The organism is Erythrobacter neustonensis, from assembly GCF_001663175.1.
Lineage (GTDB): Bacteria > Pseudomonadota > Alphaproteobacteria > Sphingomonadales > Sphingomonadaceae > Erythrobacter > Erythrobacter neustonensis.
This window is the reverse complement of record NZ_CP016033.1, coordinates 678,878-905,426: the sequence shown is the minus strand read 5'-3', so window position 1 is coordinate 905,426 and position 226,549 is coordinate 678,878. Positions and strand designations below refer to the sequence as shown.

Annotated in this window: 206 protein-coding genes, 2 tRNA genes and 1 pseudogene (2 of these 209 cut by a window edge); 121 read left to right on the top strand and 88 right to left on the bottom strand. The window is 65.1% G+C overall.

Annotated features, from left to right (window positions below; all coding sequences use genetic code 11):
* The 3 genes in view from fabI to A9D12_RS04240 are tightly spaced (at most 18 nt apart) and all read right to left on the bottom strand, a layout consistent with a single transcriptional unit that may run on beyond the window.
* A protein-coding gene (fabI, locus tag A9D12_RS04250; protein ID WP_068350100.1) for an enoyl-ACP reductase FabI crosses the window boundary here: on the bottom strand, positions 1-306 show its 5' portion. 501 nt of this gene lie to the left of the window's left edge; only the first 306 of its 807 coding nucleotides appear in the window; the start codon lies at positions 304-306; its stop codon lies beyond the left edge, outside the window.
* Positions 303-1,193 (bottom strand): YihY/virulence factor BrkB family protein, encoded by an 891-nt coding sequence (locus A9D12_RS04245; RefSeq protein ID WP_068350097.1) that lies wholly within the window; start codon positions 1,191-1,193, stop codon positions 303-305. Before A9D12_RS04245 ends, fabI begins: the two co-directional genes overlap by 4 nt.
* An 18-nt stretch (positions 1,194-1,211) precedes the next feature.
* Positions 1,212-2,207 (bottom strand): DnaJ C-terminal domain-containing protein, encoded by a 996-nt coding sequence (locus A9D12_RS04240; protein ID WP_068350094.1) that lies wholly within the window; start codon positions 2,205-2,207, stop codon positions 1,212-1,214.
* A gap of 143 nt (positions 2,208-2,350) precedes the next feature.
* Here A9D12_RS04240 and pdxH point away from each other — a divergent pair, with 143 nt between their 5' ends.
* Together pdxH and A9D12_RS04230 are read left to right on the top strand one after the other, a co-directional pair.
* On the top strand, positions 2,351-3,019 hold the full coding sequence (pdxH, locus tag A9D12_RS04235; RefSeq protein WP_068350093.1) for a pyridoxamine 5'-phosphate oxidase: 669 nt from the start codon (positions 2,351-2,353) through the stop codon (positions 3,017-3,019).
* Between the two features lie 10 nt (positions 3,020-3,029).
* Positions 3,030-3,845, top strand: a complete 816-nt coding sequence (locus tag A9D12_RS04230; protein ID WP_068350092.1) for a PhzF family phenazine biosynthesis protein — start codon at positions 3,030-3,032, stop codon at positions 3,843-3,845.
* 99 nt (positions 3,846-3,944) lie between these two features.
* On the opposite strand, the gene A9D12_RS04225 is transcribed toward A9D12_RS04230, so the two are convergent.
* Positions 3,945-5,090, bottom strand: coding sequence for a serine hydrolase domain-containing protein (locus tag A9D12_RS04225; RefSeq protein ID WP_068350090.1), 1,146 nt, complete (start codon positions 5,088-5,090; stop codon positions 3,945-3,947).
* A 35-nt stretch (positions 5,091-5,125) separates the two neighbouring features.
* On the opposite strand from A9D12_RS04225, the gene A9D12_RS04220 reads away from it, so the two are divergent.
* Positions 5,126-5,491, top strand: coding sequence for a hypothetical protein (locus A9D12_RS04220; RefSeq protein ID WP_068350089.1), 366 nt, complete (start codon positions 5,126-5,128; stop codon positions 5,489-5,491).
* A 137-nt stretch (positions 5,492-5,628) separates the two neighbouring features.
* Here A9D12_RS04220 and mnmA read toward each other — a convergent pair whose 3' ends face one another.
* Positions 5,629-6,813: a tRNA 2-thiouridine(34) synthase MnmA gene (gene mnmA / locus A9D12_RS04215; protein ID WP_068350087.1), complete on the bottom strand. Its 1,185-nt coding sequence runs from the start codon at positions 6,811-6,813 to the stop codon at positions 5,629-5,631.
* A 44-nt stretch (positions 6,814-6,857) separates the two neighbouring features.
* Here mnmA and A9D12_RS04210 point away from each other — a divergent pair, with 44 nt between their 5' ends.
* From A9D12_RS04210 to A9D12_RS04185, 6 genes are all read left to right on the top strand, one after another.
* Positions 6,858-7,358, top strand: a complete 501-nt coding sequence (locus tag A9D12_RS04210) for a hypothetical protein (protein ID WP_197489877.1) — start codon at positions 6,858-6,860, stop codon at positions 7,356-7,358.
* The gene (sciP, locus tag A9D12_RS04205) at positions 7,358-7,657 is read left to right on the top strand and encodes a CtrA inhibitor SciP (RefSeq protein ID WP_068350083.1); all 300 of its coding nucleotides are present in this window, start codon (positions 7,358-7,360) and stop codon (positions 7,655-7,657) included. The genes A9D12_RS04210 and sciP overlap by 1 nt, the downstream gene beginning before the upstream one ends.
* A gap of 121 nt (positions 7,658-7,778) precedes the next feature.
* Positions 7,779-8,045 (top strand): GlsB/YeaQ/YmgE family stress response membrane protein, encoded by a 267-nt coding sequence (locus tag A9D12_RS04200; RefSeq protein ID WP_068350078.1) that lies wholly within the window; start codon positions 7,779-7,781, stop codon positions 8,043-8,045.
* Positions 8,046-8,245: 200 nt separating this feature from the next.
* Entirely contained in the window at positions 8,246-9,436 is a 1,191-nt protein-coding gene (locus tag A9D12_RS04195; protein WP_068350076.1) for an efflux RND transporter periplasmic adaptor subunit, read from the top strand.
* Positions 9,437-9,514: 78 nt separating this feature from the next.
* Complete coding sequence (locus A9D12_RS04190) at positions 9,515-12,994, top strand: efflux RND transporter permease subunit (RefSeq protein ID WP_068350074.1); 3,480 nt, start codon at positions 9,515-9,517, stop codon at positions 12,992-12,994.
* A 48-nt stretch (positions 12,995-13,042) separates the two neighbouring features.
* The gene (locus tag A9D12_RS04185) at positions 13,043-14,335 is read left to right on the top strand and encodes a DUF445 domain-containing protein (RefSeq protein WP_082925388.1); all 1,293 of its coding nucleotides are present in this window, start codon (positions 13,043-13,045) and stop codon (positions 14,333-14,335) included.
* A gap of 46 nt (positions 14,336-14,381) precedes the next feature.
* Here the strand turns inward: A9D12_RS04185 and A9D12_RS04180 are convergent, their stop codons facing one another.
* From A9D12_RS04180 to A9D12_RS04170, 3 genes are all read right to left on the bottom strand, one after another.
* Entirely contained in the window at positions 14,382-15,257 is an 876-nt protein-coding gene (locus A9D12_RS04180; protein ID WP_082925387.1) for a TonB family protein, read from the bottom strand.
* A 75-nt stretch (positions 15,258-15,332) separates the two neighbouring features.
* Complete coding sequence (locus A9D12_RS04175) at positions 15,333-16,262, bottom strand: electron transfer flavoprotein subunit alpha/FixB family protein (protein WP_068350070.1); 930 nt, start codon at positions 16,260-16,262, stop codon at positions 15,333-15,335.
* A 30-nt stretch (positions 16,263-16,292) separates the two neighbouring features.
* Positions 16,293-17,039: an electron transfer flavoprotein subunit beta/FixA family protein gene (locus A9D12_RS04170; RefSeq protein ID WP_068350068.1), complete on the bottom strand. Its 747-nt coding sequence runs from the start codon at positions 17,037-17,039 to the stop codon at positions 16,293-16,295.
* A 217-nt stretch (positions 17,040-17,256) separates the two neighbouring features.
* Here A9D12_RS04170 and A9D12_RS04165 point away from each other — a divergent pair, with 217 nt between their 5' ends.
* Entirely contained in the window at positions 17,257-18,126 is an 870-nt protein-coding gene (locus A9D12_RS04165) for a DUF6265 family protein (RefSeq protein WP_068350063.1), read from the top strand.
* A gap of 66 nt (positions 18,127-18,192) precedes the next feature.
* Here A9D12_RS04165 and sucC read toward each other — a convergent pair whose 3' ends face one another.
* The gene (gene sucC, locus A9D12_RS04160) at positions 18,193-19,392 is read right to left on the bottom strand and encodes an ADP-forming succinate--CoA ligase subunit beta (RefSeq protein ID WP_068350061.1); all 1,200 of its coding nucleotides are present in this window, start codon (positions 19,390-19,392) and stop codon (positions 18,193-18,195) included.
* Between the two features lie 114 nt (positions 19,393-19,506).
* Here sucC and A9D12_RS04155 point away from each other — a divergent pair, with 114 nt between their 5' ends.
* The gene (locus A9D12_RS04155; RefSeq protein ID WP_068350060.1) at positions 19,507-20,283 is read left to right on the top strand and encodes a 3'(2'),5'-bisphosphate nucleotidase CysQ; all 777 of its coding nucleotides are present in this window, start codon (positions 19,507-19,509) and stop codon (positions 20,281-20,283) included.
* A 57-nt stretch (positions 20,284-20,340) separates the two neighbouring features.
* Here A9D12_RS04155 and A9D12_RS04150 read toward each other — a convergent pair whose 3' ends face one another.
* Positions 20,341-21,039 (bottom strand): YiaD family glycine zipper/OmpA-like lipoprotein, encoded by a 699-nt coding sequence (locus A9D12_RS04150; protein ID WP_068350059.1) that lies wholly within the window; start codon positions 21,037-21,039, stop codon positions 20,341-20,343.
* Positions 21,040-21,231: 192 nt separating this feature from the next.
* On the opposite strand from A9D12_RS04150, the gene A9D12_RS04145 reads away from it, so the two are divergent.
* Positions 21,232-22,533, top strand: coding sequence for a hemolysin family protein (locus A9D12_RS04145; RefSeq protein WP_068350058.1), 1,302 nt, complete (start codon positions 21,232-21,234; stop codon positions 22,531-22,533).
* 220 nt (positions 22,534-22,753) lie between these two features.
* Here A9D12_RS04145 and A9D12_RS04140 read toward each other — a convergent pair whose 3' ends face one another.
* Genes A9D12_RS04140 through gpmA form a run of 8 tightly spaced genes read right to left on the bottom strand, consistent with a single transcriptional unit; the run spans position 22,754 to position 30,369 of the window.
* A complete protein-coding gene (locus A9D12_RS04140) occupies positions 22,754-23,173 on the bottom strand; it encodes a DUF3035 domain-containing protein (RefSeq protein WP_068350057.1) in 420 nt (139 codons plus the stop codon).
* Entirely contained in the window at positions 23,166-23,702 is a 537-nt protein-coding gene (gene lspA, locus A9D12_RS04135) for a signal peptidase II (RefSeq protein ID WP_068350055.1), read from the bottom strand. The genes A9D12_RS04140 and lspA overlap by 8 nt, the downstream gene beginning before the upstream one ends.
* On the bottom strand, positions 23,699-26,638 hold the full coding sequence (ileS, locus tag A9D12_RS04130; protein ID WP_068350053.1) for an isoleucine--tRNA ligase: 2,940 nt from the start codon (positions 26,636-26,638) through the stop codon (positions 23,699-23,701). Before ileS ends, lspA begins: the two co-directional genes overlap by 4 nt.
* Before the next feature lie 45 nt (positions 26,639-26,683).
* Positions 26,684-27,616 (bottom strand): bifunctional riboflavin kinase/FAD synthetase, encoded by a 933-nt coding sequence (locus A9D12_RS04125; protein WP_068350051.1) that lies wholly within the window; start codon positions 27,614-27,616, stop codon positions 26,684-26,686.
* Positions 27,616-28,116: a dihydrofolate reductase gene (locus A9D12_RS04120; RefSeq protein ID WP_068350050.1), complete on the bottom strand. Its 501-nt coding sequence runs from the start codon at positions 28,114-28,116 to the stop codon at positions 27,616-27,618. The genes A9D12_RS04125 and A9D12_RS04120 overlap by 1 nt, the downstream gene beginning before the upstream one ends.
* On the bottom strand, positions 28,113-29,180 hold the full coding sequence (locus A9D12_RS04115) for a 5-(carboxyamino)imidazole ribonucleotide synthase (protein ID WP_068350049.1): 1,068 nt from the start codon (positions 29,178-29,180) through the stop codon (positions 28,113-28,115). Before A9D12_RS04115 ends, A9D12_RS04120 begins: the two co-directional genes overlap by 4 nt.
* Entirely contained in the window at positions 29,180-29,683 is a 504-nt protein-coding gene (gene purE, locus A9D12_RS04110) for a 5-(carboxyamino)imidazole ribonucleotide mutase (RefSeq protein WP_068350048.1), read from the bottom strand. Before purE ends, A9D12_RS04115 begins: the two co-directional genes overlap by 1 nt.
* Positions 29,683-30,369 (bottom strand): 2,3-diphosphoglycerate-dependent phosphoglycerate mutase, encoded by a 687-nt coding sequence (gpmA, locus tag A9D12_RS04105; protein ID WP_068350047.1) that lies wholly within the window; start codon positions 30,367-30,369, stop codon positions 29,683-29,685. The genes purE and gpmA overlap by 1 nt, the downstream gene beginning before the upstream one ends.
* A 304-nt stretch (positions 30,370-30,673) precedes the next feature.
* Between gpmA and A9D12_RS04100 the strand changes: the two genes are divergently transcribed.
* The 15 genes from A9D12_RS04100 to A9D12_RS04030 all read left to right on the top strand — a co-directional run bounded on the left by A9D12_RS04100 (position 30,674) and on the right by A9D12_RS04030 (position 46,056).
* Positions 30,674-30,748, top strand: a tRNA-Thr gene (locus A9D12_RS04100).
* 105 nt (positions 30,749-30,853) lie between these two features.
* Positions 30,854-31,291, top strand: a complete 438-nt coding sequence (locus A9D12_RS04095) for a helix-turn-helix domain-containing protein (protein WP_156522795.1) — start codon at positions 30,854-30,856, stop codon at positions 31,289-31,291.
* 379 nt (positions 31,292-31,670) lie between these two features.
* Complete coding sequence (locus A9D12_RS04090) at positions 31,671-32,435, top strand: SDR family NAD(P)-dependent oxidoreductase (RefSeq protein ID WP_068350045.1); 765 nt, start codon at positions 31,671-31,673, stop codon at positions 32,433-32,435.
* A 25-nt stretch (positions 32,436-32,460) separates the two neighbouring features.
* A complete protein-coding gene (locus A9D12_RS04085) occupies positions 32,461-33,441 on the top strand; it encodes a thiamine pyrophosphate-dependent dehydrogenase E1 component subunit alpha (protein WP_068350043.1) in 981 nt (326 codons plus the stop codon).
* Positions 33,441-34,427: an alpha-ketoacid dehydrogenase subunit beta gene (locus A9D12_RS04080; protein ID WP_068350041.1), complete on the top strand. Its 987-nt coding sequence runs from the start codon at positions 33,441-33,443 to the stop codon at positions 34,425-34,427. The genes A9D12_RS04085 and A9D12_RS04080 overlap by 1 nt, the downstream gene beginning before the upstream one ends.
* A complete protein-coding gene (locus tag A9D12_RS04075) occupies positions 34,427-34,663 on the top strand; it encodes a biotin/lipoyl-containing protein (protein WP_068350036.1) in 237 nt (78 codons plus the stop codon). The genes A9D12_RS04080 and A9D12_RS04075 overlap by 1 nt, the downstream gene beginning before the upstream one ends.
* A 4-nt stretch (positions 34,664-34,667) precedes the next feature.
* Positions 34,668-35,054 carry a nuclear transport factor 2 family protein gene (locus A9D12_RS04070; protein WP_068350034.1) on the top strand — a complete coding sequence of 129 codons (387 nt, stop codon included), beginning with the start codon at positions 34,668-34,670 and terminating at the stop codon, positions 35,052-35,054.
* A 108-nt stretch (positions 35,055-35,162) separates the two neighbouring features.
* Positions 35,163-36,146, top strand: coding sequence for an NAD-dependent epimerase/dehydratase family protein (locus A9D12_RS04065; protein ID WP_068350032.1), 984 nt, complete (start codon positions 35,163-35,165; stop codon positions 36,144-36,146).
* An 8-nt stretch (positions 36,147-36,154) separates the two neighbouring features.
* Positions 36,155-36,988 carry a sugar phosphate isomerase/epimerase family protein gene (locus A9D12_RS04060; RefSeq protein ID WP_231889690.1) on the top strand — a complete coding sequence of 278 codons (834 nt, stop codon included), beginning with the start codon at positions 36,155-36,157 and terminating at the stop codon, positions 36,986-36,988.
* Entirely contained in the window at positions 36,981-38,015 is a 1,035-nt protein-coding gene (locus A9D12_RS04055) for a hypothetical protein (RefSeq protein ID WP_156522794.1), read from the top strand. The genes A9D12_RS04060 and A9D12_RS04055 overlap by 8 nt, the downstream gene beginning before the upstream one ends.
* On the top strand, positions 38,015-39,172 hold the full coding sequence (locus tag A9D12_RS04050; protein ID WP_068350024.1) for an FAD-dependent oxidoreductase: 1,158 nt from the start codon (positions 38,015-38,017) through the stop codon (positions 39,170-39,172). The genes A9D12_RS04055 and A9D12_RS04050 overlap by 1 nt, the downstream gene beginning before the upstream one ends.
* A complete protein-coding gene (locus A9D12_RS04045; protein ID WP_156522793.1) occupies positions 39,165-41,240 on the top strand; it encodes a hypothetical protein in 2,076 nt (691 codons plus the stop codon). The genes A9D12_RS04050 and A9D12_RS04045 overlap by 8 nt, the downstream gene beginning before the upstream one ends.
* Positions 41,237-41,623 carry a GtrA family protein gene (locus A9D12_RS04040; RefSeq protein WP_068350017.1) on the top strand — a complete coding sequence of 129 codons (387 nt, stop codon included), beginning with the start codon at positions 41,237-41,239 and terminating at the stop codon, positions 41,621-41,623. Before A9D12_RS04045 ends, A9D12_RS04040 begins: the two co-directional genes overlap by 4 nt.
* On the top strand, positions 41,620-43,962 hold the full coding sequence (locus A9D12_RS14850; RefSeq protein ID WP_068350015.1) for a glycosyltransferase family 2 protein: 2,343 nt from the start codon (positions 41,620-41,622) through the stop codon (positions 43,960-43,962). Before A9D12_RS04040 ends, A9D12_RS14850 begins: the two co-directional genes overlap by 4 nt.
* A gap of 108 nt (positions 43,963-44,070) precedes the next feature.
* The gene (locus A9D12_RS04030; protein ID WP_068350013.1) at positions 44,071-46,056 is read left to right on the top strand and encodes a putative bifunctional diguanylate cyclase/phosphodiesterase; all 1,986 of its coding nucleotides are present in this window, start codon (positions 44,071-44,073) and stop codon (positions 46,054-46,056) included.
* A 52-nt stretch (positions 46,057-46,108) separates the two neighbouring features.
* Here A9D12_RS04030 and A9D12_RS04025 read toward each other — a convergent pair whose 3' ends face one another.
* Positions 46,109-48,394, bottom strand: a complete 2,286-nt coding sequence (locus A9D12_RS04025) for a DUF305 domain-containing protein (protein WP_068350011.1) — start codon at positions 48,392-48,394, stop codon at positions 46,109-46,111.
* A 274-nt stretch (positions 48,395-48,668) separates the two neighbouring features.
* Between A9D12_RS04025 and A9D12_RS04020 the strand changes: the two genes are divergently transcribed.
* Positions 48,669-49,697 (top strand): serine hydrolase, encoded by a 1,029-nt coding sequence (locus A9D12_RS04020; RefSeq protein WP_068350009.1) that lies wholly within the window; start codon positions 48,669-48,671, stop codon positions 49,695-49,697.
* Between the two features lie 110 nt (positions 49,698-49,807).
* On the opposite strand, the gene A9D12_RS04015 is transcribed toward A9D12_RS04020, so the two are convergent.
* Positions 49,808-50,095, bottom strand: coding sequence for a hypothetical protein (locus A9D12_RS04015; protein WP_068350007.1), 288 nt, complete (start codon positions 50,093-50,095; stop codon positions 49,808-49,810).
* Between the two features lie 226 nt (positions 50,096-50,321).
* On the opposite strand from A9D12_RS04015, the gene polA reads away from it, so the two are divergent.
* Positions 50,322-53,174, top strand: a complete 2,853-nt coding sequence (polA, locus tag A9D12_RS04010; RefSeq protein WP_068350005.1) for a DNA polymerase I — start codon at positions 50,322-50,324, stop codon at positions 53,172-53,174.
* A 110-nt stretch (positions 53,175-53,284) separates the two neighbouring features.
* Here the strand turns inward: polA and A9D12_RS04005 are convergent, their stop codons facing one another.
* Positions 53,285-55,591, bottom strand: a complete 2,307-nt coding sequence (locus A9D12_RS04005) for a CDC48 family AAA ATPase (protein WP_068350003.1) — start codon at positions 55,589-55,591, stop codon at positions 53,285-53,287.
* A gap of 486 nt (positions 55,592-56,077) precedes the next feature.
* Between A9D12_RS04005 and A9D12_RS04000 the strand changes: the two genes are divergently transcribed.
* The 6 genes from A9D12_RS04000 (at position 56,078) to A9D12_RS03975 (ending at position 61,514) form a co-directional block, all read left to right on the top strand.
* Positions 56,078-56,800, top strand: a complete 723-nt coding sequence (locus tag A9D12_RS04000) for a CoA transferase subunit A (RefSeq protein ID WP_068350001.1) — start codon at positions 56,078-56,080, stop codon at positions 56,798-56,800.
* Positions 56,800-57,804, top strand: coding sequence for a hypothetical protein (locus A9D12_RS14845; protein WP_068349999.1), 1,005 nt, complete (start codon positions 56,800-56,802; stop codon positions 57,802-57,804). The genes A9D12_RS04000 and A9D12_RS14845 overlap by 1 nt, the downstream gene beginning before the upstream one ends.
* A 9-nt stretch (positions 57,805-57,813) precedes the next feature.
* Positions 57,814-58,755 (top strand): 5'-nucleotidase, lipoprotein e(P4) family, encoded by a 942-nt coding sequence (locus A9D12_RS03990; RefSeq protein WP_068349998.1) that lies wholly within the window; start codon positions 57,814-57,816, stop codon positions 58,753-58,755.
* 72 nt (positions 58,756-58,827) lie between these two features.
* Positions 58,828-59,481: a CoA transferase subunit B gene (locus tag A9D12_RS03985; RefSeq protein WP_068353610.1), complete on the top strand. Its 654-nt coding sequence runs from the start codon at positions 58,828-58,830 to the stop codon at positions 59,479-59,481.
* On the top strand, positions 59,478-60,359 hold the full coding sequence (locus A9D12_RS03980) for an alpha/beta hydrolase (RefSeq protein WP_068349997.1): 882 nt from the start codon (positions 59,478-59,480) through the stop codon (positions 60,357-60,359). Before A9D12_RS03985 ends, A9D12_RS03980 begins: the two co-directional genes overlap by 4 nt.
* Positions 60,360-60,362: 3 nt before the next feature.
* Positions 60,363-61,514, top strand: coding sequence for a CaiB/BaiF CoA transferase family protein (locus A9D12_RS03975; protein ID WP_068349996.1), 1,152 nt, complete (start codon positions 60,363-60,365; stop codon positions 61,512-61,514).
* Positions 61,515-61,683: 169 nt separating this feature from the next.
* Here the strand turns inward: A9D12_RS03975 and metK are convergent, their stop codons facing one another.
* The 6 genes from metK to hisS all read right to left on the bottom strand — a co-directional run bounded on the left by metK (position 61,684) and on the right by hisS (position 68,961).
* Positions 61,684-62,895, bottom strand: a complete 1,212-nt coding sequence (gene metK, locus A9D12_RS03970) for a methionine adenosyltransferase (protein WP_068349995.1) — start codon at positions 62,893-62,895, stop codon at positions 61,684-61,686.
* 98 nt (positions 62,896-62,993) lie between these two features.
* Entirely contained in the window at positions 62,994-64,616 is a 1,623-nt protein-coding gene (gene lnt, locus A9D12_RS03965; RefSeq protein ID WP_068349993.1) for an apolipoprotein N-acyltransferase, read from the bottom strand.
* A 5-nt stretch (positions 64,617-64,621) separates the two neighbouring features.
* Positions 64,622-65,452, bottom strand: a complete 831-nt coding sequence (locus A9D12_RS14425) for a DUF4167 domain-containing protein (RefSeq protein ID WP_082925385.1) — start codon at positions 65,450-65,452, stop codon at positions 64,622-64,624.
* Positions 65,453-65,724: 272 nt separating this feature from the next.
* Complete coding sequence (gene prmC, locus A9D12_RS03955; RefSeq protein WP_068349991.1) at positions 65,725-66,546, bottom strand: peptide chain release factor N(5)-glutamine methyltransferase; 822 nt, start codon at positions 66,544-66,546, stop codon at positions 65,725-65,727.
* Positions 66,543-67,610: a peptide chain release factor 1 gene (prfA, locus tag A9D12_RS03950; protein WP_068349984.1), complete on the bottom strand. Its 1,068-nt coding sequence runs from the start codon at positions 67,608-67,610 to the stop codon at positions 66,543-66,545. The genes prmC and prfA overlap by 4 nt, the downstream gene beginning before the upstream one ends.
* A 115-nt stretch (positions 67,611-67,725) precedes the next feature.
* Complete coding sequence (gene hisS / locus A9D12_RS03945; RefSeq protein WP_068349982.1) at positions 67,726-68,961, bottom strand: histidine--tRNA ligase; 1,236 nt, start codon at positions 68,959-68,961, stop codon at positions 67,726-67,728.
* A gap of 104 nt (positions 68,962-69,065) precedes the next feature.
* On the opposite strand from hisS, the gene ppa reads away from it, so the two are divergent.
* Complete coding sequence (ppa, locus tag A9D12_RS03940; protein ID WP_068349980.1) at positions 69,066-69,599, top strand: inorganic diphosphatase; 534 nt, start codon at positions 69,066-69,068, stop codon at positions 69,597-69,599.
* 308 nt (positions 69,600-69,907) lie between these two features.
* Here ppa and A9D12_RS03935 read toward each other — a convergent pair whose 3' ends face one another.
* Positions 69,908-70,285, bottom strand: a complete 378-nt coding sequence (locus tag A9D12_RS03935; RefSeq protein ID WP_068349978.1) for a hypothetical protein — start codon at positions 70,283-70,285, stop codon at positions 69,908-69,910.
* Positions 70,286-70,535: 250 nt separating this feature from the next.
* Here A9D12_RS03935 and lptB point away from each other — a divergent pair, with 250 nt between their 5' ends.
* The 6 genes from lptB (at position 70,536) to trmB (ending at position 75,526) form a co-directional block, all read left to right on the top strand.
* The gene (gene lptB, locus A9D12_RS03930) at positions 70,536-71,315 is read left to right on the top strand and encodes an LPS export ABC transporter ATP-binding protein (RefSeq protein ID WP_068349976.1); all 780 of its coding nucleotides are present in this window, start codon (positions 70,536-70,538) and stop codon (positions 71,313-71,315) included.
* Positions 71,316-71,489: 174 nt separating this feature from the next.
* Positions 71,490-72,986: an RNA polymerase factor sigma-54 gene (gene rpoN, locus A9D12_RS03925; RefSeq protein ID WP_068349974.1), complete on the top strand. Its 1,497-nt coding sequence runs from the start codon at positions 71,490-71,492 to the stop codon at positions 72,984-72,986.
* 313 nt (positions 72,987-73,299) lie between these two features.
* Positions 73,300-73,995, top strand: a complete 696-nt coding sequence (gene ctrA, locus A9D12_RS03920; RefSeq protein WP_054119309.1) for a response regulator transcription factor CtrA — start codon at positions 73,300-73,302, stop codon at positions 73,993-73,995.
* A gap of 294 nt (positions 73,996-74,289) precedes the next feature.
* Positions 74,290-74,427 carry a hypervirulence associated TUDOR domain-containing protein gene (locus tag A9D12_RS03915; RefSeq protein ID WP_082925384.1) on the top strand — a complete coding sequence of 46 codons (138 nt, stop codon included), beginning with the start codon at positions 74,290-74,292 and terminating at the stop codon, positions 74,425-74,427.
* A gap of 3 nt (positions 74,428-74,430) precedes the next feature.
* Entirely contained in the window at positions 74,431-74,754 is a 324-nt protein-coding gene (locus A9D12_RS03910; RefSeq protein WP_197489876.1) for a hypothetical protein, read from the top strand.
* A 70-nt stretch (positions 74,755-74,824) separates the two neighbouring features.
* A complete protein-coding gene (gene trmB, locus A9D12_RS03905) occupies positions 74,825-75,526 on the top strand; it encodes a tRNA (guanine(46)-N(7))-methyltransferase TrmB (RefSeq protein WP_068349972.1) in 702 nt (233 codons plus the stop codon).
* A gap of 196 nt (positions 75,527-75,722) precedes the next feature.
* Here the strand turns inward: trmB and A9D12_RS03900 are convergent, their stop codons facing one another.
* Entirely contained in the window at positions 75,723-78,002 is a 2,280-nt protein-coding gene (locus tag A9D12_RS03900; protein ID WP_068349970.1) for an NADP-dependent malic enzyme, read from the bottom strand.
* Between the two features lie 150 nt (positions 78,003-78,152).
* Between A9D12_RS03900 and mutS the strand changes: the two genes are divergently transcribed.
* Together mutS and A9D12_RS03890 are read left to right on the top strand one after the other, a co-directional pair.
* Positions 78,153-80,804, top strand: a complete 2,652-nt coding sequence (mutS, locus tag A9D12_RS03895; RefSeq protein ID WP_472311256.1) for a DNA mismatch repair protein MutS — start codon at positions 78,153-78,155, stop codon at positions 80,802-80,804.
* A gap of 40 nt (positions 80,805-80,844) precedes the next feature.
* Positions 80,845-81,150: a hypothetical protein gene (locus A9D12_RS03890; RefSeq protein ID WP_197489875.1), complete on the top strand. Its 306-nt coding sequence runs from the start codon at positions 80,845-80,847 to the stop codon at positions 81,148-81,150.
* A 41-nt stretch (positions 81,151-81,191) separates the two neighbouring features.
* Here the strand turns inward: A9D12_RS03890 and A9D12_RS14840 are convergent, their stop codons facing one another.
* The 5 genes from A9D12_RS14840 to gluQRS form a co-directional block, all read right to left on the bottom strand.
* Positions 81,192-81,638: a hypothetical protein gene (locus tag A9D12_RS14840; RefSeq protein WP_068349966.1), complete on the bottom strand. Its 447-nt coding sequence runs from the start codon at positions 81,636-81,638 to the stop codon at positions 81,192-81,194.
* An 86-nt stretch (positions 81,639-81,724) separates the two neighbouring features.
* The gene (locus A9D12_RS03880; RefSeq protein WP_068349964.1) at positions 81,725-82,594 is read right to left on the bottom strand and encodes a 3-hydroxyacyl-CoA dehydrogenase NAD-binding domain-containing protein; all 870 of its coding nucleotides are present in this window, start codon (positions 82,592-82,594) and stop codon (positions 81,725-81,727) included.
* A 78-nt stretch (positions 82,595-82,672) separates the two neighbouring features.
* Positions 82,673-83,239: a cob(I)yrinic acid a,c-diamide adenosyltransferase gene (locus A9D12_RS03875; protein WP_068349962.1), complete on the bottom strand. Its 567-nt coding sequence runs from the start codon at positions 83,237-83,239 to the stop codon at positions 82,673-82,675.
* A gap of 13 nt (positions 83,240-83,252) precedes the next feature.
* The gene (locus A9D12_RS03870; protein WP_068349960.1) at positions 83,253-83,483 is read right to left on the bottom strand and encodes an HIG1 domain-containing protein; all 231 of its coding nucleotides are present in this window, start codon (positions 83,481-83,483) and stop codon (positions 83,253-83,255) included.
* A gap of 5 nt (positions 83,484-83,488) precedes the next feature.
* Positions 83,489-84,331 (bottom strand): tRNA glutamyl-Q(34) synthetase GluQRS, encoded by an 843-nt coding sequence (gene gluQRS / locus A9D12_RS03865; protein ID WP_068353600.1) that lies wholly within the window; start codon positions 84,329-84,331, stop codon positions 83,489-83,491.
* 142 nt (positions 84,332-84,473) lie between these two features.
* On the opposite strand from gluQRS, the gene A9D12_RS03860 reads away from it, so the two are divergent.
* The 17 genes from A9D12_RS03860 to A9D12_RS03780 all read left to right on the top strand — a co-directional run bounded on the left by A9D12_RS03860 (position 84,474) and on the right by A9D12_RS03780 (position 102,983).
* Positions 84,474-85,082, top strand: a complete 609-nt coding sequence (locus A9D12_RS03860) for an HNH endonuclease (RefSeq protein ID WP_068349958.1) — start codon at positions 84,474-84,476, stop codon at positions 85,080-85,082.
* 270 nt (positions 85,083-85,352) lie between these two features.
* Positions 85,353-88,379 (top strand): TonB-dependent receptor plug domain-containing protein, encoded by a 3,027-nt coding sequence (locus A9D12_RS03855; protein ID WP_068353597.1) that lies wholly within the window; start codon positions 85,353-85,355, stop codon positions 88,377-88,379.
* 172 nt (positions 88,380-88,551) lie between these two features.
* Positions 88,552-89,487, top strand: coding sequence for a ribose-phosphate pyrophosphokinase (locus A9D12_RS03850; RefSeq protein WP_068349956.1), 936 nt, complete (start codon positions 88,552-88,554; stop codon positions 89,485-89,487).
* The gene (locus A9D12_RS03845) at positions 89,487-89,834 is read left to right on the top strand and encodes a ribose-phosphate pyrophosphokinase (RefSeq protein ID WP_068349952.1); all 348 of its coding nucleotides are present in this window, start codon (positions 89,487-89,489) and stop codon (positions 89,832-89,834) included. Before A9D12_RS03850 ends, A9D12_RS03845 begins: the two co-directional genes overlap by 1 nt.
* Positions 89,831-90,601, top strand: a complete 771-nt coding sequence (gene hisN / locus A9D12_RS03840; protein WP_068349951.1) for a histidinol-phosphatase — start codon at positions 89,831-89,833, stop codon at positions 90,599-90,601. The genes A9D12_RS03845 and hisN overlap by 4 nt, the downstream gene beginning before the upstream one ends.
* A 150-nt stretch (positions 90,602-90,751) precedes the next feature.
* On the top strand, positions 90,752-91,336 hold the full coding sequence (locus A9D12_RS03835) for an outer membrane beta-barrel protein (RefSeq protein WP_068349950.1): 585 nt from the start codon (positions 90,752-90,754) through the stop codon (positions 91,334-91,336).
* Positions 91,337-91,658: 322 nt separating this feature from the next.
* Positions 91,659-92,435, top strand: coding sequence for an SDR family NAD(P)-dependent oxidoreductase (locus tag A9D12_RS03830; RefSeq protein WP_068349947.1), 777 nt, complete (start codon positions 91,659-91,661; stop codon positions 92,433-92,435).
* A 140-nt stretch (positions 92,436-92,575) separates the two neighbouring features.
* Complete coding sequence (gene rpmI / locus A9D12_RS03825) at positions 92,576-92,779, top strand: 50S ribosomal protein L35 (protein ID WP_068353594.1); 204 nt, start codon at positions 92,576-92,578, stop codon at positions 92,777-92,779.
* Between the two features lie 50 nt (positions 92,780-92,829).
* Positions 92,830-93,189 (top strand): 50S ribosomal protein L20, encoded by a 360-nt coding sequence (gene rplT, locus A9D12_RS03820; protein WP_066531814.1) that lies wholly within the window; start codon positions 92,830-92,832, stop codon positions 93,187-93,189.
* A gap of 173 nt (positions 93,190-93,362) precedes the next feature.
* The gene (locus A9D12_RS03815) at positions 93,363-94,298 is read left to right on the top strand and encodes a helix-turn-helix domain-containing protein (RefSeq protein WP_068349946.1); all 936 of its coding nucleotides are present in this window, start codon (positions 93,363-93,365) and stop codon (positions 94,296-94,298) included.
* A gap of 121 nt (positions 94,299-94,419) precedes the next feature.
* A complete protein-coding gene (pheS, locus tag A9D12_RS03810) occupies positions 94,420-95,520 on the top strand; it encodes a phenylalanine--tRNA ligase subunit alpha (protein WP_068349945.1) in 1,101 nt (366 codons plus the stop codon).
* Positions 95,517-97,904, top strand: coding sequence for a phenylalanine--tRNA ligase subunit beta (gene pheT / locus A9D12_RS03805; RefSeq protein ID WP_068349939.1), 2,388 nt, complete (start codon positions 95,517-95,519; stop codon positions 97,902-97,904). The genes pheS and pheT overlap by 4 nt, the downstream gene beginning before the upstream one ends.
* Positions 97,904-98,647, top strand: coding sequence for an SDR family NAD(P)-dependent oxidoreductase (locus A9D12_RS03800; protein ID WP_197489874.1), 744 nt, complete (start codon positions 97,904-97,906; stop codon positions 98,645-98,647). The genes pheT and A9D12_RS03800 overlap by 1 nt, the downstream gene beginning before the upstream one ends.
* Positions 98,647-100,164: a peptide chain release factor 3 gene (locus tag A9D12_RS03795; RefSeq protein WP_068349935.1), complete on the top strand. Its 1,518-nt coding sequence runs from the start codon at positions 98,647-98,649 to the stop codon at positions 100,162-100,164. The genes A9D12_RS03800 and A9D12_RS03795 overlap by 1 nt, the downstream gene beginning before the upstream one ends.
* 53 nt (positions 100,165-100,217) lie before the next feature.
* Entirely contained in the window at positions 100,218-101,087 is an 870-nt protein-coding gene (locus tag A9D12_RS03790) for an alpha/beta fold hydrolase (protein WP_068349933.1), read from the top strand.
* Between the two features lie 230 nt (positions 101,088-101,317).
* Positions 101,318-101,656 carry a P-II family nitrogen regulator gene (locus A9D12_RS03785; RefSeq protein WP_068349932.1) on the top strand — a complete coding sequence of 113 codons (339 nt, stop codon included), beginning with the start codon at positions 101,318-101,320 and terminating at the stop codon, positions 101,654-101,656.
* Positions 101,657-101,669: 13 nt separating this feature from the next.
* Complete coding sequence (locus A9D12_RS03780; protein WP_068349931.1) at positions 101,670-102,983, top strand: ammonium transporter; 1,314 nt, start codon at positions 101,670-101,672, stop codon at positions 102,981-102,983.
* A 388-nt stretch (positions 102,984-103,371) separates the two neighbouring features.
* Here the strand turns inward: A9D12_RS03780 and A9D12_RS03775 are convergent, their stop codons facing one another.
* The 4 genes from A9D12_RS03775 to A9D12_RS03760 are packed head-to-tail and all read right to left on the bottom strand — an operon-like array spanning position 103,372 to position 106,787.
* Complete coding sequence (locus A9D12_RS03775; RefSeq protein WP_068349930.1) at positions 103,372-104,955, bottom strand: GMC family oxidoreductase; 1,584 nt, start codon at positions 104,953-104,955, stop codon at positions 103,372-103,374.
* A gap of 22 nt (positions 104,956-104,977) precedes the next feature.
* The gene (locus tag A9D12_RS03770; RefSeq protein WP_068349929.1) at positions 104,978-105,937 is read right to left on the bottom strand and encodes a sterol desaturase family protein; all 960 of its coding nucleotides are present in this window, start codon (positions 105,935-105,937) and stop codon (positions 104,978-104,980) included.
* Positions 105,930-106,343 carry a hypothetical protein gene (locus A9D12_RS03765; protein WP_068349924.1) on the bottom strand — a complete coding sequence of 138 codons (414 nt, stop codon included), beginning with the start codon at positions 106,341-106,343 and terminating at the stop codon, positions 105,930-105,932. The genes A9D12_RS03770 and A9D12_RS03765 overlap by 8 nt, the downstream gene beginning before the upstream one ends.
* Before the next feature lie 12 nt (positions 106,344-106,355).
* Entirely contained in the window at positions 106,356-106,787 is a 432-nt protein-coding gene (locus A9D12_RS03760; protein WP_068349922.1) for a protein tyrosine phosphatase family protein, read from the bottom strand.
* A gap of 262 nt (positions 106,788-107,049) precedes the next feature.
* Here A9D12_RS03760 and A9D12_RS15120 point away from each other — a divergent pair, with 262 nt between their 5' ends.
* From A9D12_RS15120 to A9D12_RS03725, 7 genes are all read left to right on the top strand, one after another.
* On the top strand, positions 107,050-107,820 hold the full coding sequence (locus tag A9D12_RS15120; RefSeq protein ID WP_068349920.1) for a cold-shock protein: 771 nt from the start codon (positions 107,050-107,052) through the stop codon (positions 107,818-107,820).
* Positions 107,821-107,959: 139 nt separating this feature from the next.
* Positions 107,960-109,159, top strand: a complete 1,200-nt coding sequence (locus A9D12_RS03750) for an aspartate aminotransferase family protein (protein WP_068349919.1) — start codon at positions 107,960-107,962, stop codon at positions 109,157-109,159.
* A complete protein-coding gene (argF, locus tag A9D12_RS03745) occupies positions 109,156-110,106 on the top strand; it encodes an ornithine carbamoyltransferase (protein WP_068349917.1) in 951 nt (316 codons plus the stop codon). The genes A9D12_RS03750 and argF overlap by 4 nt, the downstream gene beginning before the upstream one ends.
* A 43-nt stretch (positions 110,107-110,149) precedes the next feature.
* Positions 110,150-111,049, top strand: coding sequence for an Hsp33 family molecular chaperone HslO (hslO, locus tag A9D12_RS03740; RefSeq protein ID WP_068349915.1), 900 nt, complete (start codon positions 110,150-110,152; stop codon positions 111,047-111,049).
* Between the two features lie 84 nt (positions 111,050-111,133).
* On the top strand, positions 111,134-111,556 hold the full coding sequence (locus tag A9D12_RS03735) for a hypothetical protein (protein WP_068349913.1): 423 nt from the start codon (positions 111,134-111,136) through the stop codon (positions 111,554-111,556).
* 44 nt (positions 111,557-111,600) lie between these two features.
* Positions 111,601-112,293, top strand: coding sequence for a 7-cyano-7-deazaguanine synthase QueC (gene queC, locus A9D12_RS03730; protein ID WP_068349911.1), 693 nt, complete (start codon positions 111,601-111,603; stop codon positions 112,291-112,293).
* Positions 112,294-112,341: 48 nt separating this feature from the next.
* Positions 112,342-113,898 carry a spinster family MFS transporter gene (locus A9D12_RS03725; protein WP_068353591.1) on the top strand — a complete coding sequence of 519 codons (1,557 nt, stop codon included), beginning with the start codon at positions 112,342-112,344 and terminating at the stop codon, positions 113,896-113,898.
* 261 nt (positions 113,899-114,159) lie between these two features.
* Here A9D12_RS03725 and A9D12_RS03720 read toward each other — a convergent pair whose 3' ends face one another.
* The 7 genes from A9D12_RS03720 to A9D12_RS03695 form a co-directional block, all read right to left on the bottom strand.
* On the bottom strand, positions 114,160-115,302 hold the full coding sequence (locus A9D12_RS03720; protein WP_068349909.1) for an OmpA family protein: 1,143 nt from the start codon (positions 115,300-115,302) through the stop codon (positions 114,160-114,162).
* 173 nt (positions 115,303-115,475) lie between these two features.
* Positions 115,476-115,829 carry a DUF2793 domain-containing protein gene (locus A9D12_RS15185; protein WP_418251578.1) on the bottom strand — a complete coding sequence of 118 codons (354 nt, stop codon included), beginning with the start codon at positions 115,827-115,829 and terminating at the stop codon, positions 115,476-115,478.
* On the bottom strand, positions 115,762-116,337 hold the full coding sequence (locus A9D12_RS14835) for a terminase large subunit domain-containing protein (protein WP_068349907.1): 576 nt from the start codon (positions 116,335-116,337) through the stop codon (positions 115,762-115,764). The genes A9D12_RS15185 and A9D12_RS14835 overlap by 68 nt, the downstream gene beginning before the upstream one ends.
* A complete protein-coding gene (locus A9D12_RS03710; protein ID WP_068349905.1) occupies positions 116,334-116,789 on the bottom strand; it encodes a hypothetical protein in 456 nt (151 codons plus the stop codon). Before A9D12_RS03710 ends, A9D12_RS14835 begins: the two co-directional genes overlap by 4 nt.
* A 184-nt stretch (positions 116,790-116,973) precedes the next feature.
* Positions 116,974-118,206, bottom strand: coding sequence for a serine palmitoyltransferase (gene spt / locus A9D12_RS03705; protein WP_068349903.1), 1,233 nt, complete (start codon positions 118,204-118,206; stop codon positions 116,974-116,976).
* Positions 118,207-118,208: 2 nt separating this feature from the next.
* A complete protein-coding gene (locus tag A9D12_RS03700; RefSeq protein WP_068349897.1) occupies positions 118,209-118,451 on the bottom strand; it encodes an acyl carrier protein in 243 nt (80 codons plus the stop codon).
* 116 nt (positions 118,452-118,567) lie between these two features.
* Complete coding sequence (locus A9D12_RS03695) at positions 118,568-118,930, bottom strand: response regulator (RefSeq protein WP_068349895.1); 363 nt, start codon at positions 118,928-118,930, stop codon at positions 118,568-118,570.
* Positions 118,931-119,051: 121 nt separating this feature from the next.
* On the opposite strand from A9D12_RS03695, the gene A9D12_RS03690 reads away from it, so the two are divergent.
* Genes A9D12_RS03690 through A9D12_RS03670 form a run of 5 tightly spaced genes read left to right on the top strand, consistent with a single transcriptional unit; the run spans position 119,052 to position 122,206 of the window.
* The gene (locus A9D12_RS03690; RefSeq protein ID WP_068349893.1) at positions 119,052-119,261 is read left to right on the top strand and encodes a DUF3572 family protein; all 210 of its coding nucleotides are present in this window, start codon (positions 119,052-119,054) and stop codon (positions 119,259-119,261) included.
* Complete coding sequence (locus A9D12_RS03685; protein ID WP_068349892.1) at positions 119,258-119,878, top strand: HAD family hydrolase; 621 nt, start codon at positions 119,258-119,260, stop codon at positions 119,876-119,878. Before A9D12_RS03690 ends, A9D12_RS03685 begins: the two co-directional genes overlap by 4 nt.
* 2 nt (positions 119,879-119,880) lie before the next feature.
* Positions 119,881-120,336: a RidA family protein gene (locus A9D12_RS03680; RefSeq protein WP_197489909.1), complete on the top strand. Its 456-nt coding sequence runs from the start codon at positions 119,881-119,883 to the stop codon at positions 120,334-120,336.
* Complete coding sequence (locus A9D12_RS03675) at positions 120,333-121,061, top strand: glycerophosphodiester phosphodiesterase family protein (RefSeq protein ID WP_068349890.1); 729 nt, start codon at positions 120,333-120,335, stop codon at positions 121,059-121,061. Before A9D12_RS03680 ends, A9D12_RS03675 begins: the two co-directional genes overlap by 4 nt.
* A complete protein-coding gene (locus A9D12_RS03670) occupies positions 121,058-122,206 on the top strand; it encodes a GNAT family N-acetyltransferase (RefSeq protein ID WP_068349889.1) in 1,149 nt (382 codons plus the stop codon). Before A9D12_RS03675 ends, A9D12_RS03670 begins: the two co-directional genes overlap by 4 nt.
* Here A9D12_RS03670 and A9D12_RS03665 read toward each other — a convergent pair.
* Positions 122,203-122,523, bottom strand: coding sequence for an SEL1-like repeat protein (locus A9D12_RS03665; RefSeq protein WP_068349886.1), 321 nt, complete (start codon positions 122,521-122,523; stop codon positions 122,203-122,205). The genes A9D12_RS03670 and A9D12_RS03665 overlap by 4 nt on opposite strands.
* A gap of 275 nt (positions 122,524-122,798) precedes the next feature.
* Between A9D12_RS03665 and dksA the strand changes: the two genes are divergently transcribed.
* The 6 genes from dksA to kynU all read left to right on the top strand — a co-directional run bounded on the left by dksA (position 122,799) and on the right by kynU (position 127,857).
* Positions 122,799-123,257 carry an RNA polymerase-binding protein DksA gene (gene dksA / locus A9D12_RS03660; RefSeq protein WP_068349885.1) on the top strand — a complete coding sequence of 153 codons (459 nt, stop codon included), beginning with the start codon at positions 122,799-122,801 and terminating at the stop codon, positions 123,255-123,257.
* Positions 123,258-123,442: 185 nt separating this feature from the next.
* Positions 123,443-123,820 carry a PilZ domain-containing protein gene (locus A9D12_RS03655; RefSeq protein ID WP_068349884.1) on the top strand — a complete coding sequence of 126 codons (378 nt, stop codon included), beginning with the start codon at positions 123,443-123,445 and terminating at the stop codon, positions 123,818-123,820.
* Between the two features lie 90 nt (positions 123,821-123,910).
* On the top strand, positions 123,911-125,380 hold the full coding sequence (locus A9D12_RS03650; RefSeq protein ID WP_068349883.1) for an ABC transporter substrate-binding protein: 1,470 nt from the start codon (positions 123,911-123,913) through the stop codon (positions 125,378-125,380).
* 18 nt (positions 125,381-125,398) lie between these two features.
* The gene (locus A9D12_RS03645) at positions 125,399-125,809 is read left to right on the top strand and encodes a DUF4112 domain-containing protein (RefSeq protein ID WP_068353588.1); all 411 of its coding nucleotides are present in this window, start codon (positions 125,399-125,401) and stop codon (positions 125,807-125,809) included.
* 36 nt (positions 125,810-125,845) lie between these two features.
* The gene (locus tag A9D12_RS03640; protein WP_068349882.1) at positions 125,846-126,637 is read left to right on the top strand and encodes a tryptophan 2,3-dioxygenase; all 792 of its coding nucleotides are present in this window, start codon (positions 125,846-125,848) and stop codon (positions 126,635-126,637) included.
* Positions 126,634-127,857: a kynureninase gene (gene kynU, locus A9D12_RS03635; RefSeq protein WP_068349881.1), complete on the top strand. Its 1,224-nt coding sequence runs from the start codon at positions 126,634-126,636 to the stop codon at positions 127,855-127,857. The genes A9D12_RS03640 and kynU overlap by 4 nt, the downstream gene beginning before the upstream one ends.
* 120 nt (positions 127,858-127,977) lie before the next feature.
* Here kynU and A9D12_RS03630 read toward each other — a convergent pair whose 3' ends face one another.
* From A9D12_RS03630 to A9D12_RS03575, 12 genes are all read right to left on the bottom strand, one after another.
* Positions 127,978-128,877 carry an SDR family oxidoreductase gene (locus A9D12_RS03630; RefSeq protein ID WP_068349880.1) on the bottom strand — a complete coding sequence of 300 codons (900 nt, stop codon included), beginning with the start codon at positions 128,875-128,877 and terminating at the stop codon, positions 127,978-127,980.
* Between the two features lie 10 nt (positions 128,878-128,887).
* The gene (locus A9D12_RS03625; RefSeq protein ID WP_068349874.1) at positions 128,888-130,096 is read right to left on the bottom strand and encodes an acyl-CoA dehydrogenase family protein; all 1,209 of its coding nucleotides are present in this window, start codon (positions 130,094-130,096) and stop codon (positions 128,888-128,890) included.
* Positions 130,097-130,111: 15 nt separating this feature from the next.
* A complete protein-coding gene (locus tag A9D12_RS03620; protein WP_068349873.1) occupies positions 130,112-130,879 on the bottom strand; it encodes a ThuA domain-containing protein in 768 nt (255 codons plus the stop codon).
* Between the two features lies 1 nt (position 130,880).
* Positions 130,881-131,651: an SDR family NAD(P)-dependent oxidoreductase gene (locus A9D12_RS03615; RefSeq protein ID WP_068349872.1), complete on the bottom strand. Its 771-nt coding sequence runs from the start codon at positions 131,649-131,651 to the stop codon at positions 130,881-130,883.
* The gene (locus A9D12_RS03610; RefSeq protein ID WP_068349871.1) at positions 131,648-132,805 is read right to left on the bottom strand and encodes a thiolase family protein; all 1,158 of its coding nucleotides are present in this window, start codon (positions 132,803-132,805) and stop codon (positions 131,648-131,650) included. Before A9D12_RS03610 ends, A9D12_RS03615 begins: the two co-directional genes overlap by 4 nt.
* Positions 132,802-133,227 carry a Zn-ribbon domain-containing OB-fold protein gene (locus tag A9D12_RS03605; protein WP_068349869.1) on the bottom strand — a complete coding sequence of 142 codons (426 nt, stop codon included), beginning with the start codon at positions 133,225-133,227 and terminating at the stop codon, positions 132,802-132,804. The genes A9D12_RS03610 and A9D12_RS03605 overlap by 4 nt, the downstream gene beginning before the upstream one ends.
* A gap of 23 nt (positions 133,228-133,250) precedes the next feature.
* Positions 133,251-134,333: an acyl-CoA dehydrogenase family protein gene (locus A9D12_RS03600; protein ID WP_068349867.1), complete on the bottom strand. Its 1,083-nt coding sequence runs from the start codon at positions 134,331-134,333 to the stop codon at positions 133,251-133,253.
* A gap of 1 nt (position 134,334) precedes the next feature.
* Entirely contained in the window at positions 134,335-135,576 is a 1,242-nt protein-coding gene (locus A9D12_RS03595; protein WP_068349865.1) for a cytochrome P450, read from the bottom strand.
* Positions 135,577-135,676: 100 nt separating this feature from the next.
* A complete protein-coding gene (locus tag A9D12_RS03590) occupies positions 135,677-136,066 on the bottom strand; it encodes a limonene-1,2-epoxide hydrolase family protein (RefSeq protein WP_068349863.1) in 390 nt (129 codons plus the stop codon).
* Positions 136,063-136,827 (bottom strand): ThuA domain-containing protein, encoded by a 765-nt coding sequence (locus tag A9D12_RS03585; protein ID WP_068349861.1) that lies wholly within the window; start codon positions 136,825-136,827, stop codon positions 136,063-136,065. Before A9D12_RS03585 ends, A9D12_RS03590 begins: the two co-directional genes overlap by 4 nt.
* The gene (locus A9D12_RS03580; protein ID WP_068349859.1) at positions 136,827-137,837 is read right to left on the bottom strand and encodes an NADP-dependent oxidoreductase; all 1,011 of its coding nucleotides are present in this window, start codon (positions 137,835-137,837) and stop codon (positions 136,827-136,829) included. The genes A9D12_RS03585 and A9D12_RS03580 overlap by 1 nt, the downstream gene beginning before the upstream one ends.
* Positions 137,838-137,862: 25 nt before the next feature.
* Complete coding sequence (locus A9D12_RS03575) at positions 137,863-140,001, bottom strand: molybdopterin-containing oxidoreductase family protein (protein ID WP_082925378.1); 2,139 nt, start codon at positions 139,999-140,001, stop codon at positions 137,863-137,865.
* Positions 140,002-140,124: 123 nt separating this feature from the next.
* Here A9D12_RS03575 and A9D12_RS03570 point away from each other — a divergent pair, with 123 nt between their 5' ends.
* Positions 140,125-141,129, top strand: a complete 1,005-nt coding sequence (locus A9D12_RS03570; protein WP_068349851.1) for an NADP-dependent oxidoreductase — start codon at positions 140,125-140,127, stop codon at positions 141,127-141,129.
* Between the two features lie 47 nt (positions 141,130-141,176).
* On the opposite strand, the gene A9D12_RS03565 is transcribed toward A9D12_RS03570, so the two are convergent.
* Both A9D12_RS03565 and A9D12_RS03560 read right to left on the bottom strand, forming a co-directional pair.
* Positions 141,177-141,518 carry a putative quinol monooxygenase gene (locus tag A9D12_RS03565; protein ID WP_068349850.1) on the bottom strand — a complete coding sequence of 114 codons (342 nt, stop codon included), beginning with the start codon at positions 141,516-141,518 and terminating at the stop codon, positions 141,177-141,179.
* A gap of 5 nt (positions 141,519-141,523) precedes the next feature.
* Positions 141,524-141,934, bottom strand: coding sequence for a nuclear transport factor 2 family protein (locus A9D12_RS03560; RefSeq protein ID WP_068349848.1), 411 nt, complete (start codon positions 141,932-141,934; stop codon positions 141,524-141,526).
* A 124-nt stretch (positions 141,935-142,058) separates the two neighbouring features.
* Here A9D12_RS03560 and A9D12_RS03555 point away from each other — a divergent pair, with 124 nt between their 5' ends.
* Positions 142,059-142,868: an SDR family NAD(P)-dependent oxidoreductase gene (locus A9D12_RS03555; protein WP_068349846.1), complete on the top strand. Its 810-nt coding sequence runs from the start codon at positions 142,059-142,061 to the stop codon at positions 142,866-142,868.
* 162 nt (positions 142,869-143,030) lie between these two features.
* Here the strand turns inward: A9D12_RS03555 and A9D12_RS03550 are convergent, their stop codons facing one another.
* The 4 genes from A9D12_RS03550 to A9D12_RS03535 form a co-directional block, all read right to left on the bottom strand.
* On the bottom strand, positions 143,031-143,819 hold the full coding sequence (locus A9D12_RS03550; RefSeq protein WP_068349843.1) for an SDR family NAD(P)-dependent oxidoreductase: 789 nt from the start codon (positions 143,817-143,819) through the stop codon (positions 143,031-143,033).
* A gap of 111 nt (positions 143,820-143,930) precedes the next feature.
* Complete coding sequence (locus A9D12_RS03545) at positions 143,931-145,523, bottom strand: fatty acid--CoA ligase (protein WP_068349841.1); 1,593 nt, start codon at positions 145,521-145,523, stop codon at positions 143,931-143,933.
* Between the two features lie 46 nt (positions 145,524-145,569).
* Positions 145,570-146,130 (bottom strand): nuclear transport factor 2 family protein, encoded by a 561-nt coding sequence (locus A9D12_RS03540; RefSeq protein WP_068349839.1) that lies wholly within the window; start codon positions 146,128-146,130, stop codon positions 145,570-145,572.
* Entirely contained in the window at positions 146,127-147,128 is a 1,002-nt protein-coding gene (locus tag A9D12_RS03535) for an NADP-dependent oxidoreductase (protein ID WP_068353582.1), read from the bottom strand. The genes A9D12_RS03540 and A9D12_RS03535 overlap by 4 nt, the downstream gene beginning before the upstream one ends.
* 146 nt (positions 147,129-147,274) lie before the next feature.
* On the opposite strand from A9D12_RS03535, the gene A9D12_RS03530 reads away from it, so the two are divergent.
* Positions 147,275-148,222 carry an SDR family oxidoreductase gene (locus tag A9D12_RS03530; protein ID WP_068349837.1) on the top strand — a complete coding sequence of 316 codons (948 nt, stop codon included), beginning with the start codon at positions 147,275-147,277 and terminating at the stop codon, positions 148,220-148,222.
* Positions 148,223-148,241: 19 nt separating this feature from the next.
* Here A9D12_RS03530 and A9D12_RS03525 read toward each other — a convergent pair whose 3' ends face one another.
* From A9D12_RS03525 to A9D12_RS14620, 3 genes are all read right to left on the bottom strand, one after another.
* Positions 148,242-148,718, bottom strand: coding sequence for a hypothetical protein (locus A9D12_RS03525; protein ID WP_068349835.1), 477 nt, complete (start codon positions 148,716-148,718; stop codon positions 148,242-148,244).
* Positions 148,708-149,529: a hypothetical protein gene (locus A9D12_RS03520; protein ID WP_068349832.1), complete on the bottom strand. Its 822-nt coding sequence runs from the start codon at positions 149,527-149,529 to the stop codon at positions 148,708-148,710. Before A9D12_RS03520 ends, A9D12_RS03525 begins: the two co-directional genes overlap by 11 nt.
* Before the next feature lie 64 nt (positions 149,530-149,593).
* Entirely contained in the window at positions 149,594-149,764 is a 171-nt protein-coding gene (locus A9D12_RS14620; protein ID WP_156522791.1) for a hypothetical protein, read from the bottom strand.
* A 93-nt stretch (positions 149,765-149,857) separates the two neighbouring features.
* On the opposite strand from A9D12_RS14620, the gene A9D12_RS03515 reads away from it, so the two are divergent.
* Positions 149,858-150,712: a sterol desaturase family protein gene (locus tag A9D12_RS03515; RefSeq protein ID WP_068349830.1), complete on the top strand. Its 855-nt coding sequence runs from the start codon at positions 149,858-149,860 to the stop codon at positions 150,710-150,712.
* Positions 150,713-150,730: 18 nt separating this feature from the next.
* On the opposite strand, the gene A9D12_RS03510 is transcribed toward A9D12_RS03515, so the two are convergent.
* The 3 genes from A9D12_RS03510 to A9D12_RS15085 form a co-directional block, all read right to left on the bottom strand.
* A complete protein-coding gene (locus A9D12_RS03510) occupies positions 150,731-151,960 on the bottom strand; it encodes an aromatic ring-hydroxylating oxygenase subunit alpha (protein ID WP_197489872.1) in 1,230 nt (409 codons plus the stop codon).
* Positions 151,961-152,094: 134 nt separating this feature from the next.
* Positions 152,095-154,512 (bottom strand): TonB-dependent receptor, encoded by a 2,418-nt coding sequence (locus tag A9D12_RS03505; protein WP_068349826.1) that lies wholly within the window; start codon positions 154,510-154,512, stop codon positions 152,095-152,097.
* Between the two features lie 242 nt (positions 154,513-154,754).
* A complete protein-coding gene (locus A9D12_RS15085; RefSeq protein WP_257737049.1) occupies positions 154,755-154,886 on the bottom strand; it encodes a hypothetical protein in 132 nt (43 codons plus the stop codon).
* Between the two features lie 135 nt (positions 154,887-155,021).
* Here A9D12_RS15085 and A9D12_RS03500 point away from each other — a divergent pair, with 135 nt between their 5' ends.
* Positions 155,022-155,801, top strand: coding sequence for an SDR family NAD(P)-dependent oxidoreductase (locus A9D12_RS03500; protein ID WP_068349824.1), 780 nt, complete (start codon positions 155,022-155,024; stop codon positions 155,799-155,801).
* Positions 155,782-157,080, top strand: coding sequence for a spinster family MFS transporter (locus A9D12_RS03495; protein WP_068349822.1), 1,299 nt, complete (start codon positions 155,782-155,784; stop codon positions 157,078-157,080). The genes A9D12_RS03500 and A9D12_RS03495 overlap by 20 nt, the downstream gene beginning before the upstream one ends.
* A gap of 69 nt (positions 157,081-157,149) precedes the next feature.
* On the opposite strand, the gene A9D12_RS14615 is transcribed toward A9D12_RS03495, so the two are convergent.
* Positions 157,150-157,584 (bottom strand): hypothetical protein, encoded by a 435-nt coding sequence (locus A9D12_RS14615; RefSeq protein WP_197489871.1) that lies wholly within the window; start codon positions 157,582-157,584, stop codon positions 157,150-157,152.
* A 100-nt stretch (positions 157,585-157,684) separates the two neighbouring features.
* Entirely contained in the window at positions 157,685-158,332 is a 648-nt protein-coding gene (locus tag A9D12_RS14410; protein ID WP_068349820.1) for a glutathione S-transferase family protein, read from the bottom strand.
* A gap of 132 nt (positions 158,333-158,464) precedes the next feature.
* On the opposite strand from A9D12_RS14410, the gene A9D12_RS14610 reads away from it, so the two are divergent.
* Together A9D12_RS14610 and A9D12_RS03480 are read left to right on the top strand one after the other, a co-directional pair.
* A complete protein-coding gene (locus A9D12_RS14610) occupies positions 158,465-158,971 on the top strand; it encodes a PH domain-containing protein (protein WP_068349818.1) in 507 nt (168 codons plus the stop codon).
* The gene (locus A9D12_RS03480; RefSeq protein WP_068349816.1) at positions 158,968-160,533 is read left to right on the top strand and encodes a PH domain-containing protein; all 1,566 of its coding nucleotides are present in this window, start codon (positions 158,968-158,970) and stop codon (positions 160,531-160,533) included. The genes A9D12_RS14610 and A9D12_RS03480 overlap by 4 nt, the downstream gene beginning before the upstream one ends.
* On the opposite strand, the gene A9D12_RS03475 is transcribed toward A9D12_RS03480, so the two are convergent.
* Positions 160,479-160,796: a GNAT family N-acetyltransferase gene (locus A9D12_RS03475; protein WP_068349814.1), complete on the bottom strand. Its 318-nt coding sequence runs from the start codon at positions 160,794-160,796 to the stop codon at positions 160,479-160,481. The two genes, A9D12_RS03480 and A9D12_RS03475, sit on opposite strands and share 55 nt — an antisense overlap.
* A 53-nt stretch (positions 160,797-160,849) precedes the next feature.
* Here A9D12_RS03475 and A9D12_RS03470 point away from each other — a divergent pair, with 53 nt between their 5' ends.
* Positions 160,850-161,869 carry a threonine aldolase family protein gene (locus A9D12_RS03470; RefSeq protein WP_068349812.1) on the top strand — a complete coding sequence of 340 codons (1,020 nt, stop codon included), beginning with the start codon at positions 160,850-160,852 and terminating at the stop codon, positions 161,867-161,869.
* Positions 161,866-162,813, top strand: a complete 948-nt coding sequence (locus A9D12_RS03465; RefSeq protein WP_231889689.1) for a DMT family transporter — start codon at positions 161,866-161,868, stop codon at positions 162,811-162,813. Before A9D12_RS03470 ends, A9D12_RS03465 begins: the two co-directional genes overlap by 4 nt.
* On the opposite strand, the gene A9D12_RS03460 is transcribed toward A9D12_RS03465, so the two are convergent.
* On the bottom strand, positions 162,814-163,605 hold the full coding sequence (locus tag A9D12_RS03460; RefSeq protein ID WP_068349807.1) for a Rossmann-fold NAD(P)-binding domain-containing protein: 792 nt from the start codon (positions 163,603-163,605) through the stop codon (positions 162,814-162,816).
* Positions 163,606-163,657: 52 nt separating this feature from the next.
* Between A9D12_RS03460 and pepN the strand changes: the two genes are divergently transcribed.
* From pepN to A9D12_RS03395, 13 genes are all read left to right on the top strand, one after another.
* Complete coding sequence (gene pepN / locus A9D12_RS03455; protein WP_068349805.1) at positions 163,658-166,318, top strand: aminopeptidase N; 2,661 nt, start codon at positions 163,658-163,660, stop codon at positions 166,316-166,318.
* A gap of 7 nt (positions 166,319-166,325) precedes the next feature.
* Positions 166,326-167,075: a peptidoglycan editing factor PgeF gene (pgeF, locus tag A9D12_RS03450; RefSeq protein WP_231889688.1), complete on the top strand. Its 750-nt coding sequence runs from the start codon at positions 166,326-166,328 to the stop codon at positions 167,073-167,075.
* Between the two features lie 229 nt (positions 167,076-167,304).
* Entirely contained in the window at positions 167,305-167,868 is a 564-nt protein-coding gene (gene petA, locus A9D12_RS03445) for a ubiquinol-cytochrome c reductase iron-sulfur subunit (RefSeq protein WP_068349803.1), read from the top strand.
* 65 nt (positions 167,869-167,933) lie between these two features.
* Positions 167,934-169,295, top strand: coding sequence for a cytochrome b (locus A9D12_RS03440; protein ID WP_068349800.1), 1,362 nt, complete (start codon positions 167,934-167,936; stop codon positions 169,293-169,295).
* Between the two features lie 54 nt (positions 169,296-169,349).
* A complete protein-coding gene (locus tag A9D12_RS03435; protein WP_068349798.1) occupies positions 169,350-170,204 on the top strand; it encodes a cytochrome c1 in 855 nt (284 codons plus the stop codon).
* A gap of 99 nt (positions 170,205-170,303) precedes the next feature.
* Positions 170,304-170,852, top strand: a complete 549-nt coding sequence (locus tag A9D12_RS03430) for an adenine phosphoribosyltransferase (protein WP_068349796.1) — start codon at positions 170,304-170,306, stop codon at positions 170,850-170,852.
* Between the two features lie 305 nt (positions 170,853-171,157).
* Positions 171,158-173,983 (top strand): monovalent cation/H+ antiporter subunit A, encoded by a 2,826-nt coding sequence (locus tag A9D12_RS03425; RefSeq protein ID WP_231889687.1) that lies wholly within the window; start codon positions 171,158-171,160, stop codon positions 173,981-173,983.
* Complete coding sequence (locus A9D12_RS03420) at positions 173,980-174,369, top strand: Na+/H+ antiporter subunit C (protein WP_068349792.1); 390 nt, start codon at positions 173,980-173,982, stop codon at positions 174,367-174,369. The genes A9D12_RS03425 and A9D12_RS03420 overlap by 4 nt, the downstream gene beginning before the upstream one ends.
* On the top strand, positions 174,366-175,886 hold the full coding sequence (locus A9D12_RS03415) for a monovalent cation/H+ antiporter subunit D (protein ID WP_068349790.1): 1,521 nt from the start codon (positions 174,366-174,368) through the stop codon (positions 175,884-175,886). Before A9D12_RS03420 ends, A9D12_RS03415 begins: the two co-directional genes overlap by 4 nt.
* Positions 175,883-176,371 carry a Na+/H+ antiporter subunit E gene (locus A9D12_RS03410; RefSeq protein WP_068349788.1) on the top strand — a complete coding sequence of 163 codons (489 nt, stop codon included), beginning with the start codon at positions 175,883-175,885 and terminating at the stop codon, positions 176,369-176,371. The genes A9D12_RS03415 and A9D12_RS03410 overlap by 4 nt, the downstream gene beginning before the upstream one ends.
* On the top strand, positions 176,368-176,649 hold the full coding sequence (locus tag A9D12_RS03405; RefSeq protein WP_082925374.1) for a K+/H+ antiporter subunit F: 282 nt from the start codon (positions 176,368-176,370) through the stop codon (positions 176,647-176,649). The genes A9D12_RS03410 and A9D12_RS03405 overlap by 4 nt, the downstream gene beginning before the upstream one ends.
* On the top strand, positions 176,646-177,068 hold the full coding sequence (locus A9D12_RS03400) for a Na+/H+ antiporter subunit G (protein ID WP_068349786.1): 423 nt from the start codon (positions 176,646-176,648) through the stop codon (positions 177,066-177,068). The genes A9D12_RS03405 and A9D12_RS03400 overlap by 4 nt, the downstream gene beginning before the upstream one ends.
* 54 nt (positions 177,069-177,122) lie before the next feature.
* A complete protein-coding gene (locus tag A9D12_RS03395) occupies positions 177,123-180,158 on the top strand; it encodes a TonB-dependent receptor (RefSeq protein ID WP_082925373.1) in 3,036 nt (1,011 codons plus the stop codon).
* A 53-nt stretch (positions 180,159-180,211) separates the two neighbouring features.
* On the opposite strand, the gene A9D12_RS03390 is transcribed toward A9D12_RS03395, so the two are convergent.
* The 6 genes from A9D12_RS03390 to A9D12_RS03365 all read right to left on the bottom strand — a co-directional run bounded on the left by A9D12_RS03390 (position 180,212) and on the right by A9D12_RS03365 (position 185,084).
* Positions 180,212-180,784: a hemerythrin domain-containing protein gene (locus A9D12_RS03390; RefSeq protein ID WP_156522787.1), complete on the bottom strand. Its 573-nt coding sequence runs from the start codon at positions 180,782-180,784 to the stop codon at positions 180,212-180,214.
* A gap of 90 nt (positions 180,785-180,874) precedes the next feature.
* Complete coding sequence (locus A9D12_RS03385; RefSeq protein ID WP_068349784.1) at positions 180,875-181,123, bottom strand: hypothetical protein; 249 nt, start codon at positions 181,121-181,123, stop codon at positions 180,875-180,877.
* Positions 181,124-181,196: 73 nt separating this feature from the next.
* Positions 181,197-182,252 (bottom strand): sensor histidine kinase, encoded by a 1,056-nt coding sequence (locus A9D12_RS03380; RefSeq protein ID WP_068349782.1) that lies wholly within the window; start codon positions 182,250-182,252, stop codon positions 181,197-181,199.
* A complete protein-coding gene (locus tag A9D12_RS03375) occupies positions 182,249-182,695 on the bottom strand; it encodes a response regulator (RefSeq protein ID WP_068349780.1) in 447 nt (148 codons plus the stop codon). Before A9D12_RS03375 ends, A9D12_RS03380 begins: the two co-directional genes overlap by 4 nt.
* 19 nt (positions 182,696-182,714) lie before the next feature.
* Positions 182,715-184,220 (bottom strand): sensor histidine kinase, encoded by a 1,506-nt coding sequence (locus tag A9D12_RS03370; RefSeq protein WP_082925371.1) that lies wholly within the window; start codon positions 184,218-184,220, stop codon positions 182,715-182,717.
* 84 nt (positions 184,221-184,304) lie between these two features.
* A complete protein-coding gene (locus tag A9D12_RS03365; protein ID WP_068349778.1) occupies positions 184,305-185,084 on the bottom strand; it encodes a response regulator in 780 nt (259 codons plus the stop codon).
* A gap of 180 nt (positions 185,085-185,264) precedes the next feature.
* On the opposite strand from A9D12_RS03365, the gene A9D12_RS14605 reads away from it, so the two are divergent.
* Positions 185,265-185,441 (top strand): NepR family anti-sigma factor, encoded by a 177-nt coding sequence (locus A9D12_RS14605; RefSeq protein WP_156522786.1) that lies wholly within the window; start codon positions 185,265-185,267, stop codon positions 185,439-185,441.
* Complete coding sequence (locus tag A9D12_RS03360) at positions 185,441-185,989, top strand: sigma-70 family RNA polymerase sigma factor (protein ID WP_068353566.1); 549 nt, start codon at positions 185,441-185,443, stop codon at positions 185,987-185,989. Before A9D12_RS14605 ends, A9D12_RS03360 begins: the two co-directional genes overlap by 1 nt.
* A 239-nt stretch (positions 185,990-186,228) precedes the next feature.
* On the opposite strand, the gene A9D12_RS03355 is transcribed toward A9D12_RS03360, so the two are convergent.
* Positions 186,229-186,498: a GlsB/YeaQ/YmgE family stress response membrane protein gene (locus A9D12_RS03355; protein ID WP_068349776.1), complete on the bottom strand. Its 270-nt coding sequence runs from the start codon at positions 186,496-186,498 to the stop codon at positions 186,229-186,231.
* Positions 186,499-186,886: 388 nt separating this feature from the next.
* Between A9D12_RS03355 and A9D12_RS03350 the strand changes: the two genes are divergently transcribed.
* Positions 186,887-187,504, top strand: a complete 618-nt coding sequence (locus tag A9D12_RS03350) for a response regulator (RefSeq protein WP_068349774.1) — start codon at positions 186,887-186,889, stop codon at positions 187,502-187,504.
* Here A9D12_RS03350 and A9D12_RS03345 read toward each other — a convergent pair.
* Positions 187,490-189,817, bottom strand: coding sequence for a sensor histidine kinase (locus tag A9D12_RS03345; RefSeq protein ID WP_197489870.1), 2,328 nt, complete (start codon positions 189,815-189,817; stop codon positions 187,490-187,492). The genes A9D12_RS03350 and A9D12_RS03345 overlap by 15 nt on opposite strands.
* A 277-nt stretch (positions 189,818-190,094) precedes the next feature.
* Here A9D12_RS03345 and A9D12_RS03340 point away from each other — a divergent pair, with 277 nt between their 5' ends.
* Complete coding sequence (locus tag A9D12_RS03340) at positions 190,095-195,959, top strand: autotransporter domain-containing protein (protein ID WP_068349771.1); 5,865 nt, start codon at positions 190,095-190,097, stop codon at positions 195,957-195,959.
* Positions 195,960-196,336: 377 nt separating this feature from the next.
* On the opposite strand, the gene A9D12_RS03335 is transcribed toward A9D12_RS03340, so the two are convergent.
* A complete protein-coding gene (locus A9D12_RS03335; RefSeq protein WP_068353563.1) occupies positions 196,337-197,857 on the bottom strand; it encodes an ABC1 kinase family protein in 1,521 nt (506 codons plus the stop codon).
* A gap of 125 nt (positions 197,858-197,982) precedes the next feature.
* Positions 197,983-199,101 (bottom strand): YihY/virulence factor BrkB family protein, encoded by a 1,119-nt coding sequence (locus A9D12_RS03330; RefSeq protein WP_231889686.1) that lies wholly within the window; start codon positions 199,099-199,101, stop codon positions 197,983-197,985.
* A 109-nt stretch (positions 199,102-199,210) separates the two neighbouring features.
* On the opposite strand from A9D12_RS03330, the gene A9D12_RS03325 reads away from it, so the two are divergent.
* The 9 genes and pseudogenes from A9D12_RS03325 (at position 199,211) to A9D12_RS14595 (ending at position 215,290) form a co-directional block, all read left to right on the top strand.
* On the top strand, positions 199,211-201,445 hold the full coding sequence (locus A9D12_RS03325; RefSeq protein ID WP_231889685.1) for an autotransporter assembly complex protein TamA: 2,235 nt from the start codon (positions 199,211-199,213) through the stop codon (positions 201,443-201,445).
* Positions 201,445-205,692, top strand: coding sequence for a translocation/assembly module TamB domain-containing protein (locus A9D12_RS03320; protein WP_082925369.1), 4,248 nt, complete (start codon positions 201,445-201,447; stop codon positions 205,690-205,692). The genes A9D12_RS03325 and A9D12_RS03320 overlap by 1 nt, the downstream gene beginning before the upstream one ends.
* Complete coding sequence (locus tag A9D12_RS14600; RefSeq protein ID WP_156522785.1) at positions 205,692-205,892, top strand: hypothetical protein; 201 nt, start codon at positions 205,692-205,694, stop codon at positions 205,890-205,892. The genes A9D12_RS03320 and A9D12_RS14600 overlap by 1 nt, the downstream gene beginning before the upstream one ends.
* Positions 205,893-206,070: 178 nt before the next feature.
* Positions 206,071-207,354 (top strand): sensor histidine kinase, encoded by a 1,284-nt coding sequence (locus tag A9D12_RS03315; RefSeq protein WP_082925368.1) that lies wholly within the window; start codon positions 206,071-206,073, stop codon positions 207,352-207,354.
* 52 nt (positions 207,355-207,406) lie between these two features.
* Positions 207,407-208,002 (top strand): annotated as a pseudogene (locus A9D12_RS03310) (STAS domain-containing protein); the annotation flags it as partial.
* A gap of 344 nt (positions 208,003-208,346) precedes the next feature.
* Positions 208,347-209,759 (top strand): PQQ-dependent sugar dehydrogenase family protein, encoded by a 1,413-nt coding sequence (locus tag A9D12_RS03305; RefSeq protein WP_068349767.1) that lies wholly within the window; start codon positions 208,347-208,349, stop codon positions 209,757-209,759.
* Positions 209,760-210,970: 1,211 nt separating this feature from the next.
* Positions 210,971-213,508, top strand: coding sequence for a sensor histidine kinase (locus A9D12_RS14405; protein WP_082925367.1), 2,538 nt, complete (start codon positions 210,971-210,973; stop codon positions 213,506-213,508).
* Positions 213,505-214,608 carry a hypothetical protein gene (locus A9D12_RS03290; protein ID WP_156522784.1) on the top strand — a complete coding sequence of 368 codons (1,104 nt, stop codon included), beginning with the start codon at positions 213,505-213,507 and terminating at the stop codon, positions 214,606-214,608. Before A9D12_RS14405 ends, A9D12_RS03290 begins: the two co-directional genes overlap by 4 nt.
* A 7-nt stretch (positions 214,609-214,615) precedes the next feature.
* On the top strand, positions 214,616-215,290 hold the full coding sequence (locus A9D12_RS14595; RefSeq protein WP_156522783.1) for a hypothetical protein: 675 nt from the start codon (positions 214,616-214,618) through the stop codon (positions 215,288-215,290).
* Here A9D12_RS14595 and A9D12_RS03285 read toward each other — a convergent pair.
* The 4 genes from A9D12_RS03285 to panC all read right to left on the bottom strand — a co-directional run bounded on the left by A9D12_RS03285 (position 215,250) and on the right by panC (position 219,995).
* Positions 215,250-217,004, bottom strand: a complete 1,755-nt coding sequence (locus tag A9D12_RS03285; RefSeq protein ID WP_082925366.1) for an HsdM family class I SAM-dependent methyltransferase — start codon at positions 217,002-217,004, stop codon at positions 215,250-215,252. The two genes, A9D12_RS14595 and A9D12_RS03285, sit on opposite strands and share 41 nt — an antisense overlap.
* A 554-nt stretch (positions 217,005-217,558) precedes the next feature.
* Positions 217,559-218,788 (bottom strand): tyrosine-type recombinase/integrase, encoded by a 1,230-nt coding sequence (locus A9D12_RS03280; RefSeq protein ID WP_068349757.1) that lies wholly within the window; start codon positions 218,786-218,788, stop codon positions 217,559-217,561.
* A gap of 201 nt (positions 218,789-218,989) precedes the next feature.
* A tRNA-Gly gene (locus tag A9D12_RS03275) sits at positions 218,990-219,063 on the bottom strand.
* Positions 219,064-219,134: 71 nt separating this feature from the next.
* Positions 219,135-219,995 carry a pantoate--beta-alanine ligase gene (gene panC / locus A9D12_RS03270; RefSeq protein WP_068349755.1) on the bottom strand — a complete coding sequence of 287 codons (861 nt, stop codon included), beginning with the start codon at positions 219,993-219,995 and terminating at the stop codon, positions 219,135-219,137.
* Between the two features lie 118 nt (positions 219,996-220,113).
* Here panC and A9D12_RS03265 point away from each other — a divergent pair, with 118 nt between their 5' ends.
* The 6 genes in view from A9D12_RS03265 to A9D12_RS03240 are tightly spaced (at most 59 nt apart) and all read left to right on the top strand, a layout consistent with a single transcriptional unit that may run on beyond the window.
* Complete coding sequence (locus A9D12_RS03265; RefSeq protein ID WP_068349752.1) at positions 220,114-220,968, top strand: division plane positioning ATPase MipZ; 855 nt, start codon at positions 220,114-220,116, stop codon at positions 220,966-220,968.
* Positions 220,968-221,270, top strand: a complete 303-nt coding sequence (locus tag A9D12_RS03260) for a J domain-containing protein (RefSeq protein ID WP_068349750.1) — start codon at positions 220,968-220,970, stop codon at positions 221,268-221,270. The genes A9D12_RS03265 and A9D12_RS03260 overlap by 1 nt, the downstream gene beginning before the upstream one ends.
* A 51-nt stretch (positions 221,271-221,321) precedes the next feature.
* Positions 221,322-222,749 carry a phosphoglucomutase/phosphomannomutase PgmG gene (gene pgmG, locus A9D12_RS03255; protein ID WP_068353551.1) on the top strand — a complete coding sequence of 476 codons (1,428 nt, stop codon included), beginning with the start codon at positions 221,322-221,324 and terminating at the stop codon, positions 222,747-222,749.
* A 59-nt stretch (positions 222,750-222,808) separates the two neighbouring features.
* Positions 222,809-224,521 carry an Hsp70 family protein gene (locus A9D12_RS03250; protein ID WP_068353548.1) on the top strand — a complete coding sequence of 571 codons (1,713 nt, stop codon included), beginning with the start codon at positions 222,809-222,811 and terminating at the stop codon, positions 224,519-224,521.
* Between the two features lie 10 nt (positions 224,522-224,531).
* Positions 224,532-226,217 (top strand): hypothetical protein, encoded by a 1,686-nt coding sequence (locus A9D12_RS03245; protein ID WP_068349748.1) that lies wholly within the window; start codon positions 224,532-224,534, stop codon positions 226,215-226,217.
* Between the two features lie 46 nt (positions 226,218-226,263).
* Positions 226,264-226,549, top strand: the 5' end (the start) of a protein-coding gene (locus tag A9D12_RS03240; RefSeq protein WP_418251571.1) for a ligase-associated DNA damage response DEXH box helicase. 2,183 nt of this gene lie beyond the right edge of the window; 286 of the gene's 2,469 nt are visible here — the first part of the coding sequence; it begins with the start codon at positions 226,264-226,266; its stop codon lies beyond the right edge, outside the window.

Genomic DNA, 226,549 nt, shown 5'->3' with positions numbered 1-226,549 from the left:
GCGCAGTTCGTTCTTGTCCGAATAGCCGATCGCGTGGACCACGAAATCGATCGTGTCCCAGCGTTCCTTCAGCGCAGCAAAGGCCGCATCGAGCGAATCCATGCTCGACACGTCGCATTCGAAAGTGAAATCGCTGCCCAGTTCGGCGGCGAGCGGAATCACCCGCTTGGCCAGCGCGTCGCCCTGATAGGAGAAGGCCAGCTGCGCGCCGTGTTCGGCCAGCTTCTTGGCGATGCCCCACGCCAGCGACTTGTCGTTGGCAAGGCCCATGATGAGGCCGCGCTTGCCTGCCATCAGTCCGTTCATTCCGTCGTCTCCTTGGCGGCGGGTTCGGGCGTGGGGGTGCGCCCCTCGACCGCCAGTGCCGCATTCAATTCCGCGCCGATAACGAGGCCCAGCCCGACAAGCCAGAAAAACAGCAGCGTCACCATGCTGCCCGCCAGACTGCCATAGGTCAGATCATAGGCAAAGGCGCTGCGCAGCACCACGGGCAGCGCGGCGGACACCGCGAGCCACCACAGCGTGGTGAACAGTGCGCCGGGCCATTTGGGCCACTGCCGCCCGCGATAGGATTTGGGCGTCAGCGTGACGAACAAAATCCACAGCGAGGCCGCAAGGCCGATCCCCGGCACGATCCGCGACAGGCGCAGCGCGCCGATCAGCGTGGCGAATTCGGGCACCGTGGTCTGAATGATCTCCTGCGCGCCGCCGATCATCACCTGCGCGAACAGCGACAGCATCAGCAGCACCACCGCCCCCAGAATCAGCCCGATCGAAATCAGCCGCTTCTTGAAAAAGCTGCTGCCCGACTTGGTGTCGTAGGCACGGCGCAGGATATCGCGGATCGTCTCGATCAGGCTCGACACGGTCCACAGCGCCACCAGCCCGCCCAGCCACAACAGCCAGCCCGAGCGTGCGGCGATGACCGTTTCGGCGACGGGAACGATCGTGGTCGCGACCGAGGATGGCATGGCGCGCGCGACGTTGAAGATCAGCGCCTCGGCATTCTCGCGCCCGCCGATCAGATCGAACAGCGCCGCGCCCAGGATGAAGAACGGGAAGATCGCCAGCATCGACAGATAGGCAAGGTTGCCCGCGTGGATGAACCCGTCGTTGAAGGTATCGATCAGCACCTTGCGCGTCACCGGCCATGTGCGGGCGGGGAGACGCGCGAGGGAGAAGGGCAGGGCCATGATCGTGTTCGCCCGGCGCTAGAGGCCGAACTTCTCCCGCGGGCGCGCAGTATCGACCCACCCGTCGAGCCGCTGTTCCAGCGCCGCCAGATCGGCGGGCAACTGGATTTCGATCGTCACCAGCTGGTCGCCGCGTTCGGGCGCGCCGCCGGTGGTCTTGCCGTTCTTCTTCGTCCAGCCCTTGCCTGCCAGCCGCATCACCGTGCCGCTGGAGGTGCCGGGCTTCACCGTCAGCATCACCGCGCCATCGGCCGTGGGGCATTTGACCTTCGCGCCGCGCACCGCCTCGTCGAGCGTGACGGGCAGGTCCATGCGGATATTGTCGCCCTCCCGCCGGAAGAAGGGGTGCGTGCCGACTTCGACCATCACGATCCCGTCACCATTGCCGCCGGTGCCGGGGTGGCCCTTGTCCTTGAGGCGCATTATCGTGCCATCCTCGACACCGGCGGGCAGTTTGAGGTTGATCGCCTTGCCATCGGCCAGCGTGATCCGCTGATCGCGTCCGGTAGCCGCATCGACGAAAGGCACTGCGAGCCGGTACTGGATATCCGCGCCGCGCCGGGGCGGGGGCGGCGGAGGCTGGCGGCCGAAACCGCGCCGCGCGCCGGCCTGCGCCTGCGCCTTGCGCCCGCCGAACAGCCCTTCGAACAGATCGCCCAGATCGACATCGTCGCCGCCGAAGCCGCCGAAATCGCCCGGCCCTGCGCCGCCCGGGCCGCCCGGCCCCGCGCCATAGGTGCCGCCGCGCCCGTAACCGGGGCGCGCGCCCATGCCCGCAAAGGGATTGGCCGGATTGCCTTCGCCATCGATCTCGCCGCGGTCGAACTGCGCGCGCTTGTTCTTGTCGCTCAGCAGATCATAGGCGCGGGTCGCATCGGAGAATTTCTCCGCCGCCTTGGGATTGTCCTTGTTGCGGTCCGGATGCAGCTCCTTGGCGAGCTTGCGATAGGCGCTCTTGATGTCCGCGTCGGACGCGGTGCGGGGTATTCCGAGAATGACGTAAGGATCGCGCATGGTGAGTTAGCTAGGTGAGACAGCGGCCCTGTGCAAGCGTGCGGCCCGTGCCGAGCGAAATCGCGTGTTCATCACATGCGCCTTTCGCCGGCAGTGCTGCGTAACTATGGCACCGCAATCACCGCCGTTTCGAGGAAGCGCCCATGTCCGATACCACCCCGCTCGACGATGCCCAGCTTGCCGACAGCGTGCTGCCCGCCGGCGCCGATCCCTTTGCCCTGTTCGAGGAATGGTTCGCCGCTGCGCAGGTGGGCGAGTTGAACGATCCCAACGCGATGGCGCTGGCCACGGCCTCGGCGGATGGTGCGCCCTCGGTGCGGATGGTGCTTTTGAAGGGGCACGGCGCGGGCGAGAATCCCGAAGGCATGGGGGGCGGGGGCTTTACCTTCTTCACCAATGCGGAAAGCCGCAAGGGCGAGCAGATCCGCGCCAACATGCAGGCCGCCTTGCTGTTCCACTGGAAGAGCCTGCGCCGCCAGATCCGCATCGAAGGCCCGCTGGTCGAAGTCAGCCCCGCGCGCGCCGATGCCTATTTCCACTCGCGCCCCTACAAGAGCCAGGTCGGCAGCGCGGCGAGCGACCAGTCGCGCCCACTGGCACAGCGGCAGGAGTATCTCGACCGGGTGCAGCAAGTCTGGGCCGCACACGAGGGCGAAGGCCAGGTGCCGCGCCCCGCGCACTGGACCGGTTTCACGCTTTCCCCCCGCCGGATCGAATTCTGGATCGACCGCGACAACCGGCTGCACGACCGGCGCGAATTCGTCCGCGATGGGGCGGATGGCGAGTGGGCCGACACGCTCCTTTACCCTTGAGGCACGGACGATGACGCAGAAAATTCCATATTGGCACGTCGATGCCTTCAGCGATCGGCCTTTCGGCGGCAATCAGGCAGCGGTGATGGTGCTGGACGAATGGTTGCCTGACGATGTGCTGGTGAAGATCGGCGGGGAGAACAACTTCGCCGAAACCGCCTTCGTGGTGCGCGATGCGAGCGGTGCGGCCGACTGGGAGCTGCGCTGGTGCACCCCGACCTACGAGATCGCGCTGTGCGGCCATGCCACGCTGGCAAGCGGGCACGTGCTGCTGACCTGCGATGCCGAAGGGCAGGCGATGGACCGGGTGACGTTCCGCACCCGGCAATCGGGGATCCTCGAAGTGGTGCGCGACGGCGCGGGCTATGAACTCGCGCTCCCCGCGATTCCGTGTGCGCCCGATACTGCCGCGCGGCAGGCGGAGGCGATTGCCTTGCTGGGCGCAGCGCCGTTCGAAGTCGCGCGGTCGGAGCTTGGTTACAACATCTACCTGTTCGAAAACGCGGCCGCGGTGCGCGCGCTTGCGCCCGATATCCGCGGGCTCGAGCGGCTGGGCAGCGACCAGTTCATCTGCACCGCGCCGGGCGATGCAACCGATATCGTCAGCCGCGTCTTCGTGCCCGGCGGCGGGGTGGACGAGGATTCGGTCACCGGCTCGGCGCACGCCGCGCTCACCCCGTTCTGGGCGCAGAAGCTGGGCCGCACGCAGTTCACCGCGCATCAGGCGAGCACGCGCGGCGGCGATCTGACGCTGCGGCTGGCAGGCGACCGCGCATGGCTCGGCGGCCCCTGCGTCACCGTGGTCGAGGGTGCGTTCTATCTCTGATCGGTCGCGCAGCGACCGCAAGCCCGAACGGGCGCCCGCAGCGGGCGCAGCTATGCTGTGCGTCTAGCGAGGACCGCGCGCCGGATGGCGTGCGGAAACCTAAGACTCCGGGTAAAGCTCCAGGACGTCCGCCGCCTGTTGCAGCATCGGCGGGCGTTCGGCAGCGTCCGAATGGCCGAGACGCACCAGAGTCACGCGCTGGCGGGGCGAGACGAGCACATATTGGCCCATGTGGCCGATCAGGCTGAAAACGCTTTCGGGCGCGCGGTCGGGGAACAGCGGGTGTTCGCCTGCCGGCGCGCCGGGGACCGGGCGGTTGAGCCAGATCTGGAACCCGTAATGCGGGCTGCGCGGCGAGGGCGTCACCATCGCTTCGACCCAGCGTTGCGGCACCAGTTGCTCGCCGCCGGGCGCGGCGCCCTTGCGGCGCAGGAATTCGCCAAGCTTGGCCCAGTCGCGCGCGGTGGCATGCATCAGGCTGCCGCCGATCAGCGTGCCGCTGGCATCGAATTCGGGCACCATGCTGGTCATGCCGAGCGGGGCGAACAGCCGCTGCTGGAGGTAATCGGCCACCGCCTTGCGTCGCGCCTCGGGCTTGGTGCTGGTGGTCAGCGCGCGCGTGGCAATATCGGCGAGGATCACGCTGGTGTTGCTCGAATATTCGAACTGCTTGCCCGGCTCCGCTTCGAGCGGCTGTTCCTCGGCCCACTTGGCCATGTTGTCGCGCCCGTCGAGGAACAGCATCCTGACCTCGCTCGATTCGTAGGGCGGATCGCCCGCCTCGGTGTGGCGGAGGCCGCTGCGCATCTGGAGCAGGTGGCGCAACGTGATCTCGCTGCGCGGATCGCCCTGGCGCTGCCACAGCGGGACGGGGGCGGGCGCGTCCAATGCGAGGAGCCCGTCTGACACCAGCATCCCGATCAGCACGCCGGTAACGGTCTTGGCCATCGACCAACTGACGAAGCGCGTGTCCTTGTCGTAGCCCGGCCCGTAACGTTCGGCGGCAAGCTTGCCGTTCGCCATCACCACCACCGCGCGCGTATCGCCTAGGCCGGGCGCGGTGAACAGGTCGTCGATCGCGCGGGCAAGCTGGTCCTTCGGCGCGCCCGCATCCTTCGTCACCGCGGCCTTGGCGGCATCGGACAAGGGCGCTTCGGCAGGGGCGGCGGCGCCGCAGGCGGCAAGTGCCAGCAGGGCTGGCGCGAGGCCGAGCGCGCGGTTAAGGGCAGCTTTGTGGAGGGTCATCGCGCTCTCATTCCCCGAAGCATGAAGGCTTGGCAATGGCGAAATCATCCGCACCCGCGCGCGGCGCGGCGCAAACCCGCAAGGGCGCGCGCTGGGGCCTGTGGCTCATCGCGATCCTTGCCGCAGCGGTCGCAATTGCCGCCTATGCCTACCGCGAACCGATCCGCGGATATGGCGCAATTGCCGCGGCCTATTCGGCGCGGGTGGGGTGCTCGTGCCGCTATGTCGCGGGGCGCGATCTGAAGGATTGCAAGCGCGACAAGGTTGCCGGGATGGAGCTGGTGACGATGGTCGAGGACGAAGAGACCCGCAGCGTCACCGCGCGTTTCCCGCTGGTGGCCAAGGCGACAGCGACCTACCGCGAAGGCTATGGCTGCGTGCTGGAGCCGTGGGAGGGTTGAGGTGCGGCTCCGACTCGATGTTTCTACTTCGTAGAGCTTCGCTTCCACGTGAAACATTCGGGTAAGGGGAGGGCGAGCCGGGTCTGGAGGGGGTCTGCTAGGGGGCAAGCCCTCGGCAAACCCCGCGCACATCGCTGCTAACCGGCGACCTTCTCGGTTGCGCCGATCCACCCGCCGCCGACCACGCGGTCGCCTGCATAGATCACCGCTGCCTGTCCCGGCGCGACGCCATATTCGGGCGCGGCGAAACGGATCGTCACCGCCGCGCCGTCGCCCAGCGTGCCTTCGAGTGTCACGGGCACGGGCTTGGCCAGACTGCGAACCTTGGCGGTTAGCGGGCCATCGGGAAGTGGGCCGATCCGGTTTGTTTCGGTCACTTGTGCCGCGCTCACCCCCAGCATCCGCTTCGGGCCGACGCGCACTTCGCGGCTCGGCGCGTCGAGGCCGATGACGTAGAGCGGTTCGGGCTGCCCGCCGATGTCGAGGCCCTTGCGCTGACCCACGGTGAAATGGACGATCCCCTTGTGCGAACCCAGCACCGCGCCGGTCGCGGCATGGACAATGTTGCCGGGCGCGGCGCCTTCGGGGCGGACCTTGGTGACAATCCCGGCGTAATTGCCATCGGGGACAAAGCAGATGTCCTGCGAATCGGGCTTCGCGGCGTTGCGCAGGCCCGCGGCCTCGGCGAGTTCGCGCACCTGCGGCTTGGGCATCCCGCCCAGCGGGAAGCGCAGATAGGCAAGCTGATCGTCGGTGGTGCCGTAAAGGAAATAGGACTGGTCGCGCGCGGGGTCGAAGGCGCGATGCAGTTCGGCACCGTGGTTCGCGATCACGCGGCGGACATAATGCCCCGTGGCAAGGCAATCCGCGCCCAACTCGCGCGCCATCCGGAACAGGTCGGTGAATTTCGGGCCCATGTTGCAGCGGATGCAGGGCACCGGGGTGCGCCCGGCGAGATATTCGTCGGCGAATTGTTCGACCACGTCCTCGCGGAACGCGCTTTCGTGGTCGAAGACATAATGCGCGATCCCCAGCCGGTCGGCCACGGCGCGCGCATCGCGGATATCGTCGCCCGCGCAGCACGCGCCCTTGCGCCCCGTCGCGGCGCCATAATCGTAAAGCTGGAGCGTGATCCCGATCACTTCGGCGCCGCTGGCATGGGCGAGCGCGGCGACCACCGAACTGTCGACCCCGCCGCTCATCGCGACCACGATCCGGCAATCGGCCGCGGCACGCGGCAGATCGAACAGCGCGGCGGCGGCTTCGCGGTCAAGGGGCAGGGCGGCGGACGCGCCGGCGGCAAGGGTGGCAGGGGTTTCCATGGGATGCCAGCGCATATAGCGATGCCGCCGCCCGCGCGCCAGTGGTGCGCGGGCAGCGCCAAAATCGCCTGCTCCCGTCCCTAACCCGAGGTAAAAGGGGGATTTACCGGATTTTGACATGCGTGCGCCTATCAGGGCGAATGATGTTCGAAAAAGCCAAACCCCAGCCGGCGCATTTCACCGCCTCCGCCCGCGATCCGGGGGGCGTCACGGCCCCGGCGCGATTCGCCGCCCGGCGCGGCGGCGATGCGCTGCGTGCGCTCGAATGGAGTGAGCTGACCGCAAGGCTCAACGCCGCGCGCGATCTGCGCGCCCTGCTGCGCAGCGATTCGCAGGCACCGATCGAAGCGGCCGCAGCAAGCTTCGGCGATGCCGCGGCAAGCTATTTTGCGCTCCTAGATCATGACGAACCCGATTTTAACCTCGATGCCTTAGGGCAATGGAAAGGTCCGAAGGTGCATGACAAGGCCAGTGATGCAAACCGCCGGGACACGATGCGACAGACCCCTTCCGATGCGCCCCGCCGCGCTGCGAGAGACAAGTGATGATTGAGAATCAGGATATCCGCCCCGCACAGGTAATCGGCCCGCTCGGCGAGCCGCTGACGCTTGCCGACCTGCCTTCTCCCCAGACCAAGCGCTGGGTGGTGCGGCGCAAGGCCGAGGTGGTGGCCGCGGTGAATGGCGGGCTGCTGACGCTCGACGAGGCGCTGGCGCGTTATGGCCTCACGCTCGAGGAATTCGCCTCGTGGCAGCGCGCGGTCGACCGTTCGGGGATGCATGGCCTGCGCGTCACCAAGATCCAGCATTACCGCGATCTCTACGAGCGCCAGCTGAAATACTGATCCCGCTGCCGCTGCGGCCGCCCGGCGAACAGGGTTGCCTTGCAGCGAACCCCTGTGCCAGTCTCGTGGCTGCGCCCGATGCCACCTGCATCCGGGCGCTTAGCAAAGGGGATCACAGATCATGGGATGGATTGTTGCACTGATCGTCGGCGGGATCGCCGGCTGGCTGGCGAGCAAGGTGATGCGGCGCGATGCGTCGATGGGGATCATTCTCAACATCGTGGTCGGCTGTGTCGGCTCGGTCATCGGCAATGCGATTGCCGGGCCATTGTTCGGCGTGCGCGGCAGCGTGCAGCAGTTTTCGCTGACCGGGATGCTGATCGCGCTCTTGGGCGCGGTGGTGCTGCTCGGCATCTTCAATCTCGTCCAGCGCGGCCGCGTGCGGTGACCGGCTTTCCGGCCGATTGCGGCCGGATTGCGCCTTTCCCTTTCCTGCCTTTCGTCTAGGCCGGAAGTCACCCGTCGATGCGCCGATTGCGGGCTTGGCCTCGCCGATCTATCAGGCGTTGCAATTGGTGACTTATGTAGATAATACACTCTGGGGGCGGCGCGTGCAGTGCGCGGGGCGTCCCCAGTGAGGGAACGGCGATGAATTACGAGACGACGATCAGGTCCGAAGCTGGCGACGAAATCGCGCCCGAGGTTTCGGGGGCGCGCCCGCTGGCGGCGCCCGCGATCCCGCGCTGGCTGATCATCGGCGGGCTTTCCGTGTTCGGCCTGCTGCTCGCGATCGCGGCATGGTTCGTGTTCGTCGGCAAGGAGCCCGCGCCGGTCGCCGACGACAATTCGCAGGCGCCCTCGGTCACGGTGGTGACGCCCGGCCGCACGATGGTCGCGGGCGAATTCGAAGCGCCGGGCACGCTCGCCGCGCGCCGTCCGATGCCCGTGGGCGTGGTCGGCGAAGGCGGGCAGGTGATCAGCGTCACCGTCGATGCGGGCGACTGGGTTTCGCAAGGTCAGGTGCTCGCGGTGATCGACCGCAGCGTTCAGGTCCGTCAGGCCGAGGCGCAGGCCGCGCAGATCGATGTCGCGCGCGCCGATGCCAATCTGGCGCAGGCCAATCTCGACCGTGCCCTCCAACTGGTCGCGCGCGGGTTCGTGTCCAAGGCCGATGTCGACCGTCTGACCGCGACCCGCGATGCCGCGGTCGCGCGCGTCAAGGTGGCGCAGGCGCAGCTGGGCGAACAGCGCGCGCGCAACCAGCGGCTCAACATCCTCGCGCCCGCCTCGGGCTATGTCCTCGCCCGCGCGGTGGAACCCGGGCAGACCGTGGGCGCAGGCAGCCCCGCATTGTTCACGATCGCCAGCGGCGGCGAGATGGAAATGCTCGCGCAGCTTTCCGAAGAACAGCTGTCCAAGCTGTCGGTCGGCACCGCAGCGACGATCACCCCGACCGGCTCCGAACAGAGCTTCAGCGGCCAGATCTGGCAGATCGCTCCGGTGATCGACCAGACCACCCGGCAGGGCACCGCACGCATCGCGCTGAGCTTCGCGCCCGAACTGCGCCCCGGCGGCTTTGCCACCGCGCGGATCAACAGCGGCAGCTTCAGCGCGACCGTGCTCCCCGAAAGCGCGGTGCTGGCCGATACCCAGGGCAGCTTCGTCTATGTCGTGGGCAAGGACAACAAGGCCACGCGCCGTGCGGTGAAAACCGGCGCGGTCACCGAACAGGGATTGGCGATCACCGAAGGGCTGAACGGCACCGAACGGGTGGTGCTGCGCGCCGGCGGGTTCCTGAATCCGGGTGAAACCGTCAACCCGCAGCCGCTCAAGAAGTAACGCATTCCCCCTGCCGCAGCCCTCACAAGGGGCGCAACCGGCAGGGCCGCCGCAAGGGCGAACCACAGGCAGGACAATATGGCACTACGCGACATCTCGGCCTGGTCGATCCGCAATCCGGTGATCCCTCTGGTGTTCTTCACCGGACTGCTGTTTGCCGGGATCATCAGCTTCATGCGGATGGATGTGACCAACAACCCGGATGTCGATTTCCCCGCGGTAATGGTCAATATCGCGCAGCCCGGCGCCTCCCCGACCGAGATCGAGAACCAGATCACCCAGCGCGTTGAAAGCGCGCTGCGTTCGATCGCGGGGGTCAATTCGCTGCAATCGACCGCGCGCGAAGGCAGTTCGATGACCTTCGTCGAATTCGAGATCGGCACCGATCTGATCGAAGCGGTGAACGAGGTCGAGACCGCGATCGCATCGGTGCGCGGCAGCTTGCCCGACGGTATTCTCGAACCGCAGGTCGGCAAGGTCAACGTCGTTGGCGAGCCGATCGGCTATGTCGGGGTCGAAGCCAACGACATGACGCTCGAACAGCTCAGCTGGTTCGTCGACGATGTGGTCGCCAAGCGGCTGCTCAAGATCCCCGGCATGGCCGAGGTCGAGCGGATCGGCGGGGTCGACCGGCAGATCGAGGTGATCCTCGATCCGGCGCGGATGCAGTCCTTCGGGGTCACCGCCTCGCAGATCAACGCCGCGCTGCGGCAGAACAATCTCGATGCCGCAGGCGGTGTTGCCGAGGTTGGCGGCACCCGCCAGTCGCTGCGCGTGCTGGGCAATTCGGACACCGCGTTCCAGCTGTCGCAGACGCAGGTGCAGCTTGGCGGCGGGCGCACCGTGCGCCTGGCCGACATCGCGCAGGTGCGCGACGGCTATTCCGAACGTTCCTCGATCAGCGAAGTCGGCGGCAAGGAGGTCGTCAACTTCCTGATGAACCGCGCGCGCGGCGCGTCGGACCTTACGGTCTATGACGCCGCGCTCGAGGAGATGGACAAGATCGAGGCCGAGAACGAGGGCGTCAAGTTCATCAAGTTCTCGACCAGCACGACCTACACCCGCGGCCAGTACAAGTCCTCGATGTGGGCGCTGGTCGAAGGCGCGGTGCTCGCGGTGATCGTGGTGTTCATCTTCCTGCGCGACTGGCGTGCGACCTTCATTTCGGCGGTCGCGATCCCGCTGTCGGCGATCCCGACCTTCTGGTTCATGGATCTGCTTGGGTTCAACCTCAATTTCCTCTCGCTGCTCGCATTGGCGCTGGTGGCGGGCGTGCTGGTCGACGATGCGATCGTGGAGATCGAGAACATCGTGCGGCACATGCGGATGGGCAAGACCGCCTATCAGGCATCGATCGACGCCGCCGACGAGATCGGCCTGCCCGTGGTGGCGACCAGTTTCTGCATCGTTGCGGTGTTTCTGCCGGTCGGCCTGATGCCGGGCGTGTCGGGTCAGTTCTTCCAGAACTTCGGGATCACCGTGGTGGTCGCGGTGCTGATGAGCCTTGCGGTCGCGCGCATGCTGACCCCGCTGATGGCGGCCTATTTCCTCAAGTCGCACGGCGCCGCCGAACACGGCGAAGGCCGCGCGATCGACGCCTATATGCGCGTGCTCGCCTGGACGCTCGACACCGGCAAGATGGCGGTGCGCCGTGCGGGCCTCACCGGCCCGCGCCGCCGCGCGCTTTATGTGCCGATGCTGCTGCTGGTGGTGATCGCGCTGCTGATGGTGCCCGCGCTCACCATGTTCGAACTGGCGAACGGTTCCGTGACCGGCGCGTGGAAGGGGCTGCTCGGCCTCGGCATCGACAAGCAGATCGCCGCTGCGGTTTCGTCTGATACCAACACCGCGATCTACAAGATCGTCGCCAAGGTGTTCGAAGTGGCGATCGTGCTGTTCGTTTCGGTTGCGGCCTTCGCTGCGGGCTATTTCGCTTTCAAGGCGATCGAGGCGCCCGCGGGCGGTGACAGCCGCTTTGCGCAGAACACCCGCTGGCTGACCGCGCGGTTCTACGATCACCGCATCTGGATGCTGGGCGCAGGCTGGCTGTCGCTGCTGGTGACGATCCTGCTGTTCGGCCAGATCCCCGGCCAGTTCCAGCCGACCATCGACGACGAAAACAGCCGGGTCGAGATCGAGATGGTCCCCGGCACCACGCTCGACGAAACCAAGCGCGTGGTCAACGCGGTCGCCGCGCGGCTGCGTCAGGAACCCGAGGTCGAACGGCTGCTCGAACGCATCCGGCAGGGCGAAACCTCGTCGGTGTTCATCAAGCTGCGCGCCGACCGAGCCCGCAGCTCGGTCGATTTCGAGCGCGAGCTTGCGCCTGAACTTGCGCGCATCCCCGATGCCCGCGTGCGGTTCCAGTCGCAATCGGGCGGGTTCGGTTCGGGCCGCGACATGACCGTGATGCTCGCCGGCTCCGATCCGGTGCTGCTCGACCAGACCGCCGCGCGGCTGGTGGAGGAGATGAAGGGCCTCAGATCGCTCGTCGCCCCGCGGATCAGCGCCGACCTCAACCGGCCGGAAATCATCATCACCCCGCGCGGTCAGATCGCCGCCGAACTGGGGATCACCACCGCCGCCTTGTCGCAGACGATCCGGATCGCGACCCTGGGCGAGATCGAGCAGAACGCCGCGCGCTTCTCGCTGTCGGATCGCCAGATCCCGATCGTGGTCCGCCTGTCGGAGGAATCGCGCACCGATTTCACCACGATCGAAAACCTGCCCGTGCCGCTGCCCAACGGTGGTTCGGTGCCGCTGAGCCGCGTCGCCGACATCAGCTTCGGTTCGGGCCCGACCGCGATCCAGCGCTACAACCAGAACCGCCGCGTGCTGGTGGGCGCCGATCTGGCCGCCGGCGTCCTGAAGGGCGAGGCGCAGGCGCAGATCGATGCGCTGCCCGTGCTGCAGGACCTGCCCGTGGGCGTGATCCGCGACGTGGTGGGCGAAGAGGAATGGCAGGCCGAACTGGTGCAGAACCTGATCATCGCGGTGATCGCGGGCGTGCTGCTGGTGTTCGCGGTGCTCGTGCTGCTCTACAAGCGGTTGATGAGCCCGCTGGTCAACATGACGTCGCTGGCGCTCGCGCCGCTGGGCGGCGTGCTGCTGATCTGGCTGCTGGGCCAGCCCAACTCGATGCCGGTCTATATCGGGATCCTGCTGCTCTTGGGCATCGTCTCGAAGAACTCGATCCTGCTGATCGATTTCGCGATCGAGGAGATGAACAAGGGTGTGGGCAAGCGCGCCGCGATCCTCGATGCCGGGCACAAGCGTGCACAGCCGATCGTGATGACCACCGTGGCGATGACCGCAGGCATGGTGCCCGTCGCGCTGTCGCTTTCGGGTGACGGGGCGTGGCGTCAGCCGATGGGGATCGTGGTGATCGGCGGGCTGGTCGTCTCGACGCTGCTCACGCTGCTGATCGTGCCCGCGGGCTTCAGTCTTGCCGATGGCCTGGAAAAGCGCGTCGGCCCGTGGCTGCGTTCGCGGATGCTGACCTATCAGCCGGGCGACGACACGCGCGGGATCGTGGCGGCCCCGCACCCTGCCGAATGAACGCAAAAGGGGTGACGCCGGGCTACGCGGCGGGCTAAGGCATTGAACATGGCCACGCCCCCCTTGCGCCCGCTCACTCTTGGCGGACAGCCGCTGACCATCGACCGCGCGCGGCGGATGCGCTGGACCGCGACCGGCATGCTGGCAGCCATGGCGGCGATCTTCGTTGCCACGCTGGGGCTTGCGGCGGACGGGCACCCCGCGTGGGGCTATGTCCACGCCTTTGCCGAAGCCGCGATGGTGGGGGGCCTTGCCGACTGGTTCGCGGTGACCGCGTTGTTCCGCCATCCGCTCGGCCTGCCGATCCCGCACACCGCGATCATCCCCGAAAACAAGGACCGCATCGCCGATACGATGGCGGTGTTCCTGCGCGAGAATTTCCTGACCCCCGCGGTGGTCGCACGGCGGATGGCGGCGATGAACATCGCCAAGGCGGCAGGCGAATTTCTCGCCGCCTCGCCGGAGCGTGGCGGGGTGGACGACCGTTCGCGGATCACCGGAGGCGCGGCCGAACTGCTCGCCGAAGTGCTCGAATCGCTCGACCCCGACCGGCTCGGCAACCAGGTCCGTTCGGGGCTGGCGGGCCAACTCGCCAAGCTCGACATCGCGCCGCTTGCGGGCCGCATGATCGAGACGACGATGGCCGACAAGCGCCACCAGCCGCTGATCGATGGCTTCGTGCGCTGGGCGGGTCTGACGATCGAGGACAACGAGGATACGCTGCGCGAAATCATCTCGCAGCGCGTCGCGGGCGTGCTGCGCTGGACCGGGATCGACAAGACGATCTCGTCGAGCGTGCTCGACGGGCTGTATAAATTGCTGGCGGAGGTGCTGGTGAACCCGCAGCACCCCTTGCGCGGCAAGATCGAGGAAGGGCTGTCCAAGCTCGGCCAGGACCTGCAGCACGATCCCGAAACCCGCGCCAAGGTCGAGGAGATGAAGCGCGAGCTGATCGCCAACCCGGCGGTGGCGGTGTGGTGGACCGGGGTGTGGGAACGCATCCGCCGCTCGCTGATTGCCCGCGCGCGCGATCCGGAAAGCGGGATGGGCGAGGAAATGCGCAGCATGCTCGCCGAACTGGGCACCGCGCTGCAATCAGACGCGCGGCTTCAGCACCAGATCAACCGCTTCGCGCGCCGGACGATGGTGGGCGTGGCGACCCGCTATGGCGACCAGATCGTGCGGCTGGTGTCCGAGACGGTCAAACGCTGGGACGCGCGCACCATCACCGACCGCGTCGAAGGCGCGGTGGGCCGCGACCTCCAGTTCATCCGCATCAACGGCACGCTGGTGGGCGGGCTCGTCGGGATGGCGCTGCATTTCCTGACCGTGGTGCTCTAGCGCGCGCGAATCGTGCATTCGGGATGCGGGCTGAGGACGACTATTCTCAATTGCTTCGGTAGGTGACCCGCGTGCCCCAGAAGCCGTAGCGCGGCTGGCCATCCGTCCCGATTGCCGGCTCGAACTCCGCCGCGCGAAGGAAGCCGAAGCAGGCGGCATCGTCGAACACCGCAGGCCGGTCCGAGGCCGCGATCTGGCAAGTGGTCACGCGGCCCTTGTCGTCGATGGTGAGTTGCACCGCAACCGTGCCATCGTCACCGTTCAACAATTCGCGCTGGGGGAAGCGCTCCTGAAGGAATCGGGCGAACTCGCGGACGTTCTTGGGACGTGGTCCTTGCGTGATCTGTGCCAGACCTGCTTCGTCGAGTTTAAGGCTCTTGACGAGGTCAACAACACAGGTCCGCATCGCATTGAGCGGCGACCGCATCTCTCCGATCTCAAGTGTGACTGGCGCGCGCAGACCTTTGGAGAGGGACAGCGTCTGAATTGCCTTCTCGCGCTCGGACCCGATTTCGCTGACGACGGGCGGCGATTTGGGGTCGGGGCGGGTTGCGGGCGCAAGATGAATGCCGTGCATCATGATGAAGGGTGTCATCCCCTCCTTGCGGACACTCGAAAGAAAGGAGCGTTCGGATGGTGCTTCATCGGGGCCAAAAGCAATCCGCATCTCGGCCCCAACGGTCTTGCCGAAGGGTGCGCCGGTCAGGATGATGTTGAAAAAGGGGCCGGTTCCCGACTGGTCGATCTGCAACTCCACCGCGTCCGGGCCGCTACCGAACTTGCGCGCCAGCGAGCATGTGCCTTCGCCGTAATCAATTCGCCATGGACCTGCCGGTGCCAGCCGCAGCGGTTCTGCTGCAACAGCCGGAAAGGCAGGAAGGACGGCCAGCATGATGGCTGGAGCAAGAAACAAGCGACCCATGAGAAAAACCCCCGATAAGCCGAAGCTTACCGGGGATTCTTTGTATTTCAAAGCTTTTTATAAGGCTTTACCGCCTTACAGCGCGTTGGTCAGTTCCGGCACCGCGGTGAAGATGTCCGCGACCAGGCCGATATCGGCGACCTGGAAGATCGGCGCGTCCTCGTCCTTGTTGATCGCGATGATCACCTTGGAATCCTTCATGCCGGCAAGGTGCTGGATCGCGCCCGAGATGCCGATCGCGAAATAGACTTCCGGGGCGACGATCTTGCCCGTCTGGCCGACCTGGTAGTCGTTGGGGACATAGCCCGCATCGACCGCCGCGCGGCTTGCACCGATCGCTGCGCCGAGCTTGTCGGCGAGCGGGGTGATGACGCTCTCGAAAGTTTCGGCATCCTTGAGCGCGCGGCCACCCGAAACGATGACCTTGGCGCTGGTGAGTTCGGGACGCTCGCTCTTGGCGATTTCGGCGCTGACGAAGCTCGAGGTGCCGGCATCGCCTGCGCCGCTGACGGCTTCGATCGTGCCGCTGCCGCCTTCGGTCGCGGCCTTTTCGAACGCGGTGCCGCGCACGGTGATGACGAGCTTCTCATCGCTCGATTCGACCGTGGCGATCGCGTTGCCGGCGTAGATCGGGCGGGTGAAGGTCTTGGGGCCTTCGACCGACAGGATTTCCGAAACCTGCATCACGTCGAGGTGTGCGGCAACGCGCGGGGCGACGTTCTTGCCCTGCGTGGTGGCAGCCGCGAGAAACGCGTCGTGGTGGCCCATCAGCTCGGCTGCGAGCGGGGCGACGTTTTCGGCCAGGCCATTGGCGTAAGCCGCATCGTCCGCGACGTGGACCTTGCCCACGCCGGCGATCTTCGCGGCCGCTTCGGCAACGCCGCCGCAGTTGTGGCCGGCGATGAGCAGGTGGACTTCGCCCAGCTTCGCTGCAGCCGTGACGACCGCGAGGGTCGCGTCGGCTACCTTGGTGTTGTCATGTTCGACGAGAACCAGAGTCTTCATCTCGTATGTTCCTTATATCCGGGGGCGGGCTCAAGCGATGCCGAGCGCCTTGACCTTCTCGACCAGCGCGGCGACGTCGGCGACCTTTTCGCCCGCCTTACGGACCGGGGGTTCGGCGACCTTGAGCGTCTTAAGACGCGGGGCCAGATCGACGCCGTAATCGGCAGCGGTCTTGGTGGCGAGCGGCTTCTGCTTGGCCTTCATGATGTTGGGCAGCGAGGCATAGCGCGGCTCGTTCAGACGCAGGTCGGTGGTGACGATCGCGGGCATGGTGAGCTTCACGGTCTGCAAGCCGCCATCGACTTCGCGCTTCACGATCACCGCGTCGCCTTCGACTTCGACGGTGTTGGCAAAGGTGCCCTGCGGACGGCCCATGAGGGCTGCAAGCATCTGGCCGGTCTGGTTCGAATCGTCCGAAATCGACTGCTTGCCGAGGATGACGAGGCCGGGGGCTTCTTCGTCGGCGATCGCCTTCAGGATCTTGGCAACCGCCAGCGGTTCGACCTCTTCGTCGGTTTCGATCAGGATCGCCCGGTCCGCGCCCATCGCGAGCGCGGTGCGCAGCGTTTCGGCGGCCTTGGCCGGACCGACGGAAACCGCGACGATCTCGGTGGCGGCACCCTTTTCCTTCAACCGGATCGCTTCTTCGACCGCGATTTCGTCGAACGGGTTCATGCTCATCTTGACGTTGGCAAGGTCAACGCCCGTGCCATCGGCCTTGACCCGCGGCTTGACGTTGTAATCGATCACCCGCTTGACGGGGACGAGGATCTTCATGGGGCTTGTCCTTCCTCTCAAAGAATCACGTGACGCATGGCAAAGCGCCTTGGCCGCCCGCCTAGCTTGCGTTTACGTAAACGTCAAGCAACCGACGTGCGCCGCGATTGTCGTTTCCCCTTGCTTTGCTCCATGCGCAGGTCAAGCCTTCAATTCGCGAGTGCTTTGCCGGTCCTTTCGGGCAAAGATACGCAGCACAACGTGGAGGGATGCGGCGATGATGGCACAGGCAGGGATCGCGGCGCTGGCATTGATGGCGGCAACGCCTCTGGCAGCGCAGGAAACGCAAGTCGCCGGGGCGGGGTCCAGCGCGCCGCCCGCCGAAATTCACGCGCTCGCCTGGCTCGAAGGCCAGTGGCGGGGCGAGGGTATCGATGGCGCGCCAGCAACCGAAAGCTGGCTTGCACCGGCGGGCGATACCATGGTCGGCACCTTCGTGCAGGAAAAGGCCGGGGGCGGTATCCTTTTCACCGAGCATATGCAGATCATGGAAGAGGGCGGGAGCCTCGTTCTGAAGCTCAAGCATTTCAATCCCGACCTCACCGGCTGGGAGGAGAAGGACGGGATGGTCACCTTCCGCCTGCTGTCGCTGGACCATTGCCTTGCCCGGTTCAGCGGGCTGACCATCCGCTGCGACGGGCCGGACAAGCTGGTGGTTGCGGTGCAGATGAAAAGCGATGCGGCAGAGCCTGAAGAACTGCTGTTCCGCTTCGACCGGGCGGAGCGGCCTTCGGGCATGATCGCCTGTGATGGCACCACCCTCGAATTGAATGCGTGCATGGCGGGCATCCGCGAGCGCGCCGGCGCGCGCAAGGCCCGATATCTAGCCGCCGCCCTTGCCCGCAACGCCGACCGGCCCGAGCTGGTTGCCCTGATCCGCAAAAGCGATGCGGCCTTCGACGCCTATCGCGAGACGGCGTGCGAGGCGGTCTATACCGATTACGAGGGCGGCACGATCCGCACGGTTCAGGCGCTGGGCTGCGAGATCGCGCTGATCGACGAACGTACGCGGACGATCTGGCAGCAGTGGCTGACCTATATGGACACCACTCCGCCCGATCTGCCCGCTCCGGGCCGCTCGCGCTGACGGCAACGAAAAACCCCCGCCGGCGCGAACCGGCGGGGGCTTTGCAAGCGTCGGCTGGAAGGAGGCTTACGCCGCCTTCTTCACTTCAGCGACGATCTTTTGCGCAGCGTCACCCAGATTGTCGGCGCTGACGATCGCGAGGCCCGAATTGTTCAGGATCGCCTTGCCCTCGGCCACATTGGTGCCTTCGAGACGCACGACCAGCGGAACCTGCAGGTTCACGTCCTTGGCCGCCTGCACGATCCCGTTGGCGATCACGTCGCACTTCATGATCCCGCCGAAGATGTTGACGAGGATGCCCTCGACCGCGGGGTCCTTGAGGATGATCTTGAAGGCCGCGGTGACCTTCTCGGTGGTGGCGCCGCCGCCCACGTCGAGGAAGTTGGCGGGGAAGGCGCCGTTGAGCTTGATGATGTCCATCGTCGCCATCGCGAGGCCCGCGCCGTTCACCATGCAGCCGATGTTCCCATCGAGCTTGATGTAGGCAAGGTCGTATTCCGATGCCTCGACTTCGGCGGGGTCTTCCTCGGTCTCGTCGCGCAGGGCTTCGATGTCCTTGTGACGATAGAGCGCATTGCCGTCGAAGCTCATCTTGGCGTCGAGCACCAAAAGCTTGCCGTCTTCGCTTTCGACCAACGGGTTGATTTCGAGCATCTCGCAATCGGTGGCGAGGAAGGCGTCATACAGCTGCTTGGCGAGCTTCTGCGCCTGCTTGTTGAGGTCGCCGGTCAGCTTCAGCGCGAAGGCCACCGCGCGGCCGTGGTGCGGCTGGAAGCCCTGCGCGGGATCGACGCTGAAGGTGGTGATCAGCTCGGGGGTGTCGTGCGCGACGGTTTCGATGTCCATCCCGCCCTCGGTCGAGACGACGAAAGCGACGCGGCCGGTGGCACGGTCGACCAGCAGCGAGAGGTAGTATTCCTTGGCGATGTCGACGCCGTCGGTGATGTAGAGGCGGTTGACCTGCTTGCCCGCATCACCCGTCTGGATCGTGACCAGCGTGTTGCCGAGCATTTCTTCGGCGTGGTCTTTCACTTCATCAAGGCTCTTGGCGAGGCGCACGCCGCCCTTGGCATCGGCGCCCAGTTCCTTGAACTTGCCCTTGCCGCGGCCGCCCGCGTGGATCTGGGCCTTCACGACATAAAGAGGCCCGGGCAGCTTCTTGGCGGCTTCCACCGCTTCTTCGACGCTCAAGGCGGCGTGACCGGCGGGCACGGCGATCCCGTGCTGGGCCAGCAGTTCCTTGGCCTGATATTCGTGAACGTTCATGGCTTATCGATCCCTTCAATGCATTCTCTGGGGAGAGGTTCGTCCACGCGGGGCCTAAGCACGGATCGCCCCTCTTGAAAAGTGTCCTGTGCAGGGGCAACACGGCGGCCTCTCATGATTGACAGGCATCATCTTCAGGACATCGTCCGCGAGGCGGGCAGGATCGCGCATTCCCGCTGGCCCGGCGCGGGCCATGCGTTGCAAAGCTGGGACAAGACGCCCGGCAACCCGGTAAGCGAGGCCGATCTCGAGGTCGACCGCTTCCTGAAGCGCGAGTTGGGGCGGTTGCTGCCGTCGGCTGGCTGGCTTTCGGAAGAAACCGCCGACGACAAGGCGCGCACGAAAAGCGGGCTGATCTGGCTGGTCGATCCGATCGACGGCACGCGCGATTTCGTGCGCGGGCGCAGCGGTTGGGCGGTGTCGGTCGCGCTGGTGAGTTCGGGCAGGCCGCTGATCGGGATGCTTTCGGCGCCTGCGCGGGGCGAGGAATGGGTCGCGGTCGCGGGACAAGGCGCAACGCTCAATAACGTGCCGATCCGGGCAAGCACCCGCGCCCAATTTTCCGGCGCACGCGTCCCGACGGTCGCGTTGATGAAGGAAGACAGCGATCTGGTCGCGGTCGAGCAGCCCAATTCGATCGCGCTCAGGATCGCGATGGTCGCCGATGACCGCGCCGATCTGGTCGCGACATTGCGCTGGGGGTTCGAATGGGACATCGCGGCAGCGACACTGATCGCGCGCGAGGCCGGGGCCGAGGTGACCGATGCCTTCGGCCGTCCGCTTGCCTACAACAAGCACGACCCGCGCGATTTCGGCGTGCTGGTGTGCTCGCCCGCGATCCATGCGGCCGCGGTCGAGCGGCTCGCCGCGCGCGCGGCCTCGCTGCGCTGAAACGCAAAACGGGCCGCCCGCAAGGGGCAGCCCGTCCTGTTTTTATCGAATGCGAAATCAGCTGCCGGCGCGGGCGCGGTTCACGTCATCCTGGCTGACCGGGATGATCTTGATTTCAACGCGGCGGTTCAGCGGCTCGTTGACGTTGTCACCGGTCTTGACGCGCAGATAGTCGTACTGCTCGCCATAGCCGCGGGTCGCCATGCGCGAACGGGCCACGCCGCGCGATGCGAGGTAATCGGCAACCGCCTGGGCGCGGCGCTGCGACAGCGCATCGTTGGTGGCGTTCGAACCGGTGGTGTCGGTGAAGCCGTACACGTCGATCAGCGTGTTGGGGTAACGGATCAGGGTTTCGGCAACGCTGTTGAGCGTGGTCTGGAAGCCCGGGTTGATCGAAGCCGAACCGCTGGCGAAGGTCACGCCGTCGGGCAGACGCACGAGGATCGCTTCCTGATCGCCGACCTGCTCGACATCGACGCCGCTGCCGGCGGTCTGTTCGCGCAGTTCCTTGATCTGGTCGTCATACTGCTTGCCGATCACGGCGCCCGCCGAACCGCCGATGCCTGCGCCGATGATGCGGCCGGTGTTGCCACCGATCGCGCCGCCGAGCAGGTAGCCCAGCGTGCCGCCGAGGCCGGTGCCGATCGCGGTGCGCGAGATCTTCTGCTCGCCGGTGTTCGGGTCGGTAACGCAAGCCGTGGTGCCCAGCAGTGCCAGAACCGCGGTGCCCGAGAGCAGAATACGCGAAATCGTCATGGTTATTCCCTTCCTACAATGCCAACCCATGCCATCGTGTCCGGGGGGACGCGGGATACGGGCGCTAATCCTGCTGGCATGAGGCCGGAGGGCTTCATTCCAGATAGCCCCCAAAGTCTGCGCACATTGAAGATGTTCCATCGTCCTGTATGTTTGGATGGCAAGCGCCTGCGATTATGCTAGCGCGATCGGGTGACACCCTTTCCCTGGACCGATCTCGCCATCATCGTGGTGCTCGTCGTTATCAACGGCGTCTTCGCCATGTCCGAACTCGCCATCGTCTCGGCCAAGACCAGCGCGCTCGAAGCCAAGGCGGAGGCCGGCTCGTCGGCGGCACGCATCGCAATCGCGCTGGCGGCCGAACCGGGCAAGTTCCTGTCGACCGTGCAGATCGGCATCACGCTGATCGGGATCATCAACGGCGCCTATTCGGGCGCGAGCCTTGGCGGCCCGGTGGGCGAACGGCTGATGATGCTGGGGGTGCCGGGCGAATATGCCGACACTGCCGGGTTTGCTGTGGTGATCGCCTTCACCACCTATCTCAGCCTGATCATCGGCGAACTGGTGCCCAAGCAGCTGGCGTTGCAGATCGCGGTGCCGGTGTCGCTGGTGATGGCGCGGCCGATGGCTCTCATGGCCAGGGCCGCCGCGCCGCTGGTGTGGCTGCTCGATTCAAGCTCGGCCGCGATCATCCGCCTGTTCGGCATCCGCAACGGCGACGATGGCTCGGTCACCGCCGAAGAATTGCAGATGATCTTTGCCGAGGCGACGCGTTCGGGCGTGATCGAGGACGAGCAGCGCCAGCTTCTGACCGGCGTGGTGCGCCTTGCCGAACGGCCCGTGCGCGAAATGATGACCCCGCGCACCGAAGTCGACTGGATCGGCGCCGATGCGCAGGCCGCCGATATTCACGAGGCGATCGAACGCAGCTCGCATTCGCTGCTGCCGGTCGCTGAGGGCACGCCCGATACGATCATCGGTGCGGTCAAGGTGCGCGATGTGCTCGCCGCGATGGTCGCGGGCCGTCCGGTGGCGATCCGCGACATGATGCGCCGGGTCGAGGTGGTGCCTGACCAGCTCGACGCGATGGACGCGCTGCGCGTGCTGCAATCGGCCGAGGTCGCGATGGCGGTGGTCCACGACGAATACGGCCATTTCGAAGGGATCGTCACCCCGGTCGACCTGCTCACTGCGATCGTCGGCAATTTTGCCAGCGATTCGGACGATGGCGATCTGCCCAGCGTGGTCGAGCGCGAGGACGGCTCGCTCTTGGTGTCGGGATCGCTGTCCGCCGATGCGCTCGCCGACCGGCTTGGGCTCGATTACGGCGAGGACCGCGAATTCGGCACCGCGGCGGGTTATGTGCTGTCGGTGATCAAGAAGCTGCCGCAGGAAGGCGAGCATTTCCACGATCAGGGTTGGCGTTTCGAGGTGGTGGACATGGATGGCCGCCGCATCGACAAGCTGCTGGTCAGCCGCGCGCGCGAGGACTGAGTTTTTTGCATTGCCCTCAGGCGCCGGGCGGCGGACCTCCGTCCGCCTTGGCTTTCCTCGCATAAGCTCGGGCGCGCGTTCGCGCTTGCGACACCTCCGGTGTCGGATCTTATCACACCAATCGGCGGCATCGCCGCCGCAAGGCCGAACGGCCGCCCGCAGCGACGCGGCCTTCAGGCCGCATGAGCGAGGATTTCGCACGCCGGATGGCGTGCGGAACTCAAGACGTCGGGATCACCGTGCTGGCTGACTGGCCGTCGCCTTCGGGGGCGGCGATGATGTCGCGCGTGGTGCGGCCCTTGGCGACCGTCGCGGTGGCGGTGTCGCCGACCTGGCTGCGGATGCTGGGATCGGCGCGGCCCGCGCGGTCGATCACGCTGGCTTCGACGCGGCTGCGCGGAGCGGGGCCGCCGAACAGGGCGTCGAGCGCCTGCTCCGACGCGGTGCCATCGGCCGGACGCGGCGCGCCCGGCGCGGGCGGGGTCAGCGTGAAATCGGGCGGCACCACCAGCGGCGCCTGACGCTGCACCGCGAATTCATCGGGACGCGCGCGGTTGAAGATACCGGCATCGCCGCTGCCGCAGGCAGTCAGCACAACCGACGCGCCGGCCAGCAGGATGAGGGGGGCAGTCTTACGCATCTTGAGCTTCTCCGCGGGGCATGTCCCCGGATTGGGTGTCGTCCTTGTCGCGCACCAGCAGGCTGCGGGCAAGGATAATGAGAACGCCGAACGTGATCGCGGCATCGGCGATGTTAAAGATCATGAACGGGCGGAAGGTGCCGATGTGCAGATCGGCAAAGTCGATGACATAGCCAAGCTCGAACCGGTCGCGGATATTGCCCAGCGCCCCGCCGAGGATCAGCGCAAGGCCGGCAATGTCGCCAAGCTTCTTCTCGCGCATCAGCCACACCAGCACCACCAGCGCGATCCCCGCGGTCAGCGCGACCAGCGCCCAGCGGGTTTCCATGCTGTTGGCCTGGAACATCCCCAGGGAAACGCCGCGGTTCTCGGTATAGGTGAAGTCGAAGAACGGCAGCAGATCGATATGGCCCACGCGCCGCAGATCGAGCGGGCCGACGATATACCACTTCGACACCTGGTCGATCAGGGCGACGACCGCGGCGATCGCCAGACCGATCACGCGGTTGCGGGTGAACAGGCCGCTCATGCGCCGACCACCGCTTCGCAGCGGCCGCACAGGTCGCCGTCCTCTGCCACATCGGGCAGATGGCGCCAGCAGCGGCCGCATTTGTGGTGTTGGGTCTTGGCGACGATCACGTCGTCGCCCTGCCCGCGGGTGACTGTCGCGGTGATGAACAGTTCGGCAAGAGCCGCGTCGCTGACGCCTTCGGGGACCATGCTGGCAGGCACCACGATGTCGGCTTCGAGGCTGGAACGGATCGTCTTGTCGCGCCGCAGCGGCTCGATCGCCTCGTTGACCGCATCGCGCAGGGTGCGAAGCTGCTCCCACTTGGCAGGCTCGACCACCACGCCCGGAACGCTCGGCCATTCGAGCAGGTGGACCGAGCCATGCTGACCGTTTTCATCCGCTTGCGCATCTTCGGGATAGCGCGCCATCCACACCTCTTCGGCGGTGAACACCAGCACCGGCGCGGCATAGCGCACGAGCGCGTGGAACAAGAGGTCGAGCACGGTGCGATAGGCGTTGCGCGTGGTCGAATCCGGCCCGTCGCAATAGAGGCTGTCCTTGCGGATATCGAAGAAGAACGCCGACAGGTCCTCGTTGCAGAAGTCGACCAGCAAGCGGGTGTATGTGTTGAAGTCGTAAGCCTCCGCCGCCGCCTTCAGCTTTGCGTCCAGATCGGCAAGCAGCGACAGAACGTAAACTTCCAGTTCGGGCAGTTCGCCCGCATCGCCCATGTCGCCCACGAACCCGTCGAGCGCGCCGAGCAGGTAGCGGAAGGTGTTGCGCAGCTTGCGATACTGGTCGCCGACGCCCTTGAGGATCTCGTCGCCGATGCGGTGATCTTCGGTGAAGTCGACCGAAAGCGCCCACAGCCGGACGATATCCGCGCCGTAGGTTTCCATCACCTTCAAGGGATCGACCGTGTTGCCGAGGCTCTTGGACATCTTCTTGCCCTTGGCATCCATCGTGAAGCCGTGGGTCAAAACCTGATCGTAGGGCGCGCGGCCGCGGGTCGCAGTTGATTGCAGCAGCGAGGACTGGAACCAGCCGCGGTGCTGGTCGCTGCCTTCAAGATAGAGGTTGGCGGGCCATTGGAGGTCCGGCCAGCGCCCCGAATCGAGCACGAAGGCGTGGGTGCAGCCGCTATCGAACCACACGTCGAGAATGTCGGTGACCATCTCGAAATCGGCGGGATCGTGATCCGGCCCGAGGAAGGCGGCCTTGTTGGCGCTGTTCCACGCGTCCATCCCTTCCGCGTTCACCGCGGCGACGATACGGGCGTTGACCTCGGGGTCTTGCAGATAGGTGCCGTCGGGCCGCACGAACAGTGTGATCGGCACGCCCCACGCGCGCTGGCGGCTGAGCACCCAGTCGGGCCGTCCTTCGACCATCGCGCCGATGCGGTTGCGGCCCTTTTCGGGGATGAACTGGACGCGGGCGATTTCCTCCACCGCGCGCTCCCGCAGGGTGGGTGAGGCGCACAGCGTCTCGTCGGCCGGATCGATCGCGCCGCCTTCGGCCTCCCACGCCTTTTCGGCTGGGGTCTTGGCGGGCAGATTGGTCAGCGGCTGATCCATCGGCACGAACCACTGCGCGGTGGCGCGGAAGATCACCTTGGCCTTGGAGCGCCACGAATGCGGGTAGGAATGCGCGTAGTCGGCGCTCGCGGCGAGCAATGCGCCCGCTTCGCGCAGGTCCGAGCAGATCGGGCCATCGGGCGCGTTGAACTTGGGGTTGATGACGCTCATGCGCCGCTCATCGGCAGCGCCGAGCCAGCCCCAGTCGTCGCGGTAGCGCCCGTCGTCCATCACCGCGAAAACGGGGTTGATCCCGTTCGCCTTGCACAGCTCGAAGTCGTCCTCGCCATGATCGGGCGCCATGTGGACGAGCCCGGTGCCGCTATCGGTGGTGACGAAATCGCCGGGCAGCAGCGGGCGCGGGGCCGCGTAGAACCCGCCGAGGTGGTGCATCGGGTGGCGGGCGAGGGTGCCGGCGAGTTCTGCGCCCTTGAAGGTCGTGATCCTCGGAAGTTCGGCTCCGGGCCGGTGGATACGAGCAAGCAATGCATCGACCAGCGAAGCGGCCACGACCAGCTTCGCGCCATTCAGCGCGATTGGATCGTTGGGCGTGTACACGTCCACAAGTGCGTATTCGATGTCCGGCCCATAGGCCAAAGCCTGGTTCACCGGGATCGTCCACGGCGTCGTCGTCCAGATCACCGCGTGAGCGCCGACCAGTTCGGGGATCGGGCTCTCGACGATCTCGAAGGCCACGTCGATCTGGGTCGAGGTGATGTCCTCGTATTCGACCTCAGCCTCGGCCAGCGCGGTCTGTTCGACCGGGGACCACATCACCGGCTTCGAGCCGCGGTAGAGGTTCCCCGCCTCGGCCAGCTTGAGCAGTTCGGCGACGATCACCGCCTCGCTCTCCTTCTGCATGGTGAGGTAGGGGTGGTCCCAATCGCCCATGATGCCGAGGCGCTTCAGCTGCCCGCGCTGCGTATCGACCCACTTCTGCGCATAGGCGCGGCACTCGTCGCGGAACGCCTTGACCGCCGCCTCGTCGCGGCCTGCACCGGTGAGGACGGGCTTGGCCTTCTTCTCCTTGCGGTAAGCTTCCTCGACCTTCCATTCGATGGGCAGGCCGTGGCAGTCCCAGCCGGGCACGTAAGGCGCATCGCGGCCCAAGAGGTTCTGGGTGCGGCAGACCATGTCCTTGAGGATGTGGTTCAGCGCATGGCCCACGTGGATGTCGCCATTGGCATAGGGCGGGCCATCGTGGAGGATGAACTTCTCGCGCCCCCGGCGCGCATCGCGCAACCCGCGATACAGCCCGATCTGTTCCCAGCGCGCGGCAATGCCCGGCTCCTTTGCGGGAAGGCCGGCCTTCATCGGGAAATCGGTCTTCGGCAGGAAGACGGTGTCCCTGTAATCGCGCTTGGTGCTGTCGTCGGTCATATCGCGCGCGGCCTTAGCGGTTCGCGGGGCCGGTGCAAAGGCTCGTCATTGCGCGGACAAAAGCCGCCGTGCCTCCGCGCAATCCCTGTCCATCTGTTCGATCAGCGCATCGAGCGAATCGAATTTTGCCTCGCCGCGCAGGAAGTGGTGGAAGGCGACTTCGATCTCCTGCCCGTAAAGGTCGCCCTTGAAGTCGAAGAAGTAGGGTTCGAGCAGTTCCTTGGGCGGTTCGAACTGCGGGCGGATGCCGATATTGGCCGCGCCTTGCAGCACCTCGCCGGTCGCCAGAATGCGGCCCGTGACGGCGTAGATGCCGTATTTGGGGCGCAGGTAATTCTCGACGCCGAGATTGGCGGTGGGGTAACCGATCGTGCGCCCGCGCTTGTCGCCGTGTTCGACGATGCCGCGGATCGCGAAGGGGCGGGTGAGCAGGCGCGCAGCCTCCTGCGGGTCGCCCTCGCGCAAGGCTGCGCGGATGCGGCTGGAGGAGACAACCTCGCCATTTTCGCTGACCGCGTCGACCACCCGCGATTCGAGGCCCAGTTCGCCGCCGAGCGAGCGCAGCATATCGACATTGCCGCGCGCGCCCTTGCCGAAGGTGAAATCGCCCCCCGTCACCACCCCGTGCGCGCCGAAACGGTCGATCAGGATCTGCGCGATGAAATCTTCCGCGCTGGTGCCTGCAAGCTCGGCATCGAAGTGGAACACCAGCATCGCGGTCGCACTGGCGGCTAGATAGAGTTCCTGCCTTTGTTCGAGCGTGGTTAGCTTGAAGGGGGCGACATCGGGCTTGAAGAAGGTCACCGGATGCGGATCGAAGGTGGCGATGATCGAAGGGCGGCCTTCGGCGTGCGCCCAGGCGATCGCCTCGCCCGCCACGGCCTGATGACCCAGATGGAACCCGTCGAAATTGCCGAGCGCGATGATCGCACCCCGCAGCGCCTCGGGCATGGGTTCGCGGTGATCGAGCCAGCGCATCAGCGGCTTTCCGGACGATAGGTGATGAAGGAGAAAGCGGGCGTGTCGCCGTCGGCCGCGTGATCCTCGCGCGCGGTCTCGTGCCATTCGGGGCCCAATGGCGGCATGAAGGTGTCGCCTTCGTAATCGGCGTGGATCTGCGTGAGTTCGACTCGGTCCGCGAGCGGGAGGAACACCTCGAACACCGCCGCGCCGCCGATGATCGCGATGGTTCCGCTGTCGTTGCCTTGGGCCGCAAGCGTGAGTGCGTCATCGAGGCTCGCGGCAGTTTCGGCCCCTGCCGCTGCCCATCCGGCATCGCGGGTCAGCACGATATGGCGGCGGCCGGGCAGCAGGCCGGGCAGGCTCTCGAAGGTCTTGCGGCCCATGATCATCGGCAGGCCAAGCGTCAGCGCCTTGAAATGTTTGAGATCAGCGGGAAGCCGCCACGGCAGATCGCCGTCGAGCCCGATCGCGCCATTGGCGGCGCGGGCATAGATCAGCATGATCTCGCGACTCATCCCAGTGCGTGTCCGACGCGGGTGACATGGCCCATCTTGCGTCCCTCGCGCGCTTCGGCCTTGCCGTAGAGGTGGAGGTGCGGCTCTCCCGGTTCGGCAAGCATCGCGTGGGCCCGCAGGCCATCCTCGCCGACAATGTTGCGCATCTCGATGCTGGCAAAGCGGGTCGCGGTGCCGCCCAGGGGCAGGCCGCACACCGCGCGGATGTGGTTTTCGAACTGGCTGGTGGCCGCGCCCTCGATCGTCCAGTGGCCCGAATTGTGCACCCGCGGGGCCATCTCGTTGAACACCGGCCCGTCCTTCGTGGCGAAGAATTCGAGCGTCAGCACCCCGACATAGCCGAGCGCATCGGCGACCTTGCCCGCAAGCGCCCGCGCCTGCGCGACCTGGGCTTCGACGAGCGCGCCCGCGGGCAGCACCGACAGCGCAAGCATCCCGCCTTCATGGAAATTCGCGGTCGAATCCCAGAATTTGATCGTGCCGTCCGCGCCGCGCACGAGGATCACCGAAAATTCGGTCTCGTAGGTGACGAAGCCTTCGTAGATGCAGGTGACCCCGGGAAAGGCGAGCGCGCCGGCCTCGAGCGCGGAGCGCACGCGCCACTGGCCCTTGCCGTCGTACCCGTCGCGCGCGGTCTTGAGGATGCCGGGGGTGCCGATCGCAGCAATCGCCGCGGCAAAGCTTTCGGCGCTGGTGACCGCAGCGTAGGGGGCGGGCGTTCCGCCGAGATCGGCGGCGAAGGCTTTTTCGCTCAGCCGATCCTGCGCCACTTCGAGCGCCTTGGCCGGGCAGGCGACCAGCCCTTCGGGCAAAGCGGCCACCGTGCTGACAGGGACGTTCTCGAATTCCCACGTCACCACGTCGCAGGCATCGGCGAAGCGGGCGCGCGCCGCGGCATCGTCCCATTCGGCGGTGATGAAATCGCTGCACGCATCGGCGGCGACATTGTCGCCTTCGGGCGCATAGCCGATCACGCGGTAGCCGAGCTGCAGCGCGGCAATGGCCATCATCCGGCCCAGCTGTCCGCCGCCCAGAATGCCGATGGTTGAGCCCGGGCTAAGCATCAGTGTTCCGGTTCTTCGGAGGGCGCCTCGGCCACCGCAGCGCTCTTTTCCGCGCGCCAGTCCTGCAAACGCTCCGACAATGCCTCGTCGGAGAGCGCGAGGATCGAGGCGGCAAGCAGCCCTGCGTTCTTCGCCCCCGCTTCGCCGATGGCGAGCGTGCCGACCGGAATCCCGCCCGGCATCTGCACGATCGAGAGCAGGCTATCCATGCCCGACAAAGCCTTCGACTGCACCGGCACCCCCAGCACGGGCAGATGGGTCATGCTGGCGATCATGCCGGGCAAGTGCGCGGCGCCGCCGGCCCCGGCAATGATGACGCTGAAGCCTTCGCCTTCCGCGCCCTTGGCAAAGGCGACCATCCGGTCGGGCGTGCGGTGGGCGGAGGTGATGCGCGCCTCGAACGGCACTTCGAGTTCGCTCAGCACCTCGGCGGCGCATTTCATGGTCGGCCAGTCGGACTGACTGCCCATCACGATCGCAACCTTGCCCCCGGTCTCTTCCATCACGCGTCCTTCAGATAGTAGCGCTCGCGCGGCTGCATCGTCTCGTCGAAGTCGTAGATGATCGGCTGGCCGGTGGGAATTTCCAGATCGGTGATGTCCGCATCCGAAATCGCCGAAAGGTGTTTGGCCAGCGCGCGCAAGCTGTTGCCGTGCGCGGCGATGATGACGGTCTCGCCCCGGGCGAGCACGGGCAGGATCGTGCTTTCCCAATAGGGCAGCACGCGCTCGATCGTCAGTTTGAGGCTTTCGGTGTTGGGGATCGCGATCCCGGCATAGCGCGGGTCGCTCGCCAGATCATATTCGCTCGCCGCTTCGAGTTCGGGCGGGGGAATATCGAAGCTGCGGCGCCAGATCTTGACCTGATCGTCGCCGTGCTTGGCCGCGGTTTCGGCCTTGTCGAGCCCGGTCAGCCCGCCATAGTGCCGCTCGTTCAGGCGCCAGTCCTTGACCTCGGGGATCCACAACCGGCCCGCCGCTTCGAGCGCGAGATGCAGCGTGCGGATCGCGCGGGTCTGGAGCGAGGTGAAGGCAAAGGTGGGCAGCACCGCCTTTTCGCGCAGCAGATGCCCCGCTGCGACCGCTTCAGCGACGCCTTTTTCGGTGAGATCGACATCCCACCAGCCGGTGAAGCGGTTTTCGAGGTTCCACTGGCTCTGGCCGTGGCGGACGAGAATGAGCTTGGGCATTTTGTCTCCGGGGTTCCGGTGGGATCGGTGAGCAACCAGCAAGAGCGCGCGGCGTTAGCTCTCAGGCGGACAATTGGGAAGAGGCTGCGCGCTATCCGATTCGTCATTGAGTTGCGCCGCGGCACGGCTTTGCGCCTTCCTACGCCGCAGGTTTTCGCGAAGCTTGGCTGCGAGCCGCTCCTCCCTTGTTATTTTCTTGCGAGCATCGTCATTCATGCGAAACGCCTTGCAGATATAGCATCCCCCCATCAAGCCCTGCTTGACATAACCGCAGCGCGCGACAATAGGGCGCGCCTGATCCGGCGCTGCTGTAGCTCAGTGGTAGAGCGCACCCTTGGTAAGGGTGAGGTCGGGAGTTCAATCCTCCCCAGCAGCACCAGAACACCGCGCCGCTTTCGCCAGCGGCGCAATTGCCTCCCAAATCGATGTATTTTGGCACCCGCGCGGCATGGCCTTGCGCCAAACCGTTTGCTATGCGGGACGCATGGGAAGCGCGGCCACCCGCTATATTGCGTCATTCATCGTCGAAGTGTTCAGCGATTTTCTGCGCTTTTCGGTCCATCAGAACGATCTGACCGTCGAAGAGGTCGCGATCATCTGTCTGGTTGCCGCCGAATCCACGCGCGAGGTGCGCAAAAATCCCTTTGCGACGCGCAATTTTGGCAGCGAGGACGATGTCCTGCCCAATGATGTTCGGCCCAGCGTGCCGCTGAAATACATCCACACCAGCCTCGGCATGAGCCGCGAGACAACCCGCCGGAAGGTGTCCGCACTGGTCGAGCGCGGTTTCCTCAGGCGGTCGGGCGCGGGCGTTATGTTTCCCGCACAGGACGGCGATAGCGATCAGACGCGCGAAATCCGGTTGTTTCTGGCGCGAAAGGTGGACGTGCTCGCCGAATATCTCGCGCGGCTCCCCGATTGACAGCGCGGGCTGCGGCACGGCGCGCTTGCCCAAAATGGGCAGATCGCATTGCAGTTTTGGCCGTGACAAACGATTGCGGCCATGAGGATGCCTGGCCCCTTTCGGATCGCATGATAATAAAAAGATTGGGGCAGACGGAGCGCTACGGATAGCCGCCTTGATGCGGCAGTCCTGAAGCGATCGAGGCGGTAAGACACAACACATAACGCTGCGCGGCGGCCAGGCATCCACCACACCCGATCCGGTCAGCGGTTGCTGGCGCGGCGCGGAACGCCAGCCGGCGGCCTTCGTGACGCAACCCCGTCAAAATTGACGATACGCCGCATGCCTCGCGTGGGCTATTCCCGTCGCCGACAATGGCTGGCCGGGGAGAGGCGCTGTGGATCTGGGATTGAAGGGCAAGAAGGTCATCATGAACGGCGGGGCCCACGGGCTCGGGCTGGAATCATTGAAGCTGTTTGCGGCCGAGGGCGCGGATGTCGCCTTTTTCTCCCGCAAGGAAGACAGGATCGCCGCCGCTGTCGCCGAGATCGATGCTGCCGGGCCGGGCAAGGTGTTTGCCGAGGTGTTCGATATGGCGTCCGGCGCCGAGGCTTATCAGGCGTGGCTGGAGAAGGCGGCGCAGGAACTGGGCGGCTGCGATATCTTCGTCCACACCGCCAGCGCCTCGGGCACCGGCGGGGCGGGCGACTGGCAAGCCTGTCTCGACATGGACATCAAGGGCGCGGCCTACGCGGTCGAAACGCTGACGCCTTACCTCGAAGCCTCTGGCACCGGATCGATCGTGATGCTGTCGAGCACCGCGGCGCTCGAAACCTTCATCGCGCCCAATCCCTTCAACGCCTTGAAGGCCGCGCTGATCACCTACGCCTCGCAGCTCTCCCAGGCCTATGCGGCGAAGGGCATCCGCGTGAACACCGTCAGCCCCGGCGCGGTCTATTACAAGGGCGGCAATTGGGAAGTGATCGAGGAGCACATGAAGGAGCTTTTCGATGCCACTCTCGCCAGGATGCCTACGGGCCGTTTCGGCGAACCGGTCGAGGTCGCGAAAGCCATCGTCTTCGTCGCGAGCCCGGCGGTGCCCTACATGACCGGCGCAAACATCGTCGTCGACGGCGGCTTCACCCAGCGCGTCCAGTTCTGATTCTCATCCGAAAGGGCTCAAACACATGGCTGAGATCGCCAAAGAGATTGGGCGCGACACGCTGCTCGACATCTACACCCGCACGATGAAGGTGAACCGCACCGACGAGAAGTTCCGCGAGCTGCTGATGGGCGGCAAGGTCGCGGTGATGTATTACTGCGTGCGCGGGCAGGAGCTGGTCTCGGCCGCAGCGATGGCGGCGCTGAAACAGGACGATTACGTCGTCTGCACCTATCGCGGGCAGGGCGAGCAGACCGCCAAGGGCATCCCGATGGAGAAGTGGTGGGGCGAATGCCTCGGCAAGGCGACCGGCACCTGCAAGGGCAAGGGCGGCACGATGCACATCACCGATCCCGAGACCGGGATCATGGTGACGACCGGCGTGGTGGGCAGCGGCCTTCCGATCGCCAACGGTCTTGCGATAGCGAGCCAGAACAACGGCGACGGGCGCGTGACCCTCGTGAGCTTCGGCGACGGCGCGGCCAATATTGGCGGCTTCCACGAAGCGATGAACATGGCCCAGCTCTACAAGTTGCCGGTGATCTTCCTGTGCCAGAACAACCGCTATGGCGAGCACACGGCCTATGCCGACCACACCGACAGCCCCAATATCGCGAGCCGCGCGGCGGGCTACGGGATGAAGGGCGTGACGGTCGACGGCAATGATGTTCATCAGATCTACCCTGCAATGGTCGAAGCCGTCGCGCGGGCACGGGCGGGCGAGGGGCCGACTCTGGTGGAAGCCATGTGCTACCGCATGATGGGCCACTTCTTCGGCGCCGACTTCAGCTACATGCCAGCGGAGCACATCGCCGAAATGAAGGCCGAAGACCCGCTGCCCAAGCTCAGGAAGGTGATGCGGGAGCACCAGTTCACCGAGGAAGAATTGGACAAAATCGTCGCCGACATCGACGCCCAGATCGACGCGGCCGTCCAGCACGCGCTCGCCGCACCGCTGCCGGACACCGACGAAATCTATCGTGACGTGCTGGAGGAGACCGCCTGATGGCCCAGATCACCATGACTCAGGCGCTCAACCTCGCGATCGACGAGGCGATGGCCGACGATCCGGGCGTGTTCTGCCTTGGCGAGGATGTGTCCGCCAAGCAGGGGGGCGGGGTATTCAAGGTCACCTCGGGCCTCACCGAAAAATATGGCGAACACCGCATCCGCGCGACGCCGATCTCGGAAACCGCGATCATCGGTGCGGCGGTCGGTGCGGCGCTCGCGGGCCAGCGCCCGATTGCCGAGATCATGCTGATGAACTTCGTCGGCGTGTGCATGGACCAGATCGTCAACCACGCCGCCAAGCTGCGCTTCATGAGCGGCGGGCAGACCCCGTGCCCGATGGTGATCCGCACCACCACCGGCGTCGGTGTCGGCTTCGGCGGGCAGCATTCGGATATGCTCGAAGCCTGGTTCGCGCATGTTGCGGGCATCCATGTCGTCACCCCGTCCAACCCCGCCGACGCGCGCGGGCTGATGCGGGCGAGCATCGACGCCAATGACCCGGTGATCTTCATCGAGAACATCCTGTGCTATGGTCTCAAGGCCGAAGACCCCGGCCCGGGTTACCGCGTGCCATTGGGCAAGGCGGCGATCGCGCGGGAGGGCAGCGATATCTCGATCATCACCTATGGCCGCACCGTTTTGGACGCGCTGGCCGTGGCGGATGATCTCGCCAAGGAAGGCATCAGCGTCGAGGTGATCGACCTTCGCACCATCGCGCCTTACGACGAGGCGACCGTGCTCGCATCAGTCCGCAAGACCGGCCGCGCGCTCACCCTGCACGAAGCCGTGCGCCCCTTCGGCACCGGCGCGGAAATCGCCGCCAATATCCAGGAAAAGTGCTGGGACAGCCTCAAGGGACCGGTGCGGCGCATCGGAGGGACGTTCTCGGCGGTGCCCTTTGCGAGCCACTTGGAGCAGGCCTGGATCCCGCAGAAGTCGGATATCGTCGCCCAGATCAAAGCGAGCGTAGGAAAGCCCTGATGGCCAGCGAAATCCGTATCCCCAAGCTCGGCATGAGCGCGGTCGAAATGACTCTCGTCGAATGGATGTTCGGCGATGGTGAGCGTGTCGAGAAAGGCGACATCATCTACACCGTCGAAACCGACAAGAGCACCACCGAGATCGAAGCCCAGGCCAGCGGGATCATCCGTCCCACGGGCGAGGAAGGCGCGGTCTACAAGGTCGGCGACCTGATCGGCACCATCGACGAAGGCTAATTGGATGGCGACTCCGCGCGAACTTCTGGCACGTGTCTACGCCACCGCCGGCGCGCGTGACTGGGCGGCGGTGGAGGCGCTGATCCATCCCGATTTCGTGCTTTACGAGGCGAACTCGCTCCCCTTTGCGGGCGAGTGGCGCGGCAGGGACGCGCTGCAACGCTGCGCCGCAGCGATGTATGGCACCTGGGCCGACACGAATCTCGAAATCCTCGATTGCACCGGGGGCGAAACGCACGCGGTGATGGTGATCCGCCTCACCATGCACCCGAAGGACGGCAGCGAGCCCTTCACCCAGACGATCTGCGAAGCAGGCACCTTCGAGAACGGATTGCTGCGCACCTTGCGCATCCACTATTTCGACGCCGCCGAGATCGCCGCCCGCGCGTGACGCCGGGTGGTTAACCCAATCTAGAGCACTATTAATTATCGCAGCCGGGTGCAGGCCGCAGGTGGCCTGCTTTGTGCGGACACGAAAGCAACCCCGGCGAACCACCCGATGACCCTTGCTGACCTCTCGCGCGGCCCTGTCGGGCTGATCGGCCATACCGGCTTCGTGGGCGGCGCGCTGCTGCGTCAGGCGCGGTTCGATGCCTGTTTCAACAGCGGCAATATCGGCAATATCGAGGGCGCGTCTTTCGCCACGCTGGTGTGCGCGGCGGCACCTGGCTCGATGATCGAAGCCAACCGCGCGCCCGAACGCGATGCAGCGGCGATCGAGGCGCTGATCGCGCGGCTGGACACGGTCCGGGCGGAGCGATTCGTCCTGATGTCCTCGATTGCGGTGCTCGCCGATTTCGCCGGCGGCGACGATGAGGCGACGCATGCCTACCAGCAGGAGCTTGCCTATGGCCGCCATCGCCGGATGCTCGAAGCCTTTGTCGAAGCGCGGTTCCCCGGCAGCCTGATCGTCCGCCTGCCCGCATTGTTCGGGGCGGGTTTGCGCAAGAATTTCCTGTTCGATCTCTTGAACCCCGTGCCCGCGATGCTGACCGCTTCGCGGCGCGACGATGTGGCTGCCATGCTCGGCGGCGATCTGGCGGCGTGGCTGGACGAGCTTTACGTGTCCGATCCCGCGACCGGGCTGCTCAAACTCGACCGCGAGGCGCTGAATGCCGATCCGCGTCGGCCTGCGCTGGAAGCGGCCCTCGATGCGGTGGGCGCGAGCGCGGTCCAGTTCCACCACCGCGAGACGACCTACCAGTATTACGACACCGACCGGCTGTGGCAGGATGTCGGCATCGCGGTCGAAGCGCGGCTCACCCATCTCCACCTCGCGCCCGAGCCCTTGCGCGCTGCCGATATTCACATGCGGTTGACGGGCCGCCCGATGCCCGAGACTGCGGCGCGCCTCCACCGCGAGGATATGCGAACCGCCCATGCGGGGCTGTGGGGCGCTGAGGGCGCTTACCAGTTCAGCGCCGCGGACACGCTGGAAAGCCTCGCCCGCTTCTGCACCGGGCAGCGCGAGCGCACCGCATGACGCCCGCGATGTCGAATATCGCGTGGTCGCCGGACGAGCGGCGCGAAGCCTATGCGATCCTTGCCGAAGCGGGCTTTGGCGGCCTCGAAATCGCGCCGGGGCTGTTCTTCCATGCGGCCGATGACCCGTTCGCCCCGTCCGAACCCGTTGCCGCCGCCGCTCTGGGCGAAATCGCCAATGCCGGGCTGACGCTGGTTTCGATGCAATCGCTGCTGTTCGGGGTCAGCGGCGCCGCGCTGTTCGAGGGTGAGGCGCCGCGCGCCGCGTTGGAGGCCGGGATGCACCGCGCGATCCGGCTGGCGGGGCGCTTTAACATCCCAAACCTCGTGTTCGGCTCCCCGCTGCAACGCTGCGTGCCCGAAGGCATGGCAATGGCGCGCGCGCTGGACGAGGCTGCCGAGGTGTTCCGCCGTCTTGGCGATGCCGCCATGGCGGCAGGCACGCGAATCGCGATCGAAGCCAATCCGGCGGCCTATGGCACCAATTTCCTCAACACGCTGGACGAGGCGCTGGCCTTCGTCACCGCGGTGGGTCACCCCGCGATTGTGCCCCATCTCGACGTGGGAGCGATGCACATGAACGGCGATTTCGCCGAATTGCCCGCGCGCCTGCCCGCGCTTGCCCCGCACCTTGCTCATGTCCACGTCAGCGAACCCGGCCTGGCCCCTGCGCCCGCCGATCCGGCGCGGCTTGTCCCCGTGCTTAAGGGGCTTGCCGGTGCGCGATACACGCGCGCGGTCTCGATCGAGATGAAGCGCGCGCCCGATGGCCTTGCCGCAGTGCGCCGCGCCGTCAATGGCCTGCGCGCGGCGGTCGATGCGACGGAGGCCGCCGATGCGTGAACCCGACGCCGGCGCATTTCGCAAACCGCGCGAGGACGTGGTTGTCTCGGTCTGCTTTTCCGAACTTTCGGCAAGCCCCGCCGCCTTCGCGCAGCTTCGCGATATCGCCGCGCGGCTCGACACCGCCTACCGCTTTCGCGAGATCATCCTCGTCGTCGACGAGGCGGACCGCGCCGCCTTCCTCGATGTGGTGCGCGATGTGCCCAACACGCGGCTGTTCGTGGTGCGCGCCGGGTCCGAATATTACGACCGCCGGGTGATCGCAGCCGAAGAATCGATCGGCGATCTGGTGGTGCTGGGCCATCCGGGCGAAGTCGCCGCGCTCGACATCATCGCCTTCCTGGACCGCGCCGAAAGCGACAATGCCGTCACGATGGCGTTCCGGCCCGAACGCGCGCCGGTCAAGCGCTTGCTGGCCTGGCCGTTCATCGCGCTGGGAAAGCTTGCCGGCTTCAATGTCGATCCGGCCGAATGGCAATCGATCGCGGTGCCGCGCACGTTGCTCAACCTGATGCTGGCGCATGACGAACCGCGTCTGGCGCTGCGTTTCCCGCCGCGCGATCCGCGTCTGCCGCGCCAGTGGTTTCGCACGCAGGCCAGCGTCGCCAACCGCACCGCCTTCATGGGGCTCGGCCGCCGGTTCGGATTGCTGCAAACCTTGCTGGTCTATCTGACCCCGCTGATCCTGTCGGTGGTGGCGGTATCCTCGGCGCTGCTGATGCTGGTGGGGCTGGCCTATGCCGGCTGGATCATCGGCGCTGCGCTGTTGGTCGAACGCCTCGCGCCCGGCTGGTTGACGACCAATGCGATGCTTGCGGTCAGCGCGACCTTCATGGGCATTTCGACGCTTGGGCTGAGCCTTGGGCTGCAACACGTGCTCAAGCAGCAGCGGCGATTGAAACATGCGGCGGTGCCCGAGGAGGTGAACCGCATCGACCTGTTCCAGCAGGTCGCCTTCGATCTCAACGTGGTGCTCGAAAGCGAGGCGCCGCTCCCCGCACCCCTGGCCCAGCCGCCGGAGCGGTGATGTCGGCAGGCGCGAACACCGATTACGATTACATCGTCATCGGCGGCGGCTTTTACGGCTGCTGCCTTGCGCTGTTCCTGCGTTCGATTTCGGCGCGGGTGTTGCTGGTCGAAGCCGGCCCGGTGCTGATGGACCGCGCCTCGCGGGTCAATCAGGCACGGGTGCATACCGGTTTTCACTATCCGCGCAGCGCGGCGACGGCGGTGAAATCGATGCTGCTTCACCGCCGCTTCCTCGCCGATTTTCCCGAAGCCGTGGTGGGCGATTTCCAGATGCTTTACGCCATCGCGCGGCGGCGTTCGAAGGTGACGGCAAAGAAATTCCACCGCATGTTCCGCGATATGGGCGCGCCGATCGAACTGGCGGGGGCGGGCCACCGCGTGCTGTTCGATGCCGACCGGATCGAGGAGGTTTTCGCCTGTCGGGAGGTTGCTTTCGATCACCGCATCCTCGGCCGGTTGGTGGGCGAGCGGTTGACGGCGGCGGGCATCGACGTGCGCCTATCCACCGCAGTTACTGGGCTGGCCGACCATCGCAGCGGCGTCGTCGCAAGGCTTTCGGATGGCAGCGATGTCAGCGCGGGCTATGCCTTCAACATCACCTATTCGCAGATCAATGCACTGCTGGCGAAAGCCGACCTGCCGCCCGCGCGGCTCAAACACGAAATCGCCGAGCTTGCGTTGATCACGCCGCCGCCCGAGCTTGAACGCCTCGGCGTCACGGTTATGGACGGGCCGTTCTTTTCGGCGATGCCTTATCCTGCCGAAAAGCTCTATTCGCTGACCCACGTGCGCTACACCCCGCATGACAGCTGGGCCGACAATCCCGCGGCGCGCGATCCCTACGCGCATTTGGCCGCCTACCAGCGCGAAAGCCGCTATGCTTTCATGCGCCGCGACGCGCAGCTTTATCTGCCCTGCCTTGCGGGGGCGGAATATCGCCGTTCGATCTACGAGGTGAAGACCGTCCTCATCAAGAACGAGGGCGATGACGGGCGGCCGATCCTCTACCACCGCAGCCCCGAGGCAAGCCGGGTGATCTCGGTGCTGGGCGGAAAGATCGACAATATCTACGACCTGTTCGAAGCGGTAAGGGGGAGCGGTGGCGCGTTCGGCGCGCTCGATACCGGCCATGTGTTCGGACGCGTGCATGCCTAGGGCGGTGCGGATCGGCGGCGGGTGGCGCCGGTTTGCCGTGCTTGCGGCGGTGTTTGCGGTGCTTGCGACCTTGCGCGGAGCATGGCTGCTGCACGCGCACAGCCTCAATTCGATCGACGGTGCCTTGCAGACGTGGTTCGCCGCCGATCACCTTGCGCGCGGCGAAGCGCTGGGCAGTGCGTTTCAGTCCTATCTCGGGATCACGATGGTGCTGGCGCTGCTGCCGATCTTCGCCGCTGGAGGCAAGACGCTGTTCGCCTCGACGCTGGGTGCCTATGTGCTGGTGCTGCTGGCAGCTTTCGCGTGCTGTTATGCGTGCGTCTGGCTGATCCGCCCGATTGCGCCGCGCGCGCGGTGGCAAGCAGCCTTGGTGCTGTTGGCGGTGTTCTATTACGCCGGGCCACTGGTGGGGCAAGCGAGCGGGATTGCTTGGCCCGCAACGCTCGACCCCGGCGTTTCGCTGCGGCCGCTGCGCGGCGCGCTCCCGTTCTTCGTGCTGCCGTTCTACGTCGTGCTGGTACGGCGCGTGCGGCGCCGTGGCCGCGCACTGGCCGGTTTTCCCCTGGGGTTGGTCGCCGGAGCGGGGCTGCTGTGGTCGAACGATGCAGGCATTCCGCTGGTGATCGCGATGACACTCGCCTTGGCGCTGGCGCTGTGGCCGAAGCGCGCGCTGCTTGCGAAAACGCTGGCGGCATTCGGGCTTGGCGTCATGCTGTCGGCGGGTGCGATCCTGCTGGCGGTGACGCATGGCCGGCCGGGGCCGTGGCTTGCCTACAATTTCCGCGATGTGGCAGGCGACCAGTTCTGGTTCTTCGCGCCGTGGGACCGCACCACGCGGATCCTTGGCCCTGCCGATCTGCACCATATTCTCACCCACGCCGATCCGCTCTCTGCGCTTGCGTTGGTGCTGCTCGCGGTCTGCGTTGCCTTTGTCGCGGTGCAATGCCTGCGCGGAAAAGTATCTCCGGTGCGGGGAGGCTCCTTTGTGCTGCTGGGCGCAGGCCTGCTTGGCACCGCCGTGCTGCCGCAGATCGGCGGCCATGTGGGGGCGGAATATAATGGCATCGTCTTTGTTCTGGGGATGTGCGCGCCTTTGATCGTCGCGCCTGCGCGGCTGTGGCGGCAGGCAGGCAGGCCCGCGCGGCTGATCGGGCCGGGCGCGCTCATGGTGCTGGCAGGGCTGGCGGCTGTGGCGATGACGGGGGCGGAGACGGCACGCCTTGTCCGCTCACCCGAATGGTCGGCGCGCACTGTCTACGACCCCGCGCTCGGCTTCCATGTGACGCCCGATTATGCCGCAGACCTTGCCGCGATGCGCAGGCTGGCGGCAGCGTGGGATGCGGCGGGCGTGCCGCAAAACCGCCGCCTGCTGTCGGTCTATACCTCGCCGCTCGATATTGCGGCGGGCACGCGCAGCCCCGCCGATGTCGGTTCGCTGATCCATGCGCTCGGGCCTGCAAAGCGCGCGGCCTTCACTGCGCTGGTCGCGCGCCGCGCGGTCGATGCGGTCACCACGATCGCGCCCGATTACAGCGGCTGGGAAGGATGGCTCACCCGCGCCGACTGGCCGTTCTTCCGCGCGCTGCGCGCCAATTACACCCCGATCGCGCGCAACGACCAGCAGGTGCTGTGGGTGCGCAGCGCTGCGGCTTCCCCCGCCGAGGCGCCTGCCACCTGCCGCGTCACCGGACGCGCAGCGGGCCGTCTGACGCTCGCAATCAGCGCCGCTTCCGAAGGCCCCGCCACGGTCCGCGTCACCCGGCAGCCGCCCTTTGCCACGGGGCGCGCAGCGATGCTGACGGTGGTGGAAGATTCGCCCGACACTGCGCCATCGGACCAGGGCCGCTGGGCCGGTTTCCCGCGTTACGGCATCGCCAATGCACCCGCGCTCGAGCTCCTCGCGCCCGTTGCCCTTGGCCGCGTCACCACATTGACCCTTGAGACACTGGGCGGTTCGGCCATCGGGGATGCGACCTGCACCGCCACTGTCGGGGCCGCCATCGACCTTGTTACCCTGCCGGCGCTCCCCGACGGGATCGCCCGCCACCTCGTGAGGCGCGCGCCATGAGCCAGCTGATCCGCTTCCTTTTGGTAACGGTGCTGGGCGTGATCCTCGACCTTGCCATCGCCTTTGCGCTGCACGCCTATGCCGGGCTGCCGCTGTGGCTGGCGGCGGCGAGCGGTTTTGCCATCGCAGCGGGGGCGAACTATGTGATCCATCAGACCTGGAGCTTCCGCTCCGGTCCGCTCTCGATGAAGCGCGCGGCGCTCTATGCCGGGGTTGCGCTGGTGACGCTGGCGGTGCGGGTGGGGATCGTCGCGCTGCTTGAACGCGCGCTGCCCGCCGCATGGCCGCTGGCGATCCTTGTCGCGGGCGCGGGGGGATCGTTCTGCGTCAACTTTGTGCTCTCCAAATGGGTGGTCTTCGCGCCCGGGGAGGAGCGGGCATGACCGTGCCGCCCCCGCCGATCCTCGACGATGCCGCGTGGGAGGTGCCCGCGCACGAGGTCGCGCTCCACGGCCCGCGCCGCCACGCCCACGCGCTCGTCATCCCGGTCATCAACGAAGGCGAGCGCATCCGCGGCCAGCTGCGGCGGATCAAGGCGGCAAACCTCCCGGTCGACGTGGTGATCGCCGACGGCGGATCGACCGACGGATCGCTCGATGCCGATTTCATGGCCGAGGTCGGGGTGAGGGCGGTGCTGACCAAGACCGGCCCCGGCAAGCTCTCCGCGCAGCTGCGTATGGCCTATGCCTGGTGCCTTCGCGAAGGCTACGCCGGGATCGTCACGATCGACGGCAACGGCAAGGACGGGGTCGAAGCAGTGGCGGCGATGGTCGCCAAGCTCGACGAAGGCTGCGACTATGTTCAGGGCTCGCGCTACCTTCCCGGCGGCGCGGCGGAAAACACGCCCCTGGAACGCACGATCGCCAACCGCGTGGTGCATGCCCCGATGTTGAGCTTGGCCGGGCGGCACTGGTTCACCGACACCACCAACGGCTTTCGCGCCTATTCCGCAGCGTATCTGACGCATCCCGGCGTGCAGCCGTTCCGCGAAGTGTTCTCGGTCTATAACCTGCTGTTCTATCTCACGTCACGCGCAGGCCAGCTGGGATTGAAGGTCGCGCATATCCCGGTCGAGCGGCGCTATCCCGATGATGGCAAGGTGCCCACCAAGATCGGTGGGCTGGCGTCAAAGCTGGCGTTGCTTAAGGAAACCTTCGTAGCGGCGACCGGCGGCTACACCCCCGATGCCGCCGTGCCGCGCGCCGGTTGGCTGGCACCGGTGGCAGTCCTGTTCGCGCTGCTCGGCGCGCTGTCGTTCAAGGCGATCGCCGCACCGCCTTTTTCACCCGATTCCTGGGCATTGTGGGAGCTGGCACAAACCGTTGGCGGCGATTTCTACCGCTTCACGCACTGGCGCAGCTATGCCAGCGAATTGCCTTGGTCGGCGAGCTTTCCGCCGCTGACCCCGATGCTCATCGCAGGGCTGGACGCGCTAACGGGCACGGGGCCGCGCACCGGGTTCTATCTCGCTTTTGCCGCTTTCGCCGGGTTCGCGCTGGTATCGGAGGCGATCGCGCGGCGGGTGACAGGGGCTGCATGGCTCGGCCTTGGCGCGGCGCTGGTGCTGCTTACCGGCCCCAACATGCTGCCGATCGAGATGCAGGCGGGGCGCACCATCCCGCTGCAATTGCTGCTCTATGCGCTGGTGCTGCGGGGGCTGTTGCAGGCGCGCGCGATCACCCTCAGCCAAGCGGGGCTGATCGGGTTACTGACGGGCCTTGCCGTGCTGAACCGCTTCGACGCGCTGCTCCTGCCGCTGCCGGTGGCGATCATGGTGGGGTGGTTGACCCGCTCACCCGCAAAGGCGCTGGCGGCTCTCGCGGCGGCGCTGGTCGCAGTCTCGCCGTGGGTCGCCTATTCGCTTATCCATTTCGGCACGCTGTTTGCGACCGACAATGCGGGGATCGCGACCGCAATCGATGCCCGCGCCTATGTCACCGACTGGTGGCCGACCCCGCAGCCGAGCCTTGCCGACGATCCGCTGGCATGGGCGGGCAAGGTGGCGGCGAACCTCGGGCGAGTGGCCTATCTGGCGGCGGCGCTGGCGGCGAGCCCCCTCGGCCTTGCGGCGGCGGCGTTCCTGGCCTTGCCCGCGATGCTCGCATGGCTGTGCCGCGCCGAACGCCGCCCGGCCGGACACCTTGGCGTCCTGGCAGGCTTCGCCGTGCTGATGGCCCTGATGCTGACCCCGCAGGTGCTCACCGGCTATCTCGAAGCGCGCTATTTCAGCGCCGCTTTATGGGCGGCGCTGATGGCAACAGGGTGCTGGGCGCTGTTGCAGAGCGATGCGCTCGCACAGCGGCGGGCGTTTGCCTGGGGCGCGGGCGTGCTCGCCGTGCTGGCAGCGGCGCTGCTGGCGCTAACTGCACCCGGGACCGGCGATCCCGCGGCCTTCGATCGCCCGCGCGAGATCGCGACGCTCCAATCCTGCCTTGCGGCATCGCCCAAGGCGCGCGTGCTGGTGATCGGGAACGATCTGCTGGCCGCGCGCGCCGGAGCGCAAGGCGGGATCGCGGCGATGATGGCCCCGCGCAATATCGTGCAAGGCAAGCTCGATCCCGGCGGCGTGCGCGCCTTTGCCGCGCGGTTCGCGGTCACGCACATCCTTGCCGCCGACCGCAGATTGGCCGGACCGGTGCTGCACAGCCTTGATGCCGTCCGCGTTCCGACCTGCCCCCTGCCGCTCTACCGTCCGCGCCGCGCCGCGCTTTCCCGTTCCTGAGCGAGCGCCTGCGTGATTTTGCCTATCGCTGCCAGAGTGGTTCTTCGCAGACGCCGCCGTAAGGCAAAGGGCGATCACCGTTTCTCAGGTCGGTTTACCAGGCAGGCCATGCGCAATTTCTTCGACCTTTTCGATCTCGACACCAGCGATCCCGAACTGACCCGGGCGCAATTCCATACCTTTCAGCGCCTGATCCCGCTGCTCTATGTCATTCTGGTCTGCAACACCGTGGCGATCATGGTGATCGCCTTCGATCCGGGACAGCTCGCCAAGACGCTTGTCAGCCCCGCCGCGATTTCGGCGATCGCGCTGACCCGCGCGGTGTGGTGGCGGCGGCAGGGCGATGCCGAACAGTTCGACGACGCGCAGATCGCGGCCTATCTGCGGCGCACCTGCCAGCTCGCAGTGCTTATGACGCTGGCTTTCAACGCCTGGGTGATCTGGGTGTTTCAGGATGCCGGCGCCTATGCGCGCAGCAATCTCACCTTCTTTCTGGCGCTGAGCCAGGTCAGCACGGTGTTCTGCCTGATGACGCTGCGGGCGGCCGCGATGCGGGTGGCGGTGGTCAGCACGGTGTCGTTCGCGCTGTATTTTTCATGGGTCGAGAATTTCCAGCTCCTGCCGCAATCGCTGGTATTGTGCTGCGTGTGCGTCGGGATGGCGGTGGTGACGCACAGTTTCAATCGCTCCTTTTCCGAGGTGGTCGGTTCGCGCCGCAAGCTCCACATCCGCCAGCAGGAGACCGAACGGCTGAGCGAGGAGAACCGCCGCATCGCTTTTACCGATCCGCTCACCGGGCTGCACAACCGCCGCGAATTGCTCGCCCGGCTCGACCGGCTCGACCAGCGCGAGGTGCCGCAGCGCGGCAGCCTTGCGATCGTGTTCATCGATCTCGACGGGTTCAAGCAGGTCAATGACGAGCATGGCCATCAGGCGGGCGACGAGCTGATCCGCACCGTGTGCCACCGCCTGCGCGAGCAATGCCCCGAGGGGGCGATCCTCGCGCGCGTGGGCGGAGATGAATTCACGGTGCTGATCGAAACCGATGGCAGCGGCGAATCGGCGAGCGCGGTCGCGGTAAAATTGGCGCTGCGATTGCTCGAACAGATGGCCCTGCCGGTCCTGTTCGATCGCCACGTGCTCCAGATCAGCGGTTCGATCGGGATTGCCACCAACAGCGACGAGAACGTGCACCCGCGCGAATTGCTGCGGCGCGCGGACATCGCGATGTATCACGCCAAGACCGAGGGCAAGGCGCAGATCGCGATCTATACCGAGGACCTCGACGAGGGCCGGTTGCGGCGGCTCGAAATCGAGGGCCAGATCGGTTCGGGCCTCGGCGCGGAAGAGTTCGATGTGGTGTATCAGCCGATCATCGATGCGGTTAGCGGCGCGATCGTTTCAGCCGAAGCGCTGCTGCGCTGGCCGCGCCGCGCGCAAGGGGCGCTGTCACCCGACGAATTCATCGAGGTGGCCGAGGCGACCGGGCAGATCCATCCGCTCGGGCTTTACGTGCTTGAACGCGCGTGCCGCGAAATCCGCCCGCTGGGCGAGCTGTGTCTCAGCGTCAATGTCTCGCCCGCGCAGTTTCGCCATCCGGGGTTTGAACGGCAGGTGCTGTCGATCCTTGAACGCACCGGTTTCCCTGCACACCGCTTGCAGCTCGAGATGACGGAAAGCTATCTGCTGGCCAATCCCGGCCTTGCGATCAAGGCGACCGAGGCGCTGAAATCAGCGGGCATCGCGCTGGCGCTCGACGATTTCGGCACCGGGTTCACCAGTATCCACTATCTCAAATCCTACGGCTTCACGCATATCAAGATCGACAAGTCGCTTTTGACCGGGCTGGAGGCCGGCAACAAGGCGGCGATGCTGGTCGAAGGGGCTATCACGCTGGCCAACGCGCTCGACATGTTCGTGATTGCCGAAGGGGTCGAACGCGAGGCGCAGGCCGAGGTACTGCGCGCGATCGGGTGCCATGAAATGCAGGGCTACCTGTTCAGCAAGCCCGTGCCGCTGGCCGAATTCATGGCCTTGCAGCAGCGCATGAAGCGGCAGGCCGCCCGCGCCGCAGGGCTGCGCTCAGCACGCTGAGCGGCCCTGCCGGATACGGGCGCGGTAGCCACCGCTTCCGCAAGGATCCGGCCTATTTGCGGCTTGCCCGGGCCGCGTCGATCACGCCCTTGTCCCACGTGACGCGGGTCTGGGTCTGCGGATTGAACCGGTCGTTTTCATAGGTCGCGGCCTTGGCGGCGGCGATTTCGGCTTCGGTCAGATGCTCGCTCGGCTTCAGCGCAAACACATCGATCCCGCGGGTGATTTCGGTGCCATAGATGTGGCCCTTGTACCAATAGGTCGACCAGTAACCGCCCAGCACCATCTGCTTGGCATCGATCGGCCCGCGATCGAAATAGGCGATCTCCTTGGGGTTGGCGCTGTCGGTGAAGTCCATCACCGAAAGCCCGCCCTGATACCAGGCCTGCGCGAACAGGTCGCGGCCCGGCACCGGGATGATCGAGCCGTTGTGCGCGACGCAGTTTTCCATGTCCGATTGCGGCGCGGGCATCTTGTAATGGCTGCGGAAGACGAGCTTGCCGTCCTTGATGTCGTAAACCGCGTTGGCGCCCCAGGTCTTGGGGTCCGATGCCTTGCAGCGCGGCCGACTGCCGCCGCCCCATTCGTCGGTGAAGATCACCTTGGTGCCGTCATTGTTGAAGGTTGCCGAATGCCAATAGGCAAAGCCCGTATCGGTCGCGACGTCGAGCCGCTTGGGATTGAGCGGATCGGCAATGTCGAACAGGATGCCGTTGCCCGAACACGCGCCCGCTGCCAGCTTTAGCGCTGGGAAGACCGTGATGTCGTGGCATTGATCCGTGCGCGAGGTGTCCTGCGTGCCGTCACCGTGATCGCCGCCCTTCCAAAGGCCGGCGATCTCGCCGGTCTTTTCGTCGGCAAAGACGCGCGGCGATTTGACGATGCGCGATTTCGACGGATCGGCGAGCGGGATCTCGATCACGTCGATCGAGAACAATGCGGTGCGGCTGTCGCCCGGCGTACTGCCGACGCAGCCGGCCAGTTCCTTGCCATCGCGGATGCCCGCCGTGCCCGAATTGTAGACAATCAGGCGCTTGTCATCGGCGCTGACGATCGAATGCGTGTGGCTGCCGCGGCAGGTCTGCACCGCGCCGACCTGACGCGGGGCGGACAGATCGGAGATGTCGAACACACGCAATCCGCGGAAGCGGTCTTCGTTGACCTTGCCCGGCGCGCCTTCGAGGCCGCAGTCGATCCGGCCACGGGTCTGCTCGACGCTCATCACGAGGATGTTGCCCACCACCGAGACATCGCCTTGTCCGCCGGGGCACACGACCGAGCTTTTGAGCGTAGGCACGCCGTCCGCGCTCAGCTGGTAGATGTTGAACCCGTGATAGGAGCCGGCGACCATCACATCGCCGAAGAATGCCATATCGGTGTTGGCAAAATCGAGCAGCGGCGAGCGTTCGGCATATTCGGTGAGGGTATCCTCCTCCTCGCGCGGGGGCGTGGCAGCACCCGCAGTCGTAGCCGCAGCCGCAGGCGCAGCCGATACAGCCTCGGCAGGCTTTGCCGCCTCGGCCTTGTCGCTTGCATCCTTCCTTGGCGCGACAGGCGGGCGCAGATCGGCAGGGTTGGCGGGGTTGAAGAAGCCCGCGGGCTTGCGCAGCGAGGCCACCTTGACCAGCCCCATGATCGCTTCGCCCGCATTGTCGAAGCCTGCGGCAAGGCCAACGCGCGGATCGGCCGACAGCGTGGCGAGCAGCTTGTCCATCCGGCCGATTTCGGTCTTCTGTTCGCTTTCGACATCGCTGACGAACTGGAACATCACCGGATCGGTCGCGGTGCCTTCCTCGTCGAGCAGGGTTTCGACCATGTCGAGCGCGCCGTCGTGATGCGCGATCATCAGCGTCAGGAACTGGCGATCGAACTCGGTGCCCTTGGCCGCGGCCAGCGCTGCCAGCGCCTCAGGCGATGCCATGCCCTTCATCATGTGGTGCATGTGCTCGGCATGCCCCTTCATCATCGGATCGGCGACGGGCTCGCCGCGTTCTTTCAGCCAGCTCTCCATGAAGGCGATCTCGTCGGCCTGGCTCGATTCGATCCGGCCCGCGATGGTCTTCAGCTCTTCGGTGTTGGTGCGGTCCTTGACCAGCTTTGCCATGTCCACCGCCTGTTGGTGGTGGACGATCATGCCCTGCATGAACGTGACATCTGCCGGGGTGTAGCTGGCCTGGGCAAGCCGCGTCGCCTGTTCGGCAGACAGCGTGCCCGAAGCCTGACCGGGTGCGCCCGGCTTGACGATCGGCACGCTCTGCGCGAGCGCGATGCCCGAACCTGAAAGCAGCAGCGCGGCAATGCCGGCGCGCAGGGCGCTGGCGGTGGCAATGTCGGTCATGGTTGGTGGTCCCCTCGGAGCGATAATTGGCCCGCAGAGTGCCTTGGCCGGAAATCCAGTCAAGTGGCGTAGGCGCGCCCTGCACCCTCAATCGACGAACCTGCGACACAGCCCCATCAGACGCATGGGAGGAGGGCGCCCGCAAGCACAGCAAGCCTTGGCGTGTTCCATGCTCTGTTCGTCGCATGCGGCAAAACGGGGGCTTGCCGCGACAAAGGAAGCGGGCGTAGGTTGCGTTAAGCCCCCGGAAACCCTGTCGGAGTAGCCTTAGCGCATGGCAACCCCCCGCTTTATCGCCGCCGTCATCGGCCTTGCCGCTTCCTTCGCTGCGATGGCGCAGCCTGCCGCGGCGCAGGCCGAATTGCAGGCCACTTTCGACACCACCTTCGGCACCCAGTTGCGCAACCCGCAAAGCTTCGATGCGGTCTATGCCTCGTCGTTCGAACAGCGCATCGCCCAGCTTGCCAATCCGGCGCTGGGACGAATCGGAGTGGCCGCGATCGATCTTGCCACCGGCGAAGAGGTGATGGTGCTGGGCGACCAGCTGTTCCCGATGGCTTCGACCAGCAAGGTCGCGGTGGCCGCGACGTTCCTCGAAATGGTCGAGAAGGGCCGCTTTTCGCTGAGTTCGGAGTTCCCGCTGTTGCTGCCCGTGGCGTCGGCGAAGTATTCCTCGGCCAAGGCGCCGGTGCGGGCCGGGCAGTATCTGCCCGCGATCGATCTGATCGAGATGATGATCACCCGCTCGTCGAACCCCGCCACCGATGCGCTGCTTGCCGCGGTCGGCGGACCCGGCGTGGTCAACGACTGGATCCGGCGGCAGGGGATCAGCAATTTCTCGATCAACCGTGACATCGCGACGCTGGTGCGCGACGATGGTCAGCACAATCCGGCAACCTTCATCGACCCGCGCGATGCCGCCACCCCGCGCACGATGGCGAAGCTTCTGGCGGGGATTTACGGCGGGCAATATCTGTCCGACGACAGCCGCCGGGTGTTGCTCGGCGCGATGAGCCGCACGGTCACGGGCAAGCGCCGCATTCCGGCGCACATCCCGCTCGACGCGCGGGTCAGCCACAAGACCGGATCGCTCAACAACACGTCGAGCGATATCGGCCTGATCGAATGCCCCGACGGGCGCGTGATCGCGGTCGCAATCTACGTCACCGGGCAAGGCACCAAGGCCGCGCGCGAAGAGCGGATCGCCGCAATCGCCCGTGCGCTTTACGATGGCTTTGCCGCCAAGGCGCAGGCCAATCCCACGCGCAACTGGGCCAATGCGCCCTATCCGACCGGGGGCTGAAGCGCAGCTTCGCGGTTGACGCGCGACACGAAAAAGGGCGGCGCCTCGCGGCACCGCCCTTTTCGTTTGCCGCCCGCCCGCGTTGCCGCGGGCGGGCCAGGCACTACTGATTATTCAGCAGCAGCTTCGGCTTCGTTGGCAACCTGCTCAGCTTCGGCGCCGACTTCGTCAGCGGTCTGCTCTGCGGTTGCAGCAGCGCCGTCAGCAGCGCGCTCGACGTTGTTGGCGGTTTCGTCAGCAGCGTCTTCGATCGCGGCGCCAGCGGCGTCGACGTTGGTTTCGGCGTCGGCAGCCATCGCGTCAACGGCTTCGCCGGTTTCGGTTTCGGTCTTTTCGCTGCAAGCGGCGAGGCCGAGAGCCGAGGTGGCGATGGCGGCGGCGAGGATGATCTTGCGCATGAAAGAATTCCTTTGTCCTGCAGTTGTCACGCGGCCCGATGGGAACGCGCGGACCGGTGGTTCGTTGTCCGGTTCGAAAAGCGAAATAGGGCGACTTTGACACGGTTACAAGCGAAATAAGGCGCTGCGCCCAAATTCTGCCGCATTTTCGCCACAATTGGGTCTGCACCCGGATGGTCCCGCCAAATCGCTACCCGCGCGCACAACTGCCTGCTAGCAGACTGGCATGGCCGAAAAGCAGCATCTCTATCTCGTCGACGGGTCGTCCTACATCTTCCGGGCGTATCACCGTCTGCCGCCCCTGACCAATCCCGAAGGCACCCCGGTGGGCGCAGTCTATGGCTATACCACGATGCTGTGGAAGCTCGCCGCCGATCTCGATGCCGCCGACGGGCCGACCCATCTTGCGGTGATCCTCGATGCCGGATCGATCAGTTTCCGCAACGACCTTTACGAGCATTACAAGGCCAACCGGCCTGAGCCGCCCGAGGATCTCGTCCCGCAATTTCCGCTGATCCGCGATGCCACGCGCGCTTTCAGCCTGCCCTGCATCGAAGTCCCCGGGCTCGAGGCCGACGATCTGATCGCGACCTACGCCCGCCGCGCGCAGGAGCGCGGGTGGGATGTCACGATCGTCAGTTCCGACAAGGATCTGATGCAGCTGATCGGCGAGGTCGACACCGCGAACGGGCCTGCCCGAATCGACATGCTCGACACGATGAAGAACCAGCGCATCTGGCTCGAAGAGGTCGAGGAAAAGTTCGGCGTGCGCCCCGAACTGGTGGGCGATGTGCTCGCGCTGATGGGCGATGCGGTCGACAATGTGCCAGGCATTTATGGCATCGGCCCCAAGACCGCGAGCAAGCTGATCGCCGAACACGGCTCGCTTGCCGCCGCGCTCGACGCGGCTGAGGGCATGAAGGCCAGCAAGCTCAAGGAGCGGCTGATAGAAGGGCGCGGCGATGCCGAATTGTCGCGTGTGCTGGTGACCCTGAAGGAGGATTGCGACCTACCCCAGCCGCTCGACGAGATGGCGCTTGGCCCGGTGCCGCCCGAACCGCTGGCGGCGTTCCTCGAAAAGCACGGCTTTACCTCTCTGCTGCGGCGGCTCGATGCCGGCGCGGGCAGCCCGTCGCGCACGACCGATCTCAATCCGCCCAAGCCGAGCACGGCCGGAACTGCTGCAACGGTATCGGGCGAAGGCAACCGCCAGCCGCTGCCGGACATGCCGGGCGTCGACCATTCCACCTACGAGACGGTGCAAACGCTCGAACGGCTCGAAGCATGGGTTGCGCGTGCGCGCGCCGCACAGGCCGTCGCGGTCGATACCGAAACCAGCGCACTGGATGCGATGCGCGCCGATCTCGTCGGGGTGAGCCTTGCGCTCGGCCCCAATGATGCCTGCTACATCCCGCTCGCCCATGGCGGGTCGGACATGTTTGCCGAGCGGCCCGAGCAGGTGCCGCTGAAGGAAGCGATCGCCGCGTTGAAGCCGCTGCTCGAGGATGCAGCGGTGCTCAAGATCTTCCAGAACGGCAAATACGATCTCAATGTGCTCGCCCGTCACGGGATCATGGTCGCGCCGATCGACGATACGATGGTGATCAGCTTCGCGCTCGATGCGGGGCGCGGCGAGGAAGGCGTGGGCGGCGGCCACGGGATGGACGAGCTCTGCCAGCGCCACCTTGGCCACACCCCGATCCCGTTCAAGGAACTGTGCGGCACGGGCAAGAAGGCGATCGGGTTCGGCGAAGTGCCGCTCGACCGCGCGACCGCCTATGCCGCCGAAGATGCCGATGTCACCTGGCGGCTTCACGCGCTGCTCAAACCGCGACTGGCGGCAGAAGGCGGCACGCGGATTTATGAACGGGTCGAACGCCCGCTAATCCCGGTGGTCGCCGCGATGGAACGCGAGGGCATCCGGGTGGATCGCAAGCGGCTGGCCAAACTCTCGGAAGAATTCTCGCACGAAATCGCCCGGCTCGAAGGCGAAATTCACACCGTCGCGGGGCAGGAATTCACCGTCGGCAGCCCCAAGCAATTGGGCGACATCCTGTTCGACAAGCTTGGCTACAAGGGCGGCAAGAGGGGCAAGAGCGGGCAGTATTCGACCGATGTCTCGGTGCTCGAAAAGCTGAGCGCGGAAGGCGCGCCGATCGCGCGGCTGGTGCTCGACTGGCGGCAGCTCGCCAAGCTGAAATCGACCTATACCGATGCGCTGCAGGCCGCGATCAACCCCGATACCGGGCGCGTCCACACCAGTTACAGCCTTGTCGGCGCGCAGACCGGGCGGCTGTCTTCGACCGATCCGAACCTCCAGAACATCCCGATCCGCACCAGCATCGGCCGCCAGATCCGCGAGGCTTTCGTGCCCGAACCGGGCAACGTGCTGCTCGCGGCGGACTATTCGCAGATCGAACTGCGGCTAGCGGCGCACATGGCCGATGTGCCCGCGTTGAAGGAAGCCTTCGCCGCGGGCGAGGACATCCATGCGCGCACCGCGCAGGAGATGTTCGGCGAAGTGACCCGCGACACCCGCGCGCGCGCCAAGACGATCAATTTCGCGATCCTCTACGGCATCAGCCGCTGGGGCCTTGCCGGCCGGCTCGAGGTCGAGCCGGACGAGGCGCAGGCGATGATCGACACCTATTTCCAGCGGTTCCCGGGCATCCAGCGCTATATCCACGAAACCTTGGAGAGCGTCCGGGCCAAGGGCTATTCGGAGACGCTGTTCGGTCGCAAGACATGGTTCCCGCGGATCAATTCCAAGAACCAGGCCGAACGGCAAGGCTCCGAACGCGCGGCGATCAACGCGCCGATCCAAGGCACCAGCGCCGACATCATCAAGCGGGCGATGGTGCGGATGCTGCCGGCGCTGGCCGAGGCGGGACTGGATGATGTGCGGATGCTGCTGCAGGTGCACGACGAACTGGTGTTCGAAATGCCCGAAGCGCGCGTCGAGGCCGCGACCCCGATCATCCGGCAGGTGATGGCCGATGCCGCGCTGCCATCGGTTCACCTGTCGGTGCCGCTGGGGGTCGAGATCGGGTCGGGGCAAAGCTGGGACGCGGCGCACTGACTGCGGATGACAAAGGGGGCAAAAGGGGTGTTTGACCCCGTCTTGCCCCCTTTCAGACCCCGCTTCCTATGCCTGTAAGGCAGTCGGGCGGCGATGTTTCACGTGAAACATCAGTCGTGCTTTTTCTCGCGCGTCGGGGTCAGCATGTCGGGTGACAGGAACCCGATCGGCTGCACCGCGGCCGCGCGCTTCTTGAGCTCGCCGCGCATCTTGAGATATTCGCTTTCCATCTCGGGCGTGACCGTGGCGCGCGAATCCTTGAGCGCGGCGTCGAAATCGCGCCGCTCGACTGCGGTCACCTCGCCGCCGACACGGCGCAGCGCGGCAAGACCGGCCCGGCGCACCACATCTTCCAGATCGGCGCCGGTGAACCGCTCGGTCTCGGCCGCGATTCCATCGAGATCGACATCCTCGGCCAGCGGCATCTTCTCGGTGTGGATGCCGAGGATATGCGCGCGGCCCGCCTTGTCGGGGGTGCCGACATAGACCAGCTCGTCGAAACGGCCCGGACGCAGCAAGGCGGGGTCGACCAGCGTCGGGCGGTTGGTCGCGCCGATCACGACGACCGATTGCAGCTCTTCCAGCCCGTCCATTTCGGCAAGGATCGTGTTGACCACACGGCCCGTGACCTGCGGCTCGCCCTGACCCGAGCCGCGCGCGGGCACCAGGCTGTCGATCTCGTCGATGAACACCACGCAAGGCGCGACCGCGCGGGCGCGGGCGAACAGCTTGGCGATCTGCTGTTCGCTTTCGCCATACCATTTGGACAGCAGATCGGACGACTTGATCGAGATGAAGTTCGCCTCGGCCTCCTTTGCCACAGCCTTGGCGAGCAGCGTCTTGCCGGTGCCCGGGGGGCCATAAAGCAGGAAGCCCTTGGCCGGGCGGATGCCCAGCCGGCGGAAGGCATCGGGGTTTTTCAGCGGCAGCTCGATCCCCTCCTTCAGCTTGTCGATGGCCTCGCCCGCGCCGCCGATGTCGTCCCATGCGACATTGGGCACCTGCACCATCACTTCGCGCATCGCCGATGGCTGGACGCGCTTCAGTGCCGACAGGAAATCGTCGCGGGTGACGCAGAGGTCTTCGAGCACTTCGGGCGGGATCGTGCGTTCGTCGAGGTCGAGCCGCGGCATGATCCGCCGCACCGCCTCGATCGCGGCCTCGCGGGCCAGCGCGGCGATATCCGCGCCGACGAAGCCGTGCGTCACGCGCGCGAGTTCATCGAGGTCGACCTCGCCTTCGAGCGGCATCCCGCGGGTGTGGATGCCGAGGATTTCGCGCCGGCCGCGCTGGTCGGGGACGCCGATCACGATCTCGCGGTCGAACCGGCCCGGACGGCGCAGCGCCTCGTCGATCGCATCGGGCCGGTTGGTGGCCGCGATGACGACGAGATTGGCGCGCTTTTCCAGCCCGTCCATCAGCGTCAGCAGCTGCGCGACGAGGCGCTTTTCGGCTTCGCCCGGCACCTGCGTGCGCTTGGGTGCGATCGAATCGATCTCGTCGATGAAAATGATCGCAGGCGAAGCCCGGGTCGCCTCCTCGAACACCTCGCGCAGCCGCTTTTCCGATTCGCCATAGCCCGAGCCCATGATTTCGGGCCCGTTGATGATGAAGAATTCGGCGTCGCTTTCGCTCGCCACCGCCTGCGCAAGGCGGGTCTTGCCGGTGCCCGGCGGGCCGTGGAGCAGCACGCCCTTGGGCGGTTCGACGCCAAGGCGGATGAACAGTTCGGGGTAGCGCAGCGGCAGTTCGACCATTTCGCGCAAGGCCCGGATGGTGTCCTCCATCCCGCCAACGTCGTCATAGTTGACCACCGCACGGCCATCGCGCGGGTCTTCGAATTCGGCGCGCAGCTCGACTTCGGTGTTCTCGTCGATATGGACGAGGCCCTTGGGGCTGGTCGAGGCGACCGTAAGGCGGATCTGGGTGAGCGCATAGGCCGGCGCGCGCAGCAATTGGCGCACGTCGGCGGGCATGTTCTGCACCGGCTGCTGGCCGGTGGTCGCAACCAGATCGCCGGCAACCAGCGGGCGGCCGAAGAAATTGCGCTTCAACGCCTGTGTCGGGCCTTGGAGGCGCATTTCGCGCTGCGCAGGGGCGAACACCACGCGGGTCGCGGGACGCGATTCGCCGCGCGCGATCTCGACATGCTCGCCCGAACCGCCTTGCGCATTGGCGCGCTGCAGGCCGTCCAGCCGGACCACGTCGAGCGCGTCGTCTTCGGGGTAGGCCGCCATCGCGATCGCCGCAGTAACTCGCTTGCCGCGAACCTCGACGATATCGCCTTCAGTGATACCCAGCTTCTGAAAGGCCGAGCGCGGCATGCGCGCGATCCCGGCGCCCGATTCTTCCTGCCGCGCGGGCGCGACCTGAAGCCTGACGGTGCGGGTGGGGGTGGCGGTTTCGGCGTCTGCCATCGATTGTTCCTGTCTGCCTCGGTTCGGCTGTCTAGCTAGGAACGGGTGCAGGCGAATACAATCGGCGCGCGTCGCCCGATGCGGGCAGCTGGCAGCTGCGAGCGCGCAAGAAAAAAGCCCGGCACCAAGTGCCGGGCTTGAAAAGTTTGGGAGAGGATGCCTGAAAAGGCATGCTCTAAATGCACCACACAGGGCCGTTGTGCAAGTGCGAAAAAGGGCTTTTTGATGCAAAGGATGCAACTCATTGCACAAACAGCGCAATTCTGTGCGCAAACTTGCAAATTTCTGCCCAATTTACGGGCATATGCCTAGTTGTTGCGCAAAAATCGGGCGAGCGGTAATTTTGCATCGCAACATGAAAGTTGATTCGGATTTGCCGCTGCGGCGAGGGTGACAGATCGGTCCGAATTTCCTAATCACGGGGCCAGCGGTTTCGGCTTTCGAAACCAGACCTTGCGCCACACCACAAGAGGCAAAGAACCGCCCATGACCAAGCTTTTCACCGATGCTCCCGCCGCGCTCGCCGGGGTTCTCAGGGACGACATGGTGATCGCCGCCGGTGGATTCGGCCTGTGCGGACTGCCCGAGCGCCTGCTGGACGCGATTCGTGACAGCGGTGTGAAGGGGCTGACCTTCGCCAGCAACAACGCCGGGATCGACAACGAGGGCATCGGCAAGCTGCTGCGCACCCGGCAGGTGAAGAAGATGATCTCGTCCTATGTCGGCGAGAACAAGGAATTTGAGCGCCAGTATCTGAGCGGCGAGCTCGAGGTCGAGTTCTGCCCGCAAGGCACGCTGGCCGAACGGATGCGGGCAGGGGGCGCAGGCATCCCCGGCTTCTACACCCGCACCGGAGTCGGCACCGAAGTGGCCAAGGGCAAGGAGCACAAGGATTTCGTCGGCCGCGACGGAGAGATGCAGACCTATATCCTCGAACACGGGATCTTCGCCGACTTGGCGATCGTCAAGGCGTGGAAAGCGGACGAGACGGGCAACCTGATCTTCCGCAAGACCGCGCGCAACTTCAACCTGCCTGCCGCGACCTGTGGCAAGGTGTGCGTTGCGGAGGTCGAGGAAGTGGTGCCCGCAGGCAGCCTCGATCCCGACCAGATCCACCTTGCCGGGGTGTTTGTTAATCGGATCGTCCTCGGGGCGCCCTATGACAAGAAGATCGAGTTCCTGACGGTTCGGGAGAAGGAGACCGCGTAATGAACAAGGCACTGGCTGTGTTGCCACTGGTGATGCTGGCGGGCACGTCGCTTTCGGGCTGTGTGGCCGCAGCGATTCCGGCGCTCGCGGGCTCGGCGATCCTCGGCAAGAACGTGGTCGAAGGCGAGGGAGAGGCCGCGCCCGCCGCGCCCGCCGCCAGTGACGCGGGGGCCGCGCCAATGCCGGTTCCTTCGCCCGCGACGCCTGCGCCCATGCCTGCCGCGGCACCGGCACCGGCACCAGCGCCCGTTGCCATGCCAACGCCTGTGCCCACTCCTGCTCCGTTGCCAGCGGCAACAGCTGCGCCCGCACCCGCACCCGCACCCGCACCCGCACCCGCACCCGCGCCCGCGGCTGCTGTGCCTGCACGCACTTCCTCGTTGCCATCTGCACCGACTACGCCTGCAGCTGCGTTCCCCGATCCTGCCAACCCGCTTGCCGCCGATCAGGCCGGTTTTGCGCGCTTTGTGCGTTACACGCAGGAAGCCGCGCGGCAGGCTGCGGGCGGGGCGGAGCTTCCTTCCGCCGTGCTTGCCGATCCGATCGCGGTCGATGGCAAGCGCCGGACCTGCGCCGTGGGCGAACAGCTGGTGGTTGCGATCGATCTCGATCCGGCAGGCGGCGTGTTTGCCCCGCCGGCAGTGCCGCCGCGTCTGCCCGGGCTTGCGATCGGGCTTGCGCTGCTGCGGCAGGAAGGCGTCGAGATCGCCTGGCTGTCCGACCTCACCACCACCCAGTCGGGCGCGGTGCGCACCGCGCTCGAACAATCGGGGCTCGACCCGCGCGGGCAGGACATCATCTCGCTCCGCCGCGACGAAGCCGACCTGAAGGACCAGCGCCGCGCGAGCCTTGCCGCGATCACCTGCATCATCGCGATGGCCGGAGACGAGCGCGCCGATTTCGACGCGCGCGTGCGCTATCTGCGCAACCCCGAAGCCGGGGCCGAGCTCGAACCGCTGATCGGCAACGGCTGGTTCCTGACACCCCCGCTGCTTGGACAATAGACCCCCCTTATGACGAAGACCCCGATCCTCACCGCAACGCTGGCGAGCGCACTGCTCGCCGGTTGTGCGGCAACCCCTGCGCCCACCCCTGTGCCTTCCATCGTCGCTGCCGCACCGACGCCCGCTCCGACAACGACACTGCCGGGCGATCAGGCCGCGCCCGATTCGATGCGCTGGCTGTATGGCTCGGGCGAGGCGGCGGGGGCCTCGATCCAGGCCTACCGGATGCTCGCCGATTACGCGGTCGCACGCGCCAGGACCGCGCCTGCCACGTCGGTGCTGCTCGGCCTGCCGGGCGCGGCGGGCGGGATCGGCGCGGTGTCGTGCCGCAACGCCGATGGCAGCCGCAAACCGCTCGCGGTGGTGTTCGACGCGGACGAGACCGTGATCCTCAACAGCGGGTTCGAATATTGGCAGGCGCGCAACGGCAATGCCTATGACGCCAAGGTGTGGGAGCGCTGGGAGCAGCAGGGCGCGATGCTGGCGGTGCCCGTTCCGGGCGCAGTGACAGGGCTGCGCCGGCTGCGCGAGGCGGGGATCACGCCCGTGTTCAACACCAACCGCGCCGCCGCGACCGCAGCGGGCACCGTGGCCGCGCTCGCCAAGGCGGGCTTGGGCGATGCGGTGCATGGCGAAACCCTGTTCCTGCGCGGCGACGATGCGAGCGGATCGGCCAAGGACGGCCGCCGCGCGATGATCGCCGCACGCTACTGCGTAATTGCGCAGGCCGGCGACAATCTTGGCGATTTCGCCGATGCGCTCAACGCGCCTGCGCTCACCGTCCAGCAGCGCCGCACGCTCGCCGCGCGCGGCGATCTGGCGGCATTGTGGGGCGATGGCTGGTTCGTTCTGCCCAACCCGGTTTACGGCCATGCGATCCGCGGCACGATCGACGATGTCTTCCCGGAAGGCGAACGCTGGGCCCCCGACACACCCGCCGGCGGTCAATAGCTTCGCCTTTTCCGCTTTCCCGCGCCCGCCCGCCCGGCCCGGCGCAGCCCCTTGTTTCAGGAGTTCTCCCGCATGACCACGCTTCCCACCGGCTGGACCCGCGACCAGATGGCCGCCCGCGCCGCGCGCGAATTGAAGGACGGCTATTACGTCAACCTCGGGATCGGCATCCCCACGCTGGTCGCCAACCACATCCCCGAAGGCATGATGGTGACGTTGCAAAGCGAGAACGGGATGCTGGGGATCGGTCCCTTCCCTTACGAGGACGAGGTCGATGCCGACCTGATCAACGCGGGCAAGCAGACGATCAGCGAGCTGCCGCACTCGGCCTATTTCGACAGCGCCACAAGCTTTGCGATGATCCGCGGCGGGCATATCGACCTGACCGTGCTGGGCGCGATGGAAGTGGCCGAGAACGGCGACATCGCCAACTGGATGATCCCGGGCAAGATGATCAAGGGAATGGGCGGCGCGATGGATCTGGTCGCGGGCGTGAAGAAGATCATCGTCGTGATGGACCACACCGCCAAGGACGGGACGCCGAAGTTCATCCCCGAATGCACGTTGCCACTGACCGGCGCGGGCGTGGTCGACATGGTGATCACCAATCTTGCGGTGTTCCAGCGCGCGGGCAAGGGTGAGCCCTTCCGCCTGATCGAGACCGCGCCCGGCGTGACCGAGGCCGATATCGCCGCGACCACCACCGCACATTACCTCACCGCATGAAACGCGCGCTGAGCATCGGCGGGCTTGGCCTGCTGGCCGCGGTGGGCGGGTTCCTCGCTTTCACCTCGCCGCCGCGGCTGCTCGCCTATTACGACCGGGTGACCGGCGGAACCACGGGCGCGGTGCAAGTGGCCGAAGGTGTCGCTTTCGGCAGCCATTCGCAGAAACTCGATGTGTGGGTGCCCGAAACGCGCGGGCGCGACCTGCCCGTGGTGGTGTTCTGGTATGGCGGCGGCTGGGCCAAGGGCGATCGCACCTCCTATGCCTTTGCCGGGCGCGCGCTGGCGCGGGCGGGCTTTGTCGTGGTGGTGCCCGACTATCGCAAGGTACCGGATATTCGCTTCCCCGCCTTCGTGGACGACGGGGTCGAAGCGCTGGCGTGGACGCGCGACAATGTGCGCCAGTTTGGCGGCGATCCGGGCAAGGTCGCGGTGATGGGCCATTCGGCGGGCGCCTATCAGGCGGTGATGCTCGCATTGGATGCCGAGCGGCTGGAAGCAGGCGGGATCGCACCCGATTTCATCAAGGCGGGTGTGGGCCTGTCGGGGCCATACGATTTCTATCCCTTCGACAGTCCGCGATCGATTGCCGCGTTCAGCCAATGGGAGAGGCCTGCCGAAACGCAGCCGATCACCTTTGCGCGCGCGGATGCCCCGCCGCTGCTGCTGGTCACGTCGGATGGCGACGAAACCGTGCGCCCGCGCAATGCCGACAATCTGGGGGCAAAGCTCAAGGCGCTGGGCGCGGATGCAGAGGTGAAGAATTACGGCGCGCTCGATCACGAAGAGGTGGTGATGGCGCTGTCGGTGCCGTTCCGCAACAAGGGCCCGGTGCTGGCGGACAGTGTCGCCTTCCTCAAAGCAAGGCTGGGAGAATAGGCCATGTGGCTCGATCATCCGCGCAACCCGCAGGCGCCGCTGGCGGGCCTCAAGGTGGTGGAACTGGCGCGCGTGCTCGCGGGGCCGTTCTGCGGGCAGATCCTCGCCGATCTGGGCGCGGATGTGATCAAGGTCGAAAGCCCAGAAGGCGATGGCACGCGGCTGTGGGGCCCGCCATGGGTCGAGCGCACCGATGCCGAAGGCCGCGTCCACCGCGAGGCGGCCTATTACCACGCCTGCAACCGCGGCAAACGCTCGATCATTGCCGATTTTTCGGATGCGGACGATCTGGCGCGGGTGCGTGCGCTGTGCGAACGCGCCGATGTGCTGATCGAGAATTTCAAGACCGGCACGCTCGCCAAGTTCGGGCTCGACCATGCCAGTCTGTCCGAAGCCAATCCGGGCCTCGTCTACTGCTCGATCACCGGGTTCGGCCAGACGGGCCCGCGCGCGCACGAGGCGGGATATGACTTCGTGGTGCAGGGGATGAGCGGGTTCATGTCGCTGACCGGTGAGCCTTCGGGCCATCCGGTCAAGATGGGCATCTCGATCAGCGATCTTGCCACCGGCGTCTGGGCCGCCAACGGCGTGCAGGCCGCGCTGTTGATGCGCGCGCGCACCGGGCGCGGGCAGCAGGTCGATATGAGCCTGCTCGATTGTTCGGTCGGGCTGCTGGCCAATCAGGCGAGCTATTTCTTCACCACCGGCGAAAACCCGCCGCGGATGGGCAATGCCCATGCACAGGTCGCGCCTTACGGGGTGTTCGCGGTCGATGATGGCCATGTGATCCTTGCGCCTGCCAATGACGGGCTGTTTGCCCGGTTGATGGCGGTGCTGGGGCTCGAGCATCTCACCACCGACCCGCGCTTTGCCGCCAATGGCGATCGCACCGCGAATGCGGCGGCGCTCGATGCGGAGATCGCGGCAGCGTGTGCTTCATGGAGCAAGCAGGGGCTGCTCGATGCCTGCCACGCGGCGGGGGTTCCGGCGGGGCCGATCAACCGGCTGGACGAGGTGTTTGCCGATCCGCAGGTCGCCGCGCGCGGAATGCGGATCGAGCTTGGCGGGATGGCCGGGGTGCGCAGCCCCTTCACGTTCTCGGATGCCGAACTGGCGTTCGATCGCCCCTCACCGATCCACGGCGAACACGGCTGATCGCTGCGCGCCGCCGCGATGTTTCACGTGAAACATCGATACAGGGCGGGGTCTGGAAGGGGTCTGATGCGGGTCTGGAAGGGGTCTGACCGGCGCTCGCAGCGCGCAAAAACGCTTTGGACGACCCATAAGAAAACGGCGCGCCCGTCAAAGGCGCGCCGTTCTTTTATCAGGCCAGAGCAGCCTTCAGATCATCGACCAGATCGAGGCGTTCCCAAGGGAAGAAGTCGCCATCCGCGGTGCGGCCGAAGTGACCATAGGCCGCGGTCGGCTGATAGATCGGCTTGTTGAGACCAAGGTGCGTGCGGATCGAGCGCGGGGTCAGACCACCGAGCTTGGCGATGCCGAGGATCGCCTGCTCGATCTTGTCGTCGCCGACAGTGCCGGTTTCATGCGTGTCGACATAGAGCGAGAGCGGCTTCGACACGCCGATCGCATAGGCGATCTGGATGGTGCAGCGCGTGGCAAGGCCGGCAGCGACCACGTTCTTGGCGAGGTAGCGGGTGATGTAGGCTGCGCTGCGGTCGACCTTGGTCGGGTCTTTGCCGCTGAACGCGCCGCCGCCGTGCGGGGCTGCGCCGCCATAGGTGTCGACGATGATCTTGCGGCCGGTCAGGCCGGCATCGCCATCGGGGCCGCCGATTTCGAAGCTACCCGTGGGATTAATGAAGTATTCGGTTTCGGAGAGCAGGTTGGCCGGGATCACATCGGCGATCACGCCCTTCACGTATGCTTCGAGTTCGGCCTGACGGACAGGATCGTTCTCGTCATAGCCCGCCTTGTGCTGGGTCGAAACGACCACCGCGGTTGCCGCGACCGGAACCGAGCCTTCGTAACGCAGCGTGACCTGGCTTTTCGCATCGGGTTCGAGGAACGGCGCCGCGCCCGAGTGGCGGTCGGCGGCCATGCGCTCGAGGATCTTGTGGCTGTAATAGAGCGTGGCGGGCATCAGGCCGGGGGTCTCGTCGGTGGCGTAACCGAACATGATGCCCTGGTCGCCCGCGCCCTCGTCCTTGTTCTCGCCCGCATCGACGCCCTGCGCGATGTGTGCGGACTGGGCGTGGAGGTTGTTTTCGAAACGGAAGCTTTCCCAGTGGAAGCCGTCCTGTTCGTAACCGATCCGCTTGACCGTGTTGCGCACGGTCTTCTCGATCTCGTCCTTGGCGCCTTCGGCCCATGCGCCGTTCTCGAACACGCCCTTGCAGCGGATTTCGCCCGCCAGCACGACCAGCTGCGTCGTGGTCAGCGTTTCGCAGGCGATGCGCGCCTCGGGGTCCTTCGACAGGAACAGGTCGACGATCGCGTCCGAAATCTGGTCAGCGACCTTGTCGGGATGGCCTTCGGAGACGCTTTCCGAGGTGAACAGATAATTGTGACGCATGATGTCCCTCAGGGGCTGGAATGAGCGGTCGGCGGCGGGGTAGGGCACCTTATAGAGATATAAGGAAACCTTTATGTCCCGCTTTTGTCCGCTCCGCCCTAGCCGCGCGCGCGGGCTTTCGCAAGCACTCTCGGCAAGCCCAGACCCAGCATCAGAAGCGCCGCGGCCCATGCCAGCGTGAGCGCGTGGCCCCACTGACCGAACAGCGTCGGCGCACGCGCGGCGGGCACCACGCCTTCGAGCCGTGCGGCCTTGCCCATCCCGATCGACGCGCGCACCACGCCGCCGGCATCGATCACCGCGCTGATCCCGGTGGTGGTCGAGCGCAGCACCGGCAGCCCTTCCTCGATCGCGCGCATCCGCGCCTGCGCCAGATGCTGCGGCGGGCCCCAGGTGCCGAACCAGCCGTCGTTCGATGGATTGAAGATATAGTCGGGGCGATTCGCGCGGTCGGCGACGTGGCCCGAGAACACGATCTCGTAACAGATCATCACCCCCGCCTTGCCATGCACCCCCAGGTCGAGCGTGCGCGGGCCGGGGCCGGGGAGGTAGTCGATGCTGCCCGCCACCAGCCGCGACAGGCCGAGCGGTTCGAGAATCCCGCGCATCGGCAGATATTCGCCGTAAGGCACCAGATGCGCCTTGTCGTAACCGCCCACGATCTTGCCCGCGCCATCGATCGCCATCACCGAATTGCGCGCGCTGACCGCGCCCGCGCGCCCGCTGGGCATGGTGCCGATGTCGAGATTGACCACCCCGGTCAGCAGCGTCGATTGCGCGCCGATCACGCGCCCGATCCGCCGCCGCGCCAGCAGCGGATCGCCGCCCGCGGTCATCTGGACATAGTAGCGTGTCGGATAGCCTTCCTCGAGATAGTCGGGAACGCCGCTTTCGGGCCACAGCACGATCCGCGATTCGCCGCGCGCAGGGATGGTGAGCCGGGTGAGGCGCGCGAACTGCTCCTCGAATTTCGAAGGGTCGTTGATTTCGGATTGCGGGATATGCGGTTGGACGAGGGTGTAGCGGACGCCGCCAACCGGCAGCGTGCCGACAAAGCCGGGCAAGTGCATTGCCAGACCAAGCGTCAAGGTTCCCGCTCCCGCGATAACCCAGCGCCGGCCGTTGAGCGACCAGCATAGCAGCGCGCCAAGCAGCACCATCAGGCCCGACAAGGCGTAGGTTCCGAGCCACGGCAGCACCATCGCCAGTCCCGGCGTGCTCCACGTCCCCAGCAGCATCAGGCCCAGAGGCGGCCACGGGTAGCCGGTGAACACCCAGCCGCGCAGCCACTCGGTGATGATCCATGCGCCTGCCAGCACCAGCCCGAAGGCCCACAGCGGGCGCTTCTTCGCCAGCAGGTGCGCCGCCAGCGCCGCCAGCATCGGGTAGACCGCAAGGTAGATGCACAGGAGCGGCACCGCGAGCCAGCCGAGAAACTCGGGCATCGCGGCCTGGTGCGTGAAGGCGGTGGCGATCCAGTTGTTCGCGAGCGTCAGATGCGCCCAGCCGAACAGCCAGCCGCGCGCCATCGCCTGCCGCCAGTTATCGGCGGAATAGAGCAGCCAGACAAAGCCCGCCAACGCGGCAAGGCCCAGCGGCCACAGGTGCAGCGGCGGATAGGCACAGGCCGCGATCAGGCCCAGCGCCAGCGCGGTCAGCGCGGGAAAGCGCTGCACCAGCGCCTGCGCCGAGGCTGCGCCTGCCGCCAACCGCTGTTGCACGACGCTTACTCGACGGTTTCGAGCGTGCCGGTATCGCCGCCAGCATCGTCACCGCGGATCGAGGGCGGCAGGATCGAACTGTCGATCCCGCGCGCCTCGCCATCCTCTGCCGACTTGCGCGGACGGCGGGTGCGGGCGGGCTTTTCGCTGCGCTCGGCGCTGACGGCACGTTCGGCCCGCTCGGCACGGGGCGCGCGCTCGCTGCGTTCCGGGCGGTCGGCCTGCTCGGCACGCTCCACGCGTTCGGGGCGTTCGGCCCGGTCGGCACGTGCGGGGCGTTCGGCGCGCTTGTCGCCGCGTTCGCCATCAGCGCGATTGTCGCGCGGTTTGCGCTGCTGCTGGCGGCGCGGGCCGCGATCGCGTCCCTGATCGTCGCCGCGCGCTTCGGATGCGCGATCTTCGCCGAGGAAGCTTTCGCCTTCCTGCCCCGGTTCGCCTTCGGTCACATCGGTGCGCGGTTCGGCGGCGGGCTGTTCATAGGGCGAACGGGTGGGGGTGTCGCTGCGCCGGCCGAAGTCGAAATCGTCCTCGAAATCTTCCGCGTTTTCGCGTTCGTCGTTGCGCCGCTGGCCGCCATTGTTGCCGCCGCGCTGCTCGTCCTGCCGCGCCTTGTTGTCGGCGATCACGCGGAAATAGTGATCGGCGAACTGGAGGTAATACTCCATCTGCACGCGGTCGCCGTGATGCTGGGCGTCCTGCGCCAGCTTCTTGTACTTGTCGAGCATCTGCGGGGCATTGCCGCGCGCCCGGCTGTCGATCCGGTTGAGTTGAGCGCCATTGCCGCCCTGTTGGCGATTGCCGCGACCGCGACGCCGGTTATTGCGATTAGTATTCAAGGAAGTTGTTCCTTATCAGTGACCCGGCGCCGGATCAGTCCGTGCGCGGTCAGCAGACCCCTTGCCCCAGCGTCACGTCAGGCATGATCGCTTCGGATCATGCAGCATGCCGCGTGCTCCGCGCTGCGAGCGACCGGGGGCGAGCCCTGACGGCCGTTTCAGCTTAAGTTGAGGAGCGTGACCCAGCGGTTTGCGCCCTTCGCAATCCATCCGGTCTTCGTGTGACGTAGCGATGCGAAATGGGTTTGCCAAGCCTTTGCGATGCTTTTCTCTTAACCGAGGATCAAAGCGCGCGGCCGGCCGGCCAGATCGCGGCGCAGCTGCACGGTAAACCCCGCCTCTGCCGCGAGCGTTCCCACCGCCTCGGCCTGGCCCGCGCCGATTTCGACAATCGCGGCTGCGCCTGCGTTCATCAGGGCGCGCAATTGCGGGATGAGGACGCGGTAATCGTCGAGCCCCTCGGGTCCGGCGAACAGCGCGGATGCGGGCTCGAAATCGCGCACTTGGGCGTCCAGATCGGCGTCATCCTCGACATAGGGCGGGTTGCACAGGATGAGGTCGAAGGTGCCCAGATCGTCGGCCCAGCCGGGCGCGTGCCAGTCGCCTTCGCGGATCTCTGCCCGCGCGCCCGCCAGTGCTGCCGCGTTGACGCGCGCGGCATCGACCGCAGCCCGCGAGGCGTCGATGCCGATCCCGCTTGCGCCCGGAAGTGCGGCCAGCACCGCAAGCAGCAGCGCCCCCGATCCGGTGCCAAGGTCGAGCACGCGCGCCGCATCGGGGCAGGTTTGAAGCGCAGCTTCGACCAGCGTCTCGCTGTCGCCGCGCGGGATCAGCGTGGCGGGGGTGACGCGCAGGGTGAGGCCGTAGAACTCCGCCTCGCCGGTGATGTAGGCGACCGGTTCATGCCCTGCACGCCGCGCGACCAGTGCAGCGAAGCCCTCAGGCGCAGGGTCGCGCATCGCTTTCAGCAGCATGTCCGAGCGCGAGACGCCCAGCGCGTGCGCCATCAGCAATTCGGCATCGAGGCGGGCGGTGTCGCTCGCGCGCGCAAGGGCCTCGGCCGCGGCGCGGATCGCTTCGCCGACGGTGGTCACTCCGCCAGCGCCGCCAGCCGCTTGCCCTCGTCCTCGGCGATCAGCGCATCGATCATCTCGGCAAGGCCCGGCCCGGCGAGCACTTCTTCCAGCTTGTGCAGCGTCAGCCCGATGCGGTGATCGGTGACGCGCCCTTGCGGGAAATTGTAGGTGCGAATGCGCTCGGAGCGGTCGCCAGAACCGACCATCGCGCGGCGCGCCTCGGCCTCCGCGCCCTGGGTGGCCTCGCGCTGCGCGTCATACAGGCGCGTGCGCAGCACCTGCATCGCCTTTTCCTTGTTCTTGTGCTGGCTGCGCCCGTCCTGACAGGTCACCACGGTGCCGGTGGGCAGGTGGGTGATGCGCACCGCCGAATCGGTGGTGTTGACGTGCTGACCGCCTGCGCCGCTCGCGCGGTAGACGTCGATCTTGAGGTCCTTGTCCTCGATCTGGATATCGACCGCATCGGGTTCGGCCAGCACCGCCACGGTCGCCGCCGAGGTGTGGATGCGCCCGCCACTCTCGGTCACGGGCACGCGCTGGACGCGGTGGACGCCGCTTTCGAACTTGAGCTTGGCGAAGACGCCGATGCCGGTGACGTTGGCGATCACTTCCTTGAAGCCGCCGATATCGGAAGCCGCGATGCTGACGGCTTCGACCTTCCAGCCCTGCTCGGCGGCGTATTTCTCGTACATACGGTAGAGATCGGCGGCGAACAGCGCGGCCTCGTCGCCTCCCGTGCCGGCGCGGATTTCGAGCATCGCGGGCTTGGCATCGGCGCTGTCGCGCGGCAGCAGCGCGATTGCGAGCCGGCGTTCGAGATCGGGGAGGGTGGCCTTGAGGCTGGCGAGCTCCTCCTCGGCCATCGCTTTCATCTCGGGATCGGCGAGCATTTCGGCGAGCCCCGCCATCTCTTCGCGCGCGGATTTCACTTCGGCGGCGATCTTGGCGACGGGTTCGAGTTCCGCATAGTCGCGGGAGGCGCGCACGAAAGCCTCGCCCTCGAGCGTTCCGCTCGCCATGCGCGCTTCCAGCTCCGCAAAGCGGTGCGCGATCTGGTCGAGGCGTTCGGGCGGGATTTGCATTTCTGGTTTCTCTTACTCGTCATGCTGAACTTGTTTCAGCATCCATTTTGCCGTTTCGAGCCGCGGTGCGAGCGGTGCGATGGACCCTGAAACAAGTTCAGGGTGACGAGGCAGGCTAACGATAGGCGCCGAGCACGCTCAAAACACCCGCTTCGGGATTGTCGGTGGTAATGCCGTTACCCATCGCTGGCCTCAGTGAGAGGATGACCACGGCCCCGCGCTTTACTGCCTTGTCGTAACGCTTGCGCGGCGATCCCGAGGCGACCAACTCAGCCGTAAAGCCTGCCCTGCGAACGTTGCCGATGAGGGCGATTGCTTCCCCGACACGCCCATCGTCCTCGACCACAATGACGAGGTCCGCAGGCTTCTCCTCCCGCGCCCCCACCAGCATCGCCAGCCGCTCGATCCCCGCCGCCCAGCCGACCGCAGGCGTGGCTGCGCCGCCGAGGCTTTCCATCAACCCGTCATAACGCCCGCCGCCCAGCACCGTGCTCTGGCTGCCCAATGCCGCCGCCGAGGCGCTGCCCTCGTCGGGAATGAACTCGAACGCGGTGTGGCGGTAGTAATCGAGGCCCCGCACGAGGCTTTCCGCCCGCACCCACTTCACCCCCGCAGCATCCAAGCCGCTGGTGACGGCCGCGAAAAAGGCGCGCGCCTCCTCCGACAGGAACGCGTCGATCTTGGGCGCATCGGCGAGGAAGGGCTTGTCGCGCGGGTCCTTCGAATCGAGGATCCGCAGCGGGTTCTTCTCCAGCCGCTCCTGCGATTCTTCCGAAAGCTGGTCCTTCACCGCCCGGAAATACTCGATCAAGGCCGCCCGCCACGCCTCGCGGCTTTCCGCATCGCCCAGCGTGTTCAGGTGCAGGGTCACATCGTTGATGCCAAGCTCGCGCAAAAGCTGATTCGCCATCGCCAGCAGCTCGACATCCGCCTGCGGTTCGCCTGCGCCGATCACCTCGGCGTCGATCTGGTGGAACTGGCGGTAGCGGCCCTTTTGCGGGCGTTCGTAACGGAACAGCGGGCCGTGCGTGGCCACTTTCAGCGGCGCATATTGCTGCCAGCCGTTGGCGAGAAACGCGCGCGCGATCCCGGCGGTGAATTCGGGGCGCAAGGTGAGCGATTCGCCGCCGCGATCGTCGAAGGAATACATCTCCTTCGACACGACATCGGTGGTCTCGCCCAAGGAACGCGCGAACACCTCGGTCTTCTCGAACACCGGCATTTCCAGCCGGCGGAAGCGGTAAATGCGGCGGACGCGCTCGAAGGTTTCGACCACGAAGGCGAAGGCTTCCGCCTCGGCGCCGAAGATGTCCTGGGTGCCGCGGATGGCCTGGGGTGTCTTTTTGCTCATAGCGCCGCGCGATTAGGCTCACGCGGGGTCTTTCGCAATCCTGCGCCACGCATTAAGGGCGCGCGGCAAGACCTCTTGCAAAGCACACAACAAAGAGAACAGTCATGCGCATCGACAAGATCCCCACCGGCGTGAACCCCCCCGACAACCTCAATGTCATCATCGAGGTGCCGACCGGCGGCGAACCGGTGAAGTACGAATTCGACAAGGAAAGCGGCGCATTGTTCGTCGACCGCATCCTCCACACGCCGATGCGCTATCCGGCGAACTACGGCTTCGTGCCGCACACGCTGAGCCCCGATGGCGACCCGCTCGATGCGCTGGTGATCTCGCGTTCGCCCTTCATCCCGGGCTGCGTGGTGCGCGCGCGGCCGATCGGCGTGCTCAACCTCGAAGACGAGCAGGGCGGCGATGAAAAGCTTGTCTGCGTTCCGGTGAACGAGACCTTCCCCTATTACGCCGACGTGCTGGAAACCAGCGATCTGCCGAGCATCATCTTCCAGCAGATCGAGCACTTCTTCACCCACTACAAGGATCTGGAAGCCGAAAAGTGGGTGCGCGTGGGCAAGTGGGGCAACGCCGCCGAAGCCCGCCAGATCACCGTCGAGGCGATCGAGCGTTACAACGCGGCAAAATAGGCGCTTCTGGCGGATTGATCCTCAGTGCTGTTCCCGTGGCTGGTGCCACGGGGCACCTGCGGCTCGCGCCGTGCGCTCGCGTCCCTGCGGGCCGAACGGCCGCCTGCATTGGCGGCATGTATTGGCAGTCCGCATTGACGGAATGCGCCAGGATCGGTCGCGACAGCGACCGCAAGCCCATCACGTTGATGTTCGCGCGAGTTCGGCCCGCCAGCGGCGGTCCGCAAGGCCGAACGGCCGCCCGCAGGTGCCCGAAGCGTAGCGGAGGAGCAGCGCCGAGGACGCAGCCGCGGAGGCGGCTGCGCGACCTAGAAAACGCTCAGCAGCATCTTGAAGATCAGCGTCAGCCCGAACGGCAGGCCGATCGCGAGCAGCCACAGCGCGGTCACGTCGCGGCGGAAGGGGCCGGCATAGTCGGGGTCGGCAGCCTCGGCATCGGATAACACCGCCCAGCGTTTCTCGAACCAGCGGCACACCGGGATGATGCCTGCGACCAGAACGATCAGCGCCAGATAGGGCAACGCCGAGGACGTGCCTTCGGACAGCGCCTTGATCGTCACGAAAATCTGCAGGCCGGTATAGACGAGCAGGCCATAGGCGACATGGTCGCTCATCGCCTTGCGCCAGTCGCGCGCCTGTCTGGCTGGCAGTGCGCGGCCCGTTGCGCGTAGTCCGGATTTGTCCATCTCGCCCGCTCCCACAATTTATATCGTTGCGGGGCAGTATCGCCCAATCGTCACACAGTTGCAATAAGCCGCGCGGCGGCGTGCTTTTGTTGCGCTGGATGCAAGAGATCTGGCGCAAATGCTTCGAATACGGCGCATCCTTGCGCGCGCGGATGGCCCATGCGGCTTGCACAAACGCCTAAGCAAAAATCCTGCCAATTGCGCGTCGCAGCTTACATGACTGCGCAAGGCTGCTACACACATACCCCTGATGGACAGCACGACCCTTCCCGATCCGGCCGCCGACGCCGCCATGATCCAGCCCACCGGCAGCGGGCTCGAAGTGATCTCGATCGCCAAGAGCTATGACAAGCGCGCGGTGCTGACCGACATTTCGCTCAATGTCGCCAAGGGCGAGGTGCTCGGCCTGCTCGGCCCCAACGGCGCGGGCAAGACCACGTGCTTCTATTCGATCATGGGGCTGGTGAAGCCCGATTCGGGCCGCATCCTGATGGACGGCGAGGATGTGACCAAGCTGCCGATGTATCGCCGTGCGATCCTCGGCCTTGGCTATCTGCCGCAGGAAACCAGTATTTTCCGCGGGATGACGGTCGAACAGAACATCGCCAGCGTGCTCGAACTGGTCGAACCCGACAAGACCACGCGCGCCGCCGAACTGGAGCGGCTGCTCGACGAATTCGGGCTGACGCGGCTGCGCACCAGCCCCGCGATGGCACTGTCGGGGGGTGAACGCCGCCGCTGTGAGATCGCCCGCGCGCTGGCGGCAAAGCCTTCGATCATGCTGCTCGACGAACCCTTTGCCGGGATCGATCCGCTTTCGATCAGCGATATCCGCGATCTGGTGAAGGATCTGAAGCAGCGCGGCATCGGCGTGCTGATCACCGATCACAACGTGCGCGAAACGCTCGACATCGTCGACCGCGCCTGCATCATCTATGGCGGGCAGGTGCTGTTCGCCGGAAGCCCGCAGGAGCTGGTCGCGGACGAAAACGTGCGCCGGCTCTATCTGGGCGAGAGCTTCACGCTGTGATTTTCCGGTGGGAGGTGATGTGACGATCTTTTGCAGGCCTTGGTCCACCGGGAACCAGGCCAGCCCGCTCCCCCGCCCTTCCGCCCTTGGGCATATGATCCCGGGTGGAAGGGCGGGGGAGCGGGCTGGCGGGGCGCGCAGCATTTTTCGAAGCGAAATGCGGATCGACGCATAATGGCATTAGGCCCGCGCCTTGATCTGAGGCAGTCGCAATCGCTGGTGATGACGCCGCAATTGCAGCAGGCGATCAAGCTGCTGGCGGCCTCCAACCTCGAAATCGAAACCTTCATCGCCGAGGCGCTGGAGGCCAATCCCTTGCTCGACACCGGCGGGCCGGCCGATCCGGGCGAGCCCGAGCCGATTGCCCTTGCCGCCCCTGCGGGCGAGGATGCGCCTGCCGATCAGCTGATGCTGGCGGGCGGGGGCGAGGGCGATGCGCCGCTCGATCTGGCTTCGGTCGACCGCGATTTCGATACCGGCGACGGCGCGGGGCCGGGGCTGCGCGATGCCGAATGGGGCGCGGCCGGCGCGCCGGGCACCGACCTTGCCGACCTGCCCGACTGGGAGCAGCTGCGCGCCGCCGAGGTCACGTTGTGCGAGCATCTCGAAGCGCAGGTCGGGCTCAAAACCCGCGATCCGCAGGTCAGCGCGGTCGCCCGCCGTCTGATCGGACTGCTCGACGACGCGGGTTACCTCACCACGCCGCTCGGCGAAGTTGCCGGCGATCTGGGGGTCGGCAGCGACCTGGTGGAGGCGGCGCTGGCGCTTGTGCAATCGCTCGATCCGACCGGGGTAGGCGCGCGCGATCTAGCCGAGTGCATCGCGCTTCAGGCGCGCGAGGCGGACCGCTACGATCCGTGCATGGCGATGCTGATCGCCAATCTCGATCTGGTGGCGCGCGGCGAGGTCGCGCGGCTCAAACGTCTGTGCCGGGTCGACGACGAGGATTTCGCCGACATGCTGCGCGAATTGCGCAGCTACGATCCGCGACCCGGTCTCGCCTTTGCTGCCTGCGATACGAGTTCGGTGATCCCCGACATCATCATCACCGCCAATGCCGCGGGCGGGTGGGACATCGCGTTGAACGAGGACACGCTGCCGCGCTTGATCGTCAACCGCGGCTACTATGTCGAACTCAACGCGGGCGCGACCAGCCGCGAATCGCAAGGCTGGCTGAAGGAAAAGCTGGCGGACGCGCATTGGCTGATCCGCGCATTGGACCAGCGGCAGAAGACGATCCTCAAGACCGCAGCCGAAATCGTGAAGCAGCAGGACGGGTTCTTCCGCCGCGGGGTAGCCGAACTGCGCCCGCTGACCTTGCGCGAGGTGGCCGAGAAGATCGAAATGCATGAAAGCACGGTCAGCCGCGTCACCAGCAACAAGTATCTCGCCTGCGCACGGGGCACGTTCGAACTGAAGTATTTCTTCACCAGCGGGGTCGCCTCGGCCGATGGCGAGGGCGCATCATCGGCTGCGATCAAGGCGCGGATCAAGGCGCTGATCGATGCCGAGACGGTAAAGGCGATCCTGTCCGATCAACAGCTTGCCGACATGCTGCAAAAGGAAGGTTTCGATCTGGCGCGGCGCACGGTCGCCAAATATCGCGAGGCGATCGGGCTGGGGTCGAGCGCGGAGCGCCGGCGCGCCAAGAAGATGGCCGGGGTGCGCTGAGGCGGGTCTTCGGCGCTGCTGGCCGCACAGTCTTTACCATTGCCGCACACCAAAATTGCGCCCCGCGGCTTTCGGGCGCGCCGGCGCAGACCACGCAATTATCCCTAGGTGTCCGGCGACAGGTAAACCTTTATCCCTCGCTAGGTATTGGCCGGCTGCGAGTGTGACTCGAAAGTCTCACATCAAAAAGTTAACGACCTAAACTTCTTATTAACCTTTTTTGGTGAGAAGTTGCGTGGTTAACAGGTCTCAACCTCTCCTAAGCAGGGGTTACCATGGGGCCGAAGCACCAGGGCAAGGACAGGGGATTAAGATGCGTGTTCTGCTGATCGAAGACGAACCGACCACCGCCAAGGCGATCGAGCTGATGCTCACCACCGAAGGCTTCAATGTCTATTCGACCGACCTTGGCGAGGAAGGCCTCGATCTGGGCAAGCTGTATGATTACGACATCATCCTGCTCGACCTGAACCTGCCCGACATGCATGGCTACGACGTGCTCAAGAAACTGCGCGTCGCCAAGGTGCAGACCCCGGTGCTGATCCTTTCGGGCATTTCGGAAATGGATTCGAAGATCCGCTCCTTCGGCTTCGGCGCCGACGATTACGTCACCAAGCCGTTCCACCGCGAAGAACTGGTCGCCCGCATCTATGCCGTGGTGCGCCGTTCGAAGGGCCATTCGCAGTCGGTCATCCGCACCGGCAAGCTCGCGGTGAACCTCGATGCCAAGACCGTCGAAGTGGACGGCAGCCGCGTGCATCTCACCGGCAAGGAATATGCGATGCTGGAACTGCTCAGCTTGCGCAAGGGCACCACGCTGACCAAGGAAATGTTCCTCAACCACCTCTACGGCGGGATGGACGAGCCCGAACTCAAGATCATCGACGTGTTCATCTGCAAACTGCGCAAGAAGCTGAGCCTCGCGTGCGGCGGCGAAAATTACATCGAGACGGTCTGGGGCCGCGGCTATGTGCTGCGCGACGACGAAACGGTGGTCGAAGCGGCGTAATCTGTTTTCCGCTCGCCCCTCCGGGCGAGCGTCCTCGGCGCCGTTTCAAGCCCTGCGGGCTTGAGCGCCTGCGGGGCGGCCGCGTGGCCTTGCGACCCTGTGGGCCGGAGCAATTCCATCTGCCTTGAAAACGGCTCGTGTCTTCTGGCGCGGGCCGTTTGCGTGTGGAACATCAGATGCGGCTGCGATCTTGCCTGTCTTCAATCGTGAAGAAGGACACAAGGCGATGGCAGACAATCTGAAGGCAGCGACACGGTAAGCTGGTCGAGCCACGGCGGCACCGCGCATGGCAAGGTGGTCAAGAAGCTGACCGAGGAAACCTCGATCAAGGGCCACAAGGTCGCCGCGTCCAAGGACGAGCCGCAATATCTGGTCGAAACCGACGACGGCAAGCAGGCCGCGCACAAGCCCACCGCACTCAAGAAAGCCTGATCGGTGGCGCAACAGACCTTCACCCCGACCCAGCGCATGGCCTCGGCCGCGCGCCACGGCTTGCGGCTGCACGAGAAATTCGGGCGCGGCGGCACCGAAGTCGGCGTTGCCCGGGCGCACCAGCTCGCCAACCGCGATCCGGTCAGCGAAAAGGACGTGAAGGCGATGGCGAGCTATTTCGCGCGCCATGCGGTCGACAAGGATGGCGCCGCGCATAGCTGGGGTTCGGACAAGGACCCCAGCGCAGGCTATATCGCTTGGCTCTTGTGGGGCGGCGAGCCCGGCAAGACCTGGGCCGAGGCCAAGGCCAAAAAGCTCGAAGCCTGAGGCCAGCCCGCCGCGCTTTCATGCAAAGGAAAGCTGGAGCGCGCGTGCGGATTTGCTAAGGGCCTGCCCCATGACGGCATTCAAGGAAGGCGACCCCACCACCATCTCGCGGCTTTACGGCCGCTCCGTGGGGAAGAAACTGCGCACCTATCAGCAGGGGTTGGTCGACAACCTGCTGCCCAAGATCGCCGTGCCCGCCGAAGGGCCGGTGACATCCGAGGTGTTGTTCGGCGACCAGCGCCCGCTGCATTTCGAGATCGGTTTCGGCGGGGGCGAGCATCTGGCCTACCGCGCCGACCTCCTCCCCGATCACGGGTTCATCGGAGCCGAACCCTTCGTCAACGGCGTGGCGCAGGCGCTGACGCATGTGGCCGACCAGCGGCTGGCCAATATCCGCATCCATCACGGCGACGCGCTGGAGGTGCTCACGCGGGTGCCCGATGACGGGCTGACCATGCTCTACCTGCTCCACCCCGATCCCTGGCCCAAGGCGCGCCATGCCAAGCGGCGGATGATGAACGACGGGCCGGTGCGGATGTTCGCCGACAAGCTCAAACCCGGCGGCGAATTCCGGTTCGGCACCGATCACGCGGTCTATCTGCGCCACGCACTGATGGTGATGCAGCGGCACACCGATGTGTTCGAATGGGTGGTGGAAAAGCCGTCCGACTGGCAGGTGCGCCCCTCCGGCTGGCCCGAGACGCGCTACGAACACAAGGCCCGCACCGTTTATGGGCACGAGGTCTGGTATTTCCGCTTTCGGCGGAAGTAGGCGCACTCGCCCTTAGGGTCCGGCGCGGCGATGTTTCACGTGAAACATTGCCGCCGGGCCTGCGCGAAAGGCCGGTAAAGCCGGGCAGGAGGGGGTCTGGAAGGGGTCTGGCGGGGGCAAAGAGCCCCCGGCATCGCCCCCAACCGCGCCTGCCGCCGCGCCAACCTAGTGCAAGATCAAAGCGGCAGCGGCCCTTTTATCCCACCACGCCCGCACCCGCGAGCACAGCAAGGGTGAGCACGTCGGGCGCGCTTGCCGTCATCGGCACGATCTGCACCGGCTTTTCGATCCCGATCAGCATCGGCCCGATCGTCGCGTTGCTGCCCAGTTCGCGCAGCAGCTTGGCCGACAGGTTGGCCGATTGCAGCCCGGGCATGATCAGCACGTTGGCGGGGCCCGACAGGCGGCTGAAGGGATAGAGCGCCATCACCTTGGGATTGAGCGCGGCGTCGGGTGCCATTTCGCCTTCATATTCGAAGCCCGGATCCTCGCGGTCGAGGATCGCCACCGCCTCGCGGATGCTGGCGAGCCACTGGCCCGAAGGATTGCCGAAGGTCGAATAGGAGAGGAAGGCGACCCGCGGTTCGTGGCCCATGCGCCGCGCGACCGCAGCGGTTTCGCGGGCGATATGCGCCAGTTCCTGCGCATTGGGCCGTTCGTTGATCGTGGTGTCGGCAAGGAAGGTAGTGTGGTTCTTGCCGATCATCATGTGGATGCCGAACGGCAGCGCGCCTTCCTTGGGATCGAGCACGAGGTTCACCTCGCGCACGGTCTGGGCAAAGGTACGGGTCATGCCGGTGATGATCCCGTCGCCGTGCCCGAGCGCCACCAGCAACGAGGCGAAGACATTGCGATCCTGGTTGACCATGCGGCGCACGTCGCGTTCGGTATAACCGCGGCGCTGGAGGCGCTTGTAGAGGAAATCGACCATCGCGGGCACGTGCTCGCTGTCGGCCGAGTTCTGGATTTCGAAGCTGCCCGGATCGCCCACCGACAGTTGGTGCAGCTTGTCGAGCACCGCCTTGGTGCGCCCGACGAGGATCGGGATGCCATAGCCGAAATCGCGGAACTGGATCGCGGCGCGCAGCACCACTTCTTCTTCAGCCTCGGCAAAGACCATCCGCTTCGGGTTCGCCTTGGCGATTTCATAGACGCCCGACAGCACCGAGGTGGTGGGGTTCAAACGGCTGCGCAGCATCACGCGGTAGGCGTCGAAATCCTCGATCCGCGCGCGCGCGACGCCCGAATCCATCGCCGCCTTGGCCACGGCGGAGGAGACAACCTCGATCAGCCGCGGATCGAAGGGGGCAGGGATGATGTAATCGGTGCCGAACTTGTGGTTCTTGCCATAAGCGAGCGCGACTTCCTCGGGCACCTGCTGGCGTGCGAGTTCGGCGATGGCTTCGGCGGCGGCGACCTTCATTTCCTCGTTGATCGTGGTCGCCTGCACATCGAGCGCGCCGCGGAAGATGAAGGGGAAGCCCAGCACGTTGTTGACCTGATTGGGAAAATCGCTGCGCCCGGTGGCGATGATCGCATCGGGGCGCACGGCTTTCGCTTCGTCGGGCATGATTTCGGGGACGGGGTTGGCCATCGCGAAGATGATCGGGCGGTCGGCCATCTTGCGCACCCATTCGGGCTTCAGCGCGCCGGCAGCCGACAGGCCGAGGAAGATATCCGCCCCCACCAGCGCCTCTTCGAGGCTGGTGGCCGAGGTGGCGACGGCATGCGCGCTCTTCCACTGGTCCATGTCGTGGCGGCCGGGGGTGATCGGGCCCGAACGGTCGCACATGATCACATTGTCATGGCGCACGCCCATCGCCTTGATCAGCGCGGTGCAGGCGATGGCGGCGGCGCCCGCGCCGTTGACCACCACCTTCACGTCGCGGATATCGCGGCCCGTCAGGTGGCATGCGTTGAGCAGGCCCGCCGCGGTGATGATCGCGGTGCCGTGCTGGTCATCGTGCATCACCGGGATCTTCATGCGTTCCCGCAGCGCGGCTTCGATGATGAAGCATTCGGGCGCCTTGATATCCTCAAGGTTGATCCCGCCGAAGGTCGGCTCCATCAGCGCGACCGCGTTGATGAAGGCTTCGGGGTCTTCGGTCGCAAGTTCGATGTCGATCGAATCGACGTCGGCAAAGCGTTTGAACAGCACCGCCTTGCCTTCCATCACCGGCTTTGCCGCGAGCGCGCCGAGATTGCCGAGACCGAGGATCGCGGTGCCGTTGGAAATCACCGCGACGAGGTTCGCCTTGGCGGTGTAACGCGCGGCGAGCGAGGGGTCGGCGGCGATCGCTTCGACCGGAACGGCCACACCCGGCGAATAGGCCAGCGAAAGGTCGCGCTGCGAGGTCATCGGCTTGGTGGCGACGATCTCGAGTTTACCGGGGCGGATCGTTTCGTGGTAGAACAGCGCCTCACGCGCGGTGAAGCCGCCCTTATTCTCTTCCGGCGTGATGGTTCCGTCGGACATCGTGTCGATCCCTTGTGCAATCCCTAACGTCAATGGCCCATGCGCTTAGCGAGGCTGGCGCGCGGGCGATAGGCGGAAATGCAAGCGACTTCGGGGAAAGCCCTTGCGGGGCCATTTCCCAATCGTGGCGCGCGGCGCTAGGCGGGGCGCATGGCCGCGCTTCCCGAATCCAAACCGACCCCGATGATGGCGCAATACCTCGCCTTGCGCGAAGAGGCGGGCGATGCGCTGTTGTTTTACCGGATGGGCGATTTCTTCGAGCTGTTCTTCGAGGATGCGCGCACCGCTGCGGCCGTGCTCGACATCGCGCTGACCACGCGGGGCGAACATGGCGGCGCGCCGATCCCGATGTGCGGGGTGCCGGTGCATTCGGCCGAAGGGTACCTGGCCCGGCTGATCAAGGCAGGCTGCCGGGTGGCGATCGCCGAACAGGTCGAAACTCCGGGCGAGGCCAAGGAACGCGCCAAGCGCGAAGGCACCCCATCGTCGAAGGCGCTGGTGGGCCGCGCGATCGTGCGTCTGGTCACGGCGGGCACGCTGACCGAGGAGGCGCTGCTCGAACCGCGCCGCGCGAACATGCTCGCCGCGCTTGCCGAACTGCGCGGGGCGATCGGGGTGGCCGCGGTCGATGTGTCGACCGGCGCGATGGTGCTCGAAGAATGCACGCCCGAAAATCTGGGCGCGGTGCTCGCGCGGCTGGCGCCAAGCGAAGTGGTGGTGCCCGAGGACTGGGCGCCAAAGGATCTCGGCGTCCCCGAAGACGCGATCCTGCGCCCGCGCACCGGCTTTGCCAGCGATGCAGGCGTGGCACGGCTTTGCGCGGTGCATGGGGTGGCGACGCTCGACGCGTTCGGCACATTCACCCGTGCGATGCTGGGCGCGGCGGGCGGGTTGATCGCCTATCTCGACCATGTCGGGCGCGGCAGCCTGCCGCTGCTGCTGCCGCCTGTCGCGCGCAGCAGCGCGGGCACGATGGCGATGGATGCGGCGACGCGCGGCAGTCTCGAAATTCTCGAATCGGCGCAGGGCGGGCGTGCGGGCAGCCTGATCGGCGCGGTCGATCGCTGCGTCACGGGAGCGGGATCGCGGTTGCTCGCCGAGGATCTGTCCGCGCCCTTGCTCGATACCGCGATGATCGAGGCGCGGCTGGCGCTGGTGCAGTTCTGGCGCGACCGCCCGATCGAGCGGGCGAGCCTGCGCGATGCCTTGCGCAGCATCCCCGATCTGGGCCGTGCGCTTGGCCGGGTGGTGGCGGGCCGGGGGAGCCCGCGCGATCTCGGGCAATTGCGCGACGGCCTCACCGAGGCGGCGCGGCTCCACCACTGGCTCGCGGGCGCGCCCGATGCGCCGGCGTTGCTCGTCGACGTGGTCGGCAAGCTCACCGGACATGGCGCGCTGACCGACGGACTGGCGCGCGCGCTGGTGCCGTCGCCGCCGACCGAGCGCGGCAGCGGCGGGTTTATCGCCGATGGCTATGATGCGTCGCTCGACGAATTGCGCGGCGCCTCGGGCGATGCGCGCCGCGCAATTGCCGCGATGGAGGCGCGCTACCGCGAGGAAACGGGCATCAACAGTCTCAAGATCCGGCACAACGGCGTGCTGGGCTATTTCATCGAGGTCAGTGCGCGCCACGCCGACCGGCTGATGGCAGCGGATAGCGGCTTTACCCACCGCCAGACGATGAAGGACGCGGTGCGGTTCAATTCGCTCACCCTTCACGCCGAAGCGACGCGGATCGCCGAGGCGGGCGGCCACGCGCTGGCCTGCGAGGAAGCGCATTTCGAAACGCTGGTCGCCGCCGTGGTCGATGCGCGCGAGATAATCGCGCAGACCGCCGCGGCGCTCGCCCGGCTCGATGTGGGGGCAGGCAACGCCGAACGCGCGGGCGAGGCCGACTGGTGCCGTCCGCAGGTGCTGGACGAGGCCTGCCTCGAAATAACCGCAGGCCGCCATCCGGTGGTCGAGGCCGCGCTGGCGCGCACCGGCGAACGATTCGTGGCGAACGACTGCGCGCTCGCCCCCGACAACCGGTTGTGGCTGATCGGCGGGCCGAACATGGGCGGCAAATCGACCTTCCTGCGCCAGAACGCGCTGATCGTGCTGCTCGCGCAAGCCGGGTGCTTCGTCCCGGCAAGCACGGCGCGGATCGGGCTGGTCGACCGCTTGTTCAGCCGCGTCGGCGCTGCCGACAACCTCGCACGGGGCCGCTCGACCTTCATGGTCGAAATGGTCGAAACCGCGGCGATCCTCGCGCAGGCGACGCCGCGCAGTTTCGTGATCCTCGACGAGGTCGGGCGCGGGACATCGACCTATGACGGGCTCGCGCTCGCCTGGGCGGTGGCCGAGGCGGTGCATTCCCAGATCGCCTGCCGCTGCCTGTTCGCCACGCACTACCACGAACTCGCCCGGCTGGCCGAAACCTGCGAGGCGCTTTCGCTGCACCATGTCCGCGCGCGCGAATGGCAGGGCGATCTGGTGTTGCTGCACGAGCTGGCGAAGGGGCCGGCGGACCGTTCCTATGGCCTCGCAGTCGCGCGGCTGGCCGGGGTGCCCGCCAATGTCGTCGCGCGAGCCAAGGCGGTGCTGACCAAGCTCGAAGCCACGCGCGAGGCGACCGGGGGGATTGCCGCAGGACTTGGCGATCTGCCGCTGTTCGCCAATCTGCGCGATCCCGAACCGACGCCGCCCGCCGGCCCCGAACACCAGCTGGCCGAGGCGTTGAAAGCCGCCGATCTCGATGCGCTGACCCCGCGCGAGGCGCTCGACCTGTTATACGAATGGAAGCGCGCGCTGCCGCGCTGATGGCGCGCAGGCTCAACCAAGGCTTAACCCGTCGCCTGCTATGGCCATGGCCATGTACAAGGCGGTGTTCCAGAACAGCAAGATCGCGTTGATATTCGCAGCGATGACGCTTTTCAGCGCGGTGTCGATGGTCGGCACCTCGGACGATGGCGGCCTGCTGACAAAGATCGCCAGCCTGTCGTCGTCAAAGGATGGCGATGCCGCAATCGCAGCACCCGGCGAGGGCCAAGCGACCGCCGCCAAGCCTTCGATTTTCGGGACATACGTTGCCGGCGACAACGGCGCGACCGCCGCGGCTCATGCGCCTGATGCGTTGCGGGTGGATGAGCCGGTCCACCTGAAATAGGCGCGGCGGCGGGCATTGCTGCCGCGCCGCCACGGGATTGCTCAATCCTCTTCGTCGTCGGGCAAGGCCGAACGCACGATATCGTCCTCATCGTTCATTTCGGCTTCTTCCATCAGCCCGGCGTCATCGAGCAGATCGGCCTGTTCGACCATTTCCGCGCCATCGGCGGTGACCCAGTCGTCGCGGCTGGTATCGGCGGTGTCGGTGCCGTAGGTGCCTTCCTCGTCGTCATGGTTGGGCTCGCCCGCAAAGGCCGACATGTCGATCGTGCCGTCGCCTTCCATTCGGCGCATCTCGTCGACCAGATCAGGCGTGCTGTCGGGGGCGACATCATAGCCGCCCGCGTCGGGCTTGGTGCTTTCGAGCGGGCTCGACGTGCGGCTGTCCTCGCGGCGCGCCTCGTCGGCGACATCCTGCGCCTGCGTGCCGACGGGATCCTGTTCGCTGTCGTGATCTTCGGGGGCCTGATCGTAATCGCGTGCAGACATGGAAATTCTCCTTCTCCCCGCCAAAGCGCGGGAAGCGGGAAAATGTTGCAGGCGGGTGCGACCAAATGCGCTGGCTTTGCGCCCGATCAGCGCGTGGGGACCGGAACCTCGCCCGAATAGTCGTAGAACCCGCGGCCCGTCTTGCGGCCCAGCCAGCCGGCCTCGACATATTTCACCAGCAAGGGCGCGGCGCGGTACTTGCTGTCCCGCGTGGTCGTGTAAAGCACGTTGATGATGTCGAGGCAGGTATCGAGCCCGACGAAATCAGCGAGTTGCAGCGGCCCCATCGGGTGATTGAGGCCGAGGCGGCAACCCTTGTCGATGTCCTCGATCCCCGCGGTCGACTGGCCGAGCACGAAGACCGCTTCGTTGATCATCGGCAAGAGGATGCGGTTGACGACGAAGCCGGGTTCGTCCTGGCTCAGCACCACTTCCTTGCCCAGACCGCGCGCGAAAGCGGTGATGCGGTCGGTGGTGTCCTGCGCGGTGGCAAGGCCGGGGATCACTTCAATCAGGCCCATGACGGGCACGGGGTTGAAGAAGTGCAGCCCGATGAAACGCGCAGGATCGGGCGAATGGTTCGCCATCCGCGTGATCGGGATCGACGAGGTATTCGATGCCAGAACCGCTGCGGAATTCAATACCTTGCCCGCCTGGTCGAAGATCGCGTTCTTGATCTCCTCGCGCTCGGTCGCGGCCTCGATTATGAGGTCGGCATCGGCGAAGGGGGCGTAGTCTGCGACCGTGGTGATCCGTGCGAGCAGGGCTTCGGCCTCGGCCGCTTCGATCTTGCCGCGGCCCATCAGCTTTGCCAGCGCCTTTTCGATGGCAAGCTTGCCCGCTTCGGCGCGGGGCAGGTCGACATCGGTGAGCATCACCTGCATGCCATTGGCGGCAATGGTCTGAGCGATGCCGGTGCCCATCTGTCCGGCGCCGATGACAGCGATGTTGCGCATGAGGTCTGTGTCCTTCGCAAGTGCAGCAAAGGCGCTGCCCTAGCGAGGTTCGCGGGGGCTGACCAGCACACTAATTGACTAGCGGCTTGCCCCCGGCACCCATTTCACGTCCGCCCGGCCATTGTCGTTCACGACCCTGGCAAGCACGAACAGATAGTCCGACAGACGATTGATATAGGCAAGCGCTTGGGGATTGACCGCATCCTGCGCCGCCAAGGCCACCATGCCGCGCTCCGCCGACCGCGTGGTGGCGCGGGCGATGTGCAGGCGCGCGGCCAGTTCGCTGCCGCCCGGCAGGATGAAGCTGGTCAGCGGCGCGAGCTTTTCATTGAGCGCGTCGATCCGCTGTTCCAGCCATTCGACCTGCGCGGGCACGATGCGCAGCACCATTTCGGACGGGGCGAAATCGTCTCCCGGCGTGGCAAGATCCGCGCCAAGGTCGAAGAGATCGTTCTGGATGCGGGTGATTTCAGCCCCCGGTGCGCCCGTCATCTTGACTGCCGCCAGCCCGATCGCGCTGTTCGCTTCGTCCACCGTGCCGATCGCATGGATGCGCGCCGAATGTTTGGGGCAGCGCGATCCGTCGACGAGCCCCGTCGTCCCGTCATCCCCGGTGCGGGTGTAGATCTTGTTGAGCTTGACCATCAGGCAGAAGCGATCAGCGCGTCACCGCCAGCAGGATCGCGACCACCGCGATCGCGAGGCCCTGATACTTGATGCGCGCATACATCGCCTTGTTCTGGGCAAGCTGCATGTCGGTCGCGGTCGATCCCTCGCCGGTTTCAAGGTCGATCTTGGTCGTCTTCAGGAAGGCGACGATACCCTTGATCAGCGAATAGGCGGTGAGGCCCATCAGGATCAGCAGCACGGGGATAAGGATGTAGCTCATGGTGTCTAAATGGACGCGGCGGCGTCAGGTTCCAAGTGGCAAAGTTGCACCCTGAGTTGCTGCGCAAGCACGCGCCCATCCTCACCGGCCTCGCGCCGCGCGGCGAGCGATGGCGAGCCGCGGCGCTTGGCGAGTTTCTGGCCGTCGTCTGCCAGCAGCAGCGGGTGATGGTGCCAGCGCGGCACGGGCAGGCCGAGCAGCGCCTGGAGCGTGCGGTGGACGTGGCTTGCCCCAAACAGATCGGCCCCGCGCGTCACCAGCGTCACCCCGTCCGCCGCATCGTCGAGCGTAACCGCAAGGTGATAGCTGGCGGGCAGATCCTTGCGGACCAGCACGATATCGCCAAGCAGCGACATGTCCGCGGCCTGCGGCCCGGCCAGCGCGTCCTCCCACACCAGCGGCCCGGTCTGCGCGAGCGCCTTTTCGGCATCGAGCCGCCATGCAGCGGGTCGCGCCGGATCGGCCCCGCGGTGCTTGCAGGTGCCGGGATAGATCAGCCCGTCGCTGCCTTCGCGCGCGCCGGCGGCTTCGATTTCGCTGCGGGTGCAGGTGCACGGGTAGATCAGCCCGCGCGCCTTCAGCGTCTCGGCCGCGGCGGCATAGCTGGCGAGGCGGGTGGACTGGGCGGGGACGTCCTCCCATTCCAGCCCCAGCCACGCCAGATCGGCGCGAAATTCGTCGGCCAGTTCGGGGCGCGAGCGCGGCCCGTCGATATCCTCGATGCGGAGCAGGAACCGCCCGCCGCCTGGCCGCGCCAGATCATGCGCCGCGATTGCCGACAGCGCGTGGCCCAGATGCAGGTGGCCGTTGGGGCTGGGGGCAAAGCGGGTAACGTGCGGACAATCCATCGCCAGGCCCATGCCACACGACACAATCTTGCGCCATCCACAGGATTTCCACAGCGCGTCATTGTGGATAGCCGCGCCGTAACAGGTTTGACTCTTGCGCGTGGCACGGCAGGATGGAGCAAATCAGGGAGGAACGCCAACAGTGTTCAATGCCGAACTGATCGAGAAAGCGGCGCGCTTTCGCGGGGTCGACGAAGACCCGACGCGCAACCTGTCGGCCTGCCCCGCGCTGGTGCTGAATGCCGATTACACGCCGCTGTCCTATTACCCGCTCAGCCTGTGGCCGTGGCAGACCGCGATCAAGGCGGTGTTCCTCGACCGGGTGGATATCGTCGCCAGCTACGAGCGCGAGGTCCATTCGCCCAGCTTCGACATGAAAATCCCGAGCGTGATCGCGCTCAGGCAATATGTGAAGCAGAGCGAATTTCCTGCCTTCACACGCTTCAACCTGTTCCTGCGCGATCGTTTCCAGTGCCAGTATTGTGGCAGCCACGAGCAGCTGACCTTCGACCACGTCACCCCGCGCCGGCTGGGCGGGCGCACCACGTGGGAGAACATCATCACCGCTTGCGCGCCGTGCAACATGAAGAAGGGCGGGCGCACCCCGAAGCAGGCGGGAATGGCGCTGCACCATCCCCCGATCCGCCCGACCAGCTGGCAATTGCAGCAGGCGGGCAAGCTGTTTCCGCCCGGCTATCTGCACGAAACCTGGCGCGACTGGCTCTATTGGGATGTCGAGCTTGAGGCGTAAGGCGCGCGCGATTTTCGCTTCGCCCCGCTAACCCCTCGCCCTGTCTCGGCAGATTGGCAACACTGCGCGCACAATCATCGCAAGCTCACCGCCGCTGCGGCGGAATGTAATTTATGTTCTGGAAGCGCGCGCGCTTTGCCGGAAATCGGGCCGTCCGCGCTGGCTGATCCTATCCGATCGCAGACGCTGCGTGCAGGACGGTTGCGGCTTTGGCCGCGCTGACCTGCCGACCGACGACAGAGCAGAATGACACAGGAACTCCGATACATCATGACCATGCACTCCAAGGGACTGCGCCGCGTGCGCTTCATCATCGGCGCAGGCACACTGGCGCTGGCTGCGGGCATGCCCTCGCTCGCGCAGGCGCAGGACGCCGATGTCGTCACCGAGGACAATGCCGATGACGCAGCCGATGATGCGGGCCAGGCGATCGTCGTCACCGGCACGCGCATCCAGCGCCCCGAAGCCGCCACCGCTACCCCGGTGGTCGCGATCACCGCGGAAAACATCGTCCAGTCGGGGATCACCAACGTCACCGAACTGCTCGCGCAGAACCCGGCGCTGTTCGGCTCGGAAACCAATTTCAACGCTGCCGGATCGCAGGCACGCACCGGGGCAGCAGGCGTCAACCTGCTGAACCTGCGCAACCTCGGCTCGAACCGCACGCTGGTGCTGGTCAACGGCCGCCGCCACGTCGCGGGCGTTTCGGGTGAGGCCGCGGTCGACATCAACACCATTCCCACCGGCCTGATCGAGCGCGTCGACGTGCTGACCGGCGGCGTGTCGTCGGTTTACGGCGCGGACGGCGTTTCGGGCGTGGTCAACTTCATCATGCGCCGCGATTTCGAAGGGATCGACATCCGCGCGCAGAACGGCATCTCCGATTTCGGCGATGCGCCCAGCAACTTCGTCTCGGCCACCATCGGCAAGAACTTCGCCGACGACCGCGGCAACATTGCGCTGTCGTATGAATTCCGCCGCGATGGCCGCGTCGGCTTCGGCGATCGTCCGTTCGGCCGCCCTTCGGCAGAGCGGCTGGTGCGCAATCCCAACGACATTCCCGATGATCCGAACGTGCCGGACAACATCTTCCTCGATTTCCTCGGCTATTCGGACAGCTCGCCCGGCGGCGCGCTGATCATCGACGACAGCTTTGCCGCGGTCTTCAACGGCAATGGCACCGTCTTCGATCCGGGCACCTTCCTGCCGCAGTCGGGCTTCTTGGCACGCGGCGGGGACAACACCTCGATCAACGACTATCAGGGCGATCTTCAGGCGGGCACCAAGCACCACTCGTTCAACGCCTTCCTGTCGTTCGACCTGACGCCCGACGTGCGCCTGTTCGCCGAAGGCAAATACGTGAAGACCAAGAACTTCACGATCGCGCAGCCGAGCTTCGATTTCTCGACCTTCATTTCCGAAGACAACCCCTTCATTCCCGACAGCGTGCGCGCGGCCGGGCTGGGGACCTTCGGCGGCCTGCTGTTCAACCGCGACAACTTCGATTTCGGCACCCGCAACGAGAATTTCGAGCGTGATCTTTATCGCACCGTGATCGGCGCGGACGGATCGCTGGGCGAACGCGCCAAGTTCGAAGTGAGCTATGTCTATGGCCGCAACGACACGAGCTATGTGTCGACCAACCAGCGGATCGAAGACCGTTACTTCGCCGCGCTCGACGTGGTCGATGTCGGCCAGTTCCGGACCGGCACGCCCAACGGCGTATTCGATTGCCGCGTCAATGTGGATGGCGGCGCGATCGTCGATGCCGGAACGGGCAACTACGGCCAAGCCCCGCAGACCTTCACCCCGGGGCAGTGCGTTCCGCTCAACATCTTCGGTGAAGGCGCGCCCAGCCAGGCTGCGCTCGACTTCATCCTGACCGATACGCGCAACGATTACCGGATCGAACAGCACGTCGCCAACGCCTTCGTGACGGGCGATTTCGGCGGGCTGTTCACGCTGCCCGGCGGCGCGGTGAATTATGCCTTCGGCGCGGAATATCGCAAGGAAAGCAGCAATTTCCGCCCCGATCCGATCTCGACGCAGGTGACCGATTTCGATGCCGGCACCGGCGTGCTCGCCGATCTGGCGCTGCTTGCCAACGAACGCGGCAGCTTCGACGTGTGGGAAGCCTTCGGCGAAATCAACGTGCCGCTGTTGTCGGATCGTCCGTTCTTCGAAGTGCTCGAATTCACCGTCGCAGGCCGGATTTCGGACTATTCGACCGTGGGCACCACCGAAGCCTGGTCGGTCAACGGTCAGTGGGCGCCGATCCGCGACGTCCGCTTCCGCGGCGGCTATTCGGAATCGGTGCGCGCGCCGAACATCACCGAGCTGTTCGCCCCGCGCAGCGGCACCTTCTCCTTCATCAGCGATCCGTGCGGCCCGGAAAACCTTAACCAAGGTACCGAGTTCCGGGCGGCCAACTGCCGTGCGCTGATCGAAGGCTTGGGCGTCGATTTCGACAGCTTCGACCCCGCCAGCGACATCAACGCCAGCGCCAGCCGTGAAGGCGTGTTCTCGGGCAACCGCAACCTCACCGAAGAAAAGGCGACAACCTGGACCGCGGGCGTGGTGCTGCAGCCCAGCTTCGTGCGCGGGCTGACGATCACCGCCGACTGGTACGACATCCGTCTGACCGACGCGGTGCGCACCGCATCGCTCAACGAAACCGCGCAGTTCTGCGTTGATTCGGCGAGCCTCGACAACGTGTTCTGCGATGCGATCACGCGGTCGGCCGACACCGGCTTTGTCAGCAACTACCTGCTCACGCCCGAAAACGTCGCCTTCATCGAAACCGCGGGCGCGGACGTGACGGTGAATTACGCCTTCACCCCGGGTGACGGCGGGCTGGGCCGGTTCAACCTGCGCGGCACGGTCGGCTATCTCGACAAGCTGCGGGTGCTGCCCGCCAATGGCGGGATCGTCGATAACGATCAGGGCGAAGTGGGCGCACCGGAATGGGTCGGCACTGCCGATATCACCTGGACGCTGGGCAACGTCACGCTGAACTACGGCCTCCAGTATGTGGGCGAGCAGCTCCGCTTCGAACGCGACCAGATCGCCGGCGATCCCGATATCGCCGCGCCCGAGTTCCTGACGATCGGCGACCGCTTCACCCACGACCTGCGCGCCGAGTTCCGCACCGACAACGAAGTCGCGGCGTTCTTCGTCGGGGTCAACAACGTCACCAATGAACTGCCCGCACGCGGGCTGTCGAATGCGCCTGTGAGCTGGCTGGGACGTTACTTCTTTGCCGGCTTCCGGGTGAACACTGACAGCCTCGGCTTCTGATCGGTTCAGACGCGAGCATGACAGGGCGCGGCGCCGGGACATCCCCGGCGCCGCGCCTTTGCTTTTGTGGGCGCGGCGGCGCGTGCCTGACGAGAACGCGCCGCTGGTGCGTTGCAATTCCATGACGCATCGCTAGGCGGGCTTTGTCTGCGCCACTGGGGATTCGCATCCGATGAAGATCATGTCCGGCAATTCGAACCTGCCGCTCGCCCGCGCGATTGCGGCCTATCTCGAAATCCCGTTGACCGATGCGAGCGTGCGCCGCTTCTCGGACGAGGAGGTGTTCGTCGAAATCCACGAGAACGTGCGCGGCGAAGACGTGTTCGTCGTCCAGCCGACCAACTTCCCGGCGAACGACAACCTGATGGAACTCTTGATCTGCATCGATGCGCTGCGCCGCGCTTCGGCCAAGCGGATCACCGCGGTGGTGCCCTATTTCGGCTATGCCCGGCAGGACCGCAAACCCGGACCCCGGACGCCGATCTCGGCCAAGCTGGTGGCGAACCTCATCACCGAAGCCGGCGCCGACCGGATGCTGGCGGTGGATCTGCACGCCGGGCAGATCCAGGGCTTCTTCGATATCCCGACCGACAACCTCTATGCCGCCCCCGTGATGGCCGCCGATATCCAGGCGCGTTATGGCGACCAGCAGTTGATGGTGGTCTCGCCCGACGTCGGCGGCGTGGTGCGCGCGCGCGCGCTGGCCAAGCGCCTCGACAATGCGCCGCTGGCGATCGTCGACAAGCGCCGTGACCGGCCGGGCGAATCCGAAGTCATGAACATCATCGGCGATGTTTCCGGGCGGCACTGCATCCTGATCGACGACATCGTCGATTCGGGCGGCACGCTGTGCAACGCGGCCGAGGCGCTGCTGGAGGGCGGGGCCAAGTCGGTCGCGGCCTATATCACTCACGGCGTCCTTTCGGGCGGGGCGGTGGCGCGGATCAACGGCTCGGCGCTGAAGGAGTTGGTGATCACCGATTCGATCCGCCCCACCGAAGCGACCGAACAGTCCGACCGCATCCGCGTGCTCCCCATCGCGCCGCTGGTGGGCGAAGCGATCCGGCGGATTGCGGACGAAAGCTCGGTCAGCTCGCTGTTCGATTGATGTTCGATCCCGGCGAAGTTCGGGACATCCTGATCGGCTCCGCCAGGCAGCGCATGCCGCTGACCTACTCTGCCTTGCTTGCCGTCCTTGGCCATGCCTTCACGCGCCCGCTGATGCGGCAATTGTGCAAGGTGCTCGACCGGATCGACGAGGATGGGCGCGCCGCTGGCGAGCCGGGTCTTGCGGTGCTGGTGGTGCGCCAATCGGACGGGCTCCCCGGACAGGGCTGGTTCGCCGCGCGCAGCACGGTTCACGACGATCTGCCGCCGGATTGGGAGGGACCGCAGGCGCGGGCCTACACCGAGGCTCGACAGGCGGAAGCCTTCGACTATTGGAAGACAGCATGACCGAACATGATCTCGCCCTTGCGCTGCGCCTTGCCGATGTGGCGGGCGCTGCGATCCGCCCGCTGTTCCGGGGGACATGGTCCGAAGAGAAGAAATCCGACCGCAGCTTCGTCACCGAAGCCGACCGCGCCGCCGAAGCCGCGATGCGCAAGCTGATCGAGGCCGAGTTCCCGCGCGACGGGATCATCGGCGAAGAATACGGCACCCGCAACGAAGGCGCAGGCCGCCAATGGGTGCTCGACCCGATCGACGGCACCACCAGTTTCATCGCCGGCCGCCCGATCTTCGGCACGTTGATCGCCTTGTTGCAGGATGGCTGGCCGGTGCTGGGCATCATCGACCAGCCGATCAGCGGGGAACGCTGGGTGGGCGCGATCGGCCAGCCGACGCTGTTCAACGGCAAGCCCGCCACCGCGCGGCCGCTCAAGGAATTATCGGACGCGGTGCTCGCCACCACCAGCCCGCACCTGTTCTCCAACGAGGAGGCCGACGCCTTCATGTCTGTCGCCAAGCAGGTCGCCGAAAAGAAGATCGTGTTCGGCGGGGACTGCTACAATTACGGCCTCGTCGCGAGCGGCCATGTCGATGTCGTGATCGAGGCAGGGCTTAAGCTTTACGATTACGCCGCGCTGGTGCCCGTGGTCGAAGGCGCAGGGGGAATGATGGCCGACTGGCAGGGCAATCCGCTCGACGCCGGGAGCGACGGCACCGTGATCGCGCTGGGCGATCCCGCGCGCCTCGAAGACGTGCTCGACGCGATGGGTTAGGGCAGCGCAGCAACACTCCTCGCGGCGTTGCAGAAGCGCAACAATTGCATTTGAAACAACTGCCCGCACTAGCGAAATATTGATCCAGATTGGCATTTCGATAGACAGTCGCTGTCCAATTCGGACAGGTTCGCAATCGAAAAGGCTTTCATGAACAAGATCATCCTTGCCGGCGCGCTCGCCGCAATCTCGGCCAGCCCGGCATTTGCGCAGGACGCAACCTCGACCGCCCGCGACGGTTTCCGCATCGAAGCGCGTGCGACCTACGAAACCCCGACCGTCAGCTCGATCGAAGAAGACGACGATGTCTACAAGATCGGCAGCGCGATGGCATTCGGCGGCGAAGCCGGTTTTGACCTCGCGGTCGGCGAACGCGTCGTCGTCGGCCCCTATGCCCAGTACGAATTCTCGACCATCGAATCCTGCGATTCGGGTGCCTGCCTGAGCGCCGACGGCTATCTCGAAGCCGGTCTGCACATCGGCTATGCGGTCGGCACCAGCGGCCAGCTCTACGGCAAGGTCGGCTATGCCGAGCAGGGCTTCGAAGTCGATGTCGCCACCGGCGGCGATTTCAAGGACACCGGCAAGGGCGTCGCCTTCGCGCTGGGTTACGAGCACAGCTTCGGCCCCAACTTCTACGGCCGCGTCGAAGGTGGCTATGCCGACCTTGGCGAAGTGTTCACGATCAACACGCAGCGCCGCCACTTCGGCATCGCGCTCGGCACGCGCTTCTAAGCCCGTTCGCCTGATGATCGAGGGGCGGTTCCGGTTTGCCGGGGCCGCCCTTTTTCGTGATCCCCGGCAGGTGCGGCGGCATTGCACCGAATGTCGGGCGCGCCTTGCCGAATTTTTTGCCTTTCCTTCGCTCGCCGCCTAAGCGCACTTGGTGCCCTACGAGGAGGCCGACGCGTTCATGTCAGTCGCTGAACAGTTTGCCGAAAAGAAGTTCGTGCTCGGCTAGGACTGTTACAATTTCGTCGCGCGCGGCCATGCCGATGGCCTGAACGGGGCGGGGCTGTAAGATGTCCGCGACGCAATGGGCTGAGGAAGGGACACCATGAACGACAAGGCCATCGCCATTACCGGCGCTGCACAGGGCATCGGTCGTGCGATTGCGCTGCATTTTGCGGGCATCGGCTGGCGGGTCGCCGCGCTCGATCGCGATGGCGACGCCTTGGCAGAGCTTGCGGCGCTCGCCCCGGCCGACCGGCTGCTGACCTGCGAATGCGACGTCGGCAACGAGCTTGCGGTGAAGAACGCCTTTGGCGAAATCGCGGACTGGCTGGGCGATCGGCCGCTGGCCTGCCTCGTCAACAATGCCGGGCTGGCCGATCCCTATTGCGGTCCGATCGAGGATCTGGCGCTGGCCGATTGGCAGGCCTGGATCGATGCCAGCCTGACCGCCGCGTTCCTGTGTTCGCGCGCTGCGGTGCCGCTGCTGCGCGCCGGGCACGATGCGACGGGCGAGGCGGGCAGCATCATCAACATCTCATCCACCCGCGCCGCGATGAGCGAGCCCGACACCTTTGGCTACACTGCCGCCAAGGGCGGGGTCGATGCGCTGACCCACGCGCTGGCGGTGTCGCTCGGCCCCGCGATCCGGGTCAACGCCATCCGGCCCGGCTGGATCGAAACGCGAGATTGGCAAAAGCAGAGCGCGCGCGAGCCGGTGAAGCATCGCCCCAAGGACAAGGCGCAGCACCCCGCCGGACGCGTGGGGCGCCCGCAGGATATCGCCCGGGCGGTCGAATACTTGTGCGATGCCGGCTTCGTCACCGGCCAGCACCTCACCATCGATGGCGGGATGAGTGTGAAGATGATCTACGCCCATTAAGCGCCGGTCTTCGTCTCACCCCTTGCCTTTCGCCCGCCGCGCGCCTATTCGCGCGCACTTCACCGACACGAATCAATCAGCCGGCCTGGCGACAAGGGCTGCCATGGCCGGTTCCGACGTGTCTCACTCAGGAGATGAAAATGCCCAAGCTGAAGACCAAGAGCGGTGTGAAAAAGCGCTTCAAGTTCACCGCCACCGGCAAGGTCAAGCACGGCGTCGCTGGCAAGCGTCACCGTTTGATGAGCCACAACGCGAAGTATATCCGCACCAACCGCGGCACCTCGGTCCTGTCGGCGAACGATACGCCGACGATCAAGAAGTGGGCGCCCTACGGGCTGGACTGATGCGCGCCGGGCCACGGCCCATCGCACTCTCAAGATAAGGATATACTGATATGGCACGCGTCAAAAGGGGTGTTACCACCCGCGCCAAGCACAAGCGGATTCTGGACCAGGCCAAGGGCTATCGCGGTCGCCGCAAGAACACCATCCGCATCGCCCGTCAGGCGGTCGAAAAGGCAGGCCAGTACGCCTACCGCGACCGCAAGGTGAAGAAGCGGACCTTCCGCGCGCTCTGGATCCAGCGCATCAACGCTGCGGTTCGCATGGAAGGCCTGACCTATTCGCAGTTCATGCATGGCATCAAGCTGGCCGGGATCGAACTCGACCGCAAGGCGATGGCCGATCTCGCGATGAACGAAGGCGGCGCTTTCAAGGCCGTGATCGCTCAGGCGAAAGCGGCTTTGCCCGCCTAAAGCGGGTGGGGGCTGCGCTTCCGGCGTAAGCGATCGCTCCCGCGCGCGGCGCGGTGCAGCACAACAAAACGGGGCGGGCTTCCGGATGCGGAAAGCCCGCCTCTTTTGCATGTCGGTTGTAGAAATCCGTCACAATGCTTGCAAAAAACGCAGCATTTTGTTTAACTGATGACATGGGGGAAGCAGGCAAGACAGGAGGGAGCACAGCGCAAGGCGCCGAAGGCGCGCCGCGCGTGCATGCCGCCTTTTACGAACCGCCCGAGGAATTCGCGGGCTGCTTCACCAGCTTCTATCACCTCACGCTCGATCTGCCCGATGGTGCAGCGCCCGTCACCGATTACCTCCAGCCCGAATGGGGCAACATCCGTTTCTTCTGCGGCTCTCCGCCGGAGGCGCAGATCGGTGTGAATGCGGTGCGCGGCGCGCCATTCGTCGGCACCGGGCCAAGTTCGCTGCCGTGCCGTTTTTCGCTGGGGACGGTAAGGATGTGGGGCGTGGGCTTCATGCCGCTGGGCTGGGCGCGGTTTTTCGCCGCCGATGCCTCCAGCGTTGCCAACATCATCTGCGATGGCGCGGCCCATCACGCCTTTGCCCATTTCGCCGGGATGACCGAGGCGCTGTGTGATCCTCATTCCACGGTCGAGGAACAGCACACTGCCCTGATCGCGATGCTGACGGCGATGATGCGCCCCTGCCGCGACGAGGCGCGGATCGCGCGCATCCATGCCGCGCTGGTGGGCGGGCAGCACACCTCGGTCAACACGCTTGCGGATGAATGCGCGCTCAGCGTACGCACGCTCGAACGGCTGTGTGCGCGCTATTTCGGGTTTTCGCCGAAGCTGCTGATGCGGCGGCAGCGGTTCATGCGCAGTCTGACATCCTACATGCTTGACCGCCGCGCGCGCTGGACCGAGGCGATGGACGCCGATTACCACGATCAGGCGCAATTCACGCGCGAGTTCCGCGAGTTCATGACGATGAGCCCGAGCGAATATGCCGCGCGCGATCATCCGATCCTCACCTCCTTCATGGAGGCGCGCGCGCGGGTGTGGGGCAGCCCTGCGCAAACGCTCGACCCGCCCGGGGGCGCGGCGCCGCAGCCGCATTGAGGCGCGCCGCCCGGCCGGAACTGCGACCGGCAGCGGGCCCGGCGCACAGCCGCTTTGCAATTTGTCCGATTTGACGCTAGCGGGCGGCGGCGAAATCCCGCTGTCAGAGCAAGCCAAATCCATGACCGACATCACTTCCCAGACCGCAGCCGCGCTGGCCGCGATTGCCGCGGCGACCAGCCTCGATGCGCTTGAAGCCCAGCGGCTCGAAACGCTCGGCAAGAAAGGCTGGGTGAGCCTTGCCCTTAAGACGCTGGGCGGCATGACGCCCGACGAACGCACCGCGGCTGCGCCCGCGATCCAGTCCGCGCGCGCGAGCATTGCCGAGGCGCTGGATGCGAAGAAGACCGCGCTCGAAGCCGCTGCCTTGGAAGAACAGCTGGCGCGCGAAACGATCGATCTGACGCTGCCCGCCGCGGCAGCGCCCAAAGGTTCGGTCCACCCTGTCAGCCAGGTGATGGACGAGCTCGCCGAAATCTTCGCCGATCTGGGCTTCGCGGTCGCAACTGGCCCGGAGATTGAGGACGACTGGCACAATTTCACCGCGCTCAACATGGATGAAACCCACCCGGCGCGCGCGATGCACGACACGTTCTACTTTCCGGACAAGTCCCCTGAAGGCCGCGAAATACTCCTGCGCACGCACACCTCGCCGGTCCAGATCCGCTCTATGCTGGCGCAGGGTGCGCCGATCCGGATCATTGCGCCGGGCCGGGTCTATCGCTCGGACAGCGATGCCACGCACACCCCGATGTTCCATCAGGTCGAAGGGCTGGTGATCGACCGCGATATTCACCTCGGCCACCTCAAGTGGACGCTGGAAACCTTCTTCAAGGCCTTCTTCGAGCGCGAGGACATCGTGCTCAGATTACGTCCCAGCTACTTCCCCTTCACCGAACCCAGCGTGGAGGTCGACGTGGGCTATTCCACCGAAGGGGGCCGCCGCGTGGTTGGCGGTCACGGCGATGCGCCGGGCCATGCGTGGATGGAAATCGGCGGCAGCGGGATGGTGAATGCCCGCGTGCTCGAATTCGCGGGCGTCGATCCCGCCGAGTATCAGGGCTTTGCCTTCGGCCTCGGGATCGACCGGATCGCGATGCTCAAATACGGGATGAACGATTTGCGTGCCTTCTTCGACGGCGACCCGCGCTGGCTGGCGCATTACGGCTTCTCGCCCTTCGACCAACCGACCCTTTCCGCCGGTGTGGGAGCACGCGCATGAAGTTCTCGCTGACCTGGCTCAAGGATTACCTTGAAACCGACGCCACCGTCGCGGAAATCTGCGACGCATTGAACGCCATCGGGCTTGAGGTCGAAGGCGTGGAAGATCCGGCCGAGAAGCTCGAAGGGTTCCGCATCGCCCACGTGCTGACCGCCGCGCGCCATCCTGACGCGGACAAGCTGCAGGTGCTCACCGTCGACACCGGCGACGGCACGCCGTTGCAGGTCGTCTGCGGCGCGCCCAATGCGCGTGCAGGGATGAAGGGCGTGCTGGGCCTGCCCGGCGCGACCGTGCCCGCCAACGGCATGGTGCTGAAGAAGAGCGCGATCCGGGGTGTCGAGAGCAACGGCATGATGTGCTCGACCCGCGAGCTTGAACTGGGCGAGGATCACGACGGCATCATCGAACTGCCCGATGACGCACCGGTGGGCACGGCCTTTGCCGATTACCACGGCAGCGATCCGGTGATCGAGGTTGCCGTCACGCCCAACCGCCCCGATTGCATGGGCGTCTATGGCATCGCGCGCGATCTGGCGGCCAAGGGGCTGGGGACGCTGAAGCCCATTGCCATGCCTGCCTTCACGTCCCAAGGCGCGTGCCCGGTCGAAATCCGCACCGACGATGCCGAGGGCTGTCCCGCCTTCTATGGCCGTGTAATCAAGGGCGTGACCAACGGCGCCTCGCCCGACTGGCTGCAGGCGCGCCTCAAGAGCGCAGGCCAGCGCCCGATCTCGCTGCTGGTCGATCTCACCAATTACCTGATGCTTGGCTACGGGCGTCCGGCGCACGCCTATGACCTTGCCAAGCTTTCGGGCGCCGTGGTGGCGCGCCGCGCGCAGGACGGCGAAGAGGTGCTGGCGCTCAACGAGAAGACCTACACGCTCGATTCCGAGATGATGGTGATCGCGGATGACAACGGCGTGCACGACATCGCCGGGATCATGGGCGGCGAACATTCGGGCGTGACCGAGGCGACCACCGACGTGCTGCTCGAAATCGCCTATTTCGATCCGGCGCGCATCGGTGCCACCGGGCGCAAGCTGGGCCTGTCCTCGGATGCCCGCACCCGCTTCGAGCGCGGGGTCGATCCCGAATTTCTGGCAGATGGCCTCGATCTGCTCACCGGGCTGATCGTCGAACTGGCAGGCGGCGCTCCCAGCGAAGTCATCCACGCCGGTTCGCCGCCCAGCACTGCCAAGATCGTCGCCTTCGACCCCGGCCTCACGCGCCGTCTGGGTGGGGTCGACGTGCCCGAGGACGAGCAGAAGCGCATCCTCGAAAGCCTCGGCTTTTCCGTGGGCGCGGACTGGCAGGTGACTTGCCCGCTGCGCCGCCATGATATCGAAGGCCCCGCCGATCTGGTCGAGGAAGTCGTCCGCATCCGCGGGCTCGACAAGGTCGAAAGCGTCGCGCTTCCCCGTGCCGAGGGCGTGGCCCGCCCCACCGCCACGCCGCAGCAGAAGCTTGAGCGGACCTTGCGCCGCGCGGCTGCCGCAAGCGGATTGAACGAAGCGATCACCTGGAGCTTCCTGCCCGAATGGGCGGCGGATCATTTTGCCAACGGCGATGACGCGCCATGGGTGCTCGCCAACCCGATCAGCGAAGACCTGAAGGCGATGCGCCCCTCGCTGCTGCCCGGCCTGCTGATGGCGGCCAAGCGCAGCGCCGATCGCGGCGCGGCCTCCGCGCGCCTGTTCGAAATCGGGCGGCGCTATTTCCGCGGGCGCGATGGCCTGAGCGACGAAAAGCCGACGCTGGGCATCGTGCTGGCGGGCGAAAAGACGCAGCGCGGATGGCAGGGCGGCAAGGCCGCCATGTTCGATGCCTATGATGCCAAGGCGCTCGCGCTCCAGCTGCTCGAAGCCGCGGGCGCGCCGGTGGCGAACCTGATGGTGATGGGAGAGGCCGGCGCGCAGTTCCATCCCGGCCAGTCGGCAACGCTGCGGCTTGGCCCCAAGGTGGTGCTGGCACGCTTCGGGATGGTGCACCCTGCGACCCTGAAGGCGTTCGATGCCGACGGGCCGATCGCGGCGGTCGAACTGTTCCTCGACGCGATCCCGCCCAAGAAGAACGCCGCCTTTGCGCGTCCGGGCTTTACCCCGCCGGCCTTGCAGGCGGTGACCCGCGACTTTGCCTTCCTCGTTCCCGCGTCACTGGCAGCGGGCGATCTGGTGCGCGCAGTGCAGGGCGCGGACAAGGCGAACATCACCGGCGTGCGCGTGTTCGATGTGTTTGCCGGGCAGGGCGTGCCCGAAGGCCGCAAGTCCATCGCGGTCGAGGTTACCCTCCAGCCGGGCGAGGCGAGCTTCAAGGACGCCGATCTCAAGGCGATTTCGGAAAAGGTCGTCGCTGCGGCGGCCAAGCTGGGAGGGGAGCTGCGCTGATGAAGACCGCCTTTGTCACCGGTGCCACGGCCGGCATCGGCCTTGCCACCGTGCGCCGCCTCGTCGCCGACGGCTGGCGCTGCGTCGCCACCGGACGGCGGCAGGAGCGGCTCGACGCACTGGTCGCCGAATTGGGCGCGGACAAGGTTCAGGCGCTGTGCTTCGACGTGCGCGACACGGCGGCGATGGACGCGGCGCTGGCGAGCCTGCCCGAAGCGTTCCGCGATATCGATCTGCTGGTGAACAACGCGGGCCTCGCACAGGGGCTTTCGGCGGCGCAGAATGCCAATCTCGATGATTGGCAGACGATGATCGACACCAACGTCACCGCAATGGTGGTGCTGACGCGCAAGCTTCTGCCCGGGCTGATCGAACGCAAGGGCGCAATCATCGCGATCGGTTCGGTCGCGGGGAGCTACATCTATCCGGGCGGCAACGTCTATGCCGGGTCCAAGGCTTTCGTGAACCACTTCACGCTTGCGCTGCGCGCCGACCTCCACGGCACCGGCGTGCGCGTTACCAGCATCGAGCCCGGCATGGTCGAGACCGAATTCACTCTGGTGCGCACCGGCAGCCAGGACGCCTCGGACAAGCTTTATGCCGGCGTCAATCCGATGACGGGTGAGGATATCGCCGACACCATCGGCTGGATCGCCGCACTGCCGCCGCATCTCAACATCAACCGGATCGAACTGATGCCGGTCAACCAGGACTTCGCGGGCTTCCGCGTCGCACGCGATTAATGTCCAACCGCCGCACCTTCGCGATCATCTCGCACCCTGACGCAGGGAAAACCACACTGACCGAAAAGCTGCTGCTGCAAGGCGGCGCAATCCACTTGGCCGGCGAGGTCAAGGCGCGCGGCGCGGCGCGGCGGGCGCGGTCGGACTGGATGAAGATCGAGCAGCAGCGCGGGATCTCGGTCACGTCGAGCGTGATGACCTTCCAGAAGGACGGGATCGTCTTCAACCTGCTCGACACGCCGGGGCACGAGGACTTCTCGGAGGATACCTATCGCACGCTGACGGCCGTCGACAGCGCTGTCATGGTGATCGACGCAGCCAAGGGCATCGAGCCGCAGACCCGCAAGCTGTTCGAGGTGTGCCGCCTGCGTAGCGTGCCGATCATCACTTTCGTCAACAAGGTCGACCGCGAGGGCCGCGATCCCTTCGAGACGCTCGACGAGGTGGCCGACATGCTCGCGCTCGACGTGTCCCCGCAGATGTGGCCGATCGGGATGGGCGGCGAGTTCGAGGGCATCCTCGATTTCGCCACCGACACCGTCGCGCGCCCCGACGGGCCGAGCCGCGAATATCTGGGCACGCGCGATACCGCCGCGATCCCGCAGCGGTTCATGGACGAAATCGAGCTGGCGCGTGGCGGCTATCCCGAGTTCGACATCGAAGCCTTCCGCCACGGCGACCTGACGCCGGTCTATTTCGGATCGGCGCTGAAGAATTTCGGCGTGACTGAGTTGATCGACGCGATTGCCCGCTTCGCCCCCCCGCCGCGGCCCCAGCCGGCGGGCGAGGAAGAAATCAGCCCCGAACGCGACGAGGTGACCGGCTTCATCTTCAAGGTGCAGGCCAACATGGACCCCAACCACCGCGACCGCATCGCCTTCATGCGGCAGGTCTCGGGCACCTTCAAACGTGGCATGAAGCTGACGCCGAGCGGCCTCGGCAAGCCGATCGCGGTGCATTCGCCGATCCTGTTCTTCGCGCAGGACCGCGAACTGGCCGATACGGCGGAAGCGGGCGACATCATCGGCATTCCCAACCACGGCACGCTGCGGGTGGGCGACACGCTGAGCGAGCGCAACCAGGTGCGCTTCACCGGCCTTCCCAACTTCGCGCCGGAAATTCTGCGCCGTGTGCAGTTGAAAGACCCGACCAAGACCAAGCAATTGCGCAAGGCCTTGGACGACCTTTCGGAAGAGGGCGTGATCCAGGTCTTCTACCCCGAGATCGGTTCGGCGCATATCGTCGGCGTGGTCGGGCAGTTGCAGCTCGAAGTGCTAATCAGCCGGCTTGAGGCCGAATACAAGGTCGAAGCCGGGCTCGAACCCTCGCCCTTCGCCACCGCGCGCTGGATCAAGGGGGATGCGAAGGCGCTCGACGATTTTGCCGGGTTCAACCGCCCCAATCTCGCGCGTGACCGGGATGGCGATTATGTCTTCATGGCCAAGAGCCCGTGGGACGTCAGCTATCAGGTCGAAAAGAACCCCGAGCTGACCTTCTCGGCGACGAAAGAGCGATAAGGGGGGAAACGCTGGTCTTGCAGGCCAGCCGGCTTCGCGGCATGGAATCGTCCATGCACACCGCCGGCCCGACCTCGCAGACCTTCATCTCTCAGCGCCTTCGCCTGAACTATCTCGATTGGGGTGGCCGGGGTAAGCCGCCGCTGGTGCTGGTGCACGGGGGCCGCGACCACGCCCGTTCGTGGGACTGGACGGCAGAGGCTTTGCGCGAGGATTACCATGTCATCGCGATGGATCACCGCGGGCATGGCGACAGCGACTGGGTGTCGGACGGGGTCTATTCGGCGGGCGACATGGTCTATGATCTGGCGCAGCTGATCCACCAGCTCGGCGTCGGCCCGGTGCGGATGGTGGCCCATTCGATGGGCGGCAACGTTGCGCTGCGTTATGCCGGCGCCTTCCCCGACATGGTGACCAAGCTGGTCGCGATTGAAGGGCTGGGCCCGTCGCCCAAGACACGCGCCGAACAGCGCAGCAAACCCTATCCCGAACGCCTCGCCGAATGGATCGAGAAAAAGCGCAAGGCCGCCGGACGCAGCCCGCGCAAGTATGACAGCATCGAAGCCGCGCTGGCGCGGATGATCGAGGAAAACGCCTATCTCACGCAGGAGCAGGCGCGGCATCTGACGGTGCACGGCGTCAACCGCAACGAGGACGGCACCTATAGCTGGAAGTTCGATCCGCACCTCAACGTCTGGCCGGTCGAGGATATCGGCGACGAGTTCATCGAGCAGCTGTGGGGCGCAATCACCTGCCCGACGCTGCTGCTCTATGGCGCGGATTCCTGGGCATCGAACCCGGAGAAGGACGGCCGCATCGCGCATTTCCGGACCGCGGAGGTGATCGAGTTCGAAAAGGCGGGTCACTGGCTCCACCACGACCAGTTCGACCGCTTCATCGCGACGTTGCGCGCTTTTCTGTAAAGCTGCGCCGGCTCAGGTCGCGCTATTCTGTCGCATGAGAGATCTTGCGCTCAGCTTGTCGCAAAAATTGCCCAATCATTAATCACGCGCCTGTATTTTAGGCAATGTTGATCGGCGGCGGCCTGAGTTCGCGCCGCTCGCTACCCGTAGCTCACCGATCGCTGCGAATTGGCACGCTTGTTGCTGTGTCCGGGTTGGCCGGAAAAAATCCGGTGCAACAGGGGCCACAGATGAAGTTCATCATCGCCATCATCAAACCGTTCAAGCTCGACACCGTGCGCGAGGCGCTCAGCGGTATCGGCATTGCCGGGATGACCGTCACCGAGGTCAAGGGGTTCGGCCGCCAGAAGGGCCAGACCGAAATCTACCGCGGCGCGGAATATTCCACCAACATGCTTCCCAAGGTGAAGCTCGAGATCGCGGCCAGCGACGCGGTTGCGGCCCAAGTGGTCGAAACCATTCAGGCGACCGCCAACACGGGCGCGATCGGCGACGGGAAGATCTTCGTCCTCGAACTCGCATCCGCCACCCGCATCCGCACCGGCGAGTCCGGCGAAACCGCGCTGTAAGGGGGATTTTTCGATGAAGCGCATTCTTTCCAATCTTGCGGGCGCGGCGATCGCGGCTGCGCTGCTTGCCGCGCCGGCCCATGCCGCCGCTGCTGCCCCTGCGGTTCCCAACCCGGGCAATAATGGTTTCATGATGACCGCCACCGTGCTGGTCCTGCTGATGATCCTGCCGGGTCTCGCGCTGTTCTACGGCGGCCTGACACGATCGAAGAACATGCTTTCGACCATGACCCAGATCGGCGCGGCAGCGGCGCTGGCGATGCTGGTGTGGGTGATGTGGGGTTATGGCCTCGCTTTCGGGCCCGAGGGCAACCAGTGGATCAGCTGGGGCAAGTTCTTCCTTGCCGGCGTGACCCCGGATTCGACCGCGGCGACCTTCACCGACGAAGTGATCAGCGAATATATCTTCATCAGCTTCCAGATGACCTTCGCCGCGATCACCGCCGCGCTGGTACTGGGTTCGGTGGTGGAGCGCATGAAGTTCTCCGCCACGATGGTTTTCACGCTGGTCTGGCTGACGATCGTCTATTTTCCGATTGCCCACATGGTGTGGGAAGCGCGCGGCTACTTCTTCGCGATGGGCGCGCTCGATTTTGCGGGCGGCACCGTGGTGCACATCAACGCCGGTGTGTCGGCGCTGGTCGCCGCGATCATCCTTGGCAAGCGGCGCGGCTACCCGCACGAGCCCATGCCGCCGCACAGCCTGACGCTGACGATGGTCGGCACGGGCCTGCTGTGGGTGGGCTGGTTCGGGTTCAACGCCGGCTCCGCGCTCGAAGCCAACGGTTCGGCCGCACTGGCGATGATCAACACCTTCGTCGCCACGGCTTCGGGCGCACTGTTCTGGATGCTGATCGAGCGGGCGATGGGCCACAAGGCATCGGCGCTGGGCTTCTGCTCGGGTGTGATCGCCGGTCTGGTCGCGGTCACCCCGGCTGCGGGCAATTCGGGCCCGTTCGGTGCGATCGTTCTCGGCGCGGTGGCCTCGGTGGTGTGCTATGTCTTCGTCGCCAAGGTGAAGCCCAAGCTCGGCTATGACGACGCGCTCGACGCTTTCGGCATCCACGGGGTGGGCGGCATCGTCGGCGCGATCGGAACCGCGGTGGTCTATGCGCCGGCGCTCGGCGGCCCGGGCGGGGACGACTACGACATGGTCAGCCAGCTTGGCGTCCAGCTCTATGCCTCGGCCTTTACCATCGTGCTTGCCGCCGCCGGCACCGCGATCGCCGTATTCATCGCCAAGGCTGTCACCGGCCTGCGGGTCGACGAGGAAAGCGAAGTCAACGGCCTCGACATCTCCGAACACGGCGAGCGGGCTTACAACTAGCCCCTCTCCACCAAGCTTGGCGGGGGGAGGGCCTCTCTCTCCCTCTCTCTCCACTCCCCCCGCCTCACCTTGTTCCTCCTGCGAACGAACAAACTGATGACGGCCGGAGCAGCGCAAGCGCTCCGGCCCTTTTTTGTTCTCGTTTGGCCTCAAACGGCGGCGCGCGCATCCGCGCGCTTGTCTTTCCTCCAGGCCGGCCCTGCGGGCCACCCCTCCGGGCGCGCGTTCGCGCTTGCGGCCCGTCCTGCGGCGGGCCGGGTCAGCGCCAATGGTGAAGGAGGTTGCTTTTTCGGGCGCGAAGCGACCGCAAGGCCGGACGGCCGCCGCGCCTAATGGCGCGAAAGCCAGACGGGCCGGATGGCCCGCGCCCGGTGCTTGAGGGCGTCAACTATTCACGCGCCATCACGAAGTCCGCACACCGTTCGCCGATCATGATGCTCGGCGCATTGGTATTGCCGCTGACCAGTTTGGGCATGACGCTCGCATCGGCAACCCACAAGCCGTCGATCCCGTTGAGGCGCAGCGTCGGATCGACCACGGCGTCGGCGTCGCTCCCCATCCGGCAGGTGCCGACCGGGTGATAGACCGTGTCCGCGCGGCTGCGGATCATCGCATCGAGCGCGGCATCATCGTCGAGGTTGACCGGGTGGCGGTCGCGCGGACCGAAGGCCTGCATCGGCGGCGTATCGACGATCCGATGCGACAGGCGCACGCCGGCGCGCAAGACCGCGATGTCGCGCTCGTCATCAAGGAAGTTGGGGTCGATCACCGGCGCTGCGGCGGCATCGGCCGAACCCAGCCGCACCGTCCCGCGGCTTTCGGGACGCAGCACGCAGGCGTGGATTGAAAAGCCGTGCCCCTTCACTTTCTCGCGCCCGTGATCTTCGAGCACCGCGGGAACGAAGTGCCACTGCACATCGGGGGCGGGGCTATCGGGCATCACGGTCCAGAAACCGCCCGCTTCGGCATAGGGGGTGGTCATCACCCCGCTGCGCTTGCGGCGATGTTCGAGCACCGCGGCGGCCATGCGCAGCGTGCCCTTGAGGCTGCTGCCGATCGGCACATCGCTCCGCGTTTCCCAGCCCGAAACATAGTCGATGTGGTCCTGAAGATTGGCCCCCACCGCGGGGCGATCCAGCACCACGTCGATCCCGTGCGACTTGAGATGGTCAGCCGGGCCGATGCCCGAAAGCATCAATATCTGAGGCGAGTTGAAGGCGCCCGCGCTTAGCACCACGCCGCGCCGGGCCAGCAGGGTCTCGGACTTGCCGCCGCGCCGGACTTGCACCCCGGTAACGCGCTTCCCTTCGATCACCAGCTTTTCGACCAGCGTATCGGTGCGGACCGTGAAATTGCCGCTGCCGCGCACGGGTTCGACATAGGCGCGCGCCGCAGACCAGCGTTCGCCCTTGTGCTGGGTGACCTGGTAGATGCCGAAGCCATCCTGCCGCGCGCCATTGAAATCGGCATTGGTGCGCAGTTGCAGCGCGGCGGCCGCATCGACAAAGGCGTGGCTTGTGGGATTGGCGTGCTTCTGGTCCTCGACGAACAAGGGCCCGCCCGCGCCGTGGAAATCGTCGCCCCCGCGTTCGTTCGCTTCGGCACGCCGGAAGTAGGGCAGCACATCGTCATAAGCCCAGCCGGTGCAGCCTTGCGCAGCCCAGTTGTCGTAATCCAAGCGGTTGCCGCGGATATAGATCATCGCGTTGATGGCAGACGACCCGCCAAGCCCGCGTCCGCGCGGCTGGTATCCGATGCGCCCGTTCAGGCCCTTTTGCGGTACCGTTTCGTAGCGGTAATTCGACTTTTCGGGAATGAAGGGCATGAAGCCCGGCGTCTTGACCCAGACGTTGTCGTTGGTGCCGCCCGCTTCGAGCAGGCACACGCGGCGCGTGCCGTCCACTGCGAGGCGTCCGGCCACCGCGCTGCCAGCGCTGCCACCGCCGATGACGATGTAGTCGAAGCTTTCCATGTTCTCTCCCTTTGGCGGGAGATTAGGCAGCTTCCTGCTCGCCGGCAATCGGGTTTCGATCCGCTACCGAAGTTGCGAGTGGTGCAACAGTGCCGACCCGCGCCTGCCACTTCGCCCGGATCATGTCGCTCGTCTCGCGGCTGCCATCGTGGCTCCAGCCGGGTTCGCGCAGCAGATAGGACAGCTTGTGTTTCCAGGGGGCGCGCCAGATGTCGGTCAGCATCCCGATCCACTCGTGGAACACCGCCCACAGGAGGTTGAAGCTGCCCAATTGCTTGACGATCCCGTAGCGGATCTTCTCGTCATCGACTTCCGGCGTGAAGGTGCCGAACAGCTTGTCCCAGACGATGAATACGCCCGCGTAGTTCGTGTCGAGATAGCGCGGGTTGGTCGCGTGGTGGACGCGGTGGTGACTGGGCGTGTTCATCACCGCTTCGAACCATCGGGGCATCCGGCGAATCGCCTCGGTGTGAATCCAGAACTGATAGATCAGGTTGAGCCCGCCGCAGATCGCGATCATCGCGGGGTGAAAGCCGAGCAGCACCAATGGCACGGCGAAGAGAAAGCCGAAGGTCAGCGCCCCTGTCCACGACTGCCGCAGCGCGGTCGACAGATTGTAGTGCTGCGATGAGTGGTGGTTCACATGGCTCGCCCACATCCAGCGGATGCGGTGACCGGCGCGGTGAACCCAGTAATATTTGAGATCGTCGAGCACGAAGCACACCGGCCAGGCCCACCACACCGCCCACCATTGCGGGCCGAAATCGAAGATGCGATAATCATAGGCCTTGATGAACAACGTGAGCGCGAACCCGCCGAGCAGCGCGCCAGCCACGGTCGAGCCGAGGCCGAACGCGAGACTGACGAGCGTGTCGCGCGGCTCGTAGGCTTCGGGCGCGCGCAGCTTGGCCCAGATCATCTCGGCCAGCACTGCCACCACGAACAGCGGAACGGCGTATTGGGTGGGGTTGAAATCAGGCATCCGCCCGCGTCTTTACCCGATTGACTGCCTCGACCCAAGTCTCGGGCGCGGGGATATCGAGAAAGACGACGCCAAAACGCCGCTCGCCGCTGTCGATCCGCAGCGCGCGGTGGCCAGGATCCTGCCAGACACCGGCAGTGGCCTGCGGACCGAGCACGCGTCCGGCAAAGCGGTTGCCATGCCGCTTGATCACCATGATCCGCCCTTGCGCATCGCGCGTGATCGCGGCCTTCCCGTCAAACGCGCTCTCAACCGGATCGAAACCGTCTAGCGTCTCGCCCGCGGCGCGGCGCACCGCCTCCTCGCTGTCGAGCGCTGCCGATCCGCCAAGCTTCATCCACCACGCCAGCCCCGCGAGCGCGAGGATCGCGACAAGCGAGCCCGCCGTCTGCACCAGAAGCTCCACGCCGATGATGCCTCAGCGCTGGCTGAGCATGTCGACCATCGCGCGCACCGGGCCGATATCGTAGCCGGCCTGCGCGGCGCTGCGGGCGATGGTATCGGGGCTTTCGCCCTGCTTGGCGCTGGCGAGCGCCCACAGCAGCGTGGACCGCGTGCCCGATCGGCAATAGGCGAGAATCGGGCCCTCGGCCTGCTCCATCGCAGCGATCATCGCGTCGACCTGCGGCTCGCTGAACCCCGAATGGCCGACCGGGATCGCCAGATAATTGATGCCCGCCGCCGCGCTTGCGGCTTCGATGGCATCGCCTTGCGGTGCCGAGGGTTCCTCGCCATCGGGGCGATTGTTGACGATCAGGCCCACGCCGAGCGCGCGCGCCGCTTCGATGTCTGCAAGTTCAAGTTGTTGACTTACATAGATATTGTCGTTCAGCCGACGAAAATCGCTCATGGGGATGCCTGTCATTGTGCAAGGAGTGCGGCAATCTTCATGCCGAATGCCAGGCACCGGCACAAGCATGGCCGATCATGGTGCGCCACGGGGGCCGCCGAATGGTTCGGTAAATTCGTTCGCAAAGCAATCTTTTGTGCGCTATACATGATCCCACGTGCGCACCGGCCCACAAGCTCGGCGCGTCTGTGTCCGGTGCGGCTCACTGTCCACACACCGGCATCCTGGAAGGCGGGCAGTGAGGCAAGGTACGTACTGATCTATGGGTTACGATAGGGGACGCCGGCGCGGCCGCGACAAGCGCGACGGTTTCGGCGAAGACAATTTCGATCCGTTTGGTGGCGGCAACGATGGTTACTCGCCCCCGCGCGACTTCGGCGGTGATCGCTTCGGCGGCGGCGGCGATCGCTTTGGCGGCGGCGGTGGCGGTGATCGCTATGGCGGTGGCGGCGGTGCTCCGCGCGGCGGTGGCGGCTTCGGCGGCGGCCCGCGTGGTCCGGGTGGCCCCGGCGGCGGTGGCGGCGGTGGTTTCACCCGCATGCCCGCCCAGATCGTGGGCACCGGCAAGGGCACCGTGAAGTTCTTTAACAGCCAGAAGGGTTTCGGCTTCATCCAGCAGGATGGCGGCGGTGAAGATGTGTTCGTGCACATCAGCGCGGTCGAACGTGCGGGCCTCGAAGGCCTCGCCGAAGGGCAGGAACTGCAATACAACCTCGTGGACCGCGGCGGCAAGGTGTCGGCGCAGGATCTGCAGGTTGTCGGCGATGTCATCGCTGTTGCGGCCAAGCCCGCTGCTCCGCAGCGCGAGCTCACCGGCGAACGCGCCAAGGGCACGGTCAAGTTCTTCAACGCGATGAAGGGCTTCGGCTTCCTCGTCCGCGATGATGGCCAGCCCGATGCCTTCGTGCACATCAGCGCGGTCGAGCGTTCGGGCCTGTCGGCGCTGAACGAAGGCGAGCGTTACGAATTCGATCTCGAAGTCGATCGACGCGGAAAGCATTCCGCCGTCAATCTGGCACCGATCGAAGGCTGATCCAGCCGCTCCGGCTCCCCGCAAGTTTGACCACGGGCAGCCGGAAGATTACACGGTAAAGCGGATGGCGGCTCTGGTTCAGAGCCGCCATTTGCGTTTCCATCCCCTTCAGATTTCTCAATTTCAGGAAGTGATGCCCATGTCGATTACTCCGCTCATGCCCGTTTACCCGCGCTGCGGCGTGAGGCCGGTGCGCGGTGAGCACTGCCATCTGATCGGCGAGGACGGCACGCGCTATCTCGATTTTGCCAGTGGGATCGCGGTGAACCTGCTCGGCCATTCGCACGAAGGGCTGATCGGGGCGATCCAGAAGCAGGCGGCGACGCTGATGCACGTCTCGAACCTGTATGGCAGTCCGCAAGGCGAAGAGCTGGCCCAGTGGCTGGTCGACAAGACCTTCGGCGACACGGTGTTCTTCACCAATTCGGGCGCCGAAGCGGTCGAATGCGCGATCAAGACCGCGCGCGCGTTCCATCAGAACGCGGGCGATGCGGGCGACAAGGGCCGGTTCGAGATCATCACCTTCCACAACGCCTTCCACGGCCGCACGATGGCGACGATCAGCGCGTCGAATCAGGAAAAGATGCACCACGGCTTCTCGCCGCTGCTCGCCGGGTTCAAGTATGCGCCGTTTGACGATCTCGAGGCCGCAAAGGCGCTGATCGGACCGCAGACCGCGGGCATTCTGGTCGAGCCGATCCAGGGCGAAGGCGGCATTCGCCCTGCCTCGCAGGAATTCATGGCGGGCCTGCGCGCGCTCTGCGACGAGCATGGTCTGATGCTGATCCTCGACGAGGTGCAGTGCGGCGTCGCGCGCACGGGCAAGCTTTACGCTTACGAGCACTACGGCATCACGCCCGATATTCTGGCAACCGCCAAGGGCATCGGAGGCGGTTTCCCGCTCGGCGCATGCATCGCGACCGAACATGCAGCGCGGGGCATGACCTTCGGCACGCACGGATCGACCTATGGCGGCAATCCGCTGGCGATGGCGGCGGGGATGGCCGTGATGCAAGCGGTCGCCAACGACGACTTCCTTGGAGAGGTGGCGGACAAGGGCGAGCGCCTGCGCGCGCGGCTCGAGCAGTTCATCGGCAATTATCCCGAACTGTTCGAACTGGTGCGGGGCAAGGGCCTGATGCTCGGCATCAAGATGAAGATGGAGAGCCGGCCGTTTTACGTCCACCTGCGCGACAACCACCAGCTTCTGACGGTGGCTGCGGGCGACAACACGATCCGCATCATCCCGCCGCTGGTGATCGGGGATGCCGAAATGGACGAATTCTTCGACAAGCTGTCCGCCGGCGCGGCCAGCTTCAAGGTGCCCGAGGCAGCATGACGGCAGGATCGGGTGCGACCCGCCATTTCCTCAATCTCGGTGATGCCGGGGGGGATGGGATTGCGGCGATGATCAATGACGCGATCGGCCGCAAGGCCGCGCGTCAGGGCCTGCCCAAGGGTGCACCCGATCCCGATGCGCCGCTTCAAGGCCGCGTGCTGGCGCTGGTGTTCGAGAAGAACTCCACCCGCACGCGGGTCAGTTTCGACATCGCGATGCGCCAGCTTGGCGGCACGGTGCTGCTGCTCGATTCGTCATCGAGCCAGCTGGGTCGGGGGGAAAGCATCGCGGATACCGCGCGCGTGCTCAGCCGGATGGTCGATGGCATCATGCTGCGCACCGACGACCACGCCAAGATCGAGGAGATGGCCGCGCATGCGGCGGTGCCCGTCATCAACGGCCTTACCGACATGTCGCATCCGTGCCAGATCGTCGCCGATCTGCTGACCGTGATCGAACACGGCAAGGCGCTTCCGGGGCTGGAAGTCGCCTGGTTCGGGGATGGCAACAACGTGCTCCACTCGATCCTCGAGGCGGCCGGCCTGATGAAGTTCAACGTGCGCGTTGCAACGCCGGCGGGTTATGAACCCGATCCGGCCTTCGTCGCTCTGGCCCGCGCTGGCGGAGCGCGCATCACGCTGACGCAGGACGCGCAGATCGCTTCGCGCGATGCCGATGTGATCGTCACCGACACGTGGATTTCGATGGGGCAGGCTCATGCCGAGGCCAAGCTTGCGGCGATGGCTCCCTATCAGGTCGATGCCGCACTGATGGAACTGGCCAGGCCCGAAGCCATTTTCCTTCACTGCCTGCCCGCGCACGTCGGTGAGGAGGTCGCCGAAGACGTGTTCGAGGGCCCGCAATCGGTGGTTTTCGATGAAGCGGAAAACCGCATCCATGCGCAGAAATCGGTGCTCTTGTGGGCTTTCGGGATGTTGAGCGACTGACAGGGGGTTTCGCGGCGCGCCATGCATACCCATATGGCGCGCCATGATTGACACCAACGCTCCCGCCGAAACCTTTTCCGATACCCTGCTGGGGTTCACCCTGCCTGTGCGCAACGCCCGCGGCCGCATCGTCCGGATGGAGGGCGTGCTCGAAGAGGTGCTATCGGCGCACAATTATCCCGCGCCGATCACGCATCTTCTGGGGGAGGCACTGGTGCTGGGCACGCTGATGGGCGGCTTGCTCAAGGGGGAGGCCGCGCAGATGACGCTGCAGGCCCAGACCCAAGGCGGCATCGTCAGCCTGCTGGTGTGCGATTATCGTGCGGGCGCGGTACGGGGCTATGCCGATTTTGACGTCGAGCGGCTGGCCACGCTTGGCGCCAATCCTTCGCTGACGGCGCTGTTTGGTGAAGGCTATCTTGCGATCACCTTTGAAACCGAGGGCAAGCAGCGTTACCAGGGCATTGTCCCGCTCGAAGGTGAGAGCCTGTCAGAGGCCTGCGAAAGCTATTTCACCCAGTCGGAACAGATTCCAACGCTGATCCGCGTGGCCAGCCGCGCGGGCAAGAACGGGCGGATGGCTGCCGGCCTGCTGGTTCAACACCTTCCCGATGGCGAGGAAGGGCGCGAGCGGCTGCATGCCCGGCTCGACCACCCCGATTGGGAGCATGTCGAGGTGCTGTCCGGCACGATCAGCCATGACGAACTGCTTGATCCTGCGCTTTCGCTCGAAGCAATCATCTGGCGGCTGTTTCATGAGGAAAGTGAAGTGCGTGTCCAGCGAGGCGCGACGCTCTCGCGCGGGTGCCGCTGCACCGCTGCGCATTACGAATCGGTGATTGCCCGCTTCCCGGCGGCCGAGCAAGACGAGATGCGCGGCGCCGACGGGATTATCGCGGTCGACTGTGCGTTCTGTTCGAAGCGATTTGCACTCGATCTTTGATGCCCGGCGAAAATTCGTCGCCAGACATGCAACAAACACCAAAACATTCAATTTTCAGCAGATGAAATCTGCCTCAGGACAATCATGACGTATCGCCCCGATATCTCTCCACGCCGTGCAGCCTTTGCCGGGCTTGCTGTGATCGGCGCAATGCTGGGTATGTCAGCGCCGGTGATCGCACAAGGTAGCGGGCTTGCGATGCTGGGAACCCTGAACAAGGGGGAATGGACCATCAAGCAACGCGGCGTCCGGCCTGATCGCAAGATCTGCGTGCGATCGGGCGCCGAACTGATCCAACTGGCTCACCGGACGAGTGGGTGCAGCCGTTTCGTGGTCGAGGATGGTGTCTCGCGCGTGACGGTTCAGTATACTTGCCCCGCCAACGGCTATGGGCGAACGAGCATCAGGCGCGAAACGGGTGCGCTCGTTCAGATCGAAAGTCAGGGCATTCAAGCCGGAAAGCCGTTCGAGCTGATCGCAGAGGCGCGTCGCACGGGATCGTGCTGATCGGGGCCGATTGCGTTTGCCGGTCCGCATGATAGTGCGGCTCTATGTTGGATCGAGAAAATGGGAAGCCGCTGGCAGTTGTTCTGCTGTCGGGCGGGCTGGATTCCATGGTGACGGCAGCGCTTGCACAAGAGGCCGGTTTTGCCGTCCACGCGCTGACGGTTGATTATGGCCAGCGACACAAGCTGGAACTGCAATCAGCGGCAGCTATCGTGGAGCGGCTTGGGCTGGCGGCGCATACGCAAATCGCGCTCGATCTGCGTGCGTTTGGGGGATCGGCGCTGACGGACAGCATCGACGTGCCCAAGGGCGGGGTGGGCCAGGATATCCCGGTGACCTATGTGCCCGCACGCAACCTCGTATTTCTCGCACTGACCACGGCATGCGCCGAGGCTGCAGGCGCGCGTGATGTCTTCATCGGTGTCAACGCGCTCGATTATTCGGGCTACCCTGACTGCCGGCCGGAATTCATCGCGAGTTTCTCCGAAACGGCCCGATTGGGAACCAAGGCGGGCGTGGAGGGCGCTCCGTTCAGGGTGCACACACCGCTACAACATCTCACCAAAGCCGACATCGCGCGCGAATCCGCACGATTGGGCCTTGATCCGGCGTGGAGCTGGTCGTGTTACGACCCCACACCCGAGGGTCTTGCCTGCGGCCTGTGCGATTCATGCCGTTTGCGCAAAAAGGGTTTTGCCGAGGCCGGTATTGTCGATAGCACCCGGTATAACGCCTGACCGCCTGCACCGCGGTCAATTGCAAACAGACGGGTTAGGGGATTGATTTTGGTTGAGGAAGTCACCGCGGCGCAGGATCGCAGCGAACAGCCTGCGTCCGCGTACAGCTGGTACGTGCTTGGCGTCCTGGTTGTGGTTTATATCCTCAACTTCATCGATCGCCAGATCCTCTCGATACTGGCAGTCGACATCAAGCGGGATCTGTCTCTGACCGATGGCCAGTTGGGTTTTCTGGGGGGAGCGGCCTTTGCGGTGTTTTATGCGCTGTTCGGCGTGCCGCTGGGACGATTGGCGGATCGCTGGCACCGCGTGCGCCTGTTGACCATTGGGCTAGTGCTATGGTCGACGATGACAGCCCTGTCGGGCTTTGCCCGGAACTTTTTTTCTCTATCTCTGGCGCGGATGGGCGTGGGCGTAGGCGAGGCTACCGCAAGCCCGACCGCCTATTCGCTGATTTCCGATTATTTCCCGTCGAGGCAGCGCGCCACCGCGCTCGCGATCTATTCCTCCGGCCTTTATATCGGCGGCGGTATCTCGCTGTTCATCGGTGCGAAGATCTCGCAGGTTTGGGATGCAGCCTATCCGGGTGGCGGTCTTGGTGGTCTGGTCGGATGGCAGGCTGCATTTCTTGCGGTCGGCATCCCCGGGGTGCTGCTTGCGGCGTGGGTGGCGTCCTTGCGCGAACCAACGCGCCCGAGCGAGATGGCGCTGGATAGCCGTCATCCGCTGATCGACTTCTTCGTCGATCTTTCAATGCTGCTTCCGCCCTTCACGCTGTTACATGCAATGCGGCGGGGTGCTGCAGCACTCATCATCAACCTGCTGGTTGCTGCCGCGATGGTGGCGCTGGCAGTCGTCATGATCGGTCTGACCGGAAATCTGCCGCAGTGGTCTGCGATGGCCTTCGGCTACTATGCGGTCTTTTCATGGGCATCGACGCTTCGGCGGCATGATCCCGCGACGTTTAAATTGATATGGGGCACCCCTGCCTTCGTCTGCACCGCGCTCGGATACGGGCTCGTGTCGCTGGGAGCTTACGCCCTAGCCTTCTGGTCAGCTCCCTATGCGGAAACCGTTCTAGGCTTGCCAAAGGCAGAACTGGCCTTTGTCCTCGGTGGAAGCGGCGCCGTGTCTGGCTTTCTTGGTGTCATTCTCGGCGGTCGAATGTCGGACCGGCTGCGCAGCCGGAACCCTTCGGGCCGTATTCTTGTGGTGATGTTCGGCATTCTCGCGCCAGTCATTCCGATCTGGATCGGCTTCACCACGTCCAATCCGACACTGTTCTACATCATGAATTTCTTGGCCGGGATGTTTGCTGCGACCGCATTGGGAGCCGCGGCAGCGACGACGCAGGACCTCGTGTTGCCACGGATGAGAGGCACTGCGACGGCCTCTTTCTTCCTCGCTACGACGCTCGTCGGTCTCGCGATTGGCCCTTATATGGTTGGCCAGATATCCGAGCTCAGCGGGAGCATGCGGATCGGGGTGCTCTCATTGATCGCGGTTGCGCCAATTTCATTCGCGCTGCTGGTCTATGCCTACCGTACCCTGCCACAGGCAGAAGCAACCATGACCGAGCGCGCCGAGGCCGCTGCACGGAACTGACGCAGGCCTTTCCCGGCCATGCAGGCAGGAATGCCGATCTGATCATATGAAGAGCGCGATGTCGCGCTGCAGGAGGCTGCGTGTTGCGCGCTTTCGGGTCAGATCGTCATGGTGACGTAAAACGCCCCGGCGCTGTTGGGTAAGGTCGACAGGATATTACCCTGCAGGTTCAACTTCCGGCCCAGCAAAAGATAGTCACGCAAAGAAAAAGGGGCCGGATCGCTCCGGCCCCTCGATCTCGTGGTCTAGAAGGACGCGAGCTTACATGCCCGAACCCGGACCGTAGGTCACTTCCACGCGGCGGTTCTGCGCTTCGCGCACACCGTCAGCGGTCGGAACCCGCGGCTGAGTTTCACCGAAAGCCTGGCTCGTGATACGACCGGTGGGGATGCCACGGCCGGTCAGGTAGGTGCGAACGGCGGTGTTACGACGCTCTGCAAGGCCTTCGTTGTAAGTGGTGCTGCCCGCACGGTCGGTGTGACCTGCCAGCATGACGCTTGCCGTACCGCAGTTGCTGTAAGCAGTGACCGCGCTGTTGAGGATGCCAGCGGCTTCCGACGTGATGTCCGACTTGTCGAAGTCGAAGAACACGATGTACGGGCCGGTGTTGCAAGCAACCCGCGGCGGCGGCGGCGGGGGCGGCGGGGGCGGCGGGGGCGGCGGCGGGGGCGGCGGTGCCACTTCCGGCACAACCACGGGTTCCACACCGCCGAAGTTGTAGGTGAACGAACCCAGCAGCGAGTGCGTGCGGAGCGAGGTGCTCAGCGTGCGGCCCAGCGGATCCACCAGATCGACATCGGGAGCGTTGAAGAAGCGGTACTTCAGGCCGACATCCAGCGAGCGGCTGAGCGGTGCGCGAACACCCGCCAGAATCTGCCAGGCAAAGCCCGTGTCCGAGTCGTTCCAGACGCCGGGGCCGTTCTCGTTGACGCGGCCGTCCATATCGATGCGGGCAACGCCGACACCGCCGCCGACGAAGCCCTGCAGGCCATCGTCATCGCCGAAATCGACAAGACCATTCAGCATGAAGCTCAGTGCGTTGACTTCGCCAATCGCTTCACGGGTGTCGCCAGTGAAGGTGTTGAAACCACCCGGAGCAGTGCTGCTCGGATTGAGGACGAGACCCTGCGTGCCCGCCTGGACATCGCTGAGATCCGCAGCGCGGTAGCTGGCTTCAGCTTCGAGGCGGAAGCCACCGAAGTCGTGACCGACGGTAGCACCGAAGTCGTAACCGGTGTCGTAGTTGGCCTTGGCGTTGTCAGCCACGCCGTTGACGTCGAGGTCCTGATCTTCGACGATCATCACGCCGCCATCACCCTGGATATACCACTGGCCATCGCGGGCCATGGCGGGTGTGGTCAGCGCGGTCGAAGCCATCGCCATTCCAATGACGAGTTTGCGCATTTCGGAAATTCCCCTTTTTATTGGACTTGAGGCACCCTTTGTCTCTATCTTTTCGCCCACCACGAGGCAAGCCATCAATGGCTCCGAGGTGTTGCAAGAATGTCGCGATACGGGGGTCGCGATCAAAAATTCAACCGGAAAAGCCGCGCAAATCCGCCGATCCGCTATCGCGTCTATGGCGTGCCCAGCAGCCCTGCATTCCGCAACGCTTCGATCACGGCATTGATCGCCGCGCGCGCCTGAACGTCGACCACCGTTCCCCCAGCGGCCAACGCCGGCGCTGGCGCCACTTGCCACTGATTGCGGAAAACGACTGAACGTCCGATCGTGCGATCGAACAGAGCGAGACCTTCTGATGGCATGACAAAATGCCAACCGCCATTGATGCGGATCGCGATTGCGCCTTCCTTTCCAACCCATGCACCGCTTGCCGGGCTCGTTACCCGGTAGCACGCGCCGTCAGGTGCCGCCGCGGGAGGCGTTGCCTGCGACGCGGTAATGGCCCGCGCATGTAGCGCGTCCAGCACACTCAAGGCTTGATTGACGAAAAATTCCTTCTGCGCCTGACCTGCGACAATGGCTGTGCTGCGGGCCGCGCAGCGTTTCGGGTTCGGCGGCCGAGAACAGCTGTGCCTGCGCCCCGCTGGCAAAGCGGAGCCGGTGCAGCGACGGCTCGTAAATCGGTTTGTTTCCGGGGCGGCAGACCGCCAACAATCCGCTTTCGCCCTCGACCATCACCGCGCGTGCTTCCGCGAGAGACGAGGAAATCAGCGCGATCCGGGCGTCGGGGTGATTTTCGGCGATCATCCTGACCCATTCGGCGCCCGCCCGCGTCTTGCCGAACCCGCGCCCGGCCATGATCATCCAGATGCGCCAGTCACCCGGCGGCGGCAATTGCTCGCGCCGCGCCGCATATTCCCACACATAATCGAAGCTGTTGCGCTCGGCTTGATCGAGCTTCTTGACCAGTGTGCGGCGCAGTTTCTCGCCGGCCGGGGTGTGGTCGGCAATCAGGTATTCGTAGCTGCCGCTCATTCGCGTTTGCTTTCGGCCGCGGCTTTTTGGCGCGCGATGCGCCGGCGGATATCCTCGATCTTGCGGTCGATCGATGCGCGCACTTCGGCCGGGCTGACATCGCGCACCTGATTGTTGCCGCGCGCTGAACTATCGCGCTGGGCGGCAAGCAGGCGGATCACGTTGGCAAAGTCGAACTTGTCACCGTTGGACGTGATGAGGTCCCTTTCGCGCAGACGGCGGATCACTTCCATTTCGAGATTGAGGTAGCCGTCATTGATCGCCGCCTGCCAGGCGCGGGCGAATTCGGGTTCGTCGCGTCGGGCCTGATAGGCGCGCTCGATACCGACATTTGCAGCCGCCGCGGCGCGGGCGACGTTCGATGTGGCCGACAGCGTTTCGAGAAACAATTTGCGCCAGTGTCGGCCGGGGCAAGCGCGGGGGGAACGGCGAGGCAGTGCGGGGTCGACCATGCAAACCACTCCTGACCGGAAACGGAAAAGGGCGGCTCTCCGTGCTGGAGGGCCGCCCTGTGGCGAATCGCAATTTTTCGATGCTGTCTGTTTCTAACCAGAGAGCGTCACGATGTCAAGATAAATAACCGATCTGGTTAAATGGCCTGTGGTGTCCGCTGTTACCGCGCGTTTAGCAGCCAAATTAGATGATCCCGATCGCCGTGCCGGCACGCTCGAACATGCCGAGGATGGTTTGCACCTGCTCGGCCGAATGTTCGGCGCACAGCGAGCAGCGCAGCAAGGTCATGCCCGCAGGCGTTGCGGGGGGGCGCGCGAGATTAACGTAGAGGCCTTCCTTCAAAAGCGCCTCCCACATCATTGCGCCCTTCTCGAGATCGGGCATGATGACCGCGATGATCGCGCTCTGCGGAGTTTCCGTGCCGAGCTTGAATCCTAGATCGATCAGGCCCTGGTGCAGCGTCCGGCTGTTTTCCCACAGATGCGTGCGCTTGTTGCCGCCATGCATCAGCTTGCGGATCGATACTGCGCTGCTCGCCATCACTGACGGCGGAAGCGCGGCGGTGAAGACATAGGGCCGGCACACCAGCCGCAGCACTTCGAACTTGGGGTGGTTGGAAACGCAGAAACCGCCCACCGTGCCGACGCTCTTGGAGAAGGTGCCGATGATGAAATCGACATCTGCAAGCACGCCCTGCTCCTCGGCGACGCCGCGGCCATGCTCGCCGATAAAGCCCATCGAGTGCGCTTCGTCGACCAGCACCATCGCGCCGTTTTCCTTGGCGATGCGGACCATTTCCCTGAGCGGGGCGACGTCGCCCATCATCGAATAGACGCCTTCGAGCACCACCAGCTTGCCCGCGCCTTCGGGCACGCGCTTGAGCCGCTTTTCGAGCGCTTCGATGTCATTGTGCTTGAACGGCACGACCTCGGCATTGCCCATCGCGCAGCCATCCCAGATCGAGGCGTGGCTGTCGATGTCGAGGATGATGTAATCGCCCTTGCCCGCGAGCGTCGAGATGATCCCGAGGTTGGCCTGATAGCCGGTCGAGAACACCATCGCGTGATCCATGTCGTAGAATTCGCGCAAGGCGGCCTCAACATCGCGGTGATCGCGGAAGGTGCCGTTGAGCACCCGGCTGCCGGTCGTGCCCGCGCCGAAATCCTCCATCGCCTGCTTGCCTGCGGCGATGACATCCTCGTCGAAGGTCATGCCCATGTAATTGTAGGTGCCGAGCAGGATCGTGTCGCGCCCGTTGCAGATCGCGCGGGTGGGCGAAAGCACCTGTTCCATGACGAGGTTGAACGGATCCTCAACTCCGGCGGACAACAACTGTTCGCGGGTCTGGATGATCGGGTCGAACTTCGCCAGCAGATCGACTGCCTCTGCGGCGGTTTCGGTCGTGGTGCTTGCCATTCTCAGCTATCCTGCAGCTTGTGAACCGCCGCCACGAGCTGGCCCCAGTTCTCGATTTCGGCCTGCTGGTTCATCGAGATGATGATGTCGAACTCGTCCTCGATCGCGGCGACGAAATCCATCACGGTCAGGCTGTCGAATTCCAGATCGCCCGCAAAGGTGGTCGCATCCTCGATGGCGATGCCCTTCTTGTTGAACGGCTCGACGAGGGTGCGGATCGCGGTGTCGACTTCGGCGGGGGTCATGGCGTGGCTTTCATTGCGTCGGTGGTCGCGTGGCATGTGCCACGGATATACGTCTGCAAAACGGCGGATGATGCAGCTTGTCAAGTTTTCGCCGCTGCCCGCGATGCCAAGCAGGATCAGACCAGCGCTTTCACCGCATTCATGAAGGGGCCGATCGAGACGGGTTTGGACAGGTATCCTTCGGCCCCGGCAGCGCGAATCCGCTCCTCGTCGCCCTTGGCTGCAAACGCTGTGACTGCGAGCACCGGGATTGCCGACAGGCGCCGGTCGCGCTTGGCCGCTTCGATCAGATCGACCCCGGAAACCCCGCCAAGCTGGATATCCATGATGATGAGATCGGGCGAGGTATCGCGGGCCGTTTGCAGCACCTTGTCGCCATCGGCCACCGGCTCGACCTCGAACCCGTTGGCGCGCAGCACATCGCAGAACAATTTGCGATTGAGGTCATTGTCCTCGACAACCAAGATCCGCTTTGTCACTGCACGCCCCGCATAACGACAGCCTTACGACTAACCCCGCGTAAAGGATACCGCAATTCCGCATCAGCCCCCATCCCCGTCCGTCAATTCGCAAACGCTCGCGCTGGCGGCGCTCGGCTGGGTGCTGGAATGCGAGGACCGCGCCGCGCGCTACCTTGAATTGACCGGGCTCGATCCCGATTCTCTGCGCAGCGGGCTGGGTGATCCGATTGTGCTGGCTTCGGGCATCGAGTTTCTCGCCAATTACGAACCCGATCTGATCCGCGCGGCCGAAGCGCTGGCCGTCACGCCCGAGGAACTGATCGCCGCCAAGGATTTTCTGCAAGCATGACCCGGCCCCTCATCATCTCCGATTGCGACGAAGTGCTGCTGCACATGGTCGCGCCTTTCAAGGACTGGCTGGGGGCGAGCCGGGGGGTCGATTTCCATCTGGAGGGGCATAATTTCGCCGAAGCCCTGCGCTGGCAGGAAAGCGGCGAATTGCTCGCGCCGCCCGATATCTGGCGGATGCTGCGCGAATTCTTCGACACCGAGATGGATTCGCAGGCCCCCATCGCCGGCGCGGTCGAAGGCATCAACACGCTGGCCGAAAAGGCCGATGTGGTGATCCTCACCAATCTCACCGATCATCACCGCGACGCGCGCGCGCAGCAGCTGGCCAAGGTCGGGATCAATGCGCGGGTGTTTACCAATCAGGGGCCCAAGGGCCCGGCGCTGAAGGCGATCATCGACGAATATGCGCCCTCCCGCGCGCTGTTCATCGACGATCTGGCGCAGCACCACGCCAGCGTTGCCGAAATCACCCCTCAGGTTACACGCCTGCACCTGTGCGGCGAACCGATGATCGCCCATGCCATTGATTGTGCGCACCAGGCAGGCCATGCCGAGGCCCGGATCGATCGGTGGGACGAAGCCCTGCCGTGGCTGCTTGAACGACTGGAGAATTGATGATGACCGTTGCCGCCCGTCTTGCCGAACTCGGCATCCAGCTTCCCAAGGCCGCTGCGCCCGTCGCCAGCTATGTGCCGGTGGTGGTCGAGGGCGGTTTTGCCCATGTCTCGGGCCAGCTGCCCTTCGTCGATGGTCAGGTGGTCAAGGGCCGGCTGGGCGACGATGTCGATGTCGCGGGCGGACAGGATGCGGCGCGCGCCTGCGGGCTGATGATCATCGCGCAGCTCGAAGCGGCCGGCCTGCTCGAACGCGTCGGGCGGATCGTCAAGCTGGGCGCCTTCATCAACTGCACCGCCGATTTCACCGACCAGCCCGAGGTTGCCAATGGCGCATCCGATCTGATGGAGCAGGTGTTCGGCGATGCCGGCAAGCATGCACGTGCCGCCGTGGGCGTGCCCGCGCTGCCGCGCGGCGCGGCGGTCGAAGTCGACGCGATCGTCGCGCTGAAGGCATGACCGCTCGCGGCGCGCCCGACTGGCTGACGCGGTGGGAATATGCCCATCGCGGCCTGCACGGGCCGGGCGTGCCGGAAAACTCTCTGGCAGCAGCCAGAGGCGCTATTGCGGCGGGCATGGGGATCGAATGCGATATCCAGCGCAGCCGCGACGATCACCCGATGGTCTTCCACGACTGGGAGCTTTCGCGGCTAACGGGCGAGGGCGGGCTGACCGCGCAGTTTCCTGCCGACGCGATCGAGGCATTGCGTCTGCTCGGCACCGATCAGCGGCCTGTCGGGTTATCGGCGTTTCTTGCCGAAGTTGCTGGCCAAGTGCCGTTGCTGATCGAGATAAAGTCGATGCCCGGCTATGATGTCGAGCGGAGCTGCGCGGCCGTAGCATGGCAACTCGATAGCTACGAAGGTGCGGCTGCGGCGATGAGCTTCGACCCCCGCGTGCCGGAATGGTTCGCGCACAATGCCCCCAATGTGCCGCGTGGGCTGGTGGGAACCGATACGCTCGAGAACGGATTTCAGGGCGTGTGGCGCAATCCCGAGGCGTTGGCACAGGCAGAGGCGGATTTTCTCGCCATCGATGTGCGCGATCTTGCCCGGCCGGAAGCTGCCGCATGGCGCGCGGGCGGACGGCCCTTGCTGACATGGACGGTGCGCTCGCCCGAAACCCGCGCGCTGGGTCTTGCCCATGCCGATGCGCTGATTGCCGAAGGGGGCGGGCTGGCGTGACCGGCGGCGCGAAGGCCAGCGACCTTACCGTCCGGATCGCGTCTTCGGTGTCCGCGTTCGATGCTGCCGAATGGAATGCGCTCGGCGGGGCGGACAATCCTTTCGTCTCCTACGAATTCCTGACCGCGATGGAGGATTCGGGCAGCGTCGGCCCGGGCACCGGCTGGGAACCGGCACCGATTGCGATCACCGACGATGCCGCGCGCCTGCTTGCGGCGATGCCGGCCTATGCAAAAGGGCACAGCCAGGGCGAATATGTGTTCGACCACGCCTGGGCCGATGCCTGGCACCGCGCCGGCGGGCGCTATTATCCCAAGCTCCAGATTGCGGCACCTTTCACGCCCGCCACCGGCCCGCGACTGCTGTTGTCCGATGACAGCCTTGCCGCGCATCTGCTCAAAGGGGCCGAGGCGGTGTGTCTGCAAAACGCGCTGTCGAGCGCGCATGCGACTTTCATCGACCCTCAGCAAATCGCCTTGTTCGAAGAGGCGGGCTGGGCCTTGCGCTCCGACATCCAGTTCCACTGGATCAATCGCGGTTACGCCGCTTTCGACGATTTCCTCGCCGCGCTGTCCTCGCGCAAGCGCAAGGATCTGCGCAAGGAGCGCGCCGCGGCGGTCGAAGGCCTGACCATCCGCCATCTCACGGGCAGCGAGATCGGCGAAGAGCACTGGGACGCGTTCTGGGTGTTCTATCAGGACACCGGGGCGCGCAAATGGGGCAGTCCCTATCTGACGCGCGAGGCTTTCACCCTGCTGGGCGAAAGGATGGGCGACAGGATCGTGCTGATCCTCGCCTATGATGGAAGCGAGCCGATTGCAGGCGCGCTGAATTTCGTCGGCAAGGATGCCTTGTATGGCCGCTATTGGGGCTGCACACGCGACGTGCGCTTCCTCCATTTCGAGTTGTGCTACTATCAGGCGATCGACATCGCGATCACCCGCGGCCTCGCGCGGGTCGAGGCCGGTGCGCAAGGCGGGCACAAGCTGGCGCGCGGGTATGAACCGGTGCAGACCTGGTCCGCGCACTGGATCGCCGACCCGGGCTTTCGCGCGGCGGTCGAAGACTTTCTCGAACGCGAGCGCGAGGGCGTGGCGAGCGATCGGCTCTATCTGGGCGGTCGCACGCCCTTCAGGAAAGCCTAGGCTGCGCGCAGGCGCCCTTCGGCAAGCCACTGGCGCGCACGGCGCTGGGCTTCGGCAATCTCGCGTGCGGTCATTTCGTCCGAGACATCGGCGCGGCAGGACGCGGCATCCTCATGCCCACGGGCAGCGGCGATGTTGAACCACATGTGCGCTTCGATCAGATCGCAGGGTGCGCCGTTGCTTCCGGCAGAAAAGGCCACTCCAAGGTCATAGCAGGCCCCCGCGTCACCCCGTGCAGCCTCGGCCAGCCAAGTGCCAAGCAGGCCTTCCTGCGATGTTTCACGTGAAACACTGCCTCCGATCGCGATGATGGTCATTGTCGAATTTCCCCGTTTCACCGGATCGCCCCCATGCGATCCTTCCGGCGGCAAGGAGTGCGGCATTTATGGTCAAGAATTGGTTAACGCGGTTAGCGGCTTGGCAAACCGGCGTGATTCGGCGCGCCACCGCGCCAAACCGCTTGTGCGCCCTCGGGGCTGTGCCTATAGGCGGCGCACTGCACATCGCTTGCTGGGACCAGGTGAGCCAATGAAAAAATTCAGGGCGTCAGGACGCGACGGTCTTCCCAGCTTTCACGGGATGAGAGAGCTTGATGCCAACCACCGGGTCTGACGATATCGACATCCTCGAAAAGGCCAAGCGCCTGCTCGCTCCCGACTATGTGCCGGGTGACGACGAGGAATACATGAACGAGCGCCAGCAGGCCTATTTCCGGATGTTGCTGATCGAATGGAAACGCTCGATCCACTCGGCCGCCGGACAGACGCTGCAATCCTTGCAGGATGGGCCGATGCGCGAAGCCGATCTCACCGACCGCGCATCGAGCGAAACCGACTGGGGCATCGAACTGCGCACCCGCGACCGGCAACGCAAGCTGGTCTCCAAGATCGATGCGGCGCTGCGGCGGATCGATTCGGGCGAATACGGCTATTGCGAGGTCACCGGCGATCCGATCGGGCTGCGACGCCTGATTGCCCGCCCGGTCGCCACGATGACGGTCGAAGCACAGGAAGCGCACGAACGCCGCGAAAAGGTATCGCGCGACGATTGATCGCAGCACTGTCGACATGACCTGTGCCGCGCTGGGACGGCGCGCAACGCGGCACGGCTGCGCAGGGTGGATTTTACGATACGTTAACTGCAATTGCGGCACCACCGATGCACACCCGAACCACGGCGCTCGCGCAGTGACGGGGTGTGCGCAAGAGAACATTCGGCTAGGAGGCGACCCTCAAGATGACGGGAGTTGAGACACGCAGTGTCACACGCGACAGCCTGTTTTTGCTGGCCGATATTCGTGTCGAACACAGCGCCGAGCCGCACCGCGTGCGCGTGCGCAACCTGTCGGACGGCGGGATGATGGGCGAGGGCCAGTTGCGCGTCCAGCGCGGTCACCGCGTCTCGGTCGAATTGCGCCACATCGGGGTCGTCGGCGGAACCGTGGCGTGGGTGCAGGACAACCGCTTCGGCGTCGCCTTCGACGAGGAAATCGATTCGCAGGCGGCGCGCCGACCGGTGCAGGGCGCTGAAGATCAGATTGCCATCGTTGCCAAGCCGTCGTGGGCACACCGTGCACCGCCGCCGCCCGAGCGGGGCACGCTGCGCAAGATCTGATCCATCGGGTTCAGCCGCGCAGTGGCCGCAGGTGCCAGCGCGGATTGCGCAAGCTGACCTGACTGTTCGAAGCTGCTAGGCTGGCGCGTAATGCGATTCTGGCTGTCCCTGTGTGCACTTGCACTGTCTGCCTCCTGCAGCCCCACGGGCGGCGGAGGCCCACTCGAAGTCGCGATCATCGGTGAGCCCGACAGCCTGTTCCAGCAGGGTGTGCGCCTGTCGCCCGCAGCCCAGCACATCCGCGCCGCCACCCACGAAGGGCTGGTCGCGCTTGATCAGGGTGGGCAAGTGGTTCCCGCGATCGCCGAACGCTGGATCATCACCGATGACGGCTTGAGTTATATCTTCCGCCTGCGCGACAGCACATGGCCCGGGGGCGAGGAGATTGCAGCAGAGGATATTCGCGCCCAGTTGCGCAGCGCGATCGCGCGGCTGCGCGGCACCTCGCTCGGGCTCGATCTCGGCAAGGTGCGCGAAATCCGGGCGATGACCGGGCGGGTGATCGAGATCCGGCTGACCGCGCCGATGCCCGATTTCCTGCGGCTGATGGCGCAGCCCGAACTGGGCTTTGCGCGCTCCGGCAGCGGCGCAGGCCCGATGGCATTGTCGCGCGACGAGGAGACCGGGCGCGCCCGGCTGACCGCGCTCCCGCCCGAAAGCCGCGGCTTGCCTGCGCGCGAGGACTGGGAAGCCATGGCGCGCCCTGTCGAAGTTCGCGGGCTGGCCGCAGGCGCTGCGGTGCAGGCTTTTTCGCGCGGCGATGTCGATCTGGTGATCGGCGGCACGATCGTCGATTTCCCGCAAGCCGAAGCAGGCCCGCTGTCGCGCGGAACGATCCAGGTCGACCCGACGATCGGCCTGCTTGGCCTCAGCGTCCGCCGCGAAACGGGTTTCATGGCCGATCCCGCGCGGCGCGAGGCCCTGTCGATGGCGATCGACCGAACCGCGCTGATCCAGGCGTTCGGGCTTGGCGGCTGGCGGCAGGCAACCTGGATCGTTCCCCCCGATGCCTATGGCGCCGCGCCATACGGACCCGATCGCTGGAACGGCGCGTCGATCCTTGACCGACGCGAGGTCGCTGCGGCGCGGGTCGCCGCGTGGACTTCCGCAGCGCCCGGGCGCGAAGCGGTGGTGCGCGTCGCCTTGCCGGACGGGCCGGGCAGCGATCTGCTGCTGCGCCAGCTGTCCGAGGCATGGCGCAGCATCGGCGTCACCACCCGCCGCGCCGCACCGGGCGAGGCGGCCGATCTGGCACTGCGCGATACGCTCGCCCGGTTCACCTCGCCACGCTGGTATCTCAACCAGTTCAACTGCGCGGTCGCGAACGGGATCTGCGCGCCGGAAGCCGATGCGATCGTCCGCCAGTCGCTTGGCGAAAAGGACATGGGCCGCCGCGACGTGTTGCTTGCGGAAGCGCATTCTGCGCTGGTCGAGCGCGAGGTTTACATTCCGCTGGGCGTTCCGATCCGCTGGTCGCTGGTGCGCGCATCGATCCGCAATTACCTGCCCAACCCGTGGGCCTTTCACCCCTTGTACCCGCTTTCGCAGCCCACCACATAGAGGGCTATGGACAAGCCCATGCCCCGCCGCCCGCAACCGATCGGCTTTGCATTTCCCACCGGCACCGATGCCGCATCGGTACGCGCCCGCGTGGTTGCGATGGAGCGGCTGCTCGAACGCAGTTTCACCGTGCCGGGGATCGGCACCCCCGTCGGGCTCGATGCGCTGGTCGGGTTGGTCCCGGTGCTGGGCGATGTCGTGACCGCAGCAATGGGCGCCTATATCGTGTGGGAGGCCAGGAACCTTGGCCTGCCCAAGTGGAAGCTTGCGCGGATGGGGGCCAACGTCCTGTTCGACACCGCGATCGGGGCGATCCCGCTGATCGGCGATGCGGCGGACATCATGTTCCGATCGAACAGCAAGAACCTCAGGATCCTGCTGCGCCACCTCGACAAGCACCATCCCCACACCCGCGTGATCGAGGGCTAGTTTCCTCGGGCAGTGCGGCGCGCTAGGGATGGCGGCATGAACGCCGAAGTCACCTATGCCAGCTATCTCGATCTGGACCGAATTCTCGCAGCCCAGCACCCTGCCTCCGATGCGCATGACGAACTGCTGTTCATCATCGTCCATCAGGCGAGCGAGCTGTGGCTGAAGCTGTGCCTGCACGAACTTGCCGCCGCGCGCGATTGTATCGAGACCGACAACCTGCGCCCCGCTTTCAAGATGCTCGCGCGGGTGGCGCGCGCGCAGGCGCAGCTGATCCAGAGCTGGGATGTGCTTTCCACCATGACCCCGCACGATTACTCCGCGATCCGTCCGCATCTGGGGGGATCGTCCGGGTTCCAGTCCGCGCAATACCGGATGATGGAATTCATGCTCGGCGGGCGCGATGGCAAGCATGTGCGGCTGCATCGCAGCAATGCCGACTGGGCAGGCCGGCTGGAGGCCGAAACGCAGCGCGCGAGCCTTTACGATGCGGCGATCCACCTGCTTGCCCGGCGCGGTTTCGCGATCGATCAAGCGGTGCTGGCACGCGATCCGGCCATGCCCTATGCGCCCGATGCCAGCGTCGAGGCCGCATGGGCCGCGATCTACCGCGACCCCCAGGCACACTGGGACCTGTATGAACTTGCCGAAAAGCTGGTCGATCTCGAATACCATTTCCAGCGCTGGCGTTTCGGCCATCTGAAAACGGTCGAACGGATCATCGGCTTCAAGCGTGGCACCGGCGGTACGCCCGGCGTCCCTTATCTCGAAGGCGTCTTGAAGCAGGCCTTCTTCCCCGAACTGCTCAGCGTCAGGACCGCGATATGACCCCCGACACCCGCGCCCGAGAATTCGACGCCGCCGATCCGTTGGGCCATTTCCGCGCGCGGTTTCGCCTGCCCGAAGGGGTGATCTACCTCGACGGCAATTCGCTGGGCGCGCTGCCCAAGGCGACGCCGGGCACGCTGGCGCGCGTGGTGGAAAGCGAATGGGGCGACGGGCTGATCCGGTCATGGAACGATGCCAACTGGTTCGACATGGCCGCGCGCGTGGGCGCCAAGATCGCGCCGCTGATCGGTGCCCGCCCGAACGAAGTTATCGCCTGCGATTCGACCAGCGTGAACCTGTTCAAGCTGATCGCCGCCGCTCTGGCGATGCGACCGGGGCGGAAGGCGGTGTTGTCCGAACCCGGCAATTTCCCGACCGATCTCTACATGATCGCAGGGTTGGAAGCGCAAGGGTTGGCCCAGCGCCGGCTGGCCCCGCGCGAGCAACTGGCCGCGGCGCTGGACGGGGATGTCGCGCTGCTGATGCTCACCCACGCGCATTACAAGACCGGCGCGTTGCACGACATGGCTGCGCTGACCCGCGCGGCGCATGATGCGGGGGCGCTGGTGCTGTGGGATCTGTCGCATTCGACCGGAGCCTTGCCGGTCGACCTCGATGCAGTGGGCGCCGATTTCGCGGTCGGGTGCGGTTACAAATACCTGTGCGGCGGGCCGGGCGCGCCCGCGTTTGCCTTCGTCGCCGAGCAGCATCAGGCGGAGTTGCAGCAACCGCTGACCGGCTGGTTTGGCCATGCCGCGCCCTTTGCCTTCTCGGACGATTATGCCGGCGCTGCGGGGATCGAACGTCTGCAATGCGGCACCCCGCCGGTGCTCGGGCTGGCGGCGCTGGAAGTGGGTGTCGACCTGATCGCGGAGATCGGGGTCGACCGGCTTTACGCCAAGTCGCAGGCATTGTCCGAGTTCTTCCTCGAAAGCCTGATGGCGCATGATGTGGCGCTCGATCTGGTCAGCCCGCCGCGCGCCGCCGATCGGGGGAGCCAGCTGTCGTTCCGCCACCCGCAAGCCTATGCGATCTGCCAGGCGCTGATCGCACGCGGCGTGATCGGCGATTTCCGTGCGCCCGATGTGCTGCGGCTGGGATTTGCGCCCGCCTATCTGAGCTTTGCCGACATGGCCGCCGCCGCGCGCCATATCGCCGAAGTGTTGGCTTCGGGCGAATGGCAGCGCGAAGAGTTCAACCAGCGCGCCGCGGTGACCTGACGGCTTTCGGCCCGCAGGGCCGCGAGCGCACGCGCGCGAGCCGCAGGCGCCCCGTACCCCGGACTTGATCCGGGGGAAGGGAACAGCGCCGAGGAAGAAGGCGCGGAGGCGCCTTCCCAATCAAACAGTGCGCTCGGCCTTGTCCTTGTCGTTGGTGCCCTTGATCATGCTGCGCATCTGGTCCCACTCGGCATCGCCGAGACCCTGCAGCATTCCGTAGAACGTCCCGCCATTGGCCTGAAAGCCTGCGCCGTCGATCGCGATGGTCTGGCCATTCACATATTCCGCGCCCGGCCCCATCAGGAACACCGCAAGGTTGGCGAGTTCGTGCATCTCGCCCGCGCGGCCCATCGGGTTCATGCTGTTGCCCGAATTGCCGCCCGCGCCGCCCGGATGCAGCCGCGCGTTCATGCCCTTGGTCGGGAAGAGGCCCGGCGCGATGGCGTTGAACCTCAGGCCATAGCGGCCCCATTCGGTCGCAAGGCTCTGGGTCATGGCGTTGATCGCGGTCTTGCTCATCGCGGAAGGCACCACGAAGGCGCTGCCCGACCATACCCAGGTGGTGAGGATCGAGAGGAAACTGGCGCGTCTCTTCTCCGCGATCAGCCGCTTGCCGATGTCCAGCGTGACATAGAAGGTGCCGCGCATAACGATATCGGCGATCGCATTGAAGCCATTGACCGACAGGTCCTCGGTGCGGCTGATGAAGTTGCCCGCGGCGTTGTTGACCACGCCGGTGAGAGCGCCGCCATCGGCCCAGATCGCGTCCACCATCGCGTGGATCGCGTCCGGATCGCGGATGTCGCAGGCCATTCCGACGATCTTTCCGCCGTGAAGGGCAGTCAGTTCCGCCGCCGTCTCGTCGAGCTTCCCCTGCCGCCGCCCGCAGATATAGACGGTCGCGCCCAGTTTCAGAAAGGCTTCGGCCATCTCGCGCCCAAGGCCCGTGCCGCCGCCGGTGACGAGAATGCGCTCGCCCGCCATCAAGCCATCGCGGAACATCAGCTTCGATACGTCCATGGCAGTCCTCTCAGAGACCGAGCACGGTCTTGGCGATGATGTTCTTCTGCACTTCGTCCGATCCGCCGAAGATCGTCTGCGCGCGGTTGTTGAGATAGCGGCCCATCGCGGTCTGGGCATATTCGCTGCCCACCGGTTCGGGGGCCTCATTGCCGTAAAGCGGGCGTTCCAGCGGCAGTTGCAGCGCATCATTGCCCAGCAGTTCGAGCCGCAGCACATCGACCTTCTGCCCGATATTCGATCCGAGCAGCTTGACCAGCGAGGTCTGCGGGCCTGGCGCCTTGCCCTTGGCAAGTTCGGCGAGAATGCGCAGTTCGGTCACCTCCAGCGCCTCGGCTTCCAGCCGGACGCGAGCGAGCCGGTCGCGGAAACGCGGGTCGTGCGCCATTGCGCCGTTGACGCCCGATGGCTGGGTCTGCGCAAGGTTTTCGAGCCGCTCGATCGATTGCAGCAGTCGCGGCGCATAGCACGATCCGCCGCGCTCGTTTTCGAGCAGGAACTTGGCGATGCTCCAGCCTTGGCCTTCCTCGCCGATGCGGTTTTCCTGTCCGGTGCGCGCGTCGGTGAAGAACACCGCATTGACCTCGTGATCGCCCGACATTGAATGGATCGGGGTCACGCTGATCCCCGGCTGGTCCATCGGCACCAAGAGGAAGCTGATCCCCGCCTGCTTCTTCACGCTGGCATCGGTGCGCACCAGCGCGAAGATCCAGTCGGCGTGGTGCGCGTGGGTGGTCCAGATCTTCGATCCGTTGATGACGTACTCGTCACCCTCCAGCCGCGCGGAGGTCTTGAGGCTGGCAAGGTCCGAGCCCGATCCGGGTTCCGAATAGCCCTGGCACCAGTAATCCTCGCCCGACAGGATGCGCGGCAGGAAGCGCGCCTTTTGTTCGGGCGTGCCGAATGCGCAGATCACCGGGCCGACAAGGCGCAGGCCCAGGATCGCAAGCGAGGGCGCCCCGGCGAGCGCGCATTCCTTTTCGAAGATGAACTTCTGCGTCGGGCTCCAGCCGGTGCCGCCATCTTCTTTCGGCCAGTGCGGCGCAACCCAGCCTTGCTTGTAGAGGATGCGGTGCCATTCCATTCCGATGTCGGGTTCGACGAAGACGCCGGGCGTGCGGCGTGCCCCGTCACGCAGCCGTTCGGGAAGGTGATCCTTCAGAAAGGCGCGCACTTCCTCGCGGAAGGCGATGTCTTCGGGGCCAAAGTCCATATCCATTGCGTCGGATCCCAATCAGTTCCCGTCCCTCGTCTCGTCTCTTTGGGCCCAGCGGATCGTGCGCCGCAGCAGGTCATAATAGACGTCGTAGTTCCAGGCGCACATTTCCTTGTGCGGGTAGAAATCGGCCATCCCCGGCAGGTCGTGATGCCCCCGGCAATGCCCGAGCGCATTGTATACGATCTGCCCTGCGCCAAGGTCCCTCGTATAAAGGATAGGAACGCTGGTCATGTCCCACTGGCTTTGCGTGAACCCGGTCGCCTCGCCTTGGAAGGTGGTCTGCATCAGCGTTTCGATCGGCGCAGTGGTCTTGGACAGGTAGAGCTCGTCGACCACCTCGAAATCCGTGATCCCGCGGGTGAGTTCGTGGTCCTTGTTGACCACCTCGACCGGGAATTTGCCGATCGGCGGGTGGGCGACAAATTGCGTGCCGAGCATCTCCATCACATCGGGCCGCTCGTCGGGCGCGTCGACCAGGCCTTCGGCGGTGAAGACGAGGATCGAGTTGGTGCCGTGGAGCGCCATCCACTTGCCGCCTTTCTCCAGCCACGCCTTGAGCTGCTTGGCCTGCTCCGGGGTCGGCATCAGGTCGCAGGTGTAGGTGATGAGGAAACGGCACTGGTCGAGCCGCTCCAGCCCCGAGTAATCCGCCGCCACCGTGGTGCGGATATGCGGATGCTCGGCCATTAGCTTGAGGATTTCGAGCCGGGCGTAGTCGATATCGTGATACTTGCCCGCGGCGATGAAATGCGCGTCGATCCGGGTGGCGGGTTGCTCTGCCATGTCAGCTCCTGATGCTCCCGCCGCCGTCGACGGTCAAATCGCAGCCGGTGGTGAAACTCGCCTCGTCGGAGGCGAGGAAGACCACCGCGCGGGCGACTTCCTCGGGCTCGCCGATGCGGTTCATCGGGTGGGTGGCGGCGAAGTTTGTCTCGATGTTTTCGGGCGTGTCGGCGCCGGAGAACTTGTAGCGGTTGTACATCGGCGTGCGGATCGCGCCGGGGTGGACCATGTTGACGCGGATCGGCAGGCCCCGCTCAGCAAGGTCCAGCGCTACCGATTGCGTGAGGCCCCGGAGGCCGGTCTTGGAGGCGCTGTAAGCCGCAACGAAGCTTGCCGGGCGCAGCGCGATCATCGAGCCGATGTTGACGATGGCGCAGTGCTCGCCGCTTGCCGCCATCGCGGGGATGCCTGTGCGCATGCCGTAGAACGGGCCATTGAGGTTGATGCCGATGGTGCGTTCCCACACGTCGAGCGCGCCTTCGGGCACGTTGCCGGGTTCTGAAATCCCGGCGATGTTGCACAGCACCGTGAGCTTGCCGAAGCGCGCAAGCGTGGCGGCGACGGCGGCCTCCCACTGCGCAAGGTCGCGCACATCCAGCGGTGTCGCCGCCGCGCGCTCTCCCAGTTCGGCAGCGATGCCTTCCGCCTTTTCCAGCTGCACATCGCCCAGCATCACGCTGCCGCCCTCGGCCACGATCAGCCGCGCGACCGCTTCCCCGATCCCTTCCGCCCCGCCCGAGACGAGCGCGACCTTGCCCTGCATCCGCATCATCGTTCGCGCTCCAGAATGGCGACGCCCGACAGGCCCGGTGCGCCATAGACGTGGGAGTAGCCGAAGCGGGGCCTGCCCGGCACCTGTCGCTCGCCTGCACGGCCGCGCAGCTGGGTGACGTTCTCATAGACTTGCCGCAGCCCCGAGGCGCCGATCGGCTCCCCGCAGGCAAGGCACCCGCCATCGGTGTTGACGGGCAGCTTGCCCCCGCCGATCTCGGTCCAGCCATTGGCGAGCCATTCTTCCTGCTCGCCGTCCTTGCAGAAGCCGTTTTCGGCCATGTGCATGATCTCCGCGCCGCTTTCGGTGTCCTGCAATTGTGCGACCGAGATGTCTTCCGGCCCTACGCCCGCCTTCTCGAAGGCAGCTTGGCTGGCGAGCACGGTGGGCTTGCCGCCTTCCGCGATGCTGATTCCGGCCTGAAACACCTCGAAGGAATTGGGCGGGCGCGTCTTCACGGAAACGGCGCGGATCTTGACCCCGTCCGCGCCCAGCTCCTTCATCTTCTTTTCGGACGCGAGGATCAGCGCCACCGCACCCTCCGCCGGCGAGCAGAACATGTATTTGGTCAGCGGATCGTTGATCATGGGCGCGTTCATGATCGTGTCGAGATCGACCGGGCTGCGCCGCCATGCGTGGGGGGTGATCGTGCCGTTGCGGAAGGCCTTTTCGGCGACCCGGCCCAGCGTCGTGCGGCTGATGCCGTGCAATTGCATGTAACGCTGAATTTTCAGCGCAAAGAACTGCGTGGTCAGCATCATGCCGGTCTGGCCGTACCATTCGGGCAGGCCGTAGTCCGAAGGCTTGGCATTGAACGCGCCCCTCGGGTGCTTGTCAAAGCCGACCGCCAGCGCGAGGTCATACATCCCGCTCGCGATTGCCTGCTGCGAGGCGGCGAGCGCGCTGCCGCCCGTGGCGCAGCCATTGGCGACATTGGTGAAAGGCAGGCTGGTCAGCCCCAGTTCGTTGACCATGATGTCCGCATTGCCCGCCGCTGCCGAGCCGCCATAGGCGCATTCGATGTCGGGCCATTCGAGGCCTGCATCCTTGAGCGCCTCGCGCACGGCATAGACACCCTGTTCGCGGCCCGAGCGGCTGTCGGTGCGTCCGAAGGGATGGATGCCGGCGCCGATGATGTAGACATTCTCGCTCATGCGACGCGACTTTCTGCTGCGGCGACGGGACGGAAGGCGAAAGTGTCGTACCGCGCGTTGAACGGCACGATGCAGAATTCGAGCGCCATGCCGAGGTGGAGATCTTCCAATCGGGCATCGACGATCCGGCTTTCGACGATCACTTCGCCGGGCAGTTCGACATAGCCGATAAGGAAGGGCTGGAAGTCCGGGGGGCCTTCCCCGGGGCCGGAGCCGGGGCCTTCATAGGGTTCCTTTGGCAGGAAGCCTTGGCTGGTCCACGACCATAGCGTGCCGCGGCGCGAGAGCTTGTAGGGTTCCACGCTTTCCGCCGCGTCGCCCACCGGCATCGGAAAGACGATCTGGCCCGAAGGGAGCCTGCCGCCGATCAGATGCGGCGTTGTCCCGTCGCTCCACAGGTCGGGGTCGATCTTTTCGCGCATAGTTTCGTCCCCTCTGGCCCGCGTCACGCCGCGAGCGCATATTCCGCAAGCACGGTGTCGACGTCGCCGAACAGCCGTTGAAGCACCAGCACGCGTTTCAGCGCATGACCGATCGCAAGTTCATCGGTGATTCCCATTCCGCCGTGCATCTGCACCGCCTCGCGCGCGACGATATCGACATTGTCGCCGATAAACGCCTTGGCGCCTGCCGCCGCGCGCTGCCAGCGCACCGGATCGGCGCGATCGGTCAATGCTGCGCGGTAAAGCATTGATTTTGATTGCTCTAGCTGCGCGTAGCAATCGACCAGACGGTGCTGCAATGCCTGAAAACTGCCGATCGCCACACCGAACTGTTCGCGCTCTTTCACATAGGTCAGCGTATCGTCGAGCAGGCGCTGGCCAAGACCGACCATTTCGGCCACCGCATAAAGCCGCAGGTCGGCGATGATCCCGTCGAGCGCGGCGGCATCGAGCGAAAGCCGTGCGCTTGCCGGCGTGCGGGTGAGCCTGATTTCGCCAGCGATACTGCCGTCGGCGAGGCGATAGGCGCGCACCTCCAGCCCCGGCGCATCCTTGGCCACGAGAAAGCAGGCCGTCTCCCCATCCAGATCCGCGGTGACGATGAACAGGTCGGCGATCAGCGCGCCCATCACGAACGTCTTTTCGCCGGTGAGCGTGAGGCCGTCGCCGGCAACGTCCGCTTTCATCCCCTTGGCCTTGAGGCTGTAACGCTGGGCGCGCTCCGCCCATGCGAAGGTTGCGAGCGTGTTGCCCGCCAGCACGGACGCCAGCGCATCGCCCGCATCGCCGCGTTCGAGCAGCAGCGCAGGCAGGATGCCATGTTCCAGCAGCGGATCGGGCGCGTTGGCCTTGCCGATCGCCTCGCATACCAGCGCCAGATCGACTGCCGAGCCGCCCATCCCGCCCGCATCCTCGCTCGCGGCAAGCGCGATCAGGCCCATTTCGGCGAGGCTGTGCCAGCGCGCCCGGTCATAGCCGGTGGGCGAAAGGCGCAAACGGCGCCGGGCTTCGACATCGACCGGCGCGGCGAACCGCTCGACCGAGGTGACGAACATCTGTTGTTCTTCGGAAAGATCGAAATTCATATCAGGCCTTACGCGTAAAGGTGATCGGCAGATGGGTCACGCCGCGCAGCAGGATGTTGGGCAGGATGCGGATCGCGCTGTCATCGGTCACGGCAATGTCATCGAGCCGTTCCAGCAATTCGTCGAAGGCGACCAGCATTTCCTTGCGGCTGAGCATGTTGCCCACGCACATGTGCGGCCCCTTGCCGAAGGCGAGATGGGTGCGCGCGTTGGCGCGTTCGATGTCGAAGCGGTCGGGATCGGGGAATTTCGACGGATCGCGATTGGCCGCAGCATAGCGCAGCTGCACCACGCTGCCCGCCGGAATCGCCATTCCGCCAAGCTCGGTGTCCTGCTTGACGATGCGCCACATGCCTGCGGTCGGCGTTTCATAGCGCAGCGCCTCCTCGACGAGGTTCACGATCACCTTGGGATCGCGTCCGCCCGTCGCTGCTCTTGCCTTGGCCATCTGGTCGGGATTGCGGATCAGCTGCAACAGGCCCCCGGCAAGCGTCGAGGTGGTGGTCTCGTTTCCCGCGACCATGAACTGCTGCATCAGCGACATGATCTCCGCATCCTCGAGCGGCGTTTCGCCCTCGACCCGCGCTTCGACGAGATCGGTGAGCAGGTCATTGCCGCCATGCGCGCGGCGATCGTCGATCAGGCCCTTGATGTAGTGCTGGAACTCGACAAGGCTGCGCGCGCATTCCTTCTTGCGCTCGTGATCGACCATCTGGCTGAACCGGTCGACCGCCGCATCCGACCAGCGCTTGACGCGCCCCGGATCGTCATCGAGCCCGATCTGTCCCGCGATCATCGCCACGGGCAGCGGCACCCCGAATTCCTCGACGAATTCGCACGACCCCCGGTCGGCGAAGCCCTCGATCAACGCGATCGATTTGGCGCGCATCTCGGCTTCGATCGCGTTCACGCGCGGGGCGGAGAAGGCGAGGTTCACCAGCTTGCGGTTGCGGGTGTGAACAGGGGCATCGGCGGTGAGCAGCGTCGCAAGATCGGGCCAGCCTTCGGCAAGGATCGCCTGGATGTCCGCGTCCGCCTCGCGGCCCATGAGCGCGGTAAAATCGTTCGAGAAGATTTCCGGTCTGGCCGCCGCTTCGCTGCACAGGTCATAGGCATAGACGACCCAGGTGTTCATTTCTTCGAGATGCTCGATCCTGATTCCGGCATCGTGCACCGCGCGATAGTAATCGAACGGGTCGACCAGCGTTTCGGGCGCAAAGACATTGCCTTCGGGCTTGTTCATGCAAGGCGGCTCCAGACCCATCTCGATTTCATGCGGCAAGCCTAACCAAAGCGCCGCGGATGATGCGATGCGCGTTTGTGTTAGGGTTGCGCGCGGCGCATCATGCGCCCCCGTTGGGGGACGCGAATTCGCGCTGGAATTCGGCGCTGTCGAAATAGTCGCGCCAGCCGGTGATGCGGCCGTCTGCACCAATGTCGAAGGTGCCCATCACGCGGATCGCCGCGGTGCGCCCATCTTTGAACTGGAAGATATCGGTCCGCTCGGTCAGCACGGTATTGCCGCTCGCCGCGATCGCGTGGGTCTGCCAGTCGCAGCGGGCGATATCGCGCATGAAGCCTTCGACCACCGCGCGCATTTGCGCGGTGCCGACGACCGGATCCATCGGGATATTGTGGTAGATGATATCCACGGCGCACATCGCCATGATCGCGTCGGTATCGCAGGCATTCCAATGCGCGATGAAGGCTTCGACGGTTTGCTGCGGGCTCATGCTCTTCCTCCTGAGGTGTAGGCAAGCGCCTGTGCGATCATCTGGCGGACATGGCGGTTGGCGTAGGTTGCAGGGCCATCGCCGCATTGCAGATAGACCAGCGGCGCGGGGCACTTGCGGCTTTCCCAGACGATGCAATTGCTGCCCGGCGGGTGCTGCCAGCCCGCGTTGCTGAACATCGCGCCTGCAACCGCGTGGGCGGCGGAATGGAAATTGTCGGTCGTGAAGGCGGGCCCTTCCGCGCGGACGAGCGCCGTGATGGCGGCTTCGTCGATGGGGCAAAGGTAGAGTTCGTCGGTGACGGGGAAGCTGGCAGGCAGGCCGCGCGTCACCGGGTGATCGGCCACGACGCGGGCCTCGTAGGAAACATCGTGGCGGTATCCGGAGTCCGGCCCGTGCTCCCCCGGCTGGTAATGGAATGCCCCGCCAAGCCATGCGTGCCACTCCGGCCATTCCGCCCATCCGGCAAGCGCATGATGCATCGCGACCGCGCCCTTGCCGCTGGCAAAGCGCGCGGTGATCGCCGCGCGAAAGGCGGGTGAGGGCGCGCGCATAGTCACCTTGCCCTCGCCGAAGGAGTAGCCAGCCATGTCGTAGAACAGCAGCGCATCGGCGGCGAGGATTGCCTCCGCCGCATCCGCCTCGCCGCCATCGGGGTGGATCAGGTGGGTGATCTCCCGGCTCCCCAGCGCGGCGAGCAGTTCGTCGAACGGCCCCGCCGCGTAGGGGTGCCCCCCGGACAGAACCAGCAGCGAGCGCATCAGGCGATCTTGAGGATCATCTTGCCGTCATTCGTTCCCGCAAACAGCCGCATGAAGCTGTCGAAGGCGTGCTCCAGCCCTTCGTCGATATGCTCGTCGACCGCCAGTTTGCCTTGCGCGGCCCACACGCCCATCTGCGCCGCGCCCTCGGCGAAACGCGGGACGTAATCGGCGACCAGCAGCCCTCGGATATGCGCGCGCTTGACGATCAGTTGCCACAGGTTGCGGATGCCGCGCGGCGCCGTGTTGTATTCGCTGATCAGCCCGCACAGCCCGACGCGCGCATGAAGATTGAGGTTCATCAGCCCCGCATCGAGGATGATCCCGCCGACATTCTCGAAGATCACGTCGACGCCATCAGGGCAGGCCTCAGCGATGGCGGCAGTCAGTGCGGCCTCATCCTTGCCGCGATAGTCGATGGCGGCGTCGAAGCCATATTTCTCGGTCAGACGCGCGCATTTTGCGGGGCCGCCGGCAATTCCGACCGCGCGGCAGCCGTGGATCTTGGCGAGCTGGCCGACGAGACTGCCGACTGCACCCGCCGCGCCGGAGACAAGCACGGTCTCGCCCGCTTTCGGTTCGCACACCTCGAGGAAGCCGAAATAGGCGGTCATCCCGACCGCGCCGAAGATCGAGAGGTAGTTGGTGATGTTCGGCACCAGCGAAGGGTCGATCGGCTGGGTGAACCCGCCTGCCACGCCGATCGAATAGTCCTCGAGCGCATTCAGCCCCATCACCCATTGCCCGGGCGCAAAGCCTTCCGCCCGGCTTTCCTCGACCACGCCGATGGTGCTCGCGCGAACGGGATCGCCCAAGGGGATCGGCGGCATGTAGTTGCCGCCGGCATCCATCCACCCGCGCATCGCCGGGTCGAGCGAGGCGTAATGGTTGCGGATCAGGAACTGGCCCTCTTCCAGCGCGGACGTGGCTTCGGTGACGAGTGCGAAATCGTCCTGAACGGGTGTGCCGTTCGGGCGGCGCTGGAGGAGAAATCGGCGGTTCTGCGGCATGTCGGTCTTTCGGTTTGTGGAGATATCAGGCCGGTTCGAGCTTCACCGGGATCGCGCTTTGCAAGGACTGGCCGGTGATCGGGTCGTAATCGACCACCTCGCTCACCAGCCGGTTGGTGGAAGCGCCGCGGGTGCGCACATCGTCCTTTCCCGTATCGGCATCGCCGTAAGCATGCGCCATCGAGACGATCCCGCGCCGCACCTTGTCGCTCGCCTTGACGACCCCGTGGATCGTGGCGTGCGGCGAGGTGATCGCGACCAGCCCGCCTTCCTCGAGGCCCAGTGCCGCAATGTCGTCCGGGTGGATGAAGGCGGGGTTGGTGGTGGTCTTGGCCTGCAATTTCTTGAGCGGATGCCCGATCGAATTGAACCGCGTCTTCGAGCGGCGCGAGATCAGGCGGAAATCGAAGCCCTCGCGCGCGGCGCTGGCGGCGGCATACTTGCCGATCTCCGAAGGCATCGCCCCCATGGCAAGGTCGAAGCGGTGAAACTCGCTCTCATCGACCGGCTCCACCACCGGGTGCTTTTCGGGATAGAGCACCGCTCCCCCGCCATTGGCCGCGCAATCGGCGCGAACCTGGCTTGGGCTGACGAGGCAACCGGTCACCGCAAGATCGAGGAATTCCTGCTTGGTGGGTTTCCTGTCCATCGGCAGCGGGCCGCCCGCAAGGTTCATCCGGATGCCCAGATGGTGCGCCAGCGTCCAGAACATCTCGTATTCGTCGATGCAGTCGCCCGGCGCCTCGACCACCGCCTCGGTGTAGCGGGCATAGGGTTCCTCGTGCCACCATTCGGAGAGGCTGGTGATGTCCTCACGCTCCAGACACTGCGAGGGCGCGAGCACCACATCGGCACGTTTGGCGCTGGCGCTCATCCACGGGTCGATCTGCACGAACAGCTCAAGATCGTCGAGCGCGCGGGCCATTTTCACCTGATCGGGGAAGCCCACCACCGGATTGCCGCCGACCGAAATCAGCGCGCGCACCTGACCATCGCCGGGGGTAAGAATTTCGTCGGCCAGCACGTTGCAGGGCATCTCCCACCCCAGGTGGCCCAGCCCACGGAAGCGCGACTTGGGCATGCCTTCCGCGCCGAACATGGCTACCTGCGGCCCGACCTGCGCGCGGCGCGCGGTCTGGTAGGGGCTGAAGACGCCCGGGATCGCGGCTTTCTCCCCGTCCTGCTTGAAGCGCGCGCAGATCGTGTTGAGGCACACCACCAGATATTCGGTCAGCGTCCCGTTGCCCGCCATTTCGGGGCCAGTGCCGGTCACCGCGCAGCCCTTCGAACCCTGCGCGAACATCCGCGCGGCGGCGACCAGTTGCTCCGTGTCGAGCCCGGCACGCGCGGCGGCGACTTCGGGCGGGAAGGCCTTCACCGCCTCGGCCAGATCGTCGAAGCCGTCGACATGCGCGGCGACGAAGTTGCGGTCGTACAGCCTCTCGGAAATGATGACATTGAGCATCCCCGCCAGCATCGCCGGATCCTCGCCCGGCTTCACGGGGAGATAGATGTCGGCCAGCCGCGCCACATCGCTCTCGCGCGGGTCGGCGACGATCAGTTTCATGCCTTGCGCCTTCTGGTCGCGGATGCGGCGCGAGGGGCTGAAGGGCGGCACCCCGCCGACCGGCGAATAGTGCGAGACGATCGGATTGTTGCCGATGAAGAAGGCGACATCGCTTTCGCTAAACGTGTTCGGCCCCGCCATCCACTTGCCGTAGCGCGCGGTGGTGAAGACCTTGGCAGGCTGGTCCAATGTCACCGAGGTGTAGAAATTGCGGCTCCCCACGGCTTGCGCGAAGGAGAGCGAAGCCGACATGGCGGCGGAGTTCTGGAAGCCGCCCGATCCCATGAACACCGCCACCGAATGCGGGCCGTGGGTGTCGATGATCCGCCGCAATTCGCTCGCGACATGGGCAAGCGCCTGATCCATCGGGGTCGGGACGAATTCGCCCGTCTCGTTCCTCACCAGCGAGTGGTGCAGCCGGTTTGCCGAATTGTGGCTGTCGGGCAGTTCGCGGCCCTTCATGCAGGTGTAGCCGCCATAGGCCGGATCGTCCGGGTCGCCGCGCACCTCGACCACTTTTCCGTCGACCACATCGGCTTCCATCGCGCAGTTGGCATGGCAGAAACGGCAGAAGGTCTTGAAGGTCTGAACGCCCATCGCATTTCTCCCCGACACTGCGGCCAAGATTACCACAGGGGGCGGGGGGCTCGACTGATACTTTTGTCCGTGGAGGGTGGCGCCGCACACCCGCAATAGGGCAGAAAACCGCAGGAGAGAGACATGCCCACCACCACCCGCCAATGGCTCTTGAACGGACACCCGCGCGGTCGCGGCATCGAGATCGAGAACGACTTCAAGCTCGCCACGGTCGAACTGCCCGATCCGGGCCCCGGCGAAATGCTGCTGAAGACGCATTACCTCGGCTTCGATCCGGCGCAGAAGGGCTGGATGGAGAACATCGCCGATTACGTTGCCCCGATGAACATCGGCGACGTGATGCGCGGCAGCGGGATTGCCGAGGTGGTCGCCTCGAACGGCGGGCGTTTTGCCGTGGGCGACATGGTGTTCGGCACCACCGGCTGGACCGAATACCTCGTCACCGATGGCAAGGAGCTGACCAGGGTCGAAACCGACCTGTCGCCCACCGCCGTCCTGTCGGCGCTCGGGACGACGGGGCTGACCGCCTATTGCGGGTTGTTCAAGGTGGGCAAGCCGGTGGCGGGCGATACCGTGCTGGTGTCGGGCGCGGCAGGGGCGACGGGAAGCATCGTTGGCCAACTTGCGCGAATCGCCGGGTGCCGCGTGGTGGGCATCGCGGGGGGACAGGACAAGTGCGACTGGCTGGTGCGCGAGGCGGGCTATGACGCTGCGATCGATTACAAGGCTGGCGGCGTGAAGGAGCAGATCCGCGCGCTGTGCCCGCGCGGGGTCGATGTCATTTACGACAATGTCGGTGGCGCGATTCTGAACGATATGCTTGGCCAAATCGCCACCGGCGCGCGGGTGGTGATCTGCGGCGGGATAAGCCGCTACGAAACGGGGAGCCTCCCGGCGGGCCCCGAAAACTACTTCAACCTGGTCTTCCGCCGGGGCACGATGACGGGCTTCATCGTGCTCGACTGGGCGAGCGAATTCCCCGGTATCCGCAAGCGACTGGAAGGCTTCGTAAAGGATGGCCGCCTGAAATATCAGGAAGATATTCAGCACGGGTTCGAGAACGCGCCGCAGACCTTGCAGCGCTTGTTCACTGGGCAGAACCGCGGCAAGCAGATGCTCAAACTGTGAAGCCGCAGGCCGGAGGCAGGTCCTCCGGCCGGTTGACGGCCATCAGCTCAGTCGAACGCCTCGCTCGCATTGCCTTGAGCGTTATAGACCGGAGCTTCGGCATCGACGCGATACTTGTTGCTGACCGCGCCCGTGATCCCGAACTTGCCGATGTGATCGCGCATCCCGGTGTAGGCAGGGTCACGGAAATGCGCGGCGAGCGCATCTTCGCTTTCCCACTCTTCGAACACGTTGACCCGCGCGGGGTTCATCGCGCAGGCGCTCCAGTCGTAGTGGATGCACCCTTTTTCCGCGAGCGCGGCCGCGATATGCGGGCGCGCAGTGCGCAGCGCCTCCTCGCGCTGTGCGGGGTCGAGATCGATCTGTGCCGAGATGAGAATTTTCGCCATGGTTTTCAGCCCTCCACGCCGAATTCGGCGATGATCTTGAAGGTGCGGCTGGTGAACAGCCAACGGCCATCCACCTTGCGCAATTCATCCTCGTAAAGTCCGCCGACATGGCGCGCCTTGCCGTCGCGGGGCTTGAGGATCTCCTGCGTCTGCACCCGCGATTTCGCCGTGTTTCCGGTGACTTCGATCATGCAGGGGACGCAGTGGAAGCTGACCGCCTGCAATCCGCCCATCGCACCCTTCCAGAAGGCGACGATCGCGTCCCTGCCATGGGTCTGGTGGCCCATCAGGTCCCAGTCGGCATCCTCGGCCCAGACGCTCGCCCAGGTCTCCGCATCCGCCCGCACCACGCCATCGGCATAGGTGCCGTTCAGCTCGTGAATGGCGAGACGATCTTCGAGCGGTCCGGTGAACATGGCTCTCTCCCCTTGTTGGGCACGGCTATCGGCCCCGAGGGGCGCGGGCGGCAATGCCCACTTTTGGGAAGGGTGGGGGCGCATCGGCGCGTGATAGGCAGGGCGGCAAGCGAGGAGACGGGTGATGGGGCAGTTGCAGGGCAAAACCGCGGTGGTGCTGGGCGCGGGGTCGGCGGGGAATATGGGGCAGGCGATCGCGCGGCTGTTTGCTTCGCACGGCGCAAGGGTGATGGTGGCGGGCCGGAAGGATGTGCCGCTGGCGGCTTTGGCGGCTGAAATCGCTGGAGAATATGCGCTGTGCGATATCACGTCGCATGCCGAGGTCCACGCGCTGGCCGATCATGCGGCGGCTACCCTCGGCCGCGTCGATATCGCGGTCAACACCACCGGCTGGGGCCTGTTGGCGAGTCTCGAGGAGATCACGCAAGACCAGCTCGACCGGATTGTCGCGTTGCAATTCAAGGGGGTACATCATTTCCTGCAAGCCTTCGTGCGGGTGATGCGTGCGCAAAGCCCCACCGGGGGATCGCTGATCAGCCTGTCTTCGGCAACGACCAGGGCGATCATCACCAACCATGCGGCCTATATCGGCACCAAGCGCGGGAGCGAGGCGTTGATGGAATGTATCGCCAATGATTACGGGCACTTGGGCATCAAGGCCAATTCGGTCTCGCCCGCCTTTACCGACAGCCCGATGACGCATGACAGCTTTGCCGTGCCGGGGCTGACCGACGCTTTTCTGCCGCGTTATCCGCTGGGCAGGCTCAACACGGTCGAGGATGTCGCGCAGGCCTGCCTGTGGCTCAGCACCGATCAGGCGTTCGTGACGGGCGCGAATATCCAGCCCAATGGCGGGCTTACCCTGCGCGGCAATCCGCAGGCGGGCGATGTCGCCGCAGCGGTCAGCGCGGCGATGGCGAAAGGGGCGCAGTGATTGCGCCGGGCGCGCAGTGTTTCACGTGAAACATCCGCATTCGCGGTATGCTGGCAGGGGTCTGGAGGGGGCCTGAACCGGGATGCCGGGGGTCAAGCGCGCGTCTGAACCGCGCAAGACCCCGTTTATGCAGGGGTGAAATTCCCACTCCTGCCGCGCGCATCAATATTGCGCGGTGCCGCCGTCGACGCTGATCTGCTGGCCGGTGATCCCGCCGCCCGCCTCGCTCGCCAGCAGCACCGCGAGCGCGGCGACCTCTTCGACCGTGTTCGGACGCTTGATCGCGCTGTCGGCGGCAAACATCGCGATCATCTCGTCAAGCTCCATCCCCATCGCCTTGGCGGTGGCCGGGCCGTTGTTCCTGATGATGTCGGTAATCACGATCCCGGGGCAGATCGCATTGACCGTGACCCCGGCCGCGCCGACTTCGCGCGCGAGGCTTTTGGTCAGCCCGTTGACCGCGTGCTTGGCCGCCGAATAGGCGGTCAGCACCGCCTTGCCGTGCTTGCCTTCCATGCTGGAGATATTGATCACCCGCCCGTGCGCCTTGGCCAGCATCACGGGCAGCGCGCGGCGCGTTGCCCAGAAGGTCGAATAGACGTTCCATTTCATCGCCTCGTCAAAGGCGTGATCGGACAGATCGACCAGCGGCTGCAAATCGCCCGCGCCGCCCGCATTGTTGACCAGAATGTCGAGCGTGCCGAAATGGGCGATCACATGGTCGATGAAGCCTTCGAGATCGGACTGCTGCATCACGTCGCCCGCGACAAAGATCACGCGGTCGGGGCCAAAGCCCGCCGCGGCAAGTTGCGCGAGCACGGCTGCGCCCTTTTCGGGGCTGCGCGCGAACAGCGCGACGCTTGCACCTTGCGCCAGAAACGCCTCCGCGATCCCGCGCCCCATGCCCGCGGTGCCCCCGGTGATCGCCGCGATCTTGCCTGCCAGTGTCATGCCTGCCCTCTCCTTCGGCACCCACGACTAGCGGGGCGCAAAAGGGCGTGCACCTTCCCAAAATGAGGGGGCCTTTTGCCCGCCTGCGCGAGCTGCTGCGCCCGCAGCCGATCAGTTCACCGCGCGGTCCTTGCCTGCCCAATAGGGCGCGCGCAGTTCGCGGCGCAGGATCTTGCCCGAAGGGTTCCTCGGCAGCGCGGGGATGAAATCGACCGACTTGGGGCATTTGTAGCCCGCAATCTGCGTGCGCGCGTGGGCGATGATCTCGTCCTCGGTCATTGCCTCGCCCGGTTTCAGCACCACGCAAGCCTTTACCGCCTCGCCCCACTTGTCGTCCGGCACGCCGATCACTGCGACATCGGCGACCTTGGGATGCGAATAGAGCGCGTTTTCGACCTCGGCGGGATAGACGTTCTCTCCCCCTGAGATGATCATGTTCTTCACCCGGTCGTGGATATAGAGGTAGCCGTCCGCGTCGAGATAGCCCGCGTCCCCGGTGCGCAGCCAGCCATCGGGACCGATGGTCGCGCGGGTCGCGGCATCGTTGTTCCAATAGCCGCGCATGTTCTTGTCCGAGCGCGTCGCGATCTCGCCCACGGTGCCGGTGGGAACCGCGTTGCCGCCTTCGTCGATCACCTTGATCTCGACCCCGGCTAGCGGTTTGCCGACGCTGCGCATCCGCACCGATCCTTCGGCGACGTGATCTTCGGGATCGAGTGCGACGATCGTGCCGGTGGTCTCGGTCATGCCATACATCTGCACGAACCCGCAGCCCATCACCCGGATCGCCTCGCGCATCAGTTCGAGCGGGATCGGCGAGGCGCCGTAGGTGACGTATTTGAGGCGGCTGAAATCGACCTCGCCCACGCGCGGGTGGTTGAGCAGGATCTGCAAGGCGGCGGGCACGAGAAAGATTTTCGAGATGTTGAAGTTCTCGATCAGGTCGAGCGCCTTGGTCGGATCATATTCGGGCAGCACGATCGAACAGGTGCCCGCCACCATCGTGCCGATCCCGGTGCCGGTGCCCGAAATGTGGAAACAGGGCATCGCCAGCAAGGTGACATCGCCGGGGATCGGCTGCTGCCACACCCGCATCTCTTCGCCCGCTGCCGCGCCGTCGCGGCTCGACAGCAGCGACCCGTGGGTAATCACCGCGCCCTTGGGCTTGCCGGTGGTGCCGCTGGTGTAAAGCTGCAGCGCATCGTCCTGCGCAGCCACGCGGTGCGCGGGCGGGCTTGGCGAAAAGCCGTCGCGCCACGTGCGGTAATCGGTGCCCGCGTAATCGGGGGCGTCGATCCCGATCACCTGTTCGACCAGCGGGCAATCGCCGCGGATGCCCGCCAGCATGTCGGCAAAGCCTTCGCCCACGAACACCACCCGTGCGCAGCAGTTGCCCAGCACATAGGCGACCTCGGGCGCGGCGAGCCGCCAGTTGACCGGGGTCATCACTGCGCCGATCCGGTTCGCGCCCAGAAACGCCTCGAAATAGAGCGGGTGGTTCTTGCCGAGGAAGGCCACGCGGTCGCCCGGGCCGATGCCCAGTGCGGCCAGCGCGCTCGCCACGCGGTCGGCGCCCGCGTCAAGCTCGGCGAAGCTGATGTCCTCGCCCGCAAAACTGAAGGCGGTCACATCGCCCGATACGCGGGCATGCTCGCGGACGACGTCGCAGTATGTCTCTGCGGCCAGTGCTGTTGTCTCTCCCATGGGCCTGAGGGATAACCCCTGGGCGCGCGCATGTCATTGGCACAATTCATAGCCGCCGCTGATGGCCCTGGCCGAGCCACGCCTTGACCGCGGCGGCCGAAGGATCGCGTTCGTCGTGATAGCCCGCCGCGCCTTCGGGCGTGTCGGACAGGTCGGCGCCTTCGGCCAGCCGGAACTCGCGCCAGTCGTAAAGCCCGGTGCGCTGCGCGATGCGCCATTCGCCGCCGCGCCGTTCGAACCGGTCGACATAGCGCCCGGCGACGATCGCGGAATAGATCAGCCCCTTGTCGGGGAACACTGCGGTGAGCGGATAACCCGGCGGGATGGTGTGCATCGCGGTCATGTAGGTTTCGGTGTGGCAGGTGTCCGGCCCGTCGAAACCGAAGAGCGTTTGGCCAACCTGGTGCTGGGTCGCAAGGCAGGGGTCGATCACGCCGCGTGCCTGCTCCACGAAACCGCGCCAATCGCCCTCGATCACCCCGAAACGGAAGGTGGCCTCGGGGTGGAACAGGCGCGCCATCATCGCCCATTGTCGCCGGTCGATCGCGTGGGCATAGGCGGCGAGGATATCGCGGATCGCCTCGCGGTCTTCGAGCCGCAGGCTCATGCGCCCAGCTCGACGATGACCTTGCCGATATTCGCGCCGGTGAACAGCCGGGCATAGGCGGCAAGCGTATTTTCGAGGCCCCGCGTCACGTCATAGGGCATCACAAGTTCGCCCGCCTCGTGCCAGCTGCGCAGCCGCTGCGTCAGCGCGGCGCCTTCGTGCATGAAGTCGGGCGAGAAGAACCCCTCGACCCGCAGCCGCCGCATCAGCACCTGATCGAATTCGCGCGGCGCGGTGCGGGTGCCGCCGGTGTAGTTGGCGAGCAATCCGCACACCGCCACGCGGCCATAGTGGTTCATGCGGGTGAGCACCGCGTCGAGCAAAGGCCCGCCGACATTGTCGAAATAGACATCGACCCCGCCGACCCGATCGAGCTGCGCGCCAAGGTCTTGCGCCTTGTAATCGACCGCGCCCGCGATCCCCAGCGCGCGTGTCAGATAGGCGCATTTCGCCGCGCCCCCGGCAATCCCCCACGCCTCGCAGCCGAGCAGCCCGGCGATCTGCACCGCGAGGATGCCCGTCGCGCCGGCGGCGGCGGAAACCAGCACCTTTTCGCCCGGCTGCGCCGCGCCGGTGCGTTCGATGCCCCACAGCGCGGTCCAGCCGTTCATCCCCAGCGGGCCGAACCACGCGCGCCGGTCGGCCACCGCCGGGTCGAGCCGCAGCGCGCCCGACATCACGGCATCGACCGTGCTGACATCGGCCCATTGCCCGAAGGCGCGGACGAGATCGCCGGTGGTGAAGCCGTCCGCGCGGCTTTCGATCACCTCGCCCAGCACCAGCCCCGTCATCGGCCCGCCCACGGGGAGCGGCGGCTGGTAGCCATCCTCGCGGTCGGTCAGCCACATCCGCGTCCCCGCATCCATCGACAGGTGAGAGTTGCGGATGCGGATCTGCCCGTCTTCGAGCGGGGCAAGCCGTTCCTCCGCCAGTTCCAGCGCGGCGGCGAAATCGGTGCCAACGGGGCAGCGCGCGATGCGCCAGATGCGGTTGTTCATGGGGCGGTTTGTCCGGCGGCGCGGCGGCCAGGGCAACCCCGCCATTTGGATAGGGCTGCAAGGCACGCGGCTATCACTTTGGCGCGGTGCGTGGGGGGAGGGGGCTCCCTAGTCTTGTCCCCACAAGACGACGCGGGAGGAAGGACATGGCACGCATCACGGTGATCGGCGCAAGCGGGCGGCAGGGGCTTGCGCAGGTGCGGCAGGCGCTCAAGGCCGGCTACGACGTGCGCGCGATCTCGCGCCGCGCGGATGCGCTCGAAGGCGCGCCGGTCGAAGGGGTGGAGCGGGTCGAGGTGCGCCCCATGGACCTTTACGACACCGCGACCTTTGCCGATGCGCTCGAAGGCAGCGACTACGTCTTTTACACCCACCCGCTGCAGGCCCGCGCCGACCGCGCCTACCTGATCGGCGAAGTCGGCAAGGTCGCCGCGCAGCTGGGCGTCAAGCGCGTGGTCTGGAACACCTCGAGCTGGATCCCCGACCGGCCCGGCGATCCCTTCACCTATGGCGAGAACACCCGCGGGATCAACGCGCTGTGGCGTTCGGGCGCGCCGGGCACGGTGTTCGGCAGCGTGCTGTTCATGGACAACCTGCTGACCAACTGGGCGCGGCCCTTCATCATCGACGAAGGCCGCTATGTCTATCCCCATAACCCCGCGCTGGAGGCGAACTGGATCAGCCTCGACGATGTCGCGCGCTTCATGCTGGCGAGCCTCGAGAGGCCCGACATGGAAGGCGCCTGGCTCAATATCGGCGGGCCGGAGCGGCTGGTCGGCAAGCAGGTGACGCAATACCTGTCGGATGCGCTGGGCAAGGAGATCGCATACGATCCCTGCTCGCCTGCCGAATTCGGCCGCTACCTCGTCGATGCGGCAGGCGACACGATGCCCGCCGAGATGCGCGAAAGCTTCGCCAAGGGGATCGAGGATTTCTACGAATACAACAATTCCGCGCCCACGCGGCCCTTCGCGGTCGACATGGACCACGTCTACGAACGCTTCCCCGAACTCGCAGGCAAGTTGGAAACGATGGGCGAATGGACGAAAAGGCAGGAGTGGGGCGAAAGCAATTATCGCCCGGCCTTCGGATAGCCGCGCGGGCCCCTGCCGCCTATGACGCGCGCGGATGCAACCGGAGCAGGTGCCATGGCACCGCGCCGATATCGCACCGCCCCGAGGCGGCGATCATCACCAGCGGCGGATAGGATCTGGCGAGGCCCAGGGGCGAGAAATGCCGATAGCCGTAATAATCGATCAGGGGTCGCAGCCGCGGCGGTGCGGTCACGAACCCGTCGCGGTAGAACAGCGAAACGTTGCGGCTTTTGCCATAGCGTTGCCGGAAAAGGTCGAGCCCCTTGTCGGCCGAAGGCCCTGCCGAAACCGCCAGACGGCAATCGTCTTTCGCCGCCAGCACGGCATCCGGCCCGTCGCGTGTCTCGATCTGCGCGGTAAATCCCCGCAGTTCGAGCATCCTGACAGTATCGGCCAGTGCGCGGGGGCGGTCTTCTGCGGCAACCGAAGGCCCCGCCATCAGCCGCGGCACCAGCGTTACGGCAAGAAGCGGCGCAATCAGCCAGCTAAACCGCATGGCGCCTTTCCCGCAGGACAAGCGCGCTGCCGATGATGGCAAGGATCGCCAGCAGCGTCGCGTAGGAGAACAATGTCGCGCCTCCGCCTGCATGCCAATAATCATATTGCGCCGGATACAAGGCAATCAGCGCAAGCCGCATGCTGTTGATCATGATGACCGCAAGCGCGGCAAGCAGGCAGGCCAATCCGAGGCTTCGGTCGATCGCGGTGCCCAGCAATTGCGAAAGCGTTGCGGCCAGCACGAAGATCGGGGCCAGATTCTTGAAGGCAGAACAACCCGGCATGATCAGGACATCGGGCGTATCGCCCGGCACGCGGATCAGGTTGCCCGATGCGGTGTGACCCGACAAAAGCGCGGCGATGCTGGCATCGAAATCGAGCAATTCGGTCCCGAGCAGGTTGAGGATTAAGGGGCCCCACAGCAGCGGCCCGGTCAACGCGAGCGCGATGATCGCCAGACTGCGTTCTGCTTGCGTGTTTGCACTCAGCAACAGCCATGCCGAGACAAGCAACAGTCCCGCCAGCGCCGGCGCGGCGGACGGCAACAGGCACGCCGCCAGCAATGCGCCGCCGATCAGCCAGTCCGAGCGGCGCGGCCGGCTGTGTTCTGCGGGTTTGAGCCCGATCGCGATGAGAGCATAAAGCGCAAACCAGACGATGGCGCTGATCCCGAAAAGATCCGCCACCGCGTTGCCCCAGCCACGGCTTGCAACCTGCGTCTGCATCCGCAACGCCATGCCATTGAGCGCAGCGACAAACAGCGCCGCGGCGTAGAGTTCCGCCCGGCTTGGTTTGAACAGTCTGGTCAAGAAAAGCCCGAGGGAAAGCGGCCGGGCGGCGGTTCCTGCCCGCGCCCGGCCGAATCGCAAAAATTTATCCGCGACGCATCTTGCGGCGCAGGTAGGTGTAGCTCACGCCCAGCGCAGCCAGAGCGCCAATGCCCACACCGGCTTCGGGCCCGGGAGCAACATTCGTCTGACCGGCAGAAGCTGCGGTTGCGATCACCAAAGAGGCAAGACCGAAACCGATTGTCGAAAGGCGCATGAAAAATTCCCCGTTTGGATAGTGCAATTCCCTGGCACGTCACACGCGCCAGAGGCTTGTAATGCCCAGTACTTATACTTAACGCAAGCCACGATGGCTGGCCCGCGATCCGACCCCGCGCTCGACGCGCTTGGCACGTTTCTGGCCACCCAGGCCTTGCCCGTTTACGTCACCCTGCTGATTGCCTTCGCCGTGCTTGAACTGGTTCTGGCGCAGCCGGGTCGCAGCGTTCCATCCCCGTCGGGACGGTATGTCGTCAACTTCGGGTTGCCGATGATCGGGGCATTGCTGGCAATGGTCCTGCCGCTGGGTTCTGCCGGGGCGGCATTGCTGGCCGGCGCGAAAGGCTGGGGCCTGTTCAACAATGTCGATGCCCCGGCGCTGGCGGTGCTGGGGGCCGCACTGATTGCCCGCACATTGCTCGCCTATTGGCTGCACCGTGCAATGCACGCGGTGCCGGTGTTGTGGCGCATCCACAGGATCCATCACACCGATCCTGCGCTCGACATATCCACGAGCCTTCGTCATCACCCGCTTGAATTGATAGTGGGTGTGCTGCCAGCGCTTGCGCTGATTATTGCGCTGGGCCTGCCCTTGTGGGCCACTCTGCTGGTCGATGCGCTGATGCTGGCGGGTTCGTTTCTGAAGCATCTCGATATCGATCTGCCGCCGCGGATCGAGCGCGTGCTGGGGCGCGTGCTGGCGACGCCTGCCAACCACCGTTTCCATCATTCCGACAAGGTGGCCGAAACCGACAGCAATTTCGGCAATCTCGTGATCATCTGGGATACGCTCTTCGGGACCTATACCGATCCCAGGGGCACCCGGCCCGCGCGCCTTGGCCTTGGCGACCGCTATGACGCCGGGGCGCATGATCTGTGGCAGCAATTGCAGATCGGGGTGATCGAGCCGCGCGCACCCGTCACGCGGCCGACAGGGGATCGGTGAAGAGGGCGCGGGCGCGCGCTATTCCGCCGCCTGCCGCTGCTCCTGCGCGAAAATCTCCACCAGATCGTCGTCGCTGGCGCCCGCCAGCCGCTGGGTCCACTGGTGGAAGACCTGCCCGCCCTTCTCGTTCCTGCCGAACAGCACTTCCTTCATCAGCCCTGACGCGAGCGCCTGCTGCTGGCGCTTGCCGGTGGCGTAATCCTCGTCGCGGACCACCACTTCGAGGAAGTTGAACTGGTCGTGCGCGGCCTGGACCTGTTCCGGGGTCTCGGGCTGGTTTTCCATGACGTAGAACTGGGTGGTGTAGCTTTCCCCCACCTTCTCGCCCGGAAACAGCTGGCTGATCATCGCGCCGCGCTGGCCGCCGCCGTAGAAGCTGGCGATCGAGATGTGCGGGAAGATCGTCCACACGCCCTGCACCAGCACGTCCTGCGGCAGCTGGTCGTCGGCCATCGCTTCCAGATCCAGCTGCTGGTCGTCGTCCCCTTGCACCTTGATCGCGAATTTCGACGGGGTGCTGAGACGCTGGTGCGGGCCGAAGGCGAAGTAATTGGCGCGGTTGTAGAAATCCGCGCCGAAGGTGTCCTTGTGCAGCACCGGCAGGTGGTAGAAATCGAGATAGCCGTCATAGGCCGTCTTCCAGTTGGGACCGGCCAGCGTGCGCTGCGAAAACAGCGTCCAGCCCTCGAACTCGAAGGCCTTCAGCAGCTCGTCGTAGCCGCACAGGTAATCGGCGATCGAGAGCTTGGAATGGGGATCGAGCGTCACCCAGATCAGGCCTGCGTTCTCGTAGACCGGGAATTTGGTCAGGCAGTGCTGGCTCTTGTCGATCTTGCCGAAATCCTGCGGGGAAGCGACGCCGATCAGGTCGCCATCGGCCTTGAAGGTCCAGCCGTGATAGCCGCAGGTAAAGCGGCTGGCATTGCCGCAGCCCGCCGCCAGAGGATTGCCGCGGTGGGTGCACATGTTGAGGAAGGCGCCCATGCTGCCGTCTTTCTGGCGGGAGAGCAGCAGCGGCACGCCGCAGATGTCCATCGCCTTGAAGTCGCCGGGATCGGGCAGCTCGCACGACGGCGCGACCATCAGCGGCAGGCGGCGGAAGATGCGCTGTTTTTCCTGCTCGAACACGGCCGGGTCGGTATAGGCGCTGGCAGGAACGCGGACGATGTCGGCCGCATATTCCATCGTGTCGGCCGCGCCGTGGGCGACCAGATTGCGGGTCATGGCGACCAGCGTTTCGCGTGACATTGCGCTTTCTCCCGGGTGTCCTCGCCACGCACCATCCGCCTTCGCCAGGCGGGCGGCAATCATCACTTTTGGCAAAGCGAAAGGGGGCCGGCCATCGCTGGCGCGCCCCCCGCTTTCCCGATCGGCCAAGCGTGTCAGAACCGGAAGCTGACTTCGGCAAAGATCTGCCGCCCGCGGTTCTGCGTGAGGAACAGGTCGTCGCCCGTCGCCGAGAGGAACGGCCGCCCGCCCGAGGTGATCACGAAAATCTTGTCCGACAGATTCTGCCCCACCAGCGACAGCTTCCAGTTGCCGTCGGGATGCCCGATCGAAACGTTGGCATCGAACAGCCAGAAGCTGGGCTGGACATAGTCGTTCAAGGAGGTTTCGTCGGTGATGTAACCATCATTGTAGGCAGCGTTGCCCGACAGGAACAATTCGAGGTTGTCGCTGAGCGGGATCGCCCAGTCGGCGGCGATGTTGCCCGCCCATTCGGGCGCCTGGCTGCCGCGCCGGCCCTTGAGGTTGATGAAGCCGCCCTGGCCGCCCGGTTGAAGGAAATCGTCGGTGTATTTGGCATCGAGATAGGACAGGTTCGAAGTGAACGAGAGGCCCGGCACCGGGGTGCGCCACTTGGCTTCGATATCGACGCCCTTGGTGGTCAGTTCGCCCGCGTTGCTGGTGATGAACTGCACGGTCTGCGCGTTGAAGTTCTGCACCTGCAGATCCTTGAACACATACTGGTAGGCGGTCGCGTTCAGGGTAATGTCGCGGTCCGCGAATTGCGCCTTGAAGCCGATTTCGCCGCCGATCGCTTCTTCGGACTTGAAGATCAGCGAGCTGAAATCGCCGCTCGCCGCTGCATCGCTGAGGCTGTTCGAAGGCAGCGCCGAATTGTCGATCCCGCCTGATTTGAACCCGGTCTTGAACGAGGCGAAGACGTTGAAATCGGGGGTCGCCTGATATTTCAGCGTCACTTCGGGCGAGAAATTGTCATCGGCAAAGTTGATCGGGCCCGAGAAGAAGCCCGGCCGCACGAAGGTCGTCCCGCCGAGCAGGAACGAATGGACGTAAGGCACCGAGATCGTCTGCACCTTCTGTTCGTCGGTCCAGCGCACCCCGCCCGACAGTTCGAGCTGTTCGGTGATGTCGATGATCACGCTGCCGAAGAACGACAGGGCCTCGGTCTTGGTGACGTGGGTCTTGTCCCAGTCATAGGTGAACCCGGTGACAGGATCGGGGCCGAGGAACGAGATGTTCACGCCCTGTTGCGATGTGTCGAAGGTGATCGTGCGGTCCTCGTAGAACGCGCCGAGCATGAAGTTGAACGCGCCCCCCAGGTCCGAGGTGAGCCGCAGTTCCTGCGTGTATTGTTCCAGATTGTTGATCGGGTCGGACGAACCCGCACCGCCCGGCAGCCGCGTACCGTTGGGGCCGGGGATGTAGCCGCCATAGGAATAGCTTTCGAAGTCGACCGACTTCATGTTGAGCAGGCCCGAAACCGAGGTCAGGCGCAAGGCTTCGTTGAGGTCGAGTTCGAACTGCAACCGACCGAACCAGATATCGGTTTCGCCGAAAGGCACGCCGTTGCGCCCCGCCGCCTTCGACGGGGTCGGCACCCCGCCTGCCAGCGGCCCGGCGGTGTCGGTGAAGTAATACCGCTGGTCGTGGGTCTTGCAGTCGTAACCCGCGGGCAATTGCACCGCGCCGCCCAACAGGAAGATCGGATCGGCGATCCCGTTCGCGCCGCAGGACACCTCACCCGTGCCCAGCGCGCCGTCGTTTTCGTGACGGGTGTATTGCACCTTGAGATTGGCGCGGAACATGTCCGACGGCTGCCAGTCGAGCGTCAGGCGGCCGATGAAATCTGTCAGCCCGCGTTTCTGGTTGACCGCGGGCGAGCCTGCCTGCGCCAGCTGAAACTCGTCGATATCGTTGAACTGCGCCGCCAGACGAATCCCCAGCGTATCGGTGAGCGGGCCCGACAGATAGCCGCTGACGAGGTATCCCTTTTCCTCGAATTCGTAGCTGCCGCGCATCCCGACCTCCCACGACGAGGTGGGGTTGGCCGAGCGCAGCGACAGCACGCCCGCGGTGGCCGACTTGCCGAAGAACAGCGATTGCGGGCCGCGCAGCACGTCGATCTGCTCGACATCGAAGAAGCCCGCCTGCACCATCCGCATCGTCGACACGACGACGCCGTCATATTCGAAGGCGACCGCCGAATCGAACGCAGCCGAAATGTTCGACGATCCCACCCCGCGCAAGGACAGCTGCCCGCCCGAACCCGAACCGCCGACCTGCACGTTCAGGGTGGGCACGCGGCTGGTCACATCGGCGACCTGATCGATATTGTAGCGTTGCAGCGTTTCCCCGCCGATCGCGGTGACGGTGACGGGGACTTCCTGCAGGCTTTCGTTCTGGCGGCGGGCCTGCACCACGATCACCGGGGTGTTGTCAGCCTCGGCGGCGGCAGCGACAGCCGCGCTGTCCTGCGCCAGGGCGGCGTTCGGCACGGCGGCAAGACCGCCGATCGCAGCCCCGCAAAACAGCGCGCGGCGCATCGAACCCATGCGCGGCGATGCAGATGCAATTGTGGCATGAAGTCTCGACATGGCTCTCTCTCCCCTTGGGTCGCAGTTTCTCCGCGCACCCCTCGTTTTCCCCAATCACCGGGCATGTCTCCCTCATGCCTCTGGTATGCCGGCGAAGGTGTATGGGCGGGGCTTCGGGCGCCATCCGCAAAAGCGATAGTGACGCGGCCATCGCGCGACATATCCGCAACAGCGCCTTTCAAAAGCGCCATGCCGTAACGTCATTCGGCTGATTGCCGGTGCGCCGCCTTGCGCGCCATCTGGCCGCGGCGCGGGTCGGACGGCCAGATCCGGCCCGGGCCGATCACGGGCTGGGCGCGCGGCGATGGCGGCACGATTTGCGCACCGATCATCGCATCAAGGCTCTGGTGAAAAGCATGGATCCGCGCAGGTCGCCTTCGCCCTCGCGCTTTCGACAGTGGCCCCGCGCGGCGCGCCCGATAGGCTGGCGGCGACACGACAACGGCATTGGCGGGGAGGAAGGCAGTATGGCGGGACGGGTAGCGGGCAAAGTGGCGCTCGTGACGGGCGGGGCGATGGGGCTGGGCAAGGCCGATTGCGAGGCGCTGGCGCGCGAAGGCGCCAAGGTGATCGTCACCGACCGCGATGCCGAACTGGCGCACAAGGTCGCCGACAGCATCGGCGGCGACGCGCTGGCGCTCGATGTGACCGATGAAGACCAGTGGATCGAGGTGATGCGCGCGGTCGAGGAACGCCACGGCGGGCTCGACATCCTCGTCAACAACGCGGGCAACGTGATCTTCGAAAGCATCGAGGATTGCAGCCTTGCCCATTTCCGCCTGCATCTCGACATCCACGTGGTCGGCACGTTTCTGGGCTGCAAATACGCCGTCCCGCTGATGAAGCACCGCCACAAGACTGTCGGCGGGGGCGGATCGTCGATCATCAACATGGCATCGACCGCCGCGCTTCTGGGTTACGGTGCCATCCCGGCCTATGCCGCGTGCAAGGCGGGGATCGCGGGGCTGACCCGCAGCCTTGCGATGGACTTTCAGGACAAGGGCTACGGCATCCGCGTGAACGCGCTCGCCCCCGGCGGGATCGAGACCCCGATGGTGCGCGATATCTCGGGCCGGGCGGGGCAGGAATTGCAGGCCGTGGCCGAAGGTCCGCTCGATGCCAATGCGCTGGGCGCCCCCAAGGATGTGGCTGCCTGCGTGCTGTTCCTCGCCTCGGACGAGGCGCGTTTCCTCAACGGCCTGACGATCCCCGTGGACAATGGCCTTTATGCCCGACCCCATCACTGAGACCGCACGCAAGCCGGGGGCGTACCGCTGGTATGTCCTCGGCCTGCTCACGCTGACGAGCGCGTTCAGCGTAGCGGATCGGCTGGTGTTCTCGATCCTGGTGGAGGATATCAAGACCGCCTTCGCCCTCAGCGATACCGAGCTGGGGCTTTTGGGCGGCGCCGCCTTTTCGGTGGTCTACGTGCTGGCGGGCTTTCCCGCTGCGCGGCTGGCCGACCGTTCGACCCGCAAGAACATCGTGGCCGCCGCAATCGGCTTCTGGAGCCTGATGACCGCAGCCTGCGGGCTGGCGACGGGGTTCTGGACCCTGTTCCTCGCGCGCACCGGCGTGGGCGTGGGCGAGGGTTGCTCCGGGCCATCTGCCCAAAGCCTCGTGGCGGATTATTTCACCCGCGCCGAACTTGCCAAGGCGATGGGGTTCCTGACCATCGGGGCGAGCATGGGCACAGCGGGCGGCCTACTGATCGGCGGGCAACTGGCCGAGATGTTCAACTGGCGCTGGGCCTTCGTGCTGATGGGCCTGCCGGGCCTGCTGCTGGGCGCGGTCATCTATCTCACCATGCGCGAAGCGCCGCGCGGACAATATGCCCCTGCCGGCACCGACATGGCGCAGCGCCCCCTGGGCGAGACCATCCGCAGCCTTTTGACCAACCGCGTCTTCATGGGTCTGGCGCTGGGCTGGGCGGTGCAGATCATGATCGGCTATGCGCTCGCTTTCTGGATGGCCCCGGTGATGTTGCGCGAATTCAACATCTCGACCGGCGATGTGGGCCTCTATCTCGGGCTTACCTTCTTTCTGGGCGGAATACCGGGCCCGATCCTCGGCGGCTATGTCACCCAATGGCTGTGCCTGAAAGACGAGCGCTGGCGCGCGTGGCTGCCGGGCGCAACCAGCCTTGGCTGCGTGATCCCGCTGGCCCTCAGCCTGACCTCGGGCAGCTTCGGTGCGTTTCTGGGCTGGTTCGGCCTCGCCTATGCGATCTATGTCGCATCACAGGCGGGGATCATGTCGGGCATCCAGGCCGCGGTCGAACCGGCGAGCCGCGGCTTTGCGGTCGCCCTCGCCCTGTTCTTCAACAACCTCATTGGGCAAGCGCTGGGCCTTGCCGTAACCGGCGCCCTGAGCGACGCGCTTGCACCCACGCAAGGCCCGCAGGCGCTGGCGATTGCGGTGTTCGCGGTGTCGCTGGGGGCAGGGGCGGCGAGCCTTGCGATCTTCGCATGGACGGCAAGACAGATGGGGCCGAGCGGTTACCTGGAGCAGATGCGGGGAAGGTAGCCGTCCGCTATCGGGAAGGGCTGACGGCCTGCGTAATGGCTGCAATTGGGTGGTTTTCTGCCGATCCTCTCAATATTTGCCATTGCATTCGATGCGCTCAAATTTCCGTTCGCTAGGCAAATAGGAGATGGTAACGAGCGAACATCCTCCGCCGCTCGTCGCAGGAAGATCTTCCGGATCATCGAGCCAGAGGCTCTGCCCCGCTGCGACCAACCTAAGTCCCTCGCCACCTGAAGGACACGGGAAAGGGTCATCATCAAGGCCCCGGCAAAGTTTCAGCACCTGTCGGCGATGATCCGCAGAGTGAACGGTGTAGACACCCAGAATTCGGCCGTTGCCCTTGGCATAATATCGTTCGTAGCGGTCCAGTGGCCATGCGCCTTCGGGAAGTTGGAGGGCAGCTTCGATAGTTTCGCTCAACTGCTCTTTCTCGCTGCTCGCTACCGAACACGCGCTCAAGCACAGGATGCACATTGAAACAAAGGCAATTCGCTGCTCCCTCATCTTGCGACTTTGCGACGGAGGCTAGCCAGCAGCAAGGGGGGCGGAAGCCGAACGGCAGTTTTTTCTGCGCACCCGCAAAAGCTGCCGTTCATGCCATGCGTCATTCGCTGTCCTGCCACACCGCAGCACAAGCACGCTGGTTGTGCGCTTCGATAAAGCGCGCGAGGTTGTCGGTGCCTTCGGGCAGCTTCCAGCCCACGGTGAAGCCGAAATTGGCAAAGGCGAAGATCAGCAGGTCGGCAAAGGTGAAACGGCCCAGCGCGATGTGGTTGCCGGCGCCCAGATAGCTGTCGAACAACCGCCACTTTTCATCCGCCAGCGCGGAAAGTTCTGCGCCTGCTTCCATCGAGACCACGGTCATGCGCGGCTGGAACATCGGGCGGCCTGCGCCTGCGCGAAAGCCCATCGTCATCGGCACGACGACCTCCTGATCGAACAATCGCGCCCATTTGCGCACCTGCGCGCGCTCGACCGGGGTTTCTCCGAAGAGGTTGGGGGCGGGGTGCAGTTCCTCGATATATTCGCAGATCGGCCAGCTTTCGGTGAGGCAGGTGCCGTCGTCGAGTTCGAGCGTGGGGGTGGTGCCTTGGGGGTTGCGCGCCATGTATTGCGCATCCTGCCGGTTCTGGCCTGCGATGATGTCGTAATGCACGCGGGCAAAATCGCGCCCCTCCTCCAGCCCCTTCTCGATCATGAACATCCGCACGAGGCGCGGGTTGGGGCCGAGGCTGGAATGGAGCGTGGTCATGCGTGTCTCTCCCGGATGGCGATGGTGCGGCGGTTCTAGGGGGGCAGGGCGGCGCCGTCGCCCTCCTAAATGCGCTAGGCCGCGCGGCAAAAGCGCTTGCGCCGCGGTGCTGTATTGCGCAGATAAGGCACCATGGATCACACCCCGATTGCCCTGCCGCCGGAAGACGAGGGCGCGCTCACCAGGCTGCACCGCAATTATGCCCATGCGCTGCGGGTGCGCACGGCCCTGACCGCGATCCCCTTTCTTGCCGGGTCGCTGGTGCTCGAAACCGCCTTTCGCGACGAGCGGCTGTTTCCGACCGGAATCATCGCGGGCGCTGTGCTGCTGATCGCGATCGCGCTGGTGATCCGCATTCCGCAGTCGCGTTACAATGCGCGCGGGTATCAGATCGGTGCCGACCGGCTGCGCGTGGTGCGCGGGCTGCTGGTGCGCCGCGATACCGTGGTGCCGTTCGGCCGCGTGCAGCATATCGATGTCGACCAAGGGCCGCTCGAGCGGTTCTTCGGCATCGCCACACTGACGCTGCACACCGCGGGCAACCACAATGCCAGCGTCGCCTTGCCGGGGCTGGGCGAGGAACTGGCGCGCGACATGCGCGAGGACATCCGCAGCCACATCCGGCGCGAAAGCCTGTGAGCGAGGCGCGCCATACCGCGCCCACCAGCGTTGTCATCGGCGCGCTGGGCGCGATCCGCAGCGCGGTGATCCCCGCGGCCGCGATCGCCTTTTCGGGGATCGGCGATGGCGGGCGGTTCTGGGTCGCGGCCGCGGTGGCCGCAGTCGCGGTGACGATCGGCGTGGTCACGAGCTATCTGGGCTGGCGGCGGCTGACCTATACCGTCTCCGAGGCCGATATCCGCGTCGAAAGCGGGATTTTCAGCCGCGCGGCGCGTTCGGTCCCGTTCGAGCGGATCCAGGATGTCAGCCTCGAAGCCAAACTGCTCCCGCGCCTGCTGGGGCTGGTCGCGGTCAAGTTCGAGACGGGGGCGGGCGGGGGCGATGATCTGGCGCTGCAATATCTCACCACCGCCGATGGCGAGCGCCTGCGCCAGTTGGTGCGCGAACGGCGCGAGGACGGGGCGGCGATGGTGGCCGCTGCCGAACCTGCCGGCGATGCGCCCGAACAGGATAGCGGCGAGGTCTTGTTCGCGATGGGCCCGCGCCGGCTTTTCACCTTCGGCCTGTTCGAATTCTCGCTCGCGGTTTTCGCGGTGCTGGGCGGCGCGCTGCAATACATCGACGATGTCAGCTCGATCGATGTCTGGAATGTCGACCTGTGGTATCGCTGGCTCAAGGAGCAAGGCAGCACGGTCGCGACGCTTGGGCCCTATGCGCAGGCGCTGGGCGCGGCGGCGGGGCTTATCGGGCTGTTGCTGGTGGGTTCGGTAACGGGCGTGGTGCGCACCGTGCTGCGGGACTGGGGTTTCACGCTCACCCGCTCGGCGCGCGGGTTCCGGAGGCAGCGCGGGCTGCTCACCCAGACCGATGTCGTGATGCCCGCGCACCGGGTGCAGGGGCTGGTGATCGGCACGGGTCTGGTGCGCTACCGGCTGGGCTGGCACGGACTGAGCTTCGTCAGCCTTGCGCAGGATAGCGAGAGCGCAAGCCACGTGGTCGCGCCCTTCGCCAGAATGGACGAGATCGCGCCGATCGCGCGGTCGGCGGGGTTCCGGCTGCCCGATGCGGCGACCGACTGGCACCGCGCGAGCAAGCGGCATCGCACCGACAGGGCAATCATCGATTCAAGTGTGTTCGTGATTGCGGCGGGCGTGACCGCGGCCTTCGCGCCCTTCGGCCTGTTCCTTATCCCGCTGGGGATGGCGGTGATCGCGGTGGCGGCCAATCTTTATGCCTGGGAGTTTCGCCGCCACGCGATCGATGACGCGCAGGTCTATGCCAGCCACGGCTTTGCCTCGCCCACGCTGGGGGTGGCGACCCGGCTCAAGCTGCATTCGGCCGAGATCGTGCAGGGGCCGATCGCGCGGCTGCGCGGCTATGCCTCGGTGCACCTTGGGCTCGCAGGCGGAGCTTTCGCGATGCACGGGGTGCCGCTTGCCGAAGCGCGCGCGTTGCGGGCCGCGGTGCTCGAAACGATCACCGCAACCGATTTCTCGCGGCTCGACGCAGCGCCGCAGGCGGGCGCTCAGACCCTGAATTCGGCCCAGCCGGGGTTCTCTTCGAACTTCCTGGCGACATAGGAGCAATCGGGGCGGATCAGGAAGCCCTGCCGCCCGGCATCCTCGACCAGCCGGTCGACCAGCGCCGCCGCCACGCCGCGCCCGCCGATTTCGCGCGGGACGATGGTGTGCGCGGCGATCCGCACTTCGTTGCCGTCCTTTTCCTCGCCCGGTTCCCATTCGAGATAGCCCTGTTCGGTCGATCCCTCGACCGCCGCGACATAGCGGCCGCCCGCGCCCTGAACGTGGTGGGTGATGGTGGGCTGGGCGATTTGGTCGGTCATGATGCTATGCTCCCGCTTGTCACGCCGGAAAGTGCGGCTAGAGGCGAAAGCCTATGACCCTCGCCAAACCCTTCCTGTCCGACAACGCCGCCGCCGTCCACCCCCGCGTGTGGGACGCGATGCGCAAGGCCGACCAACCGGACAACCCATACGACGGGGACCGGCTTTCCGCCGAGCTCGACGCGCGGTTCACCGCATTGTTCGGGCGCGAATGCGCCGCGCTGTGGGTGGCGACGGGCACGGCGGCCAATTGCCTGGCGCTGGGCACGCTGGTGCAGCCACATGGCGGGGTGGTGTGCCACGCCGAAGCGCATATCGAGGTCGACGAGGGCGGCGCGCCGGGCTTCTTCCTCCACGGTGCCAAGTTGATGCTGGCGCAAGGCGAGGGCGCAAAGCTGACGCCCGAAGCCATCGCGGCCTTCGTCGATCCGATCCGCAACGACGTGCATCAGGTGCAGCCGCACGCGATCGCGATCACGCAGGCAAGCGAATATGGCCGCGCCTATACGCCGGGCGAACTGGCGGCGCTTGCCGCCTTTGCCAAGGATCGCCGGCTTGGCCTGCACATGGACGGCGCACGCTTTGCCAATGCCGCCGCCTTCCTCGGCGGTTCGGCGCAAACGGCGGCGCGCGCTGCGAGCGGGCCGGTCGACAGCCTCGCCTTCGGCTTCATCAAGAACGGCGGCATGGGGGCCGAGGCGGTGGTGCTGTTCGATCCCGAGCGCGCGATGGACGTGCGCTATCGCCGCAAGCGCGCCGGCCACCTGCAATGCAAGGGCCGCTATCTCGCCGCGCAGATCCTCGCGATGCTCGAGAATGACCTGTGGCTCGCTAACGCCGCGCACGCCAATGCCGCCGCGCAGGAAGTTGCCGCGGGCTGCGCCGACCGTCTGCTGCACCCGGTCGAGGCGAACGAGCTGTTCGTGCGCCTGACCGAAGCCGAGCGCGCGGCGCTGCGCGCGCAGGATTTCGCCTTTTACGATTGGGGCGCGGATTCGGCGCGCTTCGTCACCGCTTGGAACACGCGGCCCGAGGATGCGCAGGCGCTGGGCAAGGCGATCGCCGCATTGTGAGCGACGCATCCGCACCATCGATGCTCAGCCCGCGGGTGCTGTTCCCGTTTCTGGTGACCGGCACGATCTGGGGCTCGACCTGGTTCGTGATCGCCGGACAGATCGCCGATGTGCCCGCCGCGTGGGGGGTGTTCTTCCGCTTCATGCTGGCAACCCCGGCGCTGTTCGTGGTGGCGATGCTGATGGGCAACCGCCTGCGATTGAACCGCGCCGAACACCTGCTCGCGCTGGGCGTGGGGATCGCGCAGTTTTCGGGCAATTTCCTGTTCGTCTATCATGCCGAACAGCACATCACCTCAGGCATCGTCGCGGTGATGTTCGCGCTGCTGATGGTGCCCAATGCGCTGTTTGCCCGCGTCTTCATCGGCGAGCGGGTGCAGGGCGGATTTATCGCCGGCAGCATGGTGGCGATTGCGGGCGTCGCGCTGCTGCTCGCGCATGAATGGAACGCCGCCCCGCTCGGCGGCAGCGTGGCTTTGGGCATTGTGCTCGCGGTGGGGGGGATGCTGTCGGCCTCGATCGCCAACGTCGTGCAGGCCAACCCTACGGGCCGCGGCGTGCCGATGGTGAGCCTGCTGTCATGGGCGATGCTCTATGGAACGGTGTTCGACTTCGGCTTTGCGCTGGTTACGCAAGGCCCGCCGCAGGTGCCGGTGACGTGGCAGTTCTGGGCAGGAACGGCCTATCTCGCGATCATCGGGTCGGTGGTGACGTTCCCGCTGCACTACAATCTGGTGCGCGAGATCGGCGCGGGCAAGACCGCCTATAACGGGATCGTCACGGTGTGCGTGGCGATGCTGCTGTCGACGCTGTTCGAAGGGTTTGCGTGGGATGCGCTTTCGGGGGCCGGGATGGCGCTCGCGCTTACCGGCATGGGGCTGGCCTTGCGCGCGCGAAGGGTGAAGGCCGTGCAGGTCCAGCAATCGGGGGCGCTGCGGCGCTGATCAGACGAGCGCGGCGAGCCCTTCGACATAGGTCGGATATTTGGGCTGCCAGCCCAGCACGCGTCTGGCCTTGCCGTTGGCGACGCGGCGGTTCTCCATGTAGAACCCGCGCGCCATGTCGGACAGGTTGGCGCTCTCCAGCGTTTCCAGCGGCGGCAACGGCAGCCCGAGCAAGCGGCAGGCGTGCTCGGTCACGTCATTGCCGCTGGTGGGAAGATCATCGCCGAGATTGTAGGCGCCCGGCGGCGCGTCCTGCTCCAGTGCGGCGACCACCCCGCTGACGATGTCGGCGACATGGATGCGGCTGAAGACCTGCCCCGGAATATCCATCCGCCGCGCCTTGCCCTCGCGCGCGCGGTCAAGCGCGGAGCGGCCTGGCCCGTAGATCCCCGGCAGCCGGAACGCGCGCGCGCCTATCGCCAGCCATGCGGCATCGGCTTCGGCGCGCGCATTGCGGCGGCCTTCGCCGGCCTGCGCGATGGTGGGGGTCGCCTCGTCGACCCATGCCCCGCCGCGGTCGCCGTAAACGCCGGTGGAGGAAAGGTAGAACAATGCGCGGCCCTTCAGCGCCTCGGCATATTCGCTCAGCACCGGATCATCGCCATCGCGGCCCGGCGGGACAGAGGAGAGCACGTGGCTGGCATCGTCCAGCGCGGCGAGCACCGCGTCGGAATCGGCAAAGGCGATGTCGCCTGCGCTGCCCGTCGCGCGCACCTGCCAGCCGCGCCCCTGCATCGCGGTGGCGATCCGCCCGGCGGTGTAGCCGAGCCCGAAGATCAGCAAATGGGCCATCACGCAAACCTAAGCATTGGACGCCTGCACGAAACAACCTAAATCAGCAGGCATGGATATCGCAACCACCCCCACCACGCCCGAAGGCAACCCCGAAATCGCGGATGCCGCCCCCACGCCGCACGATCCGCCGGTGATCCGGCGCGAGGATTATGCGCCCTTTGCCTGGGCGGTGCCGACCACGCGGCTCGATTTCCGGCTTGCCCCCGATGCCACCCGCGTCACCGCGACGCTGGACGTCGAACGCAACCCGGCAGCCGATCCCTCGCCCGAACTGCGGCTCAATGGCGACAGCCTGACCGCGGAGAGCGTGACGGTCGACGGCGCGCCAGCGACATGGCGGATGGACGGGCCCGATCTGATCGTGACCCTGCCGGGCGAGCGCCACAGCGTCGAGATCGTCACGATCATCGACCCTTCGGCCAACACGCAGCTGATGGGGCTGTATGCCTCGAACGGAATGCTGTGCACCCAGTGCGAGAGCGAGGGCTTCCGCCGCATCACCTTCTTCCCCGACCGGCCCGATGTCTTGTCGACCTATGCGGTGCGGATGGAGGGCGACAAGGCGGCCTTCCCGATCCTGCTGTGCAACGGCAACCGCGTGGCCGAAGGCGACAACGGCGATGGCACCCACTGGGCCGAATGGCACGACCCCTGGCCCAAGCCGTCCTACCTGTTCGCGCTGGTCGCGGGCGATCTGGTGGCGAATTCGAAGCCTTTCACCACGGTTTCGGGCCGCAAGGTCGAATGCAACGTCTGGGTGCGGGCCGAAGATCTGGCGCGCACCGATCACGCGCTCGAATCGCTCCACCGCTCGATGAAGTGGGACGAGGAAGTGTTCGGGCGCGAATACGACCTCGATCTCTACAACATCGTCGCCGTCTCCGATTTCAACATGGGGGCAATGGAGAACAAGGGGCTCAACGTCTTCAACACCAAATACGTGCTGGCCGACCCCGACACCGCGACCGACGCCGATTTCGACGCGGTCGAAGGCGTGATCGCGCACGAATACTTCCACAACTGGTCGGGCAACCGCATCACCTGCCGCGACTGGTTCCAGCTTTCCTTGAAGGAGGGCTTCACCGTGCTGCGCGACCAGATGTTCAGCCAGGACATGCGCGGCGAGGCGGTCAAGCGGATCGAGGATGTGCGCATCCTGCGCGCAGCGCAGTTCCCCGAGGATGCCGGGCCGCTCGCGCACCCGATCCGGCCCGACAGCTACCGCGAGATCAGCAACTTCTACACCGCGACCGTCTACAACAAGGGCGCGGAAGTCATCCGCATGATGCGCTCGATGGTGGGCGAGACGCGGTTCCGCGCCGGGACCGATCTCTATTTCGACCGCCACGACGGCGAGGCGGCGACCTGCGAGGATTTCGTCCGCGCGATCGAGGACGGGGCCGGGGTCGATCTTGGCCAGTTCCGGCTGTGGTATTCGCAGGCCGGCACGCCGCGCATCGCGGTCTCGCAGATGGTCGAGGGCGACACGCTCAAGCTGACGCTCAAGCAGACGGTGCCCGCCACCCCCGGCCAGCCCGACAAGCAGCCCATGCCGATCCCGCTCAAGGTCGCGGTCCATTCGCGGAGCGGCGCGCTGGGTGCCGAGCAGCTGATCGTGCTCGACAGCGCGGAGCAGACGTTCGATCTGCCGCTTGCCGGGCCCGATCCGGTGGTCTCGATCAACCGCGGCTTTACCGCTCCCGTGGTGATCGAACGCAGCCTCTCGCGCGAGGATCTGGTGTTCCTCGCCGCGCACGATGACGATCCCTTCGCGCGGTCGGAAGCCTTGCAGGAGCTTGGCGTCGCCCATCTGGTCGGCGCGGCGCGCGGCACGCTTTCGGCAGAGGAACAGGCCGACGGTGAGGCGGCGATCATCGCGGCCTTCCGCGCGAGCCTTGCCGACGCGGCGCTCGACGATGCGATGCGCGGCGAACTGCTGGTGCTGCCATCCGAAACCTATCTGTTCGAAGCGATGGCAACGGGAACGCAGCTTGCCGATCCCGGCGCGATCCACACCGCGCGCGAGGGGCTGAAGGCCGCGATCGCAACGGCCCTTGCGGGCGAATTGCAGGCCGCGCACGCACGCACCAGCGCGATCCCGCTCGATGATCCTGCCGGCCGCGGCGCGCGCAAGGTCAAGACGCTTGTCCTCGGCCTGATCGCGGCTGCCGATCCTGCCACCGCAGCATCGCTGGCCGCGGCGCAGTATGATGCGGCCGACAACATGACCGGTCGGCAAGGCGCGCTGATGGTCTTGTGCAGCCTCGATGTGCCCGAACGCGAAGCGCGGCTTGCCGCCTTCTACGAGCGGTACAAGGACAACGCGCTGGTGATCGACAAGTGGTTCACGCTGCAGGCGCTGTCGTTCCACCCCGATGTGATCGCGCATGTTCGCAAGCTTGCCGAACATCCCGATTTCACGATCCGCAATCCCAACCGCGTGCGCTCGCTCCACATGGCGTTTGCGGGCAATCCCAAGGGCTTCCACAAGGCCGATGGCGAGGGATACCGGATGGTCGCCGACGTGATCCTCGCACTGGACCCTATCAATCCGCAGACCGCGGCGCGATTCGTGCCGGCGCTGGGCCGCTGGCGGCGGATCGAGCCGGGGCGTGCGGCGCTGATGAAGGCCGAGCTTGAACGGATTCTGGCCAGCGGTAACCTGTCGCGCGACACCTTCGAGCAGGTCAGCCGCTCGCTCGAAGGCTGACCGGGGGGTGGACTTCCAGACCGACACTTCGCCGCTGCTCGAAGGCGTGCCGCACGCCTTTTTCGGCAGCAATGGGGCCAAGCACCAGTTCGGTTTCGGCGGGCCGGGCGACGGGGCCGATGTGCGCGCCTTGCGCGCGGCGGCGGCGGCATCGCTGTGTCCGGGCGGTAGCCTCGCCGCACCGCATCAGGTGCATTCGCCCGATGTGGTGACGGTCTTGCAAGGCTGGGACGATGCTGCCGAAGGGCGCCCGGTGGCCGATGCGGTGGTTACCGCCACGCCTGGCATCGTGCTGGGCATCGTTACCGCCGATTGCGGGCCCATCCTGTTTGCCGACCGCGCGGCGGGCGTAATCGGCGCGGCGCATGCGGGCTGGCGCGGGGCGGTGGACGGCGTGCTTGAAAACACCATCGCCGCAATGGAGGCGCTGGGCGCGACGCGCGGCAATATCGCCGCGGTTCTGGGGCCCACGATCGCGCAGCCCAGTTACGAGGTCGACGCGCCCTTTCGCGCGCGTTTTCACGTTGATGCCGAACGCTTTTTCGCGCCCGCACCGATGCGTGAAGGCACCGCGCGGTGGCATTTCGACCTGCCGGGTTTCATCACGGCGCGGCTGACTGCGGCAGGCCTTAGCAAAACTGCGGATACGGCGCGGGATACATTCGCCGAGGTTGCGCGTTACCATTCGCACAGACGCGCCACACAGGCGGGCGAGGCAAATTATGGTCGGCAGATCAGTATGATCGCGCTACCATAGAGCGCGCTTGCACGGCTGTGAACGCAGCTTGACTAAAACACGGTTGGATTCTCGAAGGATTGCCGTTAATTGCCCGCCCGTAGTTTTGGGTCGAGGTCGCCGCGATGGCACCTGCGGGCCCGGAACGGGGACCAATCGACGGATCGGCCAGGGGCTTGACGGGCTCCGTATCGGAACATCACGCCGCGCAGGGCTTTCCGGCGCGGCAAAACGAGCAGGGTAAGACGAAATGGCACCTGAAACGGCCGCTACTACCGAACTCACCACCGCAGACGGCGTGCGTCGCCGCGACTGGATTCACGTCGCCGCCCTGGGCACCGCCGGTGTCGGCGCGGCATCGGTACTGTTCCCGCTGATTTCGCAGATGGCGCCGTCGCAGGACGTGCTTGCCGCGAGCACCACCGAGATCGATGTCGGTGCGATCCAGCCCGGGCAGAGCATCAAGGCAACCTTCCGCAAGCAGCCGCTGTTCGTGAAGCGGCTCACCCCGGAAGAAATCGCCGCCGCCAAGAAGGATGATGCGGTCGACATGCGCGACCCCGCCGCACTGGCCGAACGCACCAAGGAAGGGCACGAGGACGTGCTCGTGACGATGGGCGTCTGCACCCACCTCGGCTGCGTGCCGCTGGGCGCGGCCGAAGGCGAGAACAAGGGCGAATTCGGCGGCTATTTCTGCCCCTGCCACGGTTCGCACTACGACGTCGCCGGACGCATCCGCAAAGGCCCTGCGCCCAAGAACCTGCTGGTGCCGGAATACGAGTTCAAGTCCGATACGGTCATCCGGGTCGGTTGATCCTGCGTATCTGACACGCCAAACAATCGCCTGACTTTTCCCTTCGATCAAGCCGAGAGAACGCCATGAGTTTCGCCTGGGCCAAGCAATACGAACCGAAGACCGGATTGACCAAGTGGCTTGATGAAAAGCTGCCGTTGCCGCGTCTCGTCTACAACGCTGTCGGGGCCGGTTATCCGGTGCCGCGCAACCTCAACTACATGTGGAACTTCGGCGTGCTCGCCGGGGTCTGCCTGATGATCCAGATCATCACCGGGGTCGTCCTGGCGATGCACTACGCGGCCAATGGCCTCGTGGCCTTCGCCACCGTCGAACACATCATGCGCGATGTGAACTACGGCTGGATGCTGCGTTATGCCCACGCCAACGGCGCGAGCTTCTTCTTCATCGTCATCTACATGCACATCTTCCGCGGCCTGTTCTATTCGTCGTACAAGGCCCCGCGCGAGATGATCTGGCTGCTGGGTGTGGTGATCTTCCTGCTCATGATGGCGACCGCCTTCATGGGTTACGTGCTTCCCTGGGGCCAGATGAGCTTCTGGGGCGCGCAGGTGATTACCGGACTGTTCAGCGCGATCCCCTTGGTGGGTGAGCCGCTGCAGGTGTGGCTGCTGGGCGGTTTCGCGCCCGACAACGCCGCGCTGAACCGCTTCTTCAGCTTGCACTTCCTGTTGCCCTTCGTGATCGCGGGCGTCGTGATCCTGCACATCTGGGCGCTGCACATTCCCGGCTCGTCGAACCCGACCGGCGTTGAAGTGAAGCAGGAATCGGACACCGTTCCGTTCCACCCCTATTACACCGCCAAGGACGGCTTCGGTCTCGGCGTGTTCCTGATCCTGTTCACCGCGATGGTCTTCTTCCTGCCCAACGCGCTGGGTCACCCCGACAACTACATCGAGGCCAACCCGCTCTCGACGCCTGCGCACATCGTTCCCGAATGGTACTTCTGGCCGTTCTACGCGATCCTGCGTGCCTTCACCGGCGATCTCACCATCCCCTTCACCGGCATCACCCTGATCCCGGCGAAGCTTCTGGGTGTGATCGCGATGTTCGGTTCGATCCTGCTGTGGTTCATCCTGCCCTGGCTGGACAAGAGCCCGGTGCGTTCGGGTCACTACCGCCCGCTGTTCCGCAAGTTCTTCTGGTTCGGTCTGATCCCGACCATGGCGGTGCTGTTCTACTGCGGCGGCGCGCCGGCCGAGGAACCCTTCGTGGTGCTCAGCCAGATCGCAACCGCGTATTACTTCCTGCACTTCCTGGTGATCCTGCCGATCATCAGCCAGATCGAAGTGCCCAAGCCGCTGCCCTTCTCGATCACCGAAGCGGTGGTCGGTCAGGACCCGGCCCGGGAAGCGCCGCGTGCCGGTGTGGTGAATGGCGGCGACGCCGGAAACCTGCCCGATGGATCGCTGCAACCGGCCGAGTGATCGGCCGGTCGCAAGCCAGAGCAATCTGAACCGATAACGAGAAAGAGTTCGGACATGACTATTCGTCTTGGAGGCATCATCGTCGGCCTCGCCATCACTGCGGTGCTGGTGTTGTGGTCGCTGCTGCCCGGTGCCTACAACTACGCTTTCGGCCCGGCGCCGGAAAAGCAGCCCTCCTATGCCTTCTACGAGCATGGCGAAGGCCCCGAGGGCGGCTTTGCCTTCGACGGCGCGTTCGGCAAGTGGGACATGGCCCAGCTGCAGCGCGGCTACCAGGTCTACAAGGAAGTCTGTGCGGCCTGCCACAGCCTGAAGTTCGTCTCGTTCCGGAACCTGCGTCAGCTGGGTTACACCGAAGCCGAAGTCGATGCCGAAGCGAAGAGCTGGACCGTGCCCGGCATCGACCCGCAGACCGGTGAAGCCACCACCCGTCCGGGCCTGCCGACCGATGCCTTCCCGAGCCCCTATCCCAATGCGATTGCCGCAGCGGCCGCGAACAACAACGCGATCCCGCCCGATCTTTCGCTGATGACCAAGGCGCGTCACGACGGCAGCAACTACGTCTATGACCTGCTGACGGGTTACGGCGAACCCGACCCGGCCAAGGCGGCCAAGGTCGGCTTCGAGACGCCCGATGGCCTCTACTTTAACAAGCACTTCCCCAACGTGAACATCGCGATGCCCCCGCCGCTGAGCGATGGTCAGGTGACCTTCGCCGACGGTACGGCATCGACGGTGCCGCAGATGTCGAAGGACGTTGCCGCCTTCCTGACCTGGACCGCCGAGCCTTCGCTGGTGGAACGCCGTCAGACGGGCTGGTTCGTGGTCGGCTTCCTGCTGTTTGCGACCGTGCTTGCCTTCCTCAGCTACAAGCAGATCTGGGCCGGGCTGAAGCCCAAGAAGAAGTAAGCTTCAAGGTCCGCCGATCACGGCTCATTCGCGCCCCGTCATCCCTTGCGGATGGCGGGGCGCTTGTGCTTTGAGCACCACGAAAGGGGCGTTTGCCACATGACACCGCATCTCTCGCCGGAGGAGTTGAAGGGGCTGGTGCGCACCGTGCCCGACTTCCCGCACCCCGGCATCCAGTTCCGCGACATCACCACGCTGATCGGGCACCATCAGGGCATGGCGGCGAGCGTGCATCACCTTGCCGCCGCCGCGCGTGATGCCGGGGCGGACAAGATTGCCGGGATGGAGGCGCGCGGGTTCATCTTCGGCGCGGCGGTCGCGGTGCAGCTTGGCGTCGGCTTTGTCCCGGTGCGCAAACCCGGCAAGCTGCCGATCCCCACCATCGGCATCGACTACGCGCTCGAATACGGGACCGACCGGCTCGAAGTCGATCCGGGCGCGATCGGCGCGGGAGAGAATGTCGTGATCGTCGACGACCTGATCGCCACCGGCGGCACGGCACTGGCATCGGCCGAGCTGCTCCGCCGGGCAGGTGCGGCGGTGACCCATGCGCTGTTCGTGATCGACCTGCCCGATCTCGGCGGAGCCGATCGGTTGCGTCAGGCAGGGATTGCCGTCACATCCTTGATGGCCTTCGAAGGCGAATAGCCCAAGCGCGCGCATCCGCACCGCAGCGATGTTTCACGTGAAACACAGGCGCATGGGCGCTGCAAGACGGGGCTGAAGGGAGGCAGGACAGGGTCAGGACGGGGGCAAGGTGCGCGCAAAACGCGGCAAGGTCTGACTGCACCGCCGTGCCTCAGGCCATGCGCTCGGCGGAACATTGGATGGGGTCGGCGGGTTGTCCTGTTGTATCATCGTCGTCTATGGCCGCGGTCGGGGGGGGTGATGCGCGCTCCGCCCATGTATGCTTTTCCCGTGAAGGACCCGACGAGCCGCCTATGGCAACCGCCATGACGCTTCTGATTCTGGCCCTGATGCCGTTCGGTGCCGCGCTCGCGATTGCGCTGCTGCATGCTGCGCCGCGCGCGGTGCATTCGGGCATCGCGGGCGGCGCTTCGGCTGCGGGCCTTGCGCTGATCGCCAGCCTTGCCGCGCCGGCACTGTTCGGCACTGCGCCTGCCGCATCATGGGGCTGGGTGCCTGCGCTGGGGCTCGATTTCGCGCTGATACTCGATCCCCTGGGCTGGATGTTCGCGCTGCTGATCCTCGGCATCGGACTACTGGTGGTGATCTTTGCGCACAGCTACCTCTACGAAAGCGAGGACACGGGCCGCTTCTTTGCCAGCCTGATGCTGTTTCAGGGCGCAATGCTGGGGATCGTGATTGCGGGCAATGTCCTGCTGCTGATGATCTTCTGGGAAATGACGAGCCTTGCCAGCTTCCTGCTGATCGGGTTCTGGCAGCACAAGCCCGAGGCGCGCCAAGGCGCGCGCATGGCGCTCGCGATCACCGGGGGCGGGGGGCTTGCGCTGATCGGCGGGCTGGTGCTGCTGGGACTGGTCGCGGGCAGTTTCGATCTGGCCACGATCCTCGAACGCGGTGCGGTGGTGAAGGGATCGCCGCTTTACCCCGTGATCCTCGCGCTGATCCTCTTGGGCTGTTTCACCAAGTCCGCGCAGTTCCCGTTCCACTTCTGGCTGCCCCACGCGATGGCCGCGCCCACGCCGGTCAGCGCCTATCTGCATTCGGCGACGATGGTGAAGGCAGGCGTGTTCCTGCTCGCGCGGCTGTGGCCGGTGCTGGCGGGCACGCCCGAATACACGCTGATCGTGACGGGCGTGGGGCTGGTGACGATGGTGTTTGGCGCGGTGGTCGCGTTGTTCCGGCACGACCTGAAAAGCATCCTTGCCTATTCGACAATCTCGCAGCTTGGCATGCTGGTGATGCTGCTGGGTTTCAGCCTCGAAGCGGCCGCAATGGCCGCGGTGCTGCACATCCTCAACCATGCCGCGTTCAAGGCGGCCTTGTTCATGAGCGCCGGGATCGTCGAGCATGAAACCGGCACGCGCGATATCCGCAGGCTTGGCGGGCTGGCCAAGGCGATGCCGGTCACCGCGCTCGTCGCAACGCTGGCGGCGGCGTCGATGGCGGGGCTGCCGCCGCTGGGCGGGTTCATTTCCAAGGAGCTGATGCTCTACCAGACGCCCAAGTTTGTGCTGTTTGGTCTGCCTTGGCTGTTGCCGCTGCTGGCGACCCTGGGCGCGACCTTCTCGGTCGGCTATTCGCTCAGGCTGGCGGGGCACCTGTTCTTCGGCAAACCTCGCGAGGCCGAACCCTTCGCCCGCGCGCATGATCCCTCGCCCGGAATGTGGGGCGCGCCTGCATTGTTGACGGGTTTGGCGGTTCTGCTGGGCCTTGTGCCGATGTTGATCGCCGCGCCGCTGGTGGGCGCGGCGACCGGCGCGGTGACGGGGCTCGGCATACCAGAAGTGGAACTGTCGCTGTGGCATGGGGTCAATCTTGCGCTGATCCTCAGCCTCATCGCGGTCGCGGGCGGCGCGCTGCTGCTCTGGCAGCATGGCGGGCTGCTTGCGCTGTGGGAGCGGGCGCGCCTGCCCGATGCCAAAGCGCTGTTCGAGCGCGCGCTGGGCTTTGCGGTGGCGCGCGCGCGCAAGTTCATGGTCGCCACCCACACGCCCTCGCTCCAGAGGATGCTGCTCGCCAGCTTTGCGGTCATCATCGCGCTGATCGTTGAGGGAGCAATCGTCGGCGGCGGCAGCCTGACCGGCACGCGCACGCTGCTGCCCGCCAATTTCCCCGCCGTCGTCGCATGGGCGCTGTTGCTGGTCGCAACCGCGATCGTCACTGCCGGATCGCATCACCGCCTGCGCGCATTGATCGTGATCAGCGTGATCGGTCTGGTGGTCAGCCTGACCTTCGCGGTGCTCTCCGCCCCCGATCTCGCGCTCACGCAGATTTCGGTCGAGGCGGTGACGGTGCTGCTGCTGCTGCTCGCGCTCAACATGCTGCCCAAGAGCCCGCCCACCCTGTCGTCGCGCCCGCGGATGCTGCGCGACGCGGCGATTGCCGGGACGGGCGGATTGCTGGTGGGCGCGATTGCCTGGGCGATGCTGACGCGCGATCCGGGCAGCACGATTGCCGCCTATCATCTTGCCAATGCCAAGTCGGGCGGCGGCGGCACCAATGTGGTCAACGTGATCCTCGTCGATTTCCGCGCCTTCGACACGCTGGGCGAGATCATCGTGCTGGGCGTGGCGGGCTTGGGCATCTATGCGCTGCTCGACACTGCGGCGCGCGGCGCGGCGGGGGCGCGGCTGCGCGCATGGCGCGAGGATATGCCCCATTCGCCCGAGCGCCATCCGATGATGTTCGTCGCGGCGAGCCGGATCATCCTGCCGCTGACGCTGATGGTGGGGATTTACCTGTTCCTGCGCGGTCACAACCAGCCGGGCGGCGGGTTCATCGCCGCGCTGGTGGTGGCGGCGGCCTTCCTCGTGCAATATCTGGCCGCCGGGTTCGACTGGTCCGATGCGCGCAAACCCTTCAACGAGCATCGCCTCATCGCGTGGGGCGTGCTTGCCGCGATGGCATGCGGGCTGGGTGCGATGCTATTCGGCGCGCCGTTCCTGACCAGCTGGTTCGATTATTTCACTTGGCCTCTGGTGGGCGAGTTCGAGCTGACCAGCGCGATGATCTTCGATACCGGCGTGTTCCTGACGGTGCTGGGCGCAGTGATGCTCGCGCTCTCGCAGTTGAGCGCGATCGCCAAGCGCGCCGCGCGCGCCGCCGCCGCTGAACGGGAGCGCGGCCGATGAGCTATGAATTCCTCGTCGCGAGCGCGATCGGCGTGCTGGTTGCCGGCGGCATTTACCTCGCCCTGCGGGCGCGCACGTTTCAGGTCGTGCTGGGGCTGACGCTGATTTCCTATGCGGTGAACCTGTTCCTGTTCGCGAGCGGCCGGCTGGTGCTGGCGCGCCCGCCCATCTGGGACAAGGCGGTGACCGAATACACCGATCCGCTGCCGCAGGCGCTGGTGCTGACCGCGATCGTCATCACCTTCGGCATGACCGCTTTCGTGGTAATCCTCGCGCTGCGCAGCTTCCTTGAAACTGGCAGCGACCATGTCGACGGGGCCGAGGTGCCGTGCGATGTGCAGGACGGGCTTGCGGACGATACCGACGCTGCGGGAGACGCACCGTGACGCTGGCCGATCACCTGCCGATTCTGCCGATTGCGGTGCCCGCGCTCGCCGGCCCGGTCGCGCTCCTGCTGATGCAGCGCCGCCGGGCGCTGGCGGTGGGGATCGCACTGGTATCGGGCGCGGTGCAACTGGCGCTGGCGCTGGCATTGATGGCGCGGGTGTCGGACGGGACGGTGCTGTCCTATGCGCTGGGCGCGTGGCCTGCGCCTTTCGGGATCGTGCTGGTGGCCGACCGGCTCGCCGCGCTGATGCTGGTGCTGACTGCGGTGCTGGGGCTGATCGCACTGCTGCACGCGGTGCTGACCCGCACCGATCGCAAGGGCTGGCATTTCCACCCCTTGTTCCAGTTCCAGTTGATGGGTTTGAACGGCGCGTTCCTGACCGGCGATCTGTTCAACCTCTTCGTGTTCTTCGAGGTGCTGCTGATCGCGTCTTATGGCCTGATGCTGCACGGGCAGGGCGCCGCGCGATTGAAGGCCGGGGTGCAGTATGTGGTGGTGAACCTTGTCGGCTCGTCGCTGTTCCTGATTGCACTGGGGATGCTCTATGCGCTCACCGGCACGCTCAACATGGCCGACATGGGGCTGCGGATCGCCTCGATCGCGCCCGATGATCAGGGGATGCTGCGGATCGCCGGGCTGCTGCTCACCAGCGTGTTCGCGCTGAAGGCCGCGGTGGTGCCGCTCCACCTGTGGTTGCCGCGCACCTATGCGGCGGCGACCCCGGCGGTGGCGGCCCTGTTTGCGATCATGACCAAGGTCGGGGTCTATTCGCTGATCCGCGTGGTGCCGCAGGTGTTCGGCGAAAGCGCAGGCTTTGCCGCATTCGTGCCGGGGCCGTGGTTGCTGCCCGCCGCGATGCTGAGCGCAATTATCGGCTTCGTCGGGGTGTTCAGCGCGCGGTCCCTGTCCGAACAGGCAGCCTATGCGGTGGTCGGGTCGACCGGCACGCTGCTGATCGCGGTCGCGGGCTGGAACCCGGCAACGATGGGTGCGGCCCTTTACTACCTCGTCCATTCGACGCTGGCGGCGGCGGCCTTGTTCCTCGCAGTCGATGTCGCGGCACGGCGGCGCGGCAGCTACCGCGACAATGCAACGCCCGGCGCGGCCTTTGCGGGGCGCGGGCTTGCGGCAATGCTGTTCATGGCGGCGGCGATCGGGGTGACGGGCCTGCCGCCATTGTCGGGCTTCATCGGCAAGTTGCTGGTGCTTTCCGCGCTCACCACGCAGCCCGATTGGGGCTGGGGCTTCGGCGTGATCCTCGTCACCACGCTGATCGCGGTGATCGGCTTTGCGCGCACGGGCAGCGCGGTGTTTTGGAAAACCGCCGAGAACGCCGACATGCCCCCGCCGCGCGCCAACCGCACCGATATGATCGCGCCTGCCATCGCGCTTGCGCTGCTGGCCGCGCTGTCCGTCGGTGCCGGGATCGTCAGCGATTACACGTCTGCCGCCGCGCAGCAAATCTTTGATCCCGCGCAGACCGCCGCCGTGGTGCTGACGGAGCCGATGCAATGATCGCGCGCCTTTTCCCGCATCCGGGTCTCACCGCGCTGCTCACCGCGATGTGGCTGGTGATGGTGGGCGAGATCAGTTTCGGTGCGCTGCTGCTCGGCCTCGTGTTCGGGATCATCGTTCCCATCTTCACGGCCGCCTGGTGGCCCGGTCGCCCGCGCGTGCGCTACGTTCCCGCGCTGTTTTATGTCCTCCTCGTGCTGCGCGACATCGTGGTCGCCAATTTCGAGGTCGCCGCGATCATCCTGTTCAAACGCTCCGCCGATCTGCGTCCCGCCTGGCTGACCGTGCCGCTCGATCTCGACAGCATCGAGGCGATCACGGTGTTCGCGGGCACGATCAGCCTGACGCCCGGAACAGTGTCCGCCGATGTTTCGGCCTGCGGGAAATACCTGCTTGTCCACGCGCTCCACGCGCCCGACCCGGCAGGCGAGGTGACCAAGGTCAAGACGCGTTACGAGGCGCGGTTGAAGGAGATCTTCCGATGAGCGGCGCGGTGCTCGACGGCGCGATCCTGTTCGGCTTTGGTGCGCTCGGCCTGGCGCTGGCGATGAACCTGTGGCGGCTCGTACGCGGGCCGGGCGTGGCCGACCGCATCCTCGCGCTCGACACGATGGTGATCAATGTCATCGGGTTGATCGTGCTCGCCGGGATTGCGGGCAGCAGCGGCACCAGTTTCGAAGCCGCGCTGCTGCTCGCGATGGTCGGGTTCGTGGGCACGGTCGCCTATGCCAAGTTCCTGCTGCGCGGGGATATCATCGAATGAGCGACCTTGCCGTCCTGTCGCAATGGCTGGTCGCCGCGCTGATCGTGCTGGGCGGCAGCTTCGCGCTGATCGGCAGCTGGGGGCTGGTGCGCCTGCCAACGCTGATGGAGCGATTGCATGGCCCCACCAAGGCGACAACGCTGGGGCTTGGTGGCATTCTGCTGGCATCGGTGCTGTGGTTCCAGCTGGTGCGCGGCACGTGGACCACGCATGAATTGCTGGTGTCGGTGTTCCTGTTCATGACCGCGCCGATCAGCGCCAACATGATCGCCAAGGTGCACCTGCACCGGATGCGCGTGGGCGAGGCGGATGCGCTGCCCAGCCCTGCCGGGCCGCCCGCGCCGCCGCCGGGCGGGGTGGACTGGGCGACGCACGAAGCGCCGCACGAAGGCTCGCCGGGCGACATGGAAGGCGACTAGCGTTACACACGGCGCTAGGCACGGCGCCGCGGGGGCAAAACAGGGGTGTTTCACATGGCGGCGATCTATCGCAGCGCGCTTGCGGGCAGCGCAGCAGCACTTGTCTGTATTGTCGCGGCGCCGGCGGCTCAGGCGCAGCAGGCAGGGATCGCGATCACCGTGGTCGATCCGCAAGGCGCGGGCGTTCCGGGTGCCGAAATCAGCATCGAAAACCCCGCAATCGGCCTGTCGCGCAACGCGATCACCGATGCGCGCGGCATGGTGCAACTGGGCGGGTTGAGCACCGCGGGCGTATACCGCGTATCGGTGACGCGCGCCGAAGGCTTCGCCCCGCTCGCCGCGCAGGCGGTGGATCTGCGCGCGAATTTCACCCGCAGCGTGATCCTGCAACTGGAAGCCGCAGGCGAGCCCGGCATCGTCGTCACTGCCGCGCGCGCGATCACCGCGCTCAACACCGCCAATGCCGAAATTTCCGCCTCGCTCGGGAAGGCGCAGTTGCAAGCCCTGCCGATCGAGGGGCGCGATGTGACAGCGGCGCTGATCCGGCTGCCCAATGTCGTGGCATCGACCGGGTTCTTCCCCGAAGCGCCGGCGATTTCGATCAACGGATCGAACGGGCTCGACACCAATTATCTGCTCGACGGCCTCGACAACAACGAGAACTTTCTAGGTGGGATCAAGTTTCCCGTGCCGCTGGGCTTCACCCGCGAAGTCACCGTGCTGGCCAACTCCTATTCGGCCGCCTACGGGCGCACCGCTAATGGCATAGTCAATTATACCAGCCCGTCGGGAAGCAACGATTTTACGGGCGAGGCCTATCTGCTGGTGAGGCCCGGCAGGCCGCTGGATTCCCCCTCTGCCTTCCCCCGCCGCGACCTGTCGGGCAATTTTGTCGGCGAAAGCTTCGAACGCTATCAGGCGGGCTTTGCCGCAGGCGGCGCCTTGCAGCGAAGCCGCACCTTCCTTTACGCGAACTACGAATTCACCGCCGATCGCAACACGCAGGTGGTCGATGCGCCCTTGCTGGGCGTGGTGGGCAATGTGACGGGACGCAACCGTTTCCATCTGGGCTCGCTCCGGCTCGATCACCGGCTGACGGGCGACTGGACCTTGGGCCTGCGCGCCAACGTCGGCCGCGTGACGATCGACCGGCCGGGCGGCGCGTTGGGCGGCGGCAATGCCACCTTCCCTTCGGCAGGATCGCAGCAGGACCGGTTCTCGACGCTGCTGGCGGCCACCGCGAGCTATGCCGGGGCAAATTTTTCCTATGACGGCGCGGTGCAGTTCAGCCGCTTCCGGTGGGACTACGGCGAGGCCGCGGGCGCGCCGGGGCCGCAGGTGACTGTGCGCGGGCCATCGGGACTGGTCGCCGCCGTGGTCGGCAACCCGGGCTATGTCTTCGACAGTCTGGAAGAAACCTGGCAGACCACCCACCGCCTCACGCGCGAGATCGGCGCGCACCGCATCAGCGCAGGGGTCGATGTGATCGCGTCCGACTTCGCCTTGCTGGGCGGGGGCAATCCTTTTGGCAACTACACCGTCGATCTGACCGCGGCCGAAGCGGCAAGCCTTGCGGGCCGCGGCCTTGCCCTTGGCGCGCAGGATATCCTCGCGCTCGATCCGGTGGTGGCGAATTACGCGGTCGAACTGCGCCCGCAACGCTTCGGCACGGGGCAGGCGCTGGTCGCGCTCTATCTCGAGGATGCATGGGACCTTGCCGCCAATCTGACCGCGACACTGGGCGTGCGGTGGGATTACGATACGCTGACCGAAGCCGGGGCAGGGCGCGGCGATACCGACAACATCGCCCCGCGGCTGGCGGTGAACTGGCAGCCCGATGCGCGTTCGGCGGTGCGGTTCGGGGCGGGGATATTTACCGGCAAGCTCAGTTATGCCGTGGTCTCGGACGCGCTGCAGCGCAATACGACTGCGCCGGGGTTCGTTTCGCAATTGGCGCAATTGCAGGCAGCAGGGGCAATTCCCGCGGGCGTTGACCTTGCCGATCTGACCTTCGCGGGCAACCTCACCGTCTCCCCGCCCTGCGCGCGGGTAAGCGCATGTCCGCCGCCCGAAGCGGTGCAGGCCTTGCGCGACAGCGCCACCTTGGGCGAGGCGCGGATTCTGAGCCCCACCGGCTATGACAACCCGTGGAGCCTGCAACTGAGCGCAGGCTATCAATATGCGGCGAGCGATGCGCTGACGCTGTCGGTGGATGCGCTTTACAGCCGCTCGCACAATCTGGCGCGGCTGCGCGATTTCAATGCGCCGTCGCCCTTCACGCCCGATCTTGCCGCGCTGACCCCGGCGAATATCGCGCTGCTGCGCAGCCTGCCCGACAATGCCGCGCGGCTCGCGCTGGCGCAGAGCCTTGGGCTCGTCCGCTCGCAGGCCGATGCCGATGCCACGCGTCCGGTTGGACTGGTGCCGGGCGGCGCGCGGCAGATCACCGTCACCGAAACCGCCGGGCGGGCCGAATATCTCGCGCTGATCGTGCAGGCGATCAAGGCGCGCGGGCCGGATGATTATGCTTTCCGCGCCAGCTACACCCTGTCGCGGCTGCGCAACGACACCGACGACATCAATTTCCGCAGCAGCAATGCCAATGACTTCGCGGGCGAATGGGGTCCTTCGGCGAATGACCGGCGGCACGTTATCTCGCTCGTCGGCTATTTCTATCCCGCACCGTGCTGGACGCTGACCGCAGCGGGGCTGTTCCAGTCGGGCCAGCCGGTCAACCTCGTCCCCGATGCGGGCATTTTCGGGACGCAGGATCTCAACGGCGACGGGGCGAGCTTCGGTGAGAACTACCTCGGCAATTCGGATCGCTATCCGGGCGAGCGGCGCAATTCGGCGCGGCTGCCCTGGTCGGCGAGCGTCGATCTGGGGGTGCGGTATGCGCTGCCGGTGGCGGGCGGGCGGATCGAGGCGAGCGCGGATGTGTTCAACGTGCTCAACGCCAACAACCAGAGCGGTTTTGCCAATGCGGCGACCACGTCGAACCAGATCCAGCTTGGCGGCGGCGCGCCATTCGTGCAGCGCAATGCCGGACCGCCGCGGCAATTCCAGTTCGGGATTGCCTATCGGTTCTGACGGGCGCGGAGGAGACACCCGGAACGTTTGTGCTCCGGGCGTTGCCGGGTGGGTCAGGCGTCGGCTTTTTCGGCCTTCTTGCGGCGCTCGAAAACGCTCAGCAGGTGCTTGATGTCGGCATCGCTCAGGTGTTCCTCGGCAGCCACGAACTGCTCCTGCTCCTCCTCGCGGATGTGGTGCAGGTACTTGTCCTTGAGCTTGGCGAACTGCGCCAGCCAGCCCGGAGAGGCCATGTCGGCCTCCTGCAGTTCTTCGATCAGATCGTCGATCTGCTTGTGTTCGGCGACCGCGTGGCGCGCATCGTGCGTGGTGTCGGGATTGCGCAGCACCACCGACCACAGCGCCTGATCCTCGGCGGCGGCATGGGCGTGCATTTCGGCGACCATCGCATCGAACAACGCGCGCCGATCGGGCGAATCGCCCGAAGTTTCCTCGACCATCGCCAGCAATGCGCGGTGTTCGTCATGATCGGCAACCAGCCGGCCGAAGATGTTGGGATTGCCGCGGAAGGTGGTCGCCGGGGTGCTGCCGATGCGCGCGGCGATATCGGGGGCAATTGCCTTGGCGCGGGCGATCGCGGCCGCTTTGGCTTCGGCTTCGCTGACCGGACTGTCGGATTTGGTCATGACGGATTTCTCCATTCGCACAATGCTAGACGGCGATGGCCGCGCTCCCATCGGGGGGCAACCATCGCCGCAACTTGCGCGCCGGGCGGCTTACGCCGGATTGACGGGGGTGTAGGCCGACACCGGCTTGCTGGCGAGGGTGTCGCCGGCAGCCTGCTTTTCGCGGTGCTTCTTGAGCAGGTAGCCGCCCGCACCCACGGCAAGCATCGTCGGCAAGCTCATCCGGGCGATGACCAGCGGAGCGATCGAGCCGAGGATCGCGCCGGTGCCGTTGTCGACCTTGGGGGTGTTCTTGGCGAGCTTCGCGCCGACGACGGCGCCGATGATGTTCTTGATCATGTGATGTCTCCTTCGGCGGGGGTAAAGCCGCATGGGCCGGCGAATGTTCCATCGCCGCGGCCGCGCGGCACCATCAGTCGGGGACGCAATTCGCCTCGAAATGGAGCGTCGCGCGGGTGCCGCGGTCGCGCCGCGACAATTCGATCCGACCGCTAAGGCCATGCGCCAGCGCATCCATCACCTGCGTGCCGAGCCCTGTGCCGGTCGGCGTATCGCCGCTGATCCCGACGCCGTCGTCATCGACCTCGAGCCGCGCGACACCGCTATCGTCACACAGGATCCGCACGCGCACTTCGCCGCGCCGTTCGCCGGGGTAGGCATATTTGGTCACGTTGGTGATCAGTTCGGACAGGATCACGCCGATCGAGATTGCGCGGTCGGTGCTGACCGAAAGCGGCGGGCAGTCGAAGGTGATCCGCGTGATCGCTTTCTGGCTGGTGACGCTGCGATGCAGATCGCGCACCAGTTCGGCCAGATAGGTGTCGAGCTGGACCGCGCGGATATCCTGCGAGGTGTAAAGCCGCTTGTGCACCTGCGCGATCGCATAGACGCGGTTGGCAAAATCCTCAATTGCTTGCTTGGCTTCGCCCGGCGGGAGCGCGGCGGCCTGGAGATGCGCCATCGACACCACCAGCGTCAGGCTGTTGGCGACGCGGTGATTGACCTCGATCAACAGCACTTCGGCGCGTTCGCGCGCGGCGGCCACTTCGATCTGTGCGGCCTGTTCGGCGCGGCGCAGGCGATCGCCTTCCATCGCCTGTCGCAGGATTTCTGCAAGCAGATCGAAGAAGCCTGCGCCCATATCCTTGATGACATAATCCGCCGCGCCCGATTTCAGTGCGGATACGGCCACCTGCGTTTCGTCGGAGGCGGTGACATAGACGACCGGGGGCGGGGCGGGCATCGCGACGATCTTTTCGAGCGTCTGCTCGCCCGAAAGGCCGGGCATGTAGTGATCGAGCGCAATGACATCGAAGGTCCCGGCTTCCAGCCGCGCAAGCCCGCTGGCACCGTCGGGGGCGTGGGTGACGACAAAACCCATCCGGGTCAGTGCACGCGACAGCAGGCGTGCGAACCCGTCGTCGTCATCGATGTACAGCAGGCGCGGTTGAGGCGCCCGGTCGGTCACGCTCCGTCGTCCGGCTGCGGAACCTGCATCACCGCGAGGAACAGCCCGAGCTGCCGGATCGCCGTGGTGAAGGCTTCGTAATCGACCGGCTTGGTGATGTAGACGTTGGCGCCCAGATCGTAGCAGCGCTGGATTTCGCGTTCGTCATCGGTGGTGGTCAGCACGATCACCGGGAACCGGCGCAGGCCCGGATCGGACTTGAGGTGCTCAAGGATCGTCGTCCCGCTCATGTCGGGCAGGTTGAGATCGAGCAGCACCAGGAACGGGCGGTGCGAGGGGCCCATGCCCTTGCGCAAGTGATCGAGCGCGGTGGTGCCATCGGCAGCGTGGATAATTTCGTTCATCACGCCGGCGCGGCGGATGTTCTTCTCGATCAACCGGGCGTGGCCCAAGTCGTCTTCGACCATGAGGATCGTAACCTGATGATGGTCTCCTGGAGCCATGATTCCGTCCTCTTTTTTCTTAGTTTCGCGTGGCCATAGTCAGCGGCAGGGTAACGGTAAAGCAGCTTCCTTCGCCCAGCTCGCTCTCGACATGGATCTGCCCGCCAAGCCGGCGAACCAGTGCCTGCACATGGGCAAGGCCGATGCCTTCGCCGGGGCGATCCTGTTCGCCCGAGCGGCGGAACAGTTCGAACACGCGGCGGCGATCATGCGCGGCAATGCCCCGGCCATTGTCTTCGACGCGGATCACCACGCGCTTGCCGCGCTGTTCGCCGGTGACCTTGATCTCGCCCGGCACACCGGGGCGCAAATATTTGACCGCGTTGTCGAGCAGGTTGCCGAACACCTGTTCGAGCGCGGTGCGATCGCCCTCGACTTCGGGCAGGTCGCCAACGGTGATCGTCGCACCGGCAGCATCGGTCTGCCCCGAAAGGCTGTCGGCAATCCCCTCGAACAGCGCGCGAAGATCGATCGTGTCGCGGGTGAGCGTGCGGCGCCCCTCGCGCGAGATTTGCAGGATCGCCTTGATCAACCGGTCCATCCGTCCGGTCGCGGCGCGGATAAAGCCCATCGCTTCGGGCATGTCGGTGACGATCGCCTCGCGCACGTCGGGCGGCACGGCGCTGTCTTCAGCAGTGGCGTAATCGGCCATCGTCCGCTGCGCGTCTTCGAGTTCGGCGGTGAAGCCCATGATGTTGACCAGCGGGCTGCGCAGATCGTGGCTGACGATATAGGCGAACCGCTGAATTTCCTCATTGGCTTCGGCAAGGTCGGCGGTGCGTTCCTCGACCCGATGTTCGAGCGTTTCGGCCAATTGACGGACCTCTTCATTGGCCTTTTCCAGTTCGCCGCTGCGGCGCACCAGCAGCACGATCGAACCCAGGATCAACAGGCAGGCCATGACAAGGCCCGCAATGATCAGAAGATAGGCGCGGTCGCCCGCGGCCGTGGCGGCGCGCTGGCTGGCATATAATCGGTTGTAGGCTACCTGCTTGACCTTGCGCAGCGCATCGCGGACGTTGTCGGTGAACAGTCGTGCCTCGGCGGAATAGCGGCCCGCGCCCGCGACATCGTCGGCGGTCAGCATGCGGTTGATTTCGTTGAAGGCCGAAAGCCGGTCGTTCACCGCGATCTCGACTTCTTCCTCGAGCCCCTCGGGCAGATCGAGAACCGCATATTCGCTTTTCAGCGCGCGCAGATCGCGGTCGAGATCGGAACGCGCCTGGATGAAGCGTTTGCGAAAGGCCTCATCGCGGTTGAGGATGTAGCCGCGCTGCGCCGAGTTCATTTCGAGGATCGACAGCGTCACCGAGTCCGCTGCCCCCAGTGTCACCAGCGCACGGCGCACTTCCCGGTTATAAGTCTGCGATGCGGCAACGGTGAGGGTGGTGATGACGCCCACGCCCAGCACCAGTGCAAAGCCCAGCACCAGCGGGATCCACGGGCGGCTGGTCAGATAACCGAACATCTGCCGATTTTCCGAAGCCTGCATCGGCACGTCTTCGTCATAATCGGTAGCGGTCATCGCCCGGGTCACTTTGTCATGCGGCGCCGGCCTTTCAGCCGGCGCCCATCGGTTCCGCAAACTTGCGGAACGTTCGTCAGCAGATCAGTCCGCCTCGGCCATCGCCGCGGTCTCGCGGCTGACCAGCAATGCCTGCCACACGGTCGCCACGACATTGTCCGGGTTGAACGGCTTGCTGATGACATAGGCAGGCTCGTCGCCTTCGCCGGTCAGCAGCTTTTCGGGGAAGGCGGTGATGAAGATCACCGGCACGGTCATCGTGGTCAGGATGTGGCGCACCGCATCGATCCCGCTCGACCCGTCGGCGAGGTTGACGTCGGCGAGGATCAGTTCGGGCTCGACCTGTGCGGCGGTGGCGATCGCTTCGCTTTCGGTGCGAACGATCGCGGCTACATCGTTGCCCATCGACATCATCAGCGACTTGAGGTGCAGCGCGATGATCGCCTCGTCCTCGATGATCATGATCCGGGCCGACAGCATCGAATGGATCGCGCTGCGGGCCTGGGTGACGAAATCATCGACTTCGGCGGTGTTCATGTCGAGAATCTGCGCGGTTTCCTCGACCGAAAATCCTTCGATCGTGGTCAGCAGCAAGGCCTTGCGCAGACGGCGCGGAAGCGAGCCGACGATCGCGCCGGGCATGTCGATCGAGCGCAGCGACGAATCGCTCCAGATGCGGTGGAAGACCCGGTAAAGTTCCACGCGGACGGGGGCGTCCTCGTCGATCTCGTCGGGTGCGGCGATCATCGCCTGAAGCGTTTCGCGTACGGCGGAATCGCCGATCGATTGCGACCCGGTCAGCGTGCGGGCGTAACGACGAAGGTAAGGAAGTTCAGCCGCGATCGCAGCCTGGAATGACGACATGTTTTTATCTCCGATCTGGGCCCCAAGCGCAAATAGCGTGCAATTGTTCCAACACGCGGAACATTTTTCGCAATGAGTGCTTTTTGCTCGCAATGCACCCCGCTGGACGGGATCGACGATGAAGCTCGCGTCCGCTCCGACGTCCCCCAGCGTTTGACACATGGAATGGATAGTAGCAGGATGACGCAAGACAAGCAGTCAAAGTCCAAGCCGCTTCGGCCACCGGTTGCCTTCGACCCGGTTGAAGCGGCGCTCAAGCAGATTTTCAACGACGTTGCATCCGAAGACGTCCCTGACGATTTTGCCGATCTGGTCGCACAGCTGACGACCAAATCCACCGAGAAGAAGGACACATGATGCCCGAGCCCGATGCCGAGCCCCATGCCGAACCCTTGTCCCCCGAAGATCTCGATGCTTTCAAATCCCAGATGGTCGCCCTGATCCCGGCGCTGCGTGCGTTTGCCCGCGGCCTTTGCCGTGATCGCGTACTGGCCGATGATCTGGTGCAGGAAGCGATGATGCGCGCCTGGGCCTCGCGTCACACCTACCAGACCGGCACCAACTTCCGCGCCTGGATGTTCATGATCCTGCGCAACCACTATTTCTCCGGCTCGAAGAAGCGCGCGCGTTATACCGTGTGGGATCCGGAAGCAGCCGAACGCATCCTTGTGCAGGATGCGACGCAGGAATCGGGGCTGCACGTCGATGACGTGATGCGCGCGATCCACCGCCTGCCCGAACAGCAGCGCGAAATCCTGTTGCTGGTTGCAGGTGCAGGCCTGAGCTACGAAGAGGCCGCCGAGGTTACCGGCGCCAATATTGGCACGGTCAAAAGCCGCCTCAATCGCGGCCGCGCGGCGGTGAAAGCGATCATCGACGGGTCCAACGCCTCGGCCGCGGCCTGACCACGCTTTCGCCCAGCGCACATCACCAACACCAAAGGGCCGGTTCTCCGTCCCTTTTTTGTGTGCCCTGCCGCAGCGTGTGGGGCGTGACTATCGGAAGGGGTAAGCGCCGGCTGCGCAGGCATTCAGCGCCAGGCACAAAGAAAAACGGGCTCGCTGCAACAGCGAGCCCGTTTCAAGACATCGACCGGTGGTGCCTCTACCCGGTCAATACCCGTAAGCCGGTAGCGGGGCGGCGATTAACGCACGCGGCCACGACGGAAGAGGTTGATGATCCCGAGCAGGACAACCGCACCGATGAACGAAGCGATCAGCGAACGGATGTCGAAGGCACCGCTGGTGATCGGAGCGCCGCCGATGAGCGGGGTGATCAGGAAGCCGGCGAGCAGTGCGCCGACGATGCCGACGACGATGTTGAGGAAGATGCCCTGCTGGCCGTCGGTGCGCATCACGATGCTGGCGAGCCAGCCCAGAATGCCGCCGACGATAAGAATGATGATAAGGTTCATGTAACGATCTCCATGTTTGTATGCGATGGAAAAGCGGGCAAGTCGGACGATGTTCCATCCCGATTTGCATCTGCACGCAAAAATGTCTTTTGGTGACCGCGCGCTCTATTGCGGAATACTTCCGGCGCTGAATAAAGAATGGCCCCCGTCAGCGATTGCTGACGAAGGCCAAGTTTAATCGGGGCACGGCGGGTCAATGCCGATGCGAGACGTACAAGCGCCAATTTCGCAGAATGTTTCAGCCAGTCGCGAATTTTTCACGCGCTGGCTCAGGATGAGGTGATGCGCCGGGCAAAGGGGGCGCCCGCCCGATACCCATATTAATTCGGGTTGAAGCCTGCGCGCGATATGCAATTGTGAAAGCGGGCGTCAGCGGGGAGGGGCAGCCATGAGCGGCAAATGCAAGATCCTGATTGTCGACGATCACCGGATCACGCAAACCGGACTTTGCCTGCTGTTCGCCCCGCTCGAACGATACGAGGTGGTCGGCACGCTTGATCGTGGCGCGACGGTCAATGCCTTTGTGCAGTCGCAGCCGGTCGATCTCGTAATCCTCGATCTCAATCTTCCCGATGTCCACGGGGTCAACGTGCTCGCCGAAATCGTCGGATCGCGCGACATGACGGTGATCATCGTGACGGGCGAGACGCATCTCAACGAAATCCATTCGGCCCTCAAGCTGGGCGCGCGCGCCGTGGTGAGCAAGGGCGATCCTCCCGAACAGATCATTGCCGCATGCGATGCGGCGATTTCAGGGGAGCTCTATTTTTCGACCGCGATCAGCGAGGCGCTGGGCAAATACCAGCAGCCCCCCGTCGCCCTGTCGTCGCGCCAGATGGCGATCCTGCACTATCTTGCTCAAGGCGAAAGCAACAAGGAGATCGCCTACCGGCTGGCGATCGCGCCGCCGACGGTGTCGTTCCACATCGCCGAACTGCGGCGCAAGCTCGACGCGCCGCACAACCGCAAGATCGTCGAGCGCGCGGTCGAGCTAAACCTGCTGTAACGCGGGCACCAGCAGCGGGTGGTCGAGCAGTTCGCGGCAGATCGGCTTGATCGCGACCAGTGCCACGATCTCGCTCAGCCGTCCGCGCGTGATCGCGGTATCGTCATAGGTAATCGCGATCGCGCGCTGGCCCGCCTTGCCGTCATCATCGAGGCTTGCGGCAAATCCTTCGCGATCGTCGAAGTCGAGCACTCGCCACCCCTCGAGCCGGCCCTCCAGCTCGGCTGCGGGCATCGGCGTCGTTCGGGCAAAGGCCGATGGCAGCGTGATGCGGATCACCGTGCCATCGGACGCCGATGACACGATCCGGAGCGTCCCGTGCAGCAATTCGATGATCCGGCGGGCCGACCGGAAGCCTGACCCGGTGCCCGGCGCAGTTTCATCACCGCGCATCCGGATCGCGGTGCCACTATTGAGTTCGGCCATCACCGCCGCCGGCATGCCGCGTCCGGTATCGCGCACTTCGATCACCGCACAGGCCCCTTCGCGCACCAGCGTCACCCGCGCGCCGCCTGCGAGCGTGTGCTGGAAACTGTTGCTGAGCAGATTGGCGAGCGCGCGCATCAGCAGCGGCTTGTCCGAGATCAGGATCACGTCCCCCTCGACGCCGACATCCAGCGTCAGCCGCCTGCTTGCGTAAACCGTGCGGAACATCATCAGCAAGGGTTCGAGCAGGGCCTCGGCAGGGAAGGCGCCAAGCACGACGAAGGCGGTGTCGCTCGAAGCGATATTGGCGCCCGAAATCGTCGTCGCCACGATCTTGTTGAGATAGTCGGCCGAGGTTTCGAGCATCCCGATCAGCTCGCCGTCCTGCGGTGTGCGCGTCTGCTGCCGCAGCACCGCGACCGCGCTGTTCAGCGCCAGGATCACTTGCCGGCTGTCATGCCCGGAGGCGTGGAGCAGCGCGTTCTGGCTGTGTACGATCTCGAGCGCCTGTGCCTTTTCCTCGGCGAAGCGTTTGGCCTGTTCGGTGATTTCCAGTTGATCGATCAGCGAGCGCGCATAATTGGCATCCGCCGCCAGCTTGTCGTTCCGGATCTTCCTGAGATTGAGCCCGAGCGCGAGCGTGACCATCATCGTTTCAAACAAGGTGATGGGCCCGGCCAGATGCCAGTTGATCGGCAGCCAGGCAAAGATCCCCATCGAGGCAATCGCGGAATAGATGATGAAGCCGGCTAGGCTCGCCCAGCCGGCCAGCAGCGGCCACAGCTGGAACCCGAACTGGCGCATCGCGGCAACCGCGACAAAGGGCAGGAACAGCGCAACCGCGATGGCGACCAGCCAGCCGGTCGTATGCAGCGCAAAGCGCATGTCGGGCGGGTAGAAGGCCAGCCCCGGCTGCAAGGCGATCACCACCAGCGCGAGCCCGATGAGCACGCGCAACGCCCTGTCGCGGCGCGGGAAATAGGTCTTCGTCTTGACGAAACTGCGGGCAAACTGCGCCATTGCCGCAGCAAACCCGCATTTGAACAACTGCTCGACCGCGATGCTGGTGAGCGGCTTGTCGTAAAGCAGGAAGATCGTGAAATAGCCTTCCGAATGGATCGTGTTGAGTACCACGAAGGCCTCGGCCACCGCCAGCCACAGGAACTCGCGAAAGCCGGTGATCGAGAAGAACAGGAAGTTGAGCAGCAGCAGCATCGCCGCCCCCACCACCACCCCGGCAACCAGCGCGATATTTTCCCGCCGTTCCTTGAAGAAGGTGCGATAGGTCAGGATCTTGAACGGCATGTAGGTCGAATTTTCGGAGACGAATTCGATCCCGATGACCTTTTCCTGTCCCGGATCGAGCACGATTTCGGTGCTGAAAGCCTGATAGCTTCCCAGATTGGCGCGCGCCGAGGCCGGGTCGTTGCCATCGACCACCAGCGCGGTGCGATTTCCGTCGATTTCGAACATCCGGAAATATTTTAGCGAGCCGCGACCGGTGGTGAAGATCCAGCTCCCCGCGCTCCCTCCGACATTGCGCAGCCTGAGCAGAACCACCGTGCGCTCACCCGGCGGTCCGAAATGAATAGAATCGCCGCTGATGCGGCTGAGCGGTAACGCAAAGCCCGGTTCGGCGGCGCGCGCGGGGGTTGCGGAAGGGTCCTTGGTGTATCGCAGATAGGGCGCGACGTCGGGCGCATCACGGCCGGCTGTCAGCGCGATGGCGGGAATGGCGCTCGCTGCTGCGGGGAATGCCGGCACTGCGCCTGCCGGGATCAGGACTATCAGCCACAGCGCCGCGGCGGTGATCAAATGGCGCAGCGCGCGGATGCTGGCCGTGGCGGCTGTCGCCGGCCGTGCAAGCCTGGTTGTGCGTACCCCCACGCGCATGTCCCCCCGTTGTTTCCCGATAACGAACCTGGCTTTTGCGACCCTTGCGACCGCACCATTAGGTCCAAATTGGATTTAACAAACTAACCCTAAAAAACATTTGGGTAGACGTAAAGTCAAAGCATCTCCTAGTCATAGGTCCAAGGTCCGGAGTCTCATCGAGCTCACGGACAAGGGGGCTTGCAATCACTGCGGTACTATCCGGCTCGGGAACGCGTTTCGGCGATTTCGGGATGTAGACTGCTGCGCCCAATCGTCGAGAGGAAAAGCCATGACCACGATCACCAAGTCTCGTCTGCTCACCACCAGCGCCATTGCTGGTCTGTCGGTTGTCAATCTCGGGGCTCCGGCAGCCGCGCAGGATGCCTTCGGAATCCACAACGACACGACCGAACGGCTCAATATCGAAGTCGCGGAAGACGAGGAGGTCTACGGCACCGACATCGGCATCTATGCCGACAACGGACCGGTCACGGTAGTCAACGCCGGCACGATCCGCGGCGACGGGCTTTCGCTGTTCGGCCCCGACACGCGGCCCAGCGGCGGGATCGTGATCGCGCAGGGCGGTTCGATCGTTACCAACTTCGGAGCGATCATCGGTGCATCGAACGGCATCGCCACCAGCTACTTCTTCAGCGAGGACGTCAATGGCGACCCGCTTCCCCCCGAGGCGCTGGCAATCGGCACGCAGATCAACAACGCGGGATTGATCCAGGCCGATGCCGGGACGGGGGTGGCGCTTGCGGTCGGCAACGTGGTCAACAGCGGCGACATCATCGGGCTCAACGGCGCGCCGGGCAGTGCAGCGCTGGGCACAGGGGTGATCCTTGCCGAATTCCCCGAAGCAATCGATCCGGATGCGACCGGGGTGGGTTCGGTCGTCAATACCGAGGGCGGCGTGATCTATGGCGCGACCCGCGGCGTGCTGATCTCGGGCGGCGGAACGATCGATAACGCCGGGCTGATCACCGCCAATGATACCCCCGTGGGCGGTTTCCCCGCCCCGATTGCGATCATCCTGACCGCCAATAGCGCGCAGGAGGGCCGCACCGCGACGGTCGACAATTCCGGCGAAATCTCGGGCTTCATCGGCGTGGTCGCCGCCGGAACGCTGGAAAGCGTCGCGATCAACAACACCGGCGCGATTTTCGGCACGCAGGTGGCCATCACCAGCAGTCTGGTCGACGGCGTGTTGACCATCAACAATGCCGAAGGCGGAGTGATCCTCAGCAACGGGCCGACGATCGGCATGAATTCGGGCACGCTCGTACTCGACAATGCCGGCGAGATCCGCAGCAACGGCCAGTCGGCGATCAACATTTCGACCGCCAATTCGCTGATCGCCAATTCGGGTCTGATCCAGGGTCAGGTCTTCGGCATCGTCACCAACCTGGCGCAAGTCGCGCCGGGCGTGTTCGAACTACGTTCGACCAACACGGCCATCGACAATTCGGGCGCAATCGTCGGCCTGACCAATGACGGTATCCGTCTGCAGGGCGGGGGCAGCGTCACCAACAGCGGGCTGATCCTTGGCCAAGGCAACTCGCAAGTGGCCGACGGCATATCGATCTTCGCCGTCGATGGTCAGGATCTGACCGACTACATCTCGAGTGTGGACAACACCGAAGACGGCGTGATCGATGGCGCGCGCTTCGGCGTGATCCTTTCGTCGGGTGGCACGATCGAGAACGCGGGGTCGATTTCCGGCGGCCTTGGCGGGATCGTGTTGCAGGATGGGTCGGGCTCGCAGACCGCGTCGGGTACGATCACCAATTCGGGCGAGGTTTTCAGCAGCAACGGGTCGGGCATCAGCCTGACGGCGCTGGCCGAGGCGAGCATCGACAACAGCGGCGACATCACCGGTCTTAACGGCGATGGCATCATCGTGCGCAATCAGCTCGGTTCGACCACCACGATCAGCAACGCCGAAGGCGGCGAGATCACCGGTTCGCAATCGGGGGTCCACGTCGAAACGGGCGGGGTCGACCTCGTCAATGCCGGCACCATCCGCGGCAACGGGACCAACCCCGGTTTCGACGCGCCGCCGGATGCAGGGGTAACGCTCTCGGGCGGGGCTAGCACAGTCACCAACAGCGGCACGATCAGCGGTGCGGCGCTGGGAATCACCACCGCCTTCCTGTTCAACCCGGAAACCGGCGAACTCGAAGAACTTGCGCGCGATACGCAAGTCACCAACAGCGGCACGATCATCGGCGACAGCGACGATGGCGTGCGCCTGATCGGCGGCGGCAGCGTGGTTAACAGCGGCACCATCGAGGGCCGCGTTGGCGACTTTGCCGATGGCGTGTCGATGTTCCCCTACACGCAGCAGGACAACGCCGATTATTCCGCCAGCGTCACCAACACCGCGACAGGCACCATCGCCGGGCAACGGTTCGGCATTATCCTGTCCGCGGGCGGCGAGGTCGAGAATGCGGGCAGCATCGAAGGCGTGCGCGGCGGCATCTTCATTCAGGGCACCGCGCTCAACTCCGATCCCGACGAAGAACGCAGCGGTCTGACCGCATCGGTGGTCAACACCGGCACGATCGCCGGAACTGGCGATATCGTAGGGGACGGATACGGCGTCGGCTTCGGCAGCGACATGGCGACAGCATCGCTCGAAAACAGCGGGACGATCACGAGCGCCTTTAATGCCGGCGTCAGTTCGGCGACGCTTGCCGATGTCACGATCAACAATCTTGCCGGCGGCACGATTTCGGGCGGCACCTCGGGCGTCTATTCGGGCGGCGGCGGCACGATCGCGATCGTCAATGCCGGAACGATCCGCGGCGAGGGCACCTATGATGGCTTCGACGCCGCGCCCGATGCCGGGGTGACGGTCGCCACCCGCGATTCGAGCGTGGTCAACAGCGGCACGATCTCGGGCGCGGGTGCAGGGATCACCACGGCCTATCAATATGATCCCGACATCGACGGCCTCGTGCTGGCCGCGCAGGGCACGTCGGTAGTCAACAGCGGCACCGTCATCGGCGAAAGCAATGACGGGGTGCGGCTGATCGGCGGCGGCAGCGTCACCAACAGCGGCACGATCTCGGGCAGCGGCGGCGAGTTTGCCGACGGCGTCTCGATGTTCCGCGGCGAAGGGCAGGCATCCGAAGATTATTCGGCGGAAGTCACCAACAGCGCCGATGGCGAGATCACCGGTGAGCGGTTCGGGGTAATCCTGTCCGAAGGCGGATCGGTCGACAATGCCGGCGCGATCACCGGCACCGAGGGCGGGGTGCTGATCCAGCAGGGTCTGCTTCCCGTCGACGTGGCGCCGGTTTCGGCAACCCTGGTCAACAGCGGCACGATCACCGGGGTCGAGGGCTTCGGCACGGTCCTTGCTGTCGATGGCGCGATCGCAGTGGACAACAGCGGCACGATCGCAGGACAGACCTTCGGCGCGCTCCTCGACGGCGCCTCGGAGAGCGGCGAGCAGACCGCGACGGTCGAAAACGCGGGCACGATCAGCGGCGGCATCGACAGCGGCCTGATCGTCACCGGCGGCATCGTTTCGGTCACGATCGAAAATTCGGGCACGATCAGCAGCGACGAAAGCACCGCGATCTTCGCCTCGTCGGCGGTCAATCTCGACAACAGCGGGATCCTTTCGGGAGGCAGCGGTATCGCGGTTCAGCTCAGCGATTTCGACGATGTCGTCACCTTGCATAACGGCAGCGCGATCACCGGGGTGGTCGATGCGGCAGGCGGCTTCGATACGCTCACGCTTGAAGGCACCGCGCTTGCGCTCACGCAGGCACAGCAGCTGACCGCATCTGCCGGGTTCGAGGAACTGACCGTCGGGTCGGGCTTCTGGACCACCGCAGGGATGGTCGGCGCCTTCGACAGCGTGCTGATCAACGAAGGCGCGAGCCTGCAGGTCAACGAGGTCGAAGGGGCAGACGGGTTCGAATCCCCGATCCTCACCTCGCAGGTCGAAACCAACGGGCTGCTCGTGCTCAATTTCTCGCAGGACGATATCGTCTCCGAACTCGATGAACTTTCGATCACCGGGACGGGCCAGCTGCAATTGATCGGCGAGGCGGTGTTCACGGTCGACACCGACAGCGTGGCGCATACCGGCGGCACGATCGTCTCGAACGGCGGCCTGATCCTGACCGGCGCGTTGCAGGGCGACGTTCGCACCGAAGGCGACGGGTTCTTCCAGCTCGGCACCGGCGGCACCGAGGGCGAATTTGCGGGCGACATCGTCAACAACGGCCGCTTCGTCTTCAACCGGGTCGACGATTACGACTTCAACGGCGCCTTCAGCGGCACCGGCATTCTCGACAAGATGGGTGCAGGAACGCTCGTGTTCATGGGTGACTATTCGTTCGAGGGCGTCACCAACATCCTTGCCGGTGCGGTCCGCATCGGCGGGGTCATCGCGCCCGAAACCGATTTCAACCTCGGCGCCGTCGGCACGCTGGACATCAGCGGAACCGACCAGACCATCGGCGGCCTCTCGGGTGAAGGCGGCGCAACCGTTATCATCGACGAAAGCGAGCTGACGGTCGAGCAGGAGGAGAACACCGAATTCGCCGGCGAAATCACCGGCGAAGGCAGCCTGATCAAGGAAGGCGAAGGCACGCTCAACCTGTCGGGCGACAATACCTACACCGGCCCCACGACGATCAACAACGGGACGCTCGCCGTCAACGGGACGATCACTTCGCCCGTCATCGTCAACGATGGCGGCACGCTGGGCGGCAATGGCGCGGTCGGCACCACGATCGTCAATTCGGGCGGCACGCTGGCCCCGGGCAATTCGATCGGTCAACTGACCGTGGCAGGCAATCTCACCTTCGGTGCCGGTTCGATCTATGAGGTCGAAACCAACGCCGCGGGTGCGGCCGACCGGGTCGATGCGACCGGAACCGTCACCATCGCCAGCACGGCGCAGGTCGCTGTCTTGGCAGAGGCGGGCAATTACAACCCGCGCACCGATTACACCATTCTCACCGGTGCCGGCGGTGTCACGGGGACCTTCGGTTCGGTGACCAGCAACCTGGCCTTCCTCACTCCGCGCCTGCGCTATGGTGCAACCGCGGTGACCTTGTCGCTCTATCGCAACGATATCGATTTTGCAGATGTCGCGGCAAACCTGAACCAGGCCAGCGTTGCCACCGCGGTTCAGGCGCTCGGGATCGACAATCCGCTGTTCGAGGCAGTGCTGGTGCAAAGCGCACCCACCGCGCAGGCGAGCTTCGGCGAGTTGTCGGGCGAAATCCTTGCCAGCACGATCACCGGGCTGACCGATGACAGCCGTCATCTGCGCAATGCGCTGATGGGTATGCAGGTGCCTGAGGAAAGCGGCGTGTTTGTCTGGGGTGCCGGGTTCGGCAGCTGGGGCGATTTCGATGCGGGCGTCACCAGCTACGCGATGAGCACCGATCACATGGGGCTGGTCGCCGGTATCGGTCTTGGCGGCAACGGCTTTGCCGCAGCGGTTTCGGCGGGCATCGGTGGTTCGGACTTCCGCATGGACGGCCGCGCCGACCGCGCGGATGTCGAAAGCAAGTATCTTGCCGCACATGCCACCTTCGGCGGAGAGGGCGGCTTCAAGGGTGCGGTCGGGATTAGCTACGCCTGGCACGAGATCGAGACCGCACGCGGGATCACGATCGCTCCGCTGGTGCAGACGCTCACCTCGGCGCGCGATGGGGACACGCTGCAACTGTTCGGAGAGCTTGCTTACGAGTTCCTTGCCGGCAACACCTCGGTCACGCCGTTTGCGCGGCTGGCGCATGTCGACACGGGCAACGATGCCTTTACCGAAACGGGCGGAAACGCGGCGCTCACGGTTGCCGGGGCCGACCAGAAAACCACCTTCCTCAGCCTCGGCGCACGGGCGCAGTTCAACGCTGGCGAAAGCGGCTTCCAGCCCTATCTTTCGGCAGCCTGGAACCGCGCCTTCGATGATCGCTCGGGCGTGATTGCATCGCGCTTCACCGCTGGCGGCCCGGCCTTCGGTATCACGGGCTCGCTCATTCCCAAGAACTCGGCCGAAGTCGAAGCCGGGTTCGAATATACCGCAGGCAGGTTCAGTCTGGGTGCCGCCTACACCGGCACGCTCGCATCGGACCGCGAAGCCCACGGCGCAAGGGTAACGGCAACGATCGCTTTCTGATCGTGCCAGAACCGTAGCGCGGGGGGGCGCTATTCGGGAGGCCGGAGCGATTGGATCGCTCCGGCCTCATCGCATTTGCGAAGGAGGGCGAGCCACCGGGCGGGACGACCGGACCCCAAAGGAAGCCCAACTACGCATATCCGGATACCCTTTTAACCGTGCTGGTTCCGTGCACCGGCAATTCGGCCCGTTTGGTTCTTGCCGTTGGCAAGTTCCGAAAAAGGAGGGGTTTGGATCAACCGCACTTGATACGCGCAGGCTTGTGCCGATAAGCGTTGAAGGCAGGTATCGACCCAAGAGCTCGCGATTGACCAGAGTGCAAGAGGCGCTTTGAATCCCGACCTTCCGGCCGCGCGTGAAGGTTCGCGTATCTTCGGTCAGCGAAACCACAGCGCTCCGCTGATGATCGCGGCTCCTGCCAAAATCGCACCGGCAAGCCAACGCACCTCCGAAGGCGAAGCGTTGAGTGCGGACGCGGCAGGGGTTCGCGCTGATGGCTGGTTTTCCAACCGCTGTATCGCCGCTCGGATCAGCCGGGGCGCGTCGTCGCCAATCCTCACAAGCTCCCACGCCACAGCCTGCACAACAGGGCTCCAGTGTTCTGGCGAAAGCCGCGCTCTGGCGATCCTGAGCGAGGCGCGCTGCATGGCCTGTGTCAGGTCGAAATCCGGTTCGATCCTCGACAAGACGCCGTCGATCGTGACCAGCGCCTTGAAGATCAGCAAGAGATCGGGCGGCAGCGTCAAGCGTTCATCACGCATAAGGGCAAACAGGTCGGCGACAATCGCGCTGAGAACCAACCGCCCGCTGCCATGACGATGTATCAGGCGTTCTGCGGCAAAGAACATATGCTGCGCCGAAACGTCGCTGCCGGCCGACCATCGCATCAACACGTCGGCGAGCTGCGCCGAGCTGCCATTGCCGAGAGCCTGAACCAAGCTGATCAACTCTTCGCGGCGGCGCGGCGATACGTAGCCAACCATGCCAAGGTCGAGGAGCGCGATGCGATCACCCGGCAGGCAGAGCAGATTCCCGGGATGCGGATCGCCATGAAAGCGGCCATTCAGCAGCACCATGTCGAGCACCATGTCGGCCCCGAGGGAAGCAATCTTCGCAGGGTCGATACCGGCAGACCGCAGCGCCTGTCGATCGCGCGGCGGCACACCATCGACGTAATCCATGACAAGCAGCGTCTCGGACGTCCATTCCCAATGAATCGCCGGAACGACGACGTTGGCCTGGTTCTCGAAGTCTGCCCTCAGCCGATCGGCGTTGCGTGCCTCGGTGGTGAAGTCGAGCTCCTCGATCATTGCATCGGCAAGCTGGCTCGCCATCCTGGCGAGCCCAATGCGCCTTGCTTCAGCGCTGCCGCGCTCGGCCAGAGCTGCGACATGCGCCAGCAATCGCAGATCGGCCTCGATTTTGGGACGGATGCCCGGACGACGAATTTTGACCACGACGTCGCGCCCGTCGCACAGGGTGGCGCGATGGACCTGCGCCATCGAAGCGGCTGCCAGCGGCTCGGCATCAAAGCGCGCAAAGGCAGTTTCAGGTTCTTGACCGAGTGCCTCTGTGACCAAGGGCCGCAGTTCATCGAACGGGAGCGTTGGTGCCTTGCTGTGCAAGTGCTCGAATTCGTCGATCCAGTCGGCGGGCAAAAGATCGCCGCGGGTGGCCAATATCTGACCAAGCTTGACGAAGGTCGGCCCAAGCTCCTCCAGGGCGTGCCGCGCCCGCAGAGGCAAGCCTTGCGATTGGCTTTCATCGCCATCACCGGAGCCTGGCCGCTCGAGGCCGATCTGCACGAGAACGATGCCCAATCCGTATCGGGAGATCACCGACAGGATCTCTTCGAGACGCTTTCTGTCCCTGGTAGCGACGCGGAGAGTTTGAAGCATCTTCACCACTATTGTCGGAATTGGAAGGCAGGTCCACCGCGAACCCGCGCCTGCAGGAAAGCGGTCGCAAGATCGGACAGTTCCAGCCTTGCGCGTTCGTGCCGACCAGCTTCTGCCATATCGGCCTAGGGGGCGCCGCGCCGGAAGCGGCGCGAGCGTTTGCGCTGACGCCGGCGCTCCAGCTTGGCCTTCCACTCTTCCACTGCTGTCCCGCTATCGACCACATCGGCGAGGAAGGCGCCGCGTTGCCCGGCAGGCACGGCAGGGCCGGTCGTCGTGTCGACGGTCGTCTGGCGTTCAATCTCGGCGTTGAGCAAGGCGCCGGCAAGAACGCCGAACGCGCTGAGGAACAGCCACATCAGAAAAACGACGATGGCCGAGAGCGAGCCGTAGGTCGCGTTATAGTCACCGATATAGGCGACATAGAGCGCAAACCCGAAGCTGATCGCGATCCAGGACGTGGTGGCCAGCACCGCACCGGGCGCGACCCAGCGCCAGCGTGCCGGGGTGCGATCGGGGCCGTAACGCATGATGAGGGCGAAACCGATGCTGCCCAGAATTGTCGCAAGCAACCAGGCCAGTGTCTTGAAAAGCAATTCCCAGCCGCCGCCGATCAGGCCTTCGGCTTGCGTTTGAAGCCAAGCGAATGCGGCCGCGCTGCCTATGCCGGTCAGGGCGATGAAGATTGCGGCCACTGTCAACCCGGCGGCCCGCGCCGTGAGAGATATGATGTTGCGGGTTTCGTGTTCCTCATTGATGACATTCAGCGCGCCGATCAGACCGCTGGCCGCCCGCATTCCGCCGTAGATCGAAAATACCAGAGCAATCACCAGCGCGATGCCGGTGACTCCCGAACTGGTGGTCACAACCCCGATCAATTGCTCCTCGATCAGCAAGCGCGCTTCGGCAGGGAGCACGGTCGTCAATGACTGGAGCTGGCGGCGGACCATGTCGACGTCGCCGACCAGCCCATAGATCATCACCGTGGCGGCGATCAGCGGTGTGATCGCCAGAAAAGTGAAAAAGGCAACGCCCGCGCCCAGCAGGGAAAGATTGTGAAAGCCCCACATCGTGTAAACGCGCTTCAGGATGATCTTCCATGCGGGCCAGGGCATTGCCCAAGGCGAATTCGACGTTGCACCGGGGAGCTGTTGGCGTAAACAGGCTCCTTCGCGGTCGCCAACGCTTTCTTCCATGTCATCACGAAGAGCGCCGTTTGGGTATTTGTTGATTTCAGAGGCCAAGCCGGCTTCCCTTTGATGATGGATCTGGATGCAATTGTTGACAGGCTTAATTGGCCAAGGGACGCCATGTTCCGCTTTGCGCTCCAGCTTGGTTTTCGGAACTTCGCTGATGCTGGCCCTGCACGCGCAGGCGCTGCACGCCGCGGCTGCGACAGCACAGGATGCTCTTGCGGAACAGCCGGAAGTGCCCGCTCCGCAGCCTTCCGATAATCTTCCCGCCATCGACCCGATCATTACCGATGAAGAGTTCGAAGCCGCGGTTCCCGACATCGACCCGGCGGATGATCCGGCGCTCGGCGAACCGCTCGAATCGATCGAAGCGTTCGAAAGGCGTTTTGCAGATGAAGGGGCCGCAGCCCCGACGACTGAAGGCGCAGCCCCCCCATTGGGCGATCCGGCACTGGCCGATGGCGATCCGGTCGAGGAAATCGGCGATGCGCCGATCCGCGATGCCGAACTTGCCGCGCCCTTGCCGCCGCTGCAGAACTTCGAAGCCACCCCGGTCGAATTTGCCGACAATGCCGAGGACGATGCGATTGTCGAAGTCGCCTATGATGTGCGCGTCGAGGGGCTCGAGGCGGCCGACGCCGAAACCGGAACGGCCATTGCGGCGGCCTTCGACAATCTTTCGGCGCTTGAAGCAGGCGATGGCGAGGCGGCCAATGTCGCCCAGCTTGCTGCCCGCCTGACCGAAGACAGCGCGCTGTTGCAGCGCATGCTCGCATCGGAAGGTTGGTACGAAGCCGCGGTCACGACCCGGATCGACCGGTCCGATGCCCCGAGCGGCCAGCCCCTTATCGCGGTGCTTTCGGTTGCACCCGGCGACCGCTTCGTGTTCTCGGACATCGTGATCGATGCCGATCCGGTCGAGCCCGCCGATCTGATTGCGAAAAACTTCGCGCTCAAGGTCGGCGAGCCGATTATTGCCGAACGGGTGCAGGGGGCCGAAGCCAATCTGGCGGTCCGCCTGCCCGAAAACGGCTACCCCTTTGCGACGGTCGGCCAGCGCGACATTCTGCTCGATCAGGACACGAATGACGGGGTTTACACACTCCCGATCGATATCGGGCCCCGGTCGCGCTTTGGCGGTATCGAGACCACCGGCAATCAGGCCTTCGATGCCGCGCATATCGCGGTGCTGGCCCGCTTCGAGCGGGGCGATCTGTACGACAGCCGCGATATCGACGACCTGCGTCAGGCGCTGGTGGCTACGGGGCTGTTCAACACGATTTCGGTCGTGCCCCAGCGCACCGGCGAAGCGGTCGGTGACGGCACCGAATACACCACGGTTCTGGTCGAACAGGACGCCGGCCCGCCGCGCACGCTGGCAGGCAGCGCCGGATTTGGCACGGGGCAGGGCTTCCGGCTGGAAGGCAGCTGGACCCACCGCAACCTGTTCCCGCCCGAAGGCGCTTTGATCGCCAATGTGGTTGCAGGGACGCAGGAGCAGGGAGCAGGGCTGACATTCCGCCGCGCCAATGCCGGCCGCCGCGACCGTACCTTCCAGCTGCGCGCCGATGCGCTGCGTTCGGACTTTGCTGCATTCGAAGCCTTCACCGGCCAGCTTTCGGCGCTGATCAGTTACGATTCGACGCCGATCTGGCAAAAGCCGCTGACCTATGCCTATGGTGTGCGCCTGATCGGCACCAACGAGCAGGATTACGATTTCGACCTCGGGCAGCTCAATCGGCGGACATTCTTCATCGGCGGCCTGACCGGGCAGCTCGGCATCGATCGCACCGACAGCCTTGTCGATGCCACGCGCGGTTTCCGGGTCACGACGCTGGTCGAGCCCGAAGGATCGCTGCAGGGCGGCTTCACACCCTATGTCCGCGCCCGGCTCGATGCGTCGGCCTATTATTCCGCCACGGATTCCATCGTGCTGGCAGGCAGGGTCAGGCTCGGAACGATCCAGGGGATCGAGCGCTTCGATCTGGCGCCATCCCGGCGGTTCTACGCAGGCGGCGGTGGTTCGGTTCGCGGCTTCGGTTTCCAGGAACTCGGGCCCAAGGTCGAGATCGCCAATCCCGATTTCGACCCCGCCGATCCGGAGGACAAAGACAGCCCCACCATCTTCCGCCCCATCGGCGGCCTCAGCATGAACGAGCTTGCCGCAGAGGTGCGCTACCGTTTCGGGAACTTCGGTGTCGTCGGGTTTGTCGATGCGGGGCAGGTCTACGAAGGCACAACGCCCGATTTCTCCAGCCTGCAATACGGTGCAGGCATCGGCGCGCGCTACTACACCAACTTCGGCCCCTTGCGGCTCGATGTCGCCATTCCGCTCGAACGCCAGCCGGGTGAAAGCAATATCGCAGTTTACGTCTCGATCGGGCAGGCATTCTGATGACCGGGGAGCCCGATGCCATTAGCGAAGAAACGCCGCCCGTGATCGGCCAAACGGCCCCGGACCGGCGCCGCAATCCCGGCCTGACGGTGCTCAAATGGACAGGGATAGTCCTTGCCTCGCTGCTCGGCCTGATTGCCGCTGCCGTCCTGCTGCTCGACACCGGCCCGGGCCGACGCTTTGCGGTCGATCAGATCGAAGCTCTCGAATTCGAAAATGGCATGAAGATCGGGATCGGCCGGATCGAGGGATCGCTTTATGGCGAAATGATCCTTCGCGATTTCCGCCTGTCGGATCCTGCTGGCACATTCCTGACGTCGCCCGAAATGCGGGTGGACTGGCGGCCGCTGGCCTATCTCGACAATCATATCGATGTCCGCTCGCTGATCGCCCGGCGCGTGACATTGTTGCGGCTGCCGACTTTCAAAGAGACGCCGCCCAACAACGATCCCCTGCTTCCCGATCTCGACATCGACATCGCGCAGATGCAGATTGCGCGCTTCGTGGCAGAGGCGCCGGTCAGCGGCGAACAGCGCATCGCGAGCCTTGATGGCACGGCCCATATCGCCAGCGGACGTGCGCAGGTCACGTTCAACGGACGCACGATCGCAGGGCAGGGGCGCAGCGGCGGTGACCGGGTTGCCGTGAAGCTTGATGCGGTTCCGGACGCCAACAGGCTCGATCTCGATCTCGCGCTCGATGCGCCCGGTGATGGGGTAATCGCCGCGCTCGCGGGGCTGCGCGATCCGTTGCAGCTGCGCGTGGCCGGCGCGGGGACGTGGGCCAGCTGGAACGGCCGGGTCGACGCCAATCTTGCCGGATCGGAATTTGCGCGGCTCGGATTGACCGCGCGTGACGGCACGTTCGCGCTGAAAGGCCCGACACGGGCGGCAAGGCTGTTCGACGGGCCGACTGCCGCGCTGCTTGACCCCATGCTCGACCTCGATATCGTCGCGGCGCTGGACGCGCGGCGCGCGACCCTGTCGGGCGGCATTTCGAGCGATGCTTTCCGCCTCACCACCAACGGCGTCGTCGATCTGGGCGAGAGCACCTTTGACGAATTGCGGCTGGGTTTCGTGCTGCTGAAACCTTCGGCGATCGCACCCAATCTGTCGGGCAGCGGGCTGCGCGGCCAGTTGCTGCTCGATGGCGATTTTGCGACGCCCGGCGTGCGTTACGAGTTGAACGCGGCGCGGCTCGTGATCAACGACATGGGTGTGCAGAACCTCGCCGCTTCCGGCGCAGCCGAAGTCAGCGCGGATCGCATCCTGATCCCCGTGCAGGCACGCGCGGCGCGGATCACCGGGCTCGATGCCGTGGCGGGCGGGTCGCTTGCCAATATCCGGCTCGATGGTGACATCGCGATCGAGGGCACGCGGATCCTGTCCGACAACATGCGCCTGCGTTCGGACCGGATCGATGCCAAGGTGATCCTTCTGGCCGACATGTCGACCGGTCTCTACACCGGCGCGATCGACGGGCGAATCGACAATTACCGGGTCGAAAGCGTCGGCATCTTCGATATCGAAACCGATGTCGACTTGCAGACCGAGCGCAACGGATACGCGCTGGCCGGCAGGGTTCGCGCGCGGTCGACCAACCTGCTGAACGAAAGCGTGCGCGACTTTCTCGGCGGCAATCTGGTTGCCTCGGCCGATGTGCGATACGGCGGCGACGGGATCGCCCGGTTCAGCCGCCTGCGCCTGTCGTCGCCACTGGTGCGCATCACGCAAGGCTCGGGCAGCTATGCGCCCGGCGGGCAGATTGTCCTGAACGCCGATGGCCTGACACAGCAATACGGCGCGGTCGGCGTGCGGGTGGCCGGCACCATCACCAACCCACGTGCAACCGTGACGGCGGAGCGGCCCGGCTTCGGGATCGGCCTTGCCAACCTGCGCGCCACCATCAACGGCGCCGCCAACGGCTATAGGCTCGATGCCAGGGCAGACACCGATTATGGTCCGCTGACCGCCGATGTGCTGCTTGGCACCGGTCGGCAGCTCACCCTGGATATCACGCGGGCGAACCTTGGCGGGATCGGTTTTTCCGGGTCACTCCGGCAGACCCCCGCGGGCCCCTTCGCCGGACGCCTCGCCGCCAGCGGTCAGGGTGTCAACGGCGTGGTCCGGCTGGAGGCCGAGGGCCGGTATCAGGCGGCGCTGGTCAATCTGCGCGCATCGAACACGGTCCTGCCGGGGCCGGCACAGCTTTCGATCGGCTCCGCGATCGTCGATGCACGGGTGGTTCTTTACGACACGCCCTATGTCGTTGCCGATGCACAGATCGCGCAGACGCGGTTCGGCAGCCTCAATCTCACGGCGGCGCGGGCCAAGATCAATTACCGCGACGGGCGCGGAACGGCGCGGGTGTTGGCCGAGGGGGTAAGCGGGGTTCCCTTCCGCGTTGCCGCAAACGCCGAGCTTGCCCCCGAATTGTGGCGGGCAGCGTTGCAGGGGCGTGTGCGCGGCATCGATTTCCGCACGGTCAATCCGGCCCGGATCGTGCCCGGCGACAACGGCTACGAACTCATGCCGACCACGATCGATTTCGGGCAGGGCAGCATGCGTCTGGCCGGAAATTACGGCGACGGGATCAAGGTTCAGAGCCGGCTGGAATCGCTCGATCTCGAAATCGTCAACGCCTTCGTCCCCGGCCTCGGCCTCGATGGAACGGCCACGGGCAGTCTCGACTTCGAGCAGGCCGATGCGAATGCCTTCCCCCGCGCCGATGCACGTCTCCGGATCAACGGCTTCACCCGCACGACGGCGGTCTCGGTCAGCCAGCCGCTCGATATCAGTTTCGTCGGCAAATTGCTCGCGGACGGGGGTGAGGCGCGTGCAGTGATGCGTCGCCGGGGCAGCGTCGTGGGCCGGATGGTTGCCTCGCTCAACCCGCTTCCGCCGGGCTCGGGCGACTGGCAGACCCGGCTGCTTGCAGCGCCGCTTTCGGGCGGCATCCGTTACAATGGCCCAGCCGACACGCTGTTTTCGTTCGCCGGTCAGCCGGACCAGCGCCTGTCCGGACCGATCGGCGTCGCTGCCGATTTTTCCGGCCGGGTGCAGGATCCCGAACTTGCGGGCGTCGTGCGGGCAAGCAACCTGACCTATGAAAACCAGACCTACGGCACGCGGCTGTCCAACATGGTCTTGCGCGGCCAGTTTGCCGGCGACAGGTTCGAACTGGAACAGCTCAAGGCAACCGCTGGTGAGGGCACCGTGGCGGCGCAAGGCTATATCAGTCTTGCGGCAGACCGGGGTTATCCGATGGACCTTTCCGCGAGCCTCGACAACGCACGCCTTGCCCGCAGCGATGCCCTAGCCACATCGGCGACAGGCCAGTTGCGGCTGAGAAAGGATGCAGGACAGGCAGCGCTCTTGTCCGGCCGTCTGGTTCTGCCGGAGACGCGTTACCGCGTCATTCGTCAGGGTGCAGCCGAGGTGCCCGAACTGACCGGGGTGCGCTTCAAGCCGCCCAAGGGGCCGCAGCGCATTACGGGTGACGAGCCGGTCGTGCCTTCGGGCGGCCTGTTCGACCAGCTTCGGCTCGACATCGCCTTGTCGGCGCCCGAGGAGCTTTATGTGTCGGGCATGGGTCTCGAAAGCGAATGGCGCGCAAACCTCAATCTTGCCGGAACCAGCACCGCACCGCGTGTCACCGGGACTGTCGAACTGGTTCGCGGGACACTGGGCTTTGCCGGACGATCCTTCGATCTTGACGAAGGGCGGGTGCGGTTCACGGGCGGCACTGCGATCGATCCGGTGATCGCGATCGCGGCAAGCGAAACCATCGAAGGCGTCAACGTCACGGTCAACGTGGCGGGCCGGGCGATGGACCCGCAGATCACCTTTGCCAGCGTGCCCGGCCTGCCGCAGGATGAAATCCTGTCACGGATCCTGTTCGGCAGCTCGATCGGCAATCTGTCGGCACTGCAGGCCGTCCAGCTTGCCGCCTCGCTCAATTCATTGCGCGGCACGGGCGGCGGGCTCAATCCGCTGGGCAAGCTGCGTTCAGCGGCAGGGATCGACCGGCTGCGCATCCTTGGCGGCGATGAAGCACAAGGCCGCGGCACTGCGCTGGCCGTGGGGCAATACATCACCGACGATATCTACGTGGAGTTCATCACCGATGCGCGCGGGTTTACCGCAACCCAGCTCGAAGTTGCGTTGACGCCGACCCTGTCGGTGCTCAGCCAGGCTGGGGGGTCGGGTGCGACCAATGTCAACGTGCGGTATCGGAAGGATTATTGATGCGCCGCGTCGTTGCTGTCGGACTGATGTTTTTGTCGGCATTGCCGGCCTGCCGTGACGAGCCGTCTTTCGACGAGAGATATGATGCGGCGCAGAAAAAGATCAGGGTTTCTGCCGACCGGATTGATCGGGATCTGGAAGCGGCGCCGACACCGGCGGGGTCATCACCGCCGGAAGGTCGTGTTGAGATTGAGGACTGAGAATCGCCGGATTTACCGGTTCGCGAAAGACGATGGCGCGCTTGCAAACCGCGCCAGAGACTGCGCCCGCGAAGGCCCCCTGGGCGCGCGTCTTGCGGTCTGCCGCCTCACGCTTTAGCAGGTGCGCTCCTGCCAGTGCCGCAGCTTTTGCGGGTGAACCGGACATTTCACGATCATCATGTCGAACCAATCTGCCGAAGATGAGCCAATCCCCGGCAGTGAGCCTGTCGCCTTCACCGATCAGGGTTCCCCCGAAATCGTGGAAACCACGGACAATGACAGCGCCGGCAGCTTTGGCGAGGCGGTCGCCGAGGTGGGCGAGGGGTCGATGCTGGGTTACAGGCTTACCCAGCAAGCAATCCTTTCCGACTTCGGCCTCAACGCCTTGAAGCAATCATCGCTCGCTGATCTGCTCGGCGAAGCGGTGGTGGCGGCATCGGAGGGAATGCGCACAGGCCTTGCCAAGATTCTCGAATTCCGGCCCGCGCAAGGCGATCTGCTGATCGTCGCAGGTGTCGGCTGGCGCAGCGGCGTCGTGGGCAACGCGGTGATCGGCGCCGATGCCGGTTCGCCGGCGGGTTACGCGTTTCAGACCGGATCGCCGGTGATTTCGAACCACCTCGAAAACGAAGAGCGCTTCCGCACCCCCGGCGTCATGGCAGCGCATGGCGTGCGGCGCGCGATCAACGTCGTGATCGCGCGCATCGACGGGCCGTGGGGTGTCCTCGAAGTCGATAGCCCCAATGCAGGGGAGTTCGAGGCTGCCGATCTGGCGTTCCTGCAAGGCCTCGCCAATCTCGTCGGCGTCGCCTCCGACCGGATCGCGATGGAGCAGCAATTGCGTCATTCGATCGAGCAGCAAAAGATGCTGGTCAAGGAAGCGAGCCACCGGGTCAAGAACAGCCTCGCCATTCTCTCCAGCCTGATGCTGATGCAGGCCCGCAGCGTCAAAACCGGCGAAGCGGCAGCGGCTCTGGGCGACGCGTCGGGGCGGATCATGGCGGTCGCCGCCACCCACGACCAGCTGTGGCGCCAGAACATGGGCGAGACCGTCGATCTGTCCCAATTGCTGCCCAAACTGTGCGAACAATTGAATGCGCAGGCACCCGCTCACAAGATCCACTGCAAGATCGACCGGTTCGAAGTCGAAACCTCGGCTGCAACATCGATTGCTTTGCTGGTATCCGAAGCGGTCACCAACGCGATCAAATATGCCTATCCTTCGGGTAGCGGACCGGTGGAGATCATTCTGCAGCGCGATGGTGACACCGCCAATCTCATGATCCGCGACCACGGCGCCGGACTGCCGGAGGATTTCGATCAGAACATGGCACGCATGGACAGTTTGGGCATTCAGTTGATCATGACACTGTCGGCGACCGTGGGGCAGCAGGCCCGCTTCGAAACCGGCGGCGGCACCCGCGTTGTCATAGATGCCATCAAGGGCAGCCCCTCGCTCTAGCCCTTGAACACCTCGATGGGACGCACGGTCAGCGGGTCGACCTCGTTGAAATCTGTCCACCTTCACGGCCGGCGCGTTCCTGATGTTCCTGCTGACAGTGCTGGGGCCCTATGTGGGGCAAGTGCCCATGCCCGCACTGGTGGCGATCATGATCATGGTGTCGATCAGCACCTTCAGCTGGAATTCGATCCCCAACCTGCGCCGCCATCCCTGGCCGTCCTCGGTCGTGATGCTGACCACGGTTGCGGTGGTGGTCGGCACGCACGATCTGTCGCTTGGCGTGCTGGCGGGCGTGCTGCTGTCGGGCATTTTCTTCGCCGGCAAGGTGCAGCAGATGTTCGGCGTGGAGCGGACGCTGTCAGGCGATGGCCAGACCGCGCATTACCCCAGATCTTCTTCGCTTCGGTCGAGCGGTTCGTGGCCGCGATGGACGTGGCCGAGACGGTGCCCAACGTTGTCATCGACATGACCGCGGCGCATTTCTGGGACATCTCGGGCGTCGCCGCACTCGACAAGATCATCGCCCGTCTGCGGCGCGACGGGCGCATTGTCGAAGTGGTCGGCTATAACCGCGCCAGCGCCGACATCATCGACCGGTTCGCGCTGCACGACAAGGCCGAGTTCGCGCTGGGGGCAAGCCCGCATTGATCCGACAATGATTAAGACAGGGTCGATGCCTGAAAGGCACGTTTCATCAGAGAAGCGCGCATATCAGCCCGTCCGGTACGGCGCATGCAGCAACAATAGGAGACTTGCCCGGGCAGATAATTGCGCAGGTGGCTGCAATCGCGCGACGGGGATTGGCGAGGCGGATGCACCAGCCGTCGGGACCACAGCTGGCGGTATTCCCACTTCCGCGAAAGCCTGGTCCCGCCGCTCGCCCTTGTGACGGCTTTTAAGCCAATGACAAACCCGTGATTTCCCCTCGTTTACTCCTTGCCAAGCGCATCCGGCGATGCGAAGCATCGGGTCTGTCAGGGGAGACGAAAAAAATGGGTCGCGCTGCTTCGCGGGGGCTGGTCGCCTCCCTTCTCGTGCTTGGTGGATTGTCCGGCTGCGGCGGCGGCGATAGCGGTGGCCAAGCCCCTGCGCCCATCAACAAGGCCCCATCTTTCACCTCGGCAACCACCGCTTCGGTAGCCGAGAATTCTGGCGCGCCGTTCTATAGCGCCGCTGCTGCAGATGCCGATGGCGATACGGTTACGATTGCGATTACCGGCGGAAGCGATTCTGCCGCATTCTCGTTTGTCGGAGGCGCGCTCAGCTTCGCCAGAGCGCCGAACTTCGATCAGCCCACCGATGCAAATCTCGACAACACCTACGAAGTCACATTGACCGCAACTGACAGCAAGGGCGCATCCACCAGCCTGGCCTTGCCGGTCAGGGTCACAAATGACCGCGAGGGGGTCAATTTGACCCGGCTGACCGGCGGCCTTGGAACCGATGCGGTAATGGCCGCGCGCACAAGAGGCTCTGACGGGCTGATCGTAGTCTCGCAAGATGGCACGGTTCGTGAATTCTTTGGCGGGAGCGGCGCGGGCAATTTGACGGGCAACGTCTTCCAGCCCGGGGAGAGCGGACGTGTGCTCGCGGTTGCCCACTTCAACGGATACGGCGTGGTCATGCTCGACATCAGGGGCGTGGGCGTGATCGTGCGGACCATCGTCCTTCAGGATTCCGTCCTGCAATATTCCGTCTCCGACGAGCTCGCTGGACCTTCAACCGGCGCAGAGCGCGGCACCCTGTTCATTGGCGGCGACGGCTTTCTGTTCGGCGCGCTGGGTGATCCTTCGGGCAGTCTGGCGCAGGATGCTGCGTCGGGGTACGGCAAGCTTTTCCGGGTCCAGGTCGACCCCTTCTGCGGCGCCTCGGTCGGTACCTATTGCATCTTTGCGGAACTGTTCGGGGACGGGATCCACTCGCCGGCCGGGGGCGGTGGCTATGCCACGCGCAGCTTCCTGCTCGACAGCGGTACGGACCAGCAGGAGGAAGTGAACTACTTCTTCCAAGACGCGCGTCCGCTCGATTTCGGCTGGCCGTTTCGCGAAGGCACCTTCGCCCGGGTCGCCAACCCGCCGGCAGCTGTGATCGGTCCGTCGGTCACATACACATATGGGAACGGGTTCTTCCAAGGCCAGAGAATGACCGGTGGGCTCCACTATACCGGAAGGATCGCCAGTCTCGATGACCGGATCCTGATCACCGACCGAAGCGGAAAGATTTTCGCTTTCCGGGCAGGCTTCCTCAGCGATGGCATATTGCATACGGCGAGCGAAATGGAGAACCGGACCGCCGATTTCGCCCCCGCGGACGGAGCGATCGAACGCCCTGTCGCGATCGTGCGCGATACTGCCGGTCGCCTCTACGTACTCGACGGCGACGGCGAGCTTTACTCGGCTGGCTGAGCGGAGATCTGGTGATCTCCGCACCCGGAAGGACGGCGCTTGGCGAAGTTCTCAGTCAAGCTGTCCGTCCGGTAATCGGGTGTGAGCCGCCCCGGCCGTGAAGCCCGAAAGTGGGTGGGAAGACGGATAGTGGCTTTCAGCCTGCAGAACTGCGAACCCAGCTTGTTGTTCGGATCAGAGCCTTCACCGAATGCTAACAACGAATGCCGTGGATGACGTCTAGGTATCGAACCTCGTTCGAAAAACAACAAAAACCAGCAATCCGACAATTATCGAAGACGTAACGATGTCCGATAGGAGGCTGTATTCATTTCCAAAGAGTAAATCGTCTACTTGTTTGGAAAGAACAAAAACAAATGTGAAAAGGAAAAAAGTCGCAAATCTGCTTTTGCGAATTCTTTCCAATCTATTGCCCTCCATCAAAGCCGCTGGATCTTGCGGCATCTCCGCTCCCATGGCAAGGCAAGCGAAGATTGATCCGATCCGCTACTTGCGATTCCGGCCAGACGTCAACAACGGGGTCGATTGCTGGCGCATGGGTAAGCCCCCCCCCCCCGTTCGGCGAACGCGTTCGCCAAAGCAGATGGCGCCACCACACAGAGGTCAGAGCCGGCCGTGTGAGATACTATGTGCTCAACTGCTGAGGAAAGGGTGCCCATGCCGCCCGCGAAGTGGCGGTTTTCTGCGGCTTTTGGGGAATTATGGAGCGGGTAGCGGGAGATTGCGCTGGTTGTCGATTGGATTCCCGATTTGGGTGACGGTTTTCAGCCGTTTCGGGATCGTCTGAGTGTGACGAGGTAGCGGGAAGCCAAAAAATGGCTTAATGAATTGATGTTAAGATATAATTTTGGCCGTTTAAATTTGCCTGGCCCCCAACCGACGCCCCAATTTTGCTGGATGCATGTGGAAAACTTGGGACAGTCCGGTTCGAATCTGAAGTTGGGAATCGTCAATCAGGTTCGGATGACTGAACTTGTCAGGGTTGTGACGCTTTGAGTGGCATCATCTTATGCAATGCCGTGGGGGCCGGGCCAGCGGAGTGCTGACGAAGCGGGAGGTGGCCGCTATCAGTATGCTGAAGCCTGCGGCAGGAGGCCCCATTGCTTCGGCTGTGTTGCTCAATTGCTCGCACCAAGAGCTAGTTAACCATAAGGACTGACAGCTTCAGTTTCGCATGGACAGCGTAGGCATGTTTCCGCCAAAGTCGTTGAATGAACGAGGCCAACCCTACCTCTCTGATCGGATCTGTCTTTCAAGTCGATGGCACATGGTACGTGCGCCTTGTAGGCGAGGGCGGTACCTTGATTCCGCTACAGGTTGACCATGAGACGCGCAAAGGACTGCGCAACGGACAGGTTGTTACGGTCATTGAAGGGTATGTATCGCGGGACCAAAATGGCCGCGCGCAGTCCTGCATTGCACGTAAGATTGCAGCCACTGAAGAAAATGGCCACGATAGTCGCGCTAAGAATACTGACCCGATTCCGGCGTGGGTGTCAGAAGTTGGCGATGAGTTAAAAAAAGAGAACCCTGATTGGCGGGTCATTGAGGCCGCGAGCCGCGCAGCAGTCGACAGTGATCCGGATGCGATTCGCTTCTCGGTCGACGCGGCCCATATTCAAAGACTCGGCGAGCAGCTCGTGAGTAAACAGGAGACAGCGCTCTCCGAACTAATCAAGAATGCGTATGATGCAGATGCGACAAGGGTCACGCTCGATTTTACCGGGCATGGCAAAATCGGTGGATCCTTACGTATCGCTGACAATGGTACGGGGATGACCGAAGCCGTGATCCGGTCATCTTGGATGCGCATTTCGACAAATTTGAAAGAGGAAGAACCTCGTTCGCCGATCTTCGGCCGCACTAGAGCTGGACGGAAAGGGATTGGCCGTTTTTCGGTTCAGCGGCTTGGAAGTCGGCTGCACTTTACGTCAAAACCAGCTGGCGAACCGGTTGGATATCGGGCTTACTTTGATTGGGACGAAGCTTTTCGACCTGGCATATCGCTTTCAGATGTCTTCAGCCGTATCGAGCGGTTCGACAAGGACCCGAGCGATCAGGGTACTACTCTCGAGATCATCGACCTGCGCGATGCGTGGTCGCAAGCGGCGATCGAGCGGGTGTGGAAGGCGGTCGTTCTGCTGCAAGCGCCGTTCCCGCTTGCAGCTCCAGCGCCACGGCGAAATGATCTGACCGAGACATCGTCCCCCGACCCAGGCTTTCATGTCGTCATTAATGACGTAACGCAGAGCAGGCAAACGGAGATCTTTTCGATTGAGCGCTCCTTTCTTGATAGGGCAACCGCGACAATCGAAGCTGAAGTCGATCAAGACGGACGAGGTTTTGTTCGTCTTCGGTCTGACAAGCTCGGTATCGATGAAACAGAGGAGTGCCCTGATCAATATTTAACTGTCGGATCATTCAAACTTGAAAGTCGGTACTTCATTTATGAAACCTCGCTACTAGGCGGCATTTCTCAGGCGGCTGCAGCGGCGATGGGACGAGAATTTGGCGGTGTCCGCATCTACCGCAATGGCTTCAGGGTCCAGCCATATGGCGAGCCGAGTGATGACTGGCTCGCGCTTGCTTATGACACTGGGCGGCGGAATCTGCTCGTTCCGGCCAACAACTTCAACTTTTTTGGGCATGTGGTCCTTTCCGCTGTCTCCAATCCGTTGCTTGAGGAAACGAGCAGCCGCGAAGGCCTAATTGAAAATGAGGCTTTCGAGGAACTTAGAAGCTTCACTCGCTGGGCGCTTGAGTGGGCTGCGTTACGCGTTGCGGCGACCCGCAAACGCAAGCAGCGTGCTGGGGAGAAGGGCTTTACCTCAACACGGGTTCGTCCCTCCACAGTAGTGGACGAAATTTTGCGCCGACACGATTCCACTCACAACGCAACGGGCGCCGAGGGGACCTCTCGCCAAGATGATCTGCGGCAACTTGCTCAGGTTGTTCGCCAGTATGAAGCCGATGTCGAAGCCAAGATTGCAGCGTCGATTGAATACGAGGAAATGCTCCGCATTTTGGCTTCGCTGGGTCTGTCGATCAGCGTGTTCGGTCACGAAGTGAAGGGCGCCGAAAGTGCATTGTTAGCCAACCTGCTCCTTCTTGAAGACATCATCGGTGAAGTGCCAGATAACCGCCTCCAGCACGATCTTCGCAGTCAGCACGCCGATCTGCAACGGTCGGCAGAACGTTTGTTCGACATCGGAGGTTACATCGGCGCTCTAATGTCTCGCACCGAAAGTCGCGAATTGCGCGACTTGTCGGTGAAGGGGGCGATTGATCGCTTCACCCGGCAGTTTGAGAATTATATGGCGAAGCAGCGGGTTATATTTGATATCGACGTAGAGCCGGAGGAGCTGCGGACCACGCCCATGCATGCTTCAGAACTCGATTCCGTTTTGCTCAATTTCCTGACCAATGCGATTAAGTCGATGAAGCGCGCAAAAGTCGATGATCGTCGTATCCGCATTGAGGCAAGGCGGCATGGGCGCCATATCGTAGTTGCTTTCGAGGACAATGGTATGGGCATCCCCGAGGATCTGCAGGATCGAGTTTTTGATCCTTTCTTTACGACAACTATGGGCGAGGATGATGGTGTCGCTGGGCCTGGCACTGGCCTAGGGCTCAAAATTGTCTCCGATGTCGCGGAAAGTTACGGCGGCACGGCCAACGTCGGTATTCCTACTGAGGGGTATGCGTGCAGGATGGAGTTCAGCGTGCTGTCGGCAGAAGGAGCGGCGTGACGATGCCCGCAAAAGGAATTTTTGTCGATGACGAGGATCAGCAATTCGCCGCTCTTCTAAGTACACGCGGTGTGCTTGATTTTGATTACCATGCGGTAGCGCCACTTACCGATCAGGCGCTCGCCATCAGATTGGCACAGCCGAATGTCGTTGCGCTAGATTACCGGCTCGACGAGGTGACCCCCAATGTCGAGAATGGCCATACCTTTAAGGGTAGTGGCCTTGCTCAATTGTTACGGGACGAGGCAATCGTCAATCCGGACCATGATTTCGGGATCGTTCTTGTCAGCAACGACTACAAGTTGGAGGCATATTTCGCTCCAGACCGGACTGCACATGATCTGTTTGATATTGTATATGCAAAAGAAATTGTAGTTTCCGAGCGCGCGCGCGTTCGGGCAGAACTATGCGCTTTAAGCAACGGCTATCAATTTCTACGTGAATTGAACAAGAAATATGATCCAGTTGTGCTACTCAGTGCCTCGGAGGCGGAGGTCGACCGAGTCCGCATTCAATCCATCGCAAGCGTGCTCAGCGACGCCTCGGCCCCACATTTGGCGGCGAAGTTCGTTCTGAATGCCATCATTAAGCGACCGGGCCTACTCCTCGATGATGCGGATGCCGCATCGCTGCTGGGCCTAAAAATCGATAGCTTCTTCAAGCTGGTGCCAGCACTTACAGCTGATGATCTGTTGTATACCGGTATATTCAGCGAGGGCTGGCGTCGTTGGTGGGCCAATCGGCTAGAGGAGTGGGGCGAGAACATCACAGGCAAGCCGCTGCTTGATCTGACGGCGCAGCAGCGTGCGGAGGCACTGTCAGTTCGTTTCGGAGAAGCACTCGAGCCGGCAGCATCACCTTGGAACCATAGTAGTGACGAGTATGTCGGTTTCGCCTGTTGCAGCTGCCGACGCCCAACCGAGTTACGTCACTCACTCGCGGTGTTTGAGAGTAGAGCTCCGCGGTTCGCAGCTCGTCGACGCATCTGCTGGGACTGCATCCAGACCGACCGTTATCTGAATGACGGCCATCCGTGGCAAATCGAAGAGAGCGACGCCTCACTGATCGTGGGCATCAAGACGCGTCAGCGAAAGACCTGAACCAGCAATGGCCTACCTAAATGCGGAAGAAGCGGGGCATGCGCTCCGTGTGATCGGAGAGAAGCTGCAGGCTGCCGACATTTTGACCGTCGAAGGAGCAGCGGCGCTGCGCGACGAATCGTTTCGGTTAGCGAAGCTCAAGAAAGAAACGAGCTGGACAACGCGGATAGCGCGGGAACGTGCGATTACCTTCGAGCGAGTGCAGGACAAGGACGGAGCGGAAATCTCAATCGCCCTTTCGGCCGAGCGCATCGTAATCGATCAAGATGTTGTCAGCCATCCTCCGTTTGTCACGCTTGATGTCGCTGTCGCCATTACAAACGCCGCAGGTGAACCCGTCTGCCGGTGGCATCTTGATCGGGCCAACATCGGCCAGCAAGGGCCATTATTTCATCTGCAGATGGGCGGCCACTTGCCTGGATTCCGGGACCGCGAACTTCCGATCGCGGAGCCGCGTTGGTGTCATCCACCTTTGGAGCTTGGCCTTTTATGTGAGGTCTTGGCTGCAAATTTCTTTCCAGCGAAGTGGGCGCGGTCGGTCCGCGATGATCCAGCATGGTGTGATGCAATACGCCGCCTGCAGAAGCTGTGTTTTACGGACTATGTCGCTCGGCTCACGCAGTCTCTCGCGGTGAGCGAGTCTACGGCTTTGGCGCGAATGTGGAACGGAAGCTGGGTTTGACCCGGCGGTCCGGACGACGACGCTCACGCATGGCATCCAGTACATTGTTCAGCGTTCCCCGCTGACTGCCGGTAAGCACAACGCCAGACCAGCGCCAGAGCGCCTCATCGGCGATTGAACGAGCGCCTTCTGCATCGCCATCACGCAGTCGCGCATCGACCTGCAGATAGATGCGATCGAGGTCATCCAGATCAACAGCCGCCGGCATCAACAAGCTAATGCGTTCTGCATCGCGCGGTTCGTGCTTGAGGACGCCTGATCCGTAACGCCGACCACAGAGTTCTGCTGAGATTTGGCTGTATGTCGTCAATATCGACAGGGCCGCCAATTTCTGCCGCGAAGTCGAGAGCTTGTCCGTGAAAAACACACGGTGAATCGTGTTCGTACAGTGTAAATTGCCACTGTTAAGGACAAGCCGCGGCCCGTGATGGTGCATGACTGGGAAAAAGGCGTGCGGCGTTTTTCCGTCGCTAATCATTGACCAAACCGGACGCTTCTTGAATGTGCTGACGCTTTCACGGCGTGCAGCGGGATAGCGATCAAGATAGGCTCGGACCGCATCACTGGTCGCCTCTCCGTCAGATTGGACTAGGAATGATTTGCCACCGAGAGCGTCATAGATATCGAGGTCAGCCACGCTCAAGCTGATGCCAGTAGCCGCGCGAAACTTGGAGAGCACACGTGTACAATCGCCGTTGGCGAGACCAGCGGCCACACAGGCTTTACCGTTGAGCACAAAGAAGTTGTTGTCGCCCGTAACAAGGCCGATCTGGACCTTCGCAAGCTGGCCGAGCAGGAAGGCGTCGGGCCGCGCTGACAAGGTGTCGTAAATCGCCTCCGCGTCGGTGGTAAAGCTAAGCTTGGCCGGCGCAATAGTGCCAGTCCGGCCGACCCAAGTATGCGCACCCCATTGCTCAATTAACGTGGCTAGCTCATCGAGTGTTCCTGCTTCGCCCACCTCCAGGCCGTCGCCGAGGCTGGGCAATCCATGGCCATCGGCCAACAAAATAACTGTCTCTTCATCTGCACCTTCGGCCAGAAACAGTCGCTCATGTATGACGAAAGCCGCAGCGCGAGCGAACCGCTGTCCGATGTACGTGCGGATCGGCGCGGCATAGTCTGCCTGAAGAAAGGCGCCGGGCAAGACCCACGCCATGCGACCGCCGGGCTTTAACAGGCTTACGGCATGGGACAGGAAATACGCCCATAAGCTCGAGCGTCCTTTAACTCCGGAAATCCCCTGCGGCCTTTGCCAGAGTTCACGCACCCGCGCTTTACCGATGCGCTGGTGAGGAATGTAGGGGGGATTGGCCAGAACCACCGAGAATCGTTCGGGCCATTCCTGAACTGCATGACAATCGAGAAAGTCGCGCTGTATAAATCCGCTGATGTCGGCATCGTGGCCGAACACGCCTGCCAGATATTCGAATGCAACCGGGTCAATGTCGCAGCCGAAGATCTGGCGGATCGGTTCAGCATGGCCGAGACGCGTCAGCGTATTGTGGGCTGTGGATAGGAAGCCGCACCCGCCAAAACTGGGTTCAAGGACAATGTCTGAAACGTCCCGGATCGCCCAATCGGCTAGCAACTGACTAAGGCGCTCGGGCGTATAGTAAGCTCCTAGAATCCGGCGCTCCTGCAGTGGGCGACTGACGCCTAGCTGCTGACCCTGTGGCTGGACGCCACCCGCGCAGGGGTTTGGGGGTGCATTCATTGGAGAGTTTTCGACCAGTGCATCGACGCTGTCCTACCGAATTGACGCCGGCACGCAAATCGCAAGATTTGGCGACCGACCATTGGGTGCCGATCAGCCAGATTTTATGTGCGAAAGGCCGAGCGATTGCAGGATCCCAGGTCGCCTTGCCAATTATATGGTTCGCCACCCGGGAATAGTCATTCAGCATGACCCTGCGTTCCAGACCAAACCATGAGGGAAGAGGCTCGCCTGGACATTGACTCGATGCCCTTGCCTGCCTGCCGAAGGCTCCGCTCTGGAGGATTGTTCAAGACCTCCAAGCCTGAATCGTCAAAGCCGTGGAATCCGACACACGTAGCTGGGGAACAGTGAGCACACCCTACCCCGCGAATTCGGGTTGCATATTTCTGATATTTCGATGGAAACACGGTTTGTGCACAAATGATCCGCCAGAGAGTTATGCGGGTTTGCGGCGAGTTGTAGGCAACTCGCTTGGCCATAACAAGTTGAATAGAAATCGAAATTCTTCGATTTAATGCGGGCCGTAAACGAGTTGCGGCTTTAATCTCCGGTCACCGCTTTCCCGCCTTGATCGGCACAATCTCGGCCCCCTTCCGCAGCTGGTCTAGGTGGTCGCTCCACCATTGCGCCATGGCTACGCGCTCCTTCCAGTGTGCGCCGCGATGGTAGGCAGCGCGGACTCTGTCGCTGTCGCCGTGAGCCAGCGCGCGCTCGATTGCGTCGGGGTGCCACTTGCCGCTTTCGTTGAGGAGGGTTGAGGCCATCGCGCGGAAGCCGTGGGCGGTCATTTCGTCAGTGGAGTAGCCGAGGCGGCGCAGGCCTGCGTTGATTGTGTTGTCGCTCATTGGGCGCTTGCGGGAGCGGATCGAAGGGAAGACGTACCCGTCGGGACCGGTCAGGGCATGGAGGTCTTTCAGGATCGCAATCGTCTGGCGCGAGAGCGGGACAAGATGATCCTTGCGCATCTTCGTCTTGCCCGCCGGGATGGTCCACAGTGCTCCCTCGAAATCGAATTCGTTCCATTCGGCGTGGCGCAACTCGCCTGGGCGGACGAAGACATGTGGGGCCAGTTGCATCGCCAGCTTGGTGATCGGCTGGCCTTCATAGCCGTCGATAGCGCGCATCAGCTCACCCACGCGCGCCGGGTCGATGATCGCGCCGTAGTGGGTGACGGTTGGCGCGGTCAGCGCGCCACGCAGGTCACGCGTGGGGTCTGAAGCGAGGCGGGCGGTGGCGACCGCATAGCGGAACACCGCACCCGCCAGCTGAAGGGTGCGGCGGGCGCTTTCCAGTTGGCCTTTGCGTTCGATCTTACGGACGGCAATCAAGACGTCAGCGGGTTCAATATCCGTGATGGGTAGCTTGCCGATCGATCCCTTGAGCAGCGACAGCAGATATTCGCTGCGCGTGGCCGTGCTCACCGCCCAGGCCTTTTGACCATCACGCCTGCGCTTTTGGCAGAATTCGGCGGCGATGGCGTCAAAGGTAGTTTCAGCCTGGATGCGCGACCGCACCTTCTCGCGCTGCTTCTCACGGCCAGGATCCTTGCCAGCAGCGACCAACTCGCGGGCGGCATCACGCCTGCGCCGCGCCTCCGCGAGGCCGACCTGAGGGTAGATGCCGATCGCCAGCTTCTTCTCCTTGCCGTCGATGCGATATTTGACCCGCCACAGCTTTCCGCCTGACGGCTGCACCAAGAGGAACAAGCCCAGAGTGTCGCCCACCTTGTAGGGCTTCGCTCGCGGCTTGGCGTTCCGGATCGCAACATCTGTCAGCGGCATGGCCCTCGGTCCTTTCCCAGCTCGTGGCCCCCACGTGGGGGCCAGTCCAAATGCCCGAAATGCCTTGGCCCCGCGATGTGGCCCCCAAGGGCCCCGGATGCAGCGGGAAGAATAGGGACATTCTCGGACGACCGAGGGTCTAAATCCCTCGGATTTCCAAGGGTTTTATAGACTTTCTGGGGCTCTTTGGGAAGGGAGGGCTGGAGCGGGTAGCGGGAATCGAACCCGCATAGCCAGCTTGGAAGGCTGGAGCTTTACCACTAAGCTATACCCGCTCACGCGATGCCAGCGCCCATGCCACCGTTGGGGCGGGCGCGTCAACATGCTGGCGCGATTGTGCGTGCAATCAGTGCGGCACGGCCATGTTGTCGATCAGGCGCGTGCCGCCGATCCGGGCGGCGACCAGCAGGCGCGCAGGCGCGTCGGTGAGCGTGTCCAGCGGCGCGAGCGAAGCGGCATCGGCCAGCACCGCGTAATCGACGCTTGAAAAGCCCGCCGCCAGCAGCGCCGCCTGCAATTGCGCAAGCGTCTCGTCGACCCCCGCGCCGGCGGCCAACGCCGCGCTCGCCGCCTGCATCGCGCGCGGCAAGGCGGCGGCAGCGGCGCGGTGTTCGGGCGAGAGATAGCGGTTGCGGCTGCTCATCGCCAAGCCATCGGTCTCGCGCACGGTGGGTACGCCGATGATCCGGTCGGCATGCGGCGCGGCAAGATCGAGATCGCGGGCCATCGTGCGGATCACTGCGAGCTGCTGAAAATCCTTTTCGCCGAAGAACGCCATGTCGGGCTGCACCTGGTTGAACAGCTTGCACACCACCGTCGCGACACCGTCGAAATGGCCGGGACGCGCTGCGCCGCACAGCCCGTCGCTCACCCCGGAAACAGAGATATTGGTGGCAAAGCCCGCAGGATACATCGCTGCCGCGTCAGGCGCCCAGAGCAGGCCCACGCCTTCGCCCTCCAGCATCGCGGCATCGGCCGCAAGCTGGCGGGGATAGGCGTCGAGATCCTCGTTCGGCCCGAACTGCTTGGGGTTCACGAAGATCGAGACGACCACGTGATCCGCCTCGGCCCGCGCGCGGCGCACCAGCGTGAGGTGGCCTTCGTGCAGTGCGCCCATCGTCGGCACCAGCGCGATCCGCGTGCCCGGCGCCGCCCGCAGCTGTGCCAAAGCGGTTCTCAACATATGCAGCGTCTTGACCGTTTGCACCGCTCGTCCTCCAAGGATACATGAAGGCAGCGCCCTAGCGGTGCTTGCTGTCCCATTTCAAGCCGTCCGCGCTGCCCCTTGCCCGGGTTGCGCCCGACCGGCCCCGAGAGACCTTGTCATGCCTGCCGCCGCCTTCGATGAACCCGCCAGCATCCGCACTGTCCGAGAGGGTCAGGCGCACCGGATCGTGTTCGCCAACGAAAAGGGCGGCACCGGCAAGTCGACGACCGCAGTGCACGTTGCGGTGGCGCTATCCTATCTGGGCGCGCGCGTGGCTTCGATCGATCTCGATCCGCGCCAGCGCACGGTGCACCGCTATGTCGAAAACCGGCTGGCCACGCTGGAAAAGCGGGGTCTGACGTTGCCGACCCCCGAATGCGAGGTGTTTCGCGGCGATACCACCGGCGATCTGGTGGCGATGATCCGCAGGATCGAGGCGACCTGCGATTTCCTGATCATCGACAATCCTGGGCGCGACGATCCCTTTGCGCGTGCGGCGGTCGAACAGGCCGATACGCTGGTGACGCCGATGAACGACAGCTTCGTCGATTTCGATCTGATCGGTCAGGTCGATGCGGAAACCTTCAAGGTGCGCAAGCTGTCGTTCTTTGCCGAACTGATCTGGGAGGCGCGGATGAAGCGCAGCCGCATGACGATCGAGCAGCAGCGCCCCGAAATGGACTGGATCGTGGTGCGCAACCGCACCGGCCACGTCGAAGCGAAAAACCAGGCGCGTTTGCACAAGGCGCTCAATGAGATGTCGAAGCGCGTCGGTTTCCGCGTGACGCAAGGCTTGTCCGAACGCGTGATCTACCGTGAGCTGTTCCCCTCGGGCCTGACTCTGCTCGACAAGGGGCATCTGGGCGAACTGGGCACCAGCCACCTTGTCGCGCGGCAAGAATTGCGCGCGCTGGTCAAGGCGCTCAACCTGCCCGAATTCGACCGCGCCGATGCGCAGCTGGAAGTCGCCTGATGGTCAAGCTGCTGTATGTCGCGGCGGCGATCAGCGTGGTGTGCCGCTGGGCTTTCGGCAAATGGCCGTGGGAATTTCTGGCGCCGGGTTCCGCGCGCGGTCAGGCAGCCGCACGCGCACGCCGGGTGCTAGGCGTGGATGCGGGCGCGGACCGTGACGAGATTATCGCTGCCCACCGCCGGCTGACGGCGCAGGTGCATCCCGACCGCGGCGGCAGCAACGCCGCGATGCAGGAAGCCAATGCGGCGCGTGATCTGCTGCTCGGCGAATTGCCCGACCCGCAGGACATCGCGCCGCGCTGACGCGAACTGCCGGACGAACCGCGAGCGCGCAGCAAGGAGAGTGTTTCGATGATGCAACACCGGTTCCACCCCACGATCCTGCGCGAATACGACATTCGCGGAGTCATCGGTGAGACGCTGGGCGCGGATGATGCGCGCGCGATCGGCTGGGCGTTCGGCACGCTGCTGCGCGAGGACGGGGGTCGGACCGTGGCGGTGGGGTATGACGGGCGGATCAGTTCGCCGATGCTCGAACACGCGCTGGTCGAAGGGATCAATGCCAGCGGCTGCGATGTCGTGCGGATCGGGCTCGGCCCGACGCCGATGCTCTATTATGCCGAAGCGTCAGATGAACAGATTGATGGCGGCATTCAGATAACTGGCAGCCACAATCCCCCCAATTACAATGGCTTCAAGATGGTATTTCGGGGCCGCCCGTTCTTCGGCGGCGATATCCAGAAGCTCGGGAAACTGGCAGCAGACGGGGCGTTCACCAGCGGGATTGGCAGCGTGGCCACGCTCGACATCCTTGGCAAGTATATCGAGCGCCTGCTCGAAGGCCTCGCCGGTATCGAACCGGCCAAACTCGAAACTCTGCGCGTCGGCTGGGATGCCGGCAACGGTGCCGCCGGCCCCGCGCTCGAAGCTCTGGCTGCCCGGCTGCCGGGGGAACACCATCTGCTGTTTACTGACGTTGATGGACATTTCCCAAACCACCATCCTGATCCCACCGTCGAAGCCAATCTGGCCGATCTGCGGGCTTTAGTCGCAAGCAAGAACCTTGATTTCGGAGTGGCCTTTGACGGCGATGGCGACCGGATCGGAGCAATCGACGGCACGGGCCGGGTGATCTGGGGCGATCAGCTTTTGATGATCTACGCCGAGGATCTGATCAAATCGCGCCCCAAAGACCAAGAGAGCGTTACGATCATCGCCGACGTGAAGGCCAGCCGCGCGCTGTTCAACCGGGTGGCGGAGCTGGGCGGGGAGCCGCTGATGTGGAAGACTGGCCATTCGCTCATCAAGTCCAAAATGAAGGAAACTGGTGCGCCGCTCGCGGGGGAAATGAGCGGGCATGTGTTTTTCGCTGATGAGTATTACGGGTTTGACGACGCGCTCTACGCAGGAATACGGTTGTTGGCCGCTACCGCCCGACTGGGCCGTTCGGTGACCGAACTGCGCGGAAGCATCCCGCCGATGCTCAACACCCCGGAACTGCGGTTCCAGGTCGACGAGGCGCGCAAGTTTGCCGCGATGGAAGAGATCACGCAGCGCCTCACCACCGCGCCCGGTGCGGAGGTGACGAGCGTCGACACCACCGATGGCGTGCGCGTCGACACGGCCGACGGCTGGTGGCTGCTGCGCGCATCGAACACGCAGGACGTGCTGGTCGCGCGCGCGGAAAGCGATACGAGCGAAGGCCTCGACCGCCTGTTGGCGCAGATCGACGCGCAACTGGCGGCATCCGGGTTGGACCGGACACAGAGCGCCGCGCACTGATCGGTTTTGCGGTGGCAAATCCAATTGCCTGATGCGCGGCCATCGTTATGGTTTCGCGCATGCTTGTCGGAATTGATCTTGGCACCACCAACAGCGCGGTTGCGCTGTGGGGCGATGGTGCCGCGCAACTTGTCCCCAATGCGCTCGGCAAGGAGCTGACGCCGTCCGCGGTCAGCATCGACAAGGGCGGGCAGACCTGGGTGGGGGAGGCCGCGCTCGACCGGATGGCGACCCATCCCGCCGACACCGTCACCAGCTTTAAACGGATGATGGGCACGGCCAGCACGGTGACACTGGCGGGGCGGACGCTTGGCCCCGAAGACCTTTCGGCGATGGTGCTGCGCAGCCTTGCCGACGATGTCGAGGCTGCGACCGGCGACCGGCCGACCGAGGCGGTGATCACGGTCCCGGCCTATTTCAACGAACGCCAGCGCCGCGCCACGCGCCGTGCGGGCGAGATCGCCGGGCTCGAGGTGCGCCGGCTGATCAACGAGCCCACCGCCGCCGCACTCGCCTTCGGGCTTGCCGATCGCGGCGACCGCGAACCGTTTCTGGTGTTCGACCTTGGCGGGGGCACCTTCGATGTCTCGATCGTCGAGATGTTCGACGGGATCGTCGAGGTTCGCGCCTCGGCGGGGGACAACCGGCTGGGCGGTGACGATTTCGACGAGGCATTGGTCCGGCTGGTCGAGCCGCTGCTCAGGGAGAAAGCCGCCGCGGCGCTCGATGCCTTGCGCACCGACAGCCGCCGCGCGCTGCTCAATCTTGCGGCCGAGCGCACGCGGCGCGCGCTCACCACCTCGGAAGAGGCCGATTTCAATGTGGTGGCGGGTGGCACACCGATCAGCGTGCGCGTTTCGGCCGAGGCATTCGAAGAGGCCGCAGCAGGCCTCGGCAAGCGGCTGCGCGATCCGGTGATCCGGGCTTTGCGCGATTGCCATATCGATGCCAAAAGCCTGTCGGACATCGTGCTGGTGGGCGGCGCGACGCGGATGCCGGTGGTGCGCAAGGCGCTGACCCGGATGTTCGGGCGCTTTCCCAATTCCACTGTCCACCCCGATCATGCGGTCGCGCTGGGCGCGGCAATCCAGGCCGGGCTCTTGTCGGGCGGGGAGGGGCTGGAGGAAATCCGCATCACCGACGTCGCGCCCTTCACGCTTGGCGTGAACACCGCGACGCGCGATGCGCAAGGGCGCTATCACGACGATATCTTTGCCCCCATCATCGAACGCAACACCCCCGTGCCCGTCAGCCGGATGGAGCGGTTCTGGACGCTGGGCGACAACCAGAAACAGGTCACCTTCGCGATCTACCAAGGCGAAGCGCGCGACGTGAAGAAGAACGTCAAGCTGGGCGAGTTGACGATCCCCGTCCCGCCGCGCCCCGCGGGCGAAGTGTCGGTCGATGTGCGCTTCACCTACGACACCAGCGGGCTGCTCGATGTCGATGTCGCGGTTCCCGAAACCGGGCTGACCCGCAACCTCGTGATCGTCGACGAGGACGACCGCCGCAGCCAGAAGGATGTCGACGCGCGGCGCAAGGCGCTCGAGAAGCTGAAGGTGCACCCGCGCGACGAGGCCGAGAACGTCGCGATGCTGGCACGCGGCGAACGCGCCTATGAAGGCTTCACCGGCCATATCCGGGACCTCATCGGTCATAGCCTGACCGAGTTCCAGGGCGCGCTCGACAAGCAGGACCCGCGCATCATTGCCGATGCGCGCGAGGCGCTCGGGCAATTGCTCGACGAGATCGACAGCGCCTCCCCGCTGTGATGCCGCGCTCATGACCCGCCGCGCCTTCCCGTGGGATCGCCTCGGGATCGACCCGACCAGCGATAAGGCCGCAATCCGCAAGGCCTATGCCGATATCCTGCGCGCGACCAATCTCGACGACGATATCGCGGGCTATGCCGAGCTTCGCCGTGCGCGCGATGCCGCGCTGTGGCAGGCGGGGCAGGGCGAGCCTGTCAGCCTGCGCGCCGTGCCTCCGGCGACGGACAGCGCTGAGGGGGCTGGCGACGACATTGCGCTGCCGGATGATGCGCAGGACGCCGATCGCGCCTTGCCGGGTGATCCGCCCGGAGAGGACTGGCAGGACGACGACTGGGACGATGACGACTATTGGGACGACAGCCCGTCCGCTCAGCATCCCGATCCGCTGACCCGCTGGTCGCACGGCGGAGCGAGCGCGCAGCAGGAAAGCGAAGCGCAGGCCGCTGCAAAGGCGGCATGGGGCCGGCTGCTCGCAGTGCTCTACCCCGGCGGCCAGCCGAGCGAGGACGCCGTGACCCACGCCGAACTTGGCGAGGGCCTCGCCGCGGTGGACACGCTGATCGCGCGCGCCGAAGAAGCGGACCTTGCCGAACACGACGCACTCGACACGGGGCTGGCCGATCTGTTCGCGAGCACCTGGCCGCGCTCCGCCCCCTTCGTCGAACCGGCCAGCACCGCGTTCGGCTGGCTGGACGAGGCCGGCGCGCTCGAGGAGCGCTATGCGCTGCGCTTCCTCAACGACCGGATCAAGGGGATGCGCTTTTACGAGAAGGTGCAGATGCCCGCGCACCCGCTCAACCGGGCATGGACCGAATTGTCGCGGCCCGGGCCCGCGCGGCTGATCGACCGGCTGCGGGTCAAGCGGCTGGAAGTGCACAAGCTGCTGACCGGCATCCGCCAGCGTTACCCCGAACTCGAAAGCTATCTCGATCCCGAACGTGTCGCATCGTGGGAAGGGCTGGCGCGCGGCGAGAACGGGGCTGGCCGGGCGGTCAGCCGGGTGTTGTTGGCGGCCTTCGTGATCCTTCTGGTGGTGCGCGGGTGCCTCGGCTTCATCGACGAAAAGGATGCCGTCGATCAGGCCGTGCCCGCGATCGAACAGGGGCCGAGCGCGGCAGAGCTCGATACGCGTGTTGCCGCAATCTTCGGTCAGGGCATGGATCTTGCCGCGCTGGAGGCTGCGGACAAGGTCTTTGCCGATCGGCTGCAGCCGCTGCTGGGCCTACCTGACAACCGTTTCCTGTCGCCGGTCAACTACGTCCGCTTGCAGGCGCTTGGCGCACGCGAGGTCGCGCGCGGGGATGCGCTGATCGCGCGTGCCGGTTTGAAGGCGCTGTGGCTTAGGGCTGCGCAGCGCCAATCGCCTGAAACCTGCTCGCGTGTGGCGCGCGGGGGCTTGCGCGATCTCGATCTGGGCCTGACCGCCGAAGAACAACGCCGTGAACACACCTTGCTGCAGCAATTGCTGAACGCCAAGGTGCTGGGTCACGAGGCCAAGGGCGGCGAGGTGCGTTATGCGATCCCCGGCTGGCTGGTGGAGGATGTCCTTAAGCGCAGCCGCCTTTCCGAAAAGCGGCTGGTCGCGGCCCTCGGCGATCCCGATAATCAGGACCGCTGCACGGTCGAGATCGCGCTACTCGATGCCGTGCTGGCCGCGCCGTCGCGGGTGCCGGCCGAGGTGCTGAAGGGCATCTGATCCCCCGCGCCTTGCACACCTGCGGGTGAGCCTCCACATGCAGCGCGTGAGCGCGTCCGATCCCACCTTGCCCGATCTGCCGCCGGTCATCGCCGCATGGTTTGCGCAGCGCGGCTGGCGGGTGCGGCGGCACCAGTGGGAGATGCTCGAACAGGCGCGCGCAGGGCGCGATGCGCTGCTGGTCGCCGATACCGGCGCGGGCAAGACGCTGGCCGGGTTCCTGCCGACCCTGTGCGATTTTGCGGGCGAGGCCCTGCCTGCCGATGGCCTGCACACGCTCTACGTCTCGCCGCTGAAGGCGCTGGCGCAGGATGTGAAGCGCAACCTTATCA

What these genes read in the sequence shown, in the direction of transcription:
- A9D12_RS03990 (WP_068349998.1), top strand. Translation starts at nt 57,814, where the DNA reads ATGACGAAGACCCCGATCCTCACCGCAACGCTGGCGAGCGCACTGCTC.
- A9D12_RS04140 (WP_068350057.1), bottom strand. Translation starts at nt 23,173, where the DNA reads ATGCGTAAGACTGCCCCCCTCATCCTGCTGGCCGGCGCGTCGGTTGTG.
- rpmI (WP_068353594.1), top strand. Translation starts at nt 92,576, where the DNA reads ATGCCCAAGCTGAAGACCAAGAGCGGTGTGAAAAAGCGCTTCAAGTTC.
- trmB (WP_068349972.1), top strand. Translation starts at nt 74,825, where the DNA reads ATGACGGCATTCAAGGAAGGCGACCCCACCACCATCTCGCGGCTTTAC.
- A9D12_RS03835 (WP_068349950.1), top strand. Translation starts at nt 90,752, where the DNA reads ATGAACAAGATCATCCTTGCCGGCGCGCTCGCCGCAATCTCGGCCAGC.
- A9D12_RS03325 (WP_231889685.1), top strand. Translation starts at nt 199,211, where the DNA reads ATGCTGGCCCTGCACGCGCAGGCGCTGCACGCCGCGGCTGCGACAGCA.
- A9D12_RS04065 (WP_068350032.1), top strand. Translation starts at nt 35,163, where the DNA reads ATGACCCTTGCTGACCTCTCGCGCGGCCCTGTCGGGCTGATCGGCCAT.
- A9D12_RS03385 (WP_068349784.1), bottom strand. Translation starts at nt 181,123, where the DNA reads ATGATCAAGAACATCATCGGCGCCGTCGTCGGCGCGAAGCTCGCCAAG.
- sucC (WP_068350061.1), bottom strand. Translation starts at nt 19,392, where the DNA reads ATGAACGTTCACGAATATCAGGCCAAGGAACTGCTGGCCCAGCACGGG.
- A9D12_RS03555 (WP_068349846.1), top strand. Translation starts at nt 142,059, where the DNA reads ATGGGGCAGTTGCAGGGCAAAACCGCGGTGGTGCTGGGCGCGGGGTCG.
- A9D12_RS03570 (WP_068349851.1), top strand. Translation starts at nt 140,125, where the DNA reads ATGCCCACCACCACCCGCCAATGGCTCTTGAACGGACACCCGCGCGGT.
- A9D12_RS03390 (WP_156522787.1), bottom strand. Translation starts at nt 180,784, where the DNA reads ATGACCAAATCCGACAGTCCGGTCAGCGAAGCCGAAGCCAAAGCGGCC.
- hisN (WP_068349951.1), top strand. Translation starts at nt 89,831, where the DNA reads ATGACCGAACATGATCTCGCCCTTGCGCTGCGCCTTGCCGATGTGGCG.
- A9D12_RS03680 (WP_197489909.1), top strand. Translation starts at nt 119,881, where the DNA reads ATGACCGTTGCCGCCCGTCTTGCCGAACTCGGCATCCAGCTTCCCAAG.
- A9D12_RS04120 (WP_068350050.1), bottom strand. Translation starts at nt 28,116, where the DNA reads ATGAGTCGCGAGATCATGCTGATCTATGCCCGCGCCGCCAATGGCGCG.
- A9D12_RS03875 (WP_068349962.1), bottom strand. Translation starts at nt 83,239, where the DNA reads ATGGTCAAGCTCAACAAGATCTACACCCGCACCGGGGATGACGGGACG.
- A9D12_RS03245 (WP_068349748.1), top strand. Translation starts at nt 224,532, where the DNA reads ATGACCCGCCGCGCCTTCCCGTGGGATCGCCTCGGGATCGACCCGACC.
- A9D12_RS03645 (WP_068353588.1), top strand. Translation starts at nt 125,399, where the DNA reads ATGCCCCGCCGCCCGCAACCGATCGGCTTTGCATTTCCCACCGGCACC.
- A9D12_RS03525 (WP_068349835.1), bottom strand. Translation starts at nt 148,718, where the DNA reads ATGCGGTTTAGCTGGCTGATTGCGCCGCTTCTTGCCGTAACGCTGGTG.
- A9D12_RS03360 (WP_068353566.1), top strand. Translation starts at nt 185,441, where the DNA reads ATGCCCGAGCCCGATGCCGAGCCCCATGCCGAACCCTTGTCCCCCGAA.
- gluQRS (WP_068353600.1), bottom strand. Translation starts at nt 84,331, where the DNA reads ATGGATTGTCCGCACGTTACCCGCTTTGCCCCCAGCCCCAACGGCCAC.
- queC (WP_068349911.1), top strand. Translation starts at nt 111,601, where the DNA reads ATGTTGGATCGAGAAAATGGGAAGCCGCTGGCAGTTGTTCTGCTGTCG.
- A9D12_RS04125 (WP_068350051.1), bottom strand. Translation starts at nt 27,616, where the DNA reads ATGCGCTGGCTCGATCACCGCGAACCCATGCCCGAGGCGCTGCGGGGT.
- A9D12_RS03815 (WP_068349946.1), top strand. Translation starts at nt 93,363, where the DNA reads ATGGGGGAAGCAGGCAAGACAGGAGGGAGCACAGCGCAAGGCGCCGAA.
- A9D12_RS14850 (WP_068350015.1), top strand. Translation starts at nt 41,620, where the DNA reads ATGACCGTGCCGCCCCCGCCGATCCTCGACGATGCCGCGTGGGAGGTG.
- ctrA (WP_054119309.1), top strand. Translation starts at nt 73,300, where the DNA reads ATGCGTGTTCTGCTGATCGAAGACGAACCGACCACCGCCAAGGCGATC.
- A9D12_RS03935 (WP_068349978.1), bottom strand. Translation starts at nt 70,285, where the DNA reads ATGGACAAATCCGGACTACGCGCAACGGGCCGCGCACTGCCAGCCAGA.
- A9D12_RS04115 (WP_068350049.1), bottom strand. Translation starts at nt 29,180, where the DNA reads ATGCTTAGCCCGGGCTCAACCATCGGCATTCTGGGCGGCGGACAGCTG.
- A9D12_RS04015 (WP_068350007.1), bottom strand. Translation starts at nt 50,095, where the DNA reads ATGCGCAAGATCATCCTCGCCGCCGCCATCGCCACCTCGGCTCTCGGC.
- A9D12_RS04080 (WP_068350041.1), top strand. Translation starts at nt 33,441, where the DNA reads ATGGCCCAGATCACCATGACTCAGGCGCTCAACCTCGCGATCGACGAG.
- A9D12_RS03985 (WP_068353610.1), top strand. Translation starts at nt 58,828, where the DNA reads ATGACCACGCTTCCCACCGGCTGGACCCGCGACCAGATGGCCGCCCGC.
- A9D12_RS03550 (WP_068349843.1), bottom strand. Translation starts at nt 143,819, where the DNA reads ATGACACTGGCAGGCAAGATCGCGGCGATCACCGGGGGCACCGCGGGC.
- A9D12_RS03700 (WP_068349897.1), bottom strand. Translation starts at nt 118,451, where the DNA reads ATGACCCCCGCCGAAGTCGACACCGCGATCCGCACCCTCGTCGAGCCG.
- A9D12_RS03605 (WP_068349869.1), bottom strand. Translation starts at nt 133,227, where the DNA reads ATGCGCGAAAAGATCGACCCCGACCTGTGGAGCGACGGGACAACGCCG.
- A9D12_RS03710 (WP_068349905.1), bottom strand. Translation starts at nt 116,789, where the DNA reads ATGGTCGACCCCGCACTGCCTCGCCGTTCCCCCCGCGCTTGCCCCGGC.
- A9D12_RS03335 (WP_068353563.1), bottom strand. Translation starts at nt 197,857, where the DNA reads ATGCTTCAAACTCTCCGCGTCGCTACCAGGGACAGAAAGCGTCTCGAA.
- A9D12_RS04150 (WP_068350059.1), bottom strand. Translation starts at nt 21,039, where the DNA reads ATGACGATTTCGCGTATTCTGCTCTCGGGCACCGCGGTTCTGGCACTG.
- A9D12_RS03750 (WP_068349919.1), top strand. Translation starts at nt 107,960, where the DNA reads ATGTCGATTACTCCGCTCATGCCCGTTTACCCGCGCTGCGGCGTGAGG.
- A9D12_RS04020 (WP_068350009.1), top strand. Translation starts at nt 48,669, where the DNA reads ATGGCAACCCCCCGCTTTATCGCCGCCGTCATCGGCCTTGCCGCTTCC.
- ppa (WP_068349980.1), top strand. Translation starts at nt 69,066, where the DNA reads ATGCGCATCGACAAGATCCCCACCGGCGTGAACCCCCCCGACAACCTC.
- A9D12_RS04040 (WP_068350017.1), top strand. Translation starts at nt 41,237, where the DNA reads ATGAGCCAGCTGATCCGCTTCCTTTTGGTAACGGTGCTGGGCGTGATC.
- A9D12_RS03980 (WP_068349997.1), top strand. Translation starts at nt 59,478, where the DNA reads ATGAAACGCGCGCTGAGCATCGGCGGGCTTGGCCTGCTGGCCGCGGTG.
- A9D12_RS04030 (WP_068350013.1), top strand. Translation starts at nt 44,071, where the DNA reads ATGCGCAATTTCTTCGACCTTTTCGATCTCGACACCAGCGATCCCGAA.
- sciP (WP_068350083.1), top strand. Translation starts at nt 7,358, where the DNA reads ATGATTGAGAATCAGGATATCCGCCCCGCACAGGTAATCGGCCCGCTC.
- A9D12_RS03505 (WP_068349826.1), bottom strand. Translation starts at nt 154,512, where the DNA reads ATGGGTTCGATGCGCCGCGCGCTGTTTTGCGGGGCTGCGATCGGCGGT.
- A9D12_RS03575 (WP_082925378.1), bottom strand. Translation starts at nt 140,001, where the DNA reads ATGGGCGTTCAGACCTTCAAGACCTTCTGCCGTTTCTGCCATGCCAAC.
- A9D12_RS03320 (WP_082925369.1), top strand. Translation starts at nt 201,445, where the DNA reads ATGACCGGGGAGCCCGATGCCATTAGCGAAGAAACGCCGCCCGTGATC.
- A9D12_RS03340 (WP_068349771.1), top strand. Translation starts at nt 190,095, where the DNA reads ATGACCACGATCACCAAGTCTCGTCTGCTCACCACCAGCGCCATTGCT.
- A9D12_RS14620 (WP_156522791.1), bottom strand. Translation starts at nt 149,764, where the DNA reads ATGCGCCTTTCGACAATCGGTTTCGGTCTTGCCTCTTTGGTGATCGCA.
- A9D12_RS04245 (WP_068350097.1), bottom strand. Translation starts at nt 1,193, where the DNA reads ATGGCCCTGCCCTTCTCCCTCGCGCGTCTCCCCGCCCGCACATGGCCG.
- A9D12_RS03735 (WP_068349913.1), top strand. Translation starts at nt 111,134, where the DNA reads ATGACGTATCGCCCCGATATCTCTCCACGCCGTGCAGCCTTTGCCGGG.
- A9D12_RS04025 (WP_068350011.1), bottom strand. Translation starts at nt 48,394, where the DNA reads ATGACCGACATTGCCACCGCCAGCGCCCTGCGCGCCGGCATTGCCGCG.
- ileS (WP_068350053.1), bottom strand. Translation starts at nt 26,638, where the DNA reads ATGACCGACGACAGCACCAAGCGCGATTACAGGGACACCGTCTTCCTG.
- A9D12_RS04225 (WP_068350090.1), bottom strand. Translation starts at nt 5,090, where the DNA reads ATGACCCTCCACAAAGCTGCCCTTAACCGCGCGCTCGGCCTCGCGCCA.
- A9D12_RS04170 (WP_068350068.1), bottom strand. Translation starts at nt 17,039, where the DNA reads ATGAAGATCCTCGTCCCCGTCAAGCGGGTGATCGATTACAACGTCAAG.
- lspA (WP_068350055.1), bottom strand. Translation starts at nt 23,702, where the DNA reads ATGAGCGGCCTGTTCACCCGCAACCGCGTGATCGGTCTGGCGATCGCC.
- A9D12_RS15120 (WP_068349920.1), top strand. Translation starts at nt 107,050, where the DNA reads ATGGGTTACGATAGGGGACGCCGGCGCGGCCGCGACAAGCGCGACGGT.
- A9D12_RS04240 (WP_068350094.1), bottom strand. Translation starts at nt 2,207, where the DNA reads ATGCGCGATCCTTACGTCATTCTCGGAATACCCCGCACCGCGTCCGAC.
- A9D12_RS03870 (WP_068349960.1), bottom strand. Translation starts at nt 83,483, where the DNA reads ATGAGCTACATCCTTATCCCCGTGCTGCTGATCCTGATGGGCCTCACC.
- A9D12_RS03440 (WP_068349800.1), top strand. Translation starts at nt 167,934, where the DNA reads ATGAGTTTCGCCTGGGCCAAGCAATACGAACCGAAGACCGGATTGACC.
- A9D12_RS03260 (WP_068349750.1), top strand. Translation starts at nt 220,968, where the DNA reads ATGGTCAAGCTGCTGTATGTCGCGGCGGCGATCAGCGTGGTGTGCCGC.
- A9D12_RS04230 (WP_068350092.1), top strand. Translation starts at nt 3,030, where the DNA reads ATGACGCAGAAAATTCCATATTGGCACGTCGATGCCTTCAGCGATCGG.
- A9D12_RS03565 (WP_068349850.1), bottom strand. Translation starts at nt 141,518, where the DNA reads ATGGCGAAAATTCTCATCTCGGCACAGATCGATCTCGACCCCGCACAG.
- A9D12_RS14405 (WP_082925367.1), top strand. Translation starts at nt 210,971, where the DNA reads ATGAACGAGGCCAACCCTACCTCTCTGATCGGATCTGTCTTTCAAGTC.
- A9D12_RS03350 (WP_068349774.1), top strand. Translation starts at nt 186,887, where the DNA reads ATGAGCGGCAAATGCAAGATCCTGATTGTCGACGATCACCGGATCACG.
- A9D12_RS03560 (WP_068349848.1), bottom strand. Translation starts at nt 141,934, where the DNA reads ATGTTCACCGGACCGCTCGAAGATCGTCTCGCCATTCACGAGCTGAAC.
- pgmG (WP_068353551.1), top strand. Translation starts at nt 221,322, where the DNA reads ATGCAACACCGGTTCCACCCCACGATCCTGCGCGAATACGACATTCGC.
- A9D12_RS03655 (WP_068349884.1), top strand. Translation starts at nt 123,443, where the DNA reads ATGACGGGAGTTGAGACACGCAGTGTCACACGCGACAGCCTGTTTTTG.
- A9D12_RS04200 (WP_068350078.1), top strand. Translation starts at nt 7,779, where the DNA reads ATGGGATGGATTGTTGCACTGATCGTCGGCGGGATCGCCGGCTGGCTG.
- lptB (WP_068349976.1), top strand. Translation starts at nt 70,536, where the DNA reads ATGGACAGCACGACCCTTCCCGATCCGGCCGCCGACGCCGCCATGATC.
- A9D12_RS14600 (WP_156522785.1), top strand. Translation starts at nt 205,692, where the DNA reads ATGCGCCGCGTCGTTGCTGTCGGACTGATGTTTTTGTCGGCATTGCCG.
- A9D12_RS03675 (WP_068349890.1), top strand. Translation starts at nt 120,333, where the DNA reads ATGACCGCTCGCGGCGCGCCCGACTGGCTGACGCGGTGGGAATATGCC.
- A9D12_RS03430 (WP_068349796.1), top strand. Translation starts at nt 170,304, where the DNA reads ATGACACCGCATCTCTCGCCGGAGGAGTTGAAGGGGCTGGTGCGCACC.
- A9D12_RS14595 (WP_156522783.1), top strand. Translation starts at nt 214,616, where the DNA reads ATGGCCTACCTAAATGCGGAAGAAGCGGGGCATGCGCTCCGTGTGATC.
- A9D12_RS03410 (WP_068349788.1), top strand. Translation starts at nt 175,883, where the DNA reads ATGATCGCGCGCCTTTTCCCGCATCCGGGTCTCACCGCGCTGCTCACC.
- A9D12_RS03280 (WP_068349757.1), bottom strand. Translation starts at nt 218,788, where the DNA reads ATGCCGCTGACAGATGTTGCGATCCGGAACGCCAAGCCGCGAGCGAAG.
- A9D12_RS03615 (WP_068349872.1), bottom strand. Translation starts at nt 131,651, where the DNA reads ATGATGCGGATGCAGGGCAAGGTCGCGCTCGTCTCGGGCGGGGCGGAA.
- A9D12_RS03535 (WP_068353582.1), bottom strand. Translation starts at nt 147,128, where the DNA reads ATGAACAACCGCATCTGGCGCATCGCGCGCTGCCCCGTTGGCACCGAT.
- A9D12_RS14845 (WP_068349999.1), top strand. Translation starts at nt 56,800, where the DNA reads ATGAACAAGGCACTGGCTGTGTTGCCACTGGTGATGCTGGCGGGCACG.
- A9D12_RS14615 (WP_197489871.1), bottom strand. Translation starts at nt 157,584, where the DNA reads ATGAGGGAGCAGCGAATTGCCTTTGTTTCAATGTGCATCCTGTGCTTG.
- A9D12_RS04175 (WP_068350070.1), bottom strand. Translation starts at nt 16,262, where the DNA reads ATGAAGACTCTGGTTCTCGTCGAACATGACAACACCAAGGTAGCCGAC.
- A9D12_RS03625 (WP_068349874.1), bottom strand. Translation starts at nt 130,096, where the DNA reads ATGGATATGGACTTTGGCCCCGAAGACATCGCCTTCCGCGAGGAAGTG.
- pheT (WP_068349939.1), top strand. Translation starts at nt 95,517, where the DNA reads ATGAAGTTCTCGCTGACCTGGCTCAAGGATTACCTTGAAACCGACGCC.
- A9D12_RS03900 (WP_068349970.1), bottom strand. Translation starts at nt 78,002, where the DNA reads ATGTCCGACGGAACCATCACGCCGGAAGAGAATAAGGGCGGCTTCACC.
- pepN (WP_068349805.1), top strand. Translation starts at nt 163,658, where the DNA reads ATGGATATCGCAACCACCCCCACCACGCCCGAAGGCAACCCCGAAATC.
- A9D12_RS04050 (WP_068350024.1), top strand. Translation starts at nt 38,015, where the DNA reads ATGTCGGCAGGCGCGAACACCGATTACGATTACATCGTCATCGGCGGC.
- A9D12_RS03495 (WP_068349822.1), top strand. Translation starts at nt 155,782, where the DNA reads ATGCCCGACCCCATCACTGAGACCGCACGCAAGCCGGGGGCGTACCGC.
- purE (WP_068350048.1), bottom strand. Translation starts at nt 29,683, where the DNA reads ATGGAAGAGACCGGGGGCAAGGTTGCGATCGTGATGGGCAGTCAGTCC.
- A9D12_RS03785 (WP_068349932.1), top strand. Translation starts at nt 101,318, where the DNA reads ATGAAGTTCATCATCGCCATCATCAAACCGTTCAAGCTCGACACCGTG.
- A9D12_RS03845 (WP_068349952.1), top strand. Translation starts at nt 89,487, where the DNA reads ATGTTCGATCCCGGCGAAGTTCGGGACATCCTGATCGGCTCCGCCAGG.
- A9D12_RS14605 (WP_156522786.1), top strand. Translation starts at nt 185,265, where the DNA reads ATGACGCAAGACAAGCAGTCAAAGTCCAAGCCGCTTCGGCCACCGGTT.
- hisS (WP_068349982.1), bottom strand. Translation starts at nt 68,961, where the DNA reads ATGAGCAAAAAGACACCCCAGGCCATCCGCGGCACCCAGGACATCTTC.
- A9D12_RS03855 (WP_068353597.1), top strand. Translation starts at nt 85,353, where the DNA reads ATGACCATGCACTCCAAGGGACTGCGCCGCGTGCGCTTCATCATCGGC.
- A9D12_RS03610 (WP_068349871.1), bottom strand. Translation starts at nt 132,805, where the DNA reads ATGAGCGAGAATGTCTACATCATCGGCGCCGGCATCCATCCCTTCGGA.
- A9D12_RS14610 (WP_068349818.1), top strand. Translation starts at nt 158,465, where the DNA reads ATGGATCACACCCCGATTGCCCTGCCGCCGGAAGACGAGGGCGCGCTC.
- A9D12_RS03515 (WP_068349830.1), top strand. Translation starts at nt 149,858, where the DNA reads ATGGCTGGCCCGCGATCCGACCCCGCGCTCGACGCGCTTGGCACGTTT.
- A9D12_RS14835 (WP_068349907.1), bottom strand. Translation starts at nt 116,337, where the DNA reads ATGAGCGGCAGCTACGAATACCTGATTGCCGACCACACCCCGGCCGGC.
- A9D12_RS03975 (WP_068349996.1), top strand. Translation starts at nt 60,363, where the DNA reads ATGTGGCTCGATCATCCGCGCAACCCGCAGGCGCCGCTGGCGGGCCTC.
- A9D12_RS15085 (WP_257737049.1), bottom strand. Translation starts at nt 154,886, where the DNA reads ATGATCGGTGCGCAAATCGTGCCGCCATCGCCGCGCGCCCAGCCCGTG.
- A9D12_RS04165 (WP_068350063.1), top strand. Translation starts at nt 17,257, where the DNA reads ATGATGGCACAGGCAGGGATCGCGGCGCTGGCATTGATGGCGGCAACG.
- A9D12_RS03850 (WP_068349956.1), top strand. Translation starts at nt 88,552, where the DNA reads ATGAAGATCATGTCCGGCAATTCGAACCTGCCGCTCGCCCGCGCGATT.
- A9D12_RS04000 (WP_068350001.1), top strand. Translation starts at nt 56,078, where the DNA reads ATGACCAAGCTTTTCACCGATGCTCCCGCCGCGCTCGCCGGGGTTCTC.
- A9D12_RS03405 (WP_082925374.1), top strand. Translation starts at nt 176,368, where the DNA reads ATGAGCGGCGCGGTGCTCGACGGCGCGATCCTGTTCGGCTTTGGTGCG.
- A9D12_RS03720 (WP_068349909.1), bottom strand. Translation starts at nt 115,302, where the DNA reads ATGCGCAAACTCGTCATTGGAATGGCGATGGCTTCGACCGCGCTGACC.
- A9D12_RS03395 (WP_082925373.1), top strand. Translation starts at nt 177,123, where the DNA reads ATGGCGGCGATCTATCGCAGCGCGCTTGCGGGCAGCGCAGCAGCACTT.
- A9D12_RS03315 (WP_082925368.1), top strand. Translation starts at nt 206,071, where the DNA reads ATGTCGAACCAATCTGCCGAAGATGAGCCAATCCCCGGCAGTGAGCCT.
- A9D12_RS03590 (WP_068349863.1), bottom strand. Translation starts at nt 136,066, where the DNA reads ATGAGCCCGCAGCAAACCGTCGAAGCCTTCATCGCGCATTGGAATGCC.
- pdxH (WP_068350093.1), top strand. Translation starts at nt 2,351, where the DNA reads ATGTCCGATACCACCCCGCTCGACGATGCCCAGCTTGCCGACAGCGTG.
- A9D12_RS03545 (WP_068349841.1), bottom strand. Translation starts at nt 145,523, where the DNA reads ATGGGAGAGACAACAGCACTGGCCGCAGAGACATACTGCGACGTCGTC.
- A9D12_RS03460 (WP_068349807.1), bottom strand. Translation starts at nt 163,605, where the DNA reads ATGGCCCATTTGCTGATCTTCGGGCTCGGCTACACCGCCGGGCGGATC.
- A9D12_RS03620 (WP_068349873.1), bottom strand. Translation starts at nt 130,879, where the DNA reads ATGGCAGAGCAACCCGCCACCCGGATCGACGCGCATTTCATCGCCGCG.
- rplT (WP_066531814.1), top strand. Translation starts at nt 92,830, where the DNA reads ATGGCACGCGTCAAAAGGGGTGTTACCACCCGCGCCAAGCACAAGCGG.
- prfA (WP_068349984.1), bottom strand. Translation starts at nt 67,610, where the DNA reads ATGCAAATCCCGCCCGAACGCCTCGACCAGATCGCGCACCGCTTTGCG.
- A9D12_RS03425 (WP_231889687.1), top strand. Translation starts at nt 171,158, where the DNA reads ATGACGCTTCTGATTCTGGCCCTGATGCCGTTCGGTGCCGCGCTCGCG.
- dksA (WP_068349885.1), top strand. Translation starts at nt 122,799, where the DNA reads ATGCCAACCACCGGGTCTGACGATATCGACATCCTCGAAAAGGCCAAG.
- A9D12_RS04005 (WP_068350003.1), bottom strand. Translation starts at nt 55,591, where the DNA reads ATGGCAGACGCCGAAACCGCCACCCCCACCCGCACCGTCAGGCTTCAG.
- A9D12_RS04195 (WP_068350076.1), top strand. Translation starts at nt 8,246, where the DNA reads ATGAATTACGAGACGACGATCAGGTCCGAAGCTGGCGACGAAATCGCG.
- A9D12_RS03400 (WP_068349786.1), top strand. Translation starts at nt 176,646, where the DNA reads ATGAGCGACCTTGCCGTCCTGTCGCAATGGCTGGTCGCCGCGCTGATC.
- A9D12_RS03775 (WP_068349930.1), bottom strand. Translation starts at nt 104,955, where the DNA reads ATGGAAAGCTTCGACTACATCGTCATCGGCGGTGGCAGCGCTGGCAGC.
- A9D12_RS04190 (WP_068350074.1), top strand. Translation starts at nt 9,515, where the DNA reads ATGGCACTACGCGACATCTCGGCCTGGTCGATCCGCAATCCGGTGATC.
- A9D12_RS03370 (WP_082925371.1), bottom strand. Translation starts at nt 184,220, where the DNA reads ATGACCGCTACCGATTATGACGAAGACGTGCCGATGCAGGCTTCGGAA.
- A9D12_RS03600 (WP_068349867.1), bottom strand. Translation starts at nt 134,333, where the DNA reads ATGAATTTCGATCTTTCCGAAGAACAACAGATGTTCGTCACCTCGGTC.
- A9D12_RS03665 (WP_068349886.1), bottom strand. Translation starts at nt 122,523, where the DNA reads ATGACCATCATCGCGATCGGAGGCAGTGTTTCACGTGAAACATCGCAG.
- mnmA (WP_068350087.1), bottom strand. Translation starts at nt 6,813, where the DNA reads ATGGAAACCCCTGCCACCCTTGCCGCCGGCGCGTCCGCCGCCCTGCCC.
- A9D12_RS04220 (WP_068350089.1), top strand. Translation starts at nt 5,126, where the DNA reads ATGGCGAAATCATCCGCACCCGCGCGCGGCGCGGCGCAAACCCGCAAG.
- A9D12_RS03355 (WP_068349776.1), bottom strand. Translation starts at nt 186,498, where the DNA reads ATGAACCTTATCATCATTCTTATCGTCGGCGGCATTCTGGGCTGGCTC.
- A9D12_RS03435 (WP_068349798.1), top strand. Translation starts at nt 169,350, where the DNA reads ATGACTATTCGTCTTGGAGGCATCATCGTCGGCCTCGCCATCACTGCG.
- mutS (WP_472311256.1), top strand. Translation starts at nt 78,153, where the DNA reads ATGGCCGCGCTTCCCGAATCCAAACCGACCCCGATGATGGCGCAATAC.
- A9D12_RS03780 (WP_068349931.1), top strand. Translation starts at nt 101,670, where the DNA reads ATGAAGCGCATTCTTTCCAATCTTGCGGGCGCGGCGATCGCGGCTGCG.
- A9D12_RS03630 (WP_068349880.1), bottom strand. Translation starts at nt 128,877, where the DNA reads ATGGACGTATCGAAGCTGATGTTCCGCGATGGCTTGATGGCGGGCGAG.
- A9D12_RS03470 (WP_068349812.1), top strand. Translation starts at nt 160,850, where the DNA reads ATGACCCTCGCCAAACCCTTCCTGTCCGACAACGCCGCCGCCGTCCAC.
- A9D12_RS04045 (WP_156522793.1), top strand. Translation starts at nt 39,165, where the DNA reads ATGCCTAGGGCGGTGCGGATCGGCGGCGGGTGGCGCCGGTTTGCCGTG.
- spt (WP_068349903.1), bottom strand. Translation starts at nt 118,206, where the DNA reads ATGGCAAGCACCACGACCGAAACCGCCGCAGAGGCAGTCGATCTGCTG.
- A9D12_RS03375 (WP_068349780.1), bottom strand. Translation starts at nt 182,695, where the DNA reads ATGGCTCCAGGAGACCATCATCAGGTTACGATCCTCATGGTCGAAGAC.
- A9D12_RS04055 (WP_156522794.1), top strand. Translation starts at nt 36,981, where the DNA reads ATGCGTGAACCCGACGCCGGCGCATTTCGCAAACCGCGCGAGGACGTG.
- A9D12_RS03540 (WP_068349839.1), bottom strand. Translation starts at nt 146,130, where the DNA reads ATGAGCCTGCGGCTCGAAGACCGCGAGGCGATCCGCGATATCCTCGCC.
- A9D12_RS04075 (WP_068350036.1), top strand. Translation starts at nt 34,427, where the DNA reads ATGGCCAGCGAAATCCGTATCCCCAAGCTCGGCATGAGCGCGGTCGAA.
- A9D12_RS14840 (WP_068349966.1), bottom strand. Translation starts at nt 81,638, where the DNA reads ATGTCTGCACGCGATTACGATCAGGCCCCCGAAGATCACGACAGCGAA.
- A9D12_RS03250 (WP_068353548.1), top strand. Translation starts at nt 222,809, where the DNA reads ATGCTTGTCGGAATTGATCTTGGCACCACCAACAGCGCGGTTGCGCTG.
- petA (WP_068349803.1), top strand. Translation starts at nt 167,305, where the DNA reads ATGGCACCTGAAACGGCCGCTACTACCGAACTCACCACCGCAGACGGC.
- A9D12_RS03420 (WP_068349792.1), top strand. Translation starts at nt 173,980, where the DNA reads ATGAGCTATGAATTCCTCGTCGCGAGCGCGATCGGCGTGCTGGTTGCC.
- A9D12_RS03685 (WP_068349892.1), top strand. Translation starts at nt 119,258, where the DNA reads ATGACCCGGCCCCTCATCATCTCCGATTGCGACGAAGTGCTGCTGCAC.
- A9D12_RS03500 (WP_068349824.1), top strand. Translation starts at nt 155,022, where the DNA reads ATGGCGGGACGGGTAGCGGGCAAAGTGGCGCTCGTGACGGGCGGGGCG.
- A9D12_RS04155 (WP_068350060.1), top strand. Translation starts at nt 19,507, where the DNA reads ATGATTGACAGGCATCATCTTCAGGACATCGTCCGCGAGGCGGGCAGG.
- A9D12_RS03285 (WP_082925366.1), bottom strand. Translation starts at nt 217,004, where the DNA reads ATGAATGCACCCCCAAACCCCTGCGCGGGTGGCGTCCAGCCACAGGGT.
- A9D12_RS03580 (WP_068349859.1), bottom strand. Translation starts at nt 137,837, where the DNA reads ATGCCGCAGAACCGCCGATTTCTCCTCCAGCGCCGCCCGAACGGCACA.
- A9D12_RS03760 (WP_068349922.1), bottom strand. Translation starts at nt 106,787, where the DNA reads ATGAGCGATTTTCGTCGGCTGAACGACAATATCTATGTAAGTCAACAA.
- hslO (WP_068349915.1), top strand. Translation starts at nt 110,150, where the DNA reads ATGATTGACACCAACGCTCCCGCCGAAACCTTTTCCGATACCCTGCTG.
- A9D12_RS03880 (WP_068349964.1), bottom strand. Translation starts at nt 82,594, where the DNA reads ATGCGCAACATCGCTGTCATCGGCGCCGGACAGATGGGCACCGGCATC.
- A9D12_RS03595 (WP_068349865.1), bottom strand. Translation starts at nt 135,576, where the DNA reads ATGAACAAGCCCGAAGGCAATGTCTTTGCGCCCGAAACGCTGGTCGAC.
- A9D12_RS03510 (WP_197489872.1), bottom strand. Translation starts at nt 151,960, where the DNA reads ATGTCACGCGAAACGCTGGTCGCCATGACCCGCAATCTGGTCGCCCAC.
- A9D12_RS04070 (WP_068350034.1), top strand. Translation starts at nt 34,668, where the DNA reads ATGGCGACTCCGCGCGAACTTCTGGCACGTGTCTACGCCACCGCCGGC.
- kynU (WP_068349881.1), top strand. Translation starts at nt 126,634, where the DNA reads ATGACCCCCGACACCCGCGCCCGAGAATTCGACGCCGCCGATCCGTTG.
- A9D12_RS03365 (WP_068349778.1), bottom strand. Translation starts at nt 185,084, where the DNA reads ATGTCGTCATTCCAGGCTGCGATCGCGGCTGAACTTCCTTACCTTCGT.
- A9D12_RS03585 (WP_068349861.1), bottom strand. Translation starts at nt 136,827, where the DNA reads ATGCGCTCGCTGCTGGTTCTGTCCGGGGGGCACCCCTACGCGGCGGGG.
- A9D12_RS14410 (WP_068349820.1), bottom strand. Translation starts at nt 158,332, where the DNA reads ATGACCACGCTCCATTCCAGCCTCGGCCCCAACCCGCGCCTCGTGCGG.
- A9D12_RS03890 (WP_197489875.1), top strand. Translation starts at nt 80,845, where the DNA reads ATGGCCATGGCCATGTACAAGGCGGTGTTCCAGAACAGCAAGATCGCG.
- metK (WP_068349995.1), bottom strand. Translation starts at nt 62,895, where the DNA reads ATGCGTCACAATTATCTGTTCACCTCGGAAAGCGTCTCCGAAGGCCAT.
- A9D12_RS03800 (WP_197489874.1), top strand. Translation starts at nt 97,904, where the DNA reads ATGAAGACCGCCTTTGTCACCGGTGCCACGGCCGGCATCGGCCTTGCC.
- argF (WP_068349917.1), top strand. Translation starts at nt 109,156, where the DNA reads ATGACGGCAGGATCGGGTGCGACCCGCCATTTCCTCAATCTCGGTGAT.
- A9D12_RS04185 (WP_082925388.1), top strand. Translation starts at nt 13,043, where the DNA reads ATGGCCACGCCCCCCTTGCGCCCGCTCACTCTTGGCGGACAGCCGCTG.
- A9D12_RS03640 (WP_068349882.1), top strand. Translation starts at nt 125,846, where the DNA reads ATGAACGCCGAAGTCACCTATGCCAGCTATCTCGATCTGGACCGAATT.
- rpoN (WP_068349974.1), top strand. Translation starts at nt 71,490, where the DNA reads ATGGCATTAGGCCCGCGCCTTGATCTGAGGCAGTCGCAATCGCTGGTG.
- A9D12_RS03650 (WP_068349883.1), top strand. Translation starts at nt 123,911, where the DNA reads ATGCGATTCTGGCTGTCCCTGTGTGCACTTGCACTGTCTGCCTCCTGC.
- A9D12_RS03795 (WP_068349935.1), top strand. Translation starts at nt 98,647, where the DNA reads ATGTCCAACCGCCGCACCTTCGCGATCATCTCGCACCCTGACGCAGGG.
- A9D12_RS03530 (WP_068349837.1), top strand. Translation starts at nt 147,275, where the DNA reads ATGGCACGCATCACGGTGATCGGCGCAAGCGGGCGGCAGGGGCTTGCG.
- A9D12_RS03305 (WP_068349767.1), top strand. Translation starts at nt 208,347, where the DNA reads ATGGGTCGCGCTGCTTCGCGGGGGCTGGTCGCCTCCCTTCTCGTGCTT.
- A9D12_RS03475 (WP_068349814.1), bottom strand. Translation starts at nt 160,796, where the DNA reads ATGACCGACCAAATCGCCCAGCCCACCATCACCCACCACGTTCAGGGC.
- A9D12_RS03770 (WP_068349929.1), bottom strand. Translation starts at nt 105,937, where the DNA reads ATGCCTGATTTCAACCCCACCCAATACGCCGTTCCGCTGTTCGTGGTG.
- A9D12_RS04085 (WP_068350043.1), top strand. Translation starts at nt 32,461, where the DNA reads ATGGCTGAGATCGCCAAAGAGATTGGGCGCGACACGCTGCTCGACATC.
- gpmA (WP_068350047.1), bottom strand. Translation starts at nt 30,369, where the DNA reads ATGCCCAAGCTCATTCTCGTCCGCCACGGCCAGAGCCAGTGGAACCTC.
- A9D12_RS04060 (WP_231889690.1), top strand. Translation starts at nt 36,155, where the DNA reads ATGTCGAATATCGCGTGGTCGCCGGACGAGCGGCGCGAAGCCTATGCG.
- A9D12_RS04095 (WP_156522795.1), top strand. Translation starts at nt 30,854, where the DNA reads ATGGGAAGCGCGGCCACCCGCTATATTGCGTCATTCATCGTCGAAGTG.
- A9D12_RS03830 (WP_068349947.1), top strand. Translation starts at nt 91,659, where the DNA reads ATGAACGACAAGGCCATCGCCATTACCGGCGCTGCACAGGGCATCGGT.
- polA (WP_068350005.1), top strand. Translation starts at nt 50,322, where the DNA reads ATGGCCGAAAAGCAGCATCTCTATCTCGTCGACGGGTCGTCCTACATC.
- pheS (WP_068349945.1), top strand. Translation starts at nt 94,420, where the DNA reads ATGACCGACATCACTTCCCAGACCGCAGCCGCGCTGGCCGCGATTGCC.
- A9D12_RS04180 (WP_082925387.1), bottom strand. Translation starts at nt 15,257, where the DNA reads ATGGGTCGCTTGTTTCTTGCTCCAGCCATCATGCTGGCCGTCCTTCCT.
- A9D12_RS03790 (WP_068349933.1), top strand. Translation starts at nt 100,218, where the DNA reads ATGCACACCGCCGGCCCGACCTCGCAGACCTTCATCTCTCAGCGCCTT.
- A9D12_RS03265 (WP_068349752.1), top strand. Translation starts at nt 220,114, where the DNA reads ATGCCTGCCGCCGCCTTCGATGAACCCGCCAGCATCCGCACTGTCCGA.